The sequence below is a fragment of the Thermaerobacter composti genome (assembly GCF_033582035.1).
GTDB lineage: Bacteria > Bacillota > Sulfobacillia > Thermaerobacterales > Thermaerobacteraceae > Thermaerobacter > Thermaerobacter composti.
Genome location: NZ_CP132508.1, coordinates 2364533 through 2595218, shown reverse-complemented (window position 1 = coordinate 2595218; position 230686 = coordinate 2364533). Strand labels below are relative to the sequence as shown.

Annotated in this window: 174 protein-coding genes, 3 pseudogenes and 3 riboswitches (2 of these 180 cut by a window edge); of the genes and pseudogenes, 110 read left to right on the top strand and 67 right to left on the bottom strand. The window is 72.4% G+C overall.

Going from position 1 to position 230686, the window contains the following annotated elements:
• The 14 genes from Q5761_RS10500 to pyrE all read left to right on the top strand — a co-directional run.
• Positions 1 to 167, top strand: the final stretch of a protein-coding gene (locus tag Q5761_RS10500) for a Uma2 family endonuclease (RefSeq protein WP_167758825.1). 385 nt of this gene lie to the left of the window's left edge; 167 of the gene's 552 nt are visible here — the last part of the coding sequence; the start codon falls outside the window, past its left edge; it ends in the stop codon at positions 165 to 167.
• A gap of 345 nt (positions 168 to 512) precedes the next feature.
• Positions 513 to 1301, top strand: coding sequence for a L,D-transpeptidase family protein (locus tag Q5761_RS10495; RefSeq protein WP_318750568.1), 789 nt, complete (start codon positions 513 to 515; stop codon positions 1299 to 1301).
• Between the two features lie 57 nt (positions 1302 to 1358).
• The gene (locus Q5761_RS10490) at positions 1359 to 3506 is read left to right on the top strand and encodes an ABC transporter substrate-binding protein (protein WP_318750567.1); all 2148 of its coding nucleotides are present in this window, start codon (positions 1359 to 1361) and stop codon (positions 3504 to 3506) included.
• Between the two features lie 252 nt (positions 3507 to 3758).
• Complete coding sequence (locus Q5761_RS10485; protein WP_318750566.1) at positions 3759 to 4313, top strand: hypothetical protein; 555 nt, start codon at positions 3759 to 3761, stop codon at positions 4311 to 4313.
• A 266-nt stretch (positions 4314 to 4579) separates the two neighbouring features.
• Positions 4580 to 4948, top strand: coding sequence for a metalloregulator ArsR/SmtB family transcription factor (locus Q5761_RS10480; RefSeq protein WP_318750565.1), 369 nt, complete (start codon positions 4580 to 4582; stop codon positions 4946 to 4948).
• A gap of 156 nt (positions 4949 to 5104) precedes the next feature.
• Positions 5105 to 7915: a heavy metal translocating P-type ATPase gene (locus tag Q5761_RS10475; RefSeq protein WP_318750564.1), complete on the top strand. Its 2811-nt coding sequence runs from the start codon at positions 5105 to 5107 to the stop codon at positions 7913 to 7915.
• 549 nt (positions 7916 to 8464) lie between these two features.
• On the top strand, positions 8465 to 9847 hold the full coding sequence (locus tag Q5761_RS10470; protein ID WP_318750563.1) for an aspartate carbamoyltransferase catalytic subunit: 1383 nt from the start codon (positions 8465 to 8467) through the stop codon (positions 9845 to 9847).
• Complete coding sequence (locus Q5761_RS10465) at positions 9844 to 11430, top strand: dihydroorotase (RefSeq protein WP_318750562.1); 1587 nt, start codon at positions 9844 to 9846, stop codon at positions 11428 to 11430. The genes Q5761_RS10470 and Q5761_RS10465 overlap by 4 nt, the downstream gene beginning before the upstream one ends.
• A 184-nt stretch (positions 11431 to 11614) precedes the next feature.
• Positions 11615 to 13177 (top strand): glutamine-hydrolyzing carbamoyl-phosphate synthase small subunit, encoded by a 1563-nt coding sequence (gene carA / locus Q5761_RS10460; RefSeq protein ID WP_318750561.1) that lies wholly within the window; start codon positions 11615 to 11617, stop codon positions 13175 to 13177.
• Between the two features lie 79 nt (positions 13178 to 13256).
• Positions 13257 to 16718: a carbamoyl-phosphate synthase large subunit gene (gene carB, locus Q5761_RS10455; RefSeq protein ID WP_318751649.1), complete on the top strand. Its 3462-nt coding sequence runs from the start codon at positions 13257 to 13259 to the stop codon at positions 16716 to 16718.
• A gap of 119 nt (positions 16719 to 16837) precedes the next feature.
• Complete coding sequence (locus Q5761_RS10450; RefSeq protein ID WP_318750560.1) at positions 16838 to 17839, top strand: hypothetical protein; 1002 nt, start codon at positions 16838 to 16840, stop codon at positions 17837 to 17839.
• On the top strand, positions 17836 to 18921 hold the full coding sequence (locus Q5761_RS10445; protein WP_207669911.1) for a dihydroorotate dehydrogenase: 1086 nt from the start codon (positions 17836 to 17838) through the stop codon (positions 18919 to 18921). The genes Q5761_RS10450 and Q5761_RS10445 overlap by 4 nt, the downstream gene beginning before the upstream one ends.
• A complete protein-coding gene (gene pyrF / locus Q5761_RS10440) occupies positions 18921 to 19832 on the top strand; it encodes an orotidine-5'-phosphate decarboxylase (protein WP_318750559.1) in 912 nt (303 codons plus the stop codon). Before Q5761_RS10445 ends, pyrF begins: the two co-directional genes overlap by 1 nt.
• Positions 19833 to 20041: 209 nt before the next feature.
• Complete coding sequence (pyrE, locus tag Q5761_RS10435) at positions 20042 to 20758, top strand: orotate phosphoribosyltransferase (protein ID WP_135224313.1); 717 nt, start codon at positions 20042 to 20044, stop codon at positions 20756 to 20758.
• Positions 20759 to 21030: 272 nt separating this feature from the next.
• On the opposite strand, the gene Q5761_RS10430 is transcribed toward pyrE, so the two are convergent.
• Both Q5761_RS10430 and Q5761_RS10425 read right to left on the bottom strand, forming a co-directional pair.
• On the bottom strand, positions 21031 to 21273 hold the full coding sequence (locus Q5761_RS10430; protein WP_167758823.1) for a CHRD domain-containing protein: 243 nt from the start codon (positions 21271 to 21273) through the stop codon (positions 21031 to 21033).
• Positions 21270 to 21467, bottom strand: coding sequence for a hypothetical protein (locus Q5761_RS10425; protein ID WP_167758822.1), 198 nt, complete (start codon positions 21465 to 21467; stop codon positions 21270 to 21272). The genes Q5761_RS10430 and Q5761_RS10425 overlap by 4 nt, the downstream gene beginning before the upstream one ends.
• Before the next feature lie 418 nt (positions 21468 to 21885).
• On the opposite strand from Q5761_RS10425, the gene sufB reads away from it, so the two are divergent.
• The 5 genes from sufB to Q5761_RS10400 all read left to right on the top strand — a co-directional run bounded on the left by sufB (position 21886) and on the right by Q5761_RS10400 (position 27455).
• On the top strand, positions 21886 to 23286 hold the full coding sequence (gene sufB, locus Q5761_RS10420; RefSeq protein ID WP_135224311.1) for a Fe-S cluster assembly protein SufB: 1401 nt from the start codon (positions 21886 to 21888) through the stop codon (positions 23284 to 23286).
• A 276-nt stretch (positions 23287 to 23562) separates the two neighbouring features.
• Positions 23563 to 23877 carry a non-heme iron oxygenase ferredoxin subunit gene (locus tag Q5761_RS10415; RefSeq protein WP_318750558.1) on the top strand — a complete coding sequence of 105 codons (315 nt, stop codon included), beginning with the start codon at positions 23563 to 23565 and terminating at the stop codon, positions 23875 to 23877.
• Positions 23878 to 23959: 82 nt separating this feature from the next.
• Complete coding sequence (locus Q5761_RS10410) at positions 23960 to 24847, top strand: YitT family protein (protein WP_243123604.1); 888 nt, start codon at positions 23960 to 23962, stop codon at positions 24845 to 24847.
• 220 nt (positions 24848 to 25067) lie between these two features.
• On the top strand, positions 25068 to 25469 hold the full coding sequence (locus tag Q5761_RS10405) for a metalloregulator ArsR/SmtB family transcription factor (RefSeq protein ID WP_318750557.1): 402 nt from the start codon (positions 25068 to 25070) through the stop codon (positions 25467 to 25469).
• An 18-nt stretch (positions 25470 to 25487) separates the two neighbouring features.
• Positions 25488 to 27455, top strand: a complete 1968-nt coding sequence (locus Q5761_RS10400; RefSeq protein ID WP_318750556.1) for a heavy metal translocating P-type ATPase — start codon at positions 25488 to 25490, stop codon at positions 27453 to 27455.
• A gap of 60 nt (positions 27456 to 27515) precedes the next feature.
• On the opposite strand, the gene Q5761_RS12465 is transcribed toward Q5761_RS10400, so the two are convergent.
• Positions 27516 to 27818: a transposase gene (locus Q5761_RS12465; RefSeq protein WP_413084510.1), complete on the bottom strand. Its 303-nt coding sequence runs from the start codon at positions 27816 to 27818 to the stop codon at positions 27516 to 27518.
• 125 nt (positions 27819 to 27943) lie between these two features.
• Here Q5761_RS12465 and Q5761_RS10395 point away from each other — a divergent pair, with 125 nt between their 5' ends.
• The 3 genes from Q5761_RS10395 (at position 27944) to Q5761_RS10385 (ending at position 31722) form a co-directional block, all read left to right on the top strand.
• Complete coding sequence (locus Q5761_RS10395) at positions 27944 to 29539, top strand: hypothetical protein (RefSeq protein WP_318750555.1); 1596 nt, start codon at positions 27944 to 27946, stop codon at positions 29537 to 29539.
• 106 nt (positions 29540 to 29645) lie between these two features.
• A complete protein-coding gene (ychF, locus tag Q5761_RS10390) occupies positions 29646 to 30716 on the top strand; it encodes a redox-regulated ATPase YchF (protein WP_135224305.1) in 1071 nt (356 codons plus the stop codon).
• A 43-nt stretch (positions 30717 to 30759) separates the two neighbouring features.
• On the top strand, positions 30760 to 31722 hold the full coding sequence (locus Q5761_RS10385; RefSeq protein ID WP_318750554.1) for a hypothetical protein: 963 nt from the start codon (positions 30760 to 30762) through the stop codon (positions 31720 to 31722).
• A 7-nt stretch (positions 31723 to 31729) separates the two neighbouring features.
• On the opposite strand, the gene Q5761_RS10380 is transcribed toward Q5761_RS10385, so the two are convergent.
• The 4 genes from Q5761_RS10380 to Q5761_RS10365 all read right to left on the bottom strand — a co-directional run bounded on the left by Q5761_RS10380 (position 31730) and on the right by Q5761_RS10365 (position 36994).
• Entirely contained in the window at positions 31730 to 33220 is a 1491-nt protein-coding gene (locus Q5761_RS10380; RefSeq protein ID WP_135224303.1) for an MFS transporter, read from the bottom strand.
• A 160-nt stretch (positions 33221 to 33380) separates the two neighbouring features.
• Complete coding sequence (locus tag Q5761_RS10375; protein ID WP_135224302.1) at positions 33381 to 34727, bottom strand: NAD(P)/FAD-dependent oxidoreductase; 1347 nt, start codon at positions 34725 to 34727, stop codon at positions 33381 to 33383.
• A gap of 37 nt (positions 34728 to 34764) precedes the next feature.
• Positions 34765 to 36741 carry a phosphoenolpyruvate--protein phosphotransferase gene (gene ptsP / locus Q5761_RS10370; RefSeq protein WP_318750553.1) on the bottom strand — a complete coding sequence of 659 codons (1977 nt, stop codon included), beginning with the start codon at positions 36739 to 36741 and terminating at the stop codon, positions 34765 to 34767.
• Positions 36725 to 36994, bottom strand: a complete 270-nt coding sequence (locus Q5761_RS10365; protein WP_135224301.1) for an HPr family phosphocarrier protein — start codon at positions 36992 to 36994, stop codon at positions 36725 to 36727. Before Q5761_RS10365 ends, ptsP begins: the two co-directional genes overlap by 17 nt.
• Before the next feature lie 64 nt (positions 36995 to 37058).
• On the opposite strand from Q5761_RS10365, the gene Q5761_RS10360 reads away from it, so the two are divergent.
• The 5 genes from Q5761_RS10360 to Q5761_RS10340 all read left to right on the top strand — a co-directional run bounded on the left by Q5761_RS10360 (position 37059) and on the right by Q5761_RS10340 (position 44237).
• On the top strand, positions 37059 to 38330 hold the full coding sequence (locus Q5761_RS10360) for an NAD(P)/FAD-dependent oxidoreductase (RefSeq protein ID WP_318750552.1): 1272 nt from the start codon (positions 37059 to 37061) through the stop codon (positions 38328 to 38330).
• A 386-nt stretch (positions 38331 to 38716) separates the two neighbouring features.
• A complete protein-coding gene (locus Q5761_RS10355) occupies positions 38717 to 38917 on the top strand; it encodes a cold-shock protein (protein ID WP_135224299.1) in 201 nt (66 codons plus the stop codon).
• 341 nt (positions 38918 to 39258) lie between these two features.
• Positions 39259 to 40983 (top strand): SMP-30/gluconolactonase/LRE family protein, encoded by a 1725-nt coding sequence (locus tag Q5761_RS10350; RefSeq protein ID WP_318750551.1) that lies wholly within the window; start codon positions 39259 to 39261, stop codon positions 40981 to 40983.
• Between the two features lie 547 nt (positions 40984 to 41530).
• On the top strand, positions 41531 to 42244 hold the full coding sequence (locus Q5761_RS10345) for a copper resistance protein CopC (RefSeq protein ID WP_318750550.1): 714 nt from the start codon (positions 41531 to 41533) through the stop codon (positions 42242 to 42244).
• A 61-nt stretch (positions 42245 to 42305) separates the two neighbouring features.
• On the top strand, positions 42306 to 44237 hold the full coding sequence (locus tag Q5761_RS10340; protein ID WP_318750549.1) for a CopD family protein: 1932 nt from the start codon (positions 42306 to 42308) through the stop codon (positions 44235 to 44237).
• Between the two features lie 15 nt (positions 44238 to 44252).
• Here the strand turns inward: Q5761_RS10340 and Q5761_RS10335 are convergent, their stop codons facing one another.
• The 3 genes from Q5761_RS10335 to Q5761_RS10325 all read right to left on the bottom strand — a co-directional run bounded on the left by Q5761_RS10335 (position 44253) and on the right by Q5761_RS10325 (position 47183).
• On the bottom strand, positions 44253 to 44744 hold the full coding sequence (locus tag Q5761_RS10335; RefSeq protein ID WP_318750548.1) for a disulfide oxidoreductase: 492 nt from the start codon (positions 44742 to 44744) through the stop codon (positions 44253 to 44255).
• Between the two features lie 312 nt (positions 44745 to 45056).
• Complete coding sequence (locus Q5761_RS10330; protein ID WP_318750547.1) at positions 45057 to 45878, bottom strand: DsbA family protein; 822 nt, start codon at positions 45876 to 45878, stop codon at positions 45057 to 45059.
• A gap of 132 nt (positions 45879 to 46010) precedes the next feature.
• Complete coding sequence (locus Q5761_RS10325) at positions 46011 to 47183, bottom strand: hypothetical protein (RefSeq protein WP_318750546.1); 1173 nt, start codon at positions 47181 to 47183, stop codon at positions 46011 to 46013.
• Positions 47184 to 47403: 220 nt separating this feature from the next.
• Between Q5761_RS10325 and trpS the strand changes: the two genes are divergently transcribed.
• On the top strand, positions 47404 to 48486 hold the full coding sequence (gene trpS / locus Q5761_RS10320) for a tryptophan--tRNA ligase (protein ID WP_318750545.1): 1083 nt from the start codon (positions 47404 to 47406) through the stop codon (positions 48484 to 48486).
• Between the two features lie 215 nt (positions 48487 to 48701).
• On the opposite strand, the gene Q5761_RS10315 is transcribed toward trpS, so the two are convergent.
• Both Q5761_RS10315 and Q5761_RS10310 read right to left on the bottom strand, forming a co-directional pair.
• The gene (locus Q5761_RS10315; protein ID WP_318750544.1) at positions 48702 to 49502 is read right to left on the bottom strand and encodes a hypothetical protein; all 801 of its coding nucleotides are present in this window, start codon (positions 49500 to 49502) and stop codon (positions 48702 to 48704) included.
• A gap of 402 nt (positions 49503 to 49904) precedes the next feature.
• A complete protein-coding gene (locus Q5761_RS10310) occupies positions 49905 to 50798 on the bottom strand; it encodes a sulfurtransferase (protein ID WP_318750543.1) in 894 nt (297 codons plus the stop codon).
• Between the two features lie 241 nt (positions 50799 to 51039).
• Here Q5761_RS10310 and Q5761_RS10305 point away from each other — a divergent pair, with 241 nt between their 5' ends.
• Positions 51040 to 51489 carry an iron-sulfur cluster assembly scaffold protein gene (locus Q5761_RS10305; protein WP_135224290.1) on the top strand — a complete coding sequence of 150 codons (450 nt, stop codon included), beginning with the start codon at positions 51040 to 51042 and terminating at the stop codon, positions 51487 to 51489.
• A gap of 220 nt (positions 51490 to 51709) precedes the next feature.
• On the opposite strand, the gene Q5761_RS10300 is transcribed toward Q5761_RS10305, so the two are convergent.
• Both Q5761_RS10300 and Q5761_RS10295 read right to left on the bottom strand, forming a co-directional pair.
• A complete protein-coding gene (locus tag Q5761_RS10300; RefSeq protein WP_318750542.1) occupies positions 51710 to 53035 on the bottom strand; it encodes an RluA family pseudouridine synthase in 1326 nt (441 codons plus the stop codon).
• A gap of 269 nt (positions 53036 to 53304) precedes the next feature.
• Complete coding sequence (locus Q5761_RS10295; RefSeq protein WP_135224288.1) at positions 53305 to 53967, bottom strand: DUF1614 domain-containing protein; 663 nt, start codon at positions 53965 to 53967, stop codon at positions 53305 to 53307.
• A 314-nt stretch (positions 53968 to 54281) separates the two neighbouring features.
• Between Q5761_RS10295 and Q5761_RS10290 the strand changes: the two genes are divergently transcribed.
• Positions 54282 to 55169, top strand: a complete 888-nt coding sequence (locus tag Q5761_RS10290) for a hypothetical protein (RefSeq protein WP_135224287.1) — start codon at positions 54282 to 54284, stop codon at positions 55167 to 55169.
• 323 nt (positions 55170 to 55492) lie between these two features.
• Here Q5761_RS10290 and Q5761_RS10285 read toward each other — a convergent pair whose 3' ends face one another.
• From Q5761_RS10285 to Q5761_RS10265, 5 genes are all read right to left on the bottom strand, one after another.
• Positions 55493 to 57022 (bottom strand): GntP family permease, encoded by a 1530-nt coding sequence (locus tag Q5761_RS10285; protein WP_413084509.1) that lies wholly within the window; start codon positions 57020 to 57022, stop codon positions 55493 to 55495.
• Positions 57022 to 58122 carry a 4-hydroxythreonine-4-phosphate dehydrogenase PdxA gene (pdxA, locus tag Q5761_RS10280; RefSeq protein WP_243123595.1) on the bottom strand — a complete coding sequence of 367 codons (1101 nt, stop codon included), beginning with the start codon at positions 58120 to 58122 and terminating at the stop codon, positions 57022 to 57024. The genes Q5761_RS10285 and pdxA overlap by 1 nt, the downstream gene beginning before the upstream one ends.
• Positions 58119 to 59603 carry a four-carbon acid sugar kinase family protein gene (locus Q5761_RS10275; RefSeq protein WP_318750540.1) on the bottom strand — a complete coding sequence of 495 codons (1485 nt, stop codon included), beginning with the start codon at positions 59601 to 59603 and terminating at the stop codon, positions 58119 to 58121. Before Q5761_RS10275 ends, pdxA begins: the two co-directional genes overlap by 4 nt.
• A 142-nt stretch (positions 59604 to 59745) precedes the next feature.
• Positions 59746 to 60531, bottom strand: a complete 786-nt coding sequence (locus tag Q5761_RS10270) for a DeoR/GlpR family DNA-binding transcription regulator (protein WP_243123592.1) — start codon at positions 60529 to 60531, stop codon at positions 59746 to 59748.
• Between the two features lie 676 nt (positions 60532 to 61207).
• Complete coding sequence (locus Q5761_RS10265; RefSeq protein WP_318750539.1) at positions 61208 to 62089, bottom strand: hypothetical protein; 882 nt, start codon at positions 62087 to 62089, stop codon at positions 61208 to 61210.
• An 822-nt stretch (positions 62090 to 62911) separates the two neighbouring features.
• Here Q5761_RS10265 and Q5761_RS10260 point away from each other — a divergent pair.
• From Q5761_RS10260 to Q5761_RS10245, 4 genes are read left to right on the top strand one after another with little or no spacing between them, the layout of a single operon-like run.
• The gene (locus Q5761_RS10260; RefSeq protein ID WP_318750538.1) at positions 62912 to 64408 is read left to right on the top strand and encodes a glycosyltransferase family 9 protein; all 1497 of its coding nucleotides are present in this window, start codon (positions 62912 to 62914) and stop codon (positions 64406 to 64408) included.
• Positions 64405 to 65757 (top strand): bifunctional heptose 7-phosphate kinase/heptose 1-phosphate adenyltransferase, encoded by a 1353-nt coding sequence (locus Q5761_RS10255; protein WP_318750537.1) that lies wholly within the window; start codon positions 64405 to 64407, stop codon positions 65755 to 65757. The genes Q5761_RS10260 and Q5761_RS10255 overlap by 4 nt, the downstream gene beginning before the upstream one ends.
• Complete coding sequence (locus tag Q5761_RS10250; protein WP_318750536.1) at positions 65754 to 66320, top strand: adenylyltransferase/cytidyltransferase family protein; 567 nt, start codon at positions 65754 to 65756, stop codon at positions 66318 to 66320. The genes Q5761_RS10255 and Q5761_RS10250 overlap by 4 nt, the downstream gene beginning before the upstream one ends.
• A gap of 3 nt (positions 66321 to 66323) precedes the next feature.
• A complete protein-coding gene (locus tag Q5761_RS10245) occupies positions 66324 to 67361 on the top strand; it encodes a YjbE family putative metal transport protein (protein ID WP_318750535.1) in 1038 nt (345 codons plus the stop codon).
• Between the two features lie 56 nt (positions 67362 to 67417).
• Here the strand turns inward: Q5761_RS10245 and Q5761_RS10240 are convergent, their stop codons facing one another.
• Positions 67418 to 68635 carry an ABC transporter ATP-binding protein gene (locus tag Q5761_RS10240; RefSeq protein WP_318750534.1) on the bottom strand — a complete coding sequence of 406 codons (1218 nt, stop codon included), beginning with the start codon at positions 68633 to 68635 and terminating at the stop codon, positions 67418 to 67420.
• A gap of 602 nt (positions 68636 to 69237) precedes the next feature.
• Here Q5761_RS10240 and Q5761_RS10235 point away from each other — a divergent pair.
• The 6 genes from Q5761_RS10235 (at position 69238) to Q5761_RS10210 (ending at position 76825) form a co-directional block, all read left to right on the top strand.
• Complete coding sequence (locus tag Q5761_RS10235; protein ID WP_318750533.1) at positions 69238 to 70458, top strand: ABC transporter substrate-binding protein; 1221 nt, start codon at positions 69238 to 69240, stop codon at positions 70456 to 70458.
• A gap of 6 nt (positions 70459 to 70464) precedes the next feature.
• Entirely contained in the window at positions 70465 to 71388 is a 924-nt protein-coding gene (locus Q5761_RS10230) for a sugar ABC transporter permease (protein WP_318750532.1), read from the top strand.
• The gene (locus Q5761_RS10225; protein WP_318750531.1) at positions 71385 to 72317 is read left to right on the top strand and encodes a carbohydrate ABC transporter permease; all 933 of its coding nucleotides are present in this window, start codon (positions 71385 to 71387) and stop codon (positions 72315 to 72317) included. Before Q5761_RS10230 ends, Q5761_RS10225 begins: the two co-directional genes overlap by 4 nt.
• A gap of 340 nt (positions 72318 to 72657) precedes the next feature.
• Positions 72658 to 74613, top strand: coding sequence for a maltose alpha-D-glucosyltransferase (gene treS, locus Q5761_RS10220; RefSeq protein WP_318750530.1), 1956 nt, complete (start codon positions 72658 to 72660; stop codon positions 74611 to 74613).
• A gap of 143 nt (positions 74614 to 74756) precedes the next feature.
• The gene (locus Q5761_RS10215) at positions 74757 to 75713 is read left to right on the top strand and encodes an MBL fold metallo-hydrolase (protein ID WP_318750529.1); all 957 of its coding nucleotides are present in this window, start codon (positions 74757 to 74759) and stop codon (positions 75711 to 75713) included.
• Between the two features lie 101 nt (positions 75714 to 75814).
• Entirely contained in the window at positions 75815 to 76825 is a 1011-nt protein-coding gene (locus Q5761_RS10210) for an acryloyl-CoA reductase (protein WP_318750528.1), read from the top strand.
• A gap of 69 nt (positions 76826 to 76894) precedes the next feature.
• On the opposite strand, the gene Q5761_RS10205 is transcribed toward Q5761_RS10210, so the two are convergent.
• Positions 76895 to 77524, bottom strand: a complete 630-nt coding sequence (locus Q5761_RS10205; protein WP_243123583.1) for a YkvA family protein — start codon at positions 77522 to 77524, stop codon at positions 76895 to 76897.
• A 297-nt stretch (positions 77525 to 77821) separates the two neighbouring features.
• Between Q5761_RS10205 and Q5761_RS10200 the strand changes: the two genes are divergently transcribed.
• The 6 genes from Q5761_RS10200 to Q5761_RS10175 all read left to right on the top strand — a co-directional run bounded on the left by Q5761_RS10200 (position 77822) and on the right by Q5761_RS10175 (position 87465).
• Positions 77822 to 80059, top strand: coding sequence for an acetoacetate--CoA ligase (locus Q5761_RS10200; RefSeq protein WP_318750527.1), 2238 nt, complete (start codon positions 77822 to 77824; stop codon positions 80057 to 80059).
• A gap of 267 nt (positions 80060 to 80326) precedes the next feature.
• Positions 80327 to 81148: an HAD family hydrolase gene (locus tag Q5761_RS10195; RefSeq protein ID WP_318750526.1), complete on the top strand. Its 822-nt coding sequence runs from the start codon at positions 80327 to 80329 to the stop codon at positions 81146 to 81148.
• A gap of 489 nt (positions 81149 to 81637) precedes the next feature.
• Positions 81638 to 82405: a glycerophosphodiester phosphodiesterase gene (locus Q5761_RS10190; protein WP_135224276.1), complete on the top strand. Its 768-nt coding sequence runs from the start codon at positions 81638 to 81640 to the stop codon at positions 82403 to 82405.
• A 369-nt stretch (positions 82406 to 82774) separates the two neighbouring features.
• Positions 82775 to 82910: riboswitch (cobalamin riboswitch) on the top strand.
• Positions 82911 to 83149: 239 nt separating this feature from the next.
• Positions 83150 to 85942 (top strand): ribonucleoside-diphosphate reductase subunit alpha, encoded by a 2793-nt coding sequence (locus tag Q5761_RS10185; protein WP_318750525.1) that lies wholly within the window; start codon positions 83150 to 83152, stop codon positions 85940 to 85942.
• A gap of 97 nt (positions 85943 to 86039) precedes the next feature.
• The gene (locus Q5761_RS10180; protein ID WP_318750524.1) at positions 86040 to 87215 is read left to right on the top strand and encodes a ribonucleotide-diphosphate reductase subunit beta; all 1176 of its coding nucleotides are present in this window, start codon (positions 86040 to 86042) and stop codon (positions 87213 to 87215) included.
• A 10-nt stretch (positions 87216 to 87225) separates the two neighbouring features.
• Entirely contained in the window at positions 87226 to 87465 is a 240-nt protein-coding gene (locus tag Q5761_RS10175; RefSeq protein ID WP_318750523.1) for a hypothetical protein, read from the top strand.
• Between the two features lie 54 nt (positions 87466 to 87519).
• Here Q5761_RS10175 and Q5761_RS10170 read toward each other — a convergent pair whose 3' ends face one another.
• On the bottom strand, positions 87520 to 88140 hold the full coding sequence (locus Q5761_RS10170) for a hypothetical protein (protein WP_318750522.1): 621 nt from the start codon (positions 88138 to 88140) through the stop codon (positions 87520 to 87522).
• Positions 88141 to 88749: 609 nt separating this feature from the next.
• Here Q5761_RS10170 and mmgD point away from each other — a divergent pair.
• The 3 genes from mmgD to prpB all read left to right on the top strand — a co-directional run bounded on the left by mmgD (position 88750) and on the right by prpB (position 93029).
• Positions 88750 to 89868 (top strand): citrate synthase, encoded by a 1119-nt coding sequence (mmgD, locus tag Q5761_RS10165; protein ID WP_318750521.1) that lies wholly within the window; start codon positions 88750 to 88752, stop codon positions 89866 to 89868.
• A 205-nt stretch (positions 89869 to 90073) separates the two neighbouring features.
• Positions 90074 to 91540 (top strand): bifunctional 2-methylcitrate dehydratase/aconitate hydratase, encoded by a 1467-nt coding sequence (locus Q5761_RS10160; RefSeq protein ID WP_318750520.1) that lies wholly within the window; start codon positions 90074 to 90076, stop codon positions 91538 to 91540.
• A 493-nt stretch (positions 91541 to 92033) separates the two neighbouring features.
• Positions 92034 to 93029 carry a methylisocitrate lyase gene (gene prpB / locus Q5761_RS10155; protein WP_318750519.1) on the top strand — a complete coding sequence of 332 codons (996 nt, stop codon included), beginning with the start codon at positions 92034 to 92036 and terminating at the stop codon, positions 93027 to 93029.
• 74 nt (positions 93030 to 93103) lie between these two features.
• Here prpB and Q5761_RS10150 read toward each other — a convergent pair.
• The 3 genes and pseudogenes from Q5761_RS10150 to Q5761_RS10140 all read right to left on the bottom strand — a co-directional run.
• Positions 93104 to 93295: pseudogene (locus Q5761_RS10150) on the bottom strand (nucleotidyltransferase family protein); the annotation flags it as partial.
• Entirely contained in the window at positions 93240 to 93638 is a 399-nt protein-coding gene (locus Q5761_RS10145) for a HEPN domain-containing protein (protein WP_318750518.1), read from the bottom strand. The gene Q5761_RS10145 and the pseudogene Q5761_RS10150, both read right to left, overlap by 56 nt.
• A gap of 61 nt (positions 93639 to 93699) precedes the next feature.
• On the bottom strand, positions 93700 to 93993 hold the full coding sequence (locus tag Q5761_RS10140) for a hypothetical protein (RefSeq protein WP_318750517.1): 294 nt from the start codon (positions 93991 to 93993) through the stop codon (positions 93700 to 93702).
• Between the two features lie 184 nt (positions 93994 to 94177).
• Here Q5761_RS10140 and Q5761_RS10135 point away from each other — a divergent pair, with 184 nt between their 5' ends.
• On the top strand, positions 94178 to 95788 hold the full coding sequence (locus Q5761_RS10135) for an IS200/IS605 family accessory protein TnpB-related protein (RefSeq protein WP_318750516.1): 1611 nt from the start codon (positions 94178 to 94180) through the stop codon (positions 95786 to 95788).
• On the opposite strand, the pseudogene Q5761_RS10130 reads toward Q5761_RS10135, so the two are convergent.
• Positions 95783 to 96004 (bottom strand): annotated as a pseudogene (locus Q5761_RS10130) (alkaline phosphatase); the annotation flags it as partial. The gene Q5761_RS10135 and the pseudogene Q5761_RS10130 overlap by 6 nt on opposite strands.
• Before the next feature lie 106 nt (positions 96005 to 96110).
• Here Q5761_RS10130 and Q5761_RS10125 point away from each other — a divergent pair.
• Together Q5761_RS10125 and Q5761_RS12460 are read left to right on the top strand one after the other, a co-directional pair.
• Complete coding sequence (locus Q5761_RS10125; protein WP_318750515.1) at positions 96111 to 96356, top strand: hypothetical protein; 246 nt, start codon at positions 96111 to 96113, stop codon at positions 96354 to 96356.
• Positions 96340 to 96471 (top strand): hypothetical protein, encoded by a 132-nt coding sequence (locus Q5761_RS12460; protein WP_413084507.1) that lies wholly within the window; start codon positions 96340 to 96342, stop codon positions 96469 to 96471. Before Q5761_RS10125 ends, Q5761_RS12460 begins: the two co-directional genes overlap by 17 nt.
• A 71-nt stretch (positions 96472 to 96542) precedes the next feature.
• Here Q5761_RS12460 and cobU read toward each other — a convergent pair whose 3' ends face one another.
• From cobU to Q5761_RS10100, 5 genes are all read right to left on the bottom strand, one after another.
• On the bottom strand, positions 96543 to 97850 hold the full coding sequence (gene cobU / locus Q5761_RS10120; protein WP_318750514.1) for a bifunctional adenosylcobinamide kinase/adenosylcobinamide-phosphate guanylyltransferase: 1308 nt from the start codon (positions 97848 to 97850) through the stop codon (positions 96543 to 96545).
• 43 nt (positions 97851 to 97893) lie between these two features.
• On the bottom strand, positions 97894 to 98652 hold the full coding sequence (gene cobS / locus Q5761_RS10115; protein ID WP_318750513.1) for an adenosylcobinamide-GDP ribazoletransferase: 759 nt from the start codon (positions 98650 to 98652) through the stop codon (positions 97894 to 97896).
• Positions 98653 to 98669: 17 nt separating this feature from the next.
• A complete protein-coding gene (locus tag Q5761_RS10110; RefSeq protein WP_318750512.1) occupies positions 98670 to 99914 on the bottom strand; it encodes an HAD-IIA family hydrolase in 1245 nt (414 codons plus the stop codon).
• 69 nt (positions 99915 to 99983) lie between these two features.
• Positions 99984 to 100670, bottom strand: coding sequence for a thiaminase II (gene tenA, locus Q5761_RS10105; protein ID WP_318750511.1), 687 nt, complete (start codon positions 100668 to 100670; stop codon positions 99984 to 99986).
• Between the two features lie 102 nt (positions 100671 to 100772).
• Positions 100773 to 100888: riboswitch (TPP riboswitch) on the bottom strand.
• 113 nt (positions 100889 to 101001) lie between these two features.
• Entirely contained in the window at positions 101002 to 101343 is a 342-nt protein-coding gene (locus tag Q5761_RS10100; protein WP_318750510.1) for an aspartyl-phosphate phosphatase Spo0E family protein, read from the bottom strand.
• Between the two features lie 1100 nt (positions 101344 to 102443).
• Here Q5761_RS10100 and Q5761_RS10095 point away from each other — a divergent pair.
• The 4 genes from Q5761_RS10095 (at position 102444) to Q5761_RS10080 (ending at position 107265) form a co-directional block, all read left to right on the top strand.
• Entirely contained in the window at positions 102444 to 103910 is a 1467-nt protein-coding gene (locus tag Q5761_RS10095; protein ID WP_318750509.1) for an ABC transporter substrate-binding protein, read from the top strand.
• A gap of 224 nt (positions 103911 to 104134) precedes the next feature.
• Positions 104135 to 105124 (top strand): sugar ABC transporter permease, encoded by a 990-nt coding sequence (locus tag Q5761_RS10090; RefSeq protein ID WP_318750508.1) that lies wholly within the window; start codon positions 104135 to 104137, stop codon positions 105122 to 105124.
• A 102-nt stretch (positions 105125 to 105226) separates the two neighbouring features.
• Complete coding sequence (locus tag Q5761_RS10085) at positions 105227 to 106063, top strand: carbohydrate ABC transporter permease (RefSeq protein ID WP_318750507.1); 837 nt, start codon at positions 105227 to 105229, stop codon at positions 106061 to 106063.
• Positions 106060 to 107265, top strand: a complete 1206-nt coding sequence (locus Q5761_RS10080) for an ABC transporter ATP-binding protein (RefSeq protein WP_318750506.1) — start codon at positions 106060 to 106062, stop codon at positions 107263 to 107265. The genes Q5761_RS10085 and Q5761_RS10080 overlap by 4 nt, the downstream gene beginning before the upstream one ends.
• Positions 107266 to 107551: 286 nt before the next feature.
• Here the strand turns inward: Q5761_RS10080 and Q5761_RS10075 are convergent, their stop codons facing one another.
• On the bottom strand, positions 107552 to 109045 hold the full coding sequence (locus Q5761_RS10075) for an MFS transporter (protein WP_318750505.1): 1494 nt from the start codon (positions 109043 to 109045) through the stop codon (positions 107552 to 107554).
• A 350-nt stretch (positions 109046 to 109395) separates the two neighbouring features.
• On the opposite strand from Q5761_RS10075, the gene Q5761_RS10070 reads away from it, so the two are divergent.
• Complete coding sequence (locus Q5761_RS10070; RefSeq protein WP_318750504.1) at positions 109396 to 111006, top strand: IS200/IS605 family accessory protein TnpB-related protein; 1611 nt, start codon at positions 109396 to 109398, stop codon at positions 111004 to 111006.
• 88 nt (positions 111007 to 111094) lie between these two features.
• Here the strand turns inward: Q5761_RS10070 and thiE are convergent, their stop codons facing one another.
• The 4 genes from thiE to thiD form a co-directional block, all read right to left on the bottom strand.
• Complete coding sequence (gene thiE / locus Q5761_RS10065) at positions 111095 to 112120, bottom strand: thiamine phosphate synthase (RefSeq protein ID WP_318750503.1); 1026 nt, start codon at positions 112118 to 112120, stop codon at positions 111095 to 111097.
• A complete protein-coding gene (thiM, locus tag Q5761_RS10060; RefSeq protein WP_318750502.1) occupies positions 112117 to 113067 on the bottom strand; it encodes a hydroxyethylthiazole kinase in 951 nt (316 codons plus the stop codon). The genes thiE and thiM overlap by 4 nt, the downstream gene beginning before the upstream one ends.
• Positions 113068 to 113229: 162 nt before the next feature.
• On the bottom strand, positions 113230 to 113829 hold the full coding sequence (gene thiW / locus Q5761_RS10055; protein WP_318750501.1) for an energy coupling factor transporter S component ThiW: 600 nt from the start codon (positions 113827 to 113829) through the stop codon (positions 113230 to 113232).
• Positions 113822 to 114823: a bifunctional hydroxymethylpyrimidine kinase/phosphomethylpyrimidine kinase gene (gene thiD, locus Q5761_RS10050; RefSeq protein ID WP_243123563.1), complete on the bottom strand. Its 1002-nt coding sequence runs from the start codon at positions 114821 to 114823 to the stop codon at positions 113822 to 113824. Before thiD ends, thiW begins: the two co-directional genes overlap by 8 nt.
• 134 nt (positions 114824 to 114957) lie before the next feature.
• Positions 114958 to 115067, bottom strand: a riboswitch (TPP riboswitch).
• Between the two features lie 539 nt (positions 115068 to 115606).
• Here thiD and Q5761_RS10045 point away from each other — a divergent pair.
• The 10 genes from Q5761_RS10045 to Q5761_RS10000 all read left to right on the top strand — a co-directional run bounded on the left by Q5761_RS10045 (position 115607) and on the right by Q5761_RS10000 (position 127594).
• Positions 115607 to 115966 carry a hypothetical protein gene (locus Q5761_RS10045; protein WP_318750500.1) on the top strand — a complete coding sequence of 120 codons (360 nt, stop codon included), beginning with the start codon at positions 115607 to 115609 and terminating at the stop codon, positions 115964 to 115966.
• Positions 115951 to 117129, top strand: coding sequence for a lysine exporter LysO family protein (locus Q5761_RS10040; protein WP_318750499.1), 1179 nt, complete (start codon positions 115951 to 115953; stop codon positions 117127 to 117129). Before Q5761_RS10045 ends, Q5761_RS10040 begins: the two co-directional genes overlap by 16 nt.
• 569 nt (positions 117130 to 117698) lie before the next feature.
• Positions 117699 to 118313, top strand: coding sequence for a Mur ligase domain-containing protein (locus tag Q5761_RS10035; protein WP_318750498.1), 615 nt, complete (start codon positions 117699 to 117701; stop codon positions 118311 to 118313).
• Entirely contained in the window at positions 118244 to 119551 is a 1308-nt protein-coding gene (locus Q5761_RS10030) for a Mur ligase family protein (protein WP_318750497.1), read from the top strand. Before Q5761_RS10035 ends, Q5761_RS10030 begins: the two co-directional genes overlap by 70 nt.
• A 542-nt stretch (positions 119552 to 120093) precedes the next feature.
• On the top strand, positions 120094 to 121524 hold the full coding sequence (locus tag Q5761_RS10025; protein ID WP_318750496.1) for an ISLre2 family transposase: 1431 nt from the start codon (positions 120094 to 120096) through the stop codon (positions 121522 to 121524).
• A 485-nt stretch (positions 121525 to 122009) separates the two neighbouring features.
• A complete protein-coding gene (locus Q5761_RS10020) occupies positions 122010 to 122666 on the top strand; it encodes a hypothetical protein (RefSeq protein WP_318750495.1) in 657 nt (218 codons plus the stop codon).
• Between the two features lie 359 nt (positions 122667 to 123025).
• Complete coding sequence (locus Q5761_RS10015) at positions 123026 to 123871, top strand: metal ABC transporter ATP-binding protein (RefSeq protein WP_318750494.1); 846 nt, start codon at positions 123026 to 123028, stop codon at positions 123869 to 123871.
• On the top strand, positions 123868 to 125715 hold the full coding sequence (locus Q5761_RS10010; protein ID WP_318750493.1) for a metal ABC transporter permease: 1848 nt from the start codon (positions 123868 to 123870) through the stop codon (positions 125713 to 125715). Before Q5761_RS10015 ends, Q5761_RS10010 begins: the two co-directional genes overlap by 4 nt.
• Entirely contained in the window at positions 125712 to 126824 is a 1113-nt protein-coding gene (locus Q5761_RS10005; RefSeq protein ID WP_318750492.1) for a metal ABC transporter solute-binding protein, Zn/Mn family, read from the top strand. Before Q5761_RS10010 ends, Q5761_RS10005 begins: the two co-directional genes overlap by 4 nt.
• 140 nt (positions 126825 to 126964) lie before the next feature.
• Entirely contained in the window at positions 126965 to 127594 is a 630-nt protein-coding gene (locus Q5761_RS10000) for a hypothetical protein (RefSeq protein WP_318750491.1), read from the top strand.
• A 291-nt stretch (positions 127595 to 127885) separates the two neighbouring features.
• On the opposite strand, the gene Q5761_RS09995 is transcribed toward Q5761_RS10000, so the two are convergent.
• Together Q5761_RS09995 and Q5761_RS09990 are read right to left on the bottom strand one after the other, a co-directional pair.
• On the bottom strand, positions 127886 to 128869 hold the full coding sequence (locus tag Q5761_RS09995; RefSeq protein ID WP_318750490.1) for a transketolase family protein: 984 nt from the start codon (positions 128867 to 128869) through the stop codon (positions 127886 to 127888).
• A 92-nt stretch (positions 128870 to 128961) separates the two neighbouring features.
• Positions 128962 to 129834 (bottom strand): transketolase, encoded by an 873-nt coding sequence (locus Q5761_RS09990; protein ID WP_318750489.1) that lies wholly within the window; start codon positions 129832 to 129834, stop codon positions 128962 to 128964.
• A gap of 298 nt (positions 129835 to 130132) precedes the next feature.
• Here Q5761_RS09990 and Q5761_RS09985 point away from each other — a divergent pair, with 298 nt between their 5' ends.
• A complete protein-coding gene (locus tag Q5761_RS09985; RefSeq protein ID WP_135224250.1) occupies positions 130133 to 130438 on the top strand; it encodes a metal-sulfur cluster assembly factor in 306 nt (101 codons plus the stop codon).
• Between the two features lie 82 nt (positions 130439 to 130520).
• Complete coding sequence (locus tag Q5761_RS09980) at positions 130521 to 131087, top strand: thioesterase family protein (protein WP_318750488.1); 567 nt, start codon at positions 130521 to 130523, stop codon at positions 131085 to 131087.
• Between the two features lie 223 nt (positions 131088 to 131310).
• Here the strand turns inward: Q5761_RS09980 and Q5761_RS09975 are convergent, their stop codons facing one another.
• Complete coding sequence (locus Q5761_RS09975; RefSeq protein ID WP_318750487.1) at positions 131311 to 132570, bottom strand: ROK family transcriptional regulator; 1260 nt, start codon at positions 132568 to 132570, stop codon at positions 131311 to 131313.
• Positions 132571 to 132953: 383 nt separating this feature from the next.
• On the opposite strand from Q5761_RS09975, the gene Q5761_RS09970 reads away from it, so the two are divergent.
• The 6 genes from Q5761_RS09970 (at position 132954) to Q5761_RS09945 (ending at position 140413) form a co-directional block, all read left to right on the top strand.
• Positions 132954 to 134021, top strand: a complete 1068-nt coding sequence (locus tag Q5761_RS09970) for a sugar phosphate isomerase/epimerase family protein (RefSeq protein ID WP_318750486.1) — start codon at positions 132954 to 132956, stop codon at positions 134019 to 134021.
• A gap of 9 nt (positions 134022 to 134030) precedes the next feature.
• A complete protein-coding gene (gene xylB / locus Q5761_RS09965; protein WP_318750485.1) occupies positions 134031 to 135614 on the top strand; it encodes a xylulokinase in 1584 nt (527 codons plus the stop codon).
• An 86-nt stretch (positions 135615 to 135700) separates the two neighbouring features.
• Entirely contained in the window at positions 135701 to 137002 is a 1302-nt protein-coding gene (locus tag Q5761_RS09960; RefSeq protein WP_318750484.1) for an extracellular solute-binding protein, read from the top strand.
• A gap of 173 nt (positions 137003 to 137175) precedes the next feature.
• Positions 137176 to 138096: a sugar ABC transporter permease gene (locus Q5761_RS09955; RefSeq protein WP_318750483.1), complete on the top strand. Its 921-nt coding sequence runs from the start codon at positions 137176 to 137178 to the stop codon at positions 138094 to 138096.
• A 21-nt stretch (positions 138097 to 138117) separates the two neighbouring features.
• Positions 138118 to 138942: a carbohydrate ABC transporter permease gene (locus tag Q5761_RS09950; protein WP_318750482.1), complete on the top strand. Its 825-nt coding sequence runs from the start codon at positions 138118 to 138120 to the stop codon at positions 138940 to 138942.
• Positions 138943 to 138994: 52 nt separating this feature from the next.
• Positions 138995 to 140413 carry a glycoside hydrolase family 5 protein gene (locus Q5761_RS09945; protein WP_318750481.1) on the top strand — a complete coding sequence of 473 codons (1419 nt, stop codon included), beginning with the start codon at positions 138995 to 138997 and terminating at the stop codon, positions 140411 to 140413.
• Positions 140414 to 140426: 13 nt separating this feature from the next.
• On the opposite strand, the gene Q5761_RS09940 is transcribed toward Q5761_RS09945, so the two are convergent.
• Positions 140427 to 141134, bottom strand: coding sequence for a TlpA disulfide reductase family protein (locus Q5761_RS09940; protein WP_318750480.1), 708 nt, complete (start codon positions 141132 to 141134; stop codon positions 140427 to 140429).
• 383 nt (positions 141135 to 141517) lie between these two features.
• Here Q5761_RS09940 and Q5761_RS09935 point away from each other — a divergent pair, with 383 nt between their 5' ends.
• Positions 141518 to 143884, top strand: a complete 2367-nt coding sequence (locus Q5761_RS09935) for a thioredoxin domain-containing protein (protein ID WP_135224243.1) — start codon at positions 141518 to 141520, stop codon at positions 143882 to 143884.
• Between the two features lie 135 nt (positions 143885 to 144019).
• On the opposite strand, the gene Q5761_RS09930 is transcribed toward Q5761_RS09935, so the two are convergent.
• A complete protein-coding gene (locus Q5761_RS09930; protein ID WP_318750479.1) occupies positions 144020 to 145519 on the bottom strand; it encodes a class I SAM-dependent methyltransferase in 1500 nt (499 codons plus the stop codon).
• Between the two features lie 577 nt (positions 145520 to 146096).
• On the opposite strand from Q5761_RS09930, the gene Q5761_RS09925 reads away from it, so the two are divergent.
• Together Q5761_RS09925 and Q5761_RS09920 are read left to right on the top strand one after the other, a co-directional pair.
• Positions 146097 to 147116 (top strand): NAD(P)H-dependent flavin oxidoreductase, encoded by a 1020-nt coding sequence (locus Q5761_RS09925; RefSeq protein WP_318750478.1) that lies wholly within the window; start codon positions 146097 to 146099, stop codon positions 147114 to 147116.
• A gap of 268 nt (positions 147117 to 147384) precedes the next feature.
• Positions 147385 to 147651: a hypothetical protein gene (locus Q5761_RS09920; RefSeq protein WP_135224240.1), complete on the top strand. Its 267-nt coding sequence runs from the start codon at positions 147385 to 147387 to the stop codon at positions 147649 to 147651.
• Between the two features lie 167 nt (positions 147652 to 147818).
• Here Q5761_RS09920 and Q5761_RS09915 read toward each other — a convergent pair whose 3' ends face one another.
• Both Q5761_RS09915 and Q5761_RS09910 read right to left on the bottom strand, forming a co-directional pair.
• The gene (locus Q5761_RS09915) at positions 147819 to 149132 is read right to left on the bottom strand and encodes a fatty acid desaturase family protein (RefSeq protein ID WP_243123548.1); all 1314 of its coding nucleotides are present in this window, start codon (positions 149130 to 149132) and stop codon (positions 147819 to 147821) included.
• A 492-nt stretch (positions 149133 to 149624) separates the two neighbouring features.
• The gene (locus Q5761_RS09910) at positions 149625 to 152375 is read right to left on the bottom strand and encodes a DEAD/DEAH box helicase (RefSeq protein WP_318750477.1); all 2751 of its coding nucleotides are present in this window, start codon (positions 152373 to 152375) and stop codon (positions 149625 to 149627) included.
• A 486-nt stretch (positions 152376 to 152861) separates the two neighbouring features.
• Here Q5761_RS09910 and Q5761_RS09905 point away from each other — a divergent pair, with 486 nt between their 5' ends.
• The 15 genes from Q5761_RS09905 (at position 152862) to Q5761_RS09835 (ending at position 169089) form a co-directional block, all read left to right on the top strand.
• A complete protein-coding gene (locus Q5761_RS09905) occupies positions 152862 to 154412 on the top strand; it encodes a class I SAM-dependent DNA methyltransferase (protein WP_318750476.1) in 1551 nt (516 codons plus the stop codon).
• A complete protein-coding gene (locus Q5761_RS09900; RefSeq protein WP_135224236.1) occupies positions 154405 to 155745 on the top strand; it encodes a restriction endonuclease subunit S in 1341 nt (446 codons plus the stop codon). Before Q5761_RS09905 ends, Q5761_RS09900 begins: the two co-directional genes overlap by 8 nt.
• A 10-nt stretch (positions 155746 to 155755) precedes the next feature.
• Positions 155756 to 158620 carry a type I restriction endonuclease subunit R gene (locus Q5761_RS09895; protein ID WP_243123545.1) on the top strand — a complete coding sequence of 955 codons (2865 nt, stop codon included), beginning with the start codon at positions 155756 to 155758 and terminating at the stop codon, positions 158618 to 158620.
• On the top strand, positions 158617 to 158961 hold the full coding sequence (locus tag Q5761_RS09890; protein ID WP_243123543.1) for a M48 family metallopeptidase: 345 nt from the start codon (positions 158617 to 158619) through the stop codon (positions 158959 to 158961). Before Q5761_RS09895 ends, Q5761_RS09890 begins: the two co-directional genes overlap by 4 nt.
• Before the next feature lie 208 nt (positions 158962 to 159169).
• A complete protein-coding gene (locus Q5761_RS09885; RefSeq protein WP_135224233.1) occupies positions 159170 to 160090 on the top strand; it encodes an ABC transporter ATP-binding protein in 921 nt (306 codons plus the stop codon).
• 52 nt (positions 160091 to 160142) lie between these two features.
• A complete protein-coding gene (locus tag Q5761_RS09880) occupies positions 160143 to 160961 on the top strand; it encodes an ABC transporter permease subunit (protein ID WP_135224232.1) in 819 nt (272 codons plus the stop codon).
• A gap of 22 nt (positions 160962 to 160983) precedes the next feature.
• Positions 160984 to 161745, top strand: a complete 762-nt coding sequence (locus Q5761_RS09875; protein ID WP_135224231.1) for a TetR/AcrR family transcriptional regulator — start codon at positions 160984 to 160986, stop codon at positions 161743 to 161745.
• Positions 161746 to 161911: 166 nt separating this feature from the next.
• On the top strand, positions 161912 to 162568 hold the full coding sequence (locus Q5761_RS09870) for an RNA polymerase sigma factor (protein ID WP_135224230.1): 657 nt from the start codon (positions 161912 to 161914) through the stop codon (positions 162566 to 162568).
• A gap of 17 nt (positions 162569 to 162585) precedes the next feature.
• Positions 162586 to 164289: a sigma-E factor regulatory protein RseB domain-containing protein gene (locus tag Q5761_RS09865; RefSeq protein WP_318750475.1), complete on the top strand. Its 1704-nt coding sequence runs from the start codon at positions 162586 to 162588 to the stop codon at positions 164287 to 164289.
• Positions 164290 to 164437: 148 nt separating this feature from the next.
• Positions 164438 to 164773: a hypothetical protein gene (locus Q5761_RS09860; protein ID WP_318750474.1), complete on the top strand. Its 336-nt coding sequence runs from the start codon at positions 164438 to 164440 to the stop codon at positions 164771 to 164773.
• A gap of 83 nt (positions 164774 to 164856) precedes the next feature.
• Positions 164857 to 165486, top strand: a complete 630-nt coding sequence (locus tag Q5761_RS09855; protein WP_318750473.1) for a GNAT family N-acetyltransferase — start codon at positions 164857 to 164859, stop codon at positions 165484 to 165486.
• Between the two features lie 163 nt (positions 165487 to 165649).
• The gene (locus tag Q5761_RS09850; RefSeq protein ID WP_318750472.1) at positions 165650 to 166951 is read left to right on the top strand and encodes an MFS transporter; all 1302 of its coding nucleotides are present in this window, start codon (positions 165650 to 165652) and stop codon (positions 166949 to 166951) included.
• A gap of 181 nt (positions 166952 to 167132) precedes the next feature.
• The gene (locus tag Q5761_RS09845) at positions 167133 to 167360 is read left to right on the top strand and encodes a hypothetical protein (RefSeq protein ID WP_167758814.1); all 228 of its coding nucleotides are present in this window, start codon (positions 167133 to 167135) and stop codon (positions 167358 to 167360) included.
• 251 nt (positions 167361 to 167611) lie between these two features.
• A complete protein-coding gene (locus tag Q5761_RS09840) occupies positions 167612 to 168097 on the top strand; it encodes a peroxiredoxin (protein WP_318750471.1) in 486 nt (161 codons plus the stop codon).
• A 320-nt stretch (positions 168098 to 168417) separates the two neighbouring features.
• Positions 168418 to 169089, top strand: a complete 672-nt coding sequence (locus Q5761_RS09835; RefSeq protein ID WP_318750470.1) for an SIMPL domain-containing protein — start codon at positions 168418 to 168420, stop codon at positions 169087 to 169089.
• A gap of 71 nt (positions 169090 to 169160) precedes the next feature.
• Here the strand turns inward: Q5761_RS09835 and hepT are convergent, their stop codons facing one another.
• Positions 169161 to 170249 (bottom strand): type VII toxin-antitoxin system HepT family RNase toxin, encoded by a 1089-nt coding sequence (gene hepT / locus Q5761_RS09830; protein WP_318750469.1) that lies wholly within the window; start codon positions 170247 to 170249, stop codon positions 169161 to 169163.
• A gap of 250 nt (positions 170250 to 170499) precedes the next feature.
• Here hepT and Q5761_RS09825 point away from each other — a divergent pair, with 250 nt between their 5' ends.
• The 7 genes and pseudogenes from Q5761_RS09825 to Q5761_RS09800 all read left to right on the top strand — a co-directional run bounded on the left by Q5761_RS09825 (position 170500) and on the right by Q5761_RS09800 (position 173309).
• Positions 170500 to 170754 carry a hypothetical protein gene (locus Q5761_RS09825; RefSeq protein ID WP_318750468.1) on the top strand — a complete coding sequence of 85 codons (255 nt, stop codon included), beginning with the start codon at positions 170500 to 170502 and terminating at the stop codon, positions 170752 to 170754.
• A complete protein-coding gene (locus Q5761_RS09820) occupies positions 170730 to 170861 on the top strand; it encodes a hypothetical protein (RefSeq protein WP_318750467.1) in 132 nt (43 codons plus the stop codon). The genes Q5761_RS09825 and Q5761_RS09820 overlap by 25 nt, the downstream gene beginning before the upstream one ends.
• 134 nt (positions 170862 to 170995) lie before the next feature.
• Positions 170996 to 171265: pseudogene (locus Q5761_RS12455) on the top strand (NAD(P)-binding domain-containing protein); the annotation flags it as partial.
• Positions 171266 to 171299: 34 nt separating this feature from the next.
• Positions 171300 to 171509, top strand: a complete 210-nt coding sequence (locus tag Q5761_RS09815) for an NAD-binding protein (RefSeq protein ID WP_413084601.1) — start codon at positions 171300 to 171302, stop codon at positions 171507 to 171509.
• Between the two features lie 205 nt (positions 171510 to 171714).
• Complete coding sequence (locus tag Q5761_RS09810) at positions 171715 to 172422, top strand: type II CAAX prenyl endopeptidase Rce1 family protein (RefSeq protein WP_318750465.1); 708 nt, start codon at positions 171715 to 171717, stop codon at positions 172420 to 172422.
• A gap of 148 nt (positions 172423 to 172570) precedes the next feature.
• A complete protein-coding gene (locus tag Q5761_RS09805) occupies positions 172571 to 172933 on the top strand; it encodes a hypothetical protein (RefSeq protein ID WP_135224220.1) in 363 nt (120 codons plus the stop codon).
• Complete coding sequence (locus Q5761_RS09800) at positions 172926 to 173309, top strand: type II toxin-antitoxin system RelE family toxin (RefSeq protein ID WP_318750464.1); 384 nt, start codon at positions 172926 to 172928, stop codon at positions 173307 to 173309. Before Q5761_RS09805 ends, Q5761_RS09800 begins: the two co-directional genes overlap by 8 nt.
• Positions 173310 to 173468: 159 nt before the next feature.
• Here Q5761_RS09800 and pckA read toward each other — a convergent pair whose 3' ends face one another.
• The 3 genes from pckA to Q5761_RS09785 form a co-directional block, all read right to left on the bottom strand.
• Entirely contained in the window at positions 173469 to 175064 is a 1596-nt protein-coding gene (gene pckA, locus Q5761_RS09795; RefSeq protein ID WP_318750463.1) for a phosphoenolpyruvate carboxykinase (ATP), read from the bottom strand.
• Positions 175065 to 175618: 554 nt separating this feature from the next.
• Positions 175619 to 177373: a hypothetical protein gene (locus Q5761_RS09790; RefSeq protein WP_318750462.1), complete on the bottom strand. Its 1755-nt coding sequence runs from the start codon at positions 177371 to 177373 to the stop codon at positions 175619 to 175621.
• The gene (locus Q5761_RS09785) at positions 177373 to 178413 is read right to left on the bottom strand and encodes an ABC transporter ATP-binding protein (protein ID WP_318750461.1); all 1041 of its coding nucleotides are present in this window, start codon (positions 178411 to 178413) and stop codon (positions 177373 to 177375) included. Before Q5761_RS09785 ends, Q5761_RS09790 begins: the two co-directional genes overlap by 1 nt.
• Positions 178414 to 178704: 291 nt before the next feature.
• Here Q5761_RS09785 and Q5761_RS09780 point away from each other — a divergent pair, with 291 nt between their 5' ends.
• On the top strand, positions 178705 to 180210 hold the full coding sequence (locus Q5761_RS09780; RefSeq protein ID WP_318750460.1) for an NOL1/NOP2/sun family putative RNA methylase: 1506 nt from the start codon (positions 178705 to 178707) through the stop codon (positions 180208 to 180210).
• Here the strand turns inward: Q5761_RS09780 and Q5761_RS09775 are convergent.
• Together Q5761_RS09775 and Q5761_RS09770 are read right to left on the bottom strand one after the other, a co-directional pair.
• A complete protein-coding gene (locus Q5761_RS09775) occupies positions 180145 to 181554 on the bottom strand; it encodes an MFS transporter (protein ID WP_318751648.1) in 1410 nt (469 codons plus the stop codon). The two genes, Q5761_RS09780 and Q5761_RS09775, sit on opposite strands and share 66 nt — an antisense overlap.
• Before the next feature lie 264 nt (positions 181555 to 181818).
• Positions 181819 to 186924: a S8 family serine peptidase gene (locus Q5761_RS09770; RefSeq protein WP_318750459.1), complete on the bottom strand. Its 5106-nt coding sequence runs from the start codon at positions 186922 to 186924 to the stop codon at positions 181819 to 181821.
• A gap of 833 nt (positions 186925 to 187757) precedes the next feature.
• Between Q5761_RS09770 and Q5761_RS09765 the strand changes: the two genes are divergently transcribed.
• A complete protein-coding gene (locus Q5761_RS09765; RefSeq protein WP_318750458.1) occupies positions 187758 to 188378 on the top strand; it encodes a metalloregulator ArsR/SmtB family transcription factor in 621 nt (206 codons plus the stop codon).
• 253 nt (positions 188379 to 188631) lie between these two features.
• Here the strand turns inward: Q5761_RS09765 and Q5761_RS09760 are convergent, their stop codons facing one another.
• The 11 genes from Q5761_RS09760 to Q5761_RS09710 form a co-directional block, all read right to left on the bottom strand.
• Positions 188632 to 190473, bottom strand: coding sequence for a putative ABC transporter permease subunit (locus Q5761_RS09760; RefSeq protein ID WP_318750457.1), 1842 nt, complete (start codon positions 190471 to 190473; stop codon positions 188632 to 188634).
• Positions 190466 to 191197, bottom strand: coding sequence for an ABC transporter ATP-binding protein (locus Q5761_RS09755; RefSeq protein ID WP_318750456.1), 732 nt, complete (start codon positions 191195 to 191197; stop codon positions 190466 to 190468). Before Q5761_RS09755 ends, Q5761_RS09760 begins: the two co-directional genes overlap by 8 nt.
• 197 nt (positions 191198 to 191394) lie before the next feature.
• Positions 191395 to 194826, bottom strand: a complete 3432-nt coding sequence (locus tag Q5761_RS09750; protein ID WP_318750455.1) for a VWA domain-containing protein — start codon at positions 194824 to 194826, stop codon at positions 191395 to 191397.
• On the bottom strand, positions 194816 to 197260 hold the full coding sequence (locus tag Q5761_RS09745; RefSeq protein ID WP_318750454.1) for a VWA domain-containing protein: 2445 nt from the start codon (positions 197258 to 197260) through the stop codon (positions 194816 to 194818). Before Q5761_RS09745 ends, Q5761_RS09750 begins: the two co-directional genes overlap by 11 nt.
• A gap of 120 nt (positions 197261 to 197380) precedes the next feature.
• Positions 197381 to 198760 carry a DUF58 domain-containing protein gene (locus Q5761_RS09740; protein ID WP_318750453.1) on the bottom strand — a complete coding sequence of 460 codons (1380 nt, stop codon included), beginning with the start codon at positions 198758 to 198760 and terminating at the stop codon, positions 197381 to 197383.
• Positions 198753 to 199751: an AAA family ATPase gene (locus Q5761_RS09735; RefSeq protein WP_318750452.1), complete on the bottom strand. Its 999-nt coding sequence runs from the start codon at positions 199749 to 199751 to the stop codon at positions 198753 to 198755. The genes Q5761_RS09740 and Q5761_RS09735 overlap by 8 nt, the downstream gene beginning before the upstream one ends.
• 399 nt (positions 199752 to 200150) lie before the next feature.
• Positions 200151 to 202031 carry a hypothetical protein gene (locus Q5761_RS09730; RefSeq protein WP_318750451.1) on the bottom strand — a complete coding sequence of 627 codons (1881 nt, stop codon included), beginning with the start codon at positions 202029 to 202031 and terminating at the stop codon, positions 200151 to 200153.
• Between the two features lie 80 nt (positions 202032 to 202111).
• Entirely contained in the window at positions 202112 to 203146 is a 1035-nt protein-coding gene (locus Q5761_RS09725; RefSeq protein ID WP_318750450.1) for an ABC transporter permease subunit, read from the bottom strand.
• Positions 203143 to 204447: an ABC transporter ATP-binding protein gene (locus tag Q5761_RS09720; protein ID WP_318750449.1), complete on the bottom strand. Its 1305-nt coding sequence runs from the start codon at positions 204445 to 204447 to the stop codon at positions 203143 to 203145. Before Q5761_RS09720 ends, Q5761_RS09725 begins: the two co-directional genes overlap by 4 nt.
• Positions 204444 to 207533 carry a hypothetical protein gene (locus Q5761_RS09715; protein ID WP_318750448.1) on the bottom strand — a complete coding sequence of 1030 codons (3090 nt, stop codon included), beginning with the start codon at positions 207531 to 207533 and terminating at the stop codon, positions 204444 to 204446. The genes Q5761_RS09720 and Q5761_RS09715 overlap by 4 nt, the downstream gene beginning before the upstream one ends.
• A gap of 672 nt (positions 207534 to 208205) precedes the next feature.
• A complete protein-coding gene (locus tag Q5761_RS09710; RefSeq protein WP_318750447.1) occupies positions 208206 to 208526 on the bottom strand; it encodes a hypothetical protein in 321 nt (106 codons plus the stop codon).
• Positions 208527 to 209191: 665 nt separating this feature from the next.
• Between Q5761_RS09710 and Q5761_RS09705 the strand changes: the two genes are divergently transcribed.
• Positions 209192 to 210661 (top strand): ISLre2 family transposase, encoded by a 1470-nt coding sequence (locus Q5761_RS09705; protein ID WP_318750446.1) that lies wholly within the window; start codon positions 209192 to 209194, stop codon positions 210659 to 210661.
• 720 nt (positions 210662 to 211381) lie between these two features.
• Positions 211382 to 212998, top strand: coding sequence for an IS1634 family transposase (locus Q5761_RS09700; RefSeq protein WP_318750353.1), 1617 nt, complete (start codon positions 211382 to 211384; stop codon positions 212996 to 212998).
• Between the two features lie 61 nt (positions 212999 to 213059).
• On the opposite strand, the gene Q5761_RS09695 is transcribed toward Q5761_RS09700, so the two are convergent.
• Positions 213060 to 213380 carry a transposase gene (locus Q5761_RS09695; RefSeq protein WP_318751647.1) on the bottom strand — a complete coding sequence of 107 codons (321 nt, stop codon included), beginning with the start codon at positions 213378 to 213380 and terminating at the stop codon, positions 213060 to 213062.
• 96 nt (positions 213381 to 213476) lie between these two features.
• On the opposite strand from Q5761_RS09695, the gene Q5761_RS09690 reads away from it, so the two are divergent.
• Positions 213477 to 214706, top strand: a complete 1230-nt coding sequence (locus Q5761_RS09690; protein WP_135224084.1) for an IS256 family transposase — start codon at positions 213477 to 213479, stop codon at positions 214704 to 214706.
• Here Q5761_RS09690 and Q5761_RS09685 read toward each other — a convergent pair.
• A complete protein-coding gene (locus tag Q5761_RS09685) occupies positions 214645 to 215571 on the bottom strand; it encodes an IS110 family transposase (protein ID WP_318750445.1) in 927 nt (308 codons plus the stop codon). The two genes, Q5761_RS09690 and Q5761_RS09685, sit on opposite strands and share 62 nt — an antisense overlap.
• Before the next feature lie 178 nt (positions 215572 to 215749).
• Here Q5761_RS09685 and Q5761_RS09680 point away from each other — a divergent pair, with 178 nt between their 5' ends.
• From Q5761_RS09680 to Q5761_RS09670, 3 genes are all read left to right on the top strand, one after another.
• Positions 215750 to 216970, top strand: a complete 1221-nt coding sequence (locus Q5761_RS09680; RefSeq protein WP_318750444.1) for an IS110 family transposase — start codon at positions 215750 to 215752, stop codon at positions 216968 to 216970.
• 963 nt (positions 216971 to 217933) lie between these two features.
• The gene (locus tag Q5761_RS09675; RefSeq protein ID WP_318750443.1) at positions 217934 to 218971 is read left to right on the top strand and encodes a transposase; all 1038 of its coding nucleotides are present in this window, start codon (positions 217934 to 217936) and stop codon (positions 218969 to 218971) included.
• Between the two features lie 51 nt (positions 218972 to 219022).
• Complete coding sequence (locus Q5761_RS09670; RefSeq protein ID WP_318750442.1) at positions 219023 to 220216, top strand: IS110 family transposase; 1194 nt, start codon at positions 219023 to 219025, stop codon at positions 220214 to 220216.
• 132 nt (positions 220217 to 220348) lie between these two features.
• Here the strand turns inward: Q5761_RS09670 and Q5761_RS09665 are convergent, their stop codons facing one another.
• The 4 genes from Q5761_RS09665 to Q5761_RS09650 all read right to left on the bottom strand — a co-directional run bounded on the left by Q5761_RS09665 (position 220349) and on the right by Q5761_RS09650 (position 227038).
• Entirely contained in the window at positions 220349 to 221821 is a 1473-nt protein-coding gene (locus tag Q5761_RS09665; protein WP_318750441.1) for an IS1182 family transposase, read from the bottom strand.
• A gap of 239 nt (positions 221822 to 222060) precedes the next feature.
• Entirely contained in the window at positions 222061 to 223530 is a 1470-nt protein-coding gene (locus Q5761_RS09660) for an IS1182 family transposase (protein ID WP_318750251.1), read from the bottom strand.
• Positions 223531 to 223763: 233 nt separating this feature from the next.
• A complete protein-coding gene (locus tag Q5761_RS09655) occupies positions 223764 to 225236 on the bottom strand; it encodes an IS1182 family transposase (RefSeq protein WP_318750327.1) in 1473 nt (490 codons plus the stop codon).
• Between the two features lie 185 nt (positions 225237 to 225421).
• Entirely contained in the window at positions 225422 to 227038 is a 1617-nt protein-coding gene (locus Q5761_RS09650; RefSeq protein ID WP_318750440.1) for an IS1634 family transposase, read from the bottom strand.
• Positions 227039 to 227047: 9 nt separating this feature from the next.
• Between Q5761_RS09650 and Q5761_RS09645 the strand changes: the two genes are divergently transcribed.
• Entirely contained in the window at positions 227048 to 227899 is an 852-nt protein-coding gene (locus Q5761_RS09645; protein WP_318750439.1) for a transposase, read from the top strand.
• Between the two features lie 315 nt (positions 227900 to 228214).
• Here Q5761_RS09645 and Q5761_RS09640 read toward each other — a convergent pair whose 3' ends face one another.
• On the bottom strand, positions 228215 to 229981 hold the full coding sequence (locus tag Q5761_RS09640) for a DUF262 domain-containing protein (protein ID WP_318750438.1): 1767 nt from the start codon (positions 229979 to 229981) through the stop codon (positions 228215 to 228217).
• A gap of 378 nt (positions 229982 to 230359) precedes the next feature.
• On the opposite strand from Q5761_RS09640, the gene Q5761_RS09635 reads away from it, so the two are divergent.
• Positions 230360 to 230686: the 5' end (the start) of a YIP1 family protein gene (locus Q5761_RS09635; RefSeq protein WP_318750437.1), read on the top strand. It continues 453 nt past the right edge of the window; the window shows 327 of its 780 coding nt (coding positions 1–327); the start codon lies at positions 230360 to 230362; its stop codon lies off the right edge, out of view.

The following is a 230686-nucleotide window of genomic DNA, read 5'->3' as shown; positions in this document are numbered from 1 at the left end:
ACCTGGCGGCGGGGGTGCGGGCGGTGTGGGTCGTCGATCTCGAGGCCAGGACCCTTACGCGTCATGGGCAGGAAGGGGAACCCCGGACCTGGTCGGGTGCCGACGCGGTCATCGAAGAGCCGGTCCTGCCGGGGTTCTCCTGTCGACTGTCGGAGCTGCTCGGCTGACCGAGGACCATCTCGCCGACCGACGCTCTCTCGCCTTCTCGCCCTCCTCGCCGGGCCCCCACGGCGCGGCTGCCATGCGCCGCTGCAAGGCCGGGAGGGTGGCTGACCGGCGCCGCTGGCCGGCCCCGCCGCCCCCGACCGAGGCCTGCCTTGCCCCTCCTGCCCTTCTACCCCAAGCTCCCACCGCATAGCCTAGCCTGGGCCGGTCCCGACGCGGGGGCGTGGCGGAGGCGGGTCCATGGACGCACGATCCCGACCCCGCGGGCACACCGCGCGGGCCGTGGCCGTCGCCGTGGGCGGCCTGCCCCGCACGCGTCGTCTCGGAATGCCATTGGGGGGTCGCGGATGGCGCGCCGCCTGGGGCGGTTCTTGCTGGGGTGCCTCGTGCTCGCCTGCGCCCTCCTCTGGGTGGGGGGGCACCAGGCCGGCGGGGGGATGGCCGGCGGTGGCCCCGTCTGCGGCGAGCGGGAGGGCGCTCGGACCTCGTACTGGCGGTTCCTCCGCTGGTGGGCCGCCGTGGCGGGACTGGCCTTCCAGGGAGGGCGGTCGGCCGTGGCGGCGGCCGACGACGTTCTCGTGGTCATCGACATCGACGCGCGCAAGCTCACCGTCTACCGCAACGGCCGGCCCGTCAAGACCTACCCCGTCGCCGCGGGCCGGCCCGGCGAGCCTTCGCCGGTGGGGGAGTGGCGGGTGACGGACATCGCCCACTGGCCGGGCGGCCCCTTCGGCGCCCGCTGGTTCGGACTCAGCACACCCTGGGGTTCCTACGGCATCCACGGGACGAACAACCCCGGCTCCATCGGCACCTACGCCAGCCTCGGGTGCATCCGCATGTTCAACGAAGACGTCATGACCCTGGACGACCTGGTCAAGGTGGGCACGCCCGTCAAGATCACCGGTACCACCGAGGTCTACTACAAGCTGCCCGTCTACCGGCGCGGGGCGGTGGGCCAGGACGTGGTCCTGCTCCAGCTGGCCCTGCGCGCCGCCGGGTTCGATCCCGGGGTGGCCGACGGCGTCTACGGAGGGGCCACGGAACAGGCGGTGACGGGCGCGGAGTGGTGGTTCGGGCTGGATCCCGACGGGGTCGCGGACGCGGCGCTGCAGCGGCTGGTGGGGTTCCGACCGTAGGCGACCGGCGGCCGGTGGGGATCCGACCGTCGGCCACCGGCGACGGGAGGCGAAGCCATGGCATCCGGGAGGAACCAGGCTCCGGGCTCGCCGTCGGGGCCCCGCGGCGGGCGCCCGCGGGGCCAGCGGATCGCGCTAGTGGTGGGCGTGGCGGCCCTGCTGGTCGTGGCGGCCGGCGCGTTCGGCCTCTGGCTCCAGCGCCGGGGGGATCCCTGGGCACGGTACCGACCGGTGCCGCTCGATCCCGAAAAGACCTACGAGGTCGTGCTGTGGGAGACGGAGCTGCCCGTCGCCGTCCTCCCGGACCCCTTGCGGCTGCCGGAGGGCCCGAGCCCCGAGCCCCCCTACGGTCCCCAGGGCAAGGCATCCGGCCAGGGGGAGGGCGACCTGGGGCCGCGGGGCGCGCCGCAGGGCCCGGGCTCGGCCTCCGGGCCGGGTTCCCCGGACGCACCCGACGCCGGGGGCCCGCGGGATGCGCCGCCCGTCGGCCCGTCGGCCCCAGGGGGGAGGACGCCCGCCAGCCAGGGCGCCGTCCAGGGGCCGGGGCGCCGCGGTCCGAACGCCCTGACCCGCCGCGGCCAGCCCCCGCCGGTTCCTCCGCTTGAGGGGCCGGGGCCCTTCACCCACCGGGAGTACCTGGACCAGGCCCTGCGGGCCTTTGCCCGCCAGTTCCCGAACGTTCGCGTGCGGGTGGAGTGGATCCCCGCCCGGGAGGCGGCCGCCCGGCTACAGCGGGCGCTGGCCGATGGCAAGCCGCCCGACGTCTTCGGCGGGTGGGGCAGCGCGCTGCTGGTCCGGCACCCGCTGCAGGTGCCCCTCAACCCCTACCTGGGCCGCGCGGAGCGGCGCTGGTACAACCCCACCGCCCTCGCCCTCTATCAGGCGGACCGGCGCCTTTGGGTCTGGCCGCGCTGGGTGGCGCCCCACACGTGGTGGGTGCGGGTCGGCCGGGTGCGAGAGGCGGGCCTTGACCCCAACGCCCTGGCCCTGACGGGGTGGACCTATGCGGACGTCGACCGCCTGGCCGGCCTTCCTGGGGACGAACCCGGCCCTGGCGGCGCGGAATCCCAGGGCGCGCCGTCCGGGACCCCGCAATCGCCGGGGGCGCGACCCGGTGCTGGGCAGGCGGACGCGCCGGCCGGGCAGGGCCCGGGCCTGACCCTGTGGGTGGGGCGGGCGGATCTTCCCCTCGAGCAGCTGCTGCGGGTGCGCGGCGTGGCCTCGCCCCTGGCTCCCTCGGGCGCCGTTCTCTGGGCGGGCCCGGAAGGGCGGGCGGCGCTGGCGTGGCTGGAGCGCCTGCGGGAGCACCGGCTGCTCGAGCCGGTGATGGAGGCGGCAGCCGCCGAGTGGCTGGCCGGAGACGACCCGGCGGTGATGGCAGGGGGGTTCACCCCCGCCCTGGGCCGGTGGCTGCTGGAGCGGGAGACCGGGCTGGTGCCGCGCCGGTTGGAGGAACCCCCGCCTCCTCGCCCGGGTACGCTGCCCGTGCCGCCCCTGACCCGAGGCGGCCGCGCCGGCGGCGGTGGGGAAGGGGGCTCCGCAGCCGACGCGGCGGACGGCGATGCCGCCGTGCCCGAGCGCTGGCCCCTGCCGCCGCCACCGCAGGTCGAACCCTCCGGGCGCGTGACCGGCGGCCTTCCCTCCGCCGGCGACCCGCGGCGCGGGGAGCCGCTGGTCCCGCCGGATGCCGAGGGGTTGGTGCTGCTGCCGCCTCCGGTGCCCGAGGGCGCGCCGCGGCCGGCGCTGCTGGAGGTCGGGGGGCTGATGGTCTTCCGGCAGAACCGGTACCGGGGGGATGACCACACCCAGGCTGCGGTGGAACTGGCCCGGTTCCTCAGCCGGTGGCGGACCGACGTGTTGACCCGGCGGCTGCTGGCGGTGCCCGCCGACGTCACCTCGCTGGCGGCCTGGCGGGCCGAGAGCCCCCTGCCAGCGATGTACCGGCGGCAGTTGGAGCACCTGGTGCTGGGCATCTGGAACCGGGACGCCCGCGGCCGCTGGCAGCGCCTGGCCGTCGCCTATCCCGTGGCGCCGGGGGCGCCCGGCCCCGAGCACGAGGACGTGGGCCGGCAGGTGCGCCCGCCCCTGGCGGACTTCTGGGCCGGCGAGGCGGGGGCCGACGGCGTGATCCAGCGGTGGGGCGGGTCGCCGGCGCCTGAAGGCGGTTCGCCCGCGCCGGGGGATCGCTCCCAGGCTCACCCGTAGCCGCAGCGGGTCCCCTCGGGCCGCCGATGCGCGGGGTTTGCAGCCGCTGGCGCCGCCGGGAGCCCTACATCGCCGGGTACGATCCCGGCGACCTTCCCGATGGTGCCCGCGTCGCACCCTGCCGGGGAGCGGTGCCGATCCCATGGCCGCGGCAGGGCTCCCCGGGAGGACGCGGGGAAGGCGAGACCGCACCCGGCTGAGGCGCCGGCTCCCGCTTGGCGGCGGCGCCCGGCCTTGCCTTACAATGGGGCCGTGGCCGCGGCACGTCGCTTCAAGCCTTCGGCCGCGGGTGAGACGGTGGACCCTCAGCCCGGCACGTCGCCCGGAGCCCAGCCCGACCCCGCCGCCCTGGAGCAGCAACTCCTCATCGCCCGTGCCAACCTGCGCGGGTACCTGATGCTGTTTCTCCGGTACGCCGAGGAACGGGGGGAGGGGCCGGACGATCTGGCGCGGTACCTGGGCGATCGGGTGGCGAAGACGTGGGAGCCCCTGCGCCACTGCTCGGGATGGGAGTTCGCCCAGGCCCTGGCCCAGATGGTCACGGCGGGGGGCGACCGGGTGGTGACGGTTCGGGACGAGGGGGGCATCGCCCGCCTGGAGCTGGAGCCGCCGCCCACCGACGACGACCTGCTGGCCAGCTTCGGCATCGACCGCGACCGGTGGCACGCCTTCTACTACGGCCAGTTCGAGCGCATCGCCGCCCGCCTCGGCCTGCGCTGCGTCCACCAGCGGGAGGGCAACCTCCACCGCTTCTACTTCGCCCGCATCGCCCGCCGCACAGGCGGGCACCGGCCCATCCCGGTCTAGCACCGCCCGTCGATGGCCTCCGCCGCCAGGGTCCGCCTGTCGATCGCCCCCACGGCCAGCGGGCGGACGCCGGTGCTGAGAGTTTGCGTCCGGGGGTAGGGGTCCCCCTCCGGGTGGGGCGAGCCGCGGGCCGGTGCGGACGCGTTCCGCCCGTTGACCGACCCGAGGGGCCGACCTATCATGAAAACGATTCGATGATTGTGGAATCGTTGACAGGTTACGCAGGTGCGCGGGGCGCCGCGGCCTGCGGTCTGGAGGGTTCCCCGGTGAGCGTCCAACCCGACGCGGCGCGGCGGGACGTGTGCCTTCGCTTCGACCCCCACGCGGAGCAGGTCGCCCGTCTGCGGGACCGGCTGCTGGAGGTGGCCGGCCTGTCCGAGCTGTTCGGGGTGCTGGCCGACGAGACGCGGACCAAGATCCTCTACGTGCTGGCGGAGGCGGAACTCTGCGTGTGCGACCTGGCGACCCTGCTGGATCTGTCCCTGCCCGCCGTCTCGCACCACCTGCGCCTGCTGAGGGCCATGCGGCTGGTCAAGTACCGGCGGGAGGGCAAGAACGTCTACTATTCGCTGGCCGATGACCACGTGCTGCGGCTGATCCAGGTCGCCCAGGAGCACTACGCGGAAGACCGCTGACCGCCGGACGGCTAGCCGGCGCCCAGGCGGCATGGGCGGCGTGGTCGCACGCCGGGGGTCCCCGCGCCCGGATCGGACCGAATCGGACGGCGCGGACTGCCGCTAGGGGGACGTATGCGGTTGGCCGCTGCGGGGACGTCAGCGGAAGGGGCGTCGATGGACTTGCCCAATCGGACGCTGCTATCCTACCCGCTCGTCGGTGTGGACTGTGCCCGCTGCGCCCAGCGCATCGAGGATGCCCTGCGCCGCGAGCCGGGCTTCGAAGATGCCACCGTCAACGTCGCTGCGGGCACGGTGCTGCTGCCGCCCGACGGGCTCGAGCGGGCGCGGGAGATCGTCGCCCGGGTGGAGCCGGGCGCCCGGCTGCTGGACGGTCCTGCCGCGCCGGGCCGGGAGCGCGGTGGCGCGGCGACGGAGGCCGGTTCGTCCACCCGGTTGGGGGATCGCCCGGCCGGCGGGGGCGGTCCGTGCTTCGCGATGCGGGACGAACCGGCCCAAGGGGCCGCGGCGGCCGCGCCGGCCGCCCGGGCGACCCTGCAGGCGAGGGCGCGCCGGGGTGCGGGGAGCGTCGGCGACGACGACCCGGAGCCACGCCGGGCGATGCGGCGGCGCCTGGCGGCCCTCGGGCTCGCCACGGTGCTCTTCGCCGCCGCGGCGCTCGTCCATCGGCGGTTCGCCGGGACTCCGTTGGGGTTGTTGGCGGACGCCGTCCTGCTCGCGGTCTACCTCGGCGTCGGCCGCGGCGTCCTGACCGCCGCCCTGCGCAACCTCCGCCGCGGCGAGGTCTTCGACGAGAACTTCCTCATGACCGTGGCCACCCTGGGGGCCATCGCCCTGCGCGAACTGCCGGAGGCGGTGGCCGTGATGCTCTTCTACACCGTGGGCGAGTTCTTCCAGGACCTGGCCGTGCAGCGCTCCCGCCGGTCCATCCGCGCCATTCTGGATTTGCGTCCCGAGTTCGCCCGCGTCCGCCGGGGTGGGGCGCTGCAGAGGGTGGACCCCGCCACCGTGGCGGTGGGCGAGGTGATCGAGGTGCGGCCGGGGGAGCGGGTCCCCCTGGACGGCCGGGTGACGGCCGGTTCGTCCTTCGTGGACACGTCGGCCCTGACGGGCGAGGCGGTGCCCCGGCGGGTCGAACCCGGCGACGAGGTCCTGGCCGGCATGGTGAACGTCCGTGGCGTCCTGACCGTGCGCGTGAGCCGGCCCTTCGGCGCGTCCCAGGTGGTGCGGGTCCTGGAGCTGGTGGAGCGGGCGGCGGCGCGCAAGGCGCCCACCGAGCGCTTCATCACCACCTTCGCGCGGTACTACACCCCCGCGGTGGTGGCGGCGGCCGTGGCCCTGGCCGTGGTGCCGCCGCTCGTGGTGCCCGGGATGGGGTGGGGCGAGGCGGTGCGGCGGGCGCTGGTCCTGCTGGTGATCGCTTGTCCCTGCGCCCTGGTCTTGTCGGTGCCCCTGGGCTACTTCGCAGGTTTGGGGGCGGCCTCGCGGCAGGGCGTGCTGGTGAAGGGCGCCCACTACCTCGATGCGCTGGCGCGGCTGGATGCGGTGGTCTGGGACAAGACGGGCACCTTGACCCGGGGCGAATTCGAGGTGGTGGCCGTCCGCGCCTGCGACGGGATGACACCCGAGCGGGTGGTGGAACTCGCGGCCCACGCCGAGGCGGCGTCGGGGCATCCCATCGCCGCCGCCATCGCCCGTGCCTACGGCCGGCCGGTGGATCCCGGTCGCGTCGCGGAGCTGGAGGAACTGGCCGGGCGGGGCGTGCGCGCCCGGGTGGATGGTCAGCGGGTGTGGGTCGGCAGCGCCCGGTTCCTCCGGGAAGAGGGGGTCGACCTGGCAGGCGGTGGGCGGCTCGGGCTGCGGTTCCCTGCCCCCGCGGGCGCTGCCGCGGAGAGCGGGTGCCCAGCGGGAGGCGGTTCCGCCGAGGGGCGCGATGGTGGCGTGACCGGGGTGGCAGGAGAGGCGAGCGGGTTCGGCGGTGCCAGGGCCTCCGGTGATGCTCCCCCCGGTGGCGCTTGCGCCATCGCCGGTGCTGTCGGAAGCCGCGGTGACGGCGGGCCGGGGAGAGTCGAGCCGGGGACGGCGGCCCTGGCCCCCGGAGCGTCGGAGGCGCGGTCGGAGAAGGGGGGCGGCCGCCGCCGCGTCGGTACGGGGACGGACGGTGCGGCGGACGGTCCGGGCGGCACCGAGGTCCTGGTCGCCGTCGACGGCCGGCTGGTGGGGCGGATCGTCATCGCCGATCGGCTGAAGCCCGGCTCGGTGGAGGCCATCCGGGCCCTGCGACGCCTCGGCATCCGGCGGCAGGTCATGCTGACGGGCGACCGGCCCGAGGTGGCCCGGGCGGTGGCGAACGCCTTGAGCCTCGACAAGGTACGGGCCGGGCTGCTGCCCGATGAGAAGGTGGCTGCCCTGGAACAGCTGGAGCGGCTGGGCCGGCACGAGCCGAGGGCGGATGGGCGATGGTCGCGGCGGGGCCGGCGCGCGCCCGGGTTGGACGGGTGGCTGTCGCGGCGGGGCCGGCCGGCCGTGGCCTTCGTGGGCGACGGGATCAACGACGCCCCGGTCCTGGCACGGGCCGCGGTGGGGGTCGCCATGGGCGGGCTCGGCTCCGACGCCGCCATCGAGGCGGCCGACGTGGTGATCATGGATGACGACCCCGGGCGCCTGGCCGCGGCGGTCACCGTCGCCCGCGCCACCCGCCGGGTGGTGCTGCAGAACGTCGCCCTGGCGCTGGGCGTCAAGGCGGCGTTCGCCGTCCTGGGTGCCGTGGGCGGGGCCACCCTGTGGGAGGCGGTCTTCGCCGACGTCGGCGTCGCCCTGCTGGCAGTGCTGAACGCGGTTCGGGTGCTGCGGGCGGGGACGGTGAAGGGCGGACCGCGGGGTAGCCGTCGTGCCTTCGGTGGCACGGGCGGCCGTTGGGAAATCAAATCGCCATTTCGATTTCTAAGCAAAATAGGCAAAGTGTAATATGCCTATCCTGGCCTGGGCGGTTTCCAGGTTGCGTTGGATGTCGCCGGGCGACCCGCAGAGGGCACCGTGGGGGTGTCCCGTCCGTGGTCGACGACGCCGAGCGGTTGCGCGTCCTGTGCTGCTGCAGAACGCTGCGTAATCCACCACGCCGCAGCGACCCTTGGTCACCGGGACACCCAGACTCGCTGCCACCCCGCACGACGGCCTCGCGGACCGCGAGCGGGTGCGGGCGCTGCGTCAGCTGGCCGGCCTTTTCGTCTTGACAGCCCCAATCGCTCGTGCTAGCATCGGCCGCGAGCAAAAAACGCCCCTTTAAACTGGTCCCGTGAGGCCGGTAAGGAGCCATACGGGTGGCGCGGCCCAGGCCGCCCGGCCAGGTGCCGGGCGGCGGTGCCGGGGCAACCGGTGGCGCCGGCACAGCCGGCGGGCCGGGGCAGGACCGGCGGGGTTCGTGAGGCGCCGCGCCGTGCTGTCACCAGCGACTTCTTGCCGGCGGGCAAGAAGTTTTTTTGTGCCTGCGGGACGGGGCGATCGGGAGGCGAGATCGTGCCAGCCGGGACGACGCCCCAGTCCATCGGGCCCGCCGCACGGTTGCCGCAGCGACCCGGCCCGGCGCCGGTGGTGAAGACGGCCGGCGTCGCCGCGCCCGGGGACGGGGGGACTCTCGAACGACCCCTCCATGGGCCGGGGCGATCCATCCACCCCGATCCATCCGCCCTGGTCCGCTCCGGGTCCGCGGGGCGTTCCCGTTCCCTCACCGGCATCGCCGCCCTGTCGATCGCCGACCTGGAAGACCTCCTGAGCCGCGCCCGGCGGATGCTGGCCGCCCTGGAGCGCGGCGGCGGACGACCGCTCACCCCCGCTCCCCTGGCCGGCCGCCGCATCGTCACCCTCTTCTACGAGAACAGCACCCGCACCGCCCAATCCTTCCACGTGGCCGCCCATCTGCTGGGCGCGGCCCCCTTCGACCTGCCCGTGGCGCGCAGCAGCGTGCAGAAGGGCGAGGGGCTGCGCGACACCTTGCGCACCTGCGAGGCCCTCGGGTTCGACGCGGTGATCCTACGTCACCCCGTGACGGGGGCCGCGGCGTACGCGGCGACGGTGCTCGGCGTCCCGGTGATCAACGCCGGCGACGGCACCGGCGAGCACCCGACCCAGGCCCTCCTGGACGCCCTGGCCATCCTCCGCCACAAGGGGCGACTGGCAGGGCTCAAGGTCGCCATCGTCGGCGACGTGCGCCACAGTCGGGTGGCGCGGTCCAACGCCCTGTTGCTGGCGCGGCTGGGTGCCGAGGTCTGGCTCTGCGGTCCTCCCGGCCTCGTGCCCGCGGCCCCGCCCTGCCCGGGCGTGACCGTCACGACCTGCCTCGACGAGGCCCTGGACGCGGCCGACGTGGTGATGGCCTTGCGGATCCAGCGGGAGCGCCTGGCGGGGGTGCTGCCCGACCTGGGGGAATACCGCCGCGGCTGGGGCATCGGCCCCCGGCAACTGGAACGGGCCCGGCCCGATGCCATCCTGATGCACCCCGGCCCGGTGAACCGCGGCATCGAGCTCGACCCCGCGGTGATGGACGACCCGCGTTGCGTCGTCGAAGACCAGGTGCGCTGCGGCGTGGCGGCGCGCATGGCCGTGCTGGAGTGGGCCCTGAGGCCGGTTTGTCCGGAAGGAGCGAAGGACGAGCCCGCGGGTGGTGAGGACGGACTCGCCGGGGACGAGGACGAACCGTCCGGTTCCGGAGCAGCCGAACGCCTTGGGGCGGACGAACGCGCCGCGGAAGCCCCGTGGGCGGCGGCAGGTCAGCGTGCGGAGTCGCACCGCGCGGAGGCGGGCGGCGTCGCTGTGGCCCCGCCGGAATGCGCGGCCGGGACCCGGAGGCCGGTCGTGGCCAACGGCCGGGGGCGGGCCGGGGCGGAGGTGGGCCGCCGATGACGCGCCTGTGGATCCGCGGCGGCCGGGTGATCGACCCCAGCCAGGGCCTGGACGGTCCCGGCGACGTGGTGATCGAGGCGGGACGCATCGTCTACGCCGGCGCGCCCTTGCCGAACGCGGAGGCGGCCGCCCGGGTGACGGTCCCCGGCGGATCGGCTCCTCTGAACCCATCCGACGAACCGGCCCCTGTCGCCCCCGCCGCCGGCGGGATCAGCACCCGCCGCGCACCGGGAGCCGACGGGGACGGGCGGCCGGCCCGGGCTGCCGCCCTCGCACCCGCCGGGTCGACCGGCGCATCCCCTTCGGTCCACGTCCTCGACGCCCGCGGGCTCTGGGTGGTGCCCGGGCTCATCGACCCCCACGTCCACCTGCGCACGCCCGGTGAGACCCACAAGGAGACGCTGGCGACGGGCGGCGCCGCGGCGGCGGCGGGGGGCTTCACGGCGGTGGCCTGCATGCCCAACACCCGCCCGCCGCTGGACGACGCCATCCGCGTGGAATGGCTCGCCATGAAGGCCGCGGCCGAGGCGCCGGTGCGCGTCCACGTCGTGGCCGCCGCCACCCGCGGCCTGGCCGGGGACGAGCCCGCCCCCTACGGCGCCCTGAAGGCGGCGGGGGCGGTGGCCGTCACCGACGACGGCCGGCCCATCGCGCGGGCCGGCGTCATGGCGCGGGTGCTGGAGGGGGCGGCGGCGGCGGGGCTGCCCGTCCTGGTCCATGCCGAGGAACCGGAGCTCAGCGCTGGCGGCGCCATGCATGCCGGGGCGGTGGCGGCGGCCGCGGGGATGCCCGGCATCCCGGACACCGCCGAGACGGTGATGGTGGCCCGGGACCTGCTGCTGGCCGAGCGGGCGGGGGCGCGCTTGCACGTGCTCCACGCCAGCGCCGCTGCCACCTTGGATCTGGTGCGCTGGGGCAAGGCGCGGGGCATCCCGGTGACCGTGGAGGTCACGCCCCACCACCTGCTGCTCTGCGACGAGGACGTGGCGGCGGCCGGGTTCCACCCCCACTGGAAGATGAACCCGCCGCTGCGCTCGCGGCGGGACCGGGAGGCCCTGCTGGAGGCGGTGGCGGACGGGACCGTGGACGCCATCGCCACCGACCACGCCCCCCATCATGCCCTGGACAAGGACGCGCCCTTCCCGGAGGCCGCCTTCGGGGTGGTGGGCCTGGAGACGGCCCTCGGCCTGCTACTTACCCACCTGGTCCCCGACCCCTTGCCGCCCGCGCGGCTCGTCCAGCTCATGTCCACCGGGCCCGCCCGCGTGTTGGGGGTCCCCGGCGGCACCCTGCGACCCGGCGCGGCGGCCGACGTGACGCTGATCGACCCCGGGCACCGGTGGGTGGTCGAACCGGAGCGCTTCGCGAGCCTCGGCCGCAATACGCCCTTCGCCGGGTGGAACCTGCGGGGCCGGGCGGTGTGCACGCTCGTGGGCGGCCGGGCGGTGTTCCGGCTGCCGGGCTGTCCGGTGCCCGAGCCCGTCGCGGTGGGGCTGGAGACGCCAGGGACGCCAGCGACGCCGGCGTCGCCGGCGGGGCGGCCGGCAGGCCAGGCGGGCGCGGCCGGGCAGGCCGACCCGTGACGGGCTGGCGGAGGTTTGTATAATGTTAAAGAGTGCGTGTATATTTATGCAGCCCGCTCGTACCGCGGCCGTCGCCTCGCCCGTGACGGACGTGCATGGCGCCAGGGACGACGTGCACGACGCCACGGCCGGAGGCGCGGCCCGTGCGACCCGCGAGCCGATCCGGGCAAAGGAGGCACGAAGGATGGACTGCGGTGAGCCCGTCCCCCCTGCGCCGGCGCTCCGCGACGGCGACCCTGCCCCCCACGCGGCCGTGCGGGGTGCGAGCGCACAGGTGGCGCCGGTGGCCGGCCGAGGCGCCGCTCGGGTGGCCGGCAGGGGCGCCGATGGGGCGGCGGCCCCGGCCCGCGCGGACGTCGTCCCCGCCCGGCTGGTGCTGGAAGACGGCACCCAGTGGTTCGGCCGCCTGGTGGCGGGGCCGGGCCCCGGGCGCGGCGGCGCGGGAGGGGCCTGGGCCGTGACCGGCGAGGTGGTCTTCAACACCGCGATGACGGGCTACCAGGAGCTGCTGTCGGATCCCTCCTACGACGGACAGATCGTGGTCCTGACCTACCCGCTGGTGGGCAACTACGGTGTGCACGACGGCGAGGACGAGTCGGCCGGTCCGCGGGTCCAGGCGTTGATCGCCCGCGAGCTGTTCGACGCCGGCGCCGTCGGGCTCCAGCCGCTGGCGGCGCACCTGGCGGCCGCCGGCGTGCCGGCGGCCGACGGGTTCGACACCCGGGCCCTGACCCGGCACCTGCGGCGCCACGGCACGCTGCGGGGGGTGCTCACCACCGACCTCGGGGTCCCCGTGGAGGAGCTGGCGGCGCGCGCCGCCCGCTGGCGGCCGCCGTCCGCCCTGGAGGCGGGCACCCGCCGGCCGTACCGGCTCGAACCGCCTCGGGCAGCCACCGCCACCCCTGACGGTGCGATCCCCGCGCCGGACGGCGTCGGGTCGGCCGGACCCGCGGTGCCGGCCGGGGCCGGACACCACGCCGTCCTGGTGGACTTCGGCGTCAAGCGCAACATCCTCCGGGCGCTGGTGGCCCAGGGCTGGCGCGTGACCGTGGTCCCCGCGCGCACCCCCGCCGACGACATCCTGGCCCTGCGGCCCGACGTCGTGATCCTGTCCAATGGCCCCGGCGACCCGCGGGACCTGGGCGAGGTGCTGGGCACCGTGCGGCGCGTCGCCGAGGCGGTGCCCACCTTCGGCATCTGCCTTGGCCACCAGCTGCTCGGCCTGGCCTTCGGCGGCCGCGCCTACAAGCTGCCCTTCGGTCACCGCGGCGCCAACCACCCGGTGAAGGAGATCGCGGCGGCGGCCTGGGCCGGCGCCGGGGGCGGCGAGGGGCGGGTCTTCATGACCTCCCAGAACCACGGCTACGCCCTGGACGCCGAATCCCTCGAGGCAGCGGGGCTGATCGTCACCCACGTCAACCTCAACGACGGCACGGTGGAGGGGCTGTGCCACCCCCACCTGCCGGTGCGCGGCCTGCAGTTCCACCCCGAGGCGGCGCCCGGTCCGCGGGACGCGGCGCCGCTGCTGGCCGAGTTCCTCCGCCAGGTGACCGGCGGGGCGCCGGCACGGGCGGCCGAAGGAGCGGCCGTCGGCGCGGGGCGGGGGTCTGCCGTGGTGGCGAGCGGCGCGGGACGGGCGGCGGGTGCGGAGCGGCCGGCCGGGGGGACCGGCCCTGCACCGGCCGCAGCGGGGCGATGGCTGGCGGCGGCGCCGGGGGCGGTGGAAGGGGGGATCGCCGGTGCCTGAGGCGGGTCCGCACCGGGATCGATCCCCGGCGGCGGGTGCCGGGGCGGGGACGGCGACCGGGCGCCGGGCCGCGGCCGGCATGGCCGCCGGCGCGCCCGCCGGCGTGCGCAAGGTGCTGGTCATCGGCTCGGGCCCCATCATCATCGGCCAGGCGGCGGAGTTCGACTACTCGGGCACCCAGGCGTGCCGCGCCCTCAAGGAAGAGGGCCTGGAGGTGGTCCTGCTCAATTCCAACCCCGCCACGGTGATGACGGACCCCGGCACCGCCGACCGGGTCTACGTCGAGCCCTTGACGGCGGAGTTCGCCGAGGCGGTGATCCGCAAGGAGCGGCCCGACGCCGTGCTGCCCACCCTGGGCGGCCAGGTGGGCCTCAACCTGGCCATGGAGCTGGTGCGGTCGGGGGTGCTGGAGCGGTACGGGGTGCGGCTGCTGGGCACGCCGCCCGAGGCGATCCAGCGGGCGGAGGACCGCGATGCCTTCAAGCGGCTGATGCTCGCCATCGGCGAGCCCGTCCCCCGCAGCACCATCGTGCGCTCCTACGAGGAGGCGCTGGCCTTCGCCCGGCAGGTGGGCTTCCCCGTCATCGCGCGGCCCGGCTACACCCTGGGCGGCACCGGCGGCGGCATCGCCCGGGACGAGCGGGAGCTTGCGGCGCTGGTCGACCGCGGCCTGACGGCCAGCCCCATCGGCCAGGTCCTCCTGGAAGAGAGCCTGCTGGGCTGGAAGGAGATCGAGTTCGAGGTCATCCGCGACGGGGCCGGCAACGCCATCGCCATCTGCAGCATGGAGAACGTGGACCCCGTCGGCGTGCACACCGGCGACAGCATCGTGGTGGCGCCCGCCCTGACCCTGACCGACCGGCAGCTGCAGCGACTGCGCTCGGCGTCCCTGCGCATCGTCGACGCCATCGGGGTGGAGGGAGGCTGCAACGTCCAGCTGGCCCTGCGGCCCGACGGGGCGGAGTACCGGGTCATCGAGGTCAACCCCCGGGTCAGCCGCTCCAGCGCCCTGGCGTCCAAGGCCACGGGCTACCCCATCGCCAAGGTGGCGGCGCGGGTGGCCCTGGGCCGCCGGCTGGACGAGATCCGCAACCCCATCACGGGCACCTCGGCCCTCTTCGAGCCGGCCCTGGACTATGTCGTGGTCAAGATCCCCCGCTGGCCCTTCGACAAGTTCGCCACCGCCGACCGGCGCCTGGGCACCCAGATGAAGGCGACGGGCGAGGTCATGGCCATCGACCGCAGCTTCGAGGGGGCGCTGCTCAAGGCGGTGCGGTCGCTGGAGATCGGGGTCGACGCCCTGGAGTGGCCCGAGGCCCGCGATCTGGACGAACCGGCCCTGGAGGCAGCCATCCGGGAGGGCGACGACCGGCGGCTGTTCCTCCTGGCGGAGGCGCTGCGCCGCGGCCACAGCGTGGAGGAGCTCCACCGGTGGACCGGCATCGACCGGTTCTTCCTGCACCGCATCGCCCGGGTGGTGGCGCTGGAGGAGCGGCTGCGGCAGGTGGGGCGGCGGGGAGGCGGCGCCACCGCCACCGGCGCCGTACCCGGGCTGCCGCCGGATCTGCTCCTCGAGGCCAAGCGCCTGGGTCTGACGGACCGCCGCATCGCCCAGCTGGCCGGTTCGTCCGAGGAGGCGGTGCGGCGGGCGCGGCTCGCGGCGGGCATCCGCGCCGGGTACAAGATGGTCGACACCTGCGCGGCGGAGTTCGAGGCGCTGACGCCCTACTTCTACTCGACCTACGGCGAGGCCGACGAGGCGGGGCCGCGCAAGGCCGAGGACGGCGACCGCCCCGTGGTGGTGGTGCTGGGCGCGGGGCCCATCCGCATCAGCCAGGGCATCGAGTTCGACTACAGCTCGGTCCACGCCGTCCGCACCCTGCGCGCCCTGGGTTACCGGGCGGTGATCGTCAACAACAACCCGGAGACGGTGAGCACCGACTTCGACACCGCCGACCGGCTCTACTTCGAGCCCCTGACGGCGGAGGACGTGCGCAACGTGCTGGACCTGGAACGGCCCGTGGGGGTGCTGGCCCAGTTCGGCGGGCAGACGGCGGTCAACCTGGTGGCGCCCCTGGCGGCGGCCGGGGTGCGCATCCTGGGCACCGCCCCCGACGCCGTCGACGTGGCGGAGAGCCGTGAGCGGTTCGACCAGCTGCTAGCCCGGCTCGGGCTGCGGCGGCCGCCGGGGGCGGCGGCGCGGTCGGTGGCGGAGGCCCTCGCGGCGGCGGACCGCATCGGCTACCCGGTGATCGTCCGGCCCTCCTACGTGCTGGGGGGCCGTGCCATGCAGGTGGCCCGCTCGCCGGAGGAACTGGCCCGCTATCTGGAGACGGCGGCCCGGGTGGCCGGCGACCGGCCGGTGTGGGTCGACCGGTACATCGCCGGGATGGAGCTGGAGGTCGACGCCGTGGCCGACGGGGAGACGGTGGTGATCCCCGCGGTGATGCGCCACATCGAGCGGGCGGGGGTCCACTCGGGCGACTCCATCGCCGTGGTGCCGGCGCCAGGGGTGCCCCCGGCGGTGCTGGCCCAGGTGGAGGCGGCCACCGTCGCCCTGGCCCGAGCCCTCGGGGTGCGCGGCGTGATCAACCTGCAGTTCGTCTGGGACGGGTGCGACCTGTACGTGCTGGAGGTGAACCCGCGGGCCAGCCGCACCGTGCCCTTCATCACCAAGGCCACCGGGGTGCCCCTGACCGAGCTGGCCACCCGCGCGGCGCTGGGGGAGCGGCTGGCGGACCTGGGCTGGCGCACCGGCCTGCTGCCGCCGCCGGGCCACGTGGCGGTGAAGCTGCCGGTGTTCTCGTGGAACAAGCTGCCCGGGGTCGATCCCTCGCTGGGGCCGGAGATGCAGTCCACCGGCGAGGTCATGGGCGTCGACACCACGCTGGAGGGCGCCCTGGCCCGCGGGCTGCTGGCGGCGGGGATGAAGCTGCCGGCCCCGGGGGAGGGGGTGCTGCTGACGGTGGCCGACGCCGACAAGCCGGCCGCGGTGGAACTGGGCCGGCGGCTGGCGGCGGCGGGCTACCGGCTGTACGCCACGCCGGGGACGGCGGCCGCCCTGCGCGCCGCGGGCCTGGAGGTCACGGTGCTGCCCAAGATCTCGGGCGCCGGGACGGCGGAACCGGGCAGCCCCGCCCGCCGGCCGGTCGCGTCCCGCGCCGCGGGGGACCCGACGGCGGGCGCCGCCCCCAACGGCGGCCGGGCCGTCGATGCGGCGGCGTCCGCCGGCGGCGCGGCCGAGCCGGCGCCCGGCGGCGGGACCCGGTCGGGCGGCGCGCCGCTGCTCGATGCCCTGCGCGACGGCCGCGTGCGGCTGGTGATCAACACCCTGACGGAGGGGCGCCGGCCGGAGCGGGACGGGTTCCGGATCCGGCGGACGGCGGTGGAGCGCGGCATCCCGTGCCTGACCTCGCTGGACACCGCCGCCGCCCTGGTGGAGGTGCTGATGCGCCATCCGGACCGGCGGGCCCTGGCCGCCACGGTGCGGGCGCTCCAGGACCTGGAACCGGTGGCCCGCGCCGAGGTGCTGCTGCGATGAGGGACGAGGGGCCCGGTCGGCCGCCCGTCGGATCGGGACCATCGGCCGGCGGGGCGCGGGCGCCCGGGGCCGGCGGGCCGCCGTGGGCGGTCACGGCCCGGGTGGTGCGCACGCGGTCCGTGGCTCCGGGCGTGGCCTCCACGGTCCTGGAGGCTCCCGTCGTGGCCGCGGCGGCCGGGCCCCTGCAGTTCGTCCAGGTGCGGCCGGGCGCCGCCGAGGCGGGGCGCCCGTACCTGGGCCGGCCCTTCTCCATCGCGGATGCCGATCCCGACAGGGGTCGCATCGTCCTGGTCTACCGGGTCGTCGGGCCGGGGACCGCCCAGCTGGCGGGCCTCACCCCCGGCACCGCGGTCGCGCTGCTGGGGCCGCTGGGCCGGCCCGCGCCGGTGCGCGCGGCGGGGGATGGCCCTGCGCCCCTGTGGCTCGCCGCCCTGGGCTGGCAGGCGGTCGCCCTGCGGCTCCTGGCCGCCCGGGCCGTGGCGGCGGGGGTGCCGGTGACGGTCCTGCTGGCCGCCGAGGGGGACGACGCGGCGGCGCTGGCGGACCTGTGGTCGACCCTGCTCCCGCGGGCGCCCGCCGCGGGCGCCGGGGCCGCGGGGGCTGCGGCCGCGGGGGAGGAAGGGGTGCGGGCCGCCCCGGTGCCGGGCCATCTCACCGTCCTGCCGCCGCGCCAGGTCCTGAGCCTGCTGGCGTCCGCCTTCGGCGACAGGGCGGGTGCCACCGGGGCGGCCGGTTCGTCCGGCGTCGGGTGCGGGACCGGTGCCCCGGGTCGGATCGCCGCGGTCGTGCCGGCGGATGGCGGCCTCGCCGCGGGCGACGACCCCCGCGTCGGGGGGTCGGGCGCGGCCCCCGGCACCACCGGGCCCGCCCCGCCGCCCGGGAGCGCAGGCGGCCCGCGCCCGCGGCTGTTTGCCGCCGGGCCGCCCCCGTTCCTGCGGCAGGTCCAGCGGGCCGTGGACGGTCGGCCGGTGGATGCCTTCCTGGTGGTCGACGCCTACATGCCCTGCGGGTACGGCGCGTGCCTGGCGTGCGCGGTCCCGGTGCGGGGCGGAGGGGGGACCCGCTACGTCCGGGCTTGCCGGGAGGGGCGCTGGTTCGCCGCCGGGGAGGTGGTCCTGTGAGGGATCGACAGGCCCCGCACCACGGGCCCGGCGACGGGGACGGGGCGCGGCGACCGCGGCTCGAGGTGCGCCTGGGCCCTCTCCGCCTGAAGAACCCGGTGGTGACCGCCGCCGGCACCTTCGGCTACGGCCGCGAGGCGGCCGCCTTCTACGACCTGGGTGTCCTCGGGGCGGTCACCGTCAAGGGCCTCAGCCTGGAGCCCTGGCCCGGCAACCCCCCGCCGCGGGCCGTGGAGACGCCGGCGGGGATGCTCAACGCCATCGGCCTGCAGAACCCGGGCGTCGATCACTTCGTCCACAACGACCTGCCCTGGCTGCGCCGCTTCGACGTGCCCGTCATCGCCAACGTGGTCGGCAAGACGGAGGCCGAGTACGTGGAGGTGGCCCGGCGGCTCGATGCCGCCGGGGTCGACGCCCTGGAGCTCAACGTGTCCTGTCCCAACGTCAAGGCCGGGGGGCTCGAGTTCGGCAGCGACCCGGCCGTGGCCGCTTCCCTGGTGCGGGCGGTGCGGCGCGTCACGCAGCGGCCCCTGCTGGTCAAGCTGTCCCCCGAGGCGGGCGACCTGCCCGCGCTGGCCGCGGCGGTGCTGGAGGCGGGCGCGGATGCGCTGTCGCTGATCAACACGGTGCGCGGGGCCGCCATCGACGTCGAGGGGGAGCGGCCGGCCCTGGCGGCGGTGACGGGCGGTCTGTCGGGTCCGGCCATCCGGCCGGTGGCGGTGCGGTGCATCTGGGAGGTCTACCGGCGGCTGCGGGCGCCCATCCTGGGCATGGGCGGCGTGGCCTCGGGCCGCGATGCGGCCGAGCTGATGCTGGCCGGGGCGGCGGCGGTCGCGGTGGGCACCGCCGCCCTCGTCGACCCCCGGGCGCCGGTGCGGGTGCTGGACGAACTGGCCGCGATCCTGGCCGCCAAGGGGATCGGCGCCGCCGAGCTGACCGGGCGCGCCCACCGCCGCGAGGAGCCCGGCGGAACGGCGCCTTCAGGGCCGGCCGGAGCGGCGGCCGGCGGGCGCGCCGGCGCCGCCGCGCCCGCCGGGGAACGGAGCCCGCTGACCGGGTGCTCCTGGAGGGACGGCGGTTGATGCCGGAGGACGCGACCGCGGAGGGCATCGGCGGCGGAGCGGGGATGCCGCCGGACCGCGGCGGGGGACGACCGGGAAGGGGGAAGCCGGCGATGGGGGGCACCGTGCCGGGGGCGGAACGGCTGATCGTCGCGCTGGACGTGGCCGACGCGGGGCGGGCCCAGGCGCTGGTGGACCAGCTCGCCCCGGCGGGCTGCGCCTTCAAGATCGGCCTGGAGATGCTCTACGCCCAGGGTCCGGGCTGGATCGACCGGCTGGCCGGGCGGGGGCTGCGGGTCTTCGTCGACGCCAAGCTGCACGACATCCCCCATACCGTCTACGGCGCGGCCCGCGCCCTGGGGGCTCGCGGCGCCTGGCTGCTGACGGTGCATCTGGCGGGCGGGCGCGACATGTGCCGGGCGGCGGTGGAGGGAGCGGCCGCGGGAGCCGCCGCCGCGGGCGTCCCCGCACCGCGGGTGATCGGGGTCACGGTGCTCACCAGCTTGGCAGGAGCGGCGTACGCCGAGGCCACCGGTGCCCGCCTGCCCCTCGGGGCGGAGGCGGCGCGCCGTGCCGGCAACGCCCGGGCATGGGGGTTGGCCGGCGTCGTCTGCTCGCCGGCGGAGTTGCGGGCGGTGCGGGCCACGGTGGGGCCTGGCGTGTGGCTGGTGACCCCGGGCATCCGCCCTGCCGGCAGCCCGCGGGGCGACCAGCAGCGGGTGGCCACGCCGGCCGAGGCCATCGCCGCCGGGGCGGACTACCTGGTGGTGGGACGGCCCGTGACCGCCGCGGCGGATCCCGTGGCCGCACTGGAGGCCATCGCCGGCGAGGTCGCGCAGGCCCTGGACGGCGGCACCCCCGACGGCGGGGCTCCACGGCACCCTCCCGCCGGAGTCGACGCCAGGACGACGCCCGGGGCGGGCCAGGGGTGAGGGCCGGGGCACCCGCCCGCCGGGGCCGGCGCCAAAAGACCGCCTCGGGTGGGCCAGGGGTGAGGACCGGGAAGCCGGCGCCTGCCCCGAGCGGGACGAGGGCGGCATCCGGTTCGGCAACGTCACGGGCCCGGAGCCGACCCCTCCCGCGGACGGCATGCCGGGATGGGGGCGACGGGTCACCCATGGACGGGGAGGGCGGCAGCGGCATGGCTGGTGGAGACGGTGCGAGGGACGCGACGACGGAGCGGGCGGCGCCGGTCGCGGGCGGGACGCCATCGGCGGCGGCGCCCGACGGGGCCGCCCCGGCCGGCGCCATCGCGGGTTTGCTCGAGCAAACCGGCGCCCATCGGATCGGCCACTTCCGGCTGACCACAGGCCTCCACAGCGACGAGTTCTTCCTGCTGGCGCGCGCCTTTCAGTACCCCGCGGTGCTCGAGCACCTGGGTGCGGCCCTGGCCGCGCGGCTGCGGGCCGTCCTGCCGCCGGAGGTCGCCTCCGGCCACCCGCGCCGCGCCGCCGGGCCCGGCACCGCCCACGGAGCCGTGGTGGGTCCCGCCATGGGGGGCGTGCTCCTGGCCCACGCGGTGGCCCGCGCGCTCGGCGCCCGTTCGCTCTTCGCCGAGAAGGAGGCCGACGGCTCCATGCGCCTCAAGCGCGGGTTCCGGTTGGCGCCCGGCGAGCCGGTGGTCGTGGTGGAAGACGTGGTCACCACCGGCGGATCGGTCCGCAAGACCATGGCGGCCGTCGCCGCCGCGGGCGGCCGGGTGGTAGCGGTGGGGGCCGTGGTCGACCGCAGCGGAGGCCGGGTGGCCTTCGGCGTACCCATGGTGGCCCTGCTGACCCGTTCGGCCGCCGTCTTTCGCCCGGAGGAATGCCCCCTCTGCGCCCGCGGCGTACCCCTGGTCGCGCCCAAGGAGATCTGAGTTCGCAGCCGGTCGCTCCGGCGGCGAGCCACGCCGCGGGGTCCGCGCGGACCCGCCCCTCTCGCCGCGCCCACCCGCGCCTCTTTCCCGGCGGTCGCCTGGGGGGCGGCGGGCGCCTGCGGGCGGCCAACGGGGGCGGTGGCCTCCCATCGGCCACCGCCCCCTGCCCCCGTCGGCGTCGCCCGGGGCTGGCGGCGCGACGCCACGGCCGCGCCGAGGACGCGCCGGCCGCCGGCGCTCTCGTGGCGGCTGGGGCCGGCGGCGCGACGGCCCTACCGCCCGTGGCGGGCCAGGAAGATCTGACCGCGGATCTCCCCCTCGAAGTGCTGGACGGTGTGCACGTTGACGTAGGCGTTCCCGGCCAGCATGTTCTGCAGCAGGTCCGAGAGCGGCCGTCCGGCCAGCGGGCCGACCAGGTCCGCCCGGGTGAAGGCGCGGTTGACGATCTGCGTCTCGGGGCCGATGTCGACGGGATCCGTGGGCCCGTAGAGATTCATCACGATGGGGCCGTTCACGCCCGGTCGTCCCAGGTGGATGTGAGCGGCGAAGACCCCCGGGTGTTGCGGACGCTGAGCAGCACCAGCAGCAGGTCGGGCTTGTCGGGGCGGTCGATGAAGAACAGGTGCGCGCGCCCCTCGGCCGGCGTGGCGACGGGAGGGACCTCCTGGGAACCGTCCAGCCTCGCCGCGAACTCCACGACGGACACCATGGCGATCCGCTCCTTTCGCGATCCTGCGGGCAACCTATGCGGCGGTGGGGACGGTGGACCGGCACGCCTGGCCCGGGGCGGCGCTTTTCCACGCACGCCTGCGCGACCGTGACACCGGCTGAGGCGAGGGGGACGCGATCCTCGGTGTCCCGGCTCCGCGCCGCGATGGCCCGGCCGGACCCACGGGGGCGCCGGGGGACCGCCGGGAAGGCGATGGACGAGTCCGTGCGCCTGGGGTGCGACCCGCCTGGGGACGGACGGCCGAAGTACCCGGGGGACGGTGGACCGGCCGCGGTTGACAGCCGCGACGGCCCGCGAGTAACCTTAGACCAGAACCAAATAAGGATGGATTCGCAAAAACACCCCATGGACGGTTGGTCCGCCATCGCCCACGGGGCCACGCCCGGAGGTGAGCTGGGTGGCCAAGGAGCTGGTCGAACTCGGCCGTGAGTACAAGTACGGCTTCCGCGACCCCGAGGAGTACGTCTTCAAGTCTCCCAAGGGGCTGACGCGGGAGATCGTGGAGAGCATCTCCCACTACAAGGACGAGCCCGACTGGATGCGGGAGATCCGCCTCAAGGCCTTCGAGGTCTTCCAGAAGAAGCCCATGCCGACCTGGGGTCCCGACCTCTCCGGCCTGCGCTTCGAGGACATCCACTACTACATCAAGCCGACGGAGCGCCAGGGGCGCAGCTGGGACGAGGTGCCGGAGTACATCAAGCGCACCTTCGACCGGCTGGGCATCCCCGAGGCGGAGCGCAAGTTCCTGGCCGGCGTCAGCGCCCAGTACGAGTCGGAGGTCGTGTACCACAGCATCCGGGAAGACCTGGAGCGGCAGGGCGTGATCTTCTGCGACACGGACACCGCGGTCAAGGAGTACCCCGACCTGGTGCGGGAGTACTTCGGCACCGTGGTGCCGGCGGAGGACAACAAGTTCGCCGCCCTCAACACGGCGGTGTGGTCCGGCGGCAGCTTCATCTACGTGCCGCCGGGCGTGCGGGTCGAGATCCCGCTGCAGGCCTACTTCCGCATCAACGCCCAGAACGTCGGCCAGTTCGAGCGGACGTTGATCATCGTCGACGAGGGGGCCTTCGTCCACTACGTGGAGGGCTGCACCGCGCCCATCTACTCCACCGACTCGCTGCACTCGGCGGTGGTGGAGATCATCGTCAAGAAGGGCGGCCGTTGCCGCTACACCACGATCCAGAACTGGTCCCACAACGTCTACAACCTGGTGACCAAGCGGGCCGTGGCCTACGAAGAGGCGACCATGGAGTGGGTCGACGGCAACATCGGCTCGAAGGTCACCATGAAGTACCCCAGCGTGTACCTGCTGGGTCGCGGCGCCAAGGCCGACATCCTCTCCATCGCCTTCGCCGGCCGCGGCCAGCATCAGGACGCCGGCAGCAAGGTGATCCACGTGGCCCCGGACACCTCCTCCACCGTGGTGTCCAAGGGCATCTGCAAGGACGGCGGCATCCAGACCTACCGCGGCCTGGTGCAGGTGCACGAGGGGGCGGAGCGGGCCAAGGTCAACGTCCAGTGCGACGCGCTGATCCTGGACCCGTACTCCAAGACCGACACCTTCCCCTACATCGAGATCAACGAGGACAGCGTCACCATCCAGCACGAGGCGACGGTGTCCAAGGTCAGCGAGGAGCAGCTCTTCTACCTGATGAGCCGCGGCATCGACGAGCAGACGGCGACGACGATGATCGTCAGCGGCTTCATCGAGCCCTTCACCAAGGAGCTGCCGATGGAGTACGCCATCGAGATGAACCGGCTGATCCAGCTGGAGATGGAGGGCTCGGTCGGCTGATCCGCGGCAAGGAGACGGCGACGGGCGCCGCTCGCGCCGGCCCGGCGGCCGCGGGGTGACCGCGGCGGGCGCCGTCGCCGGGACGCGGAGCGGTGGACTCCGGATCCAGGCCCTGCGCTCCGGGCGACGCCACCGCCGAGGCGGCCGGCCCGGCGCGGGGCCCGCGGAAGCAAGGGGCGAGCGGGAGCAAGCGGCGAGCCATCCCGGCGCGATGGACGAACCGGCGAAGGCCGGTGGCCGGCGGCCACCGGCCTTCGCGTGCGGGGGGAACGCAGCATGGCCTGGCGGCAAGTGGCGACGCGGGACCAGGTGCCGGCGGGCACCGGCTTCCGCGTCGAGGTGGACGGCCATCCCGTGGCCATCTGGCACACCGAGGGCGGCGAATTCTTCGCCACCGACGACACCTGCACCCACGCGCAGGCGTCCCTGAGCGAAGGGGGCCTGGAGGGCTACCTCTGCATCTGCCCGCGCCACGGGGCGCGATTCGACGTGCGCACGGGCGCCGTCCGCGCGCTGCCCGCCGTGGTGCCGCTGCGCACGTACCCGGTGCGGGTGGAGGGCGACGCGATCCTCATCGACTGGACCGACTGACCGCTGGGAACGGCGGGAGCGGGGGACCGAGCGGGGAACCTTGGTAGCGGCGCGAGGGAATCCAGCGGGAGGGAGCGGGTCCGTGGCCGCAGGCGGTGCACTCCGTCGGCTGCTGGAGGGCGCGGGACCGGCCCCGGCGGGCCGGTTCGTCCAGACGGCGCACCTGGCCGCAGGGGCAATCCTGTTCAGCCTGGGCATCAACGGCTTCCTGGTGCCCGCCCGCCTGGGCGAGGGCGGTCTCAGCGGCATCTCGCTGCTGGTCCACTATGCCACGGGCCTGCCGGTCTCCCTGGTCTACCTGCTGCTCAACGTGCCGCTCTTCGCCTTCGGGTGGTGGGGCATCGGGCGGGCCTTCATCCTCCGCACCGGCCTGGCGACGCTGCTTGTGACCCTGGCCCTGCGCCTGACGGAGGGCGTGGCCTTCCGGGTGGGCGAGCCGCTGCTGGCCAGCCTGTACGGGGGTGCCTTCATCGGCACCGGCATCGGCCTCTTGTTCCGGGCCGGGGCATCCAGCGGTGGCATCGACATCGTCGCCCGCTTCCTCAAGGAGCGGTACGGCATCGGCATCGCCGAGACGTTCCTGGTCGTCGACAGCCTGGTGCTGGCCGCCATCGGGCTGACCTTGGGTGCAGATACCGCCCTCTACTCCATCCTGGTCACCTTCCTGGGCGGTCGGCTGGCCGACATCGTCCAGGAGGGGCCGTTGCGGGCCAAGAGCGCCTGGATCATCACCACCCGCCCGCGGGACGTGGCACAGGCGGTGACCACCCGCCTCGGGCGCGGCGCCACCCTGCTGCGCGCCACGGGCGCCTGGACGGGGGAGGAGCGCGCGGTGGTCATGGTGGTGCTCAACCGCAGGGAGCTGGCCCGCCTCAAGCAGCTGATCCGGGACATCGACCCCCACGCCTTCGTGGCGGTGACCGACGCGGCCGAGGTCCTCGGGGAGGGCTTCCCGGCGGCGTGGTCGTGACGTCGAGGACGGGGCGTCGAGGACGCGACATTGACTTCACCACGGTTCCTCACGGGCGCCGACTACTCACCAAGGTGCATGGGAAAGGAAGGCGTGAAAGGACTGCGCCCCCGCCTTGAAATATGCGTATATGCACATATATACTTCTTAAAGCGGCGGGGCCCGGCCATGCGCCGGTAGAACTGGAGAACAGGACGGGCGGGAAGCAGGGGGTTGACCCGTGACGGAACTCTCGCGAATCACGGATGTTTTCAAGGCACTGTCGGATCCTACGCGCCTTCGGATCGTCCGGCTCATGGCCGCGAATGATGAGGAGGTGTGTGTCTGCGAACTCGTCGACTCCCTTGGGGTACCCCAATACCACGTGTCACGGCACTTGAAAGAGCTCCGCAACGCCAGGCTACTGCGGGCACGACGAGACGGCCGGTGGGTCTACTATTCGCTCGATCTCACGGACCCGGTCGTGAAGGAGCTGGCAGAGGTCGTCAGGCGGCTCCCTGCCGACTTATTCCGTGAAGACCAGAAAAACTTCGAGCAACGGATGACCTTGCGCGTCGGCGGCCGCTGCCGCGCGGGGATTCAGAAGAAGCACCTGGCCCCCAACGTCCGTGTGCGGAAGTAGTGCGAAGGAGGAATTGTCATGGACGAAAAGAGCCTTACCACGCGCGCCGTCGCCGAAGAGGCGGAACGCCATTCCTCGAGCCGCGAAGATGAGGACGCTGAAGAGGAAGAAGGCTTCGAAGGTCCCTGGTACCGCTTCCCCCCCATCCGTAATGCTGGCCTCGGAGGCATCGTGTTGGGCTTGGGCTGGTTAGCCGGGAAGCTAGGCCTTGGCCCCGCGGTCCAGATCCCCTTGTACGTCGTTGCCATTGCCCTCGGGGGCTACTTCTGGGTACGCGAGGGTTGGGAAGAGTTCATTGAAGAGCGGGAAGTAGGCATCGAAGCTCTCATGGCCTTCGCCACGTTGGGAGCCGTCCTTCTCGGCCAGTGGTTTGAGGCCACCTTCCTCGTCTTTCTCTACGGGCTGGCAGAAGGCCTGGAGGAGTACACCTTCGCTCGCACCCGCTCCGCCATCAAGGCGTTGCTCGATTTGGCCCCCAAGGAGGCGCGGCTCCTCGAGAACGGCCGGGAGCGCATGGTGCCGGCGAGCTCCCTGAAACCGGGCGATCGGTTCCTCGTGCGGCCGGGCGAATCCATCGCCACCGACGCCATCATTCGTGAAGGGCGGTCGAGCATTAACGAAGCTGCGGTCACAGGCGAGTCGGTGCCTGTGGCAAAGGGCCCAGGCGACCGGGTCTTTGCCGGCACAGTGAACGGTGAGGGCGCCCTTGTTCTGGAGGCCACGGCTACTTTCGAGGACAATACCCTGTCCAAGATCATCCGCCTGGTCGAACAGGCTCAATCAGAAAAAGGGCGGGCTCAGCGCTTCATCGAGCGGTTTGGTAGGCGTTACAGCCCTGTTGTCCTGCTTGCAGCCGTGGCCTTGGTCTTGCTCCCGCCCCTGATCGGTCTCGACTGGTCGACCTGGGCCACCCGCGCTGTGGTCCTCCTGGTAGCAGCGGCACCTTGCGCCCTTGTCATGTCGACGCCCGTGGCCATGGCTTCCGCCATCGGTACAGCCGGCAAGAACGGCGTGCTCATCAAGGGGGGCATCCATCTTGAGAACCTCGGCACGGTCCGCGCAGTGGCCTTCGACAAGACCGGAACGCTGACGCGCGGAGAGCCCGTGGTGACTACCATTGTCGCAGCGCCCGGATGGACGGAGCGGGAAGTGCTGGCGCGAGCCGCCGCGATTGAGCGTTTCTCTGAGCACCCCCTGGCCCGAGCCGTCATGGCCAAGGCCCAGAATGAAGGGATCGAGGTACCCGAGGCCGGGGACTTTCAGGCTCTACCCGGAGCCGGGGCCAGGGCGGTGGTCGGCGAGGTGAGCCTCTATGTTGGGAGCCCCGCTCTCTTTCAACAGCTGGGAGCCCGGGTCCCCGCGGAGCTGTCGGACAAGATCGACGAGCTGCGGGACGGCGGGCATACGGTCGTCTTCGTGGGCACCGATGAGGAAGTGAAGGGGCTGCTGGCCATCCGCGATGAGATCCGGCCCGAGGCAAAAGACGCTCTACAGGCATTGCGCGAAGCGGGCGTCGAGCACTTCATCATGCTAACCGGCGACAATCAGCGGACGGCGAACGCCATCGCCCGGGAACTTGGCATCGACGATGTCCGGGCGGAACTGAAGCCGGACGATAAGGCGAGGATCGTGAAGGCGCTGGCTGAAGAGTATGGCGGTGTGATCATGGTCGGCGACGGCATCAACGACGCGCCGGCCCTAGCCGCTGCCACGGTCGGGATAGCCATGGGCACCGCAGGTACCGACGCCGCGATCGAAGCCGCCGACGTCGCCCTGATGGCCGACGATCTGAGAAAAGTGGCTTACGCTGTTCGCCTGGGGCGCCGGGCCCGCGCCATCAGCCGCCAAAACATCATCTTCTCGCTAGCCGTTCTGGCGATCTTGATCCCGGGCGCGCTGACAGGCTGGGTTGGCGTCTCGCTGGCCGTTGCCGCTCACGAGGTGAGTGAGCTGCTGGCCGTCGCCAACGGCCTTCGTGCCCGTTAGAGGCATCGATGAAGGGGCAGGACCCGGCCGGAGTGCCGGGTCCTGCCCCGCCTTTCCGCGTCAGGGCACCTCGTCACCGGCTTTCTCGAGGCGTCTTTTGTCGAGATCGCTGAAAAAGGGGAGGGAAGCTGGGGCCCATGGGGCCGAAGGGAGTTGCCAGCGATTGGATGGGATACTGTTCCGTGCCTCCTCCAACCGCTGCCGAAACCGCACCCGCGTCGTGTCGTCGGGAATCGCGTCCTCCCAGCCCATACGGCAGAAGGAGCGATAGAGGACGTTGTAGCGCAGCGGCTGGCCGACCTGGCCGCCCGGCGGGGGCTTGATTCCACCATGCCGACAGAGACCTCCTGAAAAGTTTGACAAAACGATTACAAAAAGGTTAAGCTGCCGCCATGAAGGACTGCGGGCCGGCGATCGCGACGGTGCCCGGGGCCCCGGTCCCGCGGCCCCGCTCGTCGAGGCTCCGGGGAATCGGGCTGGCGGCCCTGATGGCCGTGCTTTTCTGCCACCAGGCGGCGGTGGGGGTTCAACCCGGCGACGCGCGGGCCGGGGCGGCGGGTCGACCTGTGCCGGGGGTGGCGTCGCCGGTGACGGGGGGCGCCGACCAGCGAGGGGCGGTCGCGGGCGGGACCACCCAGGCCCCGGCACCTGCCAAGGACGGCCGCCATCCGAACCCCACCCTGGCTCACGCCGACCCCGTCGGCCCAGGGACCGGCTCCCTCGCCTTGGAACCGGGCGAACGCGAGCTCCCGCCCCGGTCGGGTGATGCCGTGGCCCGCGCGGTGCAACGGATGCTCTTCCGACTCGAGCGCCTGGAACCCGCCGTCGCACCTCTGGAACCGTCCCTCCTGGAGCTGGAGCTCGCCACTCCCGAGATGCCCTTCGTGAAGGTGGTCGTGTCCGCCCAGCCCACCTCGCCGCACGGGGCGGACCCTGGGCCCGGTGTTCCCCGGGCGGTGCTGTTGGTGGCCTTCGGTCCCCGCTTCCCGGAGACGGCGGGGCACCTCATCGCCACGTGGACCGGTGGGCCCGGCGGCGTGCACCTCCAGGTGGTCGAGCCGTCGCCGCCCCGAGCTGCGGTCGGGGGGGCCGGGGCGGGATCCGAGCCATCCCCGGCCCCCCAGGCGTCGTGGGCGACCGGGCTGGTCGAGCAGGCCTGGCTTTGGCCGGGGGGCGACGGCGCGCCCCCGCGGCTCCTGGTGGTGACGGACCACGATCCGGCGGGCGCCGGGCCCGCGCTCGCCATCACGCTGCTGGAACGACGGCACGACCAGTGGCGGCCGGTGTGGAGCCTGGGGCCGAAGGTGGCGGCGGCCTCGTTGCCTGCCGCCCGCGGGGAGGCCGTGCCGGGGCGCACGGGGGCGGAGGGTACGGTGCTGGCTGCCGGCGCGGCGTCCAGCCCCACCGACGGCGGGGAGCCCGGGGCGGCCGCCGCCAAGGCGGACCAGGACGCCCTGGATCGGCAGCAGTGGGCGGCAAGGCCGGCGGTGCCGACGGGAGGCGAGGGCATCGTGCGGCGGGTCGAGGTCGCCCCCGACGGCACGTGGATCCGCGTGGTGGCCGAGGGGCGGCCGGTTCCTCCGGGGCGGATGGCCGCCGGCGAAGCCCCCGGCGGTCCGCCCGGCGGCCTGGCCGCGCCCCCTGCCGCGGCAGCGACCCTCGGCGCTGCGGAGCCTCCGGTCCTGGTCACCGCGGAGGGTCCCGTGCCGGCTCGCTGGTACCAGCGGTGGACCTGGTCGCCGCGAACCGGGACCTACGTGCTGAGCGCCGCGGGGCCGGCGGCGCAGCCCTTGAGCGTGCTGCGGGCCTTCATTACGCTGGTGAGCCGGGGGGACCTGGAGCAGGCCGCGGGCCTGGTGGAGCGGCAGGACCCGACCCTGGTGGCGGCCGGGCGCGCGCTATTGGCCCAAGAGCCCCTGGGCCAGGGCTGGCGGGTCGAACCGGCCGCCGGTGGCGGCGGTGGGGGACCGCTGGTGGTCACCCGCGGCGACGGGAGGCGCGTCGCCGTCGCCTTTGCCGAAGAGCCGGGCCCCGACGGCCACCCGGCGGTCCGCATTTCGGCCATCACGGCCCTGGGGCGCTGAGCGAGACCGGCCGCGCAGCGGCGCGCGCCGTCACGTCACGATGCGGGGCGGGCGTTCCCCCTCGCTCCCCTGGGCCCGCAGGATGCCGCGTCGAGGAGGCCATCCCGTGGACATCGGCTTGATCGGCCTTCCCCAGGTGGGGAAGTCCTTGTTGTTCCGGCTGCTGGCCGGTGAAGGGCGGGGCGGCCCCGGCCAGACCACCGTCGGCATGGCGCCCATCCCCGATCCCCGCCTCGATCGCCTGGCTGCGCTCTACAAGCCCCGCAAGGTGACGCCGGCCGCCCTGCGCGTCACCGACGTCCCCGGTGCCGTCCCCGGCGACGATCGGGCGCGCTGGAACCGCTTCCTCGAGGCGGTGCGCGGCGCCGACGTGCTGGTCCACGTCATCCGCGCCTTCGCGGACGAGACCCTTCCCCACGTGTTGGGCGACGTGGATCCGCTGCGCGACGCGCGCCTGATCCGCGACGAGCTGATCCTGACGGACCTGGCCGTGGTGGAGAGCGCCCGGAACCGCCTGGAGGCCCTGCCGCCCCGCAAGCGCCGCCCGGATGACGAGGCCCTGCTGGAGCGCCTGCCGCTCCTGCAGGCGGCCTTGGAGCAGGAGCGGCCGCTGCGGGAGCTGGAGTGGAGCGACGAGGACCTGCGCCGCGTCAGGGGCTTCGGCCTGCTCACCCTGAAGCCCATGGTGCTGGCCGTCAACGTGGACGAGGCACAGCTCCAGGCGGGCACGTTCCCCGGGGAGAGCGCCCTACGGGAGGCAGCCGCCGGGTGGGGTGAGCCGGTGATCACCTTCTGCGGGCCGGTGGAGGCGGAGATCGCGGAACTCGAGCCCGCGGAGCGGGAGCCGTTCATGGCGGAGTACGGCATCGCCGAGCCGGGGGTGGCGCGGCTCGCCCGGGCGGCCTACGAGGCCAGCGGGCTGATCAGCTTCTTCACCGCCGGGGAGGAGGAGGTCCGCGCCTGGCCGATCCGTCGCGGCACCACGGCCAAGGAGGCGGCGGGGAAGATCCACTCCGACATGGAGCGCGGCTTCATCCGCGCCGAGGTGGTGGCCTACGACGACCTGATCCGGCTGGGGTCCATGGCCGCGGTCCGCGAGGCGGGGCTGCTGCGCCTCGAGGGCCGGGACTACGTGGTGCAGGATGGCGACGTGATCCTGTTCCGCTTCAACGTCTGACCATGGACCCGTCGGGGCTGCGGTCGATCAGGGGGGAGCGGGCGTGCGCGGGATCGTGACCTACGACCGACGGGACCTGCGGGCGCTGCGCGAGATGGGGTTGTTGGACCGGCGCCCTCGCCTCCACGTGTTCTACGAGATCAAGAGCGTCCTCGGTCGGACCGATCCGCCGGTTCCCGGCGTGCACAACATGATCAGCTGCTTCGGCGACAACCGCGCCGTCCAGCGCGACCCGGGCCTGGCGGCCGTGGGACCCGGGGGGATGCGGGCGGTCCGCGGGACGCCCTACTTCGACTGGGACTGGGTCTGCCCCAGCGACGAGGGCTATCGCCGGAGCCTGCTGGACCTGGTGGCGCGAGCCGCGGCCCAGGCCGTGGCCGGGATCCGCCTGGACACGGTGGGCTTCCCCCGGGAGGGCTTCTGCCGCTGCCCCCGCTGCCAGGCGGCCCAGCGGGCCTCGGGCCTGGACGAGGAGACGTGGCGGGCGGCCACCATGACCGCGTTCATCCGCGAAGCGGTGGCCCGGGCGCGGACGCCGCGCGCCGCGGCGGACGCCGGTGGGGGTGCGGCCCCGCGCGCTGACGGCGGGAATCCGACCCCCTCGGGATCCGTCCCCCCGCCGGAGCCCGCGCCGGCGCCCCGGCCCGTGTCCGTCACCCTGTACCCCGATCCCTTTGGCGACCATCTGTTTCGCCGCTTCGGCCTCGACGTGGCCCAGCTGGGCCGCCTGGTGGACTTCTTCGTGATGCCCATCTACGACCTGCATTACAGCACCACCTATTGGGTCGAGGCGCTGGCGTGGGGATTCCGCGACCTGCTGGGGGACGTCCCCTTCGTGGTGGAGCTCTACGCGCTGAACGTCGATCGCAAGGGGCTGCTCAAGGCGGCCCGGGTGGCCGATGCCTACGCCGACGGGATCCTGCTGGCCTACGAACGGGCGCCGGAGGCCGTGGGCATCTTGGACGAACTCGGCCCGCCGCCGTCCCACAGCCGCCTGGCCGGGTAGGGCGGACTCACCGGTCGCGGGCCGGGGCTGGCGCCCCGGGCGCCCGCGCGCCGCACGGTGGCGACGGTTCCCTGGCCGGGTGGGACGGGTCGCCCGCTTGGGCGGGGGCGACCCGTTGGCGAGATGGTGGACGCTGGTGCGAAGGCTGCCGGGGCGAGGGGAGGGGCCGCTCGGCGGTGACCACCGGGTTTCCGGCCGCGGGGCGGGTGACGACGCTCGCCGCCGGTTCCGCCCGCTCCTCGGCCGCGGCCGCCGCATCCCCGGGCCCTCCCGCCTCGCCTGCTTCCAGACGTCGCAAGGCCCGGCTGCCCGCGAACAGGGCCAGCAGCAAGAGCCCCTCGACGACCCCATAGGGCAGCTGGGGGTGGAGGTCGAACAGGGTGCCGGCCACAAGCGGTCCGGCCATCCGACCCATGCTCTCGAAGGACGCCTGTATGCCGAGGGCGGTGCCCTGGCCCAGGCGGGTCCGACGGGAGACCAGCGTGGTCAGCGGCGGCCGGATCATCGCCAGCGCCACGCCCCAGACGGCCACGGCGGCGGTGGCCTGGCCGACGTCGCCGGCCAGGAGCAGCAGGAGGAAGGCCACCGCCCCGGCCAGGAAGCCTGCGCTGGCCGTCCGCGTCTCCCCCCACCGGCCCATGGCCGAGCCCACGACGGTGAACTGGACGGCGGCGGAGGCGATCCCCATGACCGAGAACGCCATCTGATTGGCGGACTCCGGCGCGCCCATCCGCTCCATCAAGTAGTAGCCCAGCATGGAGAAGACGCTGGAGCCCGCCACGGCCGCGACCAGCACCAGCCAATAGCAGGGCGCCTCCGGGCTCGCCACCGCCAGCTGGAGGGCCTGCGGCAACGGCGGGCGGCGTCCGCCGCCAGCGGCGCGGGGTGGCGGCGCGGGCAGGACGAAGGCGGCCAGGACGGCCGTCAGGAGGATCGCGAGGCCCCCGGTCAGGGCGAGGCCCGGGAAGCCGTAGCCCAGGGCGATGATGGGCACGCCGAGGAGGGGCCCCAGGACGAAGCCGAGGTTGCTGGCGCCGCCCATCATCGCCAGCGCCGGGCCCCGCCGCTCCGGTGGCGTCAGGTCGGCGACCAGCGCCTGGGCGGCGGGGAAGGTCGAGGCCGAGAGCATCCCGCCGAGGAACCGGACGGCGATCAGCGCGGCCACGGAGTGGACGAAGGCCATCGCCGTGAAGGAGAGGCCGAAGCCGGTCATGCCGGCGATCAGCACGGGTTTGCGGCCGATGCGGTCGGACAGCGACCCCCACATCGGCGCGAAGAGGAACTGGGCCAGGGCGTAGAGGGAGACCATCAGGCCCATCTCCACGCTGCTGGCGCCCATCTGGCGGGCGAAGTAGGGCAGCACCGGGAGGACGATGCCGAATCCCGCCACCGTCAGGAACATGGTCAGCAGGAGAACGAAAAACCCGTGGCGGGAGAGATCGCCGCCAGCGGGTGCCGCTTCCTGCGGGGTCACGATGGGTGCGCTCCGCTCCGGCATGGCCGACCTCCGCGGGGATGCCCACGAGCTCGCGAGGCGCGGTGGGCCTGGAAGACCGCACCTCGGCGAATACTTCGGTACCCAAAGTATTTTAGCGCGGAAGGAGCGGCCCACCAAGCGGCGGGGGCGGCCCCGCTGCCCAGCGGCGCCGTCGGCCGCGTCAGCGGCCGCCCCCAGCATCCGCGCCGAACCAGCCCTCGAGGCGTTCCCGCTCGAACGCCAGCTTGCGGGCCAGGAACTCCCGGGAAGGGGACGCCACCTCGACCCGCGGCGCGGGTTCGGCCAGGAACTCGCCGCGCACCACCGTCGCCAGCCCGCCGCCCAGCTCGAGGAAGCAGTAGCCCTCGCCGCGATAGCGCTCCGGCGGCGGGCCGCCGGTGATCTCGGCCGCGATGGCCGCGGCCGCCACCGCGGCCTCGCCCTCGGCGAAGATGCCCGCCTTGGGCAAGGGCTGGCCGTTGGCCATGGCGATCTGGGTGCAGTCGCCGATGGCGTACACCCGCGGATGGCGCGTGCGCAGGGTGGCCGGATCCACCGCGATCCACCCGTCGGCCGGCGCCAGGCCGGCATCGACGGCGACCTGCGGCACCCGGTGGGGCGGCACGCCGAGCAGGAGATCGTAGGGCTCCCGGTTCCCCTCGGCGTCCACCAGCGCCCCCGGTTCGACCCGGACGAACCGGCGGTTGGGGTGGAAGGCGATCTGGCGCAAGGCCAGGCTGGATTCGATGGCCTGACAGCCGGCGGGGCCCGCCACGGGCAGGGAGCTCGGCTGCGGGGTGAAGACGGCGATCTCGAAGGCGGCCCGGTCCCCAGCCTGGCGCGCGGGGATGCCGGTCCCCGCCGCGGCGGGCCGCCCATCCTGGAGCTCTTGGCCCGCGGCGTCGGCAGCGGTGGCCCCGTCCTGCCCCGGACCGGGGGGCCGGCGCCATCCCTGGCGCAGGTAGTCGTCAACCAACAGGGCCGCCTCGTAGGGAGCCGGCGGGCACTTGTAGGGCAGACCGAGGATGGCCACCACGATGCGCCCGCCCGTCAAGGCCGCCAGTCGCCGGCCGGCGGCCAGGGCGCCGTCGGGATCGTACAGGTTGAAGGCGTTCGGTGCCTCCAGGAAGCCGGGGACCCGGTCCGGCCGTGGCTGGGCCCCCAGGGCGACGATCAGGTAGTCCCACTCCAGCCGGCGCCGGTCCCCGGCGGCCGCGGGGGACGCCGCGGCGCCCCCCGCGGCGCCGCCCGCCGGTTCCACCTCCACCCACCGCCCTTCGGGGTCGATGGCGGTGACGTGCGCCTGCAGGTACCGGATGCCGCGCGCGGCCAGGGCGTGCTTGGACCGGGTGGCCTCGCCGGGCCGCGTCTTGCCCACGAGGAGCCACGTCTTGCGGAACCCCAGGCGGAAGGTGGGGTTGGGGTCGACGAGCACCACCTCGTGACCTGGATCCAGCCGGGCGCGCAGCTCCAGGGCGGCCTTGATGCCGCCCCACCCGCCGCCGGCGATGACCACGCGCTGCGCCACCGCGTCACCCCCTCGACCATGCCCGCGGGCATCGTGTTCACCCCTCCACCGTCAAGCCGCGCTCCTCGAGAAAGCCGCGCAGCCGCCTTCGCACCTCCTCGCCGGTGGCCAGGGCCACCAGCTCCTCGGCCAGCTGGCGCGCCTCGTCGTAGCGGATCCCCCGGACCACCTGCTTGACCTCCCATAGCGCCCGCGGGTGCATGCTCAGCTCGGTGATCCCCGCGCCGACCAGGAAGGGCGTCGCCAGGGGCTCGCCCCCCAGCTCGCCGCACACCCCGGCCCAGATGCCCGCCTCCTCGGCCGCCCGGCCCACCTCCAGGATCAGGCGCAACACCGCCGGGTGGAGGGCGTCGTAGAGGGCGGCGACCTCCTGGCTGGTGCGGTCCACGGCCAGGGTGTACTGGGTCAGGTCGTTGGTCCCCACCGAGAAGAAGTCGACCTCGCGGGCCAGGGCGCGGGCTGCGAGGGCGGCCGCCGGCGTCTCCACCATGATCCCGACTTCCACCCGGCCGCGGGGGATCCCCTCCCGGTCCAGGGAGGCGGCGGCCTCCTCCACCGCCTGGCGCAGGCGCCGCACCTCCTCCCGGGTGGTGACCATGGGGAACATCACGCTGATGGGGCCCTCCGCCGCGGCCCGCAGCACCGCGCGGAGCTGGGTGCGCAAGAGGTCCGGGCGCGCCAGGCCGAGGCGCGCACCCCGCAGGCCCAGGGCGGGGTTCATCTCCTCGGGCCAATCGATGAAGGGCAGCCGCTTGTCGGCGCCCACGTCCAGCGTGCGCAGCACCAGCCGCCGCCCCCGCAAGGCCCGGACGGCGGCGGCATACGCCTGCCGCTGCTCCTCCTCCCCGGGCGGGCGCGACCGGTCCAGGAACAGGAACTCCGTGCGGAAGAGGCCCACGCCCTCGGGGCCGTAGGCCTCGGCGGCGCCGATCTCCTCCGGTCGGCCGATGTTGATGGCCAGTTCGATCCGGCGACCGTCCCGCGTCACGGCGGGCAGGTCCCGCAAGGCCGCCAGGCGGCGGGCCCGCTCGGCCTGGGCGGCGGTGGCCTGTTCCACCGCGCGCCGCCGCTCCGGGCTCGGGTTGAGGATGACGCGGCCGGCCGAGCCGTCGACCACCACCGGCTGCCCGGGGGTGACGGCGGCCACGGCGCCGGCGGCACCTGCCACCGCCGGGACCCCGGCCCCGCGCGCCAGGATGGCCACGTGGGAGGTGGCGCCGCCGGCCTCCGTCACCAGACCGAGCACCCGCTCCCGCGGCCAGCGGGCGGTGTCCGAGGGGGCCAGGTCGTGGGCGACGATGACGCTGGGCTCCTCGGGGGCCAGGTCCAGCGGCACGTCCAGCAAGGCGGCCAGCAGCTGGCGGCCCACGTCGCGGACGTCGGCGGCGCGGCCGCGCAGGTACTCGTCGTCCAGCTGCTCGAGGGCCTGGGCGAAGGACTCGGTGACCGCGGCGACCGCCGCCGCGGCGGTGCGCCCCTCGGCGGTGATCGCCTGGCGCACCCGCTGATCCAGTTCGGGATCGTCCACCAGCAACTGATGGGCGGCGAAGATCGCCGCCTCCTCCTCGCCGGCCTGCTCCCGGGCGCGAGCGGCCAGGTGGTCCAGCCGCGTCCGCACCTGCTGGCGGGCGGCCTCCCAGCGGGCCACCTCCGCCTCGGGCTCGACGGGACCGGCGGGCGGTGGTACCGTCAGGTCGGGCGGTTTGTAGACCCAGGCCGGGCCCAGGACGAGCCCCGGTGCGGCGGCGATCCCCTCGATGATGCGCTCGCCGGCTTCCTCAGGGGACCTTCCTACGGCCTCCTCCGGGGCGCCGCCTGCGGCGGCACGACTCCCCACAGGCGATGGGGCGCCGTCTGTGGTGAACCCCTCCGGGGGATCCGAGGCGTCCGCCCGGCTGCCGGGTCGGGCCGGGACCGGCGCGCGGCCCTCGGCCTCCCGCTCCCTCGGTGGCCGGCTGTGTGCGGTGCGCGGTGGGGCCGGTTCGTCCCGCACGGCATCACGACCCTTCGCCAAAGTTGGTCTCCACGAGCTCCTTGAGCGCCGCCACGGCCTCGGCGGCGTCGTCGCCCTCGGCGCGGATGGTCAGCACGGTGCCCTGGCGCGCCCCCAGGCCGAGGATGGCCATCATGCTCTTGGCGTTGGCCGTCTTGCCGTTGGCCTGGACCTCGATCTGGCTGCGGAAGCGGCTGGCGGCCTGGACGAAGAGCGCCGCCGGACGGGCGTGCAGGCCCGTGGGATGCTGGATGGTGACGGTGACCTCCGCCATGGAGAACCCCTTTCCGGGGGCGGCGCCGCGGGCGGGACACCCTAGAGGGCGAGGAGGGAGTGCCGTGGACGAACGGGCCACGGGCCCAGCCGGGGCATCCCGGGACGGCGCACCCCATGTGGTGATCGTGGGGGCGGGTTACGCGGGGTTCGCCACAGCCCGCCGGCTGCGGGCGGCGCCCGCCCGGGTAACCCTGGTCAACCCCTATCCGTATCACTACTTTACAACACTCCTCCACGAGCCCGTGGCGCGACCGCGCCAACGGGAGCGGATCGCCCTGCCCCTGGCGCCCTACCTGCCGCCGAACGTGCGGCTTTGGCTGGGACGGGCGGTGGCCATCGACCCCCGTCGACGGGCGGTGGAGGTGGAGGAACGGGCCACGGGCACCCGGCGCTGGCTCGAGGCCGACCGGCTGGTGGTGGCGGTGGGCAGCGAGCCCCTCTTCTTCGGCATCGCCGGGCTCGAGGAGCGGGCGCTGACCGTCCGCGACCTGACCTCCGGGCCCCTGATCCGCAGCACGGTGGAGCATCGCCTGGCGCGCTACGCGGCGGGGGCGATGGGCGCCGAGGGGCGCCGCATCGTCGTCGGCGGCGGTGGTTACACCGGGGTCGAGCTGGCTGCGGAGCTGGCCGAGGCGCGGGACGACCTGGCGCGGGCGACGGGGGTGGCGGCCCACGCCATCGAGATCTACCTCGTCGAGGCGGCGCCCACCCTGCTGCCGGGATTCGACCCGGCGTTGACGCGCTACGTCACTCGGTTCCTCGAACGCGCGGGGGTGCGGGTGATCACCGGCACCCCCATCGCCGAGGTGACGCCGCGCCACGTGGTGCTGGCCGACGGGCGCCGGTTGGAGGCCGGCACGGTGATCTGGACCGGGGGCGTGCGGGCCCACCGGCTGGTGGAGCAGGCCGGCTTCGAGGTGGACCGGCGCGGTCGGGCGTGGGTCGACGGCCACCTCCAGGCGCGCGGGTTCGAAGGGGTGTACCTGGCGGGCGATGCGGCCGCCTTTCCGGGCGACGACGGTCGCCCGTTGCCGCCCACCGCCCAGGTGGCCCTGCAACAGGGCGAGTACCTGGGGCGCGCCCTGGCGCGCCGGCTGCGGGGGCTGCCGGTGGAGCCCTTCCGGCCGCGCGTCCTGGGCACGGTGATCAGCCTCGGCCGGCGGGACGGGGTTGGCTTGCTGGGGAGGGGGTACCGGGTGACGGGGCGGGCGGCCCGGGTGCTCAAATCGGCCACGCTGTGGCGATACCTGTATCGGATCGGCGGGGCGCGGCTGCTGATGCGGGTCCTGGGGGGCGCGCCGCTCCAGCCGCTACCCGGCCGGCCGGAGCCGTGAGCGATGGAGCGGGCGCCGGCGTTGACCGCTTGGGCCCGCGGGCTTGCAGCCGCGACCGGCCGGACGGGACGTCGCGGGATCGGGGTCGGCGCGGGCCGTTCCGTTGGCGGCCAAGCGGCGTGGCGGGTGGGCGGCGGCCGAGGGCCCGGCGACGGGGGGCGGGGCGCGAAAATCGGCGGCGAGGGGTCTTTTGCGGGACCGCGGGACGTGGTACACTACCTCCAGTTAGCCGTTCGGTAGGCCGGTCTCGACGATCGGGCTTCACCGTCGCGACCAGGACCCGGCCATCGGGGGCAGCGGGGAGCCGGCACCCGCCGCCGACGGGGCGGGATCCCGGGAGCGTCCCGGCTAGCGAGTCTCATCATCTGTACGGAGGTATCCGCGGTTTGACCGGGACAGTCAAGTGGTTCAATGCGGAGAAGGGCTACGGCTTCATCACCCGCGACGATGGCCAGGGTGACGTCTTCGTCCACTTCTCCGCGATCGTCGGCACCGGTTACCGGACCCTGGAAGAGGGCCAGAAGGTCACCTTCGACGTCGTCGAGGGCGAGAAGGGGCCGAAGGCCCAGAACGTCATCGTTCTGTAAGTCCAGGCACCGGAAGCCCGCGGGCGCCGCACGTTGGTGCGGCGCCTTTGCTTTTCTCGCCTTCTCGCGGCGCGCCGCACGGCGGCGCGCGACCCTCCCGGCGGTGCGCTACCCTGGAGATAGGTTTCGGAGGGACGGAGGGCGGGGCCGGTGCCAACGGACCGCCGGCCCGCCTGGGGGTGCGGGCCGGGGGCTCGTTTCGGGATCGGGCCTCGGGTCGTCGCGGCCGGGGCCCCGTTGCGGCTCCCGGCCGTCGGGCCGGCGGGGGCGGCGGGAAGGCCGTCCGGGGCCGGAGGCGGGGCGGCGGCCGGCCATGGAGGAGGCGGAGGCGGGGATCGGCCATGACAGCCGGAACGGCGGCGACGGGGATGCGGTGCAGGGACGTCGGGTCGCGCCCGTGGCGCAAGGTGCCCGAGGGGTTTCGCCCGTGGCGCAGGGCGCCCGACGGGTTGCGCCCGTGGCGCAGGGCGCCATCGAGCCGCGGCCCCACGGGCCTGCGGACCCTCGGTTCCCTGGGCGCCCTGCGGCCCCTGGGGCCTGTGGTCGTGGCCGCCGTCCTGCTCGCGGTCCTGTCGCGACCCGCGGTGGCGCGGGACGGGGACGGGTCCTGGTTCCGACGCTACCCGCTGCCGGCGGGGAGCCAGCCCTGGAGCCTGGCGGTGACGCGGGACGGGACCGTATGGGTGACGTTGACCGGGACCCGGCGGCTCGGCGCCCTGGACCCGGTCACGGGCCGGTGGCGGTTCGTCGACCTCCCGCCGGCGGTGAGGCAACCCGCCCGGCTGGCCGCCGGGCCGGACGGCGCCCTGTGGCTGACCGACAACGACTTCGGCCAGGATCCCCCGGCGGTGCTCTACCGCTACGAGCCGGCCGCGGCGCGGGCCGGCCCCGGGGGAGGGCGGGCGTCGGGGAGGTGGCGGGCCTATCCGCTTCCCTTCGCCGGCGCCTCGGCGGCCCTGCCGACGCGGGAGGGGGTCTGGGTCATCCAGTTCCAGGGCAACCGCCTGGCCCGGCTGGACCCGGCCACGGGCCGCGTGGAGACGCACAGGATGCCGCTGCCCGAGCACCCGTGGCCCTCCACCTGGGACCTGGACCGGGACGCCGACGGGCGGCTGTGGACCGTCAGCCCGCGCACCGGCACCGTGTACCGGTTCGACCCGCGGGACGCGACCTGGGCGTCCTTCGCGTTGCCGCCCGACGTGGCGGGACCGGCGGGGGTGGCGGTGACGCCGGACGGCACCGGCGTGTGGGTGACCGAGCACGGCGGCCGCACCATCGGCCGGCTCGACGTGGCGACGCGGGCCTGGGTGCCGCTCCTGACGCCGCCGGCGCCGCCCGGCGAGGAGATCCAGGCCACCCGTCCCAACGACCTGGAGTGGGACGCCGAGGGCCGCCTGTGGGTGGCGCTGCACACCGGCAACGCCCTGGCGCGGATCGATCCCACCAGCGCGACGTTGGAGCTCTTCCCCTTCCCGGCGACGGAGCCGAAGACGTGGGTCCAGTGGTTGGCCCGGGCCCCGGACGGCGCCCTCTGGTTCGCCGCCTACGGCCGCGACTACGTGGGCCGGGCGGATCCCGCCGCCCTGCCCTTGGTGCAGCTCGCGGCCACGGCGGAGGCGGTGCGGGTGGCGCCGGGGGCGACGGTGGGGGTGCGCCTCGCCCTGGTGGACCCGCAGCGCATCGGGGGCGGCCGCGTGGATTGGGAGGTGGCCGACCTGCCCCGCGGCTGGCAGGCCCGGTGGGAGGAACGCGGCCCCGGGGCGGCGCGGGTGCGCCTGGTCGTGGAGCGCGGGGCGGAGGCGGGGGTCTACCCCGTGGTGGTGGCGGCGCGCCTGGGGGACGGACGGGTCGTCACCCGCACCGTGCGCCTCGAGGTGGCGCCGGAGGCCGCCCTGCCGTGGGCCACCCTGGCCGGCTTCGGTGCCCTGGTGGGGGCCTTGACCGTGGGCTGGATCGGCGTGCTGGCCGGGATCCGGGGCGAGCGGGCGCGCCGGTGGGCGAGCCGCTCGTCGCCGGCAGGCGCTGCCGGCGGCGACCCGCCCGGCGACGAGGCGGACCCCGCATGACGCGGTGCCAGGCCGGGCGGCGAGGGGCGGGGCTCCCGGAGGGAGGACAGGGCGAGGGGCTCTCGCGGCGGGGACGGGCGGGGCGGTCCTCGACGGCGTGGACCGGGCGGGGCGGGTGGCTGCCGGGACGAGGACGGGCTGCGCGGCTTGCGAGGGCGATCCGGCGGGGTCGCTCCCCGGGGGCGGGCGGGACCCACCGCTGCGGAGGAGGGCGGCTGCGCGGGTCACGTCTCCGGACCGGGGTGGCGGGGCGACGATCCCCTGCGCATCGCACTCCCCGGCCCGGGGTCGGGGTGGTGGCGGACGGGTCGATGCCCGGCCCGAGGCGGCCGGCCCCGGCCCCGGGTCGGCCCCCGATGCGAGGGCGCCGGCCGTTGTGCTATGCCGGTGGAGAGCGGCACCCCGGTCCACCCATGGATTCCCCCGGCGACGGGAAGGCTCCGGGAACGGGGCGACCCGGGACGGGCAGGGGACCGCGGGAGGGGCCGGGATCCGATCCGGACGGCGACGGGCCCGTCGGCCCGCGACCGCGAGGGGAGGGCTTGTCATGATCACCGGAATCATCGGAGCCCCGGGTCTTTGCGGGACGGGAGCGAGGGTGGCGTCGGGCGACGGCGGCACCGGCGGCGGGTCGCGGCGCCCGCCGCGCTGTCGGCGCAGACCGTGGGCAGGCGCGGTCCTGCGGGCCGCCGCCGGCCTGGCGGTCCTGCTGGTGGTGGCGGGGTTCGCCGCGGGGTTCGGAACCGGGCGGGCCGAGGCCCACGCCGCCCTGGTGGGCAGCGAGCCGGAGCGGGGAGCCCGCCTCGAGGAGCCGCCGCGGGAGGTGGCGCTGACCTTCTCGGAGCCGGTGGAGGCCGAATTCAGCGAGCTCACGTTGCGCCGCGAGGGCGGCGGTGCGGTGGAGCTGGGGCCGGTGCGGGCGGAGGGGGAGACCCTGCGCGCGGAGGTCCGCGGTCCCATGCCCGCGGGCGACTACGTCCTGCGTTACCGCGTGCTCTCCCAGGACGGCCATCCCGTGGAGGGGGAGGTGCCCTTCTCCGTGACGGCGGCGGCGCCGTCACCGGGCGCGGGGACCACCGATCAGCAGCCCGCTCCGCCGGCGGCCGAGCCGGACGAACCCGGCGGTGCCGCCCCCCCGGCCTCGCGGCAGCTGGCGCCGCAGGGCGGTGGCACACCGCGGTGGCTGTGGGCGGCGGCGGTGGCCGTCGTCGCCGCGTTGGCGGCCGGGCTCATGACCCTGCGCCGTCGCACCCGGCGGTGAGGGGACGACCCCGGCGACCGCCGGCGACGGGGCGGGAGCGCCATCGGGGGAGGGGTGCGGCGTGCCCGAGCTGGCGGCCGGAATCCTCCGCTGGATCGGCCTCCTGGGCCTGATGGGCCTGGCCGGGCCCGCCATCCTGGACGGCTGGATCCTCCGCGGCCGCCCCGGGCTCGACCCGGGGCCGGGTCACGCCCGGCGCAGCCGCCGCCTGGCCGTCACGGGCGGGCTCCTGCTGGCCGCCAGCGCCCTGGCGGCGGCCATGGTCGCCGCGTGGGAGCTCACCCAGGGCCGTCCCGCGTTGCTGGGCCGGTTCCTCGTGGGCACCCACACCGGGCGCGCCGCCCTGATCCAGGCGGCGGTGGGGCTGGCTGGCGCGGTCCTGGCCTGGCGATGCTGGCCCGGCGGGCTGCCGGCGGGCCGGACGTGGGTCCTGGTGGCCCTCGCCGCCGTCGCCGCGGTGGTGTGGAACAGCCACGCCGGCATCCGCGGCGGTTCGGCGCTGGTGGTCGACGGCCTGCACGTGGCGGCGGTCGCCCTCTGGATCGGCGGCCTCCTGCGCCTGGCGCTGCTGGACTGGCGTGCGCTGGAGCACCGTGGGGAGCTGGGATCGCCGCGGGTCCTGGCCGCCTTGATCCGTCGCTTCTCCGATCTGGGGGCGCTGGCCGTCCTGGCGACAGCCGTCAGCGGCATCCTGGCCGCTCGGCGCAACCTCTACGGCGCCGACGCCCTGATCCGCAGTCCCTACGGCCAGGCGTTGCTGGCCAAGCTGGCCCTGGTGGCCGTGCTGCTGGCCATCGCCGCGGTCAACCTCTTCGCCCTGCGGCCGTGGCTGGAGCGCGCCGCCGGGGCGGTCACGCGCCGGACCGGAGGCGCCAGGCGTCGCCGCGGGGCGCTGGGCGGGGCGGGTGCCGGGAGCGCCGACGGGCCGGGCCGCGACGCGGCCGATGCCGTCGGCGCGGGGCACGGGGCGGGGGGCGCCGGCGACCCGCCGCCGGCGGCGGGTCGCCGGCCGGCCGTCGTGGTGCGGCGCCTGGTTCGCGCCGAGGCCGTCGCCGCGGTGGCGGTCCTCCTGGCCTCCGGCATCCTGGCGGTGCTGCCGCCGGCCGATCGCCCCGCCGCGGCCACGGAACCGGTCACCTGGCGGGCCGAGGTGGGCGGCGAACCGGTGGAACTGGCGCTGCAGCCCGGCCAGCGCGGGGCCGTGACCCTCTCCGCCCGGTCGCTGGGCCGGGTGCCGCTGGCCCGCGGGCTGGTGCGCCTGGACATGCCCGAGCACCCCATGGGCCTGTATCAGGTCGCCCTGAGCCCGCCGGCGGATCGCGGCGCGGGGAGCACCGGGACCCTGGAGGCCCGCGCGGTGCTGCCCATGCCGGGGCTCTGGCGCCTCACGTGGACCCTGGCGCTGGAGAACGGGGCCCAGGCCACGGTGACCACGGACTTCGAGGCGGCGGGTGCGCCGGGCAACCAGCGTCAGGGGCGGCTCAGCCTGCGCGCGGCCTTCCAGTCGACGGGCGGGGCGATCCAGGCGACGGTGGCCCTGCTGGGCCTGGTCGAGGCGGCGGCCCTGGTGGCCATCGGGTGGCGGCGGCTGTGGCCGATCCCCTTCGGGGCGGGCCTGATCGCCCTGGCCCTGGCCGCCTGGCTCCTGGGACAGGTGGCCTGGATCGACGCCTACCCCACCACGTACGTGCCCAACCCGCTGCCCGACAGCCCGGCGGTCGTCGCGCAGGGCCGCCGCGTCTACGAGACCCACTGCGCCGCCTGCCACGGGCCCGAGGGACGGGGCGACGGCCCGGCCGCGGCGGGCATGCTGCCCCCACCCGCCGACCTGACCGGCGTCCACGTGCGGCAACACACCGACGGCGACCTCTACTGGTGGATCACCCACGGCATCGAGGGCACCGCCATGCCGGCCTTCGAGGACGTCCTCACGGAGGAGGAGCGCTGGGCGGTGATCCGGTTCATCCGCCGCCTCGATCCGCGGGACCGTTGACGTCGCCAGGATCCCTCAGGGCGTGTCCCCCCACTCGCCGGTGCCTGCCGGGGACCCCTCCCCGGCGCCAGCCGGGGCCGGTTCGTCCGCCGCGTCGGCCGCCGACCGGGCCAGCCCGAGGCAGATCAGGATCAGGGTGAAGGCGGTGAGCGCCATGAAGGGGATGGTGATGAACCCGAACCAGTCGATCCAGGGCGTGAAGCACGGGGCGTCGGCCCCGCAGACGGGCAGGCGCAACCCGGGCACCTGCTCCTGCAGGTAGTGGAAGGCCGCGATGCACCCGCCTGCGGCATTCAGCGGCAGGAGATAGGGGATGATCCGGCGGTCGTCCCGGTAGCTGGCGAGGCCCAGGAGCAGCGCCTGCGGATACATGAAGATCCGCTGCCACCAGCAGAGCTCGCAGGGGACGAAGCCCAGGACCTCGCTGAAGTAGAGGCTCCCCAGCGTCGCCACCGTGGCCACGACCCACGCCAGATAGAGCCCGTAGATCTGGAAGAACCGGCGCATCGGCGACCTCCGTCGGACGTCGCGGCGCCAGGCCGCCTCGCGGCGCCCCGCGGTCCCGCGTTCGGCCGCCGGGCCGCCGCGTCCGTCCTCGCCCGGCGCCGCGGCCCAGATCAGGGCGGGGGATCCCCGCGTGTCCCCCGGGCCCCGTCCGGCCGCGGTTCGGCGGCCCCGGCGGGCGGCACGAAGTCCCGGCGGCACCGGGGCCCTGGCCCCGCCCGGTCCCGCCCCTGAACCCGCCCTGGTCCAACCCGCCGCCCGGGTCCCGTTCCCCGACCCGCCCGCGCCCGTTCCCCGGGCTGCGGCCGCTGGACCCTACTCCGCGTCGCCCGGGGCGGCGCCGCCCTGCCTCCGGGCCAGCGCCTCTTCGACGGCGGCCTGCAGGCCCTCGAAGGACCAGTCGTCGACGAACCGGCCGTCGACGAAGATGGCCGGCGTCCCCTGCACCCCCGCCTGGCGGGCGATGGCCCGGTCCGCCTCCACCTCGTCCCGATACCGGCGGGCCCGGAGGTCGGCGGCGAGCCGCTCGGCATCGATGGAGGGTACGGCCTCGCGGGCCAGCTCCACCAGGAACTCGGGCGTCGCCCACTGCTGGTCCTCCGGACCCTGGCGCTGCATCACCCGCTCGATGAAGGCCCACGCGCCCTCGGGGTCCTGGGCGTAGACCGCCTCCAGCGCCTCGGCGGCGGTGTCCGAGTCGGGTCCGATGAAGGGGTAGTTGATGAAGTAGAAGCGCACCTTGCCGGTGTCGACGTAGGCCGCCTTGAAGCGCGGGAACTCGTGGAGAGTGAAGTCCCGGCAGTAGGGGCACTTGAAGTCGGCGAACTCCACCACCGTCACCGGGGCGTCGGGCGACCCCAGCATCGGCTGGCGCTCCAACTGGAACACGTCGGCGGGGACGGCGCCCTCGCCGGGCTCGGGTTGACGGGTGGCGGCCACGGCCAGGGCGACGGCCAGCACCACCACCGCGGCGGTCCCCAGGGTCAACCAGCGCAGGCGCCGCCGACGGGCCTCCGCCTCCCGGGAGGCGAGGCGCGCGGAGGGGCCGGATCGCCGCCCGCTGGACGGCGTAGCGGCCGCCGCGCCGCGGTGGCGGCTGCGGTCCGCGCCCGGCGGCGGGGTCGACTTGGACGTCACGCTCCCCATCCTTTCGTCAGGGCTCGGCTAGTCCCATGGTAGCGGGAGCGGGCCGGTCTGGGAAGGCGCGGGCCCTCGGGCCGCGGGGTGGATGCGCGGACCGGCGGTGCCGCGACCGGACCCCCGGGCCGCTCAACGGCGCGGCGCCGCCAGCAGCCACGCCATCAGGCCGAGGCCCAGCCAGCCCATCAGCGGGTAGAGGACCCGCACCAGCGCCGCGAAGCCGGCCCCCGCGACGGTGGTCGCCGCCGCGGCCGCCGCCACCACCGCGAGCCGGTAGGATCCGCTGCCCGGCGGGGCGAGCCGGCTGGCCAGCCCGTAGAGGCTGCCCACCGCGGTGGTGAAGATCTCCGTCCAGAGCACCGCGGCGACCCCGCCGCGGAACCACGCCGGCAGGCCGCCGGCCAGGTACAGCACCGGGATCTCCCGGGTCGCCGGGGCCGGCATGTGGACCAGCATGGCCAGGTGCAGCAGCATGGCCAGGCCGGCCAGCCCGACACCGCCCATCAGGCTGCCTTGCCGACGGGCAGCCGGAGGCGCGACGCCGCCCAGCGGCACCAGCACCGGCAAGGCCAGCAGCAGGTTGAAGCCGGCGTAGAGCAGGGCCGCCAGGAGCCAGTGGGCGGCGGGCGCGGCCGGCAGCGCCGTCGCCACCGGCGCCAGGGCCGGGGAGCCGCGCCCCGGGGCCCCGCCGGGGGATGGGGGCGGGAGGGTCCGTCCCAAGGGTACGGCCTCCGGCAGCCGCGGTTCGGCGGGAGGCGGCGGCAGCGGTGCCGCGGCGTGGCTGAGGCCGTGCACGGCGACGACGACCACGGCCAGCACCAGGACCGGCACCACCACCGCGTTGGCGGCCAGCACGCCGGGCAGCCCGCGCCACACCGTGGCGGCGCAGAGCGCCGCGAACACCAGCCGGCCGGTCCACGGGGACCACCCCAGCTGGTCGGCGGTGACGGCCGCGGCTCCTGCCGTCATCACGCCGACGCCGGCGAAGAGGGAGGCCACCAGCAGGCCGTCCAGGACGGCGCCGGCCCACGGTCCCGCCGCCAGCGCCAGGGCCTCCCGATACGAGGGGGCGCGGGTGCGGGCGCCCAGCTCCAGCCACCACCGTCCCCCCGCGGCGAAGGCCGCCGCCACCAGCGCGATGCCGGCGGTGCCCGGCCAGCCGTACAGGGTGAAGAACGACAGGATCTCCTGGCCGGACGCGAAGCCGGCTCCCACCACCGTGCCGATGAAGGTGGCGGCCACGGTCCAGGGGCCGGGCGCCGGTGGAGCGGCCGCGTAGGCTGGTCCCCGGTGCGCGGTCATGGCACTCCACGGTATGCGCGATGGCGGGACGGTAGGCCTGGGGGGAGCCGACGGGGGCCGAGGGCCGGGGGCCGGAGGCCGTGAGGCCGCCCGCGGCGCTGCCGGTCGACACGGTCCGGCGCAACGAGTAAGATGGAGGACGCACCGGTTGCGATCGTTCGGCACCCGGCTGCGAGTCGGCGACCTGGGTCGAGCCTTGGGCGACGGGAGGGCGCGAACGGTGGGGCGGAAGCGGGTCTTCAGCGGCATCCGGCCCACGGGGCCGATCCACCTGGGCAACTACCTCGGCGCGATCAAGAGCTGGATCCAGCTCCAGGACCGGTACGAGTGCATCTACGCCATCGTCGACTACCACGGCATGACCACGCCGTACCATCCGGCGGAGATGCGCGCCAACGTCCGGGAGCTCCTGATCGACTACCTGGCCGCGGGCGTCGACCCGGAGCGCTCGATCCTGATGGTCCAGTCCGCCGTGCCCGAGCACACGGAGCTGGCATGGATCCTGGGCACGGTGACCCCGATCGCGTGGCTGGAACGGGTGCCCACCTTCAAGGAGAAGGCCGAGCAGCACCCGGACTACGTCCACCTGGGGCTGCTGTCCTACGGCGTCTTGATGGCCGCCGACATCGTGCTCTACAAGGCCGAGGTCGTCCCCGTGGGCGAGGACCAGCTGCCGCACCTCGAGCTCACCCGCGAGATCGTGCGCCGGTTCCACCACCTCTTCGGCGTCCGGATCTTCCCCGAGCCCCAGGCGCTGGTGCCGCAGGACACGGCGCGGATCATGAGCCTGACCGACCCCGAGAAGAAGATGAGCAAGACCCTGGGCCCGCGGAGCTTGATCGCCCTCTCCGACCCGCCGGAGGCGATCCGCGAGAAGATCATGAAGGCGGTCACCGACACCGGGCCCAGCGGGGAACGGATGAGCCCGGGCGTGGCCAACCTCTTCCAGCTGCTGAAGATCTTCGGCACCGAGGAGGAGTACCGCTCGCTGCGGGCCGAGTACGACGCGGGCACGCTGCGTTACGTCAACCTGAAGCGGACGCTGGCCGACGCCATCATCCGCAGCTTGGAGCCCTTCCGCCGACGCCGCGCGGAGCTGGAGAACGACCCCGCGTACCTCGAGCGGGTGTTGCGCGACGGCATCCGCCGGGCCCGGGCCATCGCCCGCGAGACCATGGCCGAGGTGAAGGAGGCCTGCGGCCTTTTGCGGGACGAACCCGGCCTCGGGGAGGCCGGGGTGGCCGCAGCGGCCGGGTCGAAGGCGGCGGGCGAGCAGGCCCCCGAGGCCGTGGAGCGTCGCTGACGGGCGCCGGCGGCGACCGCATGGTTGGATTCGGCTTCCGGCGCAGACCACGCCGCCCGTGTCCACCGCGGTCGTCCGGGTTCCCCCGACCGGCGGGGCGGTGGACGGCGCCGCCAAGGGGGCCTTCCTGCTGCCGACGGGGCGGGGTTCGCCGCTCGCCGGGTGCGGCGCCTCGTCGGCCGCGGAGCCGGGGGCGAGCGGTTGCCGGGCGCGATTCAGCGCCCGGAGCCTGCACCGCCGGCGCTTCCGCTCCCTGCGGGGCCGCCCGCCGCTGCGCCGCTGCCACCACCGCTGCCAGTGCTGGTGCCGCCGGCACCGCCGCCAGCCCCGGCGCCGCCCCCGCTCCCGCCGGCCGCACCGCCGCCCGAGCCGCCCGACTGGGCCATCATCGACTGGACGAGGGCCATCAGGTCGGCACGGATGGCGGGGTCCTGGAGGAGCCTCCGCATGACGTCGACCATGCGGCGGCGCAACTCCGGATCGTCGGGGATGCCCTCCAACAGGTCCACCGTGTTCTCGAGCATCTCGGGCCGGGTCTCCCGCGCGGTGGAGGTGGCCCGGGTCAGGTCGGCGTTCACCCGCAGGGCGTCGTCGCGGACCGCCGGTTCGTCCAGGATGCGGCGCTGCTCGCGGACCACCTGCGCCAGGATCACCTGGCGGGCCTCCGCATCCCGGGCGACCACCTCCCCGCGGCCCCGGGCGAAGGCCTGCTGCACCTGGGGGTCGCTGGCCAGGGATGTGAGCATCCGCCGGTTCTCGGTCGGGCTGGGCTTGGCTGCAGGGGTGCAGCCGCCGGCCGCCACGGCGACGGCCGCGGTCATCGTCAGGGCCACGATGCGGACCGCGGTGGGGGCGATCCGTCGGCGGGGACGCGGCGCCGCCGGTCCCCGCCGGGCTGGGGGCAAGCCGGGCGCCGTCGTGGCGGTCCCGGGCGACGCCATGGGATCGCGGGACGGCATGGCCGCGTTGCCATCGGGCGGCGTACGGCCGGAGCCGGGGGCGAGGCGTCGGGTCACGGTGGGATCCCTCCTCGTGGGGCTCTGGCGGCGGCGTCACCGCCGGCCGGTTCCGCTCCGGGTCCGAGGGTTAGCATGAGACGCCGGCGTCGCCGCCATCCGGAGGGGCTCCCACCGTCCGGCCGGCTCGAACCGGCGCCGGAGAGGCGATCCGCGCCGCGGGGACGGGACCTGCGGCGGGGAGGGACCTGGAGAAGACGAGACGCCGGGCCGCGGGGCGGGTCCGTGGCGGCCGGCCCGCCCTCACGGTCCGGCGTCGAGGGCATCGACCTCCTCTTCCGAAGGACGCTGCGTCAGCGATCGGCGGACGCTTCCGGCGGGGCGGCCGGCGGAGCGGCGGGCGCCACCGGCCGAGCGATCGCTACCACGGCCGAAGCGTGCCCGTCGGCCAGGGGGCACCCCTCACCGCTCGATGGGCGCCCGCACCAGGTTGCCCCACTCGGTCCAGGAGCCGTCGTAGTTGCGGACGCGCTCGAACCCCAGCAGGTACTTGAGCGCGAACCAGGTGTGGGAGGAGCGCTCGCCGATCCGGCAGTAGACGATGATGTCGTCGTCGGGCTTGAGGCCCTGTTCCTCCAGATAGATCTTACGCAGCTGGTCGGCGGACTTGAAGGTGCCGTCGGGGTTCACGGCCTTGGCCCAGGGCACGTTCTTGGCGCCCTTGATGTGGCCGCCCCGCTGCGCGCCCTCCTGCGGGTAGTTCTCCATGTGCAAGAGCTTTCCGGAGTACTCCTCCGGCGAGCGCACGTCGATCAGCGGCTTGCCGAACTCGATGTGGCGGAACACGTCCTCCTTGAAGGCGCGGATGTACGGGTCGTAGCGGGTGACCGCCTTGTAGTTGGTCTTGGGGAAGCGCGGGACCTCCTTGGTCAGGGGCCGGCCCTCGGCCTCCCACTTGGCGCGGCCGCCGTCCATGATCTTCAGGTTCTTGTGCCCGAAGAGCTGGAAGACCCAGAAGGTGTAGGCCGCCCACCAGTTGTTCTTGTCGCCGTAGAAGATCACCGTGGTGTCGTTGTCGATCCCCTTCTCGGACATCAGCTTGGCGAACTGCTCGGGCGAGAGGTAGTCGCGCACCACGGGGTCCTGCAGGTCCGTCTGCCAGTCGATCTTGACGGCCCCCGGGATGTGGCCGGCGTCGTAGAGGGTCACGTCCTCGTCGGCTTCCACCAGGCGGTACTTGGTGCTGTTGGGGTCGGTCAGCTCGTCCAGGTGATCCGCCACCCACTGGGTGCTGACCAGCACCTCGGGGTGGGCGTAGCCCCGCTCCTGGAAGACCTTCTCCACCGCCTCCGACACGGCAACCCCTCCTCGGGAATACTGAGTTACCTAAACGGGATTGTAAGCTAAAGAAAGCCGGACCAGCAACCAGGATGGCGCCGTTCTTCGCGGACGAACCGGCCGCGGCGCCGGCTGCCGCCCGTGTCCCCGCGATCCCGGGGTCGAGGCGGCAGACCGAGGCGGCGGCCGCCGGGGAGCGGGTCGCACCCCCGAGCACCCGTGATAAAGTAAAAGGGATCGCGCCAGGGGGGACGCAACGGTGGAGTGGGACCGGGAGACGCTGATCCAGATCCTGATCGAGGAGGCCCGCAACCCGCGGATGCGCGGCCGGCTGCAGGACGCGGACGTCACGGTCTCGGGCGGCAACCCGGGGTGCGGGGACGTGGTGCACATCTACCTCAAGGGCACCGGCGACGGCCACGGCATCGCCGACGTCCGGTTCGAGGGCAGCGGCTGCAACGTCAGCCAGGCGGCGGCGTCCATGCTGCTCCAGAAGGTGGTCGACGAGGGGCTCACCATGGACCAGGTCCTCGACCTGCGGGGCGAGGACATGAAGCAGTTCGTCGGCGAGTCGGCCCTGGCCACCCGGCCCCGCTGCGCCACCCTCGCCTTGAGCACGCTGAAGGAGGCGGTGCGCCAGTATCGGCGCCGGCTGCGGAACGAGGGCCGGTGGCAGGGACCCGTCGATCCCCATCAGGAAGGGGCATGACCGACGCCCGTCCGGCCGCGCCGCTCGGCGACCGCCGTCCGGCGGCCCCTCGGTGGGAGGGGCTCGTCGGCAGCGGCCCACCGCCGTGGCGCGGACGATGCCCATCGCCCCGGGAAGCCCCGACGCCGAGGATCCACCTCGAGCCACGGCGCGGGGAAGCAGGCACCTTCTGGGAGACGTCGCGGCGACCGGCGCAACGCCGCAGCGAGGCGGAGACGCCCTAGCCCTCTGTGCGGATGCCCCGCAACGAGAGCCCCAGCCGCCGGCAGAGCCGCGTGAGGTCGGCGGGCAGGGGCGCCACCACGTCGACCCCGTTCGGAAGAACCAGCCGGTAGCCGTGCAGGGCGGGCCGGTGGAGCCCCTCCACGCGGGGGCCGCCGTACTTCGCGTCGCCCGCCAGGGGATGACCCGTCGCCGCCAGCTGGGCGCGGATCTGGTGGCTCCGGCCCGTCAGCAGCTGGATGCGGCACAGGCTGAAGCCGTGCCGCGAGTCCAGGACCCGCACCCGGAGCGAGGCCTCCCGGGTCTCGGCGTCCCGGAGGGCGGCCTCTTGCGCCCCGGCGTCATGGCCCGCGTCCCCGTCAGGCCGGGCGCCGCGGCCTCCTTCGGCGCCGCCCGAGCCCGCCGGGGCCCCGGCCCACCGCCCGGCGGCGGACCGCCCCCCATGGTCGGCCCGGTGGGCATCCCAGGCCCCCGGGCCGGGTCCGCCGTCCGCGGACCCGGCCCGGGGCGCTGCGGCCCGGGGGGCCGCGGCCTGGGGCGGCGCGGTCCCCGCCGCCCCAGGCCGCGGCGATGGCTCCAGGGCCAGGGTCAGCCGCCGCAGCCGATCCCGCCGCAGGCGGTGGTGGACGAGGCCTTCCGGCGGCCGGCCCGAGACCACCGCCACGTACTCCTTGACCGCCTGGCGGCTGCGGAGCCAGGCCGCGAGGCGGGCCGCACCCCGGCGCGTCTTGCCGAAGGCGACGAGCCCCGAGGTGTTCCGGTCCAGCCGGTGGGCGGGCGAGGGCTGGAACAGGCTGCCCTGCGGCAGCGCCCCCCGGCGCGCCAGCTCCTCCCGCACCCAGTCCACCAGGGTCGGCTCCTGGCGGCGGGCGTGGTCCGCCCCGTGCGTGAGGAGTCCTGCCGGCTTGTGGACGACGAGGATGTCGGGGTCCTCGTAGACGATGGCCGGGGTCCGATCCCCTGCCGGTCCTGGCCCCAGCCGGCCAGGGCGGGCGATGGACGGCGCGTCGGGACGGCGCGGCGGGCCCGCCTGCCGCGAGGGCGCCATCGAGCCAGCCTCGGGCGGATCCGGTCGTCCGCGCGGGACCCGAGGGGACGCGACGGGCGGCCGGCTCGGCGATGGGATCGCGTCCAGCTCCGCCTCGATGACGTCGCCCGCCCGCACCACGGCGTTGTGGGGCGCGCGCCGGCCGTTGACGGTGATCCGCCCCTGACGGAGCAGGCGGAAGACGGCGCTCAGCGGCACGTCGCGCAGCCAGCGGCGGGCCAGGCGATGGAGCCGTTGGCCCTCGTCGGCGGTCGTCACCACGTAGCGCACCCGCATCGTGGACCGCCCCCTTCCCCCGCAGGCCCGGGCCGGGCGGCGCGACCCGTGGCTCCGCCCCGCTCCCATCCCTTGCGGGGGGATCCGGCTTAAATGGGGAGGCGCGGCGCACCCCCGGGCGTCGGCGCGTCGCAGCCGGCCGGTTCGCCTCCATCCCCGGCCGGCGCGCCCAGCCGGGTTCGTCCGTCCCCTGGTCCCGCTCGCGGGCCATGGCGCGGAGGGCCGCGCGGCCACGGCCGGGTCCTGGCCGTCGCGGGAGGCCGCGTTCGTCACGCCAGGAAGGCCGCCAGCACGCCCACCAGGAAGATGCCGTCGAACACCCCGGCCCCGCCGATGCTCAGCATGCCCGGACCCATGCGGTCCAGCGCCCGCAGGTTGAGCAGGTCGGCGCCGATCAGCGTGCCCAGGGTTCCGGATACGTACGCCACGGCCGCACGGCTGCCGGGCGGCGCCACCAGCAGGGCGATCACGGCCGCCGCCAGCGGCGGGATGAAGGCGGGTAGCACGATGCCGCGGCCGGGCACGGGGCGGGCCAGGGCCTTGGCCACCGCCGCCACCAGGACGGTGGCCAGGACTGCGGCTGCCAGGGGCGCGCGGCCGGCGCCGAGCAGGTAGAGACTGAACAGCGCCGGGATCACCGCACCGCCGACGTTGATGGCCAGGACGCGCTCCGCCACCCGCGGCGGCTGGACCATCGGGAAGAGCCAGAAGAAGGCGATGGGCGGCACCGGCGGCGGGTCCACGGGCACCCGCTGGCGCCGGATGGGCACGTTGATGCCGCTGCCGATCAGCGAGAGGGTGAAGAGCAGGAACGCGCCGCCCGGGCTGAGGCCGAGGCGTGCGAAGGACAGCGCCGCCACCTGGGCATAGGTGAAGAAGAACAGCATCGGTAGCGAGAGCAGGAAGAACAGCAAGAGGGGCAACAGGGGCACGGCCCGACCTCCCCGGCGTCCGCCCGACGGCGTGGGTCGCCTCCATCATACCACCCCACGGGCGTTCGTCGGCCCCCTTCGATTTGGCCTCATGCCGGTTCCTCCCTGGCGGCCGGACGCATACTAGGGGCGGCCACGGTCCCGATCCGGCCGGTGACGGAGCGCGCTGCGTCGGCGGCGGCCGCCCCGGGCGATGCGGGCGACGGCGCCCCGGCGGGCGCGGGCCCGCCCGCTGGCGCGGCGTCCCCGCCGCGGCAGGATCGCGGGCCGCAGGCCATGCCTGCAGACGTCACATCCCGCGAGGAGGGGTGCCCATGCCCCAGATGGCGCAACACCAGGCGGCCGAGCTCTGGGAGCTCTGCCGGGACCACGCGGTGGCCGGCGCGAAGCTGCGCGCCCTGGCGTCGTCCTGCCAGGACGCCTCGCTGCGGCAGACCATCGAGCGGCACGCCGGCGCGTTCCAGCAGGCCGCCCAGCGGCTCATGAGCTTCCTACAGGAAGGGTCCTACGGCGCGCATGCCGGCGTGTACGGCCAGACCGCCCATCCGTACGGCCAGGGGACCGCCGGCACCTGGCAGTGGCAGGGAGCGGCTTCGTGGCAAAGCCCGTACCAGGCCCAGTGGCAGGCCGGCCCGGGCGCCGGGGCGACCTGGCAGGCCCAGACGGCCGGCTACGGGACGAACCCGCCGATCCACGGGACGAATCAGTTCCACCCGGCGGGCGTGCAGGCCCAGCCCCTGGACATCGCCCTGGCCTCCGACTGCCTGCGGATGTGCAAGACCTTCGCCGTCCAGTGCATCTGGGGGGCCACCGAGTGCGCGGAGCCGGCCCGCTCCTACCTCTACCAGCTGGCGGGCCAGCACCTGCAGATGGCCATGGACCACTACCGCTGGCTGGAGCAGCACCAGGTGTACGCCTCGCCGCGGATCGACCCGCAGGCGGCGCAGGAATACGTGCAGAAGCTCGGCCAGTTGGTGCAGGTGGGCCAGGCGGTGGCGGCCCAGGGGCTGGCGCCGGCCAACCGGGTGGCCGCCCCCGCCGGGATGGCCGCGGCGACGGCGGCGGGACAGGGCGGCGGGTACGCCGGTTCGTCCTTCGCCCACCCGGCCGATCACCAGGCCGGCTACGGCCAGCACCCGGGCTCCCGGGTGGCGGGTACCCACCACGCCTACGCCACGCCCTCTGCGTACGCGCGGGTGTGAGGGGAAGCGGCGTCCACCGTGCGGCGACGCCACCGGCCGGTCGCGGGGATCGCGGTGGCCTGCGGGTGGGTTGCCGGCGGCCGCCCCAGCCGCCGGCCGCCAGCCCCTGGCCAGGGCGGGCGCTCGCCGGATCCCCCGTCGGCGTCGGGGCCGGAACCGGCTGGGGGTCGCCGCCGGATGGGCCGAGGGCTGCCGGCGCCGGACGCCCGCCGGCGTGACCCCAGGATGCGGCGGGGCGGGTCTCCGGGGGAGACCCGCCCCGCCGGCCCGTTCTACCGGGGACCGCGCCGGGCGCCGTTCGTCCGGGGAACAGGATGCTCAGATCAGAAGAACAGGAGGCCGTTGACCACCAGCAGCGCCAGCAAGCCGGTGAGCCAGCCCAGGGTCGACGGCACGGACCAGGTGAGGAGCTGGGTCTTGACGTCGGTGATGCCCAGGGTGCGGTTGATGACCCAGAAGTAGCTGTCGTTGAAGTACGAGAACACCATCGATCCCACGGCCGCCGCCTGGGCCGCCATCACCGGCGCCACGTCCAGGGAGGCCAGGATCGGTGCGGTGATGGACGCGGCCGTCACCATGGCGACGGTGCCGCTCCCCTGGACCAGGCGGACGAGGGTGGCGACCAGGAAGGGCAGCAGCAGCGGCGGCAGCGGCATCTGGGCGATCTGCTGGGCGATGAAGTCGCCTGTGCCGCTGGCCCGCAGCACGTTGCCGAGCGCGCCTCCCGCGCCGGTCACCAGGATGATGATCCCGGCCGAAGCTACCCCTTCCTCCACGCGCTGCAGCACCTCGTCCCGCGAGGCGCGACCCATCAGACCGTACACCGCCAGCAAGAGACCGATGGCCACGGCGATCACGGGGTTGCCCAGGAAGATCAGGTACGCCGCCACCGGTCCCTGGGCGCCCATCGCCGACAGGGTGGTGTTGAGGAAGATCAACAGGACGGGGACCACGATGGGTGCGAAGGCACGCCAAGCGCTGGGCAGCTCGGCCGGATCCCCTGTCCCGCCGAGGCTCCCGGCGCCGGCGGTTCCCGCCCCGGCCGCACCGCCGGCCAGGGTGCCGCGGTTCACGGCCGCGCTGACCTCGGAGCCCCCGGTGATGGGCGGCAGCCCCGCCGGTCCGGCCGCGGAAGGCCCTGCGGTAGCCCCGTGCTGCGCTCGCGCCCCACTCCCGGCGGTGGTGGGGTCATGCCGCGGGCCGGCCTCCAGGGTGATGCCCCGGGTGGCTGCCCAGCGGCCCAGCCAGCGGGCGTACAGCATCGTCACGAGGTACACGGGGACGGCGATCACCAGCCCCCAGAAGATCATCAGCCCGAGGTCCACCCCGAAGGTGCCGGCCGCCGCCAGGGGACCTGGCGTGGGCGGAACCAGGTGGTGGGTCGCCATGAGGCCGGCTGCCAGCGCGACGCCCAGTCCCAGGGCCGGCTTGCCGGCCTCCCGGGCCAGGGCCCGGGCCAAGGGCGAGAGGATGACGAACCCGGAGTCGCAGAAGATCGGGATCGACACCACGGCCCCGGTGGCACCCAGGGCCCACTCCTCGCGTCCGCGGCCGAACAGCTGCAGGAAGGTCAGCGCCATGCGCTGGGCGGCGCCCGTGACCTCCAGGATCCGCCCGAGCATCACGCCGAAGCCGATGACGATGCCGATGCTGCCCAGGGTGTTGCCGAACCCCTGAGTGATGGCCTGGGCCAGGTCGCCGGGCGCCATGCCACCGACCAGGCCCGTCAGGGCTGCGGCGGCGATCAGCGCCAGGAAGGTGTGGATCTTCGTCCGCAGGATCATCAGGATGAGGGCCGAAACCCCGACGACCAGGCCCAGCACCATCTGCGCTCCGTCCGACAGCATGGCCATCACCCTCCCCTCTCGACGGTGGCCGTAGGGCCAACGGCGGTCGAACCGGCCGCAGCCCGGGCGGCGCTGCCATGGGTCGCCCACCGCCGGGCCAGTTCACCGGCCGTCAGGATCGCCCGCTTCATGCTCACGGCGTTGGCCTTGCCGGTGCCGGCGATGTCGAAGGCGGTGCCGTGGTCCACCGACGTCCGGATGAACGGCAGGCCGAGGGTCACGCTGACGGTGCCCTCGAAGTCCATGCTCTTGGCGGCGATGTGGCCCTGGTCGTGATAGAGCGACAGCACCGCGTCGAAGGCCCCCTGTCGCGCCAGGTGGAACACGGAGTCGGCCGGTACGGGACCCGCGACCCGATGCCCCTCCCGACGGAGGGCCTCCACCGCCGGCGCGATCTCGTCGATCTCCTCCCGGCCCAACAGACCTCCGTCGCCGGCATGAGGATTGAGCGCCGCCACGGCCAGCCGCGGTTCGGCGAGGCCCAGGGCGCGGAGGTGGGCCAACGCCGCGCGGGCGGTGGCGACGATCCGGTCCTTGCGGATCAGGTCCAGGGCGTCCCGCAGGGCGACGTGACGCGTCAGGAAGAAGATGCGGATGCCCGCCACCTCGAACATCGTCAGGGGCTCGGGCGAGCCCGTCAGCTCCGCGAAGATCTCCGTGTGGCCGATGTGGGGCACGCCCGCCGCCCGCAGGGCCTCCTTGTGGATCGGGGCCGTGGCGACGGCGTCGACCTTGCCGGCGAGGGCCCAGGCGACCGCCCGCTCGATGAACTGGTAGGCGGCGCGCCCCGCCGCCGCCTGCACCCTTCCCAGGGGGAGGTCGGCCGGCACGTTGGCCAGGTCGACCAGATCCAGGGTGCCGGGTGCGTAGGCACCCTCGGCAGGGTCTGCCACCATGCGCACGGCGGGGGCGTCCGGCACCAGGGCGCGGGCCCGCTCGACCGCCCCCCGGTCGCCGATGACCACGGGCCGCAGCACCCGGTAGACCTCCGGGTCCGTCAAGGCCTTGACCACGATCTCCGGTCCGATGCCGGCCGGATCGCCCAGCGTGACAGCCACCAGCGGCCGCTCCGCATCCACTGCCGGGTCCCGAGGCTCCACCTTCACCGGCCTTGCACCTCCGTCGTCAATCTCCCAGGGACCGGCCCGGCCCCCGGGTCGGATGAACCGGCCCGCGCGCGCGGGTCCGACCGGTCCGCGCCCTCCCCGGCGTGGGAGGGGGCCGTGGCGGGATCGGCGCGACCCACCCGGTGCTCCAGGAGCCGGATGAGCAGATGGTCGTCGCCGACCAGCCCGCCCTTGGTGATCACGGCGAGCCCCGACCGGCGGCCGCCTTCCAACGAGCCGCCCGCCACCAGGGGCGCCAGCTCGCTGGTGATGCGCAGTCCGCCCGCCCCCAGGGCGGTGGCCACCGCCGCCGCGGTGTCGCCACCCGTCAGGACGAGCCCGGCCAGCGGGGGCAGCCGTTCCGTCAGCTGGGCTGCCATCCGTCCCAGGGCGTGGGCCACCCGCTGGGCGGCCCCACCGCTCACCGACCCACCGGTCTGCGTTCCGCCCAGCACCTGCCGGCGATCCGTCTCGACGACGGCCAGCCCCCACCGCTCGAGGGCGGCGTTCACGGCCGGGAGCAGGGTCGCGGCGCAGCCTTCCGGGTCCGCCAGCAGCTGGTCCAGCGGGGCACGGAGACGGGCCACCGGCCAGCGGCGGCAGAGGGCGGCGAGCTGCCGGTCCGTCAGGGTGGTGAGGCTGCCCGCCACCACGAGCCAGGGGCCCCGTTCCCGGAGCGGCGGTGGGGTGGTCGCGGCCGCCGGGGCGGGAGGGGTCCGCGTCCCCGCCCCGGCTGCGCCCACCTCGGGCTGGTGGGCGAGCCAGGCGGCGAAGAAGGGACCGGGATCCACCGCCAGCACGGGCACGGGTGCGCGGGCGACCAGGGCAGCCAGGGTCTCGACGTCGTCGTCGGTGGTGGCGTCGAGGACCACGGCGCGGACCCCTGCGCCGTGCAGCCTCGCCAGCCGCTCCGGCAGGTCGTCGCCGTACCCGGCGGGCCCGGGCGGGAGATACCGGACGTCGAGCCCGCTCTGGGCGACCAGCAGCCGGGCCACGTCGTCGTCGGTGACGGGCGTGACGGGGTCCCGGGCCGCCTCGGTGTCCAAGAGGGGGACGCCGTGGATCCGCAGGCGACCCGCGACGGTGGCCCGGCCGGAGGCGGGGAAGGCCGCGACCACCACGGCCAGGTGGCCGGGGAGGGCATCGAGGGCCCCCGCCAGTTCGGCGCCCAGGTTGCCGCGCAGGGTGCTGTCGATGCGCTTGCCGAAGCGTCGACATCCTCGCCGGCGCAGGCCGAGGAACGCGGTGCGCACGCGCCGGCGGGCCTCGGCCGGTTCCACCGTCCGGGAGTGGGTGGGGACCACGTGCAGGGACGGCTCGGCGTCCGCCGCGGCGGCAAGGGGGTCTGCGTCATCCGTTGCCGCCGGTGCCGTCCACGTCCCAGGATCCAGCACCACCCGCCCTGGGATGCCGGTCCGGGCCGCCACCCGGGCCGCGGTGGCGTTGGCTCCCGTCACGTCGTCGGCCACGAGCCCAAACATGCTGGCCCTCCTTTGCCCGGTGGGCTGGCCCTCCTGCGCCTGGTTCCAAGGCCTTCCCCTCCCCGCCGCGAGCGACCCGGTGCTCGGCGCCCCGGTGTGGCCGCCCCCTGCCCGTCATGCCCGTCGCGGGCGGGTCTCGTCGTCACGTCGCCAGCAGGATGGCGAGTCCCGCCTCCTCCAGGGCTGCCAGCTGGGACGGGCACGCGGTGCGGGCCTCCTCGTCGCAGATCAACGCGCCCACTTCGCCGACGGCTGCGAACCGGGCGAAGGCGCGCCGGCCCAGCTTGGTGTGGTCGGCGACCACGTAGGTGTGCTCGGCGGCGGCGAGCATCGCCTGCTTGACGGGGACCTTTTGCCGGTTGGTGGTCGAGAGGCCGTAGACGGCGTCGACGCCGTCGGCGCCCAGGAAGGCGCGGTCCACGTGGGTCGCCCGCAGATAGGCCTCCGTCTCGGGTCCCTGCAGGCTGTAGACGCCCCGCCGCACCAGCCCGCCGGTCACGTAGACGTCGATGTCCTCGCGGTCCGCCAGTTCCCGGGCGATGAGCAGGTCGTTGGTGACCACCTTCAGCGCCACCCGGGGTGGCAGGTGGCGGGCGATCTCCAGGGTGGTCGAACCGGCATCGAGGACCACCGTCTCCCCGGCTTGCACCAGGCTCGCCGCCAGCCGGCCGATCTTGCGCTTCGCCTCGACCTGCCGGGCGCGCTTGGAGGCGTAGGGCAGCTCCCGGGGCGTGGCGGTGCCCACCGGCAGCGCCCCGCCGCGGGTACGGACCAGCAGCCCGTCGGCCTCCAGCCGTTCCAGGTCGCGGCGCACCGTCATCGGCGAGACGGCCAACCGTCGGGCGGCGTCGGTCACCTGGATGCGTCCCTCTTCCTCGAGCCACTGCAGCAGTTGACGGCGCCGCTCTTCCGCGAGCACCGGACCCACCGCCTCCTGGACGCTCGAGCCGTCACCCCCGCCGGCATCGCCGCGCGCAGGGTGCACGACCGACCGCGAGACCAGGCCCCGACCCGCCGCCGGTCCCGCGCGTCCCGTTGGTGTCCGCCGCCGGTCGCCCTCGGGCGGCCTGCTGGCCGCACCCCCGGCTGGGCCCTCGGGTTGGCCCCTTGGCGCCCGGCCTGTGTCCAGGCTGCAGCCCGCATTTGTGCGTACATGTGACATAGACTGTGCGATAAGATGCGAAAATGTACGTTGGTGTTCGTTTCTTTCGCTGCCCAGGGGCTGGGTTCCTGCCGGGCGTCTGCCCTTCCGAGTCGGAAATGGATGGGGTGGCTGCCGGCTGCGAGATGGTGGCCAGGCTGGGGGCGGAGCGATCGGTACCGAGGGGGGCGACCTGGGATCGGTCGGCGATCGGGTGCCTGCCCGGGGGTCCCTTTCCGCCCGATCGCGGCTGAGAACCGCGCGTGCGGGGAGTGGCCCGAAGACGGAAAACGCCCGTGGACGGGACGGAAGTCCTGCGGGCCGGCAGGTACTCCCAAAGGTACAGGTGCTCCCAGAGGAAGCGGGGAGCCGGCCACCGGCTCATGGCCAGGGAAGACCGGCACCGCCGATCCGCACGGATCGGCTGTCTGAATCAGATGGTGATGGTTCAGGGGAGGGCGCCTCACCGCGGGTGGCCCCGCACCGCGCCGGGGGGCTCGCTGCGGCGCGTGACCATCCGCCAGGCGAGGAGCAGCGCCCACAGGGCTCCCGGGAGCAGCGTCGCCAGCAGCACGGGCACGGCGACGGCCGGGATGAACCAGGCGATGGCCATGCCCGGGAGGCCGGGCAGCAGCGCGGCCAGCGAGATCCCGAGGGGCACGGTGGGACCCCCCGCCCCCTGCCGGCGTGGCTCCCGCCGGCCGTTGCCGCCGGCGGCGGCCGGCGGCAACGGCCGGGCACCCGCAGGGCCATCCGCCTCGGGGCGGGAGGAGCCCGCCGGGGCCGCAGCCGGGGACGTCGCGACGCCCCCCGGGGTGCCGGCCGGGGGCGCGGCCAGATCCCACGCGGCCGCGATGCCGGCGAGCCAGTAGAGCCCCGTGGCCACGTAGCCGCCAGCCAGCGTCGCCGGCCAGGCCGCGTTCCACCCCAGGGGACTGTGGCCCGGGGGCGTGGCCCGGGCGATCAGCGGTAGCCCCGCCGCCTCCAGGGCCAGCAGCGGGATCCAAACGGCCAGCGCCGCCACCGCCAGCATGGCGCCGGCCCCGCTCCAGCGGGCGCGGCCCGCGTCCCGCAGCCCCTGGTAGACGGCGAACCACCCCAGCGACCACGCGGCGACGCCGACGCCGAGGGTCACGTGGACGGCGATCCACCGCGTCGAATTGGCGCGCACCGCGTCGAGCACGGCCGCCGGATCGCGCGGGTTCAGGGTGACCGGGTGGAGGGCCGTGCTGGCGGCCGCCAAGACGCCGCCGACCAGCAGGAGCCAGCCGGCCTGCCGGAACGCCGTCGACCCGCCCGTCGCGTCCGTTCGCGATCCCTCGGCCATGCCTACCGCTCCGGCCATGCCCACCGCTCCTCTCCGTCTAGGGTGCGCCGTCTCCAGTCTGCGCCGCCGGGCCGCGGCGATCGCACAGGGCATCGCCATCGATTCGATGGGCCCCGGGTCCCGGGGCGCCGGTGCCGCCCGCCGCTGACCCCCTGGTGCCGGCCGCTGGCCGGCGCCGGGCCACCCTTTGCCGCCGATCCGTGGCTGGACGGCGCGAGCCCGCCTATCATGGGACATGGAGCTCGGGGCGGGGCCGCCCGGACACCCGGCGGGCCGCCCCGCCCCCGGCCCTCACCCGCAACGCGGGGTGCCTCACGGGGTCCGGTCCGTGCTGCGAGCCGGTTCGTTCTTCCCCCCAACCTTCCCCAGAGCGGCAGAGCCTCCCCCATTCGACCCTGCCCCGGTCGGCGTGCAGCCTCCCGACCGGCGACGGCAGCCGGAGCGTGCGTCGTGCCGTCCAGGAGCGTGTGTCGCTCCGTCCAGCGGTTCGTCCGTCCAGCGCCAGCTCGCCAACCGCGCACGGGCCTGCCACCCGACGGCAAGACGCGCGGGGCGGCGCTGGCGGTGGGGCCTTCGTGGCCACGGGCGGCGCCGCCGCCTTCGCCCGCGGCACCGGCGGCGGCCGTCCGTCGCAGCCGGCCCCGGTCCGCGGGACATCGCCAGTGGCCCCCTCCCCGGTGGCGACCTGCTCGTCGCGGTGGCCGGGGGCCAACCCGCCAACCCTGCGAAAATGGCCGGGCGGCAACCCTGCTAAAATGGTAGGGAGCGCCTGGCCGGGGTGGGATCCTTCCCCCCGGCCCGACGTCGTGCGGACGAGCCATCGCTCTGGAGGTGCCACCGATGACGGGGCGCCGGACGCTGCCGGCATCCTCGCAGGCATCCTCCCGGGACGCCACCGGTGCCGACGGGATACCGGACGGCACCCGGGCGGCTCCCGACATCCTGGTCGTTTTGCTTTGCCCGCTGGGTGACACCCTCTTCGCCACCCCGGCCCTGCGTGCCCTGAGGCGGCACTTCCCGCGCGCCCACATCACCGCGCTGTGCTGGACCGCGAACGAGCCGCTGTTGCGCCACAACCCGCACCTGGACGAGGTGGTGGCCTGCCCCGGCGCCTGGGACCTGGCCCTGTCCACCGTCCGGATGCTGGACCGGCGCTTCGACATCGGCGTCGGCCTGTCCCACTTCGGCAGCTGGGTGACGCCCTTCTTCCGCGCCCGGGTGCGGGTGGGCTTCCACGGTCTCGGCCGCTTCCGCCGTCCCGGTCGGCTGCCCCCCGCCAGGGGTGCGGCGCGATCCACCGACCGACGGACGGGTTTGCGGGCGTCCCTGGGACGGCTGCCGGTGGCGGGCGGCCGTCGCTGGCGACTCGTCGGACCGCCAGCAGGGCCGGGTCCGGTCGCGGCGGTCCAGGGGTGGTGGGCTCGGTACGGACGCGGGGCGACGGAGGGCTGTGGGGGTGCAGAGTTCGGTGGGACCCCGGTGGGCCGTTCCGTCCACCTGCGCCGGCGCTTCGGCCGGCCGGATGACGGGGGGACCGAGCGCGCCTGGCGCTGGCCCTGGCGCCGCCTGGCCGCCCTCGGCGGCACCGCGCCCGACCGGGAGCTCCACGCCATCGAGTACTGCCTCCAGGTGGTGGCGCGCCTCGGTTGCGCGCCCTGTGGATTGGAGATGGAGCTGGTCACCGGTCCGGACGAACGCGGCCGCGCCGCGGCGCTGCTGGCCGGCCTGCCGGGGGACGGGCCCGTGGTGGCCCTGCACCCGGGTGCCGACCACTTCCCCGCCAAGCGCTGGCCCGTGGATCGGTTCGCCCTGCTGGCGGACCGCCTGGCGGAGCGTTACGGCGCCCGGGTGGTCCTGGTCGGCGGCCCCGGCGACGTGCCGCTGGCGGCGGCCATCCGGGAGCGGGTCCAGCGGGCACCGCTGCTGGACCTGACGGGACGCCTGGCCCTCCTGGAGACGGCGGCGGTGTTGGAGCGGGTCGACCTCATGGTGGGCAACGACAGCGGCCCCCTGCACATGGCCGTCGCCGTGGGCACGCCGGTGGTGGCCCTCTTCGGCCCCTCCGAGCCGCGGCACTTCGCTCCCCTCGACCCGCGGCACCGGGTGCTGGTGGGCCCATGCCTGCGGGGCCGCCGCTGCGTGCGCTGGCTCAACGGCCCCCTCGCCTACCTGCAGGCGGCGGAGTGTCGCTGCGAGGCGATGGCCACCATCGGCGTGGAGGCGGTGGCGGCGGCGGCCGGCGAGCTGTTGGGCGCTGGCCGCCGGCCCGGGGCGCCTGGCCCGGCGGCCGCCGAGGCGACCGGTGGTTCGGCCGGCGACGGGGGTGCCGGCGGATGACGGGGGTACGCCGTCAGCGGCCGGTGGCACCGGGCGGGGCCGGGCGGTCGGCGCCGCCGGCCCACGGCGGGCAGGGTCACCCGGGACAACCCGCACCCCTGGCCGGCGGTGCCGCCGGCCCGGCCGAGTCGGGGGTGGCGACGGCGCCTGCCACGGCGGGCGGCGGTGCCCGGGAGGCCGGCTCCACCCCATACCCGGTCTGGCGGACCCGCGCCCACCCCTGCCGCGTGCTGGTGGTCGGCGACCCGGTGGCCGACCTGTGGGTGTACGGGGTGCCGCGGCGCATCTCGCGCGAGGCGCCCGTGCTGATCCTGGAGTACGACCGGCAGGAGATCATGCCGGGGGGCGCCGCCCACTGCGCCCGCAGCCTGGCTGCCCTGGGCGGGCAGGTGGTCCTGGCGGGGCCCTTCGGCGACGACCCGTGGGGACGGGCCGTGGTCGATGCCCTGGGGCGCGCGGGCGTCGAGGTGCTGGCCGCCCCCGTGCCCCGGGGATGGCAGACGCCCCTCAAGGCTCGCTTCGTCGCCGCACCGCCGGCGGCGCCGGCCCAGCAGGTCCTCCGCCTCGACGTGCTGCCGCAGCGGGCGGGAGCCGGCTTCGGGCTCGGGGCGTGGCTCGCCTCCGCGGGCCGGGCGGCCGGGTCGGTCCCGCCCCAGGGCGCGGGCACCGACCCCGAGGACGCCGCCTGGGCCGCCTTCGCCCGGTCTCTGCGCGAGGCGGTGCGCGCGGCGGATGCGGTGGTGGTGGCGGACTACGGCCTGAGCGACCTGGCGCCCCGCCTCTGGCCGCGCCTGGCGCGGTGGGCACGGGGCCGACCCGTGGTGGTCGATTCCCGCCACCGCCTGCTGGCCTTCCGCGGCGCCACCCTGGCCACGCCCAACGTGGAGGAGCTGGCCGAGGTGTGGGGTCGCCCGCTGGCGGCTGACGACCTGGGCCGCGCCGCCGCCGTCGTCCGCGGGCGGGGGCGCTTCGGCGCCCTGGTGGTGACCCGCGGACCGGAGGGCATGCTGGTCGATCCGGGCGACGGCGTGCCCATCGCCATCCCCGCGGTGCGACCGGCCGCCGTCTACGACGTCACCGGGGCCGGTGACACCGTGGCCGCCGTGCTGGCACTGGCCCTGGGATCGGGGCTCGACGTGGTGGGCGCAGCGCGTCTCGCCAACCTGGCCGGCAGCCTCGCCGTCCGCAAGGCGGGCACCGAGCCGGTCACGGCCGCAGAGCTGGAAGAGGCCTGGAAAGCCTGGGTGGGGGCGGCCGATGCAGGGACCCTCCCAGCCGCGGGTGCCGGGCCGCTGCAGGACGCCCCCCACGGCACGCCCCACCCTGCGCCGGGAGGGGCCACGGGATGAACGCCGCCCCGCGGGCCGCCGCGACGAAGGTGGTCGACCTGGCCACCCTGCGACGGCACCTGGACGCCCTGCCGCCCGCGACCCAGGTGGTCCTGACCAACGGTTGCTTCGACTGGCTCCACGTGGGCCACCTGCGCACCCTGGAGCACGCCCGGTCCCTGGGCGACGTCCTGGTGGTGGGGGTCAACGACGACGCCAGCGTACGTCGGCTCAAGGGGCCCGGGCGGCCCGTGGTCCCGGCCCGCCAGCGAGCCCTGCTGGTGGCGGCGCTGGAATGCGTGGACTGGGTGGTGGTCTTCGCCGAGGACACCGCCGCCGGGCTCGTCCGCGCGGTGCGCCCGCAGTGGTACGTCAAAGGGGGCGACTACCGCCTCGAGACCCTCCCCGAGGCCGAGCCGGCCCGCCAGGTGGGGGCGCGGGTGGTGCTGGTCCCGCCCGAACCCGGCCTGTCCACCACCGGGCTGCTGGCGCGGGCCCTGGCGCAAGGCGCCGCGGGCGAGGGGCGTGGCAGGGCTTCTCCCCATCCCGTCCCGCAGGCGGACGGTTCCCCACAGGAGGCATGAGGGGTGACGGAGGGCTGGGAGTCCGCTGCCCGGTTCCTGGGCTTGGTGTTCGTCGATCTGCTGTTGGCCGGGGACAACGCGGTGGTCATCGCCCTGGCGGCGCGGCGGCTGCAGGGGCGGCTGCGCCGCCAGGCCATCTGGCTGGGCGCCGGCGGCGCCGTGGCGCTGCGGCTGGTGCTGGCGGCCGCCATCACCTGGTTGCTGCACGTCCCGCTCCTGCAGGCGCTGGGCGGTCTTCTGCTGCTATGGATCGCCCGCAAGCTGGTGACCGACGACCGGGGCGGTCCCGAGGAGGTGCGCGCGGCCGGGAGCGTCTGGGAGGCGGTCCAGACCATCATCCTGGCTGACGTGGTGATGTCCCTGGACAACGTGCTGGCGCTGGTGGGCGTCTCAGGCGGCCACCTGGGGCTCCTGCTCGCCGGCCTCGCGCTGTCGGTGCCCCTGATCGTCTGGGGCAGCTCGCTCCTCAGCGGCCTGATGGACCGCTGGCCGTGGCTGGTCTATGCCGGAGCCGCCATCCTGGTGTGGGTCGCCGTGGAGATGGTGATGGACGACCGGGTGGTCCACCAGGCGCTGGCCGGCGTGTCCGAAGGCGTACTCCTGACCGCCCACGTCCTGGTGACCCTGCTGCTGGCAGGTCTGCTGATCCTGGAGGGCGTGCGGAGCGGCGAGGCTCCCGCACCAACAGGCCAAGCTTCCGTGGGAACAGGCGAGGCTCCTGTGCCCGCGGGCAAGGCTCCCGTGCCGGCGGACGAGGCGCTGAAGCGGACCGGCGCGGCCGCAGGCGACACGCCATCGGAAGGGCGGTCCGGCCCTGCGGGACGGGTGGACGGAACCATCCCGCGCGGTGGCTCCAGCTCCAGCGGCCCTTCCCGTGCGGACGAACCCGCCCGCGGCGACACCGGCTCGGCCGACGGCCGGCCGGCGGCCGCGGGGCGGCGCCCCGCACCGGCGCCCGCGGACGCGGCGCAACCCACCGCGCCGCCCGCCCATCCCGTCGGCGACCCGACCCGTCCCGGGGCAGGGCCGGAGGAAACGTGACCCCGGCAACGCCCGGAGGGCCGCAGCCCTGCGGGGCCGCGGCCGGCAAGGAGGGCTTACGCCGGCACCGCTGCGGCCAGCTGCCAGACCGACGCCTCGGTGGCGGCGTCGAACAGGTGCAGGTGGCCGGTCTCCAGCGTCAGGGCGAGCCGATCGCCCGGCCGCAACACCATGCGGGGGTCGACCCGGACCGTGAGGGCCAGGGACCCGGCCGTGACGTAGACGTACGTCTCCGCCCCCAGCGGTTCCACCACCTCCACGGTGGCCACCAGGTGCGGACCCTGGCCGGCAGCGACCCCGGAGGCCCCCGTCCCGGCGACGGACCCCTCGTCCGCAAGGCGGGCCTGGACGTGCTCCGGTCGGACGCCCAGGATGGCGTCGCGACGCCCTTGGCCGGACGCGCCCGCACGGTCGCCGTCCGAGGATCCGAACCCGTCGCCCGTGCGCAGGTACGCGGCGGCCGCCTCCGCCAGCTCGCCCTCCAGCCGGCACGTCAGGCCCTCGCCGGTGAACCAGACGCCGTCCTCCCGGCTCTCCACCTGTCCCCGGACGAAGTTCATCGGCGGCGAGCCGATGAAGGAGGCGACGAACACGTTGGCCGGACGCGCGTAGATCTCGTGGGGCGTGGCCACCTGCTGCAGCTTGCCGTCGCGGAGCACGGCGATGCGGTCGCCCAGGGTCATGGCCTCCACCTGGTCGTGGGTGACGTAGATCGTGGTGGTGCCCAGGCGCTGGTGCAAGCGAGCCAGCTCCGTGCGCATCTGCACGCGCAGCTGGGCGTCCAGGTTGGAGAGGGGTTCGTCCATCAAGAACACCTTCGGATCGCGGACGATGGCGCGCCCCAGGGCCACGCGCTGGCGCTGACCGCCGGAGAGCTGGGCCGGCCGGCGCTTCAGGAGGTGGGTGAGGCCCAGCGTCTCCGCCGCCTGGCGGACGCGCCGGTCGATCTCGTCCCGCGGGACCTTGCGCATGCGCAGCCCGAAGGCCATGTTGTCGTAGACGGTCATGTGCGGGTAGAGGGCGTAGTTCTGGAAGACCATGGCCACGTCCCGATCCTTGGGCGGGACGTCGTTGACGTTGCGATCGTCGATGTAAATCTCGCCCTCGGTCACGTCCTCGAGTCCCGCGATCAGCCGCAGGAGCGTGGACTTGCCGCAGCCCGAGGGTCCCACCAGCACCAGGAACTCGCCGTCGGCGATGTCCAGCGACACCCGGTCGACGGCGACGGTGGAACCGAAGCGCTTGGTCACCTCCACCAGCTGGACCCGTGCCATCCACCCATCCCCCATCTGCAGGCAAGCGGTCTTGCCGTAAGGGTTCGCCGCCGAGGCGCTACGCGCACTCCAGCGATCGCGTCGACTCCGTGCACCCCCGCGGCCGCGTCGACGAAGCCGAAGCCGATACGGAGCGAAGCGCCTGGACAGGGGTGCCGGCTTGACGCCTTGCGCCCTTCACCTTGTCGCCTTGCGCCCGTAACCGTCGCGGCGCCCGACGCCGACCGAGGGCATTCCAGAGCCCCCTCCCGGCGGCATCCCCCATGGACGGGGTGCCGCATGATCGACGGGGGTGCCGCATGACGGACAGCGCAGCCTCCATACTATGGTTGCGCTCGGTCGCAGCTTGCGATCGGCGCAACCTGCGCTTCACACCATCGCAACATTCGCACGGAACGGATTCGCACGGAACGGCGGCGATTCCTGCTGCGACGACCCGCGGCGGCCGGGACCTCCGGCGGATTCCGTCAGCTCGCGGGCTCGCCGGCGCGGACCCCCGCGTGCCGACGCGCCCCCCGGGCGAAGAGGCCTTCCCGCCCGCTTGTGGTAAAAGGACCTGGGGGTGCTCCTTCGCCTCGGCAAGTCCCTCCGGAGGTGGTAACATGCGGGGAATCTGGCGATGGCTGGCCATCCTGGCGGCGGTCGCGCTCCTGGTGACGGCCTGCGGCCGGGGTGGTACGGGCGCCGGCGACCAGCAGGGTGCCGCCGGGGAAGGCGGGGGTGAACTGACGGTCATCGGGCCCTGGGCGGGTCCCGAGATGGAGCAGTTCCTGCCCGTGCTGCAAGAGGCGGAGAAGCGCCTTGGCGTCACGATCCGCTACCAGACCCAGCGCGCCGAGGATCTGGCCCAGGTGCTGCCGGCGCAGTTCGAGGCCGGCACGGCGCCGGGCGACGTGATCTTCATGTGGGACTGGTGGGTCAAGGAGCACGCCGATCACGCCGTCGACCTCAAGGACATCTGGGAGCCGGAGGCCTCCGCCTTCCGCATGCCGGCGGCGGAGGCCGAGGGCAAGGTGGTGGCCGTGCCGTACGCCCTGACCGTCAAGCCGGGGTTCTGGTACCGCAAGTCGTTCTTCGCCGAGCACGGGCTCGAGCCGCCCACGACGTGGGAGGAGTTCATGGCCCTGCTCCAGCGTCTGGACCGGATCGAGGGCATCCAGGCCCCGGTGGTCAGCGGCGACGGCACCGGCTGGCCCCTGACCGACGTGGTGGAGCACTTCCTCATCGCCTTCGGCGGTCCCGACCTGCAGCGCGGCCTGATCGAAGGGCGCGTGGCCTGGACCGACCCCGAGGTGCAGGCGGTGTTCCGCGACCGCCTGGTCCCGGCGCTGGAGCACTTCAGCGATCCCATGGACTGGACCCAGGCGGCGGAGCTCTGGTGGCAGGGCGAGTACGGCCTCTACTTCATGGGCAACTGGCTGACCGGCATGGTGGACGAGCCCTCGGATCTGGGCGTGTTCCCCTTGCCGGGGACGAAGGGCATGGTGGCGGCGACGGACTACGCCTTCATCCCGCGCCACAGCCCGCGGGTCGACAAGGCCAAGGAGCTGCTGGCCTTCCTGATCGGGCGCGAGGGCATGGAGCTGCGCGCCAAGCAGGGCGGCAAGCTGTCGAACCGCACCGACGTGCCCGCCGATGCGCATCCCGATGTGGACCGGCAGGTGGCGGAGCTGCTGGAGGGCGTGGAGCTGCTGCCCGACCTGGACGACGCCATCGGCGGCGACTGGCAGCGCACCTTCTGGGACCAGCTCAAGCTCCTGTGGGTCCAGCCCGACCAGTGGCAGGGGGTACTCGAGCGCCTTGAGCAGGAGCGCGGGAGGTAGCGGTCCGTGGCGAAGGCCGAGAACGGAGCGCTCCCTCGTCGGCGCCGGCGCGGCTGGGACTCCTTGTGGCTGGCCGCGCCGGCCCTCGCCCTGGTGCTGCTGCTGATCGTCGTGCCGGCGGTCGAGACGCTGGTCCTGGCGTTCCTCGCCCCCGGCGGCGGATGGGCGGGCCTGCAGCACTTCGCCGCCGTGCTGCAGGACCCGGAGACCTATGCCCCCGGCCGCTTCCCCGGCCAACCACCGCCGTGGGGCTCGCTGCTGCACAACCTGGTGTGGATCGTCGTCCACCTCCCCCTGACGGTAGGGGTCGGGCTCGTCCTGGCCCTGGTGCTGCGGGAGGTGCGGGGAGCCGCGCTGCTGCGGGCCTTCGTCTTCCTGGGCATGGTGACGCCGCTGATCGTCGGCGGCGTGCTGGTGCGGTTCCTGTTCGACGAGAACGCCGGCGTGGTCCCCGCCCTGTTCGCCGCCCTGGGCATCGACGCCCTGGCCCGGACGTGGACGGCCTATCCCCAACTGGCGCTGCCCGCCCTGGTGCTCGGCTCCGTGTGGCTCTGGGCCGGCTTCGCCATGGTCCTCTACGCGGCGGGCCTCGGCACGATCCCTCGCGACTACTACGAGGCCGCGGCCGTCGACGGCGCGGGCTGGTGGGCGCGCTTCCGCCACATCACCTGGCCCGCCCTCCGGCCGGTGACGGCCGTCATCGTGGCGATGACGGTGCTCTGGGAGCTGAAGATCTTCGACCTGGTGTACACGGCCACCCAGGGCGGGCCCGGCGGGGCGACCATGGTCCTGGCGCTGCAGATGTACTTCTACGGGTTCCGTTCCCTGGATCCCCACCGGGCGGCGGCGGTGGCCACGTTGTTGACCCTCAGCACGCTGGCCATCGGCGTCTGGTTCCTGCGCACCGCGGAAGGAGGGGAGCGCGCGTGAGCCAGGAAGCGGCGGAGCGGCGCATGCCGGCACCGCGGACGCCGGACGGCGGGCGCCCCGCGGCGGCCTCCCGGCCCCGACGCGGGGTTCGGCCCCTCCGCCGGCGAGCGGTCGGCAGCCTGCTCCGCCATGGGGTCGCCTGGGCGCTCGGCCTGATCTGGGTGATCCCCTTCGCCGGGGTGGCCATGAGCGCCCTGCGGCCGCAGGAGGAGTTGCTGCACGGCTGGTGGCACCTCCAGCCGCTGACCCTGAGCGTCGACAACTTCACCCGCGCCCTGGACCACCCCACGGCGGCCATCGGTCAGGGCCTGTGGAACTCCCTGCTGGTGGCGATCCCCGGCACCCTGCTGCCGCTCCTCCTGGGCTCGCTGGCGGCGTACGGGCTGCTCCGCTCCCGATCCCGGGCCCGGCGTCCCCTGCTGCTGGCGGTGGTCCTGCTGCTGGCGGTCCCCCAGCAGATGGTGGCGGTGCCCCTCTTCCGCATGATGCGGGACGCGGGGCTGATCAACTCCCGTACGGGCCTGGTGCTCGCCCACACCGCCTGGGCGCTGCCGTGGATGATCATGTTCTTCCGGAACTACTTCGCCACCCTGCCGCGGGAGGTCGAGGAGGCGGCGCTGCTGGACGGGGCCAGCCGATGGCAGGTGTTCGTCCGGGTGATCCTGCCCATGAGCCTGCCCGCCCTGGCCTCGGCGGCCGCGCTCCAGTCCACCTGGGTGTGGAACGACTTCTTCCTGGCGCTGATCCTGATCTACCGGCCCGACCTGCTGGTGGCCACCCAGCGCATCCCCCTGTTGCGGGGGCAGTTCCACGTGGACTGGGGGCTGCTCTCCGCCGCCTCGGTGCTGGTCATGGCGGTGCCGGTGCTGGTCTTCGCGCTGCTGCAGCGCTACTACGTCAAGGGGCTGGTGGGCTGGACGCTGAAGTGAGGCGTCCACCCCCGGCGGCCCACGGCCTGGTGCGCGGGCGAGGGACGGACGGCCCACGGCACCGCCGGGTGCGCGGCCGGGGGACGGTCGGCCCACGGCATGGCCGGGTGCGCGGCCGGGGGGCGATCGGCCCCCGGCACGGCCTGGTGCGCCGGCGAGGGACGGTGCCCGGCGGCGCGTGCGCCGGAGAACGGCAGGGAGCGCGCCGGTGCCGGCGCCGGAGAGGGGCAGGTCGGCGACCGTGGCACGGTCGCGGTCCTTGACCGGTCGCGAGGTGCCTGCATAGCATGTTGGCCCGGACAGCATGGACGGGACCGACCCGTCGAGGGGGACCGGTTGCGTGCAGGCGCCGAGGCGAGAGGACGCCCGCCGCCAGGGCGAAGGCCTGGCCACCTTGTCGGAGGCGGCACCGCGGTCCAGCGGGGATGGAGGGGCTGACGGCATCGCGCCCCTCGCGCAGGAGGCGGACCGGCTCGCACAAGAAGGAGGTCGCGGGCAGCCCGCCGCCCCGGGCACGGCGACCTTGGAGCCGCCGGAGCGAGGAGGGGGTGGGGACCCGTCCGCCGTCCTCTCGATCCGGCCGCGGCAGGAGGTCGCCGGTCGCGGGCGGCCGTCGGCCGACGCGGCGGCGGGGCAGCCGGTTCCACCCACCCTGTGGTACAAGGACGCGGTCATCTACGAGGTGCACGTGCGCACCTTCTTCGACGGCAACGGCGACGGCACGGGGGACTTCCGTGGCCTGACGGCGAAGCTCGACTACCTGCAGGAGCTGGGCGTCACCGCCCTCTGGCTCCTGCCCTTCTACCCCTCGCCGCTGGCCGACGACGGCTACGACGTCGCCGACTACACCGCGGTCCATCCCGCCTACGGCACCCTGGGCGACTTCAAGCGCTTCCTGGCCGAGGCCCATCGCCGCGGCATGCGGGTCATCACCGACCTGGTGCTCAACCACACGTCCACCCAGCACCCCTGGTTCCAACGGGCCCGGCGCGCGCGGCCCGGCAGCCGCTGGCGCGACTTCTACGTCTGGAGCGACAGCCCGGACCGCTACCGCGGGGTGCGTGTGATCTTCCCCGACTACGAGGCGGACAACTGGACCTGGGACCCGGTGGCGCGGGCCTACTACTGGCACCGCTTCTACGCCCACCAGCCCGATCTCAACTACGACAACCCCATGGTGCGCCGGGCGATGCTGAAGGTGGTGGACTTCTGGCTGCGGCTGGGGCTCGACGGCTTCCGCCTCGACGCCCTGCCCTACCTGTTCGAGCGCGAGGGGACGGCCTGCGCCGGGCTGCCCGAGACCCACGCCTTCGTCCGGGAGCTGCGGGCGTACATCGAGGCGCGGTACGGCGAGCGGGTGCTGCTGGCGGAGGCCAACGAGCCGGCGGCGGAGCTCGCCCGCTACCTCCAGGGCGACGAGTGCCACATGGCCTTCCACTTCCCCCTGATGCCGCGCTTGTTCCTCGCCCTGGCCCGCGAGGAGGCGGCGCCCATCCTCCAGGTCCTGCGGGACGAACCGGCCATCGCCCCGGCGTGCCAGTGGGCGCTGTTCCTCCGCAACCACGACGAGCTGACGCTGGAGATGGTGTCGCCGCAGGAGCGGGAAGAGCTGTGGCAGGCCTACGCCGCCGATCCGCAGGCGCGGGTGAACCTGGGCATCCGGCGCCGCCTGGCCCCCCTGCTGGGCAACGACCGCCGGCGCCTGGAGCTGGCCTACGCCCTGCTGTTCTCGCTGCCGGGCACCCCCGTCATCTACTACGGCGACGAGATCGGCATGGGCGACAACATCTACCTGCCCGACCGCCACGCCGTGCGCACCCCCATGCAGTGGAGCGGGGGGCGCAACGCGGGCTTCTCCACCGCCAACCCGCAGCGGCTGTGCGCGCCGGTGGTGGTCGACCCGCCCTACCACTACGAGGCCGTGAACGTCGAGGCCCAGCTGGCCAGCCCCGACTCGCTGCTCAACTGGCTGCGGCGGCTCATCGCCGTGCGCAAGCGCTTCCCCGCCTTTGGCCGCGGCGACCTCGAGCTGATCGCCGGCGACAACCGCCGGGTGTTGGCCTTCGTCCGCCGTCTGGGAGACCAGGCGATCCTGGTGGTCGCCAACCTCTCGCGGTTCGTCCAGGGGGTTCGGCTGGACCTGGCAGCGTATGCCGGTTGCCTGCCCGAGGACGCCTTCGGGGGCGCGACCCTGCCCCCCATCGAGCGACGGCCGTACTTCCTGACCCTGGGGCCCCACGGGTTCTACTGGTTCGTCCTGAAGCGTCCAGAGGGTGAGATTCCAGAACCGCGCTGAGCCTCAAGGCGGGCAAAAGCCGCGACGGATGCGACGAGCCTGCGGAGGCGCTGAGGGACTCCGGCGCCGCGGGACCGCAAGGCAGGCACCGGGCGATGGGTCGCGTATTCTCTCCCCGGGAGGCCGTTGCAGGGGGTGAGGTCGTGGCCCAGAAGGCGGACGCGTCGGTCGCAGCCGACACGGTGCTGGTCGACCTGCGGGAGGCGGGCCAGGCGGAGCGCACGGCGGGCTATCTGATCCGCGCGCCCCACCCGGCGGTGATCGAGACCGGCGGCAAGGCCGGCGTCGAGGCCTGGCTCGAGGCCCTGGAGCAGCAGGGCATCCCGCGAGACGAGGTGGCGTACATCGTCGTGACCCACATCCACCTGGACCACGCCGGCGGTGCCGGCACCCTGGCCCGGTACCTGCCGCGGGCCCGGGTGGTGGTGCACCCCCGCGGCGCCCGGCACCTCCAGGATCCCCAGCGGCTGGTGGAGGGGGCCCGCACGGTCTTCGGCGACCGGTTGGAGCAGTTGTTCGGCCTTCCCGAGCCGGTGCCGGCCGAGCGCATCCTGGCACCGGAGCCCGATGGCACGCTGGACCTGGGGGGCGGTCACCGGTTGCGCTTCATCGACGCGCCCGGCCATGCGCGTCACCAGTTCATGATCCTCGATGAGGCCACGGGCGTCCTCTTCAGCGGCGACGAGCTCGGCGTGCGGTACCCCGCCCTCTCCCGGCGCATCGGCCGCGACTACCTGCTGCCCTCGACAGCGCCCAATCAGTTCAACCCTGACGCCATGCTCCGCTCGGCCCGCTCCCTGCCGGCGCTGCGCCCGGCGACCGTGCTCCTCTCCCACTTCGGGGCGACGAGTCTGACGCCGGAGGCCCTGATCCAGCGGATGGAGGAGCAGGTGCCGCGCTTCGTCGCCTGCGGCCTGGTGGACGGCCGTCCCGCGACGCCGCAGGAGGCCCGCCGTCGCCTGGCGGAGCACATCCGCCGGGATGCCGAGGCCCACGGCCTGCAGTGGGCGGAGGTGGAACCGGCGGTGGCGCTGGACCTGGACATCTGCGCCCACGGCATCGCCGACTACCACCGCCGGCGGGCACAGGGCAAGGTGTGAGGCCGCGCCGATGGACGTGAACGCGGCGGGCTGCAGCCGGCGCGACGGGCAGCCGACGGGCCGGGACGGGAGCGCCCAGCGGGTCGGGGGAGGGAAGGGGGATGACGGCCACGGTGGCGGACGCCTTTTCCGCGTATCTCGTGGAACGGCTTGACGACGGCACCCTGCGGCAAGGGGTGCGCACGCTGACGGCGGCGGACCTCCCCCCTGGCGAGGTCACGATCCGCGTGGCCTACTCCGGCGTGAACTACAAGGACGGCCTGGCCAGCCGGCCCGACGGCCGGGTGGTGCGGTCGTACCCGATGGTGCCCGGCATCGACCTGGCGGGGAAGGTCGTGGAGTCGGCGGATCCGCGGTTCCGCCCAGGCGACCCGGTCCTGGTGACGGGTTACGAGCTGGGGGTCAGCCACTACGGCGGCTACGCCCAGTACGCGCGGGTGCCCGCCGGCTGGGTCGTGCCCCTGCCCCGGGGGCTCGACCTGCGGGAGGCCATGATCCTGGGCACCGCGGGGTTCACCGCGGCCCTGGCCCTCCACCGCCTGGAAGACCACGGCCTGGCGCCGGGGCAGGGCCCCGTGCTGGTCACCGGTGCCTCGGGCGGAGTGGGCTCCATCGCGGTGGCCCTCCTGGCCCGGCGCGGCTACGAGGTGGTCGCCAGCACCGGCAAGGCCGAGGCGGTCGACTACCTGCGCCGGCTCGGAGCGAGCCGGGTCATCCCGCGGGACGAGGTGGCGGTGACTGGCGGCAAGCCGCTGGAGAAGCAGCAGTGGGCGGCGGCCATCGACGCCGTGGGCGGTGACACCCTCGCCCACGTGCTCCGCACCACCCGCTACGGCGGGGCCGTGGCGGCGGTGGGCCTGACGGGCGGAAGCCACCTGCACACCACCGTGTTCCCCTTCATCCTGCGCGGGGTGAGCCTGCTCGGCATCGACTCCGTCTACTGCCCCATGCCGCTGCGGATGCGGATCTGGCAGCGCCTGGCGGGGGACCTGCGGCCGGAGGCGCTGGAGGCGATGGTCTACCGGGAGGTTGGCTTGACCGAGTTGCCCCAGGCCTTCGACGACGTGCTGGCGGGGCGGGCACGGGGACGGATCCTCGTCCGCATCGCTTAGTCGTTGCTGGGCGGGGGCGCGGGCACCGGCACCGCGGACGGTCGGGATGGCGGGTGCCGCTGCGGGCCTTCAGGAGCGGCGACGGCCCGGCCTCTGCCCGGCTGGCAGGCGGGTGCCGGCCCGGCGCAGCAGACCGCCGAGGCCACGGCCGGCCAGCGAGCCCAACCGCAGGCCCAACCGCACCAGCGCCCCCGTCCCCCTCCGGCCCAGGTGCCATGCGCCGCGTCCCGTGGCCGCGAGCACGTCCCGGGTCCCATCCCGGACAAGGCGCCAGTCGTGCTCGACGGTGACCCCATCGAGACCGGCCTGGCGTAACACCCGGGCCTGGACGGGGGCGGGCAGGGACCGCAGGGCCTGCCGCAGGGCGAAGAGGGCCACCAGGAGGTCGTCCAACTGGCCCAGGACGGGGATGAACCCGGGCAGCGGGTCAAGGGGAGCGAACAGATAGGCCAGGCCGGCCAGGACGAACCGGCGTGCCCGGCCGCTGCCCGGCACCTGGGCTTGGGGCCCGAGGCCTAGGATGAGTCGGGCCAGCTTCACGTACCGGGGCAGCCGGGATGCCACCTCGCCCAGCCGGGCCAGCTGCTCCGCCGACATGCCCCGGCCGGTGGAACCGGTTTGCCGCCGGCCGCCGGCCGCAGCCGGGCTGCCGCCGGCCCGCCGGGCTGCGGGGTCCTTTGCGAACATCGACGGGGCCATGGTCGGCGAACCCTCCTCGGAGGCCCTCGGGATTGTCCCGCTCTTCACCCTCTACATGGTATGCGACGGGGTCGGGACACGCCTCCTTGCCGGCCGGACGTCGGTTCGGAGGCCCACCGGCAGGGATCCCTTTCCGCCTCTGAGAACCTGTTTCCCACCACGTCACCTCGGGCGGCGGATCCCGTCGCGACCACCAGGGAGATGCGGCGCCGGCCGGCGGGTTCCACCCCATGCCGTGGGCGGTCGGGGACCGTCCCGGCCGCTCCACCCAACGACCTACCACAGGGGGGATGGGTCATGGCGGAGGTGCAGGAAGGGACCCTGCTCTGGACGCCCTCGGCCGAGTTCCAGCGACGGTCGCGGATGCGCCACTACATGGATTGGCTGGCGCGGCGCCGGGGCTTGCGCTTCGAGACCTACGACGCCCTCTGGCAGTGGTCGGTCCGGGATCTCGAGGGCTTCTGGAGCAGCCTCTGGGAGTACTTCGACGTCCAGGCGTCGGCGCCCTACGAGAGGGTCCTGGCCAGCCGGCAGATGCCGGGGGCCCGGTGGTTCCCGGGCGCCCGCCTGAACTACGCGGAGCACGCCCTGCGGGCCGTGGCCGGCGGTGCGGCGGACGGCGGTGCGGATGCCGCCCGGTCCCCCGGCCCCACGGCGGGCGCAGCGGGCGGTCCGCGGGTCGATCCTGCCAGTCCGGCCGTGATCTTCCAGTCGGAGCTGCGGTCCCGCACGACCTTGTCCTGGTCCGACCTGGCGGCCCAGGTGGCGGCCGTGGCCGCCGGGCTACGGGCGCTGGGGGTCGGTCGCGGAGACCGGGTGGTGGCCTACGTCCCCAACATCCCCGAAGCCCTGGTGGCCTTCCTGGCCACGGCCAGCCTGGGCGCCATCTGGTCCAGCTGCTCCCCCGACTTCGGCGCGCCCAGCGTGGTCGACCGCTTCCGGCAGATCGAGCCCAGGGTCCTCTTCGCCGTCGACGGCTATCGCTACAACGGCCGCGACTACGATCGCCGGGCGGTGGTGGCGGAGCTCCAGCGGCAGCTTCCCACCCTGGAGGCCACCATCCTGATCCCCTACCTGGATCCCGACCGGACCGGGCGCGGCGGTGGCACCACCGTGGGCCGTACCGGCTCGGCGGTGCACGCTGCCCTGGCGGCCTCGGGGGGCAGCGGTGGGACGTCGGCAGAGGTTCGCGAGAGCGGCGGCACGGGTATGGGTGGGAACGACCGTGCCGCGGGCGGCGCCGGGATGGGTGGCGTCGCAGGGGCGGGGTTCTTCCCGGGACGAACCCTGCCCTGGTCGGACCTGCTGCGCCAGGGGGGGCCCCTCACCTTCGAGCAGGTGCCCTTCGACCACCCGCTGTGGGTCCTCTACAGCTCGGGCACCACGGGCCTTCCCAAGCCCATCGTCCAGGGGCACGGCGGCATCCTCCTCGAGCACCTCAAGATGCTGGCGCTCCACAGCGACCTCGGGCCGGGGGACCGGTTCTTCTGGTTCACCACCACGGGCTGGATGATGTGGAACTTCCTGATCAGCGGCCTGCTGGTGGGGGCGACGGTGCTGCTCTACGACGGGAGCCCCGGCTACCCCGACATGAACGCCCTCTGGCGGTTCGCCGAGGCGACGCAGATGACGCTGTTCGGCACCAGCGCCGCGTACATCACCAACTGCATGAAGGCCGGCATCGATCCGGGACGGCAGTGCGACCTGGATGCCCTGAAGAGCGTGGGGTCCACCGGCTCGCCCCTCTCGCCCGAGGGATTCCAGTGGCTCTATGACCACGTCAAGCGGGATCTGTGGGTGGCCTCGGTGAGCGGCGGCACAGACCTCTGCACGGCCTTTGTGGGCGGCTGCCCGCTGCTGCCGGTCCACGCGGGCGAGATCCAGTGCCGCTGCCTGGGGGCCGACGTACAGGCCTTCGACGAGGAGGGCCGGCCGGTGGTGGACCAGGTGGGCGAGCTGGTGATCACCCAGCCCATGCCGTCCATGCCGCTGTTCTTCTGGAACGATCCCGACGGCAAGCGGTATCGGGAGAGCTATTTCGCGATGTTCCCCGGCGTCTGGCGCCACGGCGACTGGATCAAGATCACGTCCCGGGGCAGCGTGGTGATCTACGGCCGGTCGGATTCCACCATCAACCGCCACGGCGTCCGCATGGGCACCAGCGAGATCTACCGGGTGGTGGAGGACATCCCCGAGGTGCTGGACAGTCTGGTGGTCGACCTCGAGCTGCCGGGCCGGGGGGCGTACATGCCGCTGTTCGTGGTGCTGCGGGAAGGGGTCGAACTCGACGACGAGCTGCGCGACCGCATCAAGCGGCGGATCCGGGAGAGCCTCTCGCCCCGCCACGTGCCCGACGACATCGTGGCGATCCCCGAGGTGCCGCGGACGCTGAACGGCAAGAAGCTCGAGGTGCCGATCAAGAAGATCCTCATGGGCGTACCGCGGGAGAAGGCGGTGAACCCGGATTCGATGAGCAATCCGGGGGCGCTGGGGTTCTTCGAGCAGTTCGCCCAGCAGCTGTCGGCGGCAAGCTGAAGGCGTCGTGACGAAGGCTGCCGGTGCCGGGGGCCCGTCGGCCGCCTGGTGCCGGCAGCTTTCGTTTTGTCGATAAGGAACGGTCGTCGCCGTGTTGCCGAAGTTTCCCCAAGCCTTGATGGGCCCTTAACGGCTGCGGCGGCCGGCCGCGGTAAGGTGGGGACGGGGAGCGGGCAGAGGAGGGTGGGACCACGACGGGGGCGCAGCCGAAGGAGGTGAACGCACCTGGCATCCCCAGTCCGAGCGGACCCCCGTGGGGCACGGCTGGTGATCTTCGATCTCGACGGCACCCTGTACGACGACTTGCTGTACTCTGTCGCGTATACGCGGGCGCTGGCGGCCCACCTGCCCGAGTCCCTTCGCGATGCCTTCCTGCGGGAGGCGTTCCCGTTCTCCGACGTGAACCGGCGCCTGCGCCTGGGAAGGATCTACGACCGGATCGAGGACGTCCTGCTCGGCCACCCGCGGCTGGAACCCGGCGTAGCGGTCGGTTGGGAGGGAACGTCGGCATCGCGGTGGCGGCGGGTCGCCGACGCCGGTGGCTATGTCGGGGCGCCGGGCCGATACCTGGCCCTCGGGGATGCGTGGATGTTGGCGACGGCCACGGCGCTGCGGTTTGGGCTGTGTCCCGACCGATGCCTCGAGGCGATGGCCGCGGTGCGCTCGTGGGTCGCGGTGCCGCCCCCCGAGTCCTACGGGGAGGAACCCTTCTTCAGCGCGACAGAGCCTCTCCGGGTGCTGGTGACCAATGCGACCGCGCGCCACGCCGAAACGATCCTGGGCGCCATCGGCCTCGAAGGAGCCTTCAGCCACCGCGTCACCGAGGCCGGCAAGCCCCAAGGATGGCGACGCATCATCCCATGGCTGGAGCAGGCCACCGGCGTTCCGCGCGACGCGATGCTGGTGGTGGGTGACAACTTGCTCAACGATGTCCTGCCCGTCCGTGAGCTGGGGGTCCAGGCCGTGCTGCTGGACCGGTACGGCCTCTACCCGCGGTACCCCGCCCGGGACTGGGCGGTCATCCGGTCCCTCGAGCCCCTGTTCACGGCCCTCGCGCCGAAGGCGGGCCGGCGCCTCGTACCCTCTTGAGGACCGGATCGGCCAGGCGAACCGGGAGGCGGCCCTGCCCGCCGAACCGCGCTCGTGCCCTCTTTTAAGGCCCATGCGCGAGGGCTTCCCGGCTGGCACGGCGGCCGCTACACTGTCTGGCGAGAGAGCGGACGCGGGCCGCGTGTCCGCAGCAGGGGGCGGCGTTAGGGGTCCGATGGACGCGACGACGTCGGGCGGGTCCGGTCACGCGGTGGGAGCGACCGCGGATGGTCGGGCCATGGGCCAGCGGTGCCGACGACGCCGGCAACGGTGCCAACGAGGCCTGCGGTGGGGCCGCGGGCCTTTGGTGTCGACGTGCCGAGGGGCGGGCCTGGCGCCCTGGGTGCTGACGCTGGCGATGCGCCAGGGAGCGGCGGAATACCATGACCCAGGCGTTGTGCGGCGTCTGGGGAAGGGGCAGTCCATCGCACGGGCCGGCGGGATGGCGCCGGCCCGCGGAGTTTGCCGCGGAGGTTGGTCCAGGTTCCCATGGATCGCGGTCTACCGTCCTTGGCGTGGGCCCTCGAGCGGCAGCGGCCGCTGACCTGTGCCCATCGCGGCGGCCGCGCGCGGGCCCCGGAGAACACCCTGTCCGCCTTCCGGGAGGCGGTGGCGGCCGGGGTCGACATGGTGGAGCTCGACGTGCAGCTGACGGCCGACGGCGAGGTGGTGGTCTTCCACGACGCCGACCTGCGCCGGACCACCAACGGCAAGGGGAGGGTGGCCGAGGCCCGGTGGGACGAGGTGCGCCAGCTGGACGCCGGTGCCTGGTTCGGCGGCCGGTTCCGCGGGGAGCGCGTCCCCACCCTGGCGGAGGTGCTCCACTGGGCCCGGGGGCGGGTGTACCTGCAGATCGAGCTCAAGCCGTACGGCCGCGACGCCGCCGCCCTCTGCGAGCGGGTGGTCGAGCTGGTGCGGCAGCGGGACATGCACGACCAGGTGATGCTGCTGTCCTTCGACCACTACGTGCTGCGGTGGTGCAAGGAGGTGGCCCCCGACATCATGACGGGCGCCATCTGCCAGGCCCGGCTGATCGACCCGGTCGCGGTGGCGCGGTCGGCCGGTGCGGACGTCTTCTGCGTGGATGCCGAGCACCTGGCGCCGGAGGAGGTCTACCTGCTCCACCGGGCGCAGATCGCGGTCCACAGCTTCGGCGAGAGCCGCGCGGTTCTGCGGGAGCTGGCGGGCTGGGGGGTGGACATCCTCCAATCCGACGACCCGCAGGCCCTTGGGGAGTTCGCCATGGCGCGCCGCTAGGCGCCGGGGTCGTCCGGGTGAGCTTGTCCGTCTCCCGGCCCGCCCTGTGCCGGCCGCCGGTCGTAGCTGCCGATGGCGGCCGCCCTTCGGGTTTGGCCAATGAACACAACATGTTGTAGGATTGCGTCGAACAAAATTCCATATCTGGCATGTGGCTGCGGTCCGCGCTGCGCCCCCGAGGGCGCAGGACCCAGCCACGGCGCGGTGCCTGTCCGACAGGGCAGGGCGCGGCCACCGGAGCGCATCGCCCCCGACGGGGGATCGCGCTCCCGATGAGCGGATCCTGGCGGGGACCGTCCTCCCAGGCGGTCCGCGAGGGCGACCGCGGCGGCGGGGCCATGGTCCGGCCGCGGCGCCGGTGGCCCGCTGGGGGAAGACCGGTGAGAGTCCGGCGCTGTCCCGCAACGGTGACCGGCGCGCCGGAACCGGTGCACGGGATCGATGCCCGGTGTGCGAGGCCATCGACCCGCGCCCGGGGACGGCGGCGCCGGAAGCCCGAGTACCCACACCGCGCCTCCGTTCCGCCCCCGCGGAGGGGTGAGGGCGGGCCGAGCGCGGGCATTCCCTTGCCATGCAACCCGGCCCCCCGTGGGCCGGGTTTCGTTTCCCTCCCGCCAGCCGACGGCATCCACGCCGGTCTCCATCGCCTGGCGGGGCGGGCCGGGGGCGCCCGCCGGCTCCTCCCCTCCTCCGTGCCGCGCCGATGGCGCTGGGGCGGAACCGCCAGGGGAGGGGAGGAAGCCCATGGACGACGTCCTCCGCCGGCTGACCGCCGGCCTGCCCGATGCGGCCCGCCTCGAGCAGATCCTGCGCCGCGACCTGAAGTGGGTGGCAGCCGGCTCTCCTGGGGCCGGGATCCTCGCCGCGTCCCCAGCCGCCTCGGTCGGCCCCCTCGCCGGCGGTTTGGCATCGCCCGGCGTCGTCGCCGCGCCCGCCGGAACCGCTACCGCGCCCGTCGGAACGGCTACCGAACCCGCCGGGACCGCCACCGAACTGGAGGAGCTCCTGGTCCAGGCCGCCACCCAGCACCTGCACCGGGAGCCGCGGATGGAACGGGTGGCGGTGCGGGCGCGGCTGCGCCAGCTCTACCGGTTCGTCCTGGGGGAACCGGACCCGTCCCCGGCGGCCTACCGGGCCGCCTTCCCGGCCTACATCCGCAAGGGCGTGGCCTGCGGTGCCCTGGACCAGCGGCTGCTGGCCTTCGACCTCGACGCGCTGGCGGCCGCCCTGGACCCGGAGCGGGACGAGACCTTGCCCTTCATCGGCCTCGTCACCCTGATGGACCGGTACCTGGTGCGGGAGCCGGAGAGCCGCCGGTGGCTGGAGACGCCCCAGTTCCTCTTCATGCGGGTGGCCATGGGGCTGGCCCTGGCGGAGGAACCCGGCCAGCGGGAGGCCTGGGCCCGCCGGTTCTACCACGCCATGTCGGCCTTCCGCTATCTGCCCAGCACGCCGACCCTGTTCAACGCCGGCACGCCCCACCACCAGCTCTCGTCCTGCTACCTGGCCGACGTCCACGACTCCATGGAGCACATCCTGGAGGCGGCCAGTGACTTCGGCCGGCTGGCCAAGTACGCCGGCGGCATCGGGGCCTCGGTGACGCGGCTGCGGGCGGCGGGATCGCCGGTGCGGGGGATCAACGGCGAGTCGTCGGGCGTCATCCCGTTCATCCACTTCTACGACGCCCTGATCAAGGCGGTGAACCAGGGCGGCCGCCGGCGGGGGACGCTGGCGGTGTACCTCGAGCCCTGGCACCTGGAGATCGAGGCTTTCCTCGACCTCAAGCGCAACAGCGGCGACCCGTACCTGCGGGCGCACAGCGTCAACACCGCCCTCTGGATCCCCGACGAGTTCCTGCGCCGCGTGGAGACCGGGGAGCCGTGGTACCTGTTCGACCCGGCCTACGTGCCGGAGCTGCCCGAGAAGGTGGGGCAAGCCTTCGCCGCGGCCTACGCCGAGCGCATCCGCCAGGCCGAGGCCGGGGCGCTGCCCGGCCGGGCGTGGAAGCGGCTGGACGCGCGCCAGCTCTTCCGGGAGATCCTGGCCACCCTGCAGGAGACCAGCCACCCCTGGCTGGTGTTCAAGGACGCCGGCAACCTGCGCTCGCTGCTGCCGGGGGTGATCCACTCCAGCAACCTCTGCACCGAGGTCTTCCTCCCCACCACCGCCGACGAGGTGGCGGTGTGCAACCTGGCCAGCGTCAACCTGGCCCGCCACCTGGGGCCGCAGGGCATCGACTGGGACGCCCTGGCCGAGACGGTGGCGGTGGCCATGCGGGGGCTGGACAACGTCATCGACCTCAACCTCTATCCGATCGAGAAGGCGCGCCGCTCCAACCTGCGCCAACGGCCGGTGGGGCTGGGGGTGATGGGCTTCGCCGAGGCGGTCAACCGCCTGGGCTGGGGCTACGCCGACCCCCAGGCGGCCGAGCTGGCCGACCGGGTGCTGGAGTTCATCAGCTACCACGCCATCCTGGCCTCGTGCCGCCTGGCGGAAGAACGCAGCCCCTTCCCCGCCTTCACCGAGAGCGGCTGGGCCCGCGGCCGGGTGCCCCTGGACACCCTGGCGGACCTCGAGGCCGAGCGCGGACAGCCCGTGGCGGTCGACCGCACGGCCCGCCTGGACTGGGATGCGGTCCGGGACCGGGTGCGCCGGGGCATGCGCAACGGCACGGTGCTGGCCGTCGCCCCGACCGCCACCATCAGCCTGATCGCCGGGACCACGCCGAGCCTGGATCCGCCCTACGCCAACGTCTTCTCCCGGCAGACCCTCTCGGGCAAGTTCCTCGAGATCAACCGCGTCCTGGTGGAGGAGCTGGAGCGGCGGGGCCTCTGGGAGGCCGCCCGCGACCGCATCGTGGAGGAACGCGGCGACCTCCAGCCCATCGCCGAGATCCCCGCCGATGTGCGCCGCCGCTACCCCACCGCGTACCAGGTGCCGCCCGAGGTTTACCTGGAGGTGGCGGCCCGCGCCCAGAAGTGGGTCGACATGGGCATCAGCCGCAACCTGTTCCTGGCCGACCGGGACCTGGGGGCCATGGAGCGGGTGTATCTCGAAGCTTGGCGGCGGGGGCTGAAGTCCACCTACTACCTCTTCATGGCGCCGCGGATGTACGCGGAGCCCTCGACGGTGCGGGTGAACAAGGCGCGCCGCAAGCTGCGCTGGAACCTGGACGAACCGGCCGGAGCGGGGGCCAGCCCGGGTGGCGTGCACGCCAGCGTGAGCGTGACCGGAGCCGGGACCCACCCGGGCGCGGTGGAGACCAGCCCGGCCCGACCCGGATCCCACCCGGGCGGCGGGGAGGCACGCCCGGGCGGGTCCGAAGCCGGCCCGGCTGGCGCCGCGGCAGCCACCGGCGTCCCAGCGCCGGTCGCCGTGGATGCGCCGGCTGCCGAGCGTGAGGGGGTAGGGGATCCCCCGGACCTCGACGGACGCCCCGACGGGCGCCTTGGCGGGCGCGGGGCGAACGGCCTGCCGCAGGCGGCGTGCCGCGTTCGTCCCGAAGATCCGGATCTGATCTGCGAGTCGTGCCAATGAGCCGGTGACCCAGCAAGCCCCACGCGGGCGCGATGGCGCCGGTGCACCGCGATCGCACCACCCTTGGCAAGGCACCCACGGGACAGGCAAGGAGGAGATGGCTGTGGAGCCCATCATCCGCCCATCGGCCGACCAACCGGCTCACCACCATCAGGCCGAGGAGGGGCCTGGGGGCCGTCCCATGCCGGAGGACCGCCCGCCGGACGGTGCACCCCACGGTCAGCGCCAGCCGGGCGGCGGGCGACCTGGTGACGCCCCAGCGGGGGAGGCGGGCCACCGCGTCCCCGGCGACCGCCTGCTGGGCGGCGACCCGCTGGAACCCATCCAGCTCTTCCCGCTGCGGTATCCCTGGGCCTACGCCCACGCCCAGCAGGGCAAGCGCAACACCTGGTTCCCCGAGGAGATCCCCCTGGCCGACGACGTGCGCGACTGGGAGCTGCGCCTGACGGACGACGAGCGGCGGGCCGTCGAGCTGCTGCTGGGCTTCTTCAACCCGATGGAGTCGCTGGTCACCCACAACCTGGTAATGTCGATCTACCCGTTGCTCACCCCGCCGGAGATCCGTCTCTACCTGGCGCGGCAGATCTGGGAAGAGGCCAACCACACCATGGCCTTCGAGTACGTGCTCAAGACCCTGCCCGTCGACCGGGAGCGGGTCTTCGCCGCCCACCGCGACGTCCCGGCCATCCGCGCCAAGGAGGCGTTCCAGCAGGAGCTGACCCGCCAGCTGCTGGTCCGGCCCGACGTCTCGACCCTGGAGGGGCGGCAGGCGTTCCTCCGCAACCTGATCGGCTACTACATCGTCCTGGAGGGCGTGTTCTTCTACGGGGGGTTCCTGTTCGCCTACACCTTCCGGCGCCGCAACCTGCTCAAGGGCCTGGCGACCCTGGTGGACTGGGTGCTCAAGGACGAGAGCCTGCACCTGTCCTTCGGGATCCACCTGATCACCGCGCTCCTGGAGGAGCACCCCGAGCTGATGACGCCGGCCTTTGCCCGGGAGGTGAAGGGGCTCATCCTGCGGGCGGTGGACCTGGAGCGGGACTACAACCGCGCCCTGCTGCCGCGGCCGATCCTGGGCGTCAGCGCCGAGTACCTCAACGCCTACGTGGAGTACGTGACCGACCGGCGCCTGGACGAACTCGGCCTGGGCCCCCACTTCGGTACGCCCAATCCGGCCCAGTGGATGGCCACCGAGGTGGACGTGCCGGAGATCGTCAACTTCTTCGAGGCGCGGAACATCCACTACGAGGTGGCGGCGGACCGGAACGGGTAAAGGCGAGGGCATGGCCGCCAACATCCTCGACGCCTGCCGTTCCGTGCTCGAGGCCGAAGCCCATGCCAGCACCCGCCGCCGTGGGCGGCGGGTGCTGGTGACCGTCGGGCTGGAACACGTGCCCTTTCTGTGGGATCTACTGCACTGCAGTGCGGCTGTCGACCTGTGGCCGGTGGACTGGCCGCTGCGGCTGGTCCATGACGGAATGACGCCGGGCATGCCCGCCGGGCACCGGGCGCCACGGTATTGAGCCATGTGCGCGGCCTCGATCCCGGCACCGATCCCGGCCGAACTCCTGCCGCAATCACTGCAAGAACGCGACGAGCGCCGCCCACCACCGGTTGAGGGCCGCCCGCAGCGCCCCCCACCAGCCGGTTGGCCGGGTTGCGGCTCCGTCCTCCTCCGCACCGGAGTCCCGGCCGGGGCTGGTGTCGCCCGCGGCGGTCGCCGGCGACGGCGTCCCGGCCCCCGTCGGGCCGCCCTCGGCACCCAGGAGCTGCACCGGCTGGGCTTCGACCACCACGACGGCCTTCGCTCCGGGGAGGTCCTGGACGGCCTCCCGGGCCCGTTCAAGGTCGCTGGCAACCCCCAGGTGCACCCGGTTCGTCCGCACATCGACCCCGGTCCAGACCACCTGGATTCCCTGCTCCTGCAGCCGGGGCATGGCCTGGGTCAGCGCCCGCTGGATCCGCTCCAGTTCGACCAGGGTGTATTCGCCCTCGACGAACCGCACCGGCTTCCCGTCCAGGCGCTGGCGCAGGGCCTGTTCGCCGGCGGCACCCAGGGGGCGCGTCAGCACCACCACGACCACGGCCTGGCCGTCACTCGCGTCTTCCAGGTAGAGGCCGCCGAACCGGTCGGCGAACCGCTCGCGCAGATAGGCCTCCGCGGCCTGGACGTCGTCGGGGGCGACCATGTGGGACACGGGCCGGTCCGGGTGGTCCGCGGGGTCCCGGGGCCCTGCTGGGGCCCCACGTCCCGCGGACGCGCGGGCGAGCCCGCTGGCGAACCCGGAGAGCACCACCATCAGGACGAACCAGCCCAGGGCCCACCTCGTCCGCGAGCGCGGGGAGCCGCGTCGGTGGCTCCTTACAGGCCCGCCCGCCGACCGGCACCGGGTGCGCCGCGGGTGGGCCGTCCCGATCCGCCCTAGCGGCGGACCCAACCCTCTGGTGGCGAGCCGTTGCAACGCTACCGCCCCCCTTGATCGCTTGGCCAGCGGTGGGATCCTCCAGCCGGTACGAGCCCGGCGATCAGTCGGTGTGTCCCCGCCGACCGGCCGGTGGGTGCCCGGCGACCTCCGTCGGTTGCCCGTCGCCCGCCCCCGCCGGCCGTCAGAGCGGCCGGCCCGGTGGACCCTCGACCCTTGGACGCCGGCGCGAACCGCCGGGTTCCCGGCAGCGGCCACCGCGCAGGCGCCTTGAGCCGTCCGGCAGGAGGTCCGACCTCCCGTCGGGTACGAATCCAAGGGGGGCGACGGGCCCCGGGGCCCTGGTCGCCAATCGATACCCAACCGGCCCAAAGGGGTGGCGTCATGGAGAACCAGGAGTATCGCCCCGGCCTGGAGGGCGTGATCGCCGCCGAGACGCGGATCTCCTACCTGGACGTGGAGAACGAGGAGATCGTGGTCCGCGGCTACAACCTGCTCGACCTCATCACCCAGAAGACCTACGTGGACGTACTGGGCCTGCTGATCCACGAGCGGCTGCCCGGCGACGAAGAGCGCAAGGAGCTGGAGCGGCAGCTCCTGGCCGCCGAGGTTCCCCAGGCCGTGTGGGAGATCCTGGCCAAGCTGCCGGCGTCGATGCACGCCATGGACCGCCTGCGCACCGCCGTCTCCGCCCTGGCCGGGTTCGACCCCGAGGCGGACTCGCCGGACCCCGAGGCCGAGCGGGCCAAGGGCGTACGGCTGGTGGGCCAGGTCTCGACCATCGTCGCCAACCTGACCCGGATCGCCCAGGGCGGGGAGCCGGTTCTTCCCGACCCCCAGCTGGGCTTCGCCGAGAACTTCGTGTACATGATCACCGGCCGGCGCCCGGACCCCGCCGGGGCGCGGGCCTTCGACCAGGCGCTGATCGCCTACAGCGAGCACGAGATGCCCAACTCCACCTTCACCGCGCGGGTCATCGCGTCGACCCTCTCCGACGTGTACGGCGCCCTGACGGGGGCGGTGGCGTCCTTGAAGGGGCCCCTGCACGGCGGCGCCAACGAGGCCGTGGCCCACATGATGCTGGAGGCCGGCGACGTGGAGGGCCTGGACCGCCTGATCCGCGAGAAGCTGGCCCGCAAGGAGCGCATCATGGGCTTCGGGCACCGGGTCTACATGCGCAAGTTCGACCCGCGGGCCTGGATCCTCAAGCAGACCCTGGCCCGGCTGGTGGACGAACGCGGCGACGAGGAGGGCCGCCGCTGGCTCGCCATGTGCCAGCGGGGCGAGGACATCATGCGGGAGGAGAAGGGCCTCTACCCGAACCTGGACTACTACGCCGCGCCGATCTACTACGTGCTCGGCATCCCCATCGAGCTGTACACGCCCATCTTCTTCGCCGCGCGGACGGCGGGCCTCGTGGCCCACGTGGTGGAGCAGCACGCCCAGAACCGCCTCTACCGGCCGCGGGTGCGCTACCTGGGGCCGCGGGGGCTCAAGGCCTGAGCGGTCGTGGCCATTCCGCGGCGGGCCGCCAGGGCGGCGCCTGTGGCGGCGATGCGCCATGGGTGCCCCTGCATGGCGACGGCCGTGAAGGCGATGGCCCGAGCCGCTAAGGCGGTACCGGCGGCGGTTGAATAGGGTTGAATTCCGTGGCGATGGCAGCTGAGTCCCGTGGCGATCATCGCAGGGGAGGTCGCAGGACGGCACCATGGCAAGTCACGACGCAAGCGCCCCGGCCGGCGGGGCCACGAGACCCCAGGAACCGGACCGGGTCCTGGTGGAGATCGCCGACTATGTGCTGAACCAGGCCATCGACAGCGAGCTGGCCTATCGCACCGCCCGCTGGGTGCTGATGGACTCGCTGGCGGCGGCCTTCTACGCCCTGGCCTATCCCGAGTGCACGAAGCTGCTCGGCCCCACGGTGCCGGGCACCATCGTGCCCCATGGGGTCAAGGTGCCGGGCACGCCCTACGTGCTGGATCCCGTGGAGGGCGCCTTCAACATCACCGCCCTGATCCGCTGGCTGGACTACAACGACACCTTCCTGGCCAAGGAGTGGGGGCACCCGTCGGACAACCTGGGTGCCATCCTGGCCGTGGCGGATCACGTCAGCCGGGTGCGGCGCAGCCGCGGCGAGGCGCCCTACACCGTCCGCGACGTGCTGGCCATGGCCATCAAGGCCCACGAGATCCAGGGCGTCCTCTCGCTGGAGAACAGTCTCAACCGCTTTGGCTTCGACCACGTCCACTTCGTCAAGGTGGCGTCGGCGGCGGTGGCCACGGCCCTGCTGGGCGGCGGGCGCGACGAGGTGATCAACGCCCTCTCCAACGCCTGGATCGACGGCGCCGCCCTGCGCACCTATCGCCACTTCCCCAACACGGGCTCGCGCAAGTCCTGGGCGGCGGCCGACGCGGTGAGCCGCGCCGTGCGCCTGGCCCTCTTCGCCGTCAAGGGGGAGATGGGCTATCCCACCGCCCTCAGCGCCCCCCGCTGGGGCTTCGAGGACGTGGTCCTGCGCGGCGAGAAAGTGGTGCTGGCGCGCCCCCTGGGGTCTTACGTCATGGAGAACGTGCTCTTCAAGATCGCCTACCCCGCCGAGTTCCACGGCCAGACGGCGGTGGAGGCCGCGCTGAAGCTCCATCCCCAGGTCAAGGACCGGCTCGAGGAGATCGAGCGGATCGTCATCGAGACCCAGGAGCCGGCCATCCGCATCATCGACAAGAAGGGCCCGCTGACGAACCCGGCCGATCGCGACCACTCCCTGCAGTACATGACCGCGGTGGCGCTGATCTACGGGGAGCTGACCTACCAGCACTACGAGGAGCCCATCGCCTCCGATCCCCGCATCGACGCGCTGCGGGAGAAGATGGTCGTGGTGGAGAACGAGCGGTACAGCCGCGACTACCTGGATCCCGAGAAGCGGTCCATCGCCAACGCGGTGCAGGTGTTCTTCCGCGACGGCACCGCCACCGAGAGGGTGGAGGTGGAGTACCCGCTGGGCCACCGCCGGCGGCGGGATGAGGCCCTGCCGCTGCTGCACGAGAAGGTGCGGGGCGCCTTGCGGGAGGTCTTCCCGGCCAAGCGGGCGGAGCGGCTGTTCCACCTGCTGGCGGAGGACCCGGCCTTGCCGGAGATGGCGGTGGACCGCTTCCTGGACGAGCTGCACCGGCCCTGACGGGCGGCGACGGGACGCCGCGCGGCGGGAGGCGGCACGTTCCGGGCAGACGGGACGCCCAGCCTACCTGGCCTTCGCCGCGGCGCCTCCCGGTCGCAACCCGGACGCAGAGCGGAGGCGCTCAGTCGGCCCGGGGCGGTCCAATGGTGGGCATCCGAGCCTGGGAGCCGGCGGGTCTCCGCAGCACGGAAGCCGGGTGCCCGACCTGACCTGGACGAACCGGCCCGCCCGGGGTTTTGCCCGCCTGGGCGGGCCGGTTCGTCTCCCGAGCCGGCCGGTCGCCAGGGACGGGAGTCAACCGTGAGGCGGCGGGGAGCTCACCCGACGGAGGCTATCCTGTAGATCGCGAGATCCCATCCCATCGCGGGGTCCGATCCTGGAGAGGTCCGGTCGTGCAAACGGATGGTTGGATCGCGGTCCGACCGGGGGTAACGAGCACGCCGTGCCGTCGCGAGCCGGTGCGACGGAGGCTGGATCGAGGGAGGTGCACCGGATGGCCTGGCTGCTGCAGAAAGAGACCCCTCAGCGGGAGCTCGCCGAGCGGTTTCGTCAACTGGTCAAGCGAGGACCGGTGGTGCTGCCCGGCGCCCACGACGCCCTCTCGGCGCTCATCGCCCAGCGGGTGGGCTTCGAGGCCCTCTACCTCTCGGGCGCGGCCTACACCGCCAGCCGCGGGCTGCCGGACCTGGGCCTGGTCACGAGCCAGGAGCTGGCCGAACGAGCCCGCGACATCGTGCGGGCGACGGACCTGCCGCTGATCGTCGACATCGACACGGGGTTCGGCGGGGTCTTGAACGTGGCGCGGACGGGCCGGGAGATGGTGGAGGCGCGGGTGGCGGGGGTCCAGATCGAGGATCAGGAGATGCCTAAGAAGTGCGGCCACCTCAGCGGCAAGAGCCTGGTCACGGCGGATGAGATGGTGCAGAAGATCCGGGCGCTCAAGGAGACCGCACCGACACTGTACGTCATCGCCCGCACCGACGCCCACGGCGTCGAGGGGCTCGAGGCCGTCATCGCCCGGGCCCGCCGGTACGTCGAGGCGGGAGCCGACGCCATCTTCCCCGAGGCCCTGACCACGGAGGACGAATTCCGCGCCGTGCGGGAGGCGTTGCCCGGCGTGCCGCTCCTGGCCAACCTGACCGAGTTTGGCAAGACACCCTACTACAGCGCGGCGGATCTCGCGGCCTGGGGATACGACATCATCCTGTTCCCGGTCTCGTCCCTGCGGGTGGCGGCGCGGGCGGTGGAGCGGCTGTACCGCCATCTGCGAGAGACCGGCTCGACCCGCGAGCTCCTGGGCGAGATGCAGGACAGGGCCGAGCTCTACGAGACGATCCGCTATTTCGCCTACGAGGAGCTGGATCAGACCCTGGCCCGCTCGACCCTACCCCCGCTGGCGCGGGAGCGGGAGGCGTCGAGGAGCACCACGCCGTCCCGCGTCATGCGTCCCAGGACCGATGCGACGGATGCCGCCTCCGACACGGTGTAGACGTGGGGTTCGAGCGCGCGGAGGGGGATGGTCCGCCGCACCCGTTGGAAGGCGTCGGGAACGGGCGGGTCGTCGTAGATCACCAGCAGGTCGATGTCGCTGTACGCCGTGAACCGGCCCCTCGCGTACGAGCCGAAGAGCGTGACCTGCCGAAGGGGCAGCTGGTCCGCGAGCTTGGGCAACGCGTCCCGGATGCGCTGGATGACCTCTTCACGACTCAGGGCCGGGAAGATGACGCGCACAGAAGTCGAGGATGGCTTTCGCATGGCCCAGCATCCTCCTCGCCTCGGACGCGGTGTACAACCGCCTGGGCGCTCCCGTGGGGTGGGCATCGGGGTATCGCGTGGGGATGTACGCCTTGTCGAGCTCCAGGGCACGATCGCGGAGGTCCGCAGGAACGGGGATCCGCTCCGCGAGGGCGTCGAGAAGGGCATGGACGGAATGACCCCACGCCTCGGCGCCAAACCTCTGGCAGACGGCCTTGACCGCCTTCTCGGCAGCCTGTTGGGCCGAAAAGCAGGCCCAATTATAAAAGCCCCGTTCCAGGTCGCTCTCGGCGTGGGCGAGGTCGCCGAGGGCCTCATCCCACCAATCCTGGCTGCGATCCAACGGGCTCACCTCGCAGCAGCCGTTACCTCCATGATGCCACGGATGGTGGGGACTCTGCAGTTCAGCGAGCGCTGCGATGGCGCGCCGGTTCGTCCCATCCAAAGGCCTGCACGATCAAGCGGGCGATGTCCGTGTTGTCAAGCAGGCCGTGCACGGCCGGGGCACCTGGACCGGAGGCCAGCAAGGGCACCGCCACGGCGGTGTGACTCGTCCCCGCCGCCATGGCACAGAAGCCCTGTCCTGCCGGGGTCGTCATCGGCCGCGCCGTGGGCGGGCACGGCCGATCCGGATCGTTCTCATAGCCGTTGCCGCGCCCGAGGACGGCGAGGCCAGCCGTCTCGTGATCGCTCGTCACCAGCAGCAGGGTATCGGGGTGGCGGTGGGCGAACTCGAGGGCTCGTAGCTGCTTAGCATTCTATCGTCAGCTCTCTCTTATCAGCCATAGGCGAATCTTTCACATAACTGTTCCCTGACTTCCGACACTTCCCCAGTTTCAGCTGGCGGACGGAACAGGTGTTTGGTATTATGGGAAAAGGAGGATGACCTGGCCGATGCAGGCGACCTTCCAGACGAAGATTCAAGACCGGTCGGTTTACCCGGCGTTGGATGCCATCGCCGCCCTCTACGGTCGCCTGCTGCGGCGTCTGTTCGTCGATCTCTATGTGCATCGCCGCCCCCTGTCCGAGTGCAAGCAACAATACATCAGCCGCCATGGCATGACGGCCCGCCAATTCAATGCCCTGGCTACCGAACTCCAGGGCAAGGTGAAGGCGGCGGAGGAAAGCCATCGGCACCATCAGGCCAACCTGCGCCGCCAGATTCAAGCCACGGAACGAGCGATTGCCAAGCTCCACAAGCAGGAGACAGCTTTGGCAGCGGGGAAGGGACGCTGGGCTGCCCTTTCGCCCGCAGAACGGGCGGAGCGTCGCCGCCGGGTCCGATTTCGGCTTCACCAGAAGAAGCGGCGGCTGGCGATGCTTCGGGCTCGCCTTGAAACCGCAAAAGCCCGGACGGGATTGCCGTCGATTTGCTTTGGCTCACGGCGTTTGTTTCACCGGCAGTTCCACCTTGAAGTAAATGGATTCGCTTCCCACGATGAATGGCGCAAGGCATGGCGCGATGCTCGAAGCCAAAGCTTCTTCTGCATCGGTTCCAAAGACGAGATGAGCGGCAACCAGACCTGCTCGCTCTTTGGCAACAGGTTGCGTCTTCGGGTGCCCAACGCCCTGGCCGCCCGCTTTGGGCGGTATGTTTGGCTGCACGGCATCCGCTTCCCCTATGGACAGGATGTCATCATGGCGGCCATTGCGTCGGGGCGAGCCATCAGCTATCGGTTCGTCCGGCAAAACGGCGCGTGGTATGTCTTCGCCACCACCGAACGGCCCGCGGCCCCGATCACGACATCGCGGAGGGCTGGCGCCCTTGGCGCAGATCTGAACCCCGACCGGCTGGCCGTGGCGGAGGTCGACCGCTTCGGCAACCCGGTGGCGGCGCGTGACATCCGGTTTCAGATTCAAGGCAAGCGCCGGGAGCAGGTGAAGGCCATCCTGGGCGAGGGGGTGGCGGACCTGGTGGCATGGGCCAAGGGCGCCGGCAAGCCCATCGTCGTCGAGCGGCTGGACTTCCGGGCGAAGAAGACCCGCCTTCGGGAAGAAGGCCCCCGCTACGCCCGGATGCTGTCCGCCTTTGCCTACGCCGCATTCATGGCCCTCCTGCTCTCCCGAGCGGCCCGGGAAGGCGTGGAAGTGATCCGCGTCAACCCGGCCTTCACCAGCGTCATCGGCAAGGTCAAGTTCATGGCCCGGTACGGACTGTCGCCCCACGCCGCGGCGGCGGTGGCGATTGCCCGCCGGGGCCTTGGTTTGGGCGAGCGCTTGCGCTCCGGAACCGCCCGCCCTCTACCCGTGAGGAATCGAGGGCGGCACGTCTGGAGCGATTGGCGGCGCATCGCCCCGTCGGTGCGCGGCAAGCGGGCGCACCGGCTCTATGAGCGGTCCTCCGAGGACGCCCCAGGTCGGGGGAAACCCCGATCCACCCGGGCACCGGCGGCCTCAAGGCCGCACAGCCCCGGGTGCGATGGGCTGGCTTGGGGTCCGGGGTGCGATCCCCCGGCGCGAATCGTCGGGAGCGCTGTTCGCCCGGCGTCATAGGCGGATGCAATAAACGCCTATGTTTTGAGGAACGGCCATGCGAACCGCCTCGTCGAATCCCTGGGCAGCCGCGACGGCCCGTTCGACCATCCCCGCGTGGAGGAACTCGTCCGTCCGCTCCTCTTCGATGACCAAGAAGAACCCATCGGGGTCGCGGGCCAGGATGTCCAGGGCGTGACGGGTCATGGTGGCGAGGAAGGGGACCGCCCCTTCGACAGCCTTTTCGCGCTCGCGTTTGCAGGAAGATTGGAGGAAGACCTTGTGAAGGCTTGATCATGTTTCCAGACGTGTGGAGGACCGCCTCACGAGGGCAACCAAAGCCTTGCAGGACTACCTGTTCGTCAGGGCGTTGATCGATGCCGCAGCCTACCTCGTGGCCAAAGCGCCAGACCTTCCGCGCAAGCGACAATGGGTGAACTTCCTCGAAGTGGTGACGGGCGCTGAGGACGAATATTTCCGAGGGACTTTCGACCGCTCAGCAGCCGTATCCCGATTTCAAGCCCTTCCGGCGCTGGATCGAATTGCACGCGACTCCGGACTTTGGGGCCTTTGTGAACGGTCTGCGTGAGGACTTGGACGAACAAGACCTGTCCGCGCATGAGGAAGCCAGATTGCAGCGCCAGTTTCAGCGGGCTGTCGAATATGAGGTCCGGTTCTGGGAGATGGCGTACAGAGACTCTTGATTAGCATCCTTTCGTATCCCTTGGGGGATGATGCCGCGGACGACCCTAGGACCTCCGCCGTGGATCCAGACCTACTCCCTGACGGGGATCGGGATGCCCGCGACCACCAGGTACACGGCGGCGGCGTGCCGGGCCAGGATCTGGTGGGCGCGGCCCAAGAGGTCACGGTAGAGCCGTCCCACCGGCGTAGGAGGAACCAGCCCCCAACCGACCTCGTTGCTCACCACGATCAAGGGGCGTCGGATCTCGGCGGCCACAGCGAGCAGGGCGTCGACCTCGTCGACGACCGCTTGTTCGGCGGCGACCCCAGCCGCTTCCGGCAATTCCTCAGCTCGACCGCCTGGAGGCGCATCGATGCCCTGGGATGACCGACCGCCATGACCGGCGCCGAGGCTGTCCAGCATCGCATTGCTCACGAGCAGGGTGAAGCAATCGAGGAGCACCGCCCGGGCATCGCCCAGCTCGTCACGGATCCTGGCCGCCGTGTGTCGCGGGGCCTCGACCGTCCGCCAGGCGGCCGGTCGCTCTGCGCGGTGGGCGGCGATCCGTCGGGCCATCTCCGCATCCCGCGCTTCCGCCGTCGCAACGAAGAGCACCCGATCCCCGCCCAGCCGGGCCGCCAGTCGCTGCGCGAACCGGCTCTTGCCGCTCCGGGCTCCGCCCAGAACTAGGATCAGACCGGCATCGGGTGGAGCCGGTTCGTTCCCCGCAACGGGGTGCAAGCGAGACCTTGTATCGTGGAGGGGCACCCCCGCGGCGGCAGGAGGGGTCGAGACCGCTGGCGTCGGGGGCGCTACGTTGACCCGCAGGACCTCGGGGCCGTGGGGCCCCAGCACGATGTCGGTAAGGGAACCCGGCCCGATGGCCCACCGGTGGTGGTGACGCAGGTCGACGCCAAGGACCTGGCACAACAGGACCCGGATGGGTCCTCCGTGGGTCACGACGACCACCGTTCCCGCCGGGTGGCATCGCCTGAGGTCCGCGACCGCCTGGTCGACCCGGCCCGCGAGCCGTGCCACCGTCTCCCCGCCCGGGGGTGCGACGGTCACAGGGTCGGATTGCCACGCCGCGAAGGTCTGCGCATCGTGCTGCTCCAGCTCCGCGTACGTCTTGCCCTCCCACGCGCCGAAGTTCAGCTCGCGCCAACGGGGATCGGTCCGCACGGCAAGGCCCAGGGGTTCCGCGATCCGTCCTGCGGTCTCCTGGGCCCGCCGCAAGTCGCTGGTCACCAGGGCGTCGATCCGCTCGCAGGCGAGCATGCGCGCCAGGGCGTCGGCCTGAGCCCGGCCGGCGGGGGTCAGGGGGATGTCCACCCATCCCTGGAGCTTCCCCTGGGCATTCCACGTCGTCTCCCCGTGGCGGATGAGGATCAGGCGCAAGGGATGATCGCCTCCGCCTCGCAGGTTCGCCTCCGTCTCGACGTCAGAGGGGGCCGACCCATCTCGACGTCCCGGCCAGGAGCACCGCCGTCTCCACGGCCTCGACCAACGCGCCGTAGACGTCGCCGGTCAGGCCGGGGAGCCGCTTCCTTGCCCAATACAGGACCGCCGCGGCGGCCGGTAGGGCGCCGACCAGGGCGCGGATCACCGCCTCCCGGCCTGCAGGCAGTCCCATCCCCACGCCGACCAGTACGAGCACGGTGAAGAGGGTGGCCAGCCCCACCTCCCGCGGGCCGGCGTGGTCCTTCATTGCCCTCCCCAGCCCCGCCGTGCGGGCGTAGGGAAGGGCGACGATCGCCACCGCCACCGCCCACCGGGCCAGGACGGAAGCCAGGACCAGCGTGGCGGCGGGATGAACCAGATTGGACACGGCCGCACATTTCGCGAGGAGGAGGAGGCCGCCTCCGGCGACGGCGAAGGCGCCCACGTGCTCATCCCGCATGATGCGGAGGCGTTCCTCCGGGGTGTGTCCTCCGAACAAGCCGTCGCACGTGTCCAACCACCCGTCGAAGTGGAGGCCGCCGGTCAACGCGAGTCCCAGTCCGACCACGAGCACGGCGCGGACATCGGGGGCTATGACCCCTGTCACGGCGGCGTTGGCGGCTGCGAGGAGTCCTCCGAGGATCACGCCGACCAGGGGGAAGTACCCCACCGCTCGACCCAGCGCGGGTGCCTGCAAGGGGCGCCGGCCGGGCGCAGGCAGGACCGTCAGAAAGCGCAAGGCGGCCCAGAACGCGGTCACGGTGCGGCCTCACCAACCTACCGGATGAAGGCGCAACGGCGGTCGGCCAATGCGTCCTCAAGCCATGATGGATGCATTGGAAGCATGTCCTGGGGGAGTTCCGCCGGTTTGAAGAACCCGCACGCTACGGACTCCTCTTCATTTGCGCGAAGGGTGCCTCCCGCTATTGTACAGAGAAAGGACAAAGTGATGAAGTGAATGATGTCCCCGGAGGGGTACTGGAAGACCTGGGAGACGGGATCAGAGTATACGCCAACCAAACGTTCCACTCGTACCACAAGACCGGTTTCCTCAAGGACCTCTCGCCGAACCGCTTCTTCGACGGTTTCCCCCACTTCCACATGCCCCGATGGGAGTCCCCACAGTCCGTTATCACGGCGCTTCACCAACAGAACGTTTCCATCATGATCAAACACAATGGCGGCAACACCAGGTTCAACCCGTTCAGGCCATGGAAAGGACGGGCGTTTCCACTCACGCACCGCCCATCCCTGCTCGAACAAGCATGCCAGGCTGGGAATGGTTGCGTCTGGGGTGCGAAAGTCCCATTTGGATGGGAAGCGAACCGGCGTTTGAGAAACGAGGATCGCCGTATATCCCATCAGGTGCGCACCGAGGATATCGGCGTTTGGGGAGTCGCCGATCATGACGATACGCGCGTTGGAGGGCAAACCTTCCGCGGCGATCCGAAAGATGGTGGGACTTGGCTTTCCGATCACCACAGGACGTCGGCCCGTTGCCACCTGCACGGCCTGCACCAACGATCCCGTCGCCAGGCTACGGCCCGTAGGCATCGGAAAGGATGGGTCGCCGTTTGTTGCAATGAAGGTGGCACCTTTTTCAATCAGCTGTACGGCCGTGTTCACATCCTTCAGTTTGACATCGTCATCGTACCCCACGACGACAGCTTCGACGCATTGCTCGCCGTCGATCGATACGCCGGGTAGCGCGTCGAGCATCTCGGCGCGCAAGTTGGGGCTGCCCAGGAGAAAGAGAGACGAGTATCCCTGCTGTTGAATGTATCGTACCGTGGCCCATCCCGAGGTGATGACCTCCTCCGTCGCGACGTCCAGATTGAACGCCCGTAACCGTTCCACGATCTGGCTGCGTGACGGGCGAGGATCATTTGTCAGAAAGCGGATGGTCTTTCCCATTTTGCGGAGACGCTCAAGGGAAGGGCGCACCTCGGGGAGCAAGGCATCGCCCAGGTAGATGGTCCCGTCAAGATCGAAGAAAAACACGTCGAATTGCTCAGCGATCATGCGGATGGCCCCCTGACTGGTGCAGTTCGATGGACGGGGATGGGGTGCGCGTTCACGGAGAAGAGCCCTTCAGACCGGCCAGGCAAGATCGCGGTAGGCCTGGTCCCAGAACATCCACTCGTAACGGAGACTGCGGGCGAACCACCGCTCCATGCGCTCCCGTTCATTGCTGCCGGCGGCCGTCGCAAGCCGATCGATCAGCCTCAGTTGTTCGTCGACGCTGCGGTGGAAATCGCGATCGGCGTAGGTCAGGATCCAGCGCCGGTAGATCTCGTCCTCCGGCAGCCGATTCGCCAGGCGCTCCCCGACCCGGGCATAGACCCAGTAGCAGGGCAGCACCGCCGCGACCAGCTCGCTGAGTCCGCCCGTGTGGGCGACTCGGAGCAGGTGATCGGTGTAAGCGACGGTGACCGGCGCGGGCTCCTTCTGACGCACAGCGTCCCAGTCCAACCCGAGACGCGACGCCAGTTCCGCGTGCAGCCGTTCTTCCACCCGGGCGACGTTGGCCGCGTGGCGGAGGAACATCTCGCGCGTCTCCGGGGTGTCTGCCAGGGTGGCCCCGCGGGCCAGCACCTTGGCAAATTGCTCGAGGTAGAGGACGTCTTGGGCGAGGAAGTAGGCGAAACGATCCCTGGCCAGCGTTCCGGCGGCAAGCTCCTGGAGAAACGGGAGCTGGAAGATGGCCTCCCAAAGGGTACGCGTCTGGGCGTCGAGCCACTGGTGAAACGGCTCGGCCGTGCCCCTGCTCGCCGGCATGGCGTCTCCCTCCCCTGTCCGTGGCGTGGAAGCACAGCGGAGAACGAAAGAGGCCGCCGAGCAGCTCGGCGGCAGGAGGCATGCCTGGCCGCATCCAACGGCCCGGTCCTTGGACCGCGCTCCCGACGCCGGCATGACCCGGATCCGGTGATCGGGGTCGGCGACGCCGATCAGTCGCCCTCTCAGCCCGGTTGACCCGGACTCCCCCCGCGGCCTCTCATCTCACAGTGGGTGGAATACGGCGATCCTCGCCATGTCCCTGCCGGGCCGCGTGGCCCCCGGAAGGCGATGGGCGGAACGCGAACGGAAGGAGGCCTGGGGCCGTCGGCCGTCACCCTTGGCGGACAGGACGCCGTTCGGCCAGGGCCCGCTGGGCGCGAACGATCAGGTCGTCGAGCCGTTGGCTGAGGGCCAGGACGTCTTCCCGGCGGAGATCGGTGGGCGCTTGGACGGCGCTCATGAGGGCGCGCCGCAGGTCCTCGACCTCCCGCGCCAGCTGACCCCACGGGGGTGTCCCGTCCCCCCGGTGGCCGGTGCTCGCGCGGTGGCCGGCATCGGAACGGCCATCGCCCTCATTCTGCCCGCCCTCAATCCGCCCGTTGGTCGGAACCGTCGTCGGCGTGCGGGGGCGGACCGCCAGCGGCCGGTTCGTCCCCTGGCTCCTTGCCTCCACGTTTTCCCTCCAACGCCTCCAAGATCTCCAGGGTGCGCAACAGACGAGCCAGGACCTCAAGCTCATCGTGAATCGCGGCCAGGAGCTCGCGGTCTCCTTCGGCACCCATGGCATCGCGCAGGGCCTTCAATCGCCGGAGCCGGTGCCGGATCTGCCTGCGCAGTTCAGCCGCTGCCCAACTCGGGGGTTCGTGGCCGGGGCTGCGACGGTCGCTGCGATGGTTGGGTTGCTTGTCCGTAGGCACCACGACGACCATCATACGGTGACGGGGCCGGCCGGCGGCATCGGGTCATCACCCGATTGACACCACCGCGCCGCCTTTCCGTTCGGGCCGAACGCAGATGATCGAGCCCGACGCCAATGGGTGGCGCGGCTCGTCCCCCGCCACGGCCCGGATCGCGATCCGCCAGGGAGTGCCTTAACTTGACATCCCGTTTAGCTTGAGGATATATTCCAATTGCTTGTTAGCACTCGTCGCGCTCGTCTGCTAACAGACCGGTCGTGGACAGGCCGGTCACCTTCACGAGCCTTCCTGTAGCGGTCATTGACGGAGATTCGTCGGCGGCCGGTTCCCGGCGCGTCCCGGGGACCGGTGCGCCAGGCGTGGGCGGCCGCGAGGTCGTCCCGAACGGATCGACCCGCTGGGTCGATCGCGGCACGCACATCGCATCCCGAACCGGCCGACGAACCGGCCACCTGGACGGGGCAAACCGGCAGAGGGTCGACATGCGCGCCGACCGGGCGTGGCACGTCCGGCTACGGCCTGTCGCGCAACCGGTGGCGGTCCACCCCGTCGTGACCGAAGCCGCGCGACGGGGGACGACGGCTCGCGGCGGCCGCGTGCGCAGATGCGGCCGGTTCGTCATGCCGGGCGAGAGGGACCCGTGCGCCGGGGCGGGTTCGAGGCGCCCGTTCCCTGCGGGGCTCGTTGGCCGGGTCTACCCGCCAAGCCGTTCATCGCCTCATCGCCGAACCGATGGCGAACCCATCGAGCGCAAAGCCGCGCGGATCACCCCCGCGGGGTAGCCAGGCGCGCCTGCGCGGGTCCTTGCGGACTGGACCGGAAGGCACGGGTCGGCAGGAACAGGAGGTGACCGTTCGTGGTGGGTCGGTGGACGGAGCGGAGGTCGCGGAGGACGCTGCGCGTCGTGGGCGGGCGCGCGCCGTGGCGGGCGCTGGCTGCCGTGCTCGTGGCGTCGCTGGTGCTCCTGGCCGGTTGCGGCGGCCAGGGTAGCCAGGCGCCGGCCGGTGACCAGGAGGCGGGCGGTGCCGGTTCGTCCGGCGGGGAGCAGGGCGTCCAGACCGTCACCCTGCGCGCCATGACCATCGGCAAGCCCACGGAGCACTGGCGGTTCGACAACCTGAAGGAGGCCGTCGAACGCCTCAACCAGAAGCTCGAGCAGGAGGGCGCCAACGTCCGCGTCCAGCTGGAAGGCACCCACGAGGACCGGCCGTGGGACGAGTACAAGCAGCGCTTCATCCTGGCGGCCGAGGCCGGGAAGGCGCCGGACATCATCCTCAGCGGCCATGAGGACGTGGCGCCGTGGGCCGCGGCGGGGCACATCATCCCGCTGGACGAGTACGTCAAGGACAGCCCGGTGTACCAGGACGTGTTCCCGACGCTGTGGGAGTCCGTGACGCTGGACGGGAAGATCTGGGGCATCCCGCAGGATACCGAGGCGCGGCCGCTCTACTTCTGGAAGTCGCACCTCAAGCAGCTGGGATGGACCGACGAGCAGATCGCCCAGCTGCCGGAGCGCATCGAGAAGGGCGAGTTCACGCTGGATGACCTGCTCGACCTGGCCAAGCAGCTGCAGGACCGCGGCATCGTGCCGGAGGGGCAGGGCTTGTGGACGCGGCCGCAGCCGGGTGTGGACTTCTACATGTTCTACCTGGCCTACGGCGGCGCGATGCAGGATCCCGAGACGGGCAAGCTGGTGCTGGACAAGCAGGCGCTCCTGAAGGAGTACCAGTTCTTCGCCCGGGCGCGCGAGCTGGGCGTGCTCAAGCCGTCGCTGCTGGGGACCGACTGGTCCATCTGGCACCGGACGGTGACCAGCAAGCAGGTGGGCCTCTGGGTCGGCGGCTCCTGGCAGGTGGCCGAGTGGCAGGACCAGTACGGCCTGAGCGACGCCGACGTCCAGGATCTGGGCTACGCGCTGCTGCCGGCGGGCGAGAAGGGCCAGCCGGGGGTCACCCTCTCGCACCCGCTGGTGTACATGGTGACGAAGTACTCGCAGCACCCCGAGCTGGCGGCGCGGCTGATCCTGGAGGCGACGAATCCCGAGTTCAACACGCGGCACGCGGTGGAGAGCAACCACCTGGCGATCATGAAGTCGCAGCTCGACCAGCCGGCGTACAAGGAGAACCGGCTGCTGGGTGACCTCGCGTACATGGTCGAGTACGCCGGGTTCGTCCCGCTGCACGAGCAGTTCGGCAACTACGACCAGGCCATCTACCGCGGCCTGTCGGCGGTCGTCGCCGGGCAGATGACGCCCGAGCAGGCCGTCGACACGGTGGTCCAGCAGCTGCAGTCGCAGCTCCGGGACGAGGTGATCATCCGGTGAGCCGGGTTCGGCGGGCGGTCGAACCGGCCGCCGGCGGGGCCGGGGACGCGGCCGGCGCCGCCGGCGGGCCGGGGAGCGGGGTCGCTGCGGCCACGGCGTGCGAAGGGCCCATCCCGGACCCGGGTCGCGAGGCGCGGCCCGGGGCGGCGGGCCTCGCGGCGGCACCGGGCCGGAGCGGCGACGCCGCGGCGAGGGCGCTCCCTGGGGTCGGCCAGGGAGGCCCCGTGAGTGAATCGGGTGCAGGGACGGGCGCGGCGTCGCATGGCCGGGCGGCCGCGGTCCTCGCGGCCGCCCGGCCGGCGGCGCCGTGGCGGCTGGGGGCAGGGTTCCTCCTGCCCTTCGCGCTGGTGGTGGCCGTGTTCTTCCTGATCCCGGCGGTGCTGACGGTGATCCTGAGCCTGACCGACGTCAGCGTGGCCACGGGGCTCCGGGATTTCCGCTGGGTCGGCCTGGAGAACTACCGGCGCATCCTCACCGACCCGGTGGCGGGCCTGGTGTTGCGGAACACGCTGCTCTACGTGGGCGCCACCCTGACGCTGTTCAACGTCGGGCTGGCGTTGGTGCTGGCGCTGGCCACGGCGTTCCTGCCCCAGCGCTGGGGCGGGTTCTTCCGGGCGGTGTGGCTGTTGCCCCGTATCACGCCGTCGGTGGTCTACGTCTTGATGTGGAAGTACTTCGCGGCCGAGCCGCCCTACGGCGTGATCAACCAGGTGCTGGCCGCGCTGGGCCTGCCGGCGGGTGGCAACTGGCTCTACGAGCACCCTTGGCCCATGGTCATCGCCATCAACGGCTTCGTCGGGGCGTCCATGGGGATGATCATCTTCAGCGCCGCCATCCAGGCCATCCCGCGGGAACAGCTGATCGCGGCCCAGGTGGACGGCGCGGGCACCTGGGCGCTGGTGCGGCGGGTGGTGCTGCCCCAGCTGCGGTGGCCGGCGCTGTTCGTCGCCGCGTACCAGACCCTGTCGCTGCTGGCTTCCTACGAGTACATCCTGCTGGCCACCGATGGCGGGCCGGGCTTCTACACCACCGAGGTCTGGGCGCTCTACGCCTTCCACACGGCGCTGTCCAACTACTTCGGCAACGCCCAGTACGGCCTGGGTGCCGCCCTGGCCACGGTGCTGGTGGTCATCGGGCTGGTGGCGTCGGTGCTCTACCTGCGCTTCTTCAACTTCCGGCAGCTGACCCAGCGGCCGCGCATCGAGGTGAGCTGAGCGCGGCGCGGCTCGCGGGCATCGAGGCGGGTGGAGCGCGAGGGGGATCGAGCCCTCAGGTGAGCGGATCGCGGCGCGGATCGCGGGAAGGGAGGTGGCGGCGTGCTCGGCAGCCTGAGCGAGACCCAGCGGCCGGCGCGGTGGGCGTGGCTGTTGCTGGTGCCCGTCACGCTGCCGGTGCTGCTGCTCTATGCGTGGCTGCTTGTGGCGTCCTGGAGCGACGGGATGGAGGGCTTCCGGCCGCTGGGATTCACCCTGGAGAACTGGTCGTTCCTTTGGCAGCCCGATCCCTTCGGGCCCAACATCGCCCAGCTGACCCTGAACACGTTGCTCTTCGCCGTGCTCGTGGCCGTGGGGGAGGTCCTCCTGGCCAGCACGGCTGCCTACGCCCTGGCGCGCCTCTCGGTGCCAGGGCGGCGGCTGTGGCTGGCGATGCTCATCGTCCTCCACGCGTTCCCGGGGATCACCCTGCTGGTCGCGCTGTTCCTGCTGCTGCGGCAGCTGGGCCTCTATGACACCCTGGCGGGCGTGGTGCTGGCCAAGATCGCCCTGGAGCTGCCCTTCCACGTCTGGGTGCTCAAGGGCTTCTACGACCAGGTGTCCTGGGACCACGAGATGGCGGCGCTGCTCGATGGCGCCAGCCGCCTGACCACGTGGTGGCGGGTGGTGCTGCCCATCATCCGGCCGGGCCTGATGGCGTCGGCGGTCTTCGCCTTCCTGTCCGGGTGGAGCGAGTTCCTGCTGCCCTACGTGCTGGCGCCGGGCGCCGACGTCCAGACCCTGCCGGTGTACCTGGGGTCGCTGCTCTCCCAGGCCGACGTGGCCCGGTACGGCACCGTGACGGCCGTGGCCGTCTTCTACATGATCCCGGTCATGCTGGTCTACCTGTTCCTGCAGCGCTACCTGATGGTGCTGTACACGGGGGGTGTGAAGCGGTGAGGATCCGGCTGGACGGCGTGACGAAGCGCTTCGGTGCGGTGACGGCCGTCGACGGCTTGACCCTGGAGCTGGAGCCCGGTCGGCTGGTGGCGCTGCTGGGGCCGTCCGGCTGCGGCAAGTCCACCACCCTGTACATGCTGGCCGGGGTGCTGCGGCCGACGGCGGGCGACATCTACTTCGACGACGTGCGGGTCAACGACGTGCCGCCCCAGCGGCGCAACGTGGGCATGGTCTTCCAGAGCTACGCCCTCTACCCGCACATGACGGTGTTCGAGAACATCGCCTTCCCGCTGCGGATGCAGCGGCTCCCGGAGGGGGAGATCCGGCGCCGCGTCCACGAGATGGCGGAGCTCGTGCGGGTCGAGGCGCTGCTGGACCGGCGGCCAGAACAGCTCTCGGGCGGCCAGCAGCAGCGGGTGGCGCTGGCTCGCGCCCTGGTCAAGCGGCCGGCCCTGCTCCTGTTGGACGAGCCGCTCTCGAACCTGGACGCCCAGCTGCGCCAGGCCATGCGCGCCGAGATCCGGCGCATCCAGCGGGAGCTGGGCGTGACCGCGGTGCTGGTCACCCATGACCAGACCGAGGCGATGACCATCGCCGACTGGGTCGTGGTGATGAACGCGGGCCGCTGCGTCGCCCAGGGCACGCCCTACGAGCTCTACCAGACGCCGCCGAACCGCTTCACCGCCTCCTTCATCGGCCACCCGCCCATGAACTGGCTGCAGGGTCGGGTGAGCGGGACGCGCCTGCAGGTGGACGGCCTGCCCGTGTACCTGCCGCTGCCGGCGGCGGCGCGGGACGACGAGGTGGCCATCGGCATCCGGCCGCACCACGTGCAGCTGGTGGCGCCCGGTCGCGGGCACCTGGACGGCCGGGTGACGATGATCGAGCTCCTCGGCCACGAGAAGCTGGTCACGGTGGAAGCCGGCCGCAGCGTCGCCTCGATGCCGGGCGGCGCCGGGGATGGCGCGGCGGGCTTGCGGCTGCAGGCCCTGGTGCCGGCGGACGCCGCCGTGGTCGAGGGGGAGGCGGTGGGCGTCCGGCTGCCGGTGTCGCGCCTCCACCTGTTCCGGTTGTCGGACGGCAGCCGCGTGGCCCTGCCGGGCGCGGCGGCGCGCCGGCCGGTGGCGGGGCCGGTGGCGGCGGCCCCCGGCGATGCGGTGGCGGACGAACCGGCCGAAGAGAGCGCGGGCACGGCCGGTTAAGCCCGCGGGCCGGCGTCTAGGCTGGCGCGGGCCGGCGTCTACGCCGAGGCCTCGTCGGCCACCGTCCTGGCCGCGGCCCTGCGCCTGCGGGACGAGGGCTGGCTGCGCGCCGGCGACCGGGTGGTGCTGGTGGTGACCTCCCACGGTTTCAAGGACGGTGCCGAGATGGCGCGGGCACCCGGCCGGTGACGGGCGTGCCGTGCGCCTTGGCGCCGTGGGCCTCGGGCCGATACGGCGGGCAGCAGACGGCTCGACACCGTTGCTGCGGCGCGGCGTGGCCGAGCCGTCAGGCCGGGGCGTTCCGCAGCGCCGTCCGCCGCTCCTCCTCCCGGTTCTTCAGGAAGAGGGACGCCAGGGCACCGGCGGCGGCGAGGACGCCCAGGACCACGTAAGCCTGCTCGTAACCCGCCACGTCGCCGGCGTGGGAGGCCACCATGGCCCCCATCGCGGCGCTGCCGACGATCTGTCCCATGTTGCTGGCCACGGTCAGGAGGGACTGGGCGGCCGCCCGATGCTCGGCGCCGGCCTCGTTCAACACCACGTAACGCAGGGGTGCGCCGGTCAGGCTGGCCAGCCCGAGTCCCACCACCACCCCGTCTGCCACGAAGAGGGGAAGGCTGCCGGTGACCGCGGGGACCGCCAGCAGACCCGCCGCCAGCACGACGGTGCCGCCCACGAGGACCGCCCGCGAACCCAGTTGATCCAGCAGACGGCCGACCACCGGCGCGCCGACCGCACTGGCCAGCACCGCCGGAGCCAGCAGGTACGCGGCGGTGGCGGGCGTGACCCCGAAGGCGGCCACGGCCAGGGACGGCACGAAGACCAGCCCCGCCTGCAGCAGACCGCTCAGGCCCGCCAGGCCGTTGGCCAGCCGCAGCTGCCGATTGCGCCAGAGCGCCGGGTCGATCAGCGGCGCCGGCGCCGCGTTCTCGACCCGTTGGAAGGCCACCAGGGCGGCGACGCCCGCCAGCAGCAACCCCCACACCCGCGGTGCGCTGAGGCTGCTCAGGATCTGGCGGCTGTCCACCTGGTTGATCGCCAGGGCGATGGCCACCAGCCCGCCCCCCAGCAAGGCCATGCCCAACCCATCGAAGGCCCGGCGCCCTGCCGGTCGCGGGGGCGGCAGCACGCGGCGGGCCCACACGAGGATCAGCGCCGCCAGGGGCACGTTGATCAGGAACAGCCACGGCCATCCGAAGGGCAGCAGCACGCCGCCGATCACCGGCCCCACCAGGAAGGCCAGGCCGAACATGGCGCCGGTCATGCCGAGGGCGCGCCCCCGGCGCTCGGGCGGGAAGGTCTCGCCGATGGTGGCGCTGGCCACGGGGAAGATGCCGCCCGACGCCAGCCCCTGCACGGCACGTCCGACCAGCAGGACGGCAAAGGACGGGGCCGCGGCCACCACCACGGACCCCAGGGCGAACAGGCCGACGTCCAGCATGTAGATCGGGCGGCGCCCGTAGAGGTCGGACAGGCGGGCCATCAAGGGGTTGCCGACCAGGTTGCAGAGCACATAGGTGGTGAAGATCCAGCTCAGCTGGCGTTCGCTGACGGCCAGGTCCCGCCCGATGGCGGCCAGCGCCGGGCCGACGATGGCGATGTCGAGCGCGCCCAGGAAGACGCCCAGCAACAGGACCCCGAGCACACGCGGGGTGCGGTCCTGCGTGCCGCTGTGGGCGGTCCCGGCCCGGCGAGCGTTCCCCACCGTGGACGAACCGGCACCGGGGCCCGTCGCGGTCGGTGCGCTGGGACCCGACGAGGACGACAGGCGGCGCGACACGTCCCCTCATCTCCCATCCCTCAACCGGCCGGGAGCGTCTGGTCGCTCCCGCCCCTGCTCCACGGCCACAACGGGAGTGTAGCACGGAGCAAGATGGCGTGTGCCATCGGTTGGAAGAAGAAGTACGCCATCCTCTAGGGGGCCGGGGCGCAAGCCTGGTTACAGCGTCAGCCTGGAGATCGTCGTGCGTTCCGCACGTCGTCGTACGCGGGTTCGTAGCTGCTTACCATTCCCTCGTCATCTGTTATCAGCCGTAGGCGAACCTTTCGCATAACGGTTCCCCCACTTCCGACCCGTCCCCTCTTCAGCTTGCAGGCGGAACATATGTTTGATATCCTGGGAAAAGGAGGATGATCGGGCCGATGCAGGCGACCTTCCAGACGAAGATCCATGACCGGTCGGTTTACCCGGCCCTGGACGCCCTCGCCGCCCTGTACGGTCGCCTGCTGCGCCGGTTGTTCGTCGATCTCTACGTGCGGAAGCGTCCCCTTGTCGAGTGCAAGCGGGAGTCCATTGCCCGCGACGGCATCACAGCCCGCTACTTCAACGCGCTAGCCACCGACCTGAAGGCCAAGGTGAAGGCGGCGGAGGAAGCCCATCGGCACCATCTGGCGCACCTGCGCGGGCAGATCCAATCCACCGAACGAGCGATCGCCAAGCTCCAGAAGCAGGCGAAAGCCTTGGCCTCGGGCAAGGGGCGCTGGGCGACCCTTGCCCCCCAAGAGCGGGCGGCGCGCCGGCGCCGGGTCCGGTTTCGGCTGCACCAGAAGAAGCGGCGGCTGGCGATGCTGCGCGCCCGCCTGGAAGCGGCGGAAGCGCGGACGGGATCGCCGCCGATTTGCTTTGGCTCGCGGCGTTTGTTCCACCGGCAGTTCCACCTGGAGGCGAATGGGTTCGCTTCCCACGACGCATGGCGCAAGGCATGGCGCGATGCCCGCAGCCAAAGCTTCTTCTGCCTCGGCTCCAAAGACGAGAGGAGCGGCAACCAGACGTGTTCGCTCTTGGGCGACCGCTTGCGCCTTCGGTTGCCCAACGCCCTGGCCGGCCGCTTCGGGCGGCATGTTTGGCTGCAGGGCGTCCGTTTCCCCTATGGGCAGGATGTCATCCTGGCGGCCCTCGCGTCCGGGCAAGCGATTTCCTACCGCTTTGTCCGGAAGAACGGCGCCTGGTACGTCTTCGCCACCACCGAACGGCCCGCGGCCCCGATCACGACATCGCGGAGGGCGGGCGCCCTTGGCGCCGATCTGAACCCCGACCGGCTGGCCGTGGCGGAGGTCGACCGCTTCGGCAACCCGGTGGCGGCGCGCGACATCCGACTTCCGCTCCAAGGCAAGCGCCGGGAGCAGGTGAAGGCCATCCTGGGCGATGCGGTGGCGGACCTGGTGGCATGGGCCAAGGGCGCCGGCAAGCCCATCGTGGTGGAGCACCTGGACTTCCGGGAGAAGAAGGCCCGTCTTCGAGAAGACGACAAGCGCTACGCCCGGAAGTTGTCCGCGTTTGCTTACGGCAAATTTTCCGCCCTGCTCATGGCCCGGGCCGCCCGGGAAGGCGTGGAGGTGCTCCGCGTCAACCCGGCCTTCACCAGCGTGATCGGCAAGGTCAAGTTCATGGCCCGGTACGGGCTGTCGCCCCACGCGGCCGCGGCGGTGGCGATCGCCCGCCGGGGCCTGGGTTTGGGCGAGCGCTTGCGCTCCGGAACCGCCCGCCCTCTACCCGCGAGGAATCGAGGGCGGCACGTCTGGAGCGATTGGCGGCGCATCGCCCCGTCGGTGCGCGGCCAGCGGGCGCACCGGCTCTATCAGCGGTCCTCCGAGGACGCCCCAGGTCGGGGGGAACCCCGATCCACCCGGGCACCGGCGGCCTCAAGGCCGCACGGCCCCGGGTGCGATGGTCTGGCTTGGGGTCCGGGGTGCGATCCCCCGGCGCGAATCGTCGGGAGCACCGTTCGCCCGGCGTCATAGGCGGATGCAATCAATGCCTATGTTTTGAGGAACGGTTCGGGTAGGTCGCCATGCCGGGACTCGAACCGCACCGGAAGGCGACGCAGCATCAGCCGGACGCCCTCTGCCATGCCCGGACGAACGCGGCCGCCGCCCGGCCGGGATCGGGCGCCCGGGCGATGGCCGACGCCACGGCCACCCCCGCCATGCCCGCTCGCCGCAGCGCGGGCAGGTCGGCCACGGTGATCCCCCCGATGGCCACCACCGGCAGGCGGGTGGCGGCGGCAACGCGCTCGAGCCCCTGGAGGCCGATGACCCGGGCGTCGTCCTTGGTGGCGGTGGACCGCAGGGCGCCGGCCCCCACGTAGTCCGCTCCCGCGGCCTCGGCGGCCCGGGCCTCCGCCGGCGTTCGCACCGACACGCCCAGCAGGCCGTCGGGCCAGAGCCGCCGCACCACGTCGGCGGGGAGGTCGTCCTGGCCGACGTGGACGCCGTCGGCGCCCACCGCCAGGGCGAGGTCGAGGCGGTCGTTGATCACCAGCAGGGCGCCGTGGTGCGCCGTGAGCCGGCGCACGGCGCGTGCCAGCCGGTAGGCGAGGCCGTCGGGCACCGCCTTGGCCCGGAACTGGACGGCCCGCACCCCCGCCCCCAGCACGGCCTCCAGCACCGGCGCCGGATCGCCCGTCCCCACCAGGCCGACATCGTAGACGAAGTACACTGCCAGCTCGCCGGTGCGCCGGCGCGGCGCCCGCGGTGCCCGTCCATCGGCGTCGGCGCCCGCGGCGTCCTCGGCCCCGGTGGTCGCGGCGGGGGGCTCGAGCCCGGTGAGCCCTTGGGCGCCCTCGTGAGCCTTGGCCGTCGCATCCGCCGAGCCGGGGTCCGGGCGCTGGGGCGCGAGCGGTCCCCTGGGATCCCCGGTGGGTGGCGCGTCGCCGACGGACTCCGGACCGCGGCTCGGTCCCCCGCCGGGACCGCGACCCTCCGGTGACATCGGGGTCCACCACCCACCCGGCCGGATGACCGTCCCCGCCGGCACCGGCATGCGCTGCTGCCCACCCGGCCGGATGGCCGTCTCCCTTGGCACCGGCGCCGGACCGGGAGCGGCGCCCGACCCCTTGGACCTTGGCCCGCTCATCGCGCCGCCTCCTCCTCGTTCCATCGGATGTCAAGTCCCTCCGGTTCTTCCGTCCCCGCCGCGCCGAGGGCGTAGAGCGCATCGAGGAACGCCGGCTGGAAGGAGCCGGGGCCCGCCGCCCGCGCCGCAGCCCGCTGGGCCGCCAGGCCGTAGACGGCCATGGCCAGGGTCGCGTCCCGAAGCGGATCCGCCGACCCGGCCAGGAAGGCCGCCACCGCCGTGGTGGCGCCACAGCCGCCCCCGGTCACCGCCGTCAGCCACGGGTGGCCGTTGGCCACGCGCCAGACCTGGTGCCCGTCGGTGACCACGTCCACCGGCCCGCTGGCCACCACGACGCAGTCGTACCGCCGAGCCAGCGTCCGGGCCGCCGCCGCCACCTCGGCCTCGGCCACCCGGCCGCTGTCGACGCCGCGGGTGGGGCCCTTCCCGCCGCCCGCCAGGGCGAGGATCTCGCCGCCGTTGCCCCGGAGCGCGGTCACCCCGCCCTCCAGCAGCTGCCGGGCGACGTCGGTGCGCAGGGGCGTGAACCCTGCCCCGACCGGGTCCAGCACGACCGCCAGTCCACGGCGGCGCGCCTCGGCCTGCGCCGCCCGGAAGACCGCGGCGTCGTGCGCCCGCAGGCTACCGATGTTGAGGACCAGGGCCCCGGCGGCCCCCGCGATGGTGGGGAACTCGGCGGGTTCGGGGGCCATCAGGGGCGACGCCCCGAGTGCCAGGGTGATGTTGGCCGTCCAGTGCATGACCACCTGGTTGGTCAGGTGGTGGATCAGGGGACGACGCCGGCGCAACCGTCCGAGCACCTCGCGCGCCGCCGCCTCCCATGGCGGCGGCGTCGACGCGGGCTGGACGGGCGACGCCTCCCGGTCCCGCCCCCGGGTGGGGTGGGGTCCCACCGGGGATGCCGACGCCGGGCTCCGGTCGTCGACGGGCGTTTCGCGATGGATCATCGACGGCTCCTCCTTCGCACGGCTCTGCCCAGGCCGCAGCCGGCCCGAGCCCCCCTGCCGCCTCCGCCGCACGGCGTTCTCCCGCGGCGACGGCCGAACCGAGCGCCGGGGCCGGTTCGTCGCGGGACGAACCGGCCCCCAGGCCCCGCCTGCTTCCCGCCATCAGCGGGCGGCCGGCCCCTGCCCGCCGCCAGGGGGTTCCGTCGGCCGCAGGCCAGGGGGCTCCATCGGCGGCAGCCAGCGCAGCAGCAGGCCTGCCACCAGGGCCCCCAGCAGGCTGCTGACGCCGAAGGGCACCACGTAGAAGAACCAGGCCCCCGTCGTCTGGCCCAGGAGCCACCGGGCCAGGGGAAAGGCGACGAGGCCGCCCACCAGGCCGGTCCCCAGTACCTCGCCGGCCATCGCGGCGACGGGACGACGCCAGACCCGGTGTGCCAAGCCGGCCAGGGCCGCGCCGAAGAGGCTACCGGGGAACGCCAGGAGCGTGCCAAGGCCCAGCAGGTTGCGCAGAAGACTGATCCCGAAGGCCACGGCGACGGCACCGCCGGGGCCGAACCAGACGGCGGCCAGCACGTTGACGGCATGCTGCACGGGCGTGGCTGTGGCCACGCCGACGGGGACGCGGATCATCCCCGCCAGCACGGTGCCGAGGGCGATCAGCGCCGCGGCCCGGGCCAGGGTGCGCAGCTGGCTGGCGGGACCCGCTGGCGCTTCCGCCGGTCCGTCGCCCTTCGCCGAGGCCGCGGCGGGAGCCCTACGCATCCCTCGCCACCCGGCCCGCACCACCCGGTGGCGCCCCCTCCTGGTTCGACGTGGGGGGCTGCTCGCCGCGTCCCCCGGTGCCTCCGTCGGGGTCCGCCGGGGATGCGGCCGCGGCGGCCGATGCGGGCCCGGCCGCCGGCTCCCAGGGGTAGAAGGAGCACGTCGGGCCGTGGCCGCGGCCGATGGCCGGCGCGCGTCGGATCGCCTCGGTGATGTACGCCTTGGCCTCCTGCAGGGCGCGCAAGACCGGGTAGCCCCGGGCGAGGTACGCGGTGATGGCCGCCGAGAAGGTGCAGCCGGTGCCGTGGGTCGACCGGGTGACGATGCGGGGCGCCCGGAGCAGGTGCCACTCCCGGCCGTCGTAGACCACGTCGACGGCCTCGGCGGCGTCTTCCGCCACGTGGCCGCCCTTGACCACCGCCCAGCGCGCCCCCAGCGCGTGGAGCGCCCGGGCCGCGCGCCGCGCGTCGTCCAGGCTGCGGACCGGGATGCCGCTGAGTTCCTCCGCCTCGTGGCGGTTGGGCGTCAGGACCGTGGCCAGGGGCAGGAGCAGCCGCCGCACCGCGTCCCGCGCCGGTTCGTCCAGGAGGGGGGCGCCGCTCTTGGCGATCATCACCGGGTCGACCACCAGGGGGAAGGGACCCAGGCGATCCCGCCAGTAGCGGATGCGCTCGGCCACCGCCTCGACGATGGCCGTGGTGCCCAGCATGCCCGTCTTGGCGGCGTCGGTGCCGATGTCGTCCAGGACTGCGTCGATCTGGGCGGCCACCATCTCCGGGGGCACCAGGTGGACATCCCGTACCCCCTCGGTGTTCTGGGCCGTCAGGGCGGTGATGGCCGACGTGCCGAAGACCCGCAGGGCGTTGAAGGTCTTGAGGTCCGCCTGGATCCCCGCGCCGCCGCCGCTGTCGGAGCCGGCGATGGTCATGGCCCGGGGCGGGGGGGCCGCGGGGCCGGTTCGTCCGGAGGAACCGGCGAGGGTCGAGGCGACCATGGCGCGTCGCTCCCTTCGTGGCGTCGGTGGGGGTCCCGGCTGCCGGGGAAGGACGGGGTGCGGGGCATCACGAAAGAAGGGCCGCGGGAAGAACGCGGCCCCGGTGCCTGGAAGCGATCGAGCGGCGATCGTCGAGGCTGGACCGCACCGTTCCCTCCGGTGGCATTACCCACGTCAGGTTCGAGGGGTTCGAGCCGCTGGGCTCGTCTCAGCCGGCGTGACGCCAGCACCCCCACGGTGCTACCATCTCCAGTATCGGATCCCGCCGGCCCCAGGTCAACGGCTCCCGGTCGACGGGGGTCGGAATCGGCGCCTGCCCCGCCCGAACGGGCGTCGGGACCGGTACCCCACCCCCGCGAGCGGGAGTCGCAACCGGTGCCCGACCCCGGGAACGGGAGCCCGAGCCGGCGCCCGACCCGCCCGTCGAGCGCAGTCGCGGCGGGGGCCGACACCGGCGGCATGTCCACGATGAAGGGCGCCAGGGTGACCCGCCCGCGCGGCGCGGTCGCGGCGTTGGGGGGGCGGCGCGCGGCGCCGGCCGCGGCGGCCGGGCAGCGGCGCGCAACGGCCCGCACGGCGGGTGGGCGGGAACCGCGGTGACCGGGGTGAGGGGAGAACGGACGTGCAAGGAAAGCAGCGGTCAGCCCAACGGTCCGGCAGCGCGGGGGGCGGGAACCAGGGCGCGTCCGACGGAGCGGGGCCCCCGACGCGCCCAGCGGTGCGACGCGCCTGGGGGCCAGACGGCCGGCGCCGGCGAGGACGCCGGGGAAGCGAGGGAACGACGTGCGGGAACGACTGAAGCCCCTGGTCCGGGGCATGGCGTTGGTGGCGTTCGCGGCGATCGCCGTGCTGTGGCAGCGGCGCACCGGCGGCTCCGTCGCCGGGCTGGTGGCGGCGACGGCGGGGATGGCGGTGGCGCTGGTGGCCGCGGTGGCGCTCTTCGCCCGGGTGATGTCCGGACTCCAGCGGCGGGGCGCGGAGGTGGGTGCGGGCGGGGTGCCGGCGGGACCGTGGCCCCCGGCTGGCGCGGGCGACCGGGGCGGCTCCCCCGCCCATCGAGGTCGGGGAACGGCCGTCGCCGGCTCCCGCCGTCCCCGGCGCCCCGCCCGGAAGAGCGGGGGAGGCCCATGGCGGGCGTCCTGATCGCCCTCGCCGCCGGCATGGCGGCGGGGCGGGCCGGCCTCGTCCGGCACCGCGTCGAGGCCTGGGGGCCGACGGCATCCCGCTGGGCGTTGGGCCTCATGCTGGCGTGCATCGGATTGCGGCTGGGCCTCGATCCGGCGGTCGGCGGGCAGCTCGGTCGGCTGGGCGTCCATGCCGCGGTGTTCGCGGTCGCGACGGCCGGCGGCGCGGTGGGGGCCGGGATCCTCGCCGCGGGCGGGATGGCCCTGGTGCGGCGGCGGCTCGCGCGGGGCCGTGTCGCGCCGCGACGGGTCCCGGGGCGCGGGACCGCTCCCACGGCGTCAAGGACGGACTCGGGAGCCGACGGGACGGCGGCCGGGGCAGGGGCGCCCCGCCCGGTGGCACCGGGCCCCGCGGTCGCGGCGCTGCGGATGAGCGGGGCGGCCGTGCTGGCGGTGGCCGCCGGTTGGGCGGCCGGAGGGCTCGTCCTCCACCTGGCGGGCTCGCCGGACACGGTGGCCGGAACCCTGGCCGGGACCCCGGTCGCGAGCGGCTTCGATGCCGGGGCCGTCGCAGCCGGTTCGTCCGCGGTCGCCGACCCGACCAGGGACGGGGCGGGGCCGGGGATCGCCCTGGTGCACTGGCTCCGCCACATGGCGGGAGCCGCCGCCGGCTACGCCCTGCTCCTGCTGATGGCCCTCTTCGGCTGGGATTTCGGTCGGCAGTGGCCCGCGACCCGCGCCAGCCTGCGGGCGGCCCGGGCCAAGGCGGTGGTCCTCCCGGTGGTGGGCGGGCTGGGCAGCCTGGCCGGCGGTTGGCTGGCCGGCCGGCTGCTGGGCGAGCCGCCCGGCCTCGCCCTGGCCGTCGCCGCCGCCTTCGGGTGGTACAGCATGGCGGGCGTCGTGGTCGCCCAGCTGTGGGGACCGGCCGCCGGTGCCCTCGCCTTCCTGGCCAACGTGTTCCGCGAGCTGCTCACGGTGGTGGCCGTCCCCCTGCTCGCCCGCCGGGCGGGCGGCCGGGCGTGGCTGACGGTGCTGCCGGGCGGCGCGACCACCATGGACACGACCTTGCCGGTCATCGCCGCCGCCGTCCGCGATGCCGGCATCACGGCCCTGGCCTTCGTCCACGGGCTGGTGCTCACCCTGACTGCTCCGGCCCTGATCGGTTGGCTGGCCCGCCCGTAGCCCGCCTCGATGCGGCCCTTCATCGGATGCCTGACCCGCTCCGGTAGCCCGGCTCGATGCGGCCTTCGTCGGCTGCCTGACCCGCCCGGTAGCCTGCCTCGGTGCGGCCTTCATCGGCTGCCGGACCCGCCCGTAGCGTGCCTCCCTGCAGCCTTCATCGCCGGCCTGACCCGACCCGCCCTCGTCGCGCCGCAGCGCGCGGCGCCGGCGAACGGCCCTCCGCGCCTTCGCGGGCCCCTGCCCTGAACCCGCCCTGGTCCCCGTCCCCGACCGGCCGACGCCGCGCGGATGGCCGCCCGCCCTGTGGGTCCTCGGGGCATCGCCTCGACCCCCGACCCCTCGACTCGGTTCGCGACGCCCGTGTCGGTTCGCGACGCCCGTGGACGGCCGGCTCGTCCGGGCCGCGGGCCTTCGGCGGTGCCGCCTCTCGCCTCCGACCTCGCTTCCGTCCGCGGGCGGCGCCTTCGGCCCCGAGGTGCCGGTGCGGGAGGAGCCCATTGCCCTGGCCCGTGACACCCGCCCGGCGGATGCGACATACGCCTATCGGGGAACCCCAGGGAGGGGGGCGGATGGGCTCGATGGCGCTGGACCTCGGACAGCTGCTCGACGGCTTGACCTTCGTCGCCAGCGGCGATCCGTTGCCGGCGCGGGTGGCGGAGATCCGCAGCCACTCGGCGCGGGTCGAACCCGGCGACCTCTTCGTCGCGGTCCCCGGTCGTCGTCACGACGGCGCGGCCTTCGCGGGCGAGGCGCTGCGCCGCGGCGCGCGGGTGGTGGTCGCCGAGCAGGCGCCGGCGCTGCCGCTTCCGCCCGGCGTGACCTGGCTCCGGGTCCCCTCGGCGCGCAGGGCCCTCTCGCGGCTGGCGGCCAACCGCTACGGCCATCCCTCCCGCCGCCTGGTGGTCGTCGGCGTGACGGGCACCACGGGGAAGACGACCACCACCTTGCTGTTGCACCACCTGCTGACGGCGGCGGGGATCGCGACCGGCGTGATGGGCTCGCTGGTGGTCGACACCGGCCGTCGCCGCCGGCCGGGCCACCTGACGACCCCGGCCCCCTCGACCTCCACCGCCATCTCCGGGAGATGGTGGACGACGGCTGCCGGGCGGCGGTCATGGAGGTGTCGTCCCAGGGCGCCGATCAGGGACGGGTCGACGACGTGGCCTTCGACCTCGGGGTGGTGACGAACCTCGCGCCGCTCGAGCACCTGGAATACCATCCCACCTACGAGCACTACGCCGCCGCCAAGGGACGATTCGTGGCGATGGTGCCCGCTGACGGCGGCCTGTTGATGCACGCCGGGGAGGCGGCCCTGCGGCTCGGTCGCTTCGCCCGGGCGCCGGTGGTCCCGTTTGGACGGGGCCCCGAGGGGGCGCTGCGGCTGCTCGCCGAGGCGATGGTGCCGTTGGCGGATCCCGGCGGGCACGGGGCCGGGGTCTGCCGCGATGGCACCCTCCCGCGGCGCGACGGCACCCTCTTCCACGGTGCGCAGGGGCCGGCCCCGGCCCCCCTCCCCTGGACGAACCGGCTCTGGCTGGAGCTGCCGTCCGGGTGGCCGTCGTCCGTGCGTAGGCGCGCGGCCGACCTGGCGCCGCCGGCGGGCCGGGTTCGTCCGGAAGAGGGGGCCGCGCTGCGGCGCCTTGCCGTCGACACCCAGCTGCTCGGCTCCCACCACGCGCTGAACGTGGTGGCGGCCGTCGGCGCCGCCCTGTGGCTTGGCCTCAGTCCGCAGCAGGTGGCCCAGGCGGTGCCGCGCTTTCGCCCGCCACGGCGGCGCACCGAGGTGATCCTGCGCGAACCGTTCACGGTGATCGACGACACCGCCGGCCGGCCGGACAGCCTGGCGGCCTGCTTCGGCGTAGCCTCCCGCCTGCCCCACCGGCGGCTGGTGGCGGTCTACGCCGTGCGCGGTGGACGCGGGGAGGCGATCAACTACGCCAATGGGCTGCAGCTGGCCTGCGAGGCGCGGCGGGCGGGGGCCGTGGTCGTGGTGACGGCCAGCGACGGCGACACGGCGCCCCGTGATGCGGTGCAGCCCGGCGAATGGGAGGCGTGCCTGGCGGGCCTGGCAGCCGGAGGCCTCGAACCGCCGCAGGTCCTCACCTTCGCCCGGCTGCCCGACGCCGTGGCCGCGGCCGTCGCGCGCCTTGGAGCGGGGGACCTGCTGCTGCTCCTCGGGGCGCAGGGGATGGATGCGGGGGCCGCCTATCTGCGCGCCATCCTCGCCGAGGACCGGGGTGCCGACGGGCGGCGGCACGGGCCCGATGCCGCCGCGGCGCTGGACGGCTCCGTGGCCGGGGCCGGCCCCCCTGCGGCGGGTCGCCGGGTCGTCCCAGGCGGGGCGGCCGCGCCGGCCCGCGGGGCGGTGACGATGCCCACCCGTCAGGCCTTGGCACGGACCCCCGGCGGCGACCGGCCGTAGCCTGGGCCGGGTGGGATGGGCGGTAGAGGGGGCCGCGCCGGTGGTGGGTGGGCCGGAGCAGGGCGTTTTGCCTTTCCGCCGGCGGTCGAACCGGCGCCCGCTCGGGCGCGGGGGCGTCACCTGGGGTCATATGGGGACGGGTGGCCTCGGCTCGTCGGGCGTCGGGCGTGCCGGGCGTGGGGTCTCCGGCCGCCGCGCGTCGGGCGCGGGGGATCGGCGTGGGGTCGTCCGGGGACGTGGGGTCGTGGGGACGGAGGCGCGGGGTCGTTCGGGGCCGTGGGGTGGTCGGGGCGGGGTGGGGCCGTGCGGGTGACGGACGGCCGTCGGGACAGCCGGGGGTCGTGGGGGCCACGGGCGGGCGTCGGGACGGGGTGGAGGGCACGGGTGTGGCGGACGGCCGTCGGGAGGCCGCGGGTCGTGGGGGTGGGGGGTCCGTGTAACGTTTCGGTAGGTGAGGGTCGAGGCAAATAGAAAAGGCCTCACCCGGAGGCTGTCCCTGCATCGGGACGGCTTCCCCAGCGGCAGTCGGAGGGTGAGGCCCCATGGTCAGCATACACGCTGTGCGCGAACTTTTCCTCCAGACATTGCGGGAACTGGCGGAGCTGGTGACGGAGGACCGATCGTTTGGCGAACTGGAGGAAGCCGTTCAGCGGCTCAGCGGCCGGCTGACACTGCGGCTGCTGGAGTGGGTGTTGGCCGGGATCGATGAGCGACTGATGCAGGAGCGGGACCCGAGCCGATATGAGTGCCTGGATACGCGGGAGCGGGTCCTGGACACGCCGCTGGGCGAGTTGCAGGTGAAGCGACGTTACTACCGGGACCGGGCGACGGGCCAGGGTGTGTTCTTGCTGGATGAAGCACTGGGCTTGGAATCGCGGCGGCGACTGTCGCCGCGGCTGGAAGCGCTGTGCCGGCGGCTCGCGACGGAGATGCCGTATCACCGAGCGGCGGCGGTCCTGCGGGAGTTGACGGCGGGGCAGGCACCGGCGCGGGCGATGACGGTGTGGCGGGCGTCCCAACGGGCGGGGCGCCGGTTGAAGGAGGCGGCGGAGCGGCTACGGCGGTCGGTGTTCGTGGAGGGCCAGGTGCCGGAAGGCCGGCGCCGGAGCGTCGAGCTGCATGCCGAAGCGGACGAGGTTTATCTGCGGGGTCGAGGGCAACCGGTGGTGTTGAAGCTGGGGGTCGCGTACGAAGGCAAGCAAGCCGTGGGTTCGAACCGGCAAGCGCTGCGGGAGCGGCGGGTCGTGGCGGGGGTGATGCCGGGGACGGCCTTTTGGGAGCAGGCGAGCGCCTATTGGGGGACGCACTGGGATCTGAGCGCGGTCCAGGCCTGTTACCTCGGAGGCGATGGGGCGCATTGGGTCAAGCAGGGGTTGCAGTACTTCCCCCGCGCGTGTTACCGGCTGGATCCGTTCCACCTGCGGCGAGCCCTGCGGGAGGCGTTATCGCCTTCCGAGGAGACGTACGCCCAGGTGTGCCGGGCCATCGAAGCGGGGGATTGGGCGGGCGTGGAGTCGGCGCTTCGCCAGGCGCTACGGGGGCGGCGTGGTCCGGCGCGGGAGCGCTTGTTGCGGCTGCGCGGCTACTTGCGGGAGCACTGGGACGGGATTGTGGCTTCTGGGGAAGCGCCGCGGCTGGGGGCGATCGAAGCAGAAGTCTTTCACGTCCTTGCACGACGGATGAAACGGCATGGGGCGCGTTGGAGTGAACGCGGCGCCGACCACTTGGCGCGGCTCTTGAGCGAACGCGTGGACCCCCACTGGCGCGCGGTCCTCGGCGGCCGGCCCCTGCAGATTTCGCCCGGCGTGCGGCAGGCGACACGCCAGGCCGTTCAGCGCGTGATGCGCCAGCTCGAGGAGGACCCAGCCCGTTGGCTGCGTGCCCGCATCCCAGCGCTCACCGGGCCGCATGCGACCAAACCCTGGGTTCAGGTGCTGCGCGACCTGGCCCATGTCCACGCACCGGTGGCTTGACAGCCGATTCACCGCTGGGGGCACCCATCGGAACGTGACACGGACGGGGTGGGGGCCGTCGTCGGGCCTGCGGGGGAAGGCTGTGCTATCATTCATCGTTAGGCGACGGAGGCGAGCCCCGGTCGGCCAGGGGGCCGAGGGGCCAGGCCGACCAGGGGCCCGCCGGCCGAGGTCGGCCAGGGGCCGAACTCGGGACCGCCGGCTCGTGGACGGGCGGCCCCAGGGTCAGCGGGATCCGCCCCGGACCCGACCCGGCCCCGCTCCCGGATCCGGCGCGAGACCCGCCCTCCGCGCGCCCCGGGTCCGGGAGGGCGGAACCCGCCCGAGCGTCCGCTGCGGCACCCGGGTCGGCCGGCGGGGCGGGCCAGCGCGGGCGGCCTGCCCGGCGCGGCGGGCGGCACCGTCGCCCGAAGGCGTCCGCGGTCCGGGTGCAGGCCGGGAGGGCGTCCCGCCCTGCCGCGGGCCGACAAGCGAGGCGACGTGTCATGGACCGAGAGCACGGGGGCCACGGGGCACCCTCCCCCGACGGGTCTCCCGAGGCCGGAGGCGAAGGAACCGGCGCCGAGCCCGGCCGCCGCCCCGGCGCGAGGCGGCCGGTGCGCCAGGGCTACTCCCGCCCGCGCCGCGACCACCCCTATGACCCGCGGGTGCTGAACGATCTGGCCCAGGTCTTCATGGAGACCACGCTGCGGGAAGACGGCACGGTGGTCCGCCCCGACCGCCGGGAGGCGCTGGCCCTGGCGGAGCAGGTGTTGGACATCCTGTACTACTCCGGCTTCTACAACGCGGCGGACGTCGCGGGACTGCGCTTTCACCTCTACCCCCGCCTGGAGGCGGACGGGCAGCCCGACCTGATCTACGCCAACACCTGGATGGACGGCCGCTGGATGGAGATCGCCGTGATCGAGGTGCCGCGGCCCAACGCGCGCCCTCCCGAAGACGGCGGCGACGCGGATCCCGGCGGCGGAGAGGCCGGTTCGTCCCGCCCCGGGACCGGCGGGGCTGCCCCCAGGCGGACCGCCCAAGGCGGACGGGACCGCATGGCGGACGAACCCGGCCGCAACGGCCGCGTCCCCGCCGACGCGCGCGTCCGACCCGCGGTCCCACGCCCCGAGGGCGGACCGACGGGCTGGGACGGCTAGAGTCGCCGGCGACACGCCGCGGCCGCCTTTGCACTTCGCCGGCGACACGCCGCGGCCCGCCTCTGCGCCTCGCCAGCGGCGCACCGCGCCCCGCCTTTGGGGCCTCTGCGCCCCGCAGGCGGCGGGCGGCTGGCGGGGGTCCGTCGGGCGGCGATGCCGGCGCGGGGCCGTGCGCCGCACCCTTTCGTCGACGGCCTGCTTGACCATGCGGTCAGCGTGGTCCGCGAGATCGGTCCGTCACCCACGGCGCCCGGGGCGACGGGGCGTGCCCCGGATTTGCACTTGTGCAAAAATGTTGGGTGAAGCGAATTCCGCAGCGATTCCGCAGCGCATCCGTCGAAGGAAACGGGGGCATCGCCATGGATGACCCGAAGGGCCGCGACGGGCCGAGACCCCCCGCGGCCAAGGCACGACGGGCGTGGGCGCCGTCCGGGGGGGATCCGGCGTCCGCACCGCCGCCCGCCGTCGAGCTGCGCAACCTCTACGTGGCCTACGATCACCGACCCGTGCTGCGCGGCGTCCGCCTGGCCGTGCCGCCGGGGCTCTTGGTGGCCTTCGTCGGCCCCAACGGGGCCGGCAAGTCCACGCTCTTCAAGGCGATCCTGGGGCTGGTGCGGCCGGCGGCGGGTACGGTGCGCATCTTCGGCAAGCCCGTGGCCACCCAGCGGCGGCGCATCGCCTACGTGCCCCAGCGGGAGCTGATCGACTGGGACTTCCCGGCCACCGTGGCCGACGTGGTCATGATGGGGCGCGTGCCGCACCTGGGGTGGTTGCGCCGCCCCGGCCCCGCCGACCGCCGCCGGGTCGCGGAGGCCCTGGAGGAGGTGGGGATGGCGGCCTACGCCGACCGGCCCCTGGCCGCCCTCTCCGGCGGCCAGCAGCAGCGGGTGTTCATCGCCCGCGCCCTGGCCCAGGACGCCGATCTCATCCTCCTCGACGAGCCCTTTGCCGGCGTGGACGCGGCCACCCAGGAGGTGGTGCGGCGGCTGCTGGCCCGGCTGCGGGACGCGGGCCGGACGATCCTGGTGGTCGACCACGACCTGGGTGGGATCGACCACTACGACCGGGTGGCGCTGGTCAACGGGCGCATCATCGCCTTCGGACCGCCGGCCGAGGTCATGACTCCCGAGCGGCTGCGCCAGACCTACGGCGGCCGCCTGACCTACCTCGATCGCGTCGCCCTGCCGGGGGTGGTGCGCCCGTGAGCGGTGAGCCCGGCTGGCTGGGGATCCTGGTGGAGCCGCTGCGGTACCCCTTCATGGTGCGCGCCCTGCTGGCCGGCGTGCTGGTGGCCGTGGCCGGCGCCGTCACCGGCAGCTTCCTCCTGGTCCGCCGCTGGTCCCTCCTGGGCGACGCCATCTCCCACGCGGTGCTGCCCGGCGTCGCCGTCGCCTACCTGCTCGGCTGGCCCTACTTCACCGGTGCCCTCGCCAGCGCCCTCCTGACGGCGGCCGGCATCGGCTTCCTCGAGCGCAACACCCGCCTCAAGTCCGACGCGGCGACGGGACTGCTGTTCCTCGGCGCCTTCGCCGCGGGTCTCGCCATCCTGAGCCGCGCCCGTAGCAGCGTGGACGTGTTCCACATCCTGTTCGGCAACGTGCTCGGCGTGTCGCGGACGGACCTGGTGCTGATGGCCGGGGTGGCCGCGGCCGCCGTGGGGCTGGTCCTGCTGCTCTTCAAGGAGTTGCAGCTGTGGGCCTTCGATCCCCTGACCGCCGAGGTGGCGGGCCTGCCCACCCGCGCCCTGCACTACCTGATGATGCTGCTCGTCTCGGCGACGCTGGTCGCCGCCCTCCAGGCCGTCGGGGTGGTCCTGGCCCTGGCCATGCTGGTGACACCGCCGGCCACGGCGTATCTCCTCGTGCGACGCTTCCCGGCGATGATCGGGCTGGCGGTGGGGCTCGGCGTTGTGGCCGCCATCACGGGGCTCTACCTCTCGTTCTACCTCAACGTGGCCTCGGGACCGGCCATGGTGCTGGTGGCCATGGGGGCGTTCGCCGTGGCGCTGGTCCTGGCGCCGGAACAGGGGCTGCTCGCCCGCACCCTGGAGCGTCGTCGCCTGGCGCGAGTGGTGGCGGCGGAGGACGTGCTCAAGGCCCTCCACGAGCTGGGCACCGAGGAGGGCGCGGCGGACGGCAGGTCGGCTGCGCCCGTGGCCCTGGAGGCCCTGGTGGCCTGGACGGGTCTCTCCCGGCGCGAGGTGCACGGGGCCCTGGCTCGCCTAGTGGCCCGCGGACTGGCAACGTGGGAGGCCGGCGACCGCCCCCGGCCGCCCGGCGCCCGCCGCGCCGGGGGACTGGCAACCGCCCGCCGGCTCGGCCGGTTCGGCCGGCTCGCCGGGCTCGGCATGGGGGTCCCCGGGGGCGCCCGCCTGACGGCGGCGGGGGTGCGGGAGGCGCGCCGGCTCATCCGCACCCACCGCCTCTGGGAGCGGTACCTGACGGACGTGGCAGGGATGGCGTGGGAGGACGTCCACGAGGTCGCCCACCAGCTGGAGCACGCCACGCCGCCCCACCTGGCGGAGGAGATGGCCGAGGCCCTGGGCCATCCCGAGCGGGACCCCCACGGGGCGCCGATCCCGACCGCGGCGGGCGAGGTCCCGGGGGAGGCGGGGCCCCGGCCGGTCGCCCTGGATCGAATCCCGGCGGGTCGGGAGGCCGTGGTGGTCCGGGTGGACGACGAGGACTCGCACCTCCTGGCCCGGCTCCGCCGCAGCGGCCTGGTGCCGGGCGCCCGGGTCCGGGTGCTGGGGCGGGAGGTAGGGCGCATCCGGCTCCAGGTGCGGCCGCGGGACGCAGGCGACGGGCAGCCGGGGGCCGGCGCACCCGCCGGGCCCGGCTCCACCCTCTGGCTGGGCGACCGGGAGGCGGGCTGTCTCTACGTCGCCCCGGTGGACGCGGCGCCTGCCGAGGGGGCGCAGCGCGCCCCCGACGAGGGGCCGCCCAGTGGGGCGGCGGGGGCGGCGGGGACGGCCGACGACGGGGATCCCCCCGGCGAAGGGTCGACGCGGCCGGGCGACGGTGCCGACGGCCCGGTGAAACAGCCATGAGGGGGACCGGGCGGCGGACGGGGTACGCCCTGCCCGCCGGGGGACGCGACCCGTGCTCGTCCGGGCACGGGGCATCGCGGCCCCGCGGCGTGGGGCAGGCCGTGCCCCCGCCGGCCCATGGGGCCGGCGCCTCGACCCCCCGCGCCGTGGACCGGGTCCTGCGCCGCCTCCCCCGGGCCCTGCCGGTGATCCTGCTGCTGGTGCTGATGGCCTTCGCCGCGGTGCTCGCCGCCGGTCGCGGCTGGTGGGCGCAGATCGCCGGCCCCGGGGATCCGCGGCCGCTGGTGGTGGCCAGCACCACGATCCTGGCGGATCTCGCCACCCAGGTGGGCGGGCCGCGGGTACGGGTCCACAGCCTGCTGGCCCCCGGCCAGGACCCGCACAGCTACGAGCCCGTGCCGCGGGACGCCCTGGCCGTGCACCGCGCCCACCTGGTGTTGCTCAACGGGTACGGGCTCGACCTCTGGGCCGAGCGCCTGCTGGACGCACGCCCGGACCGCCGGGCGCTTCCCCGGGTCGTGCGGGTCGCGGAGGCCGTGGATGCCGATCCCCTGCCCTGGCCCGGCGATCCCGGCCGCGCCGATCCCCACCTGTGGATGGATCCGGTGCGGGTGATGGGCTACGTGGACGTGATCCGCGACGCCCTGATCGGGATCGACCCCGCGGGCGCCGCCTTCTACCGGCGGCAGGCCGACCGGTACCGGGCGGAGCTGGCGGAGCTGGACCGCTGGATCGCGCGGCAGGTGGCGGCGGTGCCCCCGGAGCGGCGGCTCCTGGTCACCACCCACGACGCCTACCGGTACTTCGGCCGGCGCTACGGACTGCGGGTGGTGGACACCGTCTGGGGCATCAGCACCGAAGAGGAGCCGTCGGCGGCCGACCTGGCCCGCCTGATGGGGAACCTGCGGCGCTACGGCGTCCCGGCCTTCGTCGAGTCGACCATCAACCCCAAGCTGATGGAAGAACTGGCGGCCCAGGCGGGCGTACCCATCGGCGGTCGCCTCTACGCCGACTCGGTGGGGCCGCCGGGCAGCGGCGCGGAGACGTACCTCGGCATGATGCGCCACAACGTGCGGGTCATCACCGCCGCCCTGCGATCCGGACGATGAGGCCGCTGAACGGGATGCGGGTCGGACTCGCGGCGGGTCCGGCGACCTGCCCGCCGCTGGCACCGCCGGGCGGCTTGGCACGGCGCCAACCGCGGGCTACCATGGCCTTGGCAGGACGTTCCTGGCCGGGGAGGGAGAGGATGGCCCCCTGGTGGCGGCGGGTGACCGCCGGGTTGACCGTCGCGGTGCTGGCAGGCGCCGTGGCCTGGCTGTTCACGCCGGCCGGCGGTGCCTGGCGCGAGGCGGCCCTGGCCGTCCTGGGCGGGGGCCGCGAACCCGACGCCGAGCGGATCCAGGCCATCAGCCAGAGCCTCGCCGCCGCCACGCCCGAGGAGCTCGAACGGGCCGAGAAGAACGTCCGCGCCGTCCACGAGCGGATGAACCAGATCGCCGGCTGGGGGCACCTCTCGCTCCTGCGCGACCGGCAGAGCCCCGCCTGGGACGCGGTGCGCGAGGTGCTGGAAGGCGACGCCCTGCGCTTCCTGCGCGACGTGGCGCCGCGGCTCACGCCCGCCAGCGTGGGGAGGGACCTGCAAGCCTTCGCCAAGGCGCTCGAGGAAGGCTATGCCCGCCGCGACGCCGATCGCGTGCGGGTGGCCCATCGCATCGTCCACGACCTGGACTACTTCGTGTTCAATCACGAGACGGTGCCGGGCGGCGACCGCCACTACTGGGGGGCCACCATCACCCTGGAGGGCGAGGACGCCCTCGCCCAGGAGGTCCTCGGCCCCGCCGGGGAGGCGGGCACCCCTGCGGGCGGCCGCCCATGATCGCGCCCGCCTCCCGCGCTCCACGGCAACCCCGAGGGCGTCGACGGCAACGCACGCCACGCTCGATCGCTCGAGTCAGGTAGCGCGTTGGGACGGCCGGGGCCCGGCCCGGGCAGCCGGGCCGGGCCCCGGCCGGGGCGGCACGGGCGGCCGTGGGCCGGGGGCCGCGCGGCCGCCCGCGGCAGCCGGAGGGGCGCGAGGGCCGGACCCAGGCGGAGTGGACGGCGTGGGCCCGGCAGGGCGAGGTGCCACCGGGAGCCCGGCCGCGCCCGGGCGGGCGGAGCCACCGCCTCAGTGCCGCGAGGCAGTGCCCGCCACCCCCGCCCGCTTCCGCTCCAGCACCCGCCGGGCCGCATCCACGATGGCCTCGGGGCTCAGGCCGTACTTGCGCATCAGCTGCTCCGGCTCGCCCGATTCGGCGTACGTGTCCTGGATCGCGACGAACTCCGCCGGTACCGGCACGGTCTCCGCCAGCGCCATGGCGATGGCGCTGCCGAGACCCCCGGCCTTGAGGTGCTCCTCCGCCACCACAAGCGCGCCCGTCTCCTCGGCCGCCGCCTGCACCGCCTCCCGGTCCAGGGGCTTGACGCAGGCGAAGTCCAGCACCCGCGCCTCGATGCCCTCGGCCGCCAGCCGTTCGGCGGCGGCCAGGGCGGCGGCGACCATCAGGCCGTTGGCGGCGATGGTCAGATCCCGCCCCTCGCGCACCGTCACCGCCTTGCCGATGGCGAAGTCGAAGGGCCGCGAATCGTAGACCAGGGGCGCCTTGGGCCGTCCCACCCGGATGTAGACCGGCCCCGGGTGGTCCAGGGCCGCGGCCACCACGCGGCGGGTGGCCGGTTCGTCCGCGGGGACCAGGACCACGAAGCCCGGCAGCGCCTGGGCCAGGGCCACGTCCTCCACGGCCATTTGGCTGACGCCGTCCTCACCGATGCTGATGCCGCCGTGGCTGCCGACGAACTTGACGTTCAGCCCGGCGTAGTTGACGGCAATCCGCATCTGGTCGAAGGCCTTGCACATGAGGAAGGCCGCGAAGCTCGCGCAGACCGGGATCTTGCCGCAGGAGGCCAGCCCGGCCGCCAGACCGACCATGTTCGCCTCGGCGATGCCCACGTTGAAGAACCGGTCGGGAAACTCCTTGGCGAAGTACCGCGTGTAGGTCGACTTGGACAGGTCGCCGTCCAGGACCACCAGCTCCGGGCGCTGGCGTCCCAGTTCGACCAGGGTCTCACCGAAGGCCTGGCGCGTGGGCTTCCCCGTTGGGAGGCCGAACATCCCCATCCCCTCCTCGCCCTCCATTCCGTCCGGGTCCGCGGAGGCCCGACCTCGGGTCGGCGGCGCGCCCTGCGCCCCGGACCGCCGGGGACCTAGGACGGACCGGCGCCCGGGGCGCTCGCCGGCGTGCCGCCCTCCAGCTCCGCCAGCGCCCGCTGGGTCTCCTCGGGTGTCGGCGCGCGGCCGTGGAACTCGTTGTTGTTCTCCATGAACGAGACGCCCTTGCCCTTGACGGTGTGGGCGACGATCATCACCGGGCGGCCCGTGCCCGCCCGCGCCCGCTCCAGGGCCGCGACCACCTGCGCCAGGTCGTGGCCGTCGATCTCCTCCACGTCCCAGCCGAAGGCGCGCCACTTGTCGGCCACCGGCTCCAGGGAGACGATGGCGTCCACCGCGTCATCCAGCTGGTAGCGGTTGTAGTCCAGGATCGCGATCAGGTTGTCCAGGCGGTGGTGCCCGGCGAACATCGCCGCCTCCCAGACCTGGCCCTCCTGGATCTCGCCGTCGCCCAGCAGGACGAACACGCGGTAGTCCTTGCCGTCCAGCTTGCCGGCCAGGGCCATCCCCGCGGCGATGGAGAGCCCCTGGCCCAAGGAGCCGGTGGATGCCTCGATGCCCGGACAGTCGCGCCGCGACGGGTGTCCCTGGAGGGGGCTGCCCAGCTTGCGCAGCGTCTCGAGCCAGCCTAAGGGGAAGTAGCCGGCCTCGGCCAGGGCGGCGTAGACGATGGGCACCCCGTGCCCCTTGCTCAGGACGAACCGGTCGCGGTTCGCCCAGTTGGGGCGGGCCGGATCGTGGCGCATCACGTGGAAGTACAGCGCGGTGACGATCTCCGTCGCGGACAGGGAGCCGCCCGGGTGGCCCGAGCCCGCCGCGGCGATCATGCGGATCACGTGGCGGCGCAGCTGGCGCGCCCGTTCTTCCAGCGACGCCAGCGTCTCTGCCGGAACCGTCGGTGCAGGCACGTGCATCGCCTCCTGCCGGCCGTGCATCCGGGGGAACGCGAAGCCGCTGCGCGTGGGGGCCGCGCAGGGGTTGGACTTGGCCCGATTATGCCCGGCTTGCCCGCGGGACTCAACCGGGGGCGGTCGGTCCCGCCGGGGGGCCGGCGGCCGCCGCGGCGGCGCGGCCCGCTCCTAGGATACACGACGGGCGGAGCCGTTGCGTTATCCTTATGGGTGAGCCGGCCGCCGCGGGCCGTCGCCGGGGGTCGCCCGTGCCCCGGCCTGCGGACCGCGGCTTGCCGGCGCGGGAGGTGAGACCATGGCCAAGGTCACCGAGGAACAGGTGCGGGAGGCCCTGACCGACGTGATCGACCCGGAGATCGGCCTCAACGTCGTCGACCTGGGGCTGGTCTACCGGTGCGAGGTCGACGACGACGGCGTCGTGGAGGTCGACATGACCCTGACGGCGCTGGGCTGCCCCCTGGGCGATCAGATCGTCAGCCAGGCGAAGCAGGCCATCGAGCGCCTGGAGGGGGTCAAGGAGGCGCGCGTCCGGCTGGTGTGGAACCCGCCGTGGCGGCCCGACATGATGTCGGAACGGGCCCGGATGCTGCTGGGGTTCTGACCGGACATCCACCGGGGGATGGTGGCGGGGAGAGGCGGTGCGGGGCGCCGCCGCGGGAGGGCGGCGGGGGCGAGGACGACCGATGGCAGACGGCGCGACACCGGATGCGATGCGAGGACGGGTGGTGCGCTCCCCCCTGCGGGTCCGCTTCGCGGAGACGGACGCGCAGGGGGTGGTCTATTACGGGAACTACTTCGTCTACTTCGAGGTCGGGCGGGTCGACCTGCTGCGGGAGGCGCGCGGCGCCTCGCCGGAGGGACGGCTCGCCCCCGCGGGCGCTGCGGCGCCCACGGCGGAGGAGGGCACGGCGGCCACCGCCGCGTCGGCCGGTTCGTCCGGCAACGGCGCCGGGGCCGAGAGGGGCGGCGGGATCGGGGCGCTGGTGGTCGCCCACGCCGAGTGCGACTATCGCGCGCCGGCCCGGTTCGACGATCGGTTGGAGGTGCAGACCTGGATCGAGGCGCTGGGTCGGACGAGCATCACCTTCGGCCACCGGGTCGTGCGGCTGCCCGAAGCGGAGGAACTCGCCCGCGGGCGGGTGGTGGCCGTCCACCTGGGGCCCACCGGGCGGCCCGCACCCCTCCCCGACGACTGGCGTCGCGCCCTGGAGCGCTACCGGCTGGTGGAGGGAGCGCCCGTCGCGGACTGACAGGCCAGCACCCGCCGCCGACCTCCCTCCGGTCGCCGTACCGGATCCCGCACCTGGGGGTGCATCGCGGCGTCCATCCGGACCCAGCGGACGGGGGCGCATCGCCGGATCCAGCCGGACCCCGCGGATGGGGACGCATCGCGGGCTCCAGCCGGATCCAACGGGCGGGGGCGCATCGCCGGATCCGGGGGACGGTGGCGCGCACCCGGTGACGACGTCGCGCTCACCCCGTCACGACCCGTACCCGGAACAGGTCCTGCAGGGCCATGACCCCGGCGCCGATGGCGCAGGCGTCGGGGCCGCACTCGGCCAGCACGATCCTGGTCCGGCGCTGCATCAACGGGAGGGCGCGTTCCGTGGCGATCTGCCGGATCGGCTCCAGGATGAACCGGCCCGCCTCCACCAGCGGCCCCCCGATGATCACCATGTCCGGATTGAAGGTGTTGATGGCGTTGGCGACGCTCACCCCGAGGTAGGTGGCGACGCGGTTCAGGGCCGCGGTGGCCGCCGCGTCGCCCCCCTTGGCCGCCTCGACGATGTCGTGGGTGCTGGGCGGGGTGCCGTCCGTCCCCGCTGCCCCGTTCGGCCGGGCATCGGCCGCCTCCTCGCCGCGGGCGTGGCGGCCGCGATCCGCGGCCTGCGGCCCCGCCAGCTGCTGGTAGAACCGCCGCAGCGCCGCCTCCGAGGCGTAGACCTCGAGGCAGCCGCGGTTGCCGCACGCGCACCGCGGACCCGTGACGTCGACGGTGGTGTGGCCGATCTCCCCCGCCATCCCGCCGCTCCCGCGGACCAGCTCCCCCTGGATGATGATCCCCGTGCCGACGCCGATGCCGACGCTGTAGTAGACCGCGTGCCGGGTGCCGCGCGCGACGCCGCACCACGCCTCGGCCATCGCCCCGGCATTGGCCTCGTTCTCCACCTGGACGGGGACACCGAAGCGCTCGGCGAAGTAGGGGCCGACCGCCACGTCTTCCCACCGCAGGTTGGGCGCGTAGAGCAATACGCCCCGCTCCTGGTCCACCAGCCCGGGCACGCCGATGCCGATGCCCAGCAGGCCCCGCGGGGTGTCCCGCTGGCGCGCGGCGGCCGCCGCCATGAGCTCGGCCAGCCGCGCCATGGTCTCCGCGGGCCGGCGCCGGTTGTCGGCCTGTTCCCGCACCTTCCAGACCACCTGGCCCGTCAGGTCCAGCACCGTGACGTTCAGGAAGTCGACCCCGATCTCGCCGCCGAGGACGAACCCGGCACCCCGGTTGAGGCGGAGCAGCCGCGGGCGTCGTCCGACCCGTCCGGTGCCGACCCCGACCTCTTCGACCAGGTGCTCGCCGAGGAGCTCGTCGATCAGGGCCGAGACCGTGGCCTTGTTCAACCCGGTGGTCCGGGCGATGTCGGCCCGCGAGAGGGGCGCCTGCTGGCGCAGCAGGTTGAGGACGATGGACCGGTTGATGGCCTTGACCAGCGTCTGGTCACCGGTGCGGAAGACCAATGCCCTTCCTCCTGCGGATCGGTCTGCGGATCGGTGGGGTCCGGATCGGTCCGCGGACCGGTGTCGTCGCCGTCCCGGCCGCCCGTCCGTCCCGTCGCCCCCATCATAGCAGAGGGGGGCGTGGCGGAGGGGGCGCGGTGGAGCGCCGTCGCTCGGGGAACGGCTCGGTTTCGTGGGCAAGTCGCGTCACGGGGTTTCCGTGTTCATGTCGGGGCGGTTGAATCGATTCCGTCAGACCGGGGATGCGGTAGCAGGAATTCCGCAGTAGCCGGAGAAAACTTGCGACGTAGTTAGTTGGGTTAGTGAACAAACTCCTTGGCCGGGCATCGCAGGGCGCGGAACCGGGGGACCGCGCAGGCCGGCGACCGTGAAGGAGGATGGGGATGCTGGAGGTCAGCCGCAAGCGCTGGAAGACGAGCGTGGGCATCTGGGCCTTCGGGCCCGCCGTGACCCGGTTCGTCCCCGGGGGATACAAGCCGGAGCTGCGGAGCCGCGACGTGCCGGAGCGCCTGAAGTGGGCCGTGGAGGGCCTTGGCCCCCTGGTGGACGGGTACGAGTTCCACTACGAGACGGAGATCGACGAGGACAACGCGGCGAAGATCCAGGAGATCCTCGGCCGGGACCACCAGGTGGCCATGGTCTGCTACGGGCTGGTGCCCAACCCCCGCTTCCAGTACGGCGCCCTGGCCAACCCGGATCCGGCGCGGCGCCGGGAGGCGGTGGAACACCTCAAGCGCGGCATCGACCTGGCCGCGTCGCTGGGGGCCGGGTTCATCTACTGGCCGGGCAACGAGGGGTACAACTACCCGTTCCAGCGCGACTACGCCAGGACGTGGGGCCACTTCATCGAGGGGATCCAGGAGGCGGTGGAGCACGCCAACCGGCGGGGCGTGACGTTCCTCCTCGAGCACAAGAACAGCGAGCCGGCCATGCGCATCCTCATGCGCAACATCGGGATGGCCCTGTTCATCATCAAGAAGCTGGCCGAGATGGGGACCGACGTCTCACGGGTCAAGATCAACATGGACTGGCAGCACCTGATCATGAACGGCGAGCCCCTGGGCGAGTACGCCGGGCTGCTGCTGGCGGAGGGGCTCCTGGGGCACCAGCACGCCAACTCGGGTTGGGGCTCGTTCGACGACGACAACATGGTCGGCACGCAGTTCATCGAGCAGCAGGTGGACCTGCTGCGGGAGCTGCTCAAGGGCGGCTACGACGGGTACATCGGCTTCGACCTCTACCCCTACACGGAAGACCCCATCGCCGCGGTGCGCCAGTCGGTGATCCAGCTGGAGTTCCTGCTGGCCATCGCCGAACGCATGGATGACGAGGCCCTGGCCGCGGCCAAGGCCCGCGCCGATGCGGTGGGCGCCTACCGCGCCTTCTGGCGGGCCTTCGGCCTCGACGAGGAGTTCGAGCGCCAGGTCGTGGCCAAGTACAGCCGTTCGTAGGTGAGGCGGATGGCCGCCGAGCTCTTCGTGGGAATCGACGTCGGGACCACCGGGTGCCGGGCGCTGGCCGTCGACGCCGAAGGCGTCGTGCGGGCGGAGGCCACCACGGAATACGGCTTCGCGATGCCGAGGCCCGGGTGGACGGAGCAGGATCCCGAGGAATGGTGGAGCGGCGCCGTCCGGTGCCTGCGCAGCCTCGTCGCGCAGGTGGGCGCCGGGGCGATCCGGGGCGTCGGCCTGACCGGCCAGATGCACGGCTCTGTCTTCCTCGACGGCCGCGGAGCGGTGATCCGTCCGGCCCTGCTCTGGAACGACCAGCGGACCGTGGCGCAGTGCGACGCCATCGAGGCGCGGGTGGGGAGCGAGCGGCTGTACGCCCTGGCGGGCAACCCGGCACTGACGGGCTTCACCGCCCCCAAGCTCCTCTGGCTGAGGGAGCACGAACCCGACGCCTACGCCCGGCTGGCCCACCTGCTCCTTCCCAAGGACTACGTGCGCTTCCGCCTGACCGGGGCGATCGCCACCGACGTGACCGATGCGTCGGGGACGCTGCTCCTGGACGTCGCCGGCCGGCGGTGGTCCCAGGAGATCCTCGCTGCCCTGGACATCGACGAGCGCATCCTCCCCGCCTTGTACGAGAGCGCCGACGTGACGGGCGCCGTGTCGGAGGAGGCGGCGCGGGCGACCGGGCTGGCCGCGGGCACGCCCGTGGTGGCCGGAGCGGGCGACCAGGCGGCGGGGGCCGTGGCGGCAGGGGCGGTCACACCCGGCATCGCCGCGGTGGCGGTCGGCACCTCGGGGGTGGTCTTCCTGCCCAGCGAGGAGCCGGTGCACACCAGGGCCGACGATGTCGCGGCACCGCCAGGGCTGGAACCCGAGAGCTTGAAGACCGTGCACAGCTTCTGCCACGCGGTGCCGGGCCTGTGGCATGCCATGGGCGTCATGCTCAGCGCCGGCGGGTCCCTGCGCTGGTTGCGGGATGCCCTCTACGCGGCCGAGGCCGCCGAGGCCGCCCGGCAGGGCGCCGACGTCTACGACCGGATCACCGCGGACGCCGCCGAGGTCGCTCCCGGTGCCGAGGGGCTCCTCTTCCTCCCCTACCTGGCCGGCGAGCGGACGCCCCACTTCGACCCCTTCGTCCGCGGCAGCTTCCTCGGCCTGAGCCTCGGCCACCGGCGCCAGCACCTGGCCCGCGCCGTCCTGGAGGGGATCGCCTTCGGGTTGCGGGATTGCCTGGACCTGGTGCGGCGCCTGGCGGGGGAACCGGCGGAGGTCCGCATCATGGGGGGAGGTGCCAAGAGCGAGGTCTGGCGGGAGATCATCGCCGCGGTCCTCGGGGTTCCCTTGCGGCGCCTGGGCGTCGACGAGGGACCGGCGTTGGGGGCCGCGATCTTGGCGGCGGTGGGCGTGGGGGCCTTCGCCGACGTGCGCTCGGCGTGCCAGGCGATGGTGCGCCTGGGCAGCGTGACCGAGCCGCCGGCGTCGTGGCCGTCGCTGTACGAGGCCCTGCTGCTGGCGTACCGCGGAGCGTATCGCCAGGTGGCGCCGGTCTTTCGGGAGGCGCCGATCGGACCACCCAACGAGGGGAGATGACGGATGCCCTCGCGAGGATATGGGCGCGGGGCGTGGGCAGGCCAGGGTGCGACGTTGAGATGTGATCTGCGGGAGGGGTGGGGTCCATGCGGTCTTCGGTTCGTCGGGCGGTGGCACTGATCGCGCTGCTCAGCACCATCCTCGCCGGATGCGGAGGAGGAACCGGCGACCAGGCCAACGGTGATGCTTCCGAGGGCCAGGTGACCATCGAGTGGTGGCACATCTGGACCGATCAGCGAGGCGACGCGCTGCAAGCCATCGCCGACGAGTACATGAAGCAGCATCCCAACGTCAAGATCGAGATCACGGTCCTCGAGAACGAGGCCTTCAAGCAGAAGATCGCAGCGGTGATGCAGTCCGGCAGTCCGCCCGACCTGTTCCAGAGCTGGGGTGGAGGGACGCTGCGGGAATATGCCAAGGCGGGGCTCGTCAAGGACATCACCGCCGACCTGCAGCAGGACGGCTGGGGCGACACCTTTGAAAAGGCGTTCCTCGACATGATGGCGGTGGACGGCCGGTACTACGGCGTGCCGCTGAGCATCGGGATCGTCGGGTTCTGGTACAACAAGGAGCTGTTCGCCAAGGCCGGGATCACCTCGCCGCCGAAGACCTGGGACGAGCTGCTGGATGCCGTCAGGAAGCTCAAGGCCGCGGGGATCACGCCCATCGCCCTTGGCGAGGGCGAGAAGTGGCCAGGGCACTTCTATTGGGCCTACCTGGCTTTGCGGCTGGGCGGCCGGGAGGCGTTCGAGAAGGCGTACACGCGATCCGGTGGCTCCTTCGCCGATGCGCCCTTCGTGGAGGCGGGGAGGAAGCTTCAGGAGTTGCTGGCGCTTGAGCCGTTCCAACAGGGGTTCCTCTCCGCCACCTACGCGGACGCCTCCGCCCTGGTCGGGAACGGCATGGCGGCCATGGAGCTCATGGGCCACTGGGCACCGGCGATCCAGAAGGAGAACTCCACGGACAAACAGGGCTTGGGTGACAAGCTCGGCTTCTTCCCGTTCCCCGCGGTTCCCGGCGGGCAGGGCGACCCTGCGGACGTCCTGGGCGGCGGCGACGCCATTGCGGTGGGGCGCGACGCGCCTCCGGAGGCCATCGACTTCTTGAAGTTCCTGACGAAGAAGGAGAACCTCAAGCCGATGGTGGAGCAGGGCTTCGTGATCCCGGTGGTCAAGGGGGCGGAGGAATACCTGACCGACCCCTTGATGAAGGAGCTGGTCGCGATCCGCAACAATGCCTCGTACTTGCAGTTGTACTACGACCAGGTGCTCCCGCCTTCGGCGGCCGCCGCGGTCAACGATGCCGTGCAGAACCTGATGGCGGGCAAGATGACGCCGGAACAGGTCGCCCAGCACATCGAGGAGGCGGCGGCCGCGGCCCTGAGGTAGCGGTGGTCCTCTCCCATCGCTCCCCGGGGGCCATCCGGTGACGGGTCAAGGAAGGAAGGGCGGGGGTGCCGGCCTGCGGTCCCGGCACCGCTTGGATCGCGTGCCGACCCCCACGGGAGGCGGCCGGCGCCCCCCCTTGACCGGACGATCGCAGGGGTTGTGGTGGTAGATCGATGCGACCGAGGGTCGGCGTCACGATCAAACGGGAAACCCTGTACGTCGGATTGCTGTTCGCGCTCCCGGCCGTGCTCCTCTATACCGTCTTCGTCGTGGTGCCCATCGGCCAGGCCTTCTACTATGCGTTCTTCAACTGGAACGGGCTGAACCGCCCGACGGACTTCGTCTGCCTGGGCAACTTCATCGACATCGTCCGCGACCCGGTGTTCCGCCGCGCCGTCGGCAACAACTTCCTCATCGCCGCCCTGTCCCTGGTCATCCAGCTGCCCCTGGCCCTCCTGCTGGCGCTGTTGGTCGGCCGCTCCATCCCCGGCCGGGCGTTCTATCGGACCGCGCTGTTCCTTCCCTACGTGCTGTCCGACGTGGCCACGGCGGTGATGTGGCGGCAGATCTACAACCCGCAGTTCGGCCTGGTCAACGCGCTGGCCAACCGGCTTGGCTGGCAACCCCAGCAGTGGCTCAGCGAGCCGGACAAGGTCATGTATGCACTGTTCGCGGTGATCACATGGAAGTACGTGGGCCTCTATCTCGTCCTCTTCCTCTCTGCCCTCCAGCGCATCCCGCGGGAGCTGGAGGAGGCGGCGAGCCTGGACGGGTGCTCGGGCTGGCAGACGGTACGGCACATCACGCTGCCGTTGCTTGGGAGCACGTTCCGCCTGTGCGCCTACCTCTCGGTGGTCGGCTCGCTGCAGTACTTCGACCTGGTCTGGATCATGACGAACGGCGGCCCGGCCAACGCCAGCGAGACGATGGCCACGTACCTGGTGAAGTTTGGCTTCCAGCGGTACGCCATGGGGTACGGAAGCGCGGTGGGTGCGGTCCTGTTCCTGATCTGCGTCGTCTTCGCCCTGCTGTACCAGCGTTACGTGATGGGGCGGGACCTCGAGCCGGCCGTCGGCACCGCAGCAAACCGCTGAGGGGGTTGGGCGAGCGTGGGCATGAGCCGCAGGATCGGCGCCAGCTTCCGGGCGCTCGTGGCCCTGGTGATCAGCGTGGTCATGCTGTTTCCCGTCGTGGCCACGGCCGTCAACGGACTGAAGAACAGCGGTCAGCTGCTGGTGAACCCCTTCGGTCTGCCGTCACCGCCCCAGTGGGCGAACTACACAGGCATCCTGACGGGCGAGTCCTTCTGGCGGATGTTGTGGAATTCCGTGGTGGTCATGGTGGGGACCGTCGTGCTATCGCTCCTCGCCGCCAGCATGGCAGCCTTCGTCCTGGCGCGGGTTCCCTTTGCGGGCCGGAGGCTCCTGTTTCGGTACCTCAACATGGGCCTGCTCTTCCCGATCACCGTGGCCGTGCTCCCGCTGTATCTCCTGCTGCGCAACGTCGGGCTCCTGGACAACCTCTGGGGCGTGGTGCTCCCGCAGGTTGCCTTCTCGCTGCCGATGAACACGCTGATCATTCGAGACTTCATGCGTTCGCTCCCCAATGAGTTGCAGGAGGCGGCGATCATCGACGGCTGCTCGTGGTTCACCCTGTTCTGGCGGATCGTCCTTCCGCTGTCCCAGCCCGTGCTGGCCGCCGTGGCGGCGTTGACCATGGTGTCCAGCTGGAACGCTTTTCTCCTCCCCCTGTTGGTCATCAATACCGAGAGCAAGTGGACCCTTCCGCTGGGGATGATGCAGTTCCAGGGGCAATACAGCACGGAGTGGGGCCTCGTGATGGCCTTCGTCACGCTGGGCATCCTGCCGACCATCGGGTTCTACCTCCTGGCGCAACGGCATCTGATCAGCGGGTTGACCGCGGGGGCCCTGAAGGAATGAAGAGGAGGAACGCTGCGGGTTCCGCCTCGCCATGGGACGGGAGGTCGGTGTCATGGATCTTCTGCAGGTGAAGGGCAAGCACATCGTCGACGGTTCGGGGCGACCGGTCCATCTGCGCGGGGTTTGCTTCGGCGGATGGCTCAACATGGAGAACTTCATCGCGGGGTATCTGGGTACCGAGGACAACCTGCGGCAGGTGGTGCGGCGGGAGCTGGGGGAGGAGCGCTACCACGCGTTCTTCGAGGGATTCCGCGACGCCTTCATCGGTCCGGACGACTTTGCCTTCCTCCGGCGCATCGGGGTGACCGCCGTGCGGATCCCCTTCAACTACCGCATGTTCGAGAGCGACATGAATCCAGGGACGTACGACGAACGGGGATTCCATCACCTCGACCGGGCCATCGCGGCTGCGCGCGAGGCCGGCATCTACGTGATCCTCGACTTGCATGCGGCTCCGGGATGGCAGAACGAACACTGGCACTCGGACAACGCCCACGGCGTCTCGTTGTTGTGGCACGACCGGAATTACCAGATCCGGGGGCGTGAGCTCTGGCGACACATCGCGCGGCACTATCGCGGGGAGCCCGCCGTCGCGGGATACAATCTCTTGAACGAGCCCAACGCGCCCTCCATCCAGATGCTCAACGATCTCTACAACGAATGGATCGCCGCCATCCGCGAGGTGGATCCCGATCACATCGTGTTCCTCGAAGGGAACAACTTCTCCCGTGAATTCGCGGGGCTCGAGGTGGACTTCAAGGACAACATCGTCTTCAGTTCGCACAACTACACCATCGTCACCCATCGGGCGCGCATGTATCCCGGCTGGATCGGTGACCTCTACGTCGACCGCTCCTTCATGGAGAGGACGTTCCTCGAGGTCAGCCGATGGCTGATCGAGCAAGACCATCCGGCATGGGTCGGCGAGTTCGGAGCCCTCTTCGACGGCCCCGTGAACCAGTGGTCGAACAGCGATGCGGCGCGGCTCAAAGCCCTGGCGGATCAGCTGGACATCTTCAACGCGTACGACCAGCACTGGACGATCTGGACCTACAAGGACGTCGGCGTCCAGGGTCTGGCGGTCTCGGATCCCAACTGCGAGTACATGCGCCGAATCCGGCCGATTCTCGCCTTGAAGCGACGCCTGGGGACCGATGCCTGGCTGGCGCGGGAGGAGGGATGGTTGGTCGGGCGGGTTCGCGCCCTGGTCGAGGACGCCATGGCCATGGTCGACGACTTCAGCCTGGATCGGCAGCGCATCGTCCGCGGACTGGTGGAACGGGGCATCTTCAGCTACTTCGCGAACCAGCTGGCGCCGCTGTACGTGAACTGCTTCGCGGACCTGACGGCGAACGAGATCCGGGAGATGATGACCGAAGCCTTCGCCTTCTCCCACTGCGTGATCCGCCAGCGGCTGGTCGAGGTGATCGAGGCGGCCCTGAAGGGATCGCCGGCGCCGCGGTCGACCTGAGTCGGCCGGGCCCTCACTCCGTCGCGCCGGCCGTGCGGGCGCGTTGGACGTACTCGCGCATCTGCTCCACGGTCATCGGTCCGATGTATCGCGCCCGCACGATGCCGCCCGGGTCGATGAAGTAACTGGTCGGGATGAAGGTGACGCGGTAGAGCCGTCCCACGCGGCTCCCCTCATCGTAGACGAACGTCCAGTCGTATCCATTTGTTTCCACGAAGTCTTTGATCTCCTGGGGGCTGGCCTTGTCGCTGGTGGTGACGCCCAGGACCACCAGGTCGTCGGGTTCCTCCGCGACCAACTTCCGGATCTCGGGCATCTCCTGGCGGCACGGGTAGCACCAGCTCGCCCAGAAGTTGAGGAAGACCACCTTGCCCCGGAAGTCCGACAGTCGAACCGGTCGCCCGTCCAGGTTCCGGAGCTCGAAGTCCGGCGCGGGCGTGCCGGGCGCCACCACCGGGGTGCCCGGGGGCGGGGGAATGGGGGCCCGGACGGACGAACCCGGCGCGGGCGCCGGGGCATCGCCGGGCGCCTCCCCGGAGTCCCCGGGCGGTCCGCCCGGGGACGGCGCGTCGGGCGCGGGCGTCGCGGGCCCTGCGCCTTCGCTCGCACCGGCCCCACGGGGGTCATGGTCGACGCGGCCCGCCAGGCCGGTGGCGAGGGCGATCCCCGCCAGAAGCAAGAGCAGGCCCACGGTCAGCGCGATCCGCTGGCGCGCTCCCATGCCGATCCCCCTCGGGGGACGGGTGCCGCCCGTCCCCTTGGTAGCGCACCTCTTGTGCCCGTGCCGATTCGTTCGCCCTCAGTATATCGCCCGCCGTCTCCGCCATTGCTCGGGTGCGGGCCGGATTCGCCCGGGCCCGCGAGGGGGACGGCCGGCGCCCAGCCCGAGGGCAGGGGGAGCGCCGGCGAGGGCCGCCGCGGCGAGCATCGGCGGCGAGCATGATACGATGGGAAGAGCGGCGGCGGCTGCACCCGGCGCAGCGGCGTCACCCGCCCCCTGCCGGTGCCGGCGGCTTGAGCCGCCGCCGCACCGCCGCTCCGGGGACCGCGGGCCCGTCTGGCCCCAACGGCCCACCCGAAGCCGCGAAGAAGGGAGGCCGTCCCATGGCCGCGCCGCACCGACGGCCCAACCGGCTGATCCACGAGGCCTCGCCCTACCTGCAGCAGCACGCCTACAATCCCGTGGACTGGTACCCGTGGGGCCCTGAAGCGTTGGAGCGCGCCCGGGCCGAGGACCGGCCCATCCTGCTCAGCATCGGCTATGCGGCCTGCCACTGGTGCCACGTCATGGAGCGGGAGTGCTTCGAGGACCCGGCCATCGCCGAGCGGATGAATCGCGGGTTCGTCAACGTCAAGGTCGACCGCGAGGAGCGACCCGATCTCGACCAGGTGTACCAGACGGCGGCCCAGATCCTGGGTTCCGGCGGCGGCTGGCCGCTCACGGTGTTCCTGACGCCCGACCTGAAGCCCTTCTTCGCCGGGACCTACTTCCCGCCGGAAGACCGCCACGGCTTGCCGGGCTTCCCCAAGGTGCTCGAGGCCGTGCTGGACGCGTACCGGAACCGGCGGGACGAGGTGGAGCGGGTGGCCAACCGCGTCGTGGAGATCCTGCGGCGTTCGGCGGGGGGACCGGCGGGCGCGGACGAACCGGCGGAAACGGTGCGGGCCGGGGCCGGTGACGGGGACGGTGGACGGGCCGGGGGCGATGAAGACCCAGGCGCGGCGCGGGGCGAGGGCCGGGTGGCGGATGCGACCGTCGCCGCCATCCCCGTAGGAACGGGACCCTCCCGCGAGGCGGCCCGGCGGTGGCTCGAGCGGGCGGCGTCCCGCATCGCCCGCAGCTACGACCCCGAATACGGGGGCTTCGGGCGGGCGCCCAAGTTCCCGCACGCCACGGGGGTGGCGGTCCTGCTGCGGGCGGGGGCGCTCGGACCCAGGGCGCCGCTCTCGAGCCGTCGGGGAGCGACCGACCCGGCTGCGGCCCACCTCACCCCCTCCGCCGGCGGCCCGGGGCCCGCCCCGGGACCCCGGAACCCGGCCGACCCGAGCTCCCCGTCCACCGATCCCGGCGGTGCCCAGCGCTACCTGGACATGGCCCTCCACACCCTGCAGGCCATGGCCATGGGGGGCCTGTTCGACCACCTGGGAGGCGGCTTCCACCGCTACGCCACCGACCGGGCGTGGCTCGTCCCCCACTTCGAGAAGATGCTCTACGACCAGGCGCAGCTGGTGCCGCTCTACCTCGACGCCCACCGGGTCACCGGCGACCCCTTCTACGCCGGGGTGGCGCGGCGGACCCTGGACTTCGTGCTCCGGGAGATGGCGGCGCCCGAGGGCGCCTTCATCAGCACCCTGGACGCGGACAGCGACGGGCGCGAGGGCGCCTACTACGTCTGGACGCCGGACCAGCTGCGGGAGGCCCTGGGCGATCCTGACGACGCCGATCTGGCCGCCCGCTGGTTCGGCGTCACCGAGGAGGGCAACTTCGAGGACGGGACCACGGTGCTCTACCGGGCGGTGGCGGATGCGGACCTGCCGGCGTTGGCCCGGGAGCTCGGGACCGACCCCGCCGAGCTGACCCGGCGCCTGGAGTCCATCCGCCGGCGCCTCTTGGAGGCCCGGCGGCGTCGCACCCCGCCCGGTCGCGACGACAAGATCCTGGTGGGCTGGAACGGCCTCATGATCGCCGCCTTGGCCCAGGCCGCCCCCGTGCTGGACGAACCCGGCTACGCCGCGGCGGCCCGCCGGGCGGCCGCGTTCGTCCTGGATACCTTGCGACGGCCGGACGGGCGGCTGCTCCACGCCTACCGCGGCCGGCCCCTGGACGTGCCCGGCTTCTTGCAGGACTACGCCTTCCTGATGGAGGGGCTGCTGGCCCTCCACGCCGCCGACGGCGACCCGCGGTGGCTGGACGAGGCCGATCGGCTGGCGCGGCCGATGATCGACGGGTTCTGGGACGAGACGGCCGGGGTCTTCTACGACGCGCCCGAGGAGGCGGGGACGCCCCTGGTGCGACCGGTGGAGCTCTTCGACCAGGCCGTTCCGGCGGGAGGCGCGGCGGCGGCCTCGGCCCTGGCGCGGCTGGCGGTGATCACGGGGGATCCGGCCTACCGGCGCACGGCCGAGGCGTACCTGCGCCGGACGGCGGCCATGGCGGAGGAGCAGCCGCTGGCCATGGCCAGCACGGTGCTGCTCCAAGCCGATCAGCTGGAGGGGTACACCGAGGTCACCCTGGTGGGCGACCCGGCGGCGCCGGTGATCGCCGAATGGCGCCGGCGGCTGGCCGGGTACTACCTGCCGGGGCTTCTCTTGACGGTGCGGTCGCCCGGCGCCGGTACCGAGCGGCGGGCGGTGTGGGAGGGACGCGACCCGGTGGACGGGCGGCCCGTGGCGTACGTCTGCCGCAACTTCACCTGCTCGCCGCCGCAGACGGACTGGGAGGGGCTGCGGCGGGCGCTGGGCGTGGGCTGACCTTGGCAGCGCCCGCGATGTCGTCCTTCGCGGTGGGATGCGTCTCGGCCGGCGAAGGCGGCCCGTGGCAGGCGCGGACGCGCGATGGCCGCGTCCATCGGGTGAACACCGAGGGCAGGGCGGGGCAGGGGGCGCCTACGCTTGCCGGGCCTTGGCCATCAGCTCGCCCAGCGATGGCGGCGTCGGCCAGGGGGATCGCAGGCCCTTGAGGCGCGGCGCGCGCCAGCGAAATCCCCGGGCCTGGATCAGCACCCAGAACGCCTCGCCCAACCCCTCGGGTGCGTACAGGGCGTACACCCGCTGCATCTCCTGGTCGGCCGCCAGGTCCCCCTGCCACGCCCTCCGGGCCAGCGGCAGGGCCTCGGCCTCCTCGATGCCCAGGTTCAGCAGGAAGGCGCCCTGCGGGATCAGGCCCAGGTCGCGCAGGCCGAGGCTGCGGCCGACGCGCTGCAGGTAGGTGAAGTCCAGGTCGGCCGTGATGTCCTGCTCGCCCGGGCGGGCGAAGGGGTCGTCGAGGACCTGCTGCCGGTAGTAGCCGCGGAGGGTGCCCTGCGGCCGCTGGGGGCTGTAGACCACCTCCGCCGGGCCGCCGTAGTCGACGGTGATGACGAACGCCCGTGGCGCCAGGGCGCCGGCGATGGTGCGCAGCATGTCCCCCGCCGCCACGTTGACGTCGACGATCTGGCCCGGCTGCGGCTCGACCCCCTCCTGGCGAAGGATCTCCACGGCCCGCGGCTCGCTGACCGGCCCCTCCACCTGGACGAACCGGCCGTCCTGCACCGTGACGTACAGCTCCCGCCACTCGCACGGGTGCTGGTGATCACCGCTTCGTCCCGGTGGCCGCCGACCCGCACCGGGGACGCCGCCGACGCCGGCCCCAAACTGCGGGCTGCCGCTGCGGCCGCCGCTCCCGCCACCCATCGCGGCCGGCACGGCTCCGCCGCCGGCCGGGACCCCGATGCCCGCAGGCGGGGGGTTGGCCGAGCCAGCCTGCTCCGCCGGCCTGCACACCAGGCGGTGCACCGGGAAGGCGCTCATGAGCTCGTTCATCAGGACGACGTGCACGGGGCCGGCCTGTTCCACCCGCGGCACCCAGCGCACGGGCGCCTCGGGCCAGGCGGCGGCGATCAACGCCCGCTGGCGCTCCTGGAGCCGGCGGCTCTCGTCGACGATGACGTACTCCAGGTCGCCGGGACCGTAGCCGTCGGCCCGAGCCGCCAGCAGCAGGTCGCGGGCCAGGTGGCCCCCGCCGGCGCCGATCTCCAGGATGCGGGCCGGGGAGCGCCGCCGGCGGGCACCATCGCGCAGCGTGCCGACGACCCCCGTCAGTCCCCGCCGGTCCCGCGGTGCGCCGGTGGCGTGGGGGCGCCCGACGGCCGCAGCCGACGCGCCCGGCCGGAATCCGAGCACCGCCAGCATCTCTCGCACCTGCCGCCACACGGTGCGCCCGAAGGCGGGGTGGAAGGAGGGCGAGGTGAGGAAGTCCCCCTCCCGCCCGATGAGCGGCCGCTCCTGGGCGTAGTAGCCGTGCTCGGGGTGGTGGAGGGCCAGGTCCATGTAGCGCGCGAAGGGGATGGCGCCGTGGCGCCGGATCTCCTCGTGGATCAGCCGCACGAGTTCGGGGTTCCCCGGCACGGTCCACCCTCCCTGGCCGGTCGCGTCCGCCGATCCCCCACGCGGACCCGTGGCACCCGGCTCGGATCGGACCCGGGCGGCGCCTCGGCCGGACGAACCGGCGCGGGGCCGACCCAGGAGCCGTGGGCCCGAGGATCCCCGGTTCCCCGCCGGAGCCGGCCCGCCGGGGCGTCCGAACCGACGGGGCGTGACGGCCCGGGGAGCACCCCGGCCGGACGGAGGTCTCCGCCGGCCCAACGGCGCCCTGCGTAGCGTGCGCCCGCGGGGGAACCTGACGCGGCCCAAGGTGAGGGCCCGGGACGCGTGGCCCAACGGGCCGCCCTGCGCAGCCTGCGGCGCGGGGGCCGCGTTCGTCCGCACGGGACGGGGGCGCGCCGCCAGGAACAGGGTAGCGCAACGCCGCCGGGCCGCCAGGAACAGGGTAGCGCATCGCCGCCGGGCAAGGAATCGGCGGTGCGGGCACGGAACCTCTTGGGGCGGGCCACGGCGACCCGGTGCGGCGACCCGGTACGGCGACCCGTTGGTCCGGGAGGACCGGGCCCGCTGGTCCAACCGTCAACCGGAGGGGTGTTGCCCGGTGCGGACCCGCTTCACCGAGCGCTTCGGCGTGGAACTGCCCATCGTCCAGGGGGGCCTGGCCTACCTGGCCCGCAGCGAGCTGTGCGCCGCCGTCTCGGCCGCCGGTGGCCTGGGCCAGCTGACGGCGGCCACCATGGAGTCGCCCGAGGTCCTGCGCGAGGAGATCCGGCGCGTCCGGGCGCTTACGGACCGGCCCTTCGGCGTCAACTTCGCCATCGGTCACCGGGACCTGTCCGACTTCATCCGCGTGACCATCGAGGAACGGGTGGAGATCATCAGCGTCACCGGCGGCAACCCCGAGCCGCTCTTCAAGGCCTTCGCGGGGCACCCCGTGCTCAAGATGGTGCTGGTGGCCGGGGTGCGCCAGGCGCAGAAGGCCGAGGCGCTGGGCGCCGACGCGGTCATCGCCGTCGGCGTCGAGGGGGGCGGCCACATCGGGCGGGACGACATCGGCACCCTGGTCCTGGTGCCACGGGTGGTCGAGAGCGTGAAGATCCCCGTGCTGGCCAGCGGCGGCATCGTGGACGGCCGGGGCCTGGCGGCGGCCCTGGCCCTGGGGGCGGACGGCATCGAGATGGGGACCCGGTTCGTCGCCACGGTGGAGTGCCCGGCCCACCCGGCCTACAAGCAGGCGCTGGTGGAGGCGCGGGAGACGGACACGGTGGTCATCGAGCGCAGCCTGGGCCGTCCGGGCCGGGTGTTGCGGGGCCCCTGGGCGGAACGGATCCTCGAGGCCGAGGCCCGCGGCGCCGGGCTCGAAGAGCTCCTGCCCCTGATCTCGGGGCGGGCCAACACCCGGGCGGCCCTGGAGGGCAAGCTGGACGAGGGCTTCGTCTGGGCGGGCCAGGGGGTGGGCCTGATCCGCGACATCCCGCCCGTGGCCGAGCTGCTGCGGCGCATGGTGGACGAGGCCGCTTTGGCCTTGCGGGAGGCCGCGGAGCGGCTGCAGGCGCCGGCAGGGGAAGTCACCAGGCGCCTCGCCCGCCAGGAACCGGGTGCGGGTTCCCCAGGGGCGTGAAGGTGGGGTCCGCAGGGGCGAAGGTGCGGAAGGTCGCCTGCCTGAGGGCGTCCACGCCGTGCAGCCGCGCGGGGGAACTTCGTACTGTCCCCCACCTTCGGTGGCCCATGGGCGACGCAGGGCCTCCTACGCCCGGGTGCGGTGCGCTGGGCGTGGGTGACCAGCCCGGTGCGCAGGACGATCACCGAGCGGTCACCGAGCCCTTCCCTGCAACCACCCGGAGCGGGGCGCAACCGGTCGAAGGCGGAGGGACGGGGAGGTACCTGGCATGACCCTGCGACAACGGCTCTTGATGCCGCTTGCAGTGATGCTCGCCCTCGCCCAGTGGGCGGTGGTGGGCCTCGTCGTGCGGGTGCAGCTGGCCATTGCCTTCGTCCTGCTCAAGCCCCTTCTGATCCGCGACCGCGTCGGATGGGGCTACCTCGCCCTCGCGCTGGCTCTCGTCGTGCTGGACGTCGCCCTTTACCTGCGCCTGCCGGACGAGCTCACGGATTCACAGAAGCTAGCCCGGCGGCTCCTGCGGCTGCCCGATTGACCCCGGGCGGGTTCCGCGTCGCTGGGCCGACGCCTCGCGCACGGCCGGCGGACCAGCGCGCGGGAACCCGGGCCCGCCTCGCCTTGCCATGCCGGTCGCCGGCATGCATGGAGGAATGCCGTCCAAATCTTCACATAGCCTTCGCCCGCCCTCCGCGGCCGTAACGGTCACGGCGTGGTTGTCCTGGGCGCCACGCCGCCACGACGGCGGTTGCGGCGATCTGCGGTGCGCGTCGCAGGCCGTTCCGCGGACGGCCCCGGTGATTGCGGAGGAGCGGTGTCGGACGCAGGGGCGGCGGGCGGAGAGAGCTGCGTGCCATCCGTCAAGCCGGCGGACACGGGCACTGGGGCGGGCACGGAGTGCGCGCGGTTCCCTGTTCCGGCCCCGGCCAACCGCTCGAGCCCGTGGCCGAGAACCGGGTATGCCTGCTGCCGCACCGGGTCGATCAGGGCCGTCGGCCGCTCGTAGACCCGCGGCGTCGTGCAGACCAGCCACAGGGCGCGCCAGTGGGGCATCTCGTGATACCGCTCCGGCCACAGGGTCTTGCACCACCGCTTGACCAGCGGCGCGTACTTGCTGCTGAGGCCGGGGAACACGTGGTGCTCCGTGTGGTGCGAGAAGTTGAAGTGCAGGACGTCGACCCACCTTGGGACCGTGACCGAAAGGCTGTTGGCCAGGGGATCGTTGACCGGCGTCAGCGGGCTCAGCAGGTGATTGGTCACGATGTAGCTCATGACGGTGAAGTTGGCGACCAGCAGCGGCACCAGGTAGGCGAACACCCAGTCACCGAACCCCATCCAGGCGCCGAGGGCCACCCAGCTCGCCACCGGCAGGAGGAACTGGGCCACCACCACCGGCCGCTCGCGGCGTGGCATCTCGGGCAGGAAGCGCCGCAGCATCTGGACGGAGTGCAGCGAGAACCACACGCTGAGGGAGAGCAGCGTCAGCACCGCCCGCACCGGCGGCGCGATGCGGTAGACGTACTGCAGGGCCGGGCGGGCGTGGAACTCCTCCAGGGTGTGCATGGCGTCGGGGTCCTCGCCGTGCTCCTGGGTATGGCCGTGATGCTCGACGTTGTGCCAGCGCCGCCACAGGCGCGGCCCGATGGCGAAGGGCCAGAGGCAGACCTGGCCGGCCAGGTTGCGCAGCCAGGGCGTGCGCACCACGCTGCCGTGCAGCACCTCGTGGCCGAACAGGCCCAGGCTGGCGAAGGCCTGGCCGATGACCACCGCCAGGGCCAGGTCGATGCCCCAGTGCAGGTCGAACCGGGTGACCGCGACGATGGCCGCCACGGCGACGGCCAGCAGCGGAAGCAACCAGAGGATCCGCCACGGCTCGGGCTGGAAGATGTGCCGGGGCAAGACGCCCTTCAAGGTGCGGGTGTACTCGCCCAGGGGCTTGAGGGCTGCCTCAAGGGAGGCCGCGGCCATGGAGGCCGTAACCGTTGCGGCGGGCGTGGCCGCGGGGAGGAGCTTGGGCATCCCTTCCCGTGTCGCGTCTCCTCCCGCACCGGCATGATCCTCGCGAGATTCGGGGATGGATTCGGGAGATCCGTGGGGGCGGCGCTGCGGTTCCGGCGTCGTCGGCATGTCTCGGGGTCCTTTCGTTGGCAGCGCAGGCCTGACGGGCTCGACTCCCGGCGTGCTTCCCGCACCGCGTGTTCCTCGCCCCGAGCCGGCGGCCACGCGACGAGTCTCTTCATTCTATGTCATCGGTGAGGCCCGGTCTACTGGGCTGTTGCCACCAGGCGCGGCCCGCCGGCCTGTGGCGGGGCGAGAGCTGGGGAAACCTCCAGGTTTCACGTGTGCCAAGTGACGCGTTCCAACGTGCCGCGGGGATCCCGACTTCCCACGGCCGCTGGTCGGCTTATCCCCAACGTCCGCAGCCCGTGGGGAGCCACGCGGGCGTGTCTACGGGACGGCAGGCCGGTTCGCGTGATCCACGACCGGCAACGCCCGGGCCATGTACCGCATTCAGGATGAAGACCGTGGCGTGATGGTGCCATCCATCAGGTTGTACAGGCCCAGGCGGCTCTCTCCGTGAATAGGGATCAGATTGGTCACAGGTACCAAGGTGATGAGGGTGGGGTCGCCGGCGGGTGTCGAGGCGTGGCGGCCTCGGTAACAGAGCGTTCCCGCTACGGCATTGAACACGACCGCCTCGACGAAGAACTCCTCATGGTTGCGCATCGCGTCGAGCCCGACGCTGCCTGGGAGGATGACCTCGACGACGTGGTCGTCCGACGGTTCCTGGGTCAGTGCGGCTTCGGGAGTCAACAGCTCCGGGACATCGACGGGCACGTGGGTCTCCGCCATTCGCCGGGCCTCTTCGAGCCAGGCGGCGCTGGTTCGGCTCAGACCTCCGGACACATCGACGGATTCGGCGGCCTTGGCCAGGACCTGGCGTACCACTTCGGGTTCGGCCAGCCTCCCGCTGAGCCGCAGACTGCCATAGGTCTGGTCATAGATGGCGATGAAGCGGGCGCCGGGGTAGAGGGGACGGGGCGGCGTGCCGCCCAACTGGCCGGCAGCATAGTCAATGTCCTGGCGCTCGAAGGGCAGAATCAGCAGGAAGGCATCGTAGATCCGTTGAGCGAGCCGGGTCAGTTCCACATCGTCCTGTAAGCCGGGGTGAAAGAGGACGACGCCTGTCGTGTAGTAGTACCGGGTGAAGGCCGGCTGGCGGAAGTAGCCCTTCTCCAACGGCAGGGGATACCGCTCCGTGATCTCGGTGCTGCCCCTGCGTTCCCGGTATCCTTCGACCTTCTCCTGGATCTGCACCTGCGTCTCGAGCAGCACCAGCTCGCCCCAGCGCTTCGCGCGGTAGACCTCGCCGGGTTGCAGGTACGGCCGGACGATGGAGATCGGGCCGAGAGGCCGGGTCGTGTAGTGACGGTGTTCGCGGCGAACCTTGACCACGCGCCGGGTGCGGTGGACCTGGGTGACCCGGTAGGGCTGGGTCAAGTAGTAGTAGATCGCGCCGGGATAGGCCTCGCGCATCAACTGCCCATGCGAGATCGAACCCAGATCCTCTCGTTCCCAGCCTACGTGGAGCTCGATGTGAAACTGGGCGTCCACGTCCCGCAGGGGGAACACGGCATGGGGGGTATCCCCGGCCTCCACCTTCATGGGCTGTAAATTGGGTGGCGTCGCACCCACGCGTTCCCGGCGGCACAGTTCGAGGAAGCCTTCCGGCCAATCCACGGGTGATGAGAAGTCTGCCCCGTCCTCGGTGCGTCCGGCACGGATGGCGGCCTGGTCGTGCTCGCCCCCCGGACGCGCCAGGCACATGGCGTGGATGTACTGAATGCGTTGGTTTTCCAGGTAGAGGGCACTCTCCGCCGGGGGGAGGTTCAAGATGGTCTCCGGGTGTCGAAAGACCATCTCGCTGTTGAAGTCCCGGTTGTTGACGATGATGACCGTGCCCGGACCGTGTCGCCCAATGCGTCCCATCCGCTGTTGCAGACTGGTCGCCGAGTGGGGCACCCCGACCAGCACCCCCACGTCCAGATGGGGGACGTCGATGCCGAGCTCCAGCGCGCTGGTGCTGATGATACCGCGTAGGTTGCCCGTGGCCAGGCGCTGCTCGATCAGCGCGCGATCCTCCTCCTCGAGGCCGGCCCGGTAAGGCAGCACGTCGAGAGCGGTCCACTCGTGGCCGCGGCGCCCCTTGCGGCGGTCCGCGGAGGGTTCGACCACTCCGAGGCTGCCCGTTCCATCCCCTCCATCCTCGAGGATGCCGTCCACGCTTGCCTCCCCACTTCCATCTCCGCCCCGAGCCCCGGCACGCTCCCGCTTGATGATGGTTGCGAGGAGTTCCGTCTGCTTGCGGCTGTCGACGAAGGCGATGAACCGGTGGTCCGTGGAGCGGACGATCCCCGCCAGAAAGGCAGACAGGCGGCTCATCAGGTCTTCCGTCGCCGAGGTCTCGACGAGGATGAGATCGAGTTCGTGTTGGCCCGACGTGTCGAAGGTGTCGTCGATGACGTCGAAGGGCCGGCCGAAGAGGGCCCTGAAGTGCTGGTGGGGGTCGCGCACCGTCGCCGACGCCGCCAGGTAGTGGTAACGCCGCTCTCCCAGCGCGCATACGTGCTCGAGACGGCGGAACAGCATGGCGGCGTTGGAGCCGAACACCCCGGTGTAGACATGGACCTCGTCAACCACGACCAGACGGAGTGTGGTGAGAAACGACCACACGGTGTTGTCGCCGACGTTGGGGACGAGCCACGCGTGCAGGATGTCCGGGGTCGCGAGCAGTACCGTGGCCCGGCGCAGCTGCTGCAACCGTTCCGCAGCGTGGGTGTCGCCGTCGATCCGGGCGACGGTCGCGGGGTCCAATCCTGCTGCCTGAAACGCCTGTCGCCAGCGTGCCTCCTGCTCTCGGGCGAGCGCCTTGAGCGGGTAGACGGCCAGGATCCGAGCCCGTGGATCGCGCGCCTGGTGTTCGACAGCCACCGCTTGGAACACCAGCGTCTTCCCCGAAGCCGTGCGGGCCGTGACGCCGACGTCCGCGCCCCTGCGGCTGCGGGTGATGCCCTCGACCTGGTGCAGGTACAGACCTTGGGGCGCCCGGGCGGCCAGAAACCGGCAGGTCGCTTCCGTCAAGCCGAGCCGGTCGAAGGGGAAGACCTCCTGGGTTCGTCCAGGCCGGCGGGTCCGGTAGACGACACGAAAGCCGTGCTGTTGCAAAAGGTGCAGGAGCGGGGCGCTGTCTCCTTGTTCCATCCCCAACCCTCCGTTCCGGCGCCAAGCCACGACTCGGAGCCACCGAGGCGATGGCGGGCTCCGACTACATCGTACGGACAGGACGATGACAAATCGTGTCATGTACTCACTGGAGGCGGCGACGGGGGGGATGTCCGCTCTCTGCTCGACATGGTGCTGGGAGACGACGAGAGGACCACGGGGCGGCGGAGCCTGGCCAACAGCAAAACGGTGACGTGGGTGGTTCCTGGGGGATGGCCGGGGGATCGGGGGACGTAAGTCTTACGCCCCGCGACATTCTTGCTTGGTCTTCGCGAGGTGCTGCATCCGGGACCAGGCTCGATCAGCCGCGGGATATCACGTTCGGGGACCTGCAGTAGGGAGGCAACTGGGCTTGCCGGCTCGGGTAGGCACCCCGATACTTGGGGTATGGGATCCGCGGACGAACCCAAGTCGAGAGCCGCCCGTGTGGTTCGTTACGGTCCCGAGGTGTGTGGAGGTGGCACCATGGAGCTCTCCACTCTGGAGAACTGGCTTTGGGAAGCGGCCTGCTCGATCCGCGGGGCGGTGGACGCGCCGAAGTTCAAGGATTACATCTTACCATTGATCTTCCTTAAGCGGCTCTCGGACGTGTTCGAGGACGAGGTGGCGCACCTGGCCCACGAGTTCGGGGACGTGAAGACGGCGGCCCGGCTGGTGGAGCAGGACCACAGGCTGGTGCGGTTCTACCTTCCGCCTGAAGCCCGCTGGGACGCCATCCGCCGGCGCACCACAGGCCTGGGCGAGTACCTGACGGATGTTGTGCGGGCGGTGGCGCGGGAGAACCCGAAGCTGCAAGGCGTCATCGACGCCGTGGACTTCAACGCCACCGCCGCCGGGCAACGGATCATCGACGACGGACCGCTGGCCCGGCTTATCGAGGTGCTGAGCAGGCACCGGCTGGGCTTGAACGACGTCGAGCCGGACATCCTGGGCCGGGCGTACGAATACCTGCTACGCAAGTTCGCCGAGGGGCAGGGACAGAGCGCCGGCGAGTTCTACACGCCGCGCGAGGTAGCCATCCTCATGGCCCGGATCCTGGAGCCGGAGCCTGGCATGACGGTCTACGACCCCTGCTGCGGTTCCGGCGGTTTGCTCATCAAGTGCCACCTGCGGCTTCTGGAACGCTACGGGGTGCGGGAGAACGGGCGTCTGAAGCTGCCGTCCCATGTGGCTCCCTTGAAAGTCTACGGTCAGGAATGGATACCCACGACCTTTGCCATGGCCCGGATGAACGCCTTCATCCATGACATCGAGGCGGACATCGTGGTCGGGGACACCATGCGCCGCCCGGCGTTCCGGGCGCCAGACGGGCGCCTACAGCAGTTCGACCTGGTGGCGGCCAATCCCATGTGGAACCAGAAGTTCCCGCTGGAGACTTACGAGCATGACCCCTTCGACCGGTTCCGGTTCGGGACACCGCCGGCGTCCACCGCCGACTGGGGATGGATCCAACACATGTACACCGCCCTCAAGGACGGCGGCCGCATGGCGGTGGTACTGGACACCGGCGCGGTGAGCCGGGGCAGCGGCAACCAGGGGTCGAGCCGGGAGCGAGACATTCGTAAGGCCTTCGTCGAGCGGGACCTGATTGAAGCTGTGATCCTGCTTCCGGAGAACCTTTTCTATAACACGACGGCGCCCGGGATCATCCTGGTGATCAACAAGGCCAAGAAGCACCCGCGCGAGATCCTACTTATTAACGCCTCAAAGCTTTTCCTGAAGGGGCGGCCGAAGAACTATCTCAGCGAGGAGCATGTTGAGCACATAGCCTCGGTCTATCACGGGTGGACGGCGGAAGATGGGCTTTCCACCATCATCACCCTGGAAGAGGCCGCCCGCAACGACTACAACCTCTCGCCGGGCCGGTACGTGGTCCAAAACGGCGGAGAGGAAGTCCTTCCGCTGGATGAGGCGGTCTTGCGGCTTCAGGAGGCAGAGGAAGAGAGAGCCGCGGCCGATCGGGAGCTGCAGAGGATCTTGCAATTCCTGGGGATGGGAGGTGCTGTCCGTGGCTGAGACGGTGAAGCTGGCTGACGAGGCAACGGCAGACCTTCCTGAGGATTTCAATATGACGGAGCTGGGGCCACTACCACGTGACTGGCAAGCATTACCTTTAGGGGAAACAGCCCGTATTACCATGGGGCAATCTCCGCCGTCGTCTACGTATAACACCGACGGGAGGGGTCTTCCTTTCCTCCAAGGCAAAGCAGAATTCGGCGAGCTATTTCCTACACCTGTAAAGTGGTGTTGTGCTCCCCGAAAAGTGGCGCGTCAAGGGTCGGTGCTTATATCTGTTAGAGCCCCGGTTGGTGACGTCAATCTTGCTGATACTGACTACTGCATTGGTCGTGGTCTTGCGTGTATTTACGGAAATGATAAACTGAACAATGATTTCCTATTTTTCTATCTTAAATTCGCCGGTAAATTTTTTGAAGGTCAAGGAGCAGGAACTATATTTAACAGCATAACAAAGGATGTTCTCCAACGTTTTATGGTGCCTTTACCACCTCTTACTGAACAACGCGCTATTGCCTATGTCCTTCGCTGTGTTAAGAGCGCTAAAGAAGCAACCCAAAATGTCCTCGCCGCCGCACGGGAGCTGAAGAAGAGCCTCATGCGGTACTTGTTCACCTACGGCCCGGTGCCGGTGGAAGAAGGCGCGCGGGTGCCGTTGAAGGAGACGGAAGTTGGGTTGATACCAACGCATTGGGATGTGGTAAGGTTTGGTGATGTGGCAAGCTTTATTCGTGGTATTTCGTGGAGGAAATCAGACGAAGATCCTAATGGTGTACCGGTTGTTGCAATACCTAACATAAAAAATGGCCGAGTAATATTTGACGGTCTTTATCGAATCAAGAGCAAGGCCAATAGTTCTAAGCGTTTACTTAGTGGCGATATTTTGCTGGTTGGCTCAAGTGGTAGCGTTGACAATATTGGGCGTGTGGCGATTGTTAATGAGATGCCTTTTCCCGAAGTTTACTTCGCTTCGTTCTTAGTTAAGGTACAGCCGACAGAAAGGTTAGATAAGAGATACTTGTTTCTTCTACTCAGTGGTAAGGTTGTGAATTTTGCGTCTTGCAGTAAACGGGCTGCAGATGGCAAATACAATCTTCAACTGGAGGCCTTACGTTCCTCTCTTATCCCCTTACCATCACTCCGTGAACAGGAGGAAATTGCCCATCTACTCGCAGCAGTAGATCTAAAGATTCAAGCGGAGGAAGCCCGTATACATGCCCTGGACACCCTGTTTAAGACACTACTCCACCTCCTCATGACTGGCCGAGTTCGGGTCAAGGACCTGTCCCTTCCCGAGACGGAGGGAGTGGCGTCCGGTGCCTCTCGGGAATGAGCGTGCTGCGGTGCAAAATCCTCTCATCCGCTACGCCGTGGAGGTCGGCTGGACGTACCTGCCGCCGGACGAGGCCCTGCGCCTGCGCCGGGGCGAGACGGGCATCGTGCTGCACGAGGTTCTGATCCGGCAGCTCCAGCGGCTGAACCCCGGCGCGGTGGACGATGTGGTCAAGGCGGAGGAAGTCATCGGGCGGCTGACCCGCGTCATGCCCAACATCGAGGGCAACCTGCAGGCGTGGGAGTGGCTGAAGGGCCTCAAGACAGTCTTTGTGGCGGCTGAGCGGCGGGAGCGCAACGTCCGGCTGCTCGATCCCGACACGCCGGAGGCCAACACGCTCCACGTCACCGACGAGCTGCGGTTCATCAGCGGCACGAAAACCGTCCGGCCGGACGCGGTCTTCTTCGTCAACGGCATTCCCGTCATCGTGGTGGAGACGAAGGCGGCGCACCGCGTCGAGGGCATCGCCGAGGCTTTCGATCAGATCCGCCGGTACCACCGGGAGGGTCCCGAGCTGCTGGCCGTCCTCCAGGTGCACGCCCTCACGCACCTGGTCCGGTTTTACTACGGCGCCACGTGGAGCCTGTCCCGGAAGGATCTGTACAACTGGCGGGCCGAGCAGGCCGGCGACTTCGAGACCCTCGTGAAGCACTTCTTCGCCCCCAGGCGCGTCCTGCGGATGCTCACCGACTACATTCTCTTCGCCCGCAAGGACGGCGAGCTCAGCAAGGTCGTGCTGCGGCCCCACCAGATGCGAGCCGTGGAGCGGGTGCTGCAGCGGTGCCGCGACCCGGAGAAGCGGCGGGGCCTGATCTGGCACACCCAGGGGTCCGGGAAGACCTACACGATGATCACCGTGGCCAAGCGGTTGCTGGAGGACCCCGCCTTCGGGAATCCCACGGTGCTCATGTTGGTGGACCGGAACGAGCTGGAGCAGCAGCTGTTCACCAACTTGGAGGCGGTCGGCTTCGGGCACGTCACAGTCGCCCAGTCCAAGCGGCACCTTTACGAGCTCCTCCGCTCGGACCAGCGGGGGCTCATCGTGTCCATGATCCACAAGTTCGACGACATGCCGGCCAACGTGAACACGCGCCGGAACATCTTTGTGCTGGTGGACGAGGCGCACCGCAGCACGGGTGGCGACCTGGGGAACTACCTCATGGGGGCGCTGCCCAACGCCACCTACCTCGGGTTCACGGGCACCCCCATCGACAAGACGGCCCACGGCAAGGGAACCTTCAAGGTCTTCGGCGTCGACGACCAGCCGAAGGGCTACCTGGACAAGTACTCCATCCGCGAGTCCATCGAAGATGGGACCACCGTACCGCTCCACTACGCCCTAGCGCCCAACGACCTGCGGGTGGACCGGGAGATTCTGGAACGCGAGTTCTTGGACCTCGCGGAGCTGGAAGGGGTCAGTGACGTCGAAGAACTGAACCGGGTGCTGGAACGGGCGGTCACCCTGAAGAACATGCTCAAGAACGCGGATCGGGTGGACCGGGTGGCCGCCTTCGTGGCCCAGCATTTCCGGGAGACCGTCGAGCCGATGGGCTACAAGGCGTTCCTTGTGGCTGTTGACCGGGAAGCCTGCGCTCTGTACAAGGAGGCGTTGGACCGCCACCTGCCGCCGGATTACTCGGCCGTGGTCATCAGTCGCGGCCACAACGACCCGCCGGAATTGGCACGGTGGCACCTCACGACGGAGAAGGAGCAGGAGATCCGGAAGGCCTTCCGTCGGCCGGATGCGCTGCCCAAGGTCCTCATCGTGACGGAGAAACTGCTTACGGGGTACGACGCGCCCATCCTCTACTGCATGTACCTGGACAAGCCCATGCGCGACCACGTGCTGCTCCAGGCCATCGCCCGCGTCAACCGTCCCTACGAGGATGAGGAGGGGCGGAAGAAGCCGGCCGGGTTCGTGCTGGACTTCGTGGGCATCTTCGACAACCTGGAGAAGGCCCTGGCCTTCGACTCGGAGGACGTGCAGTCGGTGGTCCAGGGGATCGACGTCCTCAAGGAACGCTTCGCGACCATGATGGCCGAAGCCCGGTGTGACCTGCTCCCCCTAGTGTCTGGGAAGCCGCAGGACAAGGCGGGCGAGGCCGTATTGGAGCATTTCCGGGACAGGGAGGAGCGCCACAGGTTCTTCGAGTTCTTCCGGGAACTGCAAGAACTCTACGAGATCCTGTCGCCTGATCCGTTCCTGCGGCCATACATGGCCGACTATGAAGAATTGGCGCGCATGTCCCGTCTGTTGCGCTCGGCGTACGAGCCGGCCATCCTGATCGACCGGGGCTTCTTGCGTAAGACGGAGCAGCTTGTTCGTGAGCACACGGAGACGTATTTCGTCGGCCCGCCCAAGGGCATGGCCAGGCTGACCGTCGAGGCCCTGGAGAGGCTTGCTGCCTCGGATCAACCCGACACGGTCAAAGTTTTCAACCTTCTCAAGGCCATTCGGGATCTCGTTGAGGAAGAGGGCACGCGTTCGCCCTTCCTGATCTCCATCGGAGACAGGGCGGAAGCGATCGCTCAGGCTTATCAGGATCGGCAGGCGACAACCCAAGAAACCTTGCAGCAGCTGCAGATCTTGGTTCAGGAATATCGCGAGGCTCGGGAGGCCCAGAATCTAATCAAACTGTCTCCTGAGGCCTTTGCCGTGTACTGGTTCCTCCGCAAGGAAGGGGTTGCGGAGGCCGAAGAGGTGGCACGCCGCGTCGGTCAGGCCCTGGAGCGATATCCCCACTGGCGTCTGAGCGAGGAGCAGGGGCGTGAACTGCGTATTGCCCTCTACAAGGTGTTGATGGACGCAGGGATCGAGACGGTCATCGAGGTAGCAGAGCGTCTTCTGAAGATGTTATGGAGGAAAGACGGGTGAATCAAAACAGCCAGTGGATCAGATTAGAAGAAGCGGTGCCTATTGATGTATTTAAGGCCGAGGTGCTTGCTTGGGCCCGTCGGATCGGGGTGGCGCCGCGAGAGATCCACGTGCGCCCTATGAAGAAGAAGTGGGCTAGTTGTTCCTCCAAAGGCAGGCTGACCTTCAACTCAGATCTTCTTAAGGAAAGTGCGGCGTTCAGGCGAGAAGTCATCGTGCATGAGCTCCTCCATCTCAAGGTGCCAAATCATGGGCCGCTGTTTCGAGCTTTATTGCGAGCTTATTTGCACGATCCGACGTCATTGCATCTTGGTCGGCATCGCTCGATAATTCCTTCTTGATTACGGCTCGTATCTCGGCTTGTCCAAATGGGACGATTTCTCTTGACCATCCGGTCAGCCCCGCGTTAGCATCATCTTGCACCGAATTGACCGGACGGTCAAACCGCGGTGGGTGCCCCGCCATCCCAACGATCCCAGCGATCGGGCCCATCAAGTGATCCGGCCCCACGATCCGGTCAAACCATGCGGTGCGGGGAGGTCCCTTCCCATGCCCGCCGCCATCGAGATCCGCGGGCTGACCAAGTACTACGGCAGGACGCGCGGCGTCGAGGACCTCGACCTGGAGGTGGAAGAGGGCGAGATCTTCGGCTTCACCGGCCCCAACGGCGCCGGCAAGACCACCACCATCCGCACGCTGCTCGGGCTGGTTCGTCCGACGTCGGGCAGCGTGAGCGTGTTCGGGCGGCCGGTCCCTCGCGGGGGCGGCCCCTGGTTGGCCGAGGTGGGCTACCTGCCCAGCGAGGTCGCCTACTACCCGGACATGACGGGCCAGGAGCTGCTGGACTACGCCGCCGGCTTCTACCGGGGCGTCGACCGGCGGTGGGTGGCCCAGCTGGTGGAGCGCCTCCAGCTGGATCTCTCCCGCCCCGTCCGCACCTACTCCCTGGGCAACCGCAAGAAGCTGGGCATCGTGCAGGCCCTCGTGCACCGGCCGCGGCTGCTCATCCTGGACGAACCCTCCAGTGGTCTGGACCCGCTGATCCGAGCGGAGCTGTTCGCGATCCTGCGCGAGGTGAACGCCGCCGGGACCACGATCTTCTTCTCCACCCACGTCCTCGACGAGGTCGACCGGCTCTGCCACAGGGTGGCGATGATCCGCGCGGGGCGGCTCCTGCAAGTGGCGCCCGTCGACGATCTGCCCGGCCGGCACATGAAGATCGTGACCCTGCGCCTGGCAGGGGGTGCGCCGCTGCCGGAGGCGCTACTGGCCCGCTTGGGCGACCCGCGGCCCGAGCCGGTGCCCGGCAAGCCCGGCACGTACCGCCTGGTGGTGCGGGCGCCGGTGCAGGAGCTGGTGGCTGCCCTGGCCCCCGTGCCGCTCGAGGACCTGACCATCGGCGATCCCGGCATCGAGGACGTGTTCCTCACCCTGTATCGGGTTCCGGACGCCGTGGAGGGCCGTCCGTGACGGCGCGGAGGCCGACGCACGGGGACCGGCTGCCAAGCGGGAGGGCAGGGCGATGAACGGTCGCGATGGACTCCGCCCGATCGTCCACATGACGCGCATGGAGCTGCGGCTGGCGCGCCGCGCGCTGCTGATCTGGACCGCCGTGCTGGTCGGCGTGGTCGCCCTCTACCTGGGTCTGTTCGAGTCCATCCAGGACCCGGCGATGGTGGAAGCGCTCAAGGCCATGCCCGAGAGCCTGCTGAAGGCGTTCAGCTTCACCCCGGCGATGATCGCCGACGTCAACAGCTACTACGGCGTGTACATCATGGGCTACCTGGTGCTGCTGGCCACCATCTACGGCCTGATGCAGGCGGGCGGCAGCGTCGCCCGGGAACCCGACCTGGGGGCGGTGGAGTTCCTCTACACGCGTCCCGTGACCCGCCGCCAGGTGGCGGTCGCCAAGATCGCCGCCTTCGTCGTGGGCGCGGTGATCCTGTGGGTGGCGATCTTTGCCGTCAGCACGCTGGTGGGCTGGGCGGTGGCGGGCGACGCCTACGACCTCGGACGCCAGCGGTGGACGCACCTGGCGGGACTGGCCGCCACGCTGGCCGGCGGCGGCGTCGGATTCCTCCTGGCGCCCTTCTTCCCCCGGGCCCAGACGGCCATCTCCGCCGGCGTCGGCGTCGGACTGGCCTCCTTCGTCCTCCACGCCCTGAGCCAGGTGGCGGACCGGCTGCACCCCATCGGGTACCTCAGCCTGCAGCGCTACGCCGCCCTCGACCGCGCGGCGGCGGGCGACCCCGACGCGGCGGGCCTGCTCGTCCTGGTGGCGGTCTTCCTGGCGGGCACGCTGGCCGGTACGATGATCCTCGAGCGGAAGGACTTCGCGTGATCGAGGGGGATGGAGGCGAGCCATGGCCGACGACGGGACACCCAGCAGCGGCACCCCCGCGGGCGACCACCGCGCGGGGCCCGATGGTTTCGGAAGCAGGGGCCGCCGGGGTACGGCGGCCCCATCGGCCCAAGGGGGCGCGGGGGGCGCCAGCCCGAGGGGCGCTGGCCCGAGGAGGACGGCCGATGCCAGCCCCCGCGAGCGCATCCTCGACGCGGCGGTGGCCGAGTTCGCGGACCGGGGCTACCTGCGCGCCTCCCTCAGCCGCATCGCCCGTCGCGCCGGCGTGGCCAAGAGCCTGGTACTCTATTACTTCGGCAGCAAGGACGACCTCTACCGGGCGGCCGTGGACCGGGCACTCCAGCCCATCGAAGCCGCCCTCGAGGAGGCGGCGCCCGACCTTCCCCGGGATCTGTTCGAGCGGCTCCGCCGGCTGGGCGCGATCAAGCTCCAGGTGTACCGGGACCGCCCGGACGCCTACCGGCTGATCGTAAGATCGATGGTCGACCCCGCCGTGTCCGCCGAGTTCCGCCAGCAGCTGGCCGAGGCGGCGGCCCGTAGTCAGGACCTGCTCTACCGCGACGTCGACACGGGACGCCTGCGGCCGGGGGTGACGGTGCAAGAGGCGGTCGAGCTGCTCATGCTGCTCGGCGACGGCCTCATGCCGCGCATCTTCGCCGCCATCCGCCAGCGTCCCGACCTCGGCTACGCGGATCTGGACCGATGGGTCGCGAAGTGGGAACGCTATCTCGAGCTGGTCCGCGACGGTCTCTACCAGCCCTAGACCGGCCGCTCGGCGCGCGACCCGATCGCGACCCGACGCGCACCGTGGGCATACGCCGCTTTCCGCGATGGACCCCCATCCCTGCCGCGTGACGTCCCCCGCCCCGCTGCGTTCTTCCCCGATGGAGGCGCCTCTCCGAGCCACGGTTGGGAAAGCGGGTGTCGCGATGGCCGAAGGAGCGAACGCCGGGTCGCCGTCCCCCGCCGGCGAGGACGCGGTCCGGCGGTGGTACGACGCGACGTGGCCCTGGCTCTACCGGTTCGTCTATGCCCGGGTCCAGAACCGCGAGGAGGCCGAGGACGTGACCCAGGAGACCGTGCTGCGCGTGTTGCGGGGCGGCCGGGCCGCGGGCCCCGGCGGCTCCGGTGCCCACGGTGATACCGATACCGCGTTCGGTGCCCCCGCGCCCGGTTCCGGCGCTCAGGGAGCCACGCCGGCGGAGGCGACGCGGAGCGGGTTCCCGCCGCCCGACGCCCTGGTCCGCACCATCGCCCTCAATCTGATCCGCGACCGTTGGCGGCGGCAGCGGCGGGACGGGGCGGCCGTACCCCTCGAGGAGGCCCTGCTGCAAGGCCGGGTCCCAAGCCGCGGCGGCGCGACCGCGGACGTGGACACGGCCGCCGTGGTCGACCGCCTCTGGCTGGAGGAGCGGCTGCGGCGGCTGCCGCCCGCATATCGCGAGGTGCTGCACTGGCGCATCGTCGTGGGGCTGTCGAGGGCCGAGACCGCCCGCCAGATGCGGCGCAGCGAGGCCGCCGTCCGCGGTCTGCAGTTCCGGGCTCTCAAGGCGTTGCGGGACCTTTTGCGGGAGGTGGACCGCTGATGGGAGGGAAGGGCCCGATGACCTCCTGGCGCGACTGGAACCGGCGTCGGTTGCGGGCCCTCCGCGAGGAGCGGATCGACCGGATGATCGACGCCCTGAACGAGGAACGCCGTCCCCCCGCGCCTGTGGACCGAGACGAGGCCGAACTCTTGGCCGTCGCCCGCATGCTGAGGAGCCTACGCGGCGTGCCGGAGCCGGCGGAGGGGTGGCAGCCGCGGGTCGCCGCCGGGTGGCCGGGTTCGTCCGCAGGGGGACGTCCGGAAGCGGCCGGCAGCGCCGGCCACGCCGGGGGCGCCCGGCAACGGGATCACTCCCGCGCCCGACGGGGGGAGGCCGGTAGGACGCGCAGCCGCCGGCGGCGGGTGGGGATCGCCGCGGCGGCCCTGGTGGCCGGGATCGCGCTGGCGACGGTGCTGGCCCCCTGGCCCGGGACCGCCGGTCTCGGCGGGTGGCTCCGGGCGCAGCTGGGGCTCGGACCGGCGGCGGAGACCGACGTGGTCCATGCCATGGAGCGGGCCATCGCGCAGCTCCAAAGCTACCACGGGGTCCTGGAGAAGCGCGCGACCAACGCCGACGGGGAGACGTGGCTGGTGCGGCGGATCGAGGTGTGGGTCGACGGCGACCGCTACGCGACCCGCGACGACACCGGCGTGGTCACGGTCCACGACGGCCGGCGCAAGTGGCAGGTTCGTCCCGCCGATCGGGTGGTGGCGGTGCTGCCCCCGCTGCCCGACGTGCGGCCCTTCGACCTGGAGGACGAGGCCCGCGCCGCCCTGCGCTACCCCCACCGGGTGGTGGGCCGCGAGCAGGTCGCGGGACGCGAGGCGATCCGGCTGCGCATCGAGCCGCCGGGCGGGCTTCCCTACGACCTTTGGGTCGACGCCGAGACCCACCTGCCCCTGCGCCTGCGGACGGCGATGCAGAACGGGATCCAGACCGAGACCACCTTCGTCCGGTTCGAGGCCAACGCGCCCGTCGACCCGTCCCGGTTCCGTTTCGAGGTGCCGGCGGGTTACCGGGTCGAGGAGGAGAACCCGGGGCAGTTCGTGGACACGCCCGCTGAAGCCGCGGTCATCGCCGGCTTTGCGCCGCTGCTGCCGGACGAGGCGCCCCGTCGGATCCTGGCGGCTCGGGACCGGGTGGTCCTGGACTACGGTGAGACGGTGATCGTGGAAGAACCGGCCCAGGGCCCGTTCGAGCCCCAGCCGAACGCCGCCCTCGGCTCCGCCGGCCAGGACGGCGTGCTCGAGGTGTTCGGCGAGCGGTTGCGCTGGCGCCAGCAGGGGCTCGAGATCACCGTCGAGGGGCCGCAGCGGGTGGAACTGGCCCGCGCCCTGGCGCCGGACCTGCGGCTGCCCGATCCCGGCGGGCAGCCGTCCGGCAGTGGGTCCGCCAGTGGCAACTTCGATCCACAGGTCGAGGTCTCCGTCGACATGGAGGTCGAGCGCAACTCCCAGCAACAGGTCGACGGCGGCCATTTTCCGTGGATGCTGGATCCCGTGCAGGTGGCGGGGGCCTTCCTGCTGGGCCAGTTCGGCGAGCAGATGGGCGATCCCGCGGCCCTGGTGGATGAGCACATCCGCGTCGTGCACAACGACGGCCGGCGGGCCATCGTCGAGGTCGAGGTGGGTCCGGTGGCGCGGGTGTACCTGGAGCGGCTGGTCCGCCCGGACGAGTCGGGGATCTGGACGGTGGTGGGTTACGATCCGCGGGGATCGTGAGGACGCGGATCGCTGGGGTGACAGCCGAGCAGGGCCCGGGCTCATCCGAAGGTACCCGGTCGATGGGCAGGTCCACCGTCGGGCCATGGTATGCTCTGGATGAGCCGTGCCGGCGGCCCGGCACGGCCTGGGCAAGGGGGTGGTGACGGTGGCGCTCGCCGAGTTGAGCACTCTGCTCCTGGGGGCCCTCGTCGGGATTCCGGGGTGGATCCTCACCGTCGGCTGCGGGATGGCGGGACTCCTCACCCGCCGGGTTGGATGGGTCTACGCCGCTGCGGTTTTCGCCATCGGGCCGTTGTCGTACTTCTCCGCCACGCCGCGGTTTCAGTACGTGGCCCCCGTCGGCATCGTGCTGGCCGTGGCGGCCCTGGTCGTGCTCCGGCGGAGAGGCGATCTTCGCGTGGCCGCCGTCCTGGCCACGGTGCCGTTGGTCGCCATCCTGGCGTGGATACTGGTCTCGGCCATCGCCACGGGGCAGATCTAGGCGGCCTGCCCGCGGGCGCTATGCGCCATCCGTTGAACGCCGAGGCACCAAGCGACCCGGGTACCGACGGGGGAATCGAATCCATGGACGCCATCCAGGTTCGCCGGGCGATGCTGGCCGACGCGGCCGGCATCGCCCGGGTGCAGGTGGCCACCTGGCGGACCACCTACCGGGGCCTGATCCCGGATGCGTACCTCGACGCCATGGAGGAAGAGCCACGGGCCAAGATGTGGGAGGAGGTCATCGCCCGGGACCGCGGCGATGGCGCCTCATCCTTCGTCATGGTCGCCGTAACGGCTGGCACGGAGCCTGGCCATCGTCCGGTGTCTGGTCCGTCGTCAGCCGCTACCGGGGAAGAACGCGGCCGAGCCACTGTAGGCTTTGCCGCCGCCGGGCCGGAGCGATCGGGCGACCCGGAGTTCCGGGGTGAGCTGGGTGCCCTCTACGTGCTGAAGGAGTACCAGGGGCGGGGCCTGGGCCGGCGGCTGGTGACGGCGGCGGTCCGGGAGCTGCTGGGCCGCGGGCACGCGTCGATGCTCGTGTGGGTGCTGGCGCAGAACCCCTACCGCCGTTTCTACGAGTCCCTGGGCGGAGTCCTCGTCCGCAGCCGGACCATCGAGATCGGCGGGGTGGCGCTGGAGGAGTGGGGGTATGGCTGGCCGGACCTCGAGGCGTTGCTGCGGCGCCTTGAGGGGGAGAGACAGGGCGCATAAAGGGACAGGGCGTGTAAGGAGGTCGGCAAACCCACTGGAGCAAGCCCGTAGGCGATGACGGGCTGCGGTCCGATGGCGGTGGTCCCGGGGGCGCCACGATGCTTCCATCCAGCCCACGAGGCCCCCTACGCATGAGTGCAGGCTCCAACGTTCCCGTCACGGGATGCTGCTGCCAATGCTTGGGCTTTTACGCGAGGCATCTTTTCGATGGCTGTGGATCGGGCGCGCTGCCTCCCTTCTCGGAATGCGGTTGGCGGACCTGGCCCTGCCGTGGTTGCTGCTTCAGTCGACAAGCTCGGTGTGGGTCACTGGCGCGGCCCTGGCGTGCGACCGGCTGGCGGCGCTCGTCCTGTCCATTCCCGTCGGGGTCTGGGTGGACCGTGGTTCCAAGTGGAAGGCAGCTCTCCTGGCGGAAGCGCTGCGGATTACTGCCACCAGTGCCTTGGCCGGTTTGGCTCTGGTGGGCCCTGTGCGGCCGTGGGTGACCGCGCTGCTCCTCGCATCGCTGGGTGCGGCTGACGTCCTGCATATCGCTGCGTTCCGCCCGCTGGTCGTCCATACCGTGGGCTGGGCCCGGCTGGCGGCCGCGTTCAACCTCAACGAAGGAGCCGATGCCGTCGCCACATTGCTCGGGCCGCTGCTCGCAGGGACGATCATCGGCCGGTACGGGGCGGGATGGGCGCTGGCTGCCGATGCGCTGACCGATCTCCTTGCGGTGGTCAGCCTGTTGGCGGCCGGGGTCGCGGCATCCGGACGGCAGCATCCCGAGGAACGCCCATACAGCCAGCCGCAGGCGGCGGCATCGCGGGACGCCCCCAAACGGCCGGGATCGGGTGCTTGGGACGGGTTCCGGTACCTCTGGCGCGCACCCCTCGCCCGCCGCCTGGCGGTGGCCGGGTGCCTCCTCTCGACCACCAGCGTGGCCGTCGGTCTCTGGGGCGTCGTCCTGGCACGGGATGAACTGCATTGGGATGCGGAACGGACGGGGTGGATCTTCTCCGCCATGGGAGCGGCCAATGTGGTGGCGGTACTGCTGCTAGGCGCCATAGGGGATCGGGTGGCCTGGTCCCGGCTCTTCACAGGGGCGGTCGCCCTCGCCGCTGCGGGGACCCTGGTGCTGGCAGCCGCACGGAGCGTCCTGGCGGTTTTGATGGGGGCCCTTCTCCTTGACGGTGCGCTGTCCGCTGCCTTCGTGCTGCAGAGCAGCCGGTTGACGGCGGTCACCCCGCCGGACCGGATGGCGCGTGTCACCGTGGCAGCCGGTCTCGCGGACGACGGGGTGCGGGCCCTGGGGCGCGTCCTGGCCGGCAGCGCGGCGGAGGTCGGTGTCCGGTGGGCGTTGCTGGGTTGGGGCTTGGTGCTGGCGGCCGCGTCCCTGTGGATTCATCGGTGGGGGCGTTTCAGCTGCTGGCCATGGGCGGGACCGTCATGTCTAGGACCAGATCGGCGCAGGTCCACTGCCTAGGGGCTCGTGGCCCCTGCATGGCCGGGGCCCGAGCTGGTGTGCACCGCCCGAGGGAAAGGGTGTGATCGGATCGAATCGAACCGACCAACCGCTAGGAAATCCCTAGGAAACGGATAAGGAGAAAGGGGGCGTAGAAGAGAAGGGACATTTTGTGCGGGATCACGGACGAAGGAGGCGGGGGATGATGTCCGTATCCTATGCCGCGCCGGGCGGACCGCTACTGTGGCTGACCCTTTGGCTCGCGGTGGCCGCCCTCGGGCTGGTTTCAGCCGCCCGGCTGTCAGCGGGCGGAAACCGCGGCGCCCGTGGTGTCTTGTGGTGGGTGGTGGCGACGCCCCTGGCACTTGTCGCCGCGGCCGTCATCCTCGTCCTGGTGAACGCCGTCATCGCGATGCTGACGTTGTCGTGACGCGATGAGGTCCAGGTAGTGTATTGGCGCGTCGGACCACGAGCGAGCCGAGGTCGAACGAGACCTAGCCCTTGGCCGGGGAAGTCGCTGGCCGCCGGCCCGTGGGCCGCAGGATCGACCGGGACGTCCTGCACCCGGACGGTGCACGGTCGAGGGCTGGTGGGGCCTGAGCCCGCCCTTGTGCTTGGCCATGGGGTGCCCCGGCGTGACAGCCGTCCTTGAGCGCTGACGGATCCCAGGAGATGAGCCCCATGCTCGGTCCCGGTGACCCTGCCCCCGACTTCACCGCCGTCGACGATGAGGGCCGAACGGTTCGCCTCTCGGACTTCCGCGGAAGGCCCGTCGTCTTGTACTTCTATCCCAAGGACTACACACCCGGTTGCACGGCGGAAGCCTGCCACTTCCGGGACCGCCATGCCGACCTGGAAGCCCTGGGGGCCGTGGTGCTGGGCGTCAGTCCGGACCCGCCCCAAACCCACCAGGGCTTCCGCCAGCGGCACCGCCTGCCGTTCCGCCTCCTTGCGGACCCCGACCGGAGCCTGGCCGCCGCGTACGGGGTGCGGCGGGACCTACCCGTCATCGGCCGGTTCGTCCCCCTGGTGGACCGGGTGACCTTCGTGATCGGGCCCGACGGGCGGATCCTTGGGGTACTGCGGGGCATTCCGCCCAACCGTCATGCGGAGAAGGCGCTGGAGCTGCTAAGAGGGGAGCTGGAGGTCCCGCCGCAACGGGGATGAGGCTCGGACCCCCCACGCTCGGCCTCGCGAAGGTGCGCGCTTGAACCCGTTGCGGCCGGTGCGACGTCGATTCGATGTCGGTTTCGTCCGGGGTTGGGTGCCAAGCTCCCTCCCGTCCCATCTCGTGATTGCAGGGCTCAAAGCCCATCGGCCGCTTTCCCATCGAATCGCGAACCCGCCTCTGGACGCCGCCCGCCGGCCTGCCGATCTCTTCCGGTAGAGCCGGTCGCTTGGAGCCGCTCGCTGCAGGCGGTCCTGTTCCCGTGGCGAACCGGCTCTTGCGTGGAAGTTCATACCACAAGATGCGAGGAGGAGCCATCGTGTTGCCCGATGCCGAACCGTGCCAACCTACCCTCTTCGCCACCGGCTACGGAACGGTCTCGGTCACGCCCGACGTGGCGGTGCTTCGGTTCTACGTCTACAGGACGCACCCCACGAACCACATGGCCGCGTATCGGGCGGCTGTGGACGCCGCGCAGCAGGTCGTCGCCGCCCTTAAGGATGAGGGGCTCGACGACGATTCCCTGCGGACCGTGGACATCGAAACCGATACTCGCTACCGCACCGACCGCCAGGGGCGCCGGCACCTGATCGAACACGAGGTCCGGTACGTCCTCGAAGTCCGGGTGCGGGACTTCGAGCTGGCAGGCAGGCTCCTCGGCCGTGCCCTGGCGGTGGGGGCCAGCGAGGCAAGCTTGTGGGGGTTTGAGGTCTCCGACGTGCGGGAACTGGAACTGCGGGCCGTCGAACAGGCCGTCCTGCACGCGCGGGAGCGGGCGGAGGCGGCCGTCCGGGCGGCGGGGGTCCGGCTCGGCCCGCCCCTCCGGATGAATCTGCGCCTTAGCGGCCGCGGTGGCCGCTACGGATACCGCGATTCTTTCGTGGTGTACTCGGCAGGACCCGGAGAGGAACCCTCCGCTCCCATCAGCCCCGGCCAACGGGAGATCGGCGCCGAGGTGGAGGTGACCTTTGCCCTCGAGATGAACGGGTGACGGCACCGGTGGGACCGGATTGGAACAACGGGACGAGAAGACCGGGAGATAGCAGAAGCGCTGTTACGCTGTTAGAAGAACTGGCGCACGACAGCCCCGATGAACAGGTCGAAATCCCCCAGGTGACGGGCCAGGATCGCATGAACCTCTTCGGGCGAGATGGTGTCGTAAAGATGCACGGCGCGATTGCGGAAGCGGACCATCCGGTGGAAGGTGGCGCGGTGCTCCGCGGGGAGGATCCCGGCCTCCACCAGCAGGTCGAAGGCTTCGCGGTACGACTTGGGAACACCCAGCCCCAGGCGGGCCACCACGTGGTTGGCCACGTCGATCATCGCCTCGATGGAGGTCTGTAGCATGTGGACGGCCGCGGCCTCGGCGATCTTGTCGTCGCGCAAGGTAGCGGGCCCGCGCCGGGCGAGGGCCTTGAGGTGCACCAGGTTCCTCCGAATGAAGTCGAGCTTGTCCCGTACCTTCTCCCGGTCGATGACGCCCAACGTCGTGGTCGGGGGCTCGCCGTTCATTGCCGGCCGCGTTTCCGACACGCCCTCGGGACCGTCCCGGCGCGGGCCTGCCGTCGACCGGCCGGGTTCGTCCGGGGGTGTGGGGCCGCCGGGATCCGGACCTTCTCCCTTGGCCTTGCCCGGATCCTGGGAGCCGCCCGAACAATGGGAAGGCGGTACCTCGTCCATCGGAGCGAAGGCCTCCTTCAGCGGGGCATAGGCTTCCTTCAACGCCCGGTCGTAGTCCAACGCGAAGCGCCGGTAGTCGGGTTCGAAATCCCCGTAGAGCTTGCACACGCGTTCCCGGAGGTCTGCCAGGGCCACGGGATCCGCGACGTAGAGCAGCCGGCCGCTGGTCAGGACGCGGAACTGAAAGGACAAAGGCGTCCGGTTGAGGACGGTGACGGACACGTCTTCGATGCCCAGGGCGTCTTCCACGTTGCCCTGGAGGTTTGCGAGTTCCCGCAGGTCCGGAAGCCGCTCCGGCCGGTAGACCACGGCCAGGTCCACGTCGCTCAGGGGCGTCTGGTGCGGGGTGCCGTAGCTGCCGTGGAGGAAGGCGGCCACCACGCCGTCGAACCGGGCGAAGACGCCCGGAAGGCGGCGGAGCCGCTCGTCGACGCGGACCAACTCGCCGGTCACCCGCAGCTTACGGACCACGGCTCCGAACCTCCCGTATCAGTATGATGTTACCACCGGCGAAGGCCCACCGGCCGGTGGAGTGGCCCGCCAGGGAAGGAAGGACGAGGGAAATTCAATAATGGGGTGAGGTGCCGGTAGGTCTTGCCGTCACGCCACGCGAAATCCTCCGGCGGCGGCCCGCGCCCGGTCGAACCGGCACGGTGCCGTGCGGAGCCCGTGGTGAGGGTCGGTGACCGCTGTGTGGGGCGCGTGGTTCGGAGCCGGGACGATGGTCTTTGCCGTCAGCGTGCTCGCCCTGAGCCACCGGATGGCGCCGGCGACCGCCCGCCGGTGGGGCTGGGCGGCGGTGGGGGCACTGTTCGCCTTCGCCCTGATCAGCGTCTTCTCGATCGGACGCTATGTCATGCTCCTCACCCTGGCGGCGGTCGCGGCCATGGCCGCCCGGGAGGCCGGGCGAGCGGCCGGCAGCGGCTGCTGGGCGTGCTGGCGGTCATGTGGGTGGCCGTCTCTCTGGACCTGGTGACGGTGGTCCCGGCCATGGCGGGCGTGCAGGAGCTGGTGCTCGAGTTCGCCCTGGCCCTGCTGGCGTACCGCCGGGCCGTACGGGCGGAGCACTCTCGGGTAGGTTGAGGCCGGGCGGGCCGTGAGGCCGGTGCGCCGTCGGGTAGGGTGGAACCGGCGGCCAAGCCCGATGCAACCGAATTCCCGCGGGCAGGACGCCCGGTCTTCGCATCAGCGAGACGTCGGCGAAGGAGGGCGGACTCATGCCTTTGCGCCGCGTGGGGTGGATCGGCCTTGGCGCCATAGGGAGTCGCATGGCGCGCACACTGATTAAGGCGGGTTTCGAGGTGGCCGTATGGAACCGGACGCCGGCCCGTGCGGAAGAACTCGGCCGGTCCGGGGCCGTGGTGAAGGCCTCACCGGTCGAGGTGGCGGCCGGGTCCGACGTGGTGGTGACCATGGTCGCCGATCCGGCGGCGGTGGCTGCGGTGGCGCGGGGCGAGCAGGGCCTTTTGACCGCCGCGGGGGCTGGGCGCCGGTTCGTCTGGGTCCAAATGAGAGTTCCAGCTGGCCTTGATGCACAAGGACCTCGGCTTGGCCCTGGCGGCGGCGCACGAGGCGCGGGTGCCCATGCCTGCCACCGCCCAGGTGGCCCAGACCTACGCCGCCGCCACGGCCGGCGGGTTAGGGCATCTCGACTTCAGCGCCATCCTACGCGAGATCGAGCGGTGGGCGGCTCTGGAATCGAATCCAGGGAACGGGCCGGCGGCAACTTGAAGGTCTTCGTGCACGTAGGCGCTTGGGGCGTCCCGAACCGCTGGTGACGGGTGCCACGAGCTCCGGTGACGGGTGTTGCAACCGTGCGAAGACGGGTGTCGCAACCGTGGTAAACGGTGATGCGACACTCCACCCCGTTCTGGGGGATCTCTACCGCTCCCCATGCGCTGTCTGCCCCTGCGAAGACGAGAAGGAGCAACCCAGCGTGGAACAGCGGAACGGGACGCCCTCCCTGTGGATGCTCTACCTGAGCGCCGTGTACGTCGGGGTGTTTGGTTTCCTCATCCTCCTGCTCGGTGATGCCAAGACGCCCTCGTGGTCCCGGCTGCTCGCGTTGGGGGATGCGCGGCAGGTGTGGGGTCTGGGAACGATCCTGGGCCTCCTCGCCGTGGCGATGCAAATCGGCATCGCCGTGTTCCTCCCCGAACGGTTGTGGGCCGACGACGGTACCAACGCCTTCTTCACCCGGCTCAGCTACGCCCACATCGTCCTGCTGATGGCCTTGACGGCCCTCGGCGAGGAGCTCTTCTTCCGGGCAACGATCCAATCCCTGCTCCTTCGCTGGATCCCCTCCGTGGCCGTAGGCCTAGCGGTGGCAGCGGCCGTCTTCGCCGTGGCCCACGTGCGGTATGTGACGCGGCCCGTGCTGCTGGCGGGGGCGTGGGGGATCGGGCTCCTCCTGGGTTGGGGATATTGGTTCACTGGGGTTCACTGGCAGCATCTGGACCGCGGTGTGGGCGCACTTCCTGGTCAACGTCACCATGACCGTGCTGGGGAAGCACGGGTGGTTCCTGCCGGGGTGGAGATCGTCGACGGGGGAGCGCCGGCGGCTCCGACGGCCCGGACCGTAGTGACGCCTCCTTGGCTGCAGGCCTGGCTGCCAGGTCCGTCATCTTGCTCCCGACCGCCGTAAGCCGGCCGAGCCTTGGGCCGTGCAGTGGCCGTCGCGAGGCCGCGGCTGGCCCGTCGGCAAGCGGAGGCATTGCGCGAGTCGAGTCAAAGCGCGAAAATAAATACGCATAAAATGATGAATAAGCGCATACGATGAAAGGAGGTCGAACATGGCAGGGGGTACGGCCGCCATGGCTTCCAAGCCGCCGTTTACACGGGACCAGATCGTTTCGGCCACCGATGTGGCGCGCCACTGGCGTTCGCGCGTGGAACCCAAGCTTCGCGAGTTTCCCTATGTTCTCGTATTTTCCGGATCCGATCCCCGGACCACGATCCTGCCCTATGACCAGTTCGAGGTGTTGTGGCAGAAGGCCGAAAAGGCCGCCGAACTCGAGTTGGAGCTGGAAGTTCTGGCACGGGTGCTCCACGCGGCAGTCTCCGGGGAGCAGATGATCCCGTTGGCGGACGTGATGAAGGAGTTTGGGATCACCCCGGACGAGCTGGTCGGGGACGTGGACATGGACGATGAGTGAAGTCTTACCACCAAACGTGTGGTTTTTCCCCGACGCCAGGGCCGACTTGGGCCGCTTAGACCGGTCGCAGCGAGTCCTCGTCCTCCGGGCCATTGTGAAGATCGCGCGGGCACCGGATCAGGTGGGGAAGCCGCTGGGGCATCTTGCTGGCCTCAATCTGGCAGGTTTTCGGAGTGTGTACGTGGACCGTAAGAGGATTCGTATCGTGTGGAAGGTTGCCGAGACCGGCGTCGTGCAGATTGCGGTCATTGCGGCAGTTGCAGAGCGCGATGGACTGGTGGTGTACCGAACGGCGGCCCAGCGTCGCGAAGCCATTGATGCGTGGATTCTAAAACGCATTGAGAGTTCGAGCAACCCGCGACGACAATCACATTGAACGGCTCACGTCACGCTGCAGCACGTCGACGGGCGCTGAATGGTCGCCTCACTGGCGGTTCCTTAGGCGTGGTAGGTGAAGAAAGGCACACTGGCACGGGGCCCGGCCGGTCGACCGGCCGGGCCCCGTGGGCCATCAGTGACTCTGGGAGGCGCGGGACTACCCCACCCGCGGCCCCGCGGCCTTGATCTCCGCCGAGACGCCCTCGAAGCGGCGGAAGTTCTCCACGAAGCGGGCGGCCAGCTCCCGGGCCTGCCGGTCGTAGGCCTCGGGGTCCGCCCAGGTCCCGCGCGGATCCAGCACCTCCGCCGGCACGCCCGGGCAGGCCACCGGCACGGCGAGCCCGAAGACCGGGTCGACCCGGTGCTCCACGCCGTCCAGCTCACCCCGCAGCGCCGCCCGGATCATGGCCCGCGTGTAGGGCAGCTTCATCCGGCTGCCGACGCCGTAGGGGCCCCCGGTCCAGCCCGTGTTGACCAGGTACACCCGGGTCCCGTGCCGCCGCAGCCTCTCGCCCAGCATCCGGGCGTACTCCACCGGCCGCCGCGGCAGGAACGGCTCGCCGAAGCACGTGGAGAAGGTGGCCTCGGGCGTCGTCACGCCCCGCTCGGTGCCCGCCAGCTTGCTGGTGTAGCCGGAGAGGAAGTAGTACATCGCCTGCTCCGGCGTCAACCGGGCGATGGGCGGCAGCACGCCGAAGGCGTCGGCGCTGAGGAAGAACACGGTCCGCGCGTGGCCCGCCACCCCCGGGATCACCGCGCCCTCGATGTAGTCCACCGGGTACGCGGCCCGGGTGTTCTCGGTCAGATCGGCCCGATCGTAGAGGGGCTGCCGGGTCTGCGGGTCCAGGATCACGTTCTCCAGCACGGCGCCGAAGCGGATGGCGTTCCAGATCTGGGGCTCGTACTCCCTGGACAGGTTGATGCACTTGGCGTAGCAGCCGCCCTCGAAGTTGAAGATCCCCCGATCCGACCAGCCGTGCTCGTCATCGCCGATGAGACGCCGCTCCGGGTCCGCCGAGAGCGTCGTCTTGCCCGTCCCCGACAGGCCGAAGAACAGGGCCACGTCGCCCTCGGGCCCCACGTTGGCCGAGCAGTGCATGGGCAGCACGCCCCGCTCCGGCAGCAGGTAGTTGAGCACGCTGAAGATCGACTTCTTCATCTCGCCGGCGTACTCGGTGCCGCCGATCAGCACCGTGCGCCGCTCGAAGCTGACCAGGATGAAGGTCTCCGAGCGCGTTCCGTCGGTGCGCGGGTCGGCGTGGAAGGTCGGTGCGTAGAGCACGGTGAAGTCGGGCTCGAAGCCGCGCAGCTCCTCCGGCTCGGGGCGGAGGAACAGCTGCCGGGCGAACAGGCTGTGCCAGGCGTACTCCGTCACCACCCGCACCCGCAGGCGGTAGGCGGGGTCGGCGCCGGCGAAGCCGTCGAAGATGAAGTGGTTGCGCTGGCGCAGGTACTGCTGGACCCGCTCGTACAGCCGGTCGAACCGCTCCCGCGGGAAGGGCTGGTTCACAGGGCCCCAGGCGATGTGGTCGCGGACCGACGGTTCGTCCACGATGAACTTGTCCCTGGGCGAGCGGCCGGTGTACTTGCCGGTGGTGACCACCAGGGCGCCGGTGTCGCTCAGCCGACCTTCCCCGCGCGCCAGGGCCAGCTCGACCAGCTGAGCGGCGGGCAGGTTGCGGTGCACCACCGGCGCCGCCTTGCGACTGCCGTGGGATGCGGGCTCGTAGTCGTCCCGGATGCGCGCGTCCATGGCGGGACTGGACCCCCCGTGCGGCGGGGCCGTGGTGGCCCCTGCGGGCTTGCGCCCGCGGCGTCGGCCTCGGCGGCCGTTGCGGCCTGGCGTGCTCAGTGGGACCGGGCCGTGGAGGCACGGGGCGGGCTGCCGCCGCGCTGCCGGCCCAGCGTCCGAGGGGCGACGATGGAGCCGACTCCCAGGCGCCACCGCTCCCTCGCCGAGCACTCATCCCTTGGGCTGGGCGACGCCCCGCGTCGGCCTCCTGCCCGTGAGCTGCCCGGTCCCCTACGGCTGAGGTACGCCGCCTGCCGAAGGCCTTATGCCGATCCCCAGGCCGCATGCCGGTCCCCGCGGCCGTCCGCTTGCGCTTCCTCGGGGCACGATGGCCCCCTGCCCGGCGGCCCGTCACCCATCGCCTCCCACGACCGGCCGGTGATGGACCGGGGCCAGGCAGCAAGATCGCCTGCGTCGCCGCGGCCGGCTTGCAGGTTCCATTTCAGCACATTTGGCGGTCGGCGGCAACGACCACCCGGCGGTGACCCGTCGCCCTTCCCGGCGGACGATGCCCGCTACGCCGGGGGGACGATGCGCCGGTAGGCCACCGGCGTGTAACGATGCAGCATCCGGAGCGCAACCCCGACGCCGAGGAGCACGCACGCGGCCAGCCCCGCCAGGACCAACGGGCCGCTTCCGGTGGATTGCAGCACCAGGGTCGCCAGGGCCAGGGCGAGCATCCACCCGCTCCAGAGCAGGAAGATCGTCCAACCGAACCGGCGTGGCACGACGTCCTCGAGCGGGGAATCCAGCTCGGGTCGGGCGGCGTCCATCAGGAGCGAGGCCGCGTTCATCATGGCGAGGGTGCCCGGCACCATGACGAGTACGCAGGCCCACGCCAGCGGATGCATCCCGGAACGCAGACCCCACACCACCGCCAGGGGCAGGGCGACGACGAGTCCCATCGCCGTCTGCACGACCAGCTTGGCGGCCACCTGGGCCGTAGGAGCCACGGGGATGGCGAGGGACAGCCAGAGCCGGCGGCCCTCGGCGCTGACGGCGGCGCGCGCCACCACCAAGGCTTGGGGCACGACGGTGGCCATGGCCACGGCCGCCAGCACCTGCCACGCGACGCCGGGGGTGAGCTCGCCCGACGGTCCCACCGCTCCTGCCGCTCCCGCCAGCTGCCGCAGCGACGGCCCACCGTCGACCAGGCTGCCCCGGCTGAAGACGAAGGGAAACAGGAGGGCGTTCACGACGAGGGCCAGCATCTCCTGGGGCGTCCGCCACACGGCCAGCTCCCGGGCCACCAGGGCGCGGAAGGCGCTGCGCCGCCGGCCGATCTCGGGGACGAACCGGCTACCGATCCGCCCCGGCCTTTGCCCTGGGGCGCCCCCGGCCCGGGGTGCGGTCAGGGCGGCGGCGAGGGCACGGGGCAGGGCCACCCCCGCCACGAGGACGGCCACCAGCCCCGTGGCCAGGCTGACGGCCGCCAGACCCGCAAGACCCCCGAGCGCTGCCGCCGCGCCGCCCGTGCCCGGCGCGAGGGCCTGGGCCGCCCACGCCCCGTGCGGCAGGCCGTGGGCGACCACCGCCTCCCAGCGCGCGGCGAGGGCATCCCAGGACGCCTGGGCGGCCGGTTCCAACCCGGAGGGGCCCCGGGAGTGAAGGGGATCGGGAAGGATCAACCCGACCTGCAGGACGGGCACGATGATCACCAGGCTAGCCAGTCCGGCGATCACGGCCAGCGCGTCCCGCTGCCGGTGGGCGGGCACCAGCCGGGCGATGGCCATCAGGACCAGAGCGGCCACGGCCAGCGGCGGGAGAGGCAAGAGCAGCAGGACCGGGACGGCCAGCGCCCAGAAGGCGGCGCCGAACCCCTGCGCCAGTGCCCCGGGGACCAGGGCGAACGCCAGGGGCGCCAAGGTCAGCCACTGCCCGATCAGGGCGACCAGCAGCTTGGATGCACCCAATACGCCCGGTGCCACGGGGAGCGCGGCCACCAGGGGAAGGTCGCGAAGCTGGAAGAACAGGCTTCCCAACCCCGACAAGCCCGCGGCCAGGGCCGCGAGCGAAAGCAGGGCGAGCACCAGGGGCAGCCAGAGGCGGGCATGGCCCGTGGCCGCGAGGCGGTCGTACAGGTAGTCACCCGCCAACCAGCTGGTCGCCATGAGACCGAGGAAGCCCAGCACCGCGTTGAGAAGCCAGTGGCCGGACAGGTCGGGCGGTGGGAGATAGAGCTGGCGGGCCTGGAACCGCACCAGCGCCCGGAGCGCCCGCCCCGACCCGGGCGCCCACAACGCCTGCCGCCACCAGCGGGCCGTTCCCATCAGGGTTGCCCCCTTTCGGAGGGCCCGTCCCCGCCGTGCGCGCCCCGGCGCCCGTCCCCCGACCCCGGGGCGGCCGGGGCCCTGTCCCGCGGTGCGGGGCCGACCGCCGGGGCGGTCGCCCCATCGCCGCCGCCCGTCGCCGGCTGCCGGGTCAGAAGGAGGAACACCGCCTCCAGATCGGCCGTCCCCAGCTCCCCGGGCTGCCGGGGCGCCGCGGTCGTCCCCTCCATGGCGCCGGTGCGGGCCGGGGCCCTGGTGCCGGGGCCGGCGGCGGCATGCCGGGGAGGACCGGCGTCGCGGCGGGCCGGTTCGTCCCCCGGATTCCGCAGGAACCGGCGGCGCAGCGCGGCCGGCGAGCCCTCGGCCAGGAGCCGCCCCCGGTGCAGGATGGCCACCCGGTCGCAGAGCCGCTCGGCCACGTCCAGCAGGTGGGTGGTGAGCAAGACGGTCCCCCCGCGGGCGCGGCGTTCGGCCATCAGGTCCTTGAGCCCTCGCTGCGCGTCCGGGTCGAGACCGGTCATCGGCTCGTCGAGGATCCACACCGCCGGGTCGTGCAGCAGGGACCCCACGAGGAGCAGCCGCTGTCGCATGCCAGTGGAATAGCTGGCGATGGGGTCGCGGACCCAGGTCCCGATCCCCAGGCGGCGGCCCAGCTCCTCCATGCGCCGGGTCCGCTCGTCGTCCGGGACGCCGTACACGTCCGCGAGGAAGCGCAGGAACTCGACCCCCTTCATCCGGTCGTACAGGGCGGCACCGTCGGGCACCAGCCCGATGCGCCGCTTGGCATCCAGGGGCCGCTGGGCGAGGTCGATGCCGTCGACGCGGACGGTCCCGGCGTCGGGAGGCAGGATCCCGGCGATCACCCGCAGGGTGGTGGTCTTGCCGGCGCCGTTGGGGCCCAGCAGGCCGGTGATCCGGCCGGGTTCGACCCGCCAGGTGAGCTCGCGCACGGCCCAGGTGGTGCCGCCGTCGAAGCTCTTGCCCACGCCGTCGAGTTCGATGCCGCGGCCGGCGGCCGGCGTTCCAGGGAGGGTGACCATGACGGTGCTTCGTCCTCCTCGGCCCTTCACCGGCGGGATCGCAGGGATCGCTCCGCGCAGGTTGGGCGCGACGTCCTGCGGGGTCTGGTTCGTCCTTCCAGACGGATGTTCCTGCTCCCGGGGGCGGCCCAACCGATCCAGCCCGAGGCTCGAATCCGCGGGCCGATCCGTTTCAGGTGCGATGCATTCCAGGGGATCGTGTAAGGTGAAGACGGCACCCGGTGCAGGCGTCCCCGTGGCCTCGACGCCGGAGGCCGCAGCGGGATCCACCCCGAAAGGGGCGACCGGACCTTGTTCGAGCGCTACCGCACCATCGTTGACGACTGGGACGCCTTCCAGGCCAGCCTCGCCCGGCCGCAGCCGGCCACGCTCAGGGTCAACCGCCTCAAGGCGGATCCCGGCGCGCTGCGCGCCCGTCTGGAAGAACGCGGCTTCCGCCTGGAACCCTACGACTGGTACCCCGACCTCTGGCGCGTGGCGGAGGAGCCCTTCTCCCCCGCGCTGACCCTGGAGCACTGGCTGGGCTGGTTCTACCTCCAGGAGGCGGCGGCGGCCCTGCCCGTGCTCGCCCTCGACCCGCAGCCCGGCGAGACGGTGCTGGACCTGAGCGCGGCGCCGGGGGGCAAGTCGACCCAGATGGCCGAGCGCATGGGGGACCGGGGGATGGTGGTGGCCAACGATCCCGACGTCCACCGACTGGCGGCACTGTCCCACAACCTGCAGCGCCTCGGTGTGACCTCGGCCGTCATCACCCGCGCCGACGGGCGGCGGTTCCCCGGCGGCCTCGCCTTCGACCGGGTCCTGGTCGATGCCCCGTGCTCCGCCGAGGGCAATGCCCGGCGCAGCCGCCGCGCCCGCCAGGGGGCGAGCCGGCACCAGCGGCGGCGCCTGCCCGCGGTGCAGGCCGCCCTGCTGCGTCGCGGCCTCGCCCTGGCGCGACCCGGCGGGGTGGTGGTCTACGCGACCTGTACCTTCGCACCCGAGGAGAACGAGGCGGTGGTGGACCAGGTGCTGCGGCAGGCCGAGGGCAGCGTCGTGGTCGAGCCCCTGCCCCACGGGCTGCCGGGCGCCGGTGGGGTCACGGCCTGGGAGGGGCGGCGGTTCCTGCCCGACGTGGAGGCATGCCGGCGGATCTACCCCCATCACCTGGACTCGGGCGGGATGTTCGTCGCCCGTCTCCGCAAGCGAGGCCCCGTCCCGTGGGAGGAACGCGGCCCGGAGCCGGCGGGCGCGGACGAACCGGCCCCGGCGTGGACCGAACCCGACCCCGGCCTGCGGGAGCAGGTGGTCGAATGGCTGCGGCGGGAGTTCGGGCTGACGGGGTCCGAGATCGACGGCCTCCACGCGTACGGCGGCCAAGGCCAGGGCATCTGGTTGGCCCGGCTCCCCCGGGTGCCGGGCTGGACGGCCGTCCGATCGGCGGGCATCCGGCTGGCGCGGGCCCACGGCGCCACCTGGAAGCCCACCAGCTTCGGGCTCATGCACTGGGCGAGCGGGGCGAGCCGCAACGTGGTCGACCTGGATCGGCCTTCCCTCGAAGGGCTGCTCCAGGGCCGGCAGATCGCGGCACCACCCGGTGCACGCCTCCTGCGGCGCGGCTGGGTCGTCCTGCGCTATCGCGGTCAGGCCGTGGGGTGCGGCTTCTGGGACGGGACGCGGCTCCGCTCCGCCCTGCCGCATGAGCGGGCGGGGGAATTGTCTAGCATCCTGCGCCGCGAGTCGTCGACGTCGTCAGCCGTCGCGGCGGCCGGCCACCCAGCGCCAGGCGACCAGGGCGCCGGCGACCGCCAAGCCTAGGGACACCAGCGGGACGTGGGCCAGGCCGGCGGCGTCCGCCACCAGCCCGCCGGCCACGCTGCCCAGGGAGGCGGCCAGCGCCGCGCTGCCCTCGTAGACCCCGATCGCCTCGCCCCGGCGAGCCGCGGGGAGGGTGCGGCTGATCACCCCGGTGGCGCCGGTGGCGGTCAGGGGGTAGAGGGGCAGGGCGAACGCGGCCACGGTGGCAGCGGGCGTCCGGAAGGCGCAGATCAGGGCGTACATCCCGACGTAGCCGGCGATGCCCAGGGTGAAGACCCGCCGCGGCCCCCACCGGTCGGCAAGGCGCCCCACGGGTGCCATGATGAGGATGCCCAAGGTGCTGGCCAGGCCCAGCGCCCATCCCACCTGGCCGTTGCTGCCGCCGAGGAACTCCGTCAGGTAGGCGCTGAACACGGCGAAGAACGCCTCGTTGCCCGACGCGGTGAGGAGCACGGCGGCCGCGATGGCGACCACCTCCGGGAAGCGCCAGATGGGGAGGCCTGCGGTGGCCCCCGGGCCGGCCGGGGCGGGGAGGGGGACGGGCGTGGCGGCGGCGGTGCGCCGGGTCGTCGCCGGTGCGGCCGCCGTCTCCCGGGTGGTCTGCCGTGGGCTCCCCGTTGCCGCCGGTGCGATCTCGCTCTGCGGGGCCGCCGTCGGATCGGTCGCCGCCCGCCCGATGGTCACGGAGGCCCGTCGGGTCATCGCCGACGCGGGACCCGCCACCCGCGCCACGACGACGGCCGCCACCAGGGCGACGGCAGCGGAGAGGTAGAACGACAGGCGCACTCCCTCGAGGCCAAGGGCGTCCGCCAGCCAGCCACTGCCGAAGCTGCCCGCCGCCCATCCCAGGGAGCGGGCCCGGTAGAGCCGCGCCGCCGCCTCCGCCGGTCGATCCGGCTGGTGGAGGGTGAGCCACGCCACCGAGAGGGGGATGACCCCGGCGAGGCAGGCCGTGACGGCGACGACCAGCGCCCCGAAGACAGCCGACGACGGCGCAGCCGAAGCGGTCGCCAGCGCCAAGGCGGCGCCCCCGAGCCCCACGGCGACCAGGCGCCCGGGTCGTCCCGTGCGGTCCCCCCATCGCCCCCATCGGCCCGCCAGGAGGAAGGTGGCCAGGGAGGCGAGCGCGATGGCCAGGGTGACCACGGCCAGTCGCGGCTCGCCCAACCCCTGTCGCATGTAGACCGGACCGTAGGCGTAGACCACCACGCCGGCCGTCCCCTCGGCGACGGCGGCGAGGAGGAACGCGGGAACCGGCAGGCGCGGCGCCATGGAGGCGTGGCGCCCGGCGGCCATGCGGGACGGGTCCCGTGCAGCGCGCGCAGCGGACGCGGGGGTGGTCATCGGCAACGAGGTAGCCCCCTCCCGGCCGGACATCGCGACAGCGCAAACAGACGTTCGCCATTCTATCCCAGGCCGGGACGGGGGTCAAGGGCCGGGATGGGGCGAAGGCTTCCTCGCCTTGCTCGCGATGGCCTTGCTCGTGACGGGGCTCGAGGTGCTCCTCGCTTTCGCCACCGGGGAGAACGGGAGAGGGGGGCCTTGCCGGCCCCCCCTCGTCTCGGATCCGCCAGCCGGGCGCACCGGCACCCTACCGACGGAGCGGGCTCACTTCTTCCCCTTCCCGCCCTTCCCGCCTCCGGGGCCTACGCTCACCCGACCCGGGGCCTCGGCCTGGGCCCCGTTGCCATGATCGTCGACGGCGTGCACGATGATCCGACCTCCGCTGAACCGGGTGCCCCTGGGCGGGGTATAGGTGCCTTCGTAGACGCCCGGTGCCGTCTCGGTCATGGGCGTCCCGACCAGCGGATCCCCCGTCACCTGCGAACCGGAGCCGTCGACCACGATGACGAAACCGGCCTTGGCCAGGTTCGGCTCCGAGGTGAAGCGAATCGTCAGGCTCTGGCTCGGCCGGAGGGTGACGTCCGTGGCCGGCTCCACGTCGCGGATGGCCGGGGGGATGGTGTCCACGCTGACGGTCCGCACCACCGTCGTGGCGTTGCCCGCCCGATCGGTGGCGGTGACCACCACCTCATTGATGCCCTCGTCCAGCAAGACCCTGGCGCTAAAGGTCCCGTCGCCGGCCACCGTAGCGGGCTGACCGTTGACGGTCACCGTCGCCAGGGCCAGGTTGTCCGCCGCCCTGCCCCGGACGGTCAGGTCGGGCCGGTTCCGCTTCTCGCCATCGGTCGGCGTCTCCAGCGTCAGCTCGGGCGCAGCCCGGTCCAGGTACACCCGCACGGGCTCCGACGGATCGGTGGTCCCGTCTGGGGTGCTGGCCCGGGCGGTGAGGACGTTCTCGCCGTCCTGGAGGGTGACGGGGATGCGGAACGTGCCGTCGGCGACCGCCACCGTCCCCACTTCGGTCCCGTTGTTGTAGAGGGTCACCGTGGTACCCGTGGTGGCCCGTCCGGTGACCGTCCCGTCGGGACGGTTGGTGTACGTCCCGTCCGCCGGTTCGGTGATGACGGGCGGGGGGACCTCGAGGGCGAGGACGGCCCGGATCATGCGATTCCCTTCGTCCCGAGGAGTCTTCGCCCACTGGCCGCCCACCAGTTGCCAGGACCGGTCGTGGAAGGGGCCGTTCTCGTCGGTGGCCAGCCCCGGCACGTTGGGATAGGCGCCATCCTGGATGTAGGCGATGAAGAAGTCACCCTCCAGGTCGATGCCCAGCTCGCTCAGGTCGACGTCGGTCCACTGCCCGTCGCGCCGGGCGGTGGCCGGGATGGGTCCCGCCAACCTGGTGCCCGGGCCGCCCCCAGGACCGTCGGCGGCGTAGACCTCCACCCGGAAGCTGGTCCCGCCGGGGCTTGGCCAGCTGGCGTCCCAGAACATGAAACGGGCGCCCAGCAACTTGGCCGCCTTGCCCTCGGGGACGCTGAACTGGACCGCCCAACCGTTGCCGCTGTCGCGGTACGCCCAGGCGTTCTCGGCGGTCCCGTCGTCGTAGGCGAGCTCCGTGCCGATGCCGATGAACGGCTTGAGCTCCACGGTGACCTCCTGGGTCGCGTCCCCGGACACGTCCACCCGCACGTCAGCCCCATGGTAGTCGGGATGGCGGACGGTGAGGGTATAGGAACCCTCGAGCACGTCCAGTTGGAATCGGCCCTCCGCATCCGTCGTTGCGGGTGCGACCGCCGGATCTTCCACCACCCAGACCCGAGCCCCCTGGACCGGTCGTTGCGTGCGCTGGTCGACGACGGTCCCCACGATGCGGCCGCGAGGGATCGGCTCCAGGACGAAGTTCTGGGTGGTGGTCCCATCCCGGGTGATGGTCACCGTCGCCTCGGCGGGATAGAACCCGTAGGCCTCGGCCACGGCTGTCCACGTCCCGGCCGGGTGACGCAGGGTGTAGCTTCCTGTAGCGGGGTCGGTGCGCACGGACACCCCGGTCTCCACGATGGTCACCGTCGCCGCCACGGGCAGCGCCGCGATGCTTCCCGCCACGCCCTGGCCGGCCTGATCACGCCGTTCGCCGAGGTTCAGATCCGGTCCGGGTGGTTCGACGCGCGGCTTGTTCGGCGACGGCTGTTCCTCCTGGCTGGGGGGCTCCAGCGCGTCGGCTGGGGCCGAGGCCGCGATCACGAGCACGTCGTCGATGTACCAGCCGGGGTACTGGACGGAGCCATCGCTGGTGAGCCGGAATCGCAGCCGGATCACCCGCCCGGCGTAGGCGTCCAGGCTGATGGTGGGCTGTTCCCAGCCCACGGGGCTTCCACCCGTCCCGGGGGAGGTGTACCGTGCGAGCTCGGTCCAGGTCTGGCCCCCGTCCGTCGAGACCTCCACGCGGCCGAAGTCCCAGTTGCGCTCGAGGCTGTACCAGTGCGCGAACTTCAGGAGGGCGTGTTCGTGGTCGGTGAGATCGATGGCGGGCGTCATCAACCAGGCATTGGCGTTGTTGGGATAGTTGCCCTCGAGGTTCGTCGCCCAGACGTTGGCTCCCGAATGGGCGGCCCCTGGCCCGGAGGTGGGCGTTCCCCGTTCCCAGAGGCCTTCGGGTGTGCCGCCTGTGCTCCAGCCGGGATCCTGGCCCTCCATGTCGTCCCAGAACACGACGCGGTTGGTCGGCGCCGTCGCCGATGCCTCGTTGGAGTAGGCGCTCTCGTTGCCCCAGAGGTCCACGGCGGTGACCACATAGTACGACGGCACGCCCCCAGGCGCCGTGAAGTGGTTGTAGGTGGTGGCGGTCCGGGGAAGGTCCGCGACGAGGGTGTAGGGGCCGCCCGGGGCCGTGCTGTGATACACGTGGAAGCGATCCAGGTCGGCGTCGGTGGGGGCGACCCAGCGCAGATCGATGCCGGCCACCGCGTTGGGAACGGCGGTGAGGTTCGAGGGCGCGGCGGGCGGCGTGTCGTCCGGTGCGACCACCGTCACGTCGTCGATGTACCAGCCGGCTCGGGTGACGGATCCATCGGTGAAGAGGTTGAAGACGAGGTAGGCCACCCGACCGGCGTACGGCCGCAGATCGACCTCCCCCTGGACCCATCCGTTGGACGAACCGGTGAACCGCGCGGCGCGGGTCCAATTCGCCCCGTCCACCGAGACGTAGACCTCGGCGAAGTCGTAGTTGGTCTCCACATCATACCAATGCATGAAGCGGAGGACTGCACCCTCCGCCGACGCGGTCAAGTCGATGGGCGGCATCAGCAGCCAGGCGTTGGCATCGTTGGGATAGTCGCCATCGAGGTCGGTGGCGAAGAGGTTCTCGCCCGAGTGGGCCGCCCCCGGGCCGCTGGTGGGGCGGCCCCATTCCCATGGGTCGTTGGTGCCGCCGTGGGTCCATCCCACCGGCTCCGACTCGAAGTCCTCGAAGTATCCGGGCGGCACGCCGCGGCTGACGGCGATGGTGTGGGGTTCGTCGGCGGTGCCATGGGTCTTCTGGTTGCCGCTTCCATCCGCAGCTTCCAGGTAGTACTCGGCGGCCGGCGCCATGACCAGCGAGCCGGGGACGGTCGCCGTCCAAGTCCCCCGGAGGTGATCGCCGTCCGATTGGGCCATGGGGATCCGGGTGTAGAGCGCCTCGCCGGATCGTCGGACGAACAGGTCCACCCGCGCCACGCCGACGTTGTCTGCCACCGTGGCGGTGATGGTCACCGGGAGGCCCTGAAACGCGCGGGTCACCGGGGTGTGTTCGATGGCGGGCGGCTCCAGGTCGTCCCCTTCTCGGACCACGCGCCCCGTGAGGACGCCACGGCCCCTGGTGAGCTCGCCGACGGCGGCGAACGCGTCGATTCGACCCCAGCCGTACCCGTTGTTGGGATGATCGGGGTATTGGGCGTCGGTGCGCGGCACCGCGGTCCGCGTCAACAGCGCCTCGATCTCCTCCACGGACAGCGCCGCGTTCGCGCTGCGCAGCAGCGCCGCCGTGCCGCTGACGTGCGGTGCCGCCATGGAGGTGCCGTTGTAGACCGCGTATCCCCCGCCGGGCACCGAGGACCGCACCCCCACCCCGGGGGCAGCGACCTCGGGTTTGATCTCCCCATAGGGTGACGGACCGCGGGAGGAGAACGAGGCGAGGGCATCGTTGGCGTCGGTGGCCCCGACGGCCAGGGCTTCCGGGTAGTTCCCGGGCGGGGCCACCGTCGACGCTCCCGGCCCGTCGTTGCCTGCGGCGAAGACGGGGACGATGCCGGCGGCCCGCCAGGCCTGCACCATCGGGCGGAACCACTCGTCCATCCCCGGGCCGCCGCCCCAGGAGTTGTTGATGACGTCGGGCGCCCACTCCGGATGGGGGACCCCGTTGGCATCCGTCGGGGCCAACAGCCATTGGGCGGCCTCCAGGATGTCCGATGACGCGCCCGTGCCCCCGGCCGTGAAGGCCTTGGCGGCGATCCAGCGGGCGCCCGGGGCCACGCCAATCCGGTGGCCGGCGCCGTCGTCACCGACCATGGTGCCCGTGACGTGGGTTCCGTGCCCGTTGTCGTCATACGGCGTCGCCCGTCCGTTCACGGCGTCGAACCAGTTCCCCTCGTGACGCGGGCTCCCCGGCGCGTCCGGATCGTAGCCACGGTACCGGGTGCGAAGGGCCGGGTGACTTCCGTCCACCCCGGTATCGATGGAGGCGACCACGGTCCCCGTCCCGTCGACACCGAGGGCCCAGGCGCCCGGGGCACCCACGCGTTCGACGTTCCATTCGACGTCGCCGGCGCTGGACGCCTGGGAGGCATTCGCCTCCTTCCCGCCAGCGGTCCGCCCGTCGGCCGGGTGACCCAAGATGTGCACCTGTTCGTCCAGGTCGATCCGGCCGACCCCTGGCAGTCGTGCCAGCGCTTCCACCGCCTCCCGCGCGCCGGTGACGGCGAACCCGTTGACGATCCAGAACGGGTGGTAATCCTGCACGTGGCCTTGCCGCTTCAGGTCCTCCAACGCCTTCGCGATGCGGGCCTGGCTCGTCTTGGCGGTCTCCCGGAGGGTCCGGATCACTTCCTGCCGCACGGTGAGGCGGATCAAGTCGGGGGAGCGGTATCCACGGTCCCGGGCGAGATCGCGGCCGCGTCGGGCGGCGGCCTGGACGTCCGCCTGGGTGGACAGCTTCACCAGGAAGCGGACGGGATCGCCCTTGTCCAGCTTGTCCTGCAGGGCCTTCGCCACAGGCGCTGGTGTGAGGGACTCCCGCAAGGAGACGGCCGGGCCGCCCGGCCCGGCCCCGGCCGCCAGGGCGACGGCTTGCATCCCCGTGGCGACGATCAACGTCGCGGCGAGGAACGCCGCCAACGCGGCGGGAAACGCCGCCAACCCGGAGCGGTGCCAATGACGAAACCGGCTCGTCGGGCGGTCGCACATCGCAAGGGCACCCCTCTCGCTTGGACCCCGTGACGCAACGCGGCGCACGCATCACGGACCTTCGCAACCTCCGCGGCACCTGGCCGCCCCGTTGCTCCGCAAAGGGGTTGTCCATCACCTCCCTTCCAGATCAGGAGGGTTCGTCCAATGTCTGGCCGATCCTTTGGCGAAAATTATCATATCTGTGTCGACTTTCCCCGATGCGGGGCGACGTCGGCCGGGCGGGACGGCGGGGAAGGGGAGGGAATGGCCAAGACACAGGGGACACAGGGAGACAGGGCGAGGGAGCGGGGCGTCCGGAAACCGCGGTGGTCGACCTCAGCGGCCGGGTGCCTCGGCTCCCCGGACGTCGGCGGACCTCGAAAGACGGGCCTGGCGGCAGTCGGCGCCGGTCTGTTCTTCGAGGAGGCATGGGCTGCATCCCGATGGTCATCCTCGGGAGGTTCGCCGTTTGGATCCATGGGCTTGGCGGGGTCAGGCGTGGTCAAGCCGCCCCCCGGTGTCGGCGACCCCTTCAGGGGTGCGCTTTGCTGGGCCGGTCGCTGCGCAACGAGGAGTGCAGGCTACTGGCTACTGTCCGCTCCTCGCTCCTGTGTTCCGAGGGGGCGTGTCCGCTCGGTTCAGCATCGCGGGGAGGGCCCGCCCTGCGGTCGCCGCGCAGACCCCGCCCGGCGCCGCCGGCCCCCGGGGCCCTTGACAGATCAACAACCATTGATATAAGCTGACCTCGCATGGATCAACATCCTTTGATGGGAGGTGTGGCCATGGTCGCGGCGGTGCGCTCGGGCGGGGCAAGCGCGCCGGAGCTCGAGGCGACGCTGGCGGCCCTCGGGCGGGCCCTGTCCGACCCGGCCCGGGTGCGGATCCTGGCCCTGCTGGCCAAGGGGCGGTCGTGCTGCGCGGGAGTGGCCCGTGCGGCCGACGACGCCCCCGGCGCCGACGCGATTTGCGTCTGCGAGCTGCAGGCGGTCCTGGGGATGCGCCAGTCCCTGGTCTCCTACCACCTGCGGCTGCTGCGCGAGGCCGGCCTGGTGCGCGAGGAGCGCCGCGGCCGCTGGTCGTTCTACAGCCTCGACCGCGCCGCCGTTGCGTCCGGGGCAGCGGCGCTGGCCGCCCTGGTAGGAGGGGACCCAGTCCGCGAGGAGGGAAGCGTCCCGGCCAGGCCGGCCCCGGCGGCGGGGGGAAGGGAGGTGGAGGACATGGCCTTCGGGCGCGGGGACCCGGCGGAGCAGCCGGAGGGCGGTTTCACGAAGTCGGCGGCGGACGCGGGTTGCTGCGGCGAGACGGGGTGCTGCGGTGACGCCAGCAGCGCCGAGCGGGCCAGCGCCTGCTGCGTCTGTTGCGAGGCGTCACCGGCGGAGCCGGCGTGCTGCGAGGGTAGCTGAGCGCTGCGGACGGTGCGGGAGGCGGGGGCGACCGGGGTGCGCGGCGGGGCGGCGGAGACGGCAACGGAACGGGCGGTGGAGAGGATCGCTGCCCCGGTCTTGCGGGCAGGGGTGGAGGTCCTCTCCCGCCCGACATTCGGCGGCCGTGCCGTGGGCTCGCCGGGCCAGGAGCGCGCCCGGCGCTGGCTCGCGACGCGACTGCGATCGTGTCCCGATGGACGTCGGCGAAACGGGGCCGGCCTCGTTCATCGACCTAGGAAGATGGCGACGACACCCGCCGGTAGACCCGCCCCGCCAGCCCGAGCACGAGCAGGATCCCGCCGGTGGCCACCAGGAGCAGGTAACCGCAGACGCTGGCCAGCAGCACGGCGGGTCCCAGGGGCGAGGTGTAGCGGGCGACGAGGGCGGCGCCGCCCAGGCTGACCATCCCGGCCAGCACGCCCAGCAGCACGTTGTAGTTCTGCTTCATGGCTCCCTGCGGGTCGACCCAGTCCAGCTTGGGGCGCCACAAGTCCACCGCCAGTTCCAGCGCGTTGACGGCCACCACCGCCAGCAGGCCGGTGACCAGCCAGTAGGCCCAGGCACCCCCCGTCCACCCGAGCAGGATGCCCGCGGCGGCGCCAAAGGGGAGCCCCCCGGCCCAGGCGACCAGGCAGGCGAACAGCAGCTTGGCCGCCACCTGCCGCCGGGGTGAAGCCGGGATGACCTGGGAGATCCAGAAGGCTCGTCCCTCGCGGCTGAGGGCGGTGGCGCCCAGCATGGCGAACAGGCCCGCCGTGGCGGAAGCGGCGACGCCCGCCAGCGGGGCCCAGGGCCGGCCGGAAGGCGTGAACAGCCCGGACACCGCCGGACGGATCAGCGTGTCACCCGGCCCCGCCCAGAGGCTGGTGGCCAGCACCACCGGCACCACCAGCATCGGGAAGAGGGTGTTCATCACGAACACCGGGGTTCGCCACAGCACCGCCCACTCGCGCCAGACGAGGGCCAGGAGGCCGGGACGAACCCGCGCCAGCTGGGCATGGACCCGCTGCCGGTCGAGAGCCGCCCTGCGCGCCGGCGCCTCCAGGGCGGCAGCGAGGCCCCGCACCAGGAGGCGGTCGGCCAGCACCCAGGACAGGGCCAGCGTGGCGGCGGCAACCAGACCCAGGAGCGCCAGGTAGCCGGCACCGCCCGCCGGGGACCCGGTGGCCAGGGCGCGGGTGGCCCACACGGCCGGGGGCGCGTACCGCCCGATCTGCTCCGCCAGCCCCTGCATGAGCTGGTTGAGCCGGGCCGGGTCCACATTCTCGGCCACCTGGCGGGGGAGGATCTGGGCGCCCAGGGCCACGGCCATGAGGGCCAGGCTGCTGGCCACCACGGCCCAGTCCCGCTGCCGGGTCCGTCCCGCCACCCGCATCAGCGCCATGGCCAGGATGGCCGCCAGGGCGAGGGCGGGAACCGGCAGCAAGGCGTACACCACCACGGCCTTCAGCCAGTACAGGGGGCCGGCGCCTGCCAGCACCCCGTAGACCACCAGCGGCGGCACCAGCAAGGCAAGGCCCAGCCACTGGTTGGTCAGGACCACCGCCAGCTTGGCACCGGCAATGGCGCCCGGGGAGAGGGGCAGGCTGAGCAGGTGCGCCGTGTCGCGGGCGAAGTAGAAGATGGACAGCACCGAGATCAACCCGAGCACCAGGGAGAGCACGAAGGCGGGCAGGAAGAACAGGGTGAGCATGGCCTCCCCTTGGCCGAGGGCAGCCAGCCCGTAGTAGGTCCCGACCGCGATGATCAGGATCAACCACAACAAGGGTACGAAGGCTAGGACCGAAAGGAAGAACAGCAGCCACTCTCCCGGGCCCAGGCGGGCCGCCCGCTGCCCGCCCATGGTGCTGGGACTCAAGACCAGGCCCGCCTTGAGCTGGACCCGGTACAGGGCCCACCACGCCCGCAGGCGGGACGAAGCCCCGACGGCGGGCTCCGCACCGCCGGCCGATCTTGCCCGGCGCCCGCCGGCATCCCCCGCCACTTCCCCCGCGGGGCCCGTGGTGGCAGGACCTGTCACCGCCGCCGGTGCGTGCTCGTGCCCGTCCGGGCGCTGGATCGCCCCGTCAGTCATGGTGGGTCAGCTCCAGGAACAAGCTCTCCAGGGTGCCCGAGCCTGCGGCGGCCTGTGCCCGCAGTTCCTCCAGCGTCCCGCAGGCGATGAGCCGGCCCTTCTGGATGATGGCGACCCGGTGGCAGAGCCGCTCCGCCACGTCCAGCAGGTGGGTGGAGAAGAACACGGTGCGCCCGGCTGCGGCGTGCTCGTGCATCAGGTTCTTCAACTCGTGGGTCGAGCGGGGGTCGAGACCCACCATGGGCTCGTCCAGGATCCAGACCGGCGGGTCGTGAAGGAGGGCGCCGATCAGGACGAGCTTCTGCCGCATGCCGTGGGAGTAACTGGCGATGCGGTCGCCCAGGGCAGGCTCCAGTTCGAACACGCCGGCCAGCCGTTCGATCCGTTCCCGCCGCCGGCGGGCATCGACGCCGTAGACGTCGGCCAGGAACCGCAGGTACTCGAGGCCCGTCAGGCGCTCGTACACCTCCGGCGTGTCGGGGACGAACCCGATGCGCCGCTTGGCCTCCAGGGGCCGCTCGGCCATGTCGATGCCGTCGATCACCACGCGGCCCGCGTCGGGCGTGAGGATGCCGGCCATCATCCGGAGGGTGGTGGTCTTGCCGGCACCGTTGGGCCCGAGGAAGCCGAAGATCTCGCCCGGACGCACGGTGAGGCTCAGGTCGTCCACCGCCCACACGCGGCCTCCGTCGTAACTCTTCCGCAGTTTATGGAGCTCGATCAATGGCGTCGCCCTCCGATCGCCCTCCGATCTTGCCGCGGTCTCCTTCGAGCCGGGTGATGGACAATCCTTTCAGGGCGGGCGCGTGCGCCGCCGGCGGCCGGCAGGCCGGTTCCATCGCCGCGGGCCGGCGCAACCCCTGGCGGAAGGGAGCCGCGCCGCCCGGTGGGGTCACGGCGCTCCCGGCACGCCCTGACAGGTCAGGCTGCGGGGCCCGGTGGCGGGCCGGGTGGCGTGGTGCCCACATGCCGGCGAACCCGGTCCGCGGCCCGGGCGCGGGATCGCTCGCGAGCGGCCCGCAGGCGGGCGGTGACCTCGCTGCCGCCGGCCGTGGCCCCCGCAGCCCTTGCGCCCGCAGCACCCGGCGTGCCGACGGCCGCGGCACCTCGCGGGTCCCCGCCGGCTTCCGCGGGGGCGGCGGCACCCGTGGCAGCGGCAGGACCGGCCACGGAAGGACCGGCCGCCCCCCAGGCCGCGGCATACGGGGAAGAACCGGCGCCCACAGCGGCCGGCGCCCGGTGGGCGGGCGGTGGGAAGACCGCCCCCTCTGGCGGGGCCGCGCCTTGGGTTCCCGCGGTTCCGGTCACCCCGGCCGGGACGGGGCGCCAGGCCCGCGGTCGCACCAGCCCGCGCCAGCCCAGGCCCAGGCGGCGGGCGGCGACGTCCAGGGGCAGGAGCAGGGCGGCGACGCCCAGCAGGTACGGCCACAGGGGCCGGCGGCCCGGGGGCGCCGGCAGCCCGGCGCCGCTGAGGATGCCTCCCGACGCCAGCTCGTCCAGCTCCAGCAGCCTCCCGCCCGTCACCGCGGCCAGGCTCTCCAGGTAGGCGGGGTCGGGCCCCGGGTTCCGGAACTCGGCAGGGTAGGGGACCGCCACGGCGGTGTTCAGGACGATCCCGCTTCCTCCCGCTGCCGCGGTTCCCCCGCTCAGGTCCACGGCCACGCCGTAGACGCCGGGCTGGGTCACCGGCAGGCGGGCCTCGGCGCGATCGGGAGCCACGGGCAACAGGGTGGCCTCCAGGGGTGCCGGAGCTCCGGCGCCGCCCGCCGGCCCGCCCCCGCCGTCACCACCGGCCGCGGCGGGGGAACCCGCACCGGCGCCGGTTCCGGGCCCGGTCCCGGCGCCGGTACCCTCCGCCCCGCCCGCCGCACCGCCCCCATCCCCGCCTGCCTCGCCACCGCTCCCGGGCTCCGGGACCAGGCGCACGAGGCCTGTGGGGGGAGGGGACCCCGTCACCCGCACGCGGATCTCGTAACCTCCCGTGGCAGGGACCACCTCCGCCTCCACCCCGCGGGCGCCGGGGGCGCCCGGGTCGCCGGCCTGGGCAGGGCCTCCCCGGCCCGGCCGGGCCTGGCGGCCCAGCAGCCAGTCGGCCGCGTTGGCCCAGAGCCGGGGGAAGGCGCCATCCTCCTGGCCGATCCAGCGCGCCGCCCAGCGCCCGCCGGCGTCCGACGTCCAGGCGATGGCGCGCCCGGCGCCGTAGCGCCAGGCCGCCAGTACCGGGTCGTCCTCGTCGCTCACCAGGAGCACGTCGGCCTGCTCCTTGGGGCTGGTGGCCACGTACCCGCCCAGGGGCGGCAGCGCGGACCCCGGCGAGCCCTCGCCCACCAGGCCGCGCAAGAGGGCGGCCGCCCCGCCGCGGCCGGGGCTGGTGGTGGGAATGGGCACGAACGGACGGTCCACCAGGAAGGAGCGGGTCGCCAGCACCGCGTCCTGGGTGATCAGGCTGGGTATCTGGCTGGGGTCCACCGCCTCGTAGAAGCCGCCGCCGCCTTCCTCGGCCAGGGTGCGCAGCAGGGAGAAATCGGCATCGCGGCCGATGGCCACCGCCGAGAGCGTGACCCCCGCCTCGCGGAACTGGCGGGTGATGCCCGGCACGTCGAAGGGTTCCGACACCCCGTCGGTCAGCACGATCACGTGCCGCACGTCCGCCTGCACGCCGCGGATCAGCTCCCAGGCGGCCGTGAGACCCGCGCCCACCGAGGTGCCGCCACCGGCGGCGGAGGGAAAGGCGGCCCTCACCTCGTCGGGCGAGGTCACGGGGGTGGGCTCCCGGGTCACGTAGGCCTGGTGATCGAACAGCACGACCCCCAGGCGGTCCTTGGGGGTCAGCAGCCGGGTCGTCCGGGCCGCCGCCTCCACCGCCATCTGCAGCTTCTGGCCGACCCCCATGCTGCCGGAGCGGTCGACCACCAGGACCACGGCCACCGTGGGCAGGTTCTTCTTGGACCGCAGGTCCATGTGGACGGGCAGGGCCCGCTCCACGGCCGTGCCCAGGTACCCGCCCGGACCGAAGGAGTGGGGCCCGCCGCTCATCGCCAGCCCCCCGCCCAGATCGTGGACGAACCGCTCCAGCTCGTTCATCGCCCGCTCCCCGAGGACGTGGGCCGGCACGTCGTCCAGGATGACCGCGCCGTAGCGGGCCCAGCCCGACAGGTCCGCGGGGCGCTGGGCCGGGCCGCGGGCGTCGACCTGCAGGCCCTGGGACCGCAAGGCCCTGGCCAGGGCACCGTCGGGTTCCTGGGTGAGGAGGAGCACCGGCCGCGCACCGGCCACCTCCACCACGCCGTGGTAGCGGTTGTTGCCCGGCTCGGCGTCGTCGCCGGGCGCCAGGGGCTCGATTTCGGCCCGCAGCGGCAGCGGGCCCGGCGCCGCGGGCGTGATCTGGAAGACGAACCGGTTCTCGCCCGGCTGCAGCCGCACCTGGCGGCTGCCGGCCAGGGCGTCGGCGGCATACAGGCGCAAGCGGGCCGCGGTCTCCCGGTCGGCCGTGGCCACCACTTCCACGGCCACGGGCCGGCCCGGCCGGGTCGCTGCCGGGGCCCGGAGCTCGCGCACCGCCAGGTCCGCGCCGGCCGCAGGGACCAGCGGGATGGCGTCGAGGCGGATGCCCGCGGCCGCCAGGGCCCGGGCCTCGGCCAGGGCGTTGCCGTGGGTGGGCCGGCCGTCCGAGAGCAGGACCACCCGGCGGCGGGCATCCCCCGGCAGGACCGCCGCCGCCAGCCGCAACGCCCCCGCCAGGTCCGTGGCCTCCCGCTGGCGCGGGCTCGACCACCGGTCCAGGGGCAGCTGGGGCAGCGGGGCGGGGGCCCGTTCCAGCTCGGCCCGGCCGCTGGCCGAGATGATCGCCACCTGTACGTCCCGGTCCGCCCGGGCCAGGAGCTGGTTGAGGGCGGCCATCGCCTCGGGGAGGGCCGGCTCCGCGCTGGCGGAGCGGTCGACCACCACCGCCACGGCCACCTCGCCTGCCGGCAGGGGCAGGGTCGGGTTGGCCAGGGCCAGGACCACGCAGGCCAGTCCAAGGGCCCGCAAGGTGCGGGCCGGGGAGAGGGCGGGGGTGGCGCGGGCGCCCGCGGCACCGGGGTCGCCCCCGCTGCCGGCATGCTCGTCGGCTGGGCGGCGCGGCCACGGCATCCCCGGGAACCGGGACCCAGAGCGAGAGGGTGGCGAGAACCGCGACCCGGCGACCCCGGCAGGGAAGAACCGGGAGCGGGCGAGCCAGCCCCGCAACAGCCGGCCTGGGAACGGCCGGCCCATCACCAGCCCACCCGGGCGCCGGGGCCACCACGCCGCCAGGAGCAGGGCGGCCGGGACCACCAGCAGCATCAGGAGGTGGGGCGCTTCAAAGGCCATGGCGCACCACCCACGCGTCCAGGATGAGCAGCAGCAGGGCGATGAAGGCCGGAATCCGCCAGTAGGGGGACGCGGCCGCCGCGGCGGTGGCCGCCCCGGTCGCCCCGCCAGCCGTCCCGGCGTCCGCGCCGGTCGCCCCGCCAGCTGTCCCGGCGCCCGCACCGGCCGCCTCAGAGCCGGCGGGCTGCCCCTGTCCGGTGGTGCCCGCGGGCTGCCCGCCGACCGCGCCGTCGCCGGGGGCCCCGGCTCGGGACGAACCCGACGAAGCGGCGAGTTGCCCGGCCCCCGTACTCACCGCCCGGGACTCCCCGGGGTGGGGGCGGACCCAGAGGAAGGCTTCGACGGGTTCGCCGCCGGCCGTGCGGGCGGTGGCCCGGTAGAGGCCGGGCTGTTCCAGCGGCGAGCCCGGGGCCACCGCCGCGCCGTGGGGGTCGGTGACGGTGACATCGGCAAGCAGGGGGGACGGGGCCATCACCAGGGACTCGCCGGCCGTCGCCTCCGCAGGCAGGCCGAACCCGCCGGGGGCCAGGACCGCCAGGAGATTCTGGACCAGCAGGGGCCAGGCGGGGCGGAGCAAGAGGGTGCCCTGGTACGGGTCGAAGGCGAGCACCGCCCGCCCCGCCCGGGCGGCGCCGGCCGGGCGGAGGACGGCCACGGGCCGCCCGTCGCCCAGGATCAGGGGCACCTCACCCGGTTCCCGGGTGAGGGGACGGGCCGCCATCAGCTGGAAACTGCCCAGATGCACATGGCTGAGGACCCGCGCCGTCTCGGGATGGTCGCCGGCGGCCAGCCGCCGCGGAGCGAAGGCCGGCCCCAGTTCCCGCCCCGCCCCGCCGGGCGGGTTGATCCAGACCACGGGCAACCGCTCGGGTACCTCGGGCGGCAGGGGGCGTCCCACCACCACCAGGAGATCGAACCCCTCCAGGTCGGGCGCCACGGCCTCCGGGGCGGCGCCGCCGCCACCCGCTTCGCGGGTCCCGCTCCCATCCCGGCTTCCCGCGCCGTCGCCGTTGCCGTTCCCGCTCCCGCTCGCGGGCCCGGCGCCGCTTTCGCTCTCGCTGCTCTCGCCACTCCCGGCCTGGCCCTGGTCGAGGCGGACCACCTGGCTGCCCGGGTGCAAGCGAAAGGCGCGTTCGATCAGCCCGGCCGGGCCCGCGGACAGGAGGCCGATGCGGATGCGCTCCGGCTGCCGGGCGAGGGTCCAGGCCACGTCATCCAGGGGATACGCGTCCCCCGGCGCCAAGGCGACCCTGTAGAGGCGAGCCGGTTCGTCCAGGGTCCAGATCACCTGCTCCACCTCGCCGGGCTCGAGCCGGACGGGCCGGGCTTCCCGGGGTTGGCCGTCCGTTTCCAGCAGGACGTTGGTCTCGACAGGCCGGCGGCCGAAGTGGGCCAGGGTGGCCGTGACCGTCACCCCCGCCGGGGCCGTGGCGGTCTTGCCCACATCGCCCGGAGGGGTATCACCGGGTGGGGCGCCGCCCCGAGCCGCGGTGCCCGGGGTTGCCCCGGCCGGGGCCGGCCCACCCGCAGGCGCACCAGCGGTACCTTCGCCGGCCTCCCCGGCCGCGGCCGGGCCGCCCGCCGCCGCCCCCCTCGCGGCGCCGTGCCCGGAAGTCCCACCGCCCGCGGACGGGCCGCCGGAGGCCGCACCCCCGGGTGCGGCACCAACGGGAGCGGGATCGCCGGGCGCAGCACCTCCGGGGGTGGCCGAGGAGTCTTCCGCGGCCACCGCCAGGATCCCCGTGTTGTCCACGGGCTCACCCACGGGGACCAGCTCCACAGGCCGGTCCCCGGGGAACGCGCCGCCCAGCTGTTCCCGGAGCCCGGGGTCGCTGCTGTCGGTGACGATGCGGATGGGGCTGCCCGCGGGCAGCCGTGCCGCCGCCCCGTAGGCCAGGGCGAGGGCCGTCTGCCAGTCGGCCACCGCGCCGGTCGGCCGGCGCTGGCGGAGGGCCGCCACCGCCTCGCGCAACTGGCCCGGCGTCGCGTCGGGACCGGCCAGCACTGCGGGCACGGGGCCGGCCCAGATGAGGGCGCCACGGAAGCCGCCGCCCGCCCGCCGGAGGTCGGCTTCAAGGGCCTGCAGGGCCTGGGACCAGCGGTCGCCGGCGTGCATGCTGGCGCTGGCGTCGACCACCCACACCCCGCCAGGCAGGGGCGGGGCCGAGCCCGGCCACAGGGGCCGGGCCAGGGCCAGGGCAAGGGCCAGGGCGGCCAGCACCTCCAGCCAGAGGGGCAACTGGTTGCGGAGCCGCTGCCACGGCGTGCGCGCCACCGCCTCGCGCAGCGCCCGTTCCCAGAGCAGCGTGGAGGAAACCACCCGCCGCTCGGGCTGGCGCCGGAGCAGGTACAGGAGCACGATGACCCCGGCGCCGGCCAGCGCCAGCGCCGCTCCCAGTGCACTCCAGCCGGTGGCGCCGAAGATCGGTGGCACGGGAGGGTTCCTCCCCACGCACGGAATCGCATCGGGTTGCGGGACCGGCGGTTCCGGGTCCCGCGCCCGGATCTTGAGGCCTCTGGCCCTCCAGGTGATCGATCCCGCAGCCGGCGGATCTCAGGCGACGATCCCCGCCGGGGCGAGGTCTTCGAGAATCACCGCCCGGAGCGGCCGGGCGGAGGACACCAGGGCATGGGCCACGCCCCGGGCGTGGCAGGTTGCCCGCCATGCCCCCACCCAGGCGGCCAGGGTCCGGCGATAGGCGGCGAGGACGGCACCGTCCACGGTGACTTCCCGGGACGAACCGGTCTCGGCGTCGACCAGCGTCCACTCGGCCGCGGCCCCGCCCGCGCCCCCGTTTCCGCTGCCGCTCAGGGACGCCGCAGGGTCCAGCTCGTCCGGGGCCAGGACCTGCACGATGGCCGCGTCGCCGGCCGCCGCCAGGACCCCCGCGACCTGCCGGGCGTACTCGCCGGCGGGATCCGCGGCCACCGGGTCCAGCAGGTCGCTGAGCAGGATGGCGATCCCCCCGCCGGCCGGGCCGCCGCCTGGCGCTGGCGGGCCCCAGGGGGCTGTCGATGCGCCACCCCCGGCGGGAGCCGCCCCGGGTACGGCTTCCTGGTGCCCCGAGGTGCCACCGGTCACGGCAGCCGGGGTGAGGGCATCCGCACCCGCTGTCCCCGGGGCGGAGCGGCCCGCCAGGGTACCGTGAGGGGTGCTCCCAGGGGTGCCGGCAGGCGTGCCCGCAGGGGTGCCCGAAGCGCCGCCCCACCAGGCCAGCAGCGCCGGCAGGAGGGCGGTGGTGCCCTGCCAGGTGTCCAGGGCGGCCAGCGCCCGGCCGATCCGGCTCCGGCCGGCGGGCCCCCGGGCGCTGACCAGCCGCCGGGCGGTGGCGCCCCTGAGCAAGGTCACCTCGACCCGGTCGCCGTGGCGCAGTGCCACGTAGGCGAAGGCCGCGGCCAGCTCTCGCAGCCGGCGGTCCTTGCCGCCGAAGCCCAGGGAGGCCGACCCGTCGAGGAGCAGATGGACCGTCCGGTCCCGCTCGTCGGCGTACTCCCGGACATAGGGGCGGTCCAGCCGGGCCAGGGCCCGCCAGTCGAGGCGCCGCGGGTCGTCGCCGCGCACGTACTCCCGGTAGTCGGCGAACTCCAGGGAGCTGCCCTTGCGGCGCGAGCGGTGGGGTCCGGCCATCCGGCCGGCCAGGGGGCGTCGCCCCAGGAGGCGCAGGCGGTTGAGCAGCGCCACGGTGGCCGGGTCCAGCCAGGCGTGCAGGCCGGGGCCGGCCGCCGGGTACACGGCGGTACCGCCGCCGGCGGCCGTGCCACGGGTTGCCGCGCCCCCACCGCCGAGGACGGCCCCTCCCGTCGCCGCGCTCCCGCGGCCCGTGACCCCACCCCCACGGGCCGGACCGCCGCGGGCCACCTCGCCCCCACCCGCGCTCCCGCCCCCGCCCATCCCAGGGGCGTTCCCTTCAGCCCGTTCGCCCCGTTCAGGCATGGGCCTGCTCCTCCAGGACGGCGGCCAGTTCTTCCAGGACCGTGTCCGCGTCGACGCCCGCCGCCTCCCCCTCGAAGTTGAGCAGCACGCGGTGGCGCAGGGCCGGCCGCAGGACCGCCGCCAGATCCTCGTAGGAGACGTTCAGGCGGCCCGCGGCCAGTGCCCGCGCCTTGGCCCCCAGCAACAGGGCTTGCAGCCCGCGGGGGCTGGCGCCGTACCGGACGAACCTGCGCACCGCCTCGGGCGCCTCGGGGTGCTGGGGGTGGGTCATGGCCACCAGCCGCGCCGCCTGCGCGAGGACTTCGTCGGCCACCAGCACGCCGCGGGTCAGCTCAAGCCACTCCAGGACCTCGGCCTCGCCGCCCACCACCGGCTCCGGCACCGGTTCCGCGAGGCCGGTGGTCAGGCGGGCGATCTCGGCCAGGGTGGCCTCGTCGGGGTAGGGCACCAGCACCTTGAACAGGAACCGGTCCAGCTGGGCCTCGGGCAGGGCGTAGGTGCCCTCCATCTCCAGCGGGTTCTGGGTGGCCAGGACGAAGAAGGGCCGCGGCAGCGGCCGGGTGGCGCCGCCGGCGGTCACCTGCCGCTCGGCCATGGCCTCCAGCAGGGCGCTCTGGGTCTTGGGCGTGGCCCGGTTGACCTCGTCGGCCAGGACCAGGTTGGCCCAGATGGGGCCCGGCTCCCAGCGCCAGCCGCGGCGGCCGCCGGGCTGCTCCTCCAGGATGCTGGTGCCCAGGAGGTCGCCGGGCATCAGGTCGGGGGTGAACTGGATGCGGGAGAAGCGGAGGCCCAGCACCCGTCCCAGGGCCCGGACCAGGGCGGTCTTGCCCAGCCCGGGCACGCCTTCGAGGAGCACGTGCCCGCCGGCCAGCAGGGCCCAGAGGACCTCGGATACCACCTGCGGCTGCCCGACGACCACGCGCTCGATCTCCCGGCGGGCGCGGGCGAAGCGCTCCCGGAAGCGTTCCAGGCGCTCCTCGAGGGCGGCCACGCCGGCGGCCTCCCCATCCCCCGACGCCGTGGGGGTGGCTGCGGCGCCCCCGGGGACGACCGCGGCGTCGCCCGCGGCGGCGGCCCCACGGGCGGCTTCCGCTGGCGGGGCCTCGCCACGGGCGACCCCGGCGGGTTCGGACCCTTGGTCGCCGGCGCCTGCCCCGCCTTCCACCATCCCGGCGCTCGCCGGCCCGGCAGCCCGCATCCCGGGGCTGCCCATTCTGGATCCCGGCATCCCGCCTTCACCCAGCGTGGCCTCGTTCAGCCCCGCCCGTTCCTCTCCTGGCCTTTCCATCCCGGCGTGATCCACCTGCTCCACCCCTGTTCATCACACCGACCCGGGCAGCCGCCCGCGGGCCGGCCGGGCCTGCGGCGGGCCCGGCCCGGTACCCGTTCGTTACCGGCCCGGGCCGGCCGAGAAATAGGCCTCCACCAGGCGCTCCAGTTCCTCCGGCAGCGGTTCCTCCCCCAGGTCGAGGGCGGCCTGGGCGGCGAACTCCGCCCGGAGGCCGGATGCCGGCGCCGTGGTGCCCGGCCGCACCGCGATGGGTTCCTGGGTCCAGCCCGGTAGCGCAAGGGAACCCGGGGCATTGCTACCTGGTAGCCGATAGACCTGTCCCCCTGCGCCCGGCAGGGGCCCCAGGCCGCCGGCCAGGGGGGATCCGGCCGTGCCGGTGCCCCAGCCAGAGCCGCCGGAACCGCCACCGCTGCCTGCACCCGAACCGCCGCCACCCCCGCTACCGCCGCCGGGGCCCGAGCCGGATCCAGCGCCTCCACCCCCGGCGCCAACCCCGGTGCCGGCCCCCTCCCCGGCGCTGGAGGCACCGTTTCCGCGACCGCCACCATCCCCCGCGCTGCCGTGGCCCGCGTTTCCAGGGCCGGCGTCCGCGACCGTGGCCGGCGCGGAGGCGGTGGCTGCCGCCAGGGAGTCGGCGATGGCGGCCAGGTCTTCGGGGCTGAGCTGGGGCAGGGCGGCCAGCTGCCCGCTGCCGGCACCGGGAGCGCTACCGAAACGGCTGGCCAGGCTGGCAGTCTGGTCGGCCAGCACCGCCAGCTCCGCGGCGCTGGGGGACGAACCGGCCGCCAGGGAGCCGGCCAGCCGGGTCAGGTCCCCGGCCAGCCCCGCCCCGGCCGCGGAATCCTGCCCCCCCTCGCCGCCGGCGCCGCCCGCGGGGTTGCCGAGGCGAGCGGCCAAGCGGCTGGCCGCCTGGGCCAGGGACTGCCGCTCCTGGGGCGACAGCCGTTCCCCCCGGGCGACCCGGTCGCTGGCGGCGCGGAGCTGCTGGCTGAGATCCCGGGCCAGCGCCGCCGTTTCGGCCCGGGAGGTCGCCCGGGAGCTTTCGTTCCCACGCTCCCCCGTGCCGGCGGGGTTGCCGGCCTGGGTGACGGCGGCCAGGTCCCGGGCCCGCCGGGCCGCCTCCGCGGCCGCCGCCAGGGTCTCCCGGGTGGGGTTCCGCCGGGCCGCCTCCAGGCGGCGGTCCAGTTCGTCCAGGGCCCGCTCCAGCTCGCGCCGCCGCTGCTCGGCGGCGGGGTTCTCCGCCGGTCCGCCCTCGGCCGCCCCCTGCTCGAGGCTCCGGCGCAACTCGTCCAGTTGCGCCTGCGCCTGCACCACGGCCCGGCGGAACTGCTCCCGCTCGGCCCGCACCGGGGCCAGCGGGTTGGGCCAGAGGAGCAGCGCCGCATCCAGCACGACGGCCACCGCTGCCACGGCCGCCAGCCGCCGCCAGCCGCGGGGGGCGAGGGGCAGCTGCCGCGGGTCGGCCCCGGCCAGGGCCTCCAGGGCCCGCTGCCTTTGCAGGGCCTGGAAGGCCGGCGGGGTACCGGGCAGGGGGGCCAGGGCCGTCACGGCCTGCTCCGCCAGGCCGGCCACCCGGTCCGCGGCCCGGGCGGCCTCCCGCCAGCCCGGCGCCCGCCGCACGGCCACGCAGACCAGGACCAGGAGGGCCGCGGCGGCGCTCACGCCGGCCACCACCAGCCAGGTGCGTTCCAGGGAAAACCGGTCGAGCAGGAGCCAGGGCAAGGCGACCCCGGGGGCCACCACCGCCGCCCGGGCTGCGGTGGCGAGGGCGTGGGCCAGGCGCAGCCGGTGCCGCCAGGGCTGCAGGGCTCCTGCCAGGTGCGGGTCGGCGACCGTGGTCATGGTGGTGGCCCGTGCCGGGCCGGGCCGGCGCCGGGCCCGGGCCAGTGCCGCCGAAACCGCGGCTGCCCACACCGGCCCGAGTCCGGAGCCTTGTCTTCCAGGACGGCGCTTGCGCGGGAGGAACCGGAACCCGGCCATACGCACGCCTCCTATGGTGAGGGCCCCCCGGCCCGCTCACCCCATCGGCCTGCGGGGCCCCGCCCAGGGGCACCCGCTCGTCAGACCCGCCTGCGGGCGACCAGCCGGGTGGTGACCGCCGCCAGGACCAGGGTCAACGCCAGGGCGCTGAGGATGTAGACCCAATAATAACCATGCTCGCCCAGGGCGCGGGCCACCCGGGCCCCGAGGGTGAGCCGCGCCGACGGGTTGGGGATCCCGCCGGTGAACATCCAATCCATGATCCCCACCACCGGCGACGACAGGGTGCGCAGCAGCACCAGCAGGGGGTTCATCAGCTCGATCAGGTAGGGCCCCACCGGCTGGGTGGTGGCGGCGCCCGGTCCCGGGAACTGGCGCGGCCCCAGCAGGGCCGCCTGCAAGGGCCGGGCCACGGCGGTCAGGATCACCCAGGCCACGGCGGTGGCGTAGCTGGCGATCACCGCCACGATGGTCCGCCGGAAGAGGGCCGAGAAGAACAGGCCGATGGCGGCCCAGGCCAGCCCGCTGGCCAGCAGGAGGCCCAGGATGCGGGCCAGGGTGGCCGGCGAGACCGCGCCGAACCGGAACAGGGGGAGGAACACGGGCAGGGAGGCCACCACCAGCCACAACACCAGCAGCACGGCGGTGACCAGCTTGCCGCTGACGATGCGCCACGCCGGCAGGCGGGTCGTCAGCAGGACCTCCCACGTCTGCCGCTCCCGCTCGCCGCTGATCCCGCCCGCGGCCGTGGCCGCGGCCACGGCCCCCACCAGCACCAGCTCCGCCACCATGGCGGCCTGGAAGAGCGAGTAACTGACCTCGAAGGGAGAGGGGCCGTAGATGCCGGCGCCCACGCCCCCCGTCAAGATGAGGGCGATCAGCAGCAAGGCGCCCAGGGCCCCGGTGAAGCCGAGCAGCAGCAGGACCGTCCGCCCCCGCCGCATGCGGGCCCGCAGCTCCAGCTCGATCAGCGGGTTGAAGGGCGTGGGCCGCAGCACCGCCCGTGCCTGGCGGGCCATCCAGCCCGCCAGCCCGCGGGCGGGACGGGCCGGCCGGGGCGCGGGGGGCGCCGCGGCACCGCTGACCCCTTCGGTGACCGGCTCGCTTCCGTTCACGACCTCACCCCCCGCGGGCCCGGCTCCCCGGGCTGACCCGCCTGGCGGCTACCTGGCTCCTCCAGGCTCTCCACCACGTGGAGGAACGCCTCCTCCAGGCTTCCACCCACTTCCGCCAGGTGGGCGACGGGCAGGCCCGCCGCCACGAGCTGGGCATTGATGGCCGCCAGCGTCGCCTCGTCCCCTTCATAGTCGACGATCAGCTCCGGCGCCCGGGCGTAACCCGCAGCGGCCCAGGCCGGGGCCCCGGCGCCGCCCGCCGTCGGCCCCGCCGCATCCGCGGGCGTGGCGCCCGCTCCGCCGCCCGCGCCCGCGCCGGGGGCCGCCGCTGCGGCCGCCCGCGGTTCCGGTTCTTCCACGTGGGTGACCTCCGGCATCCGGGCCAGGACCTCCCGGGCCCGGGCCAGCAGGGCGGCGGGATCGGTGAACACTTGCTGATTGAATGACGCTTCACGGCCTGGCCACGTTTCTGCGGAGGAACCGTCGACCGGTCCGGGCGCGCCCAGCCCCTGGGAGCCCGCCCCCGCGGTCACCCGACCCGCGGCACCCCCATCCCAGCCGGCGGCCGCCAGGGCGAATCGGATCCGGGCCGAGCGGCGCCGCACGGCGGCCAGCACCCGGTCGATGGGGCCGGAGACCAGCAGCCGGCCCCGGGCCAGGATGCCCACGTGGGTCGAGAAGTCCGCCAGCTCGCTGAGGATGTGGGAGCTGACGAGGACAGTCTTCCCCATGGCGGCCAGCTCGCGGATCAGCTCCCGGAACTCGATGCGGGCGGCGGGGTCCAGGCCGCTGGCCGGTTCGTCCAGAAGCAGGACCTCCGGGTCGTGGATGAGCGCCCGGGCCAGGCCCAGTCGCTGCTTCATGCCGCGGGAGAGGGAGTGGACCATCTCGCCGGCCTTGTGGGCCAGGCCCACCAGCTCCAGGAGGTCGTCCCGCAAGCGGCGGGCGCGGGGGCCGCGGAGCCCGTAACAGGCCGCGTAGAAGTCCAGGTACTCGGTGACCAGCAGGTCGTCGTAGACGCCGAAGAAGTCAGGCATGTAGCCCACGACCCGCGCCAGCTCGTCCCGGTCGCGGACGGCGTCCAGGCCGCAGACCCGTACCGAGCCCGCCGTGGGGTCCAGGAGGCCCGCCAGGATGCGCAGGCAGGTGGTCTTGCCCGCGCCGTTGGGGCCGATGAAGCCATAGACCGCTCCCCGCGGCACCACCAGGTCGATACCGGCCAGGGCCTGGAACCGGCCGAACTGCCGGACGAGCCCGCGGGTTTCGATGGCGGCGTCGCCGTGGCTGTGCCCACCGCTCACCGCCCGCTCACCTCCCCGTCCACTTCCAGGACCACCAGCGGGAAGGGAACCGCCACCCGCCCGGCCACGTCCAGCCGCAGGGCGAGGCGCCCGTCCCGCCCGAAGAACCGGCGCAGGCTCTTGCCGGTGACCCGCACCCGGCTGCCGTCCACCCGGACGTCCCGCCGGGCCCAGGCCGGGGCGCCCGGCGCCAGGCCGCTGCCCGTCGGGCCCCTCAGGCGGGTCCAGCCGGCCGTCTCGTGGTCGTACAGGGTGATGCCGATCCCGGACGGCAGCTCGATCTCCAGCGCCCGGGCCCGCGGCAGCAGCCCGGCGGGCGGGCGCCACTCGAACTCCAGCATGCCGTCCTCGACCAGGGTCGGCCCGCCCGGTCCCTGGTTCTCCGCCCCGGAGGCCCGGGCCTCCCGCGGCTCCAGGGGGATCAGGGTGTTCGCCAGCCGGATGGGCCGCGGGCCCGCTCCCGGGGTCGGGAACTCGGGCACCAGCGGCTGGACCAGCAGGGTGATCCCCGTGCTGCCCCATGGGGCGGGTGCTTCGGCGGTGCCGGTTCTACCAGTGCCGCGGCCCTCGGCGGCTCCCCCCGCCGCGGCCCTGCTCGCGTCGCTCGCCCCTGCCGGGCCGCGGCCGTCGTCGTGACTCGCCGCCAGGGTGCTGCCGGCATCGACCCCGCCCGCCGATCCCGATCCCGCGGCCGCCGCGGTTCCTCCCGTGGAACCGCCGCCGGGACCGGCGCCCCCGGCGGGATCCCGGTCGTCCGGGGCGAACACGGGGCTGCCGTCGATGCGGGCGATGAGCAGGGGGCTTCCCGAAAGCCCCGCGGACAGGTGGGCGAGGGCTTGTTGCAGCCGGGCCTCCTGCCGCACCTCCCAGCCCGCGGCCGAGAAACGCGATCCCATGAACATCCCGGGGTTGGACAGGAGCGGCGACGGCGGCGTCCACTGGCCCGGGCCGGGGCGGGGCGACGACTGGAACCGGTCGCTGTAGCGGTCACCCGGCTTCAGGTCGGGCAGCCGCGCCACGGTACGGTTCCCGTGGACGATGAACGGGTCGTGCAGGGTCACGCTCAGCCCGTTGACCACGTCGACCTGCCACTCGTCACCTCCGGCCGGTTGCAGGCGGGCTTCCAGAGTGCCCGGCAACGGGACGTCGGCGTGGACCTGGGCGGCGGGGATCCGGCCCGCGGTCGCCGCCGGCCAGGAGACGGTCTGGCCGGTGGCCGCCGGTTCCACCCGGAGCATGTCGCCCGCTGCCGGCTGCGGCGTGGGCACCCCGAAGAAGAGGACCGGGTCGAAGGGAGCCACCAGGGTGCCCGTCCGCAGCTCCACAGCCGGGACCCCGGCCGGCCGGTAGGCGGACACCATCCCGTACCAGAGGCCGCGGTCGCCGGCCGGGCTCGCCAGCAGGTACCCCGCCGCGTTCCGCGGCGCCACCGTACCCAGGACGGAGCCCGCCAGGTACGCCCCAACGATGGCCAGGGCGGCCACGGCGGGTACCGCCACCCAGGCCCACTCTCGCTTCCGGCGCCGGCCGAGCCAGCCGAAGGTCACCGGCCCGATGAGGACCAAGTAGCCGGCGATGCCCGCCGCCAGCATGCCGGGACGCGGAAGCTGGAGCCCGGGCACGTCCCGGGAGGCCTGAAACAGGAGGTCCTGGGCGGGCCCGAAGCCGCCGCGAGCCATCGTCGCGCGGCCCATGCCCAGGAAGAGCCCCCGCGGTCCCGCGGCCTCGATGGCCAGGGGGAAGGACAGGGGCACAGCCCGGGCCGGGCCCCCGCCCATGCCCTGCCCGCCCATGAAGGGATCGGCCCGGCGGATGGCGGCGGGGACCAGGTCGCTGCCCAGCCAGGCGGAAAAGGCCGCCGGCGCTCCCGGCCAGCTCAACCAGGGTTCGGTGTCCAGGCGGGTCGCCCAGGCGTACACCCGGCCCAGGCCCACGTCGGCCCGGTACGCCAGGGGGACCGTGCCCGTTGCGTCCGCGCCCGTTCCGGGCCTTCCCGGAGCCGTGCCTGCAGCCGGGAGAGTAGCCGGGCCCGGGGCCGTCTCCCGGTTCCTACCCGTGACCGGGGACGCGGCCGTTCCCTGCTCCGGATCGGTGGCCGGAGACGACGCCGTCTTCTGGTTCGTTCCCCCGACCTGGGACGGGGCCTTGCCCTGCTCCGAGCCCGCGGCCGGAGACGACACCGTCCCCTGCTTCGTTCCTCCAAGCACCGCCGCCACCGCGGCCGGCGCCCCCGGCCCGAGCAAGGGGACCTTCGGGTCGACCCGCCGGGCGAGAACCACCGCCTCGGCGTAGTCGGCGGTTTCCACCGTCCCCCGCACCGTCCAGGGGAAGAGCCGGGGACCCAGCACCTGCGCCATGGCCGCGGCGTCGCTGCCCGTGCCCAGGACCAGGGTGCCCCCCAGCTCGACCCAGAGCCGCAGGGCCTCCAACTGCGCCGGCTCCAGGCGCCGCAGGGGGTCGATTCCGTCGATCACCACGGCGTCGAAGGAGAACCAGCCGCCGCTGGCCCGGGGCAGGAGTTCCGGCTCGGTCTCGATGACTACCACCGAGCCGCCCCGCAAGCCGGGCAGGGCTCCGAGGTACGGAAGCGGCCGCCCGCCGGCGACGGCGACGACGGTATCCTTATCCCCCGCGGGCACCGGCCCCACGGGCGCCGACGCTACCTTCTCGCCCGACTGGTCGACCAGGTGGACCTCGTAGCGGAAGCCGGCCTGCAGGGGCGCCAGCGGGGCGAGGGACCGGACGCCCCCCGGCGGGATCTCGATGGGATACCGCCAGCGGGCCAGCACCTGGTCCCCGCCGCCTGCCGGCGCCGCGCCCGGCGGGAAGCCGCCCAGGCCGCTGCCCAGTTGCACGACCTCCACATAGCCGCGGAAGGGCGTTCCCTCGCCGTTACGCGCCACCACCTGGACGGGCGCCCAGCCGTTCCCCGGCACCCCGCCCTGGTAGCCGGCGTGGACGGCCAGCTGTGGTGGCGCCGCCTGGGCGATGCGGGGGCCGGGAAGGAGGTTGAACTCGGACAGCACCACCGCCGCAGCCAGGACGGCCGCGGAGGCGGCCGTAAGCATCTTATTAAGCTTAAGCACCTTAGAACGTGCGGTCGGAAACTTCGCGGAAAGGCGGTTCTTCTTTGAAAGCCTGTTCTTCGTTAGGGCACCGAATAGGTATGGGAACGGAATGGGTATCGCCTCCAGACGCCGCCGGCGGTTGAGACCACGCAGCGAGGGCCGGTGGGCCCACCGGGCAACTCCTGCAGGGGGCAATGGTCAAGGCTCCCGTGCGGATTGATCCGCAGTGCTATTCCCTGGAAACGTCGTGCCTTCCTGCCGGGGCATAGCCTTGCTCGAACAGGGGGCCGCACCGCCCGCAGGTACCGGCCGTCGGTGACACGGGTTTAGACGATCTGCCCATGACTTATGACGAGGATGGGACGTTGCGGGTTCAGGTTGTTTACTGGGGTGGGTCGGCAGCGTGGTTTTCACTCGTTGGAGCGCCGGGCGGGAGGATGGAGGACTGCGGAGGGAAGGGGGCGGGCCTTGTTCCGGACGGTGCCGTTGATAATGTGGCTGCCTGCGGTTTCTGCGGGTCGGTCTGGGCACGCGTACCACGGCGCCCTGGTCCACGTTCCGAGACGATGCCCTCAGAAATGATGTTGGCCCTTCGATGACGGTGGCGAGCGACACATCCGGGCGCCTCGGGGGCTACCCACTGCGTCAATCGATGGCTTCCCCGTAGGCGAAAGCCTCCACCCTGTCACGCTAAGTCCTGGGGAAGAGCTCCGGCCCCAGCGCCCGGGCCATGGCCACCGTGTTACCGCCCGTGCCCACCACCAGGTTCCCGCCCAGCTTGACCCACAGACGCGGGGCCTCAAGCTGGTCCTGCTGCAGTTGCTGGAGGGCCGCGGCGCCGTCGATGATCACCACATCAAAGCCGAACCAGCCGCTGCTGCTCCGCGGCAAGACGTAGGGGTACGCCTCGAGGGCGACCACGGCCCCCTGGCGCACGCCCGGGAGGACGCGGAGGTAGGGGATGGACCGCTCGGCCAGCACCGCGATCAGGGTGTTGTTCTCGGACGACATCGATCCCCGGAGTGGCATCGAGGCAACGGAACGACCCGACTCGTCCAGAAGGTGGACTTCGTAGCGGGCGCCGGGATCCCACTAGATCCAGGGGGTGACATCCCGGCGCTCCCCGGGGGCACCTCGATGGGGATGCGCCAACGGGCCGAGACGGCCTCGCCCAGGCCGGGCACACCACCGGGACCCGGCGTGCCCGGGCCTGGCGCCGGCCGCACCCGCCCCGGGGGACCCCCTGCTCCGGTGCCGGGAAGCTGCCGGACCTCCAACTGCCCGCGGAAAGCGGTGGCGTCCTTGTTGTGAACCACCACTTCCACCGGCATTCAACCATTGGGAGGAACCTGGCCGAAATAGCCCGGCCGGGCGACCAACTCCGGCGCGGCGAGGGCGACACGGGGAGCGAGGAACGCCAGAATGGGCGGTCCGCCGCCACCGGCCAGGAGCATGACGAGGAGCCACAGTGCGACGAAGGTAACCAACTGGGTCCGCTGGATGGGGCGCCACCGCCCCCGGCCAATGACACTCGTGGCTTTGGTCCCGGCCGGCCGCCCCCAGTGTCCGTGTAACGTTTCGGTAGGTGAGGGTCGAGGCAAATAGAAAAGGCCTCACCCGGAGGCTGTCCCTGCATCGGGACGGCTTCCCCAGCGGCAGTCGGAGGGTGAGGCCCCATGCTCAGCATACACGCTGTGCGCGAACTTTTCCTCCAGACATTGCGGGAACTGGCGGAGCTGGTGACGGAGGACCGATCGTTTGGCGAACTGGAGGAAGCCGTTCAGCGGCTCAGCGGCCGGCTGACACTGCGGCTGCTGGAGTGGGTGTTGGCCGGGATCGATGAGCGACTGATGCAGGAGCGGGACCCGAGCCGATATGAGTGCCTGGATACGCGGGAGCGGGTCCTGGACACGCCGCTGGGCGAGTTGCAGGTGAAGCGACGTTACGACCGGGACCGGGCGACGGGCCAGGGTGTGTTCTTGCTGGATGAAGCACTGGGCTTGGAATCGCGGCGGCGACTGTCGCCGCGGCTGGAAGCGCTGTGCCGGCGGCTCGCGACGGAGATGCCGTATCACCGAGCGGCGGCGGTCCTGCGGGAGTTGACGGCGGGGCAGGCACCGGCGCGGGCGATGACGGTGTGGCGGGCGTCCCAACGGGCGGGGCGCCGGTTGAAGGAGGCGGCGGAGCGGCTACGGCGGTCGGTGTTCGTGGAGGGCCAGGTGCCGGAAGGCCGGCGCCGGAGTGCGCAGCTGCATGCCGAAGCGGACGAGGTTTATCTGCGGGGTCGAGGGCAACCGGTGGTGTTGAAGCTGGGGGTCGCGTACGAAGGCAAGCAAGCCGTGGGTTCGAACCGGCAAGCGCTGCGGGAGCGGCGGGTCGTGGCGGGGGTGATGCCGGGGACGGCCTTTTGGGAGCAGGCGAGCGCCTATTGGGGGACGCACTGGGATCTGAGCGCGGTCCAGGCTTGTTACCTCGGAGGCGATGGGGCGCATTGGGTCAAGCAGGGGTTGCAGTACTTCCCCCGCGCGTGTTACCGGCTGGATCCGTTCCACCTGCGGCGAGCCCTCCGGGAGGCGTTATCGCCTTCCGAGGAGACGTACGCCCAGGTGTGCCGGGCCATCGAAGCGGGGGATTGGGCGGGCGTGGAGTCGGCGCTTCGCCAGGCGCTACGGGGGCGGCGTGGTCCGGCGCGGGAGCGCTTGTTGCGGCTGCGCGGCTACTTGCGGGAGCACTGGGACGGGATTGTGGCTTCTGGGGAAGCGCCGCGGCTGGGGGCGATCGAAGCAGAAGTCTTTCACGTCCTTGCACGACGGATGAAACGGCATGGGGCGCGTTGGAGTGAACGCGGCGCCGACCACTTGGCGCGGCTCTTGAGCGAACGCGTGGACCCCCCACTGGCGCGCGGTCCTCGGCGGCCGGCCCCTGCAGATTTCGCCCGGCGTGCGGCAGGCGACACGCCAGGCCGTTCAGCGCGTGATGCGCCAGCTCGAGGAGGACCCAGCCCGTTGGCTGCGTGCCCGCATCCCAGCGCTCACCGGGCCGCATGCGACCAAACCCTGGGTTCAGGTGTTGCGCGACCTGGCCCATGTCCACGCACCGGTGGCTTGACAGCCGATTCACCGCTGGGGGCACCCACCGGAACGTGACACGGACGCCCCCAGTCCTCCGGTTGAACCCGGGACATCGGGTGAGGTAGGGGTGAAATGGGTATCCCCTCCTCGTGGGTTATAGTCCAAGCAGGTTTGGACCCCAGTTTTCGCCAAGTTTCGTCAGGGCCGGAGGAGGTCCATCCCCTCCTCGCCGTGCGACGGCCTTAGGCAGACCGACCCCTCCGGCACCTGGCGAATCCGCTGCTCAACGGTCGCTGATATGAACGAGGCCGTCAAGCCCCGTCCGCAACAGCTGCGGTAGTCGGGTGAGTCCCGGGTATGCTTCCGACGGTTGGCACGCTGATATCCGCGGGTTGGTTACCGCATCCCACGCCATCCGTCGGGGGCTGCCTCAGACTAGGAGCGCGGGTCGACGAGGCCGTGCCTGCCGCATAGCGACCGTCGAGGGTTCCCCCGTACCGGTCCCGGAATTCAACCCGCCTACCGCAAAACTGCCTTCACCCCCACTCCTTACGCTGGTAGACCCTCACGCAACGGTCTGGTCGTCCTGCTGCTGCCTCTCTACCCAACAAGCAATCGCCCACATGACTCGAGTTTGACAGTTTTGGGGTGTTTCCGGTGCCACGCCGCCCAAGGAAGTCCCGTGTCGCAAGGGTTTCCTGCGGGCGGCCCTTCTTTTGCGCCCAAAAGTGTAGTGCCACGTTGATTCGTGAAACGCTTGAAATATAGGCAACAATGTCGTATCATGACGGTGCCATGTTTGTTCGGCGGAAAACCTTCAAGAACAAGGACGGCTCCACCCGCACCTACCTCCAGCTCGTGGAGAACGTGCGGCAGGACGGTCGCGTCCGCCAGCGGGTCGTGGCGACCCTGGGTCGGCTGGAGGACCTCCAGGACGGCCGCCTCGATGCCCTCATCGAGAATCTGGCCCGCTTCTCTCAGAGCACCTGGCGCCGGCTCGAAGAACAGGCAGAGCGCCTGAACGTCCGCTGGTCCAAGCAGTGGGGACCGGCGCTGATCTTCGAAAGGCTGTGGCGAGAGGCCGAACTGGACAAGGCCTTCGAGGCCCTGCTGGAGGATCGTCAGCTCGCCTTCGACGTGGCCGAGGCCGTCTTCACCATGGTGCTCAACCGTCTCACCGACCCCTGCTCCAAGCGTGGTCTGGTGCGCCAGTGGCTTCAGGGCGTCTACCGGCCCCAAGCCGAGCAGTTGGAACTGCACCACTACTACCGCGCCCTGGATGTGTTGGCCGAGCATAAGGAGGCCATCGAGGATCGCCTCTTCGCCCGGGCCCGCGACCTGTTCTGGACCGAGGTCGACGTAGTCATGTGGGATTGTACATCCAGCTACTTCGAAGGCCGGGGGCCCGAGGGCTTGGCCGCCTACGGCTATTCCCGGGACAAGCGCCCGGACCGGCCCCAGCTGGTGGTGGGCGTGCTCATGACCCGGGACGGTTACCCCATCGCCCACGAGGTCTTCCCGGGCAACACCGCCGACAAGGCCACGGTGGAGACCGTCCTGGACGCCCTCAAGAGGCGTTTCCACCTGCGCCGGGTGATCTTCGTCGCCGACCGGGGCATGGTCAGCCGCCGGATCCTGCAGGCCATCGAGGAGGCCGGGATGGAGTACATCGTCGGCATGCCCCTGCGCCGGCACCGGGCGGCCGAGGCGGTCTTGAGCCAGCCGGGACGATATCGCAAGGTGAACGACCAGCTCCAGATCAAGCAGGTGACCCACCAAGGCCAGCGCTATGTGCTCTGCTACAACCCCCTCCAGGCCGAGCACGACCGCCAGGCTCGGGAGGCGGTCCTCGCGCACCTGAAGCAGCGGATCGAACGCGGCCAAGCCAAGGATCTCCTGCGGAACCGTCTCCTGGCCCGTTACCTCAAGGCCCTGCCCCAGGGCGCGCTGGTGGTCGACACCGATGCCGTGAAGCGGGCGGCCCGCTACGACGGCAAGTACCTGCTGCGGACCAACACCGACCTCGACCCGGAGGCCGTGGTGCGGGCGTACAAGGATCTCTGGCGGGTCGAACGCGCCTTCCGGACCCTCAAGTCTGCCCTGGACTTGCGGCCCATGTTCCACTGGACGGAGCGGCGGGTGCGGGGGCACGTCATGGTCTGCTTCCTGGCGCTGGTCCTGGAGAGCCTCTTGTTGCGCAAGCTCCGCCAGCAAAACCCCGATGTCAGCTACGAGGACGTGCTCCACGATCTCTCCCAGCTGCACGCCGTGGCCGTGGAGCTGGACGGCGAGGCCTACCTGACCCGCACCGAGCTGGTCGGGCAGGCCTACGAGGCCTTCAAGGCCGTGGGCCTGCGGCCCCCGGCCCGCGTACAACCGCTGCCACGTCCTGAGACGACCCCCGCCGGGTAGTGTAGTGGTACGCGGCCCCCATGTGCCCAAGAAAGCCTTGTGTTTCAAGGGTTTTCAAGGATCACGGTGTCAAAGTCGAGATGAAGCCCAGCAATTCGCGAGCGACGGCGGTCACCGCGACGGCGTGCGGCTTGCCCCGCGCGATCATGCGCCGGTAGCGGCGGCACAGGCGCTCCTGCGCCTTCCACGCCATCCGCTGCACCTCTGGCGGTTGCCCCTCGTAGCGCTGCCGAATCTTCGCCTTGAGCGCCGGCGGGTGGCGGTAGGACCACGCCGCCTCCACCAGCACCCGGCGCAGGTGCGCGTTGCCCGTCTTGGTGATCGCACCGCGCCTGCGGCGTGCCCCGTTAAAGTCCCGGGTAGTGGTGGACTTTCCGGCCAGGGTTTAGGCGTGGCTGGTGGCCGTTGACAGCAGCGGTCACCGGCGGCTTCCCTTCGGGTTGGACGAACCCGAGCACGAAGGGAGGTCGGACCACCGGTGACCGCTGACTTCAGGATGGCACTTCTCGAACTGCTGCGCCAGTACCAGGGCGAGCCCGAGGTCGACGCCCTGCGGGAGGGCCTGCGCTGGCTCGCCCAGCAGCTGATGGAGGTCGAGGTCAGCGAACTCATCGGCGCCCAGCGCTACGAGCGCACCCCGTCGCGCACTACCTACCGAAACGGGTACCGCCCCCGGCGCTGGGACACGCGCGTGGGCACCATCGAGCTGCAGATCCCGAAGTTACGCCGCGGCAGCTACTTCCCCAGCCTCTTGAAGCCGCGGCGGCGCGCGGAGCGGGCCTTGCTGGCCGTGGTGCAGGAGGCCTACGTGCACGGGGTGAGCACGCGCAAGGTGGACGAGCTGGTCCAGGCGCTGGGCGTCGGGGGCTTGAGCAAGAGCGAGGTCTCCCGCATCTGCGCCGAGCTGGACGAGCACATGGAGCGCTTTCGGAACCGGCCGCTGGAAGGCGAGTACCCCTACGTGTGGCTGGACGCCAAGGCGGTGAAGGTGCGGCAAGACGGACGGGTGGTGAACATGGCGGCCGTGATCGCCGTGGGTGTGCGGGAGACAGGGGAACGGGAGGTCCTGGGGTTCGACGTGGGCGCGGCCGAGACGTACGAGTTCTGGCTGGACTTCCTACGTCGCCTGGTGGCCCGGGGGCTGAAGGGCGTGCGGCTGGTGATCTCGGACGCCCACGAGGGCCTCAAGCGAGCCATCGGTGAGGTGCTGGCAGGCGCCACGTGGCAGCGGTGCCGGGTGCACTTCATGCGGAACCTGCTGGCGCGGGTGCCCAAGCACGCCCAGTCCATGGTGGCAGCGCTGGTACGGACCATCTTCGCCCAGCCGGACCGTGCCTCGGCTCGGCAGCAGCTGGAGCAGGTGGCGGCAAACTTGGAGCGGCGGTTCCCCCAGGTGGCGAGCCTGCTGCGGGAGGCCGCGGAGGAGGTTTTGGCCTACATGGACTTCCCGCCGGAGCACTGGCGGGGGATCCACTCGACGAACGTCCTGGAGCGGCTGAACCGCGAGCTGGCGCGGCGGTGCGACGTGGTGGGCATCTTCCCGAACGTGGCGGCGGTGCTGCGCCTGCTGGGTGCGCTGCTGGAGGAGCAGCAGGACGAGTGGCTGGTGCAGCGGCGGTACTTTAGCCAGGCGTCGATGGCGAAGCTCAAGGGCGGTGACGCGTTGGGGAGTGACTCGGTGAGCGCCTTGGCTGTTGCAGCGAGGTAAGCCCATGGAACCCGAGGGGGAGCCGCTTTTCCACCACTTGCCGGGACACGGCCCGTGCCCCGCTGGAATACTCGCTGGGCACGATCCCCGCGTACGCCATCAACTGCCGCGCCCGGGCAAAGCGTAAGAACGACCCGACCTCGGCCACCGCCGTCACCGCCACCACCTCGCCCACCCCGCGCAACGCCTGCAGAGCCTGAATCACCGGCGCGTGCACGCTGGCCGTGGCCTGCTCGTGGATCTCCGCTTCCAGGCGCTTAAGGCGCTCCTCGATCTCATCGATGGCGTGGACGTACTCCCGCAACACCCGCTGCAGGACCGGTTGCCCCAGCTCCAGCCCCTCCAGCCACTCCCGATACCGGCCCGACCACCGGCGCACCCCCTGCGGCGGCCGGATCCCGTGCCGGAGCAAGAACTTGCTCAGCCGGTGGCGTGCACGCAAAAGGTCCTGCTTGGCATCCTCCCGCGCCCGCACCAGGTCGCGCAGCGCCTCGTCCTCCTCGCCGGGCACCCACACCGGAGCCAGTTCGCCGGCCCGCAGCAGCTCCGCCAGACGCACAGCATCCCGGCGGTCGGTCTTGACCCGGTCCCCGGGGCGCGTGGGCGTCAGCGCCGGGGCCACCACGATGCACTCGATCCCCAGGGAGGCCAGCAAGCGCTGGAGCCCGTATCCGGTGGGCCCTGCCTCGTAGCAGACCAAGAGCCGCTCCTTGGGCCCCAGCTGCTCCATCAACCTGCGCACGGCTTCCGGGCGGTGCGGGATGGTACCCCAGTACCGCCCGCGACCGCCCTCGCGGTCCGCCACTCCGACCGCGATCGTGTCCCGGTGGACGTCCAGACCCACGAATTTCGTGATATTCTTCATACCACCGGCCCCTTTCGCATGTGGCTCTGCGCCTGGGACGCAGGCACGTCCAGCGTAACCCACGCACCTGCGAAACGGGGCCGGCCTCGTTCATTGTGACTAGGGCGTCGTGCCGCGAGCACCGATTCCACGAGGGCACCGTGGGTGGCGGAGGTCGTCCCCCGCAGGAGGTGGCATCATGCTGCGCGTCGGAATCGACCAAGCCAGCCAACACCACGATGTCTGCCTGGCTCCCGAGGGGCAGGCCCCATCCTACCTCCGGGTCCCCAACGATGCCGACGGGCTTGAAGAGTTGCTTACGGCCATCCGGCGCCTGGAACCGAACCCCGCGCAGGTGCACGTCGCCATCGAAGGCTCGGGACAGGGGCTTTTCGTGGCCGCGCTCCTCGCCGCAGGCTTTCGGGTCTATCCCGTCAATCCCAAGGCGGTGGATCGCTACCGGGACCGCCTCTCCCCGGCCGGCAGCAAGGACGACCGCCGGGATGCCCTGGTCCTGGCCGAGATCCTCCGCACCGATCGCCATCGCCTTCAACCCCTGCGGCTGGAGAGCGACATCCTGCGCCAGCTCCGGGTGGCCTACAGCCACCACCAGACCCTGGTGGAAGAACGCACGCGGCTTCTGAATCAGCTCACCGCCTGCCTGCGTGCTTACTACCCGCGGGCCCTCGAGCTGTTTGCAGACTTGGGCCGGCCCGTGGCCTGGACCTTCTTGCGCGCCTTCCCGACCCCGGCGCACTTCGCCCGCGCCCGCCGGTCCCGGATCGAGAAGCTGTTGCGCCAGCACCGCTACCCTGGCGTCGCCGCCAAGACGGCCGAACTGCTCGAGCTCGCGCGCAAGCCCCAGCTCCCGGCCGATCCGGCCACCGTGGCCCTGTGGGCACGCCGCATGCTCTTTCTGGTGGATCAGCTCGAAGCCGTCTGCCGCGAGCTCGAGGCCTGTCATGAGCAGCTGGAGACCCTGGTGCAGGCGCACCCGGACGGCGATTTGTTTCGCTCCATGAAAGGCATCGGCACGGTGCTGGCTGCCGGCATGATCACCGTCTTCGGGGAGGACCGCCAGGCGGTCCCCAGCGTCCGCCCGATCCAATGTCGGTCGGGGACAGCCCCCGTGACCGTTCGCAGTGGCAAGACCGTCCGAGTCCGTTTCCGCCACGCTTGCAACAAACAAGCCCGGAATACGCTGCAGCTACTGGCGCAGCAGCTCGTCCTGCACCATGCCTGGGCCCGGGAGATTTATCAGACCCACCGCAACCGAGGGCGTCACCATCATGAAGCCTTGCGCATCGTGGCCCACCACGCCCTTCGGGTCCTGTTTGCGATGTGGCGAAATCGTCAGCCCTACGACCCCACCCGGTTCGAGGCGGCGCGTCGTCAGCGGCAACAGCCCAAGGCCGCGTAGCGCCCACGGGCACGTTCCTCAGCAGCCGCTTTGTCAAAGATCACATCCCTGACTACGGCGACTTGACCCTAGGGCGTCTGCCTGCGTGGGCCGCGAGCGCGGCGGCTCTCACCGGCCGTCTTTCGGCGCTGGCGTAGGGTGAGATTGGAAGAATGGTGGTTGATGTTGTATTCACTTGAAGGCGGGAGGATCCTGCTTGGTCGTGGAGCGAAGAATGGTGCCATTTCTCTTACGCGAGCATAATTGGAACGTTCTAGGAATGGCCTGGTGCGTCTTCTGAGAAGGAGAAATTCGCTATCTTCCCTGTCCCGGTGGACTCCATGACAGCGAAGACGGCTCACGTGGCGCCACCGAGTTCGGGTGCGTCATAGTCCAGTTTCAGCCAAAGCGAACACAACGACAGCCTATGATCGGTGGCAGGCGGTCTCACCGTCAGGCCACTCCCAGGACCATGTTCAAGCCCGGTGAGGAGTCAGCCCGCTAGAACCGACCGGCGCGACACCAAGGCGTCCGGTGGTAGCACGAGCCGGGGGCTCCTGTTGGAGGGTAGGTGGCAACGGTGCTGGACCAGACATCACGATCACGACTACAGCTCACGAACAGGAGGCCGGCGGCGTTGCGGGACCTTATGGCACCGTTGGCGGTACCAGCCAGGTGCGCGACTGCGATGCTTGCGACCGGAATCGCAGGAAGCGCTAGTCAGGTACATTCTCCTTGGCGGTGTTGGAAGAGCAGGGTTTTATCGATCCGGTGCAGGATAGTACGACTGCTATTGCTGACGAGGTGAGAGTGCAATGACACCGGAAGACCTTGAGAGGCTACCTGGCTACCAGAAGTTTCGTGATCTGTTAAACTCGCTGCTCGAGGGCTCTGAAAAACTCCTTTGCTTTTTCGGCAAGGACTGGCAGGACGCAAAGCGAAAAACCCCTATGGAGACGATACCGAAACCGGGGCCGGTGCACCATGTTGGGACGGTTGGATCAGCAGCGGAACTTCTTCGATGAGATCCTCTTCAACCACATGCTGCCGGCGGACCATCCCCTCCTGGACATCGACCGGGCTGTCGATTTCTCGTTCGTGGAGGAAGAGACGGCCGATCTGTACAGCGCCGATCAAGGCCGGCCTTCGTATCCGCCGGAGCAGCTGGTGCGCATCCTCTTCCTGGCGGTGTGGGCCAACCTGTCGGACGTGCAGGTCTGCCAGCAGCTGCGCTACAACGTCCTCTATCGCTACTTCTGCCGCCTTGGCTGGGAGGACGCGATTCCCGACGACACGACGCTGGTGCGGTTTCGGCAGCGGTTGGGGGAGGAGCGGTGGCAGCGGCTGCTGCAGCGGCTAGTGGAGCAGGCGCGGGCGAAGGGATGCCTGAAAGGCCGCTGGCTGGTGATGGACTCCAGCCCGGTGGTGGCCCATGCGGCCGCCCGCACACGGGTGCAGCTTTTGCGGGAGGGGCGGCAGCGGCTGCTGCAAGCCGTCCGGCAGGCGGCGCCGCCGGTGGCGAAGGAACTGGAGGCGCTGGCCGAGCCGGTGCCGGACGCGACCTATGAAGATCAGGATCAGCTGCTGCAGGCGGAACAGGAACGGACGGAAGCCTTGCTGGCGGCGATCACGTCGCGGCAAGCCGCGAAGGCACCGGCGGTGCGACGCGTACGGAAGCAAGTGGAGCGGGTGCTGAAGGACGAACGGGTGGCGAGCTACGCGGACCCGGAGGCGCGTTGGGGACACCAGCGCCGGGAGAAGCCTTTTTTCGAGAGTTCTGTCGGCATGATGGAATCAAGCCCCCGCCGGGCGGCCAGGAAAGGCCGCAGGCGGCGGCTAATCTCCGCTCCCGAAAGGCGGGCGGAGGCGGTCGCGGAGCGCAGAGCAGAGGGCGCGCCGTGGTTTTTCATGGGCCTCGAGCCCGAGTCTCTGTCTGGTCGGCCCCCTCTGCGCATCGCCCGCATGGGTACCGGCAGCGGCCGGAGAACCCGGAGAAGTGACTGCGCGCGCACGCGATCGTAGAGAAAACCGCCGTCTGCGCTCCGAGCCCGGTTCCTGCGGGAGGTGATTTCGATGCCGCGCTACATTGGGCTGGACGTGCACCAGCGTTACGTGCACGCCTGCGAGTTCCGGCCCGATCGGCCCGAAGGGCAGCAAGAAAGGCATTTCCGGTTCCCCAACACGCCTGAGGCGTGGACGGCCTTGGTGGCCGAACTGGACCGCGAGGCGGTCGTCGTCCTCGAGGTCACCGGAAATGCCTTTGAGATCCACGATATCCTTTTGCCCCACGCAGGGAAAGTCCTCCTGGCCAACCCGGCGGAGCTGAAGCGCTTGGGTTCAGGGCGGCACACAGACCGCGTGGACGCCGCGCGGCTGGCCAAGATGGCGGCGCTGGGCATCGTACCCACCGTATGGGTCCCGCCCCAGCCGATGCGGCAGGTGCGCCGGCTTTTGAAGACGCGGGAACGGCTGGACAGCCAGCGCCGGGCTCTGCTGAACCAGGCGCGGGCTGCGTTGGGCCGCCACGGGATCCGGGTCCCCCGGGGTGCCGACCCCGCGGTCCTGCTGGAGCGCGTGGAGGGTGTGCCGCTGCCGCCGGGCGAACGGCTGGCGGTGCAGGTCACCCTGGAGGCCGCGCAGGTGCTGGAGGCGCAGGTGGAGGTGCTCACGGCGGAGATCGCCCGGCAGGTCGCGGAAGTGCCCAAGGTCCGGCTGCTGCTGACCGTCACGGGCGTGGGGCTGTTGACGGCAGCCACCCTCTGGGCCAAGTTGGGCGATCCCGGGCGGTTTCGCGGTCCCAAGCAGGTGGCGCGGTACGCGGGGCTCGACCCCTCGGTCGACCAATCGGGGGAACGGGACCGGCGAGGGCGCATCAGCCGCCACGGGGATCGGCTGCTGCGGAGGGCGCTGATCGAGGCGGCCTGGTCGCTGGCCCGGCATGACGAGGGGGAGCTGGGCCGGTTCTTCCGGCGCAAGGCTGCGCAGATCGGTACCCGGAAGGCCATTGTGGCGCTGGCGCGCAAGCTCTTGATCGTGGCTTGGCGGATCCTGCGGACGGGGGAGCCGTACCGGGCGCAAAAGCCACGCACCGTGCAGCGGAAGCTGTGGACCCTCCGCCGCTGGACGCAGCGGGGTGCGGACAAGGAGACGGTTGGGCAGCGAGTGCTGCAGGCCACCCTGGCCCGTCTCGGGATGGGATCGGGGTCGGTGGCCACGGCGGCAGCAAGGAGGACGAAGGAAATGGGATTCCGCCCGGCGGGGGCTTGACGTCCATCAGAAGTGAAAAACCGGCGGAAAGCTCAACCCATGGGGCCGAAGGGGGTTGCCAACGATTGGATGGGATACGTGACACTACAGGTGATCGGCGCTGCAAGGTGGCCCGGCTTGCTACGGACCCGTTCAAGCGGCCGCCCACTCCATGGCCCGCCTCTTCCCATGTCCACTACCACGTGCGTCTTGCAATCGCCGAGCCATCTTCTTGGCGTTGAGCACCAGGCAGGTGAGCAGCACCTGAATCGCCGTCCGTTCCCGTCCCCGGTAACGGCTTCGCCCGAGGCCGTGCCACTGCTTGGCCTCCCCAAAGGTGCGCTCAATGACCGTTCGCACCCGCAAGGCCCGTTTCAGCCCCCGCGGCCGGTTCGCTTCCGTACCCGGATGCCAGTACAGCACCTTCCGCGTCTGGCTCCGGCTCAGGCAACGCCCCGCCCGGGGGCAGCCGCGGCAGGCTCGCTCGGAAAAGTACACCAGCCACCCCCCGCGCTGGTGCGGGCTCTGGCCGATGGAGCGGTGGCCCTCGGGACCGATCCACTGCCGGCGGCGCTTGTCGTACGTGAACCCTTGCTTGGGCAGCCTTTGCCTTTGCGTCCGCTGGGGGATGTACGGACGGATGCCTTGCCGAACGAGATCCTCCCTCAACCTCGTGGCGTCATACGCCTTGTCCGCCACCAGCCGCCGTGGCCGGAGCCCCTGGACGCGCGCTTGTTCCACCAGCGCCGGCGCCCCTTCGAGGTCGCTCGCGTTCCCCGCCGTCACCGTCGCCGCCAGCACATAGCCGGTCTCATCCGTCGCCAGATGCATCTTGTAGCCGAAAAAAGGCTTCTCCCGGCGCTGGTGTCCCCAACGCGCCTCCGGGTCCGCGTAGCTCGCCACCCGTTCGTCCTTCAGCACCCGCTCCACTTGCTTCCGTACGCGTCGCACCGCTGGCGCCTGGGCGGCTTGCCGCGACGTGATCGCCGCCAGCAAGGCTTCCGTCCATTCCTGTTCCGCTTGCAGCAGCTGATCCTGATCTTCATAGGTCGTGTCCGGCACCGGCTCGGCCAGCGCCTCCAGTTCCTTCGCCACCGGCGGCGCCGCCTGCCGGACGGCCTGGACCAGCCGCTGCCGCCCCTCCCGCAAAAGCTGCACCCGCGTGCGGGCGGCCGCATGGGCCACCACCGGGCTGGAGTCCATCACCAACCAGCGGCCTTTCAGGCATCCCTTCGCCCGCGCCTGCTCCACTAGCCGCTGCAGCAGCCGCTGCCACCGCTCCTCCCCCAACCGCTGCCGAAACCGCACCAGCGTCGTGTCGTCGGGAATCGCGTCCTCCCAGCCAATGCGACAGAAGTAGCGATAGAGGACGTTGTAGCGCAGCTGCTGGCAGACCTGCACGTCCGACAGGTTGGCCCACACCGCCAGGAAGAGGATGCGCACCAGCTGCTCCGGCGGATACGAAGGCCGGCCTTGATCGGCGCTGTACAGATCGGCCGTCTCTTCTTCGACGAACGAGAAATCGACGGCCCGGTCGATGTCCAGGAGGGGATGGTCCGCAGGCAGCATGTGCCCAAAGAGGATCTCATCGAAGAAGTTCCGCTGCTGATCCAACCGTCCCAACATGGTGCACCGGCCCCGGTTTCGGTATCGTCTCCATAGGGGTTTTTCGCTTTGCGTCCTGCCAGTCCTTGCCGAAAAAGCAAAGGAGTTTTTCAGAGCCCTCCTGGACGAGAGCTCTGCAAAACAGGCGGGAAGCTTAGCGCATGGGGCCGGAGAAGGTTGCCATCTACTGGATGGTACATGTGGCACTACAGGAGAGCGGCTCTTCCACTTGGTCCGGCTTCCTACGGGTGCCGACCTGCTCACGCAGCCGCCCGTTCCGGGAGCCGAGGCCCTTTTCGATGTCCACGCGCATCTTTGAATCGACAGGCCATCTTCTTGGCGTTGAGCACCAGGCAGGTCAGCAGCACCTGAATCGCCGTCCGTTCCCGCCCTCGGTAACGGCTCCGCCCCAGTCCGTGCCACTGCTTGGCCTCTCCAAAGGTGCGCTCGATGACCTTCCGCACGCGCAAGGCCCGTTTTAGCCCCCGCGGCCGGTTCGCTTCCGTGCCCGGATGCCAGTACAGCACCTTCCGCGTTTGGCTCCGGCTCAGACAACTCCCCGCCCGCGGGCAGACGCGGCAGGCTCGCTCGGAAAAGTACACCAGCCACCCCCCGCGCTGGTGCGGGCTCTGGCCGATGGAGCGGTGGCCCTCGGGACAGATCCATTGCCGGCGGCGTTGGTCGTATGTGAACCCTTGCTTGGGCAACCTTTGCCTTTGCGTCCGCTGGGGAATGTACGGGCGGATGCCCTGCCGAACAAGATCCTGCCTCAGACCACTGGCGTCGTACGCCTTGTCCGCCACCAGCCGCCGCGGCCGCAAGCCCTGGGCACGCGCTTGTTTCACCAGCGCCGGAGCCCCTTCGAGGTCGCTCGCGTTCCCCGCCGTCACCGTCGCCGCCAGCACAAAGCCGGTCTCATCCGTCGCCAGATGCATCTTGTACCCGAAAAAAGGCTTCTTCCGGCGCTGGTGCCCCCAACGCGCCTCCGGGTCGGCATAGCTCGCCACCCGTTCGTCCTTTAGCACCCGCTCCACTTGCTTCCGCACGCGCCGCACCGCTGGCGCCTGGGCGGCTTGCCGGGACGTGATCGCCGCCAACAAGGCCTCCGTCCGTTCCTGTTCCGCCTTCAGCAGCTGATCCTGATCTTCATAGGTCGCGTCCGGCACCGGCTCGGCCAGCGCCTCCAGCTCCTTCGCCACCGGCGGCGCCGCCTGCCGGACGGCTTGCAGCAGCCGCTGCCGCCCCTCCCGCAACAGCTGCACCCGCGTACGGGCCGCCGCATGGGCCACCACCGGGCTGGAGTCCATCACCAACCAGCGGCCTTTCAGACACCCCTTCGCCCGCGCCTGCTCCACCAGCCGCTGCAGCAGCCGCTGCCACCGCTCCTCCCCCAGTCGCTGCCGAAACCGCACCAGCGTCGTGTCGTCGGGAATCGCATCCTTCCAGCCGAGGCGGCAGAAGTAGCGATAGAGGACGTTGTAGCGAAGCTGCTGGCAAACCTGCACGTCCGACAGGTTGGCCCACACGGCCAGGAAGAGGATGCGCACCAGCTGCTCCGGCGGGTACGAAGGCCGGCCTTGATCGGCACTGTACCGATCGGCCGTCTCTTCCTCCACGAACGAGAAATCGACGGCCCGGTCGATGTCCAGGAGAGGGTGTTCCGCGGGCAGCATGTGGTCAAAGAGGAGCTCATCGAAGAAGTTCCGCTGTCGATCCAACCTTCCCAGCATGGTGCATCGGCCTCGGTTTCGGTATCGTCTCCATTAGGGATTCTTCGCTTTACGTCCTGCCAGTCCTTGCCGAAAAAGCAAAGGGGTTTTTCAGAGCTCTCTGGACGAGAGTTCTGAAAAACCGGCGGAAAGCTCAACCCATGGGGCCGAAGGGGGTTGCCAACGATTGGATGGGATACGTGGCACTACGGGTGATCGGCGCTGCAAGGTGGCCCGGCTTGCTACGGACCCGTTCAAGCGGCCGCCCACTCCATGGCCCGCCTCTTCCCATGTCCACTACCACGTGCGTCTTGCAATCGCCGAGCCATCTTCTTGGCGTTGAGCACCAGGCAGGTGAGCAGCACCTGAATCGCCGTCCGTTCCCGTCCCCGGTAACGGCTTCGCCCGAGGCCGTGCCACTGCTTGGCCTCCCCAAAGGTGCGCTCAATGACCGTTCGCACCCGCAAGGCCCGTTTCAGCCCCCGCGGCCGGTTCGCTTCCGTACCCGGATGCCAGTACAGCACCTTCCGCGTCTGGCTCCGGCTCAGGCAACGCCCCGCCCGGGGGCAGCCGCGGCAGGCTCGCTCGGAAAAGTACACCAGCCACCCCCCGCGCTGGTGCGGGCTCTGGCCGATGGAGCGGTGGCCCTCGGGACAGATCCACTGCCGGCGGCGCTTGTCGTACGTGAACCCTTGCTTGGGCAGCCTTTGCCTTTGCGTCCGCTGGGGGATGTACGGACGGATGCCTTGCCGAACGAGATCCTCCCTCAACCTCGTGGCGTCATACGCCTTGTCCGCCACCAGCCGCCGTGGCCGGAGCCCCTGGACGCGCGCTTGTTCCACCAGCGCCGGCGCCCCTTCGAGGTCGCTCGCGTTCCCCGCCGTCACCGTCGCCGCCAGCACAAAGCCGGTCTCATCCGTCGCCAGATGCATCTTGTAGCCGAAAAAAGGCTTCTTCTGGCGCTGGTGTCCCCAACGCGCCTCCGGGTCCGCGTAGCTCGCCACCCGTTCGTCCTTCAGCACCCGCTCCACTTGCTTCCGTACGCGTCGCACCGCCGGTGCCTTCGCGGCTTGCCGCGACGTGATCGCCGCCAGCAAGGCTTCCGTCCGTTCCTGTTCCGCTTGCAGCAGCTGATCCTGATCTTCATAGGTCGCGTCCGGCACCGGCTCGGCCAGCGCCTCCAGTTCCTTCGCCACCGGCGGCGCCGCCTGCCGGACGGCCTGGACCAGCCGCTGCCGCCCCTCCCGCAAAAGCTGCACCCGCGTGCGGGCGGCCGCATGGGCCACCACCGGGCTGGAGTCCATCACCAACCAGCGGCCTTTCAGGCATCCCTTCGCCCGCGCCTGCTCCACTAGCCGCTGCAGCAGCCGCTGCCACCGCTCCTCCCCCAACCGCTGCCGAAACCGCACCAGCGTCGTGTCGTCGGGAATCGCGTCCTCCCAGCCAAGGCGGCAGAAGTAGCGATAGAGGACGTTGTAGCGCAGCTGCTGGCAGACCTGCACGTCCGACAGGTTGGCCCACACCGCCAGGAAGAGGATGCGCACCAGCTGCTCCGGCGGATACGAAGGCCGGCCTTGATCGGCGCTGTACAGATCGGCCGTCTCTTCCTCCACGAACGAGAAATCGACAGCCCGGTCGATGTCCAGGAGGGGATGGTCCGCCGGCAGCATGTGGTTGAAGAGGATCTCATCGAAGAAGTTCCGCTGCTGATCCAACCGTCCCAACATGGTGCACCGGCCCCGGTTTCGGTATCGTCTCCATAGGGGTTTTTCGCTTTGCGTCCTGCCAGTCCTTGCCGAAAAAGCAAAGGAGTTTTTCAGAGCCCTCCTGGACTCGACTTTGACACCGTGATCCTTGAAAACCCTTGAAACACAAGGCTTTCTTGGGCACATGGGGGCCGCGTACCACTACACTACCCGGCGGGGGTCGTCTCAGGACGTGGCAGCGGTTGTACGCGGGCCGGGGGCCGCAGGCCCACGGCCTTGAAGGCCTCGTAGGCCTGCCCGACCAGCTCGGTGCGGGTCAGGTAGGCCTCGCCGTCCAGCTCCACGGCCACGGCGTGCAGCTGGGAGAGATCGTGGAGCACGTCCTCGTAGCTGACATCGGGGTTTTGCTGGCGGAGCTTGCGCAACAAGAGGCTCTCCAGGACCAGCGCCAGGAAGCAGACCATGACGTGCCCCCGCACCCGCCGCTCCGTCCAGTGGAACATGGGCCGCAAGTCCAGGGCAGACTTGAGGGTCCGGAAGGCGCGTTCGACCCGCCAGAGATCCTTGTACGCCCGCACCACGGCCTCCGGGTCGAGGTCGGTGTTGGTCCGCAGCAGGTACTTGCCGTCGTAGCGGGCCGCCCGCTTCACGGCATCGGTGTCGACCACCAGCGCGCCCTGGGGCAGGGCCTTGAGGTAACGGGCCAGGAGACGGTTCCGCAGGAGATCCTTGGCTTGGCCGCGTTCGATCCGCTGCTTCAGGTGCGCGAGGACCGCCTCCCGAGCCTGGCGGTCGTGCTCGGCCTGGAGGGGGTTGTAGCAGAGCACATAGCGCTGGCCTTGGTGGGTCACCTGCTTGATCTGGAGCTGGTCGTTCACCTTGCGATATCGTCCCGGCTGGCTCAAGACCGCCTCGGCCGCCCGGTGCCGGCGCAGGGGCATGCCGACGATGGACTCCATCCCGGCCTCCTCGATGGCCTGCAGGATCCGGCGGCTGACCATGCCCCGGTCGGCGACGAAGATCACCCGGCGCAGGTGGAAACGCCTCTTGAGGGCGTCCAGGACGGTCTCCACCGTGGCCTTGTCGGCGGTGTTGCCCGGGAAGACCTCGTGGGCGATGGGGTAACCGTCCCGGGTCATGAGCACGCCCACCACCAGCTGGGGCCGGTCCGGGCGCTTGTCCCGGGAATAGCCGTAGGCGGCCAAGCCCTCGGGCCCCCGGCCTTCGAAGTAGCTGGATGTACAATCCCACATGACTACGTCGACCTCGGTCCAGAACAGGTCGCGGGCCCGGGCGAAGAGGCGATCCTCGATCGCCTCCTTGTGCTCGGCCAACACATCCAGGGCGCGGTCGTAGTGGTGCAGTTCCAACTGCTCGGCTTGGGGCCGGTAGACGCCCTGAAGCCACTGGCGCACCAGACCACGCTTGGAGCAGGGGTCGGTGAGACGGTTGAGCACCATGGTGAAGACGGCCTCGGCCACGTCGAAGGCGAGCTGACGATCCTCCAGCAGGGCCTCGAAGGCCTTGTCCAGTTCGGCCTCTCGCCACAGCCTTTCGAAGATCAGCGCCGGTCCCCACTGCTTGGACCAGCGGACGTTCAGGCGCTCTGCCTGTTCTTCGAGCCGGCGCCAGGTGCTCTGAGAGAAGCGGGCCAGATTCTCGATGAGGGCATCGAGGCGGCCGTCCTGGAGGTCCTCCAGCCGACCCAGGGTCGCCACGACCCGCTGGCGGACGCGACCGTCCTGCCGCACGTTCTCCACGAGCTGGAGGTAGGTGCGGGTGGAGCCGTCCTTGTTCTTGAAGGTTTTCCGCCGAACAAACATGGCACCGTCATGATACGACATTGTTGCCTATATTTCAAGCGTTTCACGAATCAACGTGGCACTACACTTTTGGGCGCAAAAGAAGGGCCGCCCGCAGGAAACCCTTGCGACACGGGACTTCCTTGGGCGGCGTGGCACCGGAAACACCCCAAAACTGTCAAACTCGAGTTTTTCGGCTACAAGATGCATCTGGCGACGGATGAGACCGGCTTTGTGCTGGCGGCGACGGTGACGGCGGGGAACGCGAGCGACCTCGAAGGGGCGCCGGCGCTGGTGGAACAAGCGCGCGTCCAGGGGCTCCGGCCACGGCGGCTGGTGGCGGACAAGGCGTATGACGCCACGAGGTTGAGGGAGGATCTCGTTCGGCAAGGCATCCGTCCGTACATCCCCCAGCGGACGCAAAGGCAAAGGCTGCCCAAGCAAGGGTTCACGTACGACAAGCGCCGCCGGCAGTGGATCTGTCCCGAGGGCCACCGCTCCATCGGCCAGAGCCCGCACCAGCGCGGGGGGTGGCTGGTGTACTTTTCCGAGCGAGCCTGCCGCGGCTGCCCCCGGGCGGGGCGTTGCCTGAGCCGGAGCCAGACGCGGAAGGTGCTGTACTGGCATCCGGGTACGGAAGCGAACCGGCCGCGGGGGCTGAAACGGGCCTTGCGGGTGCGAACGGTCATTGAGCGCACCTTTGGGGAGGCCAAGCAGTGGCACGGCCTCGGGCGAAGCCGTTACCGGGGACGGGAACGGACGGCGATTCAGGTGCTGCTCACCTGCCTGGTGCTCAACGCCAAGAAGATGGCTCGGCGATTGCAAGACGCACGTGGTAGTGGACATGGGAAGAGGCGGGCCATGGAGTGGGCGGCCGCTTGAACGGGTCCGTAGCAAGCCGGGCCACCTTGCAGCGCCGATCACCTGTAGTGTCACGTATCCCATCCAATCGTTGGCAACCCCCTTCGGCCCCATGGGTTGAGCTTTCCGCCGGTTTTTCAGAACTCTCGTCTGGATCCCCGACCGGTTCGTCTTCGTCGAGCAGCTACCGCTGACCAGCGCGGGGAAGATCAACAAGGTGGCGCTGCGGCGGGAGCTGGTGGGGTAGGGACAGGGGTCCTCAAGCGCGGAACGGGCCAGGCTGTGAGCCTGGCCCGTTCCCCATGAACCCACCGGCGACATCACGATCGCGGGGTGTCAGGCTCGCGGGGTCTTGAGCCTTTCAAAGCCCTGCCGGATGACCGCCGCGATGAGCTTGCGTCGCTCTTGTAAGAAGTCATGGTAATCCATCTCGTACCATCGTTCCGGCAGGGCGTGCCACGTGTACATCTGACGCAGCTCTTCGGGGGAGAATCTCGCCTCGATTCTTGGCACGTATTCCGCCGGCGGCTTATCAGAAATCGTGATGTTGTCGCTCCATTCGATGAGAGCAAAGTTCGCCACCTGGTTGATCTCTCGTCGCTCGCGTACGCCAATCTTCTCGAGGTATTTCCTCGGGAAGAGGTGGTGCCGCTCTAATGCCGACTTCTTACCCTTCGTCGCGGGATCTAGCAGTTCGGTCACCTTCATCTGAGAGTACAACGCTGGCGCGTCCAGCAGGCATAGCGCCGCAAAGAAGGCGGACATGGCCGGGCTTTGTGCGGAGGCCGAGGCCAGCTCATTGGGCAATGTGATGTGCCAGTAGTCAGGGGTAAGGACAGAATCGATCTCCCGGTCTAATGCTGCGACGAATTCCTCCGGCGTGCGCAGGCCCCGAAGGAGCGCCAGGTCCTCTTCCATCGTTGATTCAGTCGAGCCCGTATACCGGCCCGTAAGCGACACCATGAAGAACCACCGAGCGATCGTTTCACGGAGGGTGTAAGGATCGACTCCGAAGTCCCGTTTCCCGATGAGATACATGGCGTAGCTATAGAGCACAGCGTTTTGCGAGGAGATCAGGCTCCGGTGGCGGTATCCGCTACGGACGAGGACCTTGAGAAAGTCGTGCCAGTTCTGAATGTCCAGGGCGTATTCCTGGGCATCACGAAGGATTGAGAACTGCCGGTCACGGCGCTCTTCGGAAAACTGCTTCGTCTCTAGATCCTTCCCTCGCAGCAACGAGTAGACATACTCCAGGCGGGCACGTCGGAAGCCCAGCGCCACGCTGACCCGCAGTAATTGGTCGGGAAAGGGTTGGAACAAGGGGTTGTAGGGTGACGGGGAGTTGCCTGCAGGGGGGTGCTGGGCTGCACGACAGAATTCCTCCAGCTGGGTGCGGCCTTCGTCCCAGAAGACAGACATGAGAGTGAGGATGAAGTCGGCTTGATTGAGGGCCTTGCCCTGGCTGTTGATGCGAACGAAGATGTCGGCGACCTGGTCCTCGTCGACACTTTGGGACAGTTCTAATGCCGTCAACGGGTAGTCCTTCAGCTCGTAGAGCTGGTCGATGTTCTCGATCATGCGATCCTCGTCAGCCTCGGAGACATCGCGTGCCTGGCGCAAGCGCGCCATGAATCTTTGCACGAATTTGCCCCGAGAGATCTCGCCTGCCCAGAGTTCGCTGATGTCCGGGATCCATTCTGGATCGCGCTCGATTGCCGTATTGGTTACCTCGAACCTCGCTGTGCGAGGATGAAAGGCAATGCGAATGCGGTCCGCCGTCTGGTCCTTCCTTCGCACCGGTACCCCTTTCATCACGGCGTACAGGGACGTCAAGCGTTGTTGCCCGTCGACAACCAAGAGCCGCGGAGCTTTTTGCTTCTGATTGGTGCCGATTTTACGATATTCGCCAGCCAAACCGTTTTCCCAGAATAGGAGGTAGCCGATCGGATAGCCGCGGTACATCGAGTCGAAGAGGTCGCGTACCTTGGCATTCGACCAGACGAAGGGCCGCTGGATGTCAGGCAGTGCGATTTCTCCAACGTGGATGTCTTCGACGAGCTTGCTGAGGGGATAGTCGACTTTTCGGAATAGAACCTGCGCCATCCACGTTCCTCCCATGGTTACCGAAGTTCCATTTGCTCCTGGAGGAAACGTACCGCGTTCGCATTACCTCAGGATACCACGCCCGTCATCGCCAGCACCACCAGCCTTACCTGCATTCGCCGAAATCCCGGGCCGGTGTGAGCCGAACGGGACGGGCGGTTCGTCCGCTTCGTGGCTCTGTTCTTCCAGGGGCGGTTCTCACGAGATTCGTCCCGGTGACTCTGGGGATGAAGGGAAGGCCACGTCGGCATCGCAGGAGGGGCCGATAGCGCCAGGAAACGACGGCGGAGGGAGGCAAGTCCCGCCGCTTCTCAGGAGGATGTTTCCGCCGCCCCTGGAATTAAACTGGAAAGGCCAACGGGGATGGGGGGGGTTTCCGTGGAACAGCGAGACGAACGGCGCCCCGTGCCCCTCCTGCGGGCCCTTGGCGGCATGCTGGCGAGCCCGGGGGCGACCTTCGCATCGTTCCCGGCCAGGCAGCCGTGGTTCGTCCCGCTCCTCCTCTTCAGCTTGATCGGCGCTGTGACGCAAGGGCTCGTCGCCGCTGTCATAGCGGAGGCGCTCGCCGCGCAGGCGGGGGATCTATCGCAGCAGGCCGGGCTGCCGGCGGGTGGGACCGGTAGCGTGGTGCAATTCGTCCGGTTGGTGTCCCTGGCAACCGGGATCGTGGTGGGTTTCTCTGGGCCGTTCTTTCAGGTGCTGGTG

Bases quoted from the DNA above. Each gene is read 5' to 3' on its own strand.
- Q5761_RS10495 (WP_318750568.1), top strand. From the start codon at position 513: ATGGCGCGCCGCCTGGGGCGGTTCTTGCTGGGGTGCCTCGTGCTCGCC.
- Q5761_RS10490 (WP_318750567.1), top strand. From the start codon at position 1,359: ATGGCATCCGGGAGGAACCAGGCTCCGGGCTCGCCGTCGGGGCCCCGC.
- Q5761_RS10475 (WP_318750564.1), top strand. From the start codon at position 5,105: ATGGACTTGCCCAATCGGACGCTGCTATCCTACCCGCTCGTCGGTGTG.
- Q5761_RS10465 (WP_318750562.1), top strand. From the start codon at position 9,844: ATGACGCGCCTGTGGATCCGCGGCGGCCGGGTGATCGACCCCAGCCAG.
- carA (WP_318750561.1), top strand. From the start codon at position 11,615: ATGGACTGCGGTGAGCCCGTCCCCCCTGCGCCGGCGCTCCGCGACGGC.
- carB (WP_318751649.1), top strand. From the start codon at position 13,257: ATGGCCGCCGGCGCGCCCGCCGGCGTGCGCAAGGTGCTGGTCATCGGC.
- pyrF (WP_318750559.1), top strand. From the start codon at position 18,921: ATGCCGGAGGACGCGACCGCGGAGGGCATCGGCGGCGGAGCGGGGATG.
- pyrE (WP_135224313.1), top strand. From the start codon at position 20,042: ATGGCTGGTGGAGACGGTGCGAGGGACGCGACGACGGAGCGGGCGGCG.
- Q5761_RS10425 (WP_167758822.1), bottom strand. From the start codon at position 21,467: ATGGTGTCCGTCGTGGAGTTCGCGGCGAGGCTGGACGGTTCCCAGGAG.
- Q5761_RS10415 (WP_318750558.1), top strand. From the start codon at position 23,563: ATGGCCTGGCGGCAAGTGGCGACGCGGGACCAGGTGCCGGCGGGCACC.
- Q5761_RS10400 (WP_318750556.1), top strand. From the start codon at position 25,488: ATGGACGAAAAGAGCCTTACCACGCGCGCCGTCGCCGAAGAGGCGGAA.
- Q5761_RS10395 (WP_318750555.1), top strand. From the start codon at position 27,944: ATGGCCGTGCTTTTCTGCCACCAGGCGGCGGTGGGGGTTCAACCCGGC.
- Q5761_RS10380 (WP_135224303.1), bottom strand. From the start codon at position 33,220: ATGCCGGAGCGGAGCGCACCCATCGTGACCCCGCAGGAAGCGGCACCC.
- Q5761_RS10365 (WP_135224301.1), bottom strand. From the start codon at position 36,994: ATGGCGGAGGTCACCGTCACCATCCAGCATCCCACGGGCCTGCACGCC.
- Q5761_RS10350 (WP_318750551.1), top strand. From the start codon at position 39,259: ATGACAGCCGGAACGGCGGCGACGGGGATGCGGTGCAGGGACGTCGGG.
- Q5761_RS10345 (WP_318750550.1), top strand. From the start codon at position 41,531: ATGATCACCGGAATCATCGGAGCCCCGGGTCTTTGCGGGACGGGAGCG.
- Q5761_RS10335 (WP_318750548.1), bottom strand. From the start codon at position 44,744: ATGCGCCGGTTCTTCCAGATCTACGGGCTCTATCTGGCGTGGGTCGTG.
- Q5761_RS10325 (WP_318750546.1), bottom strand. From the start codon at position 47,183: ATGACCGCGCACCGGGGACCAGCCTACGCGGCCGCTCCACCGGCGCCC.
- Q5761_RS10300 (WP_318750542.1), bottom strand. From the start codon at position 53,035: ATGCGGGTGCGCTACGTGGTGACGACCGCCGACGAGGGCCAACGGCTC.
- Q5761_RS10290 (WP_135224287.1), top strand. From the start codon at position 54,282: ATGCCCCAGATGGCGCAACACCAGGCGGCCGAGCTCTGGGAGCTCTGC.
- Q5761_RS10285 (WP_413084509.1), bottom strand. From the start codon at position 57,022: ATGGCCATGCTGTCGGACGGAGCGCAGATGGTGCTGGGCCTGGTCGTC.
- Q5761_RS10275 (WP_318750540.1), bottom strand. From the start codon at position 59,603: ATGTTTGGGCTCGTGGCCGACGACGTGACGGGAGCCAACGCCACCGCG.
- Q5761_RS10265 (WP_318750539.1), bottom strand. From the start codon at position 62,089: ATGGCCGGAGCGGTAGGCATGGCCGAGGGATCGCGAACGGACGCGACG.
- Q5761_RS10260 (WP_318750538.1), top strand. From the start codon at position 62,912: ATGACGGGGCGCCGGACGCTGCCGGCATCCTCGCAGGCATCCTCCCGG.
- Q5761_RS10255 (WP_318750537.1), top strand. From the start codon at position 64,405: ATGACGGGGGTACGCCGTCAGCGGCCGGTGGCACCGGGCGGGGCCGGG.
- Q5761_RS10250 (WP_318750536.1), top strand. From the start codon at position 65,754: ATGAACGCCGCCCCGCGGGCCGCCGCGACGAAGGTGGTCGACCTGGCC.
- Q5761_RS10240 (WP_318750534.1), bottom strand. From the start codon at position 68,635: ATGGCACGGGTCCAGCTGGTGGAGGTGACCAAGCGCTTCGGTTCCACC.
- Q5761_RS10235 (WP_318750533.1), top strand. From the start codon at position 69,238: ATGCGGGGAATCTGGCGATGGCTGGCCATCCTGGCGGCGGTCGCGCTC.
- Q5761_RS10210 (WP_318750528.1), top strand. From the start codon at position 75,815: ATGACGGCCACGGTGGCGGACGCCTTTTCCGCGTATCTCGTGGAACGG.
- Q5761_RS10205 (WP_243123583.1), bottom strand. From the start codon at position 77,524: ATGGCCCCGTCGATGTTCGCAAAGGACCCCGCAGCCCGGCGGGCCGGC.
- Q5761_RS10200 (WP_318750527.1), top strand. From the start codon at position 77,822: ATGGCGGAGGTGCAGGAAGGGACCCTGCTCTGGACGCCCTCGGCCGAG.
- Q5761_RS10190 (WP_135224276.1), top strand. From the start codon at position 81,638: ATGGATCGCGGTCTACCGTCCTTGGCGTGGGCCCTCGAGCGGCAGCGG.
- Q5761_RS10185 (WP_318750525.1), top strand. From the start codon at position 83,150: ATGGACGACGTCCTCCGCCGGCTGACCGCCGGCCTGCCCGATGCGGCC.
- Q5761_RS10180 (WP_318750524.1), top strand. From the start codon at position 86,040: ATGGCTGTGGAGCCCATCATCCGCCCATCGGCCGACCAACCGGCTCAC.
- Q5761_RS10175 (WP_318750523.1), top strand. From the start codon at position 87,226: ATGGCCGCCAACATCCTCGACGCCTGCCGTTCCGTGCTCGAGGCCGAA.
- mmgD (WP_318750521.1), top strand. From the start codon at position 88,750: ATGGAGAACCAGGAGTATCGCCCCGGCCTGGAGGGCGTGATCGCCGCC.
- Q5761_RS10160 (WP_318750520.1), top strand. From the start codon at position 90,074: ATGGCAAGTCACGACGCAAGCGCCCCGGCCGGCGGGGCCACGAGACCC.
- prpB (WP_318750519.1), top strand. From the start codon at position 92,034: ATGGCCTGGCTGCTGCAGAAAGAGACCCCTCAGCGGGAGCTCGCCGAG.
- Q5761_RS10135 (WP_318750516.1), top strand. From the start codon at position 94,178: ATGACCTGGCCGATGCAGGCGACCTTCCAGACGAAGATTCAAGACCGG.
- Q5761_RS10110 (WP_318750512.1), bottom strand. From the start codon at position 99,914: ATGATCGCTGAGCAATTCGACGTGTTTTTCTTCGATCTTGACGGGACC.
- tenA (WP_318750511.1), bottom strand. From the start codon at position 100,670: ATGCCGGCGAGCAGGGGCACGGCCGAGCCGTTTCACCAGTGGCTCGAC.
- Q5761_RS10070 (WP_318750504.1), top strand. From the start codon at position 109,396: ATGATCGGGCCGATGCAGGCGACCTTCCAGACGAAGATCCATGACCGG.
- thiE (WP_318750503.1), bottom strand. From the start codon at position 112,120: ATGAGCGGGCCAAGGTCCAAGGGGTCGGGCGCCGCTCCCGGTCCGGCG.
- thiM (WP_318750502.1), bottom strand. From the start codon at position 113,067: ATGATCCATCGCGAAACGCCCGTCGACGACCGGAGCCCGGCGTCGGCA.
- thiW (WP_318750501.1), bottom strand. From the start codon at position 113,829: ATGCGTAGGGCTCCCGCCGCGGCCTCGGCGAAGGGCGACGGACCGGCG.
- thiD (WP_243123563.1), bottom strand. From the start codon at position 114,823: ATGGTCGCCTCGACCCTCGCCGGTTCCTCCGGACGAACCGGCCCCGCG.
- Q5761_RS10040 (WP_318750499.1), top strand. From the start codon at position 115,951: ATGGCGGGCGTCCTGATCGCCCTCGCCGCCGGCATGGCGGCGGGGCGG.
- Q5761_RS10035 (WP_318750498.1), top strand. From the start codon at position 117,699: ATGGGCTCGATGGCGCTGGACCTCGGACAGCTGCTCGACGGCTTGACC.
- Q5761_RS10030 (WP_318750497.1), top strand. From the start codon at position 118,244: ATGGAGGTGTCGTCCCAGGGCGCCGATCAGGGACGGGTCGACGACGTG.
- Q5761_RS10025 (WP_318750496.1), top strand. From the start codon at position 120,094: ATGGTCAGCATACACGCTGTGCGCGAACTTTTCCTCCAGACATTGCGG.
- Q5761_RS10020 (WP_318750495.1), top strand. From the start codon at position 122,010: ATGGACCGAGAGCACGGGGGCCACGGGGCACCCTCCCCCGACGGGTCT.
- Q5761_RS10015 (WP_318750494.1), top strand. From the start codon at position 123,026: ATGGATGACCCGAAGGGCCGCGACGGGCCGAGACCCCCCGCGGCCAAG.
- Q5761_RS10005 (WP_318750492.1), top strand. From the start codon at position 125,712: ATGAGGGGGACCGGGCGGCGGACGGGGTACGCCCTGCCCGCCGGGGGA.
- Q5761_RS10000 (WP_318750491.1), top strand. From the start codon at position 126,965: ATGGCCCCCTGGTGGCGGCGGGTGACCGCCGGGTTGACCGTCGCGGTG.
- Q5761_RS09995 (WP_318750490.1), bottom strand. From the start codon at position 128,869: ATGTTCGGCCTCCCAACGGGGAAGCCCACGCGCCAGGCCTTCGGTGAG.
- Q5761_RS09985 (WP_135224250.1), top strand. From the start codon at position 130,133: ATGGCCAAGGTCACCGAGGAACAGGTGCGGGAGGCCCTGACCGACGTG.
- Q5761_RS09980 (WP_318750488.1), top strand. From the start codon at position 130,521: ATGGCAGACGGCGCGACACCGGATGCGATGCGAGGACGGGTGGTGCGC.
- Q5761_RS09970 (WP_318750486.1), top strand. From the start codon at position 132,954: ATGCTGGAGGTCAGCCGCAAGCGCTGGAAGACGAGCGTGGGCATCTGG.
- xylB (WP_318750485.1), top strand. From the start codon at position 134,031: ATGGCCGCCGAGCTCTTCGTGGGAATCGACGTCGGGACCACCGGGTGC.
- Q5761_RS09960 (WP_318750484.1), top strand. From the start codon at position 135,701: ATGCGGTCTTCGGTTCGTCGGGCGGTGGCACTGATCGCGCTGCTCAGC.
- Q5761_RS09955 (WP_318750483.1), top strand. From the start codon at position 137,176: ATGCGACCGAGGGTCGGCGTCACGATCAAACGGGAAACCCTGTACGTC.
- Q5761_RS09950 (WP_318750482.1), top strand. From the start codon at position 138,118: ATGAGCCGCAGGATCGGCGCCAGCTTCCGGGCGCTCGTGGCCCTGGTG.
- Q5761_RS09945 (WP_318750481.1), top strand. From the start codon at position 138,995: ATGGATCTTCTGCAGGTGAAGGGCAAGCACATCGTCGACGGTTCGGGG.
- Q5761_RS09940 (WP_318750480.1), bottom strand. From the start codon at position 141,134: ATGGGAGCGCGCCAGCGGATCGCGCTGACCGTGGGCCTGCTCTTGCTT.
- Q5761_RS09935 (WP_135224243.1), top strand. From the start codon at position 141,518: ATGGCCGCGCCGCACCGACGGCCCAACCGGCTGATCCACGAGGCCTCG.
- Q5761_RS09920 (WP_135224240.1), top strand. From the start codon at position 147,385: ATGACCCTGCGACAACGGCTCTTGATGCCGCTTGCAGTGATGCTCGCC.
- Q5761_RS09915 (WP_243123548.1), bottom strand. From the start codon at position 149,132: ATGCCCAAGCTCCTCCCCGCGGCCACGCCCGCCGCAACGGTTACGGCC.
- Q5761_RS09910 (WP_318750477.1), bottom strand. From the start codon at position 152,375: ATGGAACAAGGAGACAGCGCCCCGCTCCTGCACCTTTTGCAACAGCAC.
- Q5761_RS09905 (WP_318750476.1), top strand. From the start codon at position 152,862: ATGGAGCTCTCCACTCTGGAGAACTGGCTTTGGGAAGCGGCCTGCTCG.
- Q5761_RS09885 (WP_135224233.1), top strand. From the start codon at position 159,170: ATGCCCGCCGCCATCGAGATCCGCGGGCTGACCAAGTACTACGGCAGG.
- Q5761_RS09880 (WP_135224232.1), top strand. From the start codon at position 160,143: ATGAACGGTCGCGATGGACTCCGCCCGATCGTCCACATGACGCGCATG.
- Q5761_RS09875 (WP_135224231.1), top strand. From the start codon at position 160,984: ATGGCCGACGACGGGACACCCAGCAGCGGCACCCCCGCGGGCGACCAC.
- Q5761_RS09870 (WP_135224230.1), top strand. From the start codon at position 161,912: ATGGCCGAAGGAGCGAACGCCGGGTCGCCGTCCCCCGCCGGCGAGGAC.
- Q5761_RS09865 (WP_318750475.1), top strand. From the start codon at position 162,586: ATGACCTCCTGGCGCGACTGGAACCGGCGTCGGTTGCGGGCCCTCCGC.
- Q5761_RS09855 (WP_318750473.1), top strand. From the start codon at position 164,857: ATGGACGCCATCCAGGTTCGCCGGGCGATGCTGGCCGACGCGGCCGGC.
- Q5761_RS09850 (WP_318750472.1), top strand. From the start codon at position 165,650: ATGCTGCTGCCAATGCTTGGGCTTTTACGCGAGGCATCTTTTCGATGG.
- Q5761_RS09845 (WP_167758814.1), top strand. From the start codon at position 167,133: ATGATGTCCGTATCCTATGCCGCGCCGGGCGGACCGCTACTGTGGCTG.
- Q5761_RS09840 (WP_318750471.1), top strand. From the start codon at position 167,612: ATGCTCGGTCCCGGTGACCCTGCCCCCGACTTCACCGCCGTCGACGAT.
- Q5761_RS09825 (WP_318750468.1), top strand. From the start codon at position 170,500: ATGGTCTTTGCCGTCAGCGTGCTCGCCCTGAGCCACCGGATGGCGCCG.
- Q5761_RS09805 (WP_135224220.1), top strand. From the start codon at position 172,571: ATGGCAGGGGGTACGGCCGCCATGGCTTCCAAGCCGCCGTTTACACGG.
- Q5761_RS09800 (WP_318750464.1), top strand. From the start codon at position 172,926: ATGAGTGAAGTCTTACCACCAAACGTGTGGTTTTTCCCCGACGCCAGG.
- pckA (WP_318750463.1), bottom strand. From the start codon at position 175,064: ATGGACGCGCGCATCCGGGACGACTACGAGCCCGCATCCCACGGCAGT.
- Q5761_RS09790 (WP_318750462.1), bottom strand. From the start codon at position 177,373: ATGGGAACGGCCCGCTGGTGGCGGCAGGCGTTGTGGGCGCCCGGGTCG.
- Q5761_RS09785 (WP_318750461.1), bottom strand. From the start codon at position 178,413: ATGGTCACCCTCCCTGGAACGCCGGCCGCCGGCCGCGGCATCGAACTC.
- Q5761_RS09775 (WP_318751648.1), bottom strand. From the start codon at position 181,554: ATGACCACCCCCGCGTCCGCTGCGCGCGCTGCACGGGACCCGTCCCGC.
- Q5761_RS09765 (WP_318750458.1), top strand. From the start codon at position 187,758: ATGGTCGCGGCGGTGCGCTCGGGCGGGGCAAGCGCGCCGGAGCTCGAG.
- Q5761_RS09760 (WP_318750457.1), bottom strand. From the start codon at position 190,473: ATGACTGACGGGGCGATCCAGCGCCCGGACGGGCACGAGCACGCACCG.
- Q5761_RS09750 (WP_318750455.1), bottom strand. From the start codon at position 194,826: ATGGCCTTTGAAGCGCCCCACCTCCTGATGCTGCTGGTGGTCCCGGCC.
- Q5761_RS09740 (WP_318750453.1), bottom strand. From the start codon at position 198,760: ATGCCTGAACGGGGCGAACGGGCTGAAGGGAACGCCCCTGGGATGGGC.
- Q5761_RS09730 (WP_318750451.1), bottom strand. From the start codon at position 202,031: ATGGCCGGGTTCCGGTTCCTCCCGCGCAAGCGCCGTCCTGGAAGACAA.
- Q5761_RS09710 (WP_318750447.1), bottom strand. From the start codon at position 208,526: ATGTCGTCCGAGAACAACACCCTGATCGCGGTGCTGGCCGAGCGGTCC.
- Q5761_RS09705 (WP_318750446.1), top strand. From the start codon at position 209,192: ATGCTCAGCATACACGCTGTGCGCGAACTTTTCCTCCAGACATTGCGG.
- Q5761_RS09700 (WP_318750353.1), top strand. From the start codon at position 211,382: ATGTTTGTTCGGCGGAAAACCTTCAAGAACAAGGACGGCTCCACCCGC.
- Q5761_RS09685 (WP_318750445.1), bottom strand. From the start codon at position 215,571: ATGAAGAATATCACGAAATTCGTGGGTCTGGACGTCCACCGGGACACG.
- Q5761_RS09680 (WP_318750444.1), top strand. From the start codon at position 215,750: ATGCTGCGCGTCGGAATCGACCAAGCCAGCCAACACCACGATGTCTGC.
- Q5761_RS09675 (WP_318750443.1), top strand. From the start codon at position 217,934: ATGTTGGGACGGTTGGATCAGCAGCGGAACTTCTTCGATGAGATCCTC.
- Q5761_RS09670 (WP_318750442.1), top strand. From the start codon at position 219,023: ATGCCGCGCTACATTGGGCTGGACGTGCACCAGCGTTACGTGCACGCC.
- Q5761_RS09665 (WP_318750441.1), bottom strand. From the start codon at position 221,821: ATGTTGGGACGGTTGGATCAGCAGCGGAACTTCTTCGATGAGATCCTC.
- Q5761_RS09660 (WP_318750251.1), bottom strand. From the start codon at position 223,530: ATGCTGGGAAGGTTGGATCGACAGCGGAACTTCTTCGATGAGCTCCTC.
- Q5761_RS09655 (WP_318750327.1), bottom strand. From the start codon at position 225,236: ATGTTGGGACGGTTGGATCAGCAGCGGAACTTCTTCGATGAGATCCTC.
- Q5761_RS09650 (WP_318750440.1), bottom strand. From the start codon at position 227,038: ATGTTTGTTCGGCGGAAAACCTTCAAGAACAAGGACGGCTCCACCCGC.
- Q5761_RS09645 (WP_318750439.1), top strand. From the start codon at position 227,048: ATGATACGACATTGTTGCCTATATTTCAAGCGTTTCACGAATCAACGT.
- Q5761_RS09640 (WP_318750438.1), bottom strand. From the start codon at position 229,981: ATGGCGCAGGTTCTATTCCGAAAAGTCGACTATCCCCTCAGCAAGCTC.